This window comes from Acinetobacter sp. A47, from assembly GCF_000805455.1.
GTDB lineage: Bacteria > Pseudomonadota > Gammaproteobacteria > Pseudomonadales > Moraxellaceae > Acinetobacter.
Window position 1 is genome coordinate 115343 of the sequence record NZ_JSUS01000032.1, and the last position, 230686, is coordinate 346028.

At 42.8% G+C, this 230686-nt stretch carries 220 protein-coding genes and 8 pseudogenes (2 of these 228 cut by a window edge); 146 read left to right on the forward strand and 82 right to left on the reverse strand.

Annotated elements, in window-relative coordinates:
- The 6 genes from OC23_RS07070 to OC23_RS07095 all read right to left on the reverse strand — a co-directional run.
- Window positions 1-1004, reverse strand: the 5' portion of a protein-coding gene (locus tag OC23_RS07070; protein ID WP_038343821.1) for a hypothetical protein. The gene continues 58 nt to the left of window position 1, outside the view; only the first 1004 of its 1062 coding nucleotides appear in the window; the start codon lies at window positions 1002-1004; its stop codon lies beyond the left edge, outside the window.
- Window positions 1005-1165: 161 nt separating this feature from the next.
- Window positions 1166-2236, reverse strand: a complete 1071-nt coding sequence (locus tag OC23_RS07075; RefSeq protein ID WP_038343822.1) for a DUF2157 domain-containing protein — start codon at window positions 2234-2236, stop codon at window positions 1166-1168.
- 95 nt (window positions 2237-2331) lie between these two features.
- Window positions 2332-2961 (reverse strand): alpha/beta hydrolase, encoded by a 630-nt coding sequence (locus OC23_RS07080; RefSeq protein WP_038343824.1) that lies wholly within the window; start codon window positions 2959-2961, stop codon window positions 2332-2334.
- 230 nt (window positions 2962-3191) lie between these two features.
- A complete protein-coding gene (locus OC23_RS07085; protein ID WP_038343826.1) occupies window positions 3192-4769 on the reverse strand; it encodes an aldehyde dehydrogenase (NADP(+)) in 1578 nt (525 codons plus the stop codon).
- A gap of 16 nt (window positions 4770-4785) precedes the next feature.
- Window positions 4786-6573: an IlvD/Edd family dehydratase gene (locus tag OC23_RS07090; protein WP_038343827.1), complete on the reverse strand. Its 1788-nt coding sequence runs from the start codon at window positions 6571-6573 to the stop codon at window positions 4786-4788.
- Window positions 6574-6661: 88 nt separating this feature from the next.
- Window positions 6662-7837 carry a fumarylacetoacetate hydrolase family protein gene (locus tag OC23_RS07095; RefSeq protein ID WP_038343828.1) on the reverse strand — a complete coding sequence of 392 codons (1176 nt, stop codon included), beginning with the start codon at window positions 7835-7837 and terminating at the stop codon, window positions 6662-6664.
- 112 nt (window positions 7838-7949) lie between these two features.
- Between OC23_RS07095 and OC23_RS07100 the strand changes: the two genes are divergently transcribed.
- The 8 genes and pseudogenes from OC23_RS07100 (at window position 7950) to OC23_RS07130 (ending at window position 14981) form a co-directional block, all read left to right on the forward strand.
- Window positions 7950-8885, forward strand: a complete 936-nt coding sequence (locus OC23_RS07100) for a LysR family transcriptional regulator (RefSeq protein ID WP_038343829.1) — start codon at window positions 7950-7952, stop codon at window positions 8883-8885.
- Between the two features lie 209 nt (window positions 8886-9094).
- Window positions 9095-10066 (forward strand): D-erythronate dehydrogenase, encoded by a 972-nt coding sequence (gene denD / locus OC23_RS07105; RefSeq protein ID WP_038343830.1) that lies wholly within the window; start codon window positions 9095-9097, stop codon window positions 10064-10066.
- A 33-nt stretch (window positions 10067-10099) separates the two neighbouring features.
- On the forward strand, window positions 10100-11476 hold the full coding sequence (locus OC23_RS07110) for an MFS transporter (protein ID WP_038343831.1): 1377 nt from the start codon (window positions 10100-10102) through the stop codon (window positions 11474-11476).
- Window positions 11476-12348, forward strand: coding sequence for an NAD(P)-dependent oxidoreductase (locus tag OC23_RS07115; protein WP_038343832.1), 873 nt, complete (start codon window positions 11476-11478; stop codon window positions 12346-12348). The genes OC23_RS07110 and OC23_RS07115 overlap by 1 nt, the downstream gene beginning before the upstream one ends.
- Before the next feature lie 229 nt (window positions 12349-12577).
- Entirely contained in the window at window positions 12578-13360 is a 783-nt protein-coding gene (gene yaaA, locus OC23_RS07120) for a peroxide stress protein YaaA (protein WP_038343833.1), read from the forward strand.
- Window positions 13361-13381: 21 nt separating this feature from the next.
- Window positions 13382-13645, forward strand: a pseudogene (locus tag OC23_RS18735) (hypothetical protein).
- Window positions 13646-13654: 9 nt separating this feature from the next.
- On the forward strand, window positions 13655-14281 hold the full coding sequence (locus tag OC23_RS07125) for a metal-dependent hydrolase (protein WP_038343835.1): 627 nt from the start codon (window positions 13655-13657) through the stop codon (window positions 14279-14281).
- A 7-nt stretch (window positions 14282-14288) separates the two neighbouring features.
- Window positions 14289-14981: a hypothetical protein gene (locus OC23_RS07130; RefSeq protein ID WP_038343837.1), complete on the forward strand. Its 693-nt coding sequence runs from the start codon at window positions 14289-14291 to the stop codon at window positions 14979-14981.
- 63 nt (window positions 14982-15044) lie between these two features.
- Here the strand turns inward: OC23_RS07130 and OC23_RS07135 are convergent, their stop codons facing one another.
- The 5 genes from OC23_RS07135 to OC23_RS07155 all read right to left on the reverse strand — a co-directional run bounded on the left by OC23_RS07135 (window position 15045) and on the right by OC23_RS07155 (window position 17774).
- Window positions 15045-15830, reverse strand: coding sequence for a thiazole synthase (locus tag OC23_RS07135; protein WP_038343839.1), 786 nt, complete (start codon window positions 15828-15830; stop codon window positions 15045-15047).
- Between the two features lie 23 nt (window positions 15831-15853).
- Window positions 15854-16051 carry a sulfur carrier protein ThiS gene (gene thiS / locus OC23_RS07140; RefSeq protein WP_004639327.1) on the reverse strand — a complete coding sequence of 66 codons (198 nt, stop codon included), beginning with the start codon at window positions 16049-16051 and terminating at the stop codon, window positions 15854-15856.
- Window positions 16052-16060: 9 nt separating this feature from the next.
- Complete coding sequence (locus OC23_RS07145; protein ID WP_038343840.1) at window positions 16061-16426, reverse strand: DUF423 domain-containing protein; 366 nt, start codon at window positions 16424-16426, stop codon at window positions 16061-16063.
- 107 nt (window positions 16427-16533) lie between these two features.
- Entirely contained in the window at window positions 16534-17403 is an 870-nt protein-coding gene (gene rpoH / locus OC23_RS07150) for an RNA polymerase sigma factor RpoH (protein WP_038343841.1), read from the reverse strand.
- A 131-nt stretch (window positions 17404-17534) separates the two neighbouring features.
- Window positions 17535-17774 carry a sulfurtransferase TusA family protein gene (locus tag OC23_RS07155; RefSeq protein ID WP_038344386.1) on the reverse strand — a complete coding sequence of 80 codons (240 nt, stop codon included), beginning with the start codon at window positions 17772-17774 and terminating at the stop codon, window positions 17535-17537.
- 357 nt (window positions 17775-18131) lie between these two features.
- Between OC23_RS07155 and OC23_RS07160 the strand changes: the two genes are divergently transcribed.
- From OC23_RS07160 to fba, 3 genes are all read left to right on the forward strand, one after another.
- A complete protein-coding gene (locus OC23_RS07160; protein ID WP_004911569.1) occupies window positions 18132-18344 on the forward strand; it encodes a cold-shock protein in 213 nt (70 codons plus the stop codon).
- A gap of 101 nt (window positions 18345-18445) precedes the next feature.
- Entirely contained in the window at window positions 18446-19597 is a 1152-nt protein-coding gene (gene rhlB / locus OC23_RS07165) for an ATP-dependent RNA helicase RhlB (protein WP_038343844.1), read from the forward strand.
- Between the two features lie 209 nt (window positions 19598-19806).
- Window positions 19807-20844 (forward strand): class II fructose-bisphosphate aldolase, encoded by a 1038-nt coding sequence (fba, locus tag OC23_RS07170; protein WP_038343846.1) that lies wholly within the window; start codon window positions 19807-19809, stop codon window positions 20842-20844.
- A 110-nt stretch (window positions 20845-20954) separates the two neighbouring features.
- Here fba and OC23_RS07175 read toward each other — a convergent pair whose 3' ends face one another.
- Together OC23_RS07175 and OC23_RS07180 are read right to left on the reverse strand one after the other, a co-directional pair.
- Window positions 20955-22271, reverse strand: a complete 1317-nt coding sequence (locus OC23_RS07175; protein ID WP_038343847.1) for a peptidylprolyl isomerase — start codon at window positions 22269-22271, stop codon at window positions 20955-20957.
- Window positions 22271-24742: an LPS-assembly protein LptD gene (locus tag OC23_RS07180; protein ID WP_038343849.1), complete on the reverse strand. Its 2472-nt coding sequence runs from the start codon at window positions 24740-24742 to the stop codon at window positions 22271-22273. The genes OC23_RS07175 and OC23_RS07180 overlap by 1 nt, the downstream gene beginning before the upstream one ends.
- 118 nt (window positions 24743-24860) lie before the next feature.
- Between OC23_RS07180 and OC23_RS07185 the strand changes: the two genes are divergently transcribed.
- From OC23_RS07185 to OC23_RS07325, 29 genes are all read left to right on the forward strand, one after another.
- A complete protein-coding gene (locus OC23_RS07185; protein WP_038343850.1) occupies window positions 24861-25874 on the forward strand; it encodes an aminoglycoside phosphotransferase family protein in 1014 nt (337 codons plus the stop codon).
- The gene (gene murU, locus OC23_RS07190) at window positions 25874-26563 is read left to right on the forward strand and encodes an N-acetylmuramate alpha-1-phosphate uridylyltransferase MurU (RefSeq protein ID WP_038343851.1); all 690 of its coding nucleotides are present in this window, start codon (window positions 25874-25876) and stop codon (window positions 26561-26563) included. Before OC23_RS07185 ends, murU begins: the two co-directional genes overlap by 1 nt.
- A 141-nt stretch (window positions 26564-26704) precedes the next feature.
- The gene (gene rsmG, locus OC23_RS07195) at window positions 26705-27340 is read left to right on the forward strand and encodes a 16S rRNA (guanine(527)-N(7))-methyltransferase RsmG (RefSeq protein ID WP_038343853.1); all 636 of its coding nucleotides are present in this window, start codon (window positions 26705-26707) and stop codon (window positions 27338-27340) included.
- A gap of 17 nt (window positions 27341-27357) precedes the next feature.
- Window positions 27358-28140: a ParA family protein gene (locus OC23_RS07200; protein WP_038343854.1), complete on the forward strand. Its 783-nt coding sequence runs from the start codon at window positions 27358-27360 to the stop codon at window positions 28138-28140.
- On the forward strand, window positions 28137-29024 hold the full coding sequence (locus OC23_RS07205) for a ParB/RepB/Spo0J family partition protein (RefSeq protein WP_038343855.1): 888 nt from the start codon (window positions 28137-28139) through the stop codon (window positions 29022-29024). The genes OC23_RS07200 and OC23_RS07205 overlap by 4 nt, the downstream gene beginning before the upstream one ends.
- A 47-nt stretch (window positions 29025-29071) precedes the next feature.
- Window positions 29072-29701 carry a MotA/TolQ/ExbB proton channel family protein gene (locus OC23_RS07210; protein WP_038343856.1) on the forward strand — a complete coding sequence of 210 codons (630 nt, stop codon included), beginning with the start codon at window positions 29072-29074 and terminating at the stop codon, window positions 29699-29701.
- 14 nt (window positions 29702-29715) lie between these two features.
- Window positions 29716-30144 (forward strand): ExbD/TolR family protein, encoded by a 429-nt coding sequence (locus tag OC23_RS07215; RefSeq protein ID WP_038343857.1) that lies wholly within the window; start codon window positions 29716-29718, stop codon window positions 30142-30144.
- A complete protein-coding gene (gene msbA / locus OC23_RS07220; RefSeq protein WP_038343858.1) occupies window positions 30141-31868 on the forward strand; it encodes a lipid A export permease/ATP-binding protein MsbA in 1728 nt (575 codons plus the stop codon). The genes OC23_RS07215 and msbA overlap by 4 nt, the downstream gene beginning before the upstream one ends.
- Window positions 31869-31870: 2 nt before the next feature.
- Window positions 31871-32878: a tetraacyldisaccharide 4'-kinase gene (gene lpxK, locus OC23_RS07225; RefSeq protein WP_038343860.1), complete on the forward strand. Its 1008-nt coding sequence runs from the start codon at window positions 31871-31873 to the stop codon at window positions 32876-32878.
- Between the two features lie 9 nt (window positions 32879-32887).
- Window positions 32888-33649 (forward strand): 3-deoxy-manno-octulosonate cytidylyltransferase, encoded by a 762-nt coding sequence (gene kdsB / locus OC23_RS07230; RefSeq protein WP_038343861.1) that lies wholly within the window; start codon window positions 32888-32890, stop codon window positions 33647-33649.
- A gap of 1 nt (window position 33650) precedes the next feature.
- Window positions 33651-34637, forward strand: a complete 987-nt coding sequence (locus OC23_RS07235; RefSeq protein WP_413772400.1) for a DNA polymerase III subunit delta' — start codon at window positions 33651-33653, stop codon at window positions 34635-34637.
- A 182-nt stretch (window positions 34638-34819) separates the two neighbouring features.
- The gene (locus tag OC23_RS07240; RefSeq protein ID WP_038343863.1) at window positions 34820-35125 is read left to right on the forward strand and encodes a hypothetical protein; all 306 of its coding nucleotides are present in this window, start codon (window positions 34820-34822) and stop codon (window positions 35123-35125) included.
- A gap of 168 nt (window positions 35126-35293) precedes the next feature.
- Window positions 35294-35803 (forward strand): lipoprotein, encoded by a 510-nt coding sequence (locus OC23_RS07245; RefSeq protein ID WP_038343864.1) that lies wholly within the window; start codon window positions 35294-35296, stop codon window positions 35801-35803.
- 498 nt (window positions 35804-36301) lie between these two features.
- On the forward strand, window positions 36302-36646 hold the full coding sequence (locus OC23_RS07250; protein WP_038343865.1) for a PilZ domain-containing protein: 345 nt from the start codon (window positions 36302-36304) through the stop codon (window positions 36644-36646).
- A gap of 24 nt (window positions 36647-36670) precedes the next feature.
- On the forward strand, window positions 36671-37444 hold the full coding sequence (locus tag OC23_RS07255) for a TatD family hydrolase (RefSeq protein WP_038343866.1): 774 nt from the start codon (window positions 36671-36673) through the stop codon (window positions 37442-37444).
- 39 nt (window positions 37445-37483) lie between these two features.
- Entirely contained in the window at window positions 37484-38092 is a 609-nt protein-coding gene (locus OC23_RS07260) for a TetR/AcrR family transcriptional regulator (protein WP_038343867.1), read from the forward strand.
- 11 nt (window positions 38093-38103) lie between these two features.
- Entirely contained in the window at window positions 38104-38652 is a 549-nt protein-coding gene (locus OC23_RS07265) for a prepilin-type N-terminal cleavage/methylation domain-containing protein (RefSeq protein ID WP_038343868.1), read from the forward strand.
- A gap of 277 nt (window positions 38653-38929) precedes the next feature.
- Entirely contained in the window at window positions 38930-39355 is a 426-nt protein-coding gene (gspI, locus tag OC23_RS19420; protein ID WP_264673649.1) for a type II secretion system minor pseudopilin GspI, read from the forward strand.
- On the forward strand, window positions 39355-39969 hold the full coding sequence (gene gspJ, locus OC23_RS07275; RefSeq protein WP_038343871.1) for a type II secretion system minor pseudopilin GspJ: 615 nt from the start codon (window positions 39355-39357) through the stop codon (window positions 39967-39969). The genes gspI and gspJ overlap by 1 nt, the downstream gene beginning before the upstream one ends.
- 7 nt (window positions 39970-39976) lie before the next feature.
- Entirely contained in the window at window positions 39977-40936 is a 960-nt protein-coding gene (gene gspK / locus OC23_RS07280; RefSeq protein ID WP_038344388.1) for a type II secretion system minor pseudopilin GspK, read from the forward strand.
- A 107-nt stretch (window positions 40937-41043) separates the two neighbouring features.
- Window positions 41044-41640: a 6-pyruvoyl trahydropterin synthase family protein gene (locus OC23_RS07285; RefSeq protein ID WP_038343872.1), complete on the forward strand. Its 597-nt coding sequence runs from the start codon at window positions 41044-41046 to the stop codon at window positions 41638-41640.
- A 45-nt stretch (window positions 41641-41685) separates the two neighbouring features.
- The gene (gene ung, locus OC23_RS07290) at window positions 41686-42399 is read left to right on the forward strand and encodes a uracil-DNA glycosylase (RefSeq protein WP_038343873.1); all 714 of its coding nucleotides are present in this window, start codon (window positions 41686-41688) and stop codon (window positions 42397-42399) included.
- Window positions 42396-43520, forward strand: a complete 1125-nt coding sequence (locus OC23_RS07295; protein WP_171194771.1) for an enoyl-CoA hydratase/isomerase family protein — start codon at window positions 42396-42398, stop codon at window positions 43518-43520. The genes ung and OC23_RS07295 overlap by 4 nt, the downstream gene beginning before the upstream one ends.
- 6 nt (window positions 43521-43526) lie before the next feature.
- Window positions 43527-44036, forward strand: coding sequence for a tRNA adenosine(34) deaminase TadA (gene tadA, locus OC23_RS07300; RefSeq protein ID WP_038343876.1), 510 nt, complete (start codon window positions 43527-43529; stop codon window positions 44034-44036).
- 67 nt (window positions 44037-44103) lie between these two features.
- Entirely contained in the window at window positions 44104-44544 is a 441-nt protein-coding gene (locus OC23_RS07305; protein ID WP_038343878.1) for an SRPBCC family protein, read from the forward strand.
- 9 nt (window positions 44545-44553) lie between these two features.
- A complete protein-coding gene (cmk, locus tag OC23_RS07310) occupies window positions 44554-45234 on the forward strand; it encodes a (d)CMP kinase (RefSeq protein WP_038343880.1) in 681 nt (226 codons plus the stop codon).
- Between the two features lie 115 nt (window positions 45235-45349).
- Window positions 45350-47032, forward strand: coding sequence for a 30S ribosomal protein S1 (gene rpsA, locus OC23_RS07315; RefSeq protein ID WP_004639293.1), 1683 nt, complete (start codon window positions 45350-45352; stop codon window positions 47030-47032).
- 156 nt (window positions 47033-47188) lie between these two features.
- Complete coding sequence (locus tag OC23_RS07320; protein ID WP_038343881.1) at window positions 47189-47491, forward strand: integration host factor subunit beta; 303 nt, start codon at window positions 47189-47191, stop codon at window positions 47489-47491.
- A 14-nt stretch (window positions 47492-47505) separates the two neighbouring features.
- Complete coding sequence (locus OC23_RS07325; RefSeq protein WP_038343882.1) at window positions 47506-47871, forward strand: lipopolysaccharide assembly protein LapA domain-containing protein; 366 nt, start codon at window positions 47506-47508, stop codon at window positions 47869-47871.
- 85 nt (window positions 47872-47956) lie between these two features.
- On the opposite strand, the gene OC23_RS07330 is transcribed toward OC23_RS07325, so the two are convergent.
- Both OC23_RS07330 and OC23_RS07335 read right to left on the reverse strand, forming a co-directional pair.
- A complete protein-coding gene (locus OC23_RS07330; protein ID WP_038343884.1) occupies window positions 47957-48283 on the reverse strand; it encodes an AzlD domain-containing protein in 327 nt (108 codons plus the stop codon).
- A complete protein-coding gene (locus OC23_RS07335) occupies window positions 48280-48936 on the reverse strand; it encodes an AzlC family ABC transporter permease (RefSeq protein ID WP_038343886.1) in 657 nt (218 codons plus the stop codon). Before OC23_RS07335 ends, OC23_RS07330 begins: the two co-directional genes overlap by 4 nt.
- Before the next feature lie 89 nt (window positions 48937-49025).
- Between OC23_RS07335 and OC23_RS07340 the strand changes: the two genes are divergently transcribed.
- The gene (locus OC23_RS07340) at window positions 49026-49574 is read left to right on the forward strand and encodes a helix-turn-helix domain-containing protein (protein ID WP_038343887.1); all 549 of its coding nucleotides are present in this window, start codon (window positions 49026-49028) and stop codon (window positions 49572-49574) included.
- Between the two features lie 116 nt (window positions 49575-49690).
- Window positions 49691-50371, forward strand: a complete 681-nt coding sequence (gene pyrF, locus OC23_RS07345; protein ID WP_038343888.1) for an orotidine-5'-phosphate decarboxylase — start codon at window positions 49691-49693, stop codon at window positions 50369-50371.
- 12 nt (window positions 50372-50383) lie between these two features.
- Here pyrF and OC23_RS07350 read toward each other — a convergent pair whose 3' ends face one another.
- On the reverse strand, window positions 50384-51301 hold the full coding sequence (locus tag OC23_RS07350; RefSeq protein ID WP_038343889.1) for a lysine exporter LysO family protein: 918 nt from the start codon (window positions 51299-51301) through the stop codon (window positions 50384-50386).
- Window positions 51302-51538: 237 nt separating this feature from the next.
- Between OC23_RS07350 and OC23_RS07355 the strand changes: the two genes are divergently transcribed.
- Window positions 51539-52114: a TetR/AcrR family transcriptional regulator gene (locus OC23_RS07355; protein WP_038343891.1), complete on the forward strand. Its 576-nt coding sequence runs from the start codon at window positions 51539-51541 to the stop codon at window positions 52112-52114.
- A 23-nt stretch (window positions 52115-52137) separates the two neighbouring features.
- On the opposite strand, the gene OC23_RS07360 is transcribed toward OC23_RS07355, so the two are convergent.
- Together OC23_RS07360 and OC23_RS07365 are read right to left on the reverse strand one after the other, a co-directional pair.
- Complete coding sequence (locus tag OC23_RS07360) at window positions 52138-53364, reverse strand: multidrug effflux MFS transporter (RefSeq protein ID WP_038343892.1); 1227 nt, start codon at window positions 53362-53364, stop codon at window positions 52138-52140.
- Window positions 53365-53596: 232 nt separating this feature from the next.
- Window positions 53597-55111, reverse strand: a complete 1515-nt coding sequence (locus OC23_RS07365; protein ID WP_038343893.1) for a flavin-containing monooxygenase — start codon at window positions 55109-55111, stop codon at window positions 53597-53599.
- 155 nt (window positions 55112-55266) lie between these two features.
- On the opposite strand from OC23_RS07365, the gene OC23_RS07370 reads away from it, so the two are divergent.
- The 5 genes from OC23_RS07370 to OC23_RS07390 all read left to right on the forward strand — a co-directional run bounded on the left by OC23_RS07370 (window position 55267) and on the right by OC23_RS07390 (window position 61554).
- Window positions 55267-56286, forward strand: a complete 1020-nt coding sequence (locus OC23_RS07370; RefSeq protein ID WP_038343894.1) for an AraC family transcriptional regulator — start codon at window positions 55267-55269, stop codon at window positions 56284-56286.
- A 118-nt stretch (window positions 56287-56404) separates the two neighbouring features.
- Window positions 56405-57550: a cell division protein ZapE gene (gene zapE, locus OC23_RS07375; protein WP_038343896.1), complete on the forward strand. Its 1146-nt coding sequence runs from the start codon at window positions 56405-56407 to the stop codon at window positions 57548-57550.
- Window positions 57551-57842: 292 nt separating this feature from the next.
- Complete coding sequence (locus tag OC23_RS07380; protein ID WP_038343898.1) at window positions 57843-60005, forward strand: malate synthase G; 2163 nt, start codon at window positions 57843-57845, stop codon at window positions 60003-60005.
- A 181-nt stretch (window positions 60006-60186) separates the two neighbouring features.
- Window positions 60187-60807, forward strand: coding sequence for a 2OG-Fe(II) oxygenase (locus tag OC23_RS07385; protein WP_038343899.1), 621 nt, complete (start codon window positions 60187-60189; stop codon window positions 60805-60807).
- Between the two features lie 81 nt (window positions 60808-60888).
- A complete protein-coding gene (locus OC23_RS07390; protein WP_038343901.1) occupies window positions 60889-61554 on the forward strand; it encodes an SOS response-associated peptidase in 666 nt (221 codons plus the stop codon).
- Window positions 61555-61604: 50 nt separating this feature from the next.
- Here OC23_RS07390 and OC23_RS07395 read toward each other — a convergent pair whose 3' ends face one another.
- Both OC23_RS07395 and OC23_RS07400 read right to left on the reverse strand, forming a co-directional pair.
- Window positions 61605-62069, reverse strand: coding sequence for a MarR family winged helix-turn-helix transcriptional regulator (locus tag OC23_RS07395; RefSeq protein WP_038343904.1), 465 nt, complete (start codon window positions 62067-62069; stop codon window positions 61605-61607).
- 629 nt (window positions 62070-62698) lie between these two features.
- Window positions 62699-63556, reverse strand: coding sequence for an alpha/beta fold hydrolase (locus OC23_RS07400; protein ID WP_038343905.1), 858 nt, complete (start codon window positions 63554-63556; stop codon window positions 62699-62701).
- A 139-nt stretch (window positions 63557-63695) separates the two neighbouring features.
- On the opposite strand from OC23_RS07400, the gene OC23_RS07405 reads away from it, so the two are divergent.
- Complete coding sequence (locus tag OC23_RS07405; RefSeq protein ID WP_038343906.1) at window positions 63696-64151, forward strand: hypothetical protein; 456 nt, start codon at window positions 63696-63698, stop codon at window positions 64149-64151.
- Between the two features lie 12 nt (window positions 64152-64163).
- On the opposite strand, the gene OC23_RS07410 is transcribed toward OC23_RS07405, so the two are convergent.
- Both OC23_RS07410 and brnQ read right to left on the reverse strand, forming a co-directional pair.
- The gene (locus OC23_RS07410) at window positions 64164-64424 is read right to left on the reverse strand and encodes a hypothetical protein (protein WP_038343907.1); all 261 of its coding nucleotides are present in this window, start codon (window positions 64422-64424) and stop codon (window positions 64164-64166) included.
- A 424-nt stretch (window positions 64425-64848) separates the two neighbouring features.
- Complete coding sequence (gene brnQ, locus OC23_RS07415) at window positions 64849-66150, reverse strand: branched-chain amino acid transport system II carrier protein (protein WP_038343909.1); 1302 nt, start codon at window positions 66148-66150, stop codon at window positions 64849-64851.
- 357 nt (window positions 66151-66507) lie between these two features.
- Here brnQ and map point away from each other — a divergent pair, with 357 nt between their 5' ends.
- On the forward strand, window positions 66508-67302 hold the full coding sequence (gene map / locus OC23_RS07420) for a type I methionyl aminopeptidase (protein WP_038343910.1): 795 nt from the start codon (window positions 66508-66510) through the stop codon (window positions 67300-67302).
- Between the two features lie 32 nt (window positions 67303-67334).
- On the opposite strand, the gene OC23_RS07425 is transcribed toward map, so the two are convergent.
- Both OC23_RS07425 and OC23_RS07430 read right to left on the reverse strand, forming a co-directional pair.
- Complete coding sequence (locus OC23_RS07425) at window positions 67335-68255, reverse strand: LysR family transcriptional regulator (protein ID WP_038343911.1); 921 nt, start codon at window positions 68253-68255, stop codon at window positions 67335-67337.
- A gap of 51 nt (window positions 68256-68306) precedes the next feature.
- Complete coding sequence (locus tag OC23_RS07430; RefSeq protein WP_038343912.1) at window positions 68307-68738, reverse strand: HD domain-containing protein; 432 nt, start codon at window positions 68736-68738, stop codon at window positions 68307-68309.
- Between the two features lie 92 nt (window positions 68739-68830).
- Between OC23_RS07430 and OC23_RS07435 the strand changes: the two genes are divergently transcribed.
- A complete protein-coding gene (locus tag OC23_RS07435) occupies window positions 68831-69154 on the forward strand; it encodes a hypothetical protein (RefSeq protein WP_038343915.1) in 324 nt (107 codons plus the stop codon).
- Between the two features lie 52 nt (window positions 69155-69206).
- Here the strand turns inward: OC23_RS07435 and grxD are convergent, their stop codons facing one another.
- Window positions 69207-69548, reverse strand: a complete 342-nt coding sequence (grxD, locus tag OC23_RS07440; protein WP_004639270.1) for a Grx4 family monothiol glutaredoxin — start codon at window positions 69546-69548, stop codon at window positions 69207-69209.
- A 165-nt stretch (window positions 69549-69713) separates the two neighbouring features.
- On the opposite strand from grxD, the gene OC23_RS07445 reads away from it, so the two are divergent.
- Window positions 69714-70928 (forward strand): aspartate aminotransferase family protein, encoded by a 1215-nt coding sequence (locus tag OC23_RS07445; protein ID WP_038343918.1) that lies wholly within the window; start codon window positions 69714-69716, stop codon window positions 70926-70928.
- Window positions 70929-70986: 58 nt separating this feature from the next.
- On the opposite strand, the gene OC23_RS07450 is transcribed toward OC23_RS07445, so the two are convergent.
- The 3 genes from OC23_RS07450 to OC23_RS07460 all read right to left on the reverse strand — a co-directional run bounded on the left by OC23_RS07450 (window position 70987) and on the right by OC23_RS07460 (window position 72572).
- Window positions 70987-71418: a CBS domain-containing protein gene (locus OC23_RS07450; RefSeq protein WP_038343920.1), complete on the reverse strand. Its 432-nt coding sequence runs from the start codon at window positions 71416-71418 to the stop codon at window positions 70987-70989.
- A 138-nt stretch (window positions 71419-71556) separates the two neighbouring features.
- The gene (locus OC23_RS07455) at window positions 71557-71934 is read right to left on the reverse strand and encodes a DUF2750 domain-containing protein (RefSeq protein WP_038343922.1); all 378 of its coding nucleotides are present in this window, start codon (window positions 71932-71934) and stop codon (window positions 71557-71559) included.
- 404 nt (window positions 71935-72338) lie between these two features.
- Window positions 72339-72572 carry a hypothetical protein gene (locus OC23_RS07460; RefSeq protein WP_038343924.1) on the reverse strand — a complete coding sequence of 78 codons (234 nt, stop codon included), beginning with the start codon at window positions 72570-72572 and terminating at the stop codon, window positions 72339-72341.
- A 226-nt stretch (window positions 72573-72798) separates the two neighbouring features.
- On the opposite strand from OC23_RS07460, the gene OC23_RS07465 reads away from it, so the two are divergent.
- The 5 genes from OC23_RS07465 (at window position 72799) to OC23_RS07485 (ending at window position 76473) form a co-directional block, all read left to right on the forward strand.
- Window positions 72799-73158 carry a hypothetical protein gene (locus OC23_RS07465; protein ID WP_038343925.1) on the forward strand — a complete coding sequence of 120 codons (360 nt, stop codon included), beginning with the start codon at window positions 72799-72801 and terminating at the stop codon, window positions 73156-73158.
- A gap of 113 nt (window positions 73159-73271) precedes the next feature.
- Window positions 73272-73601: a hypothetical protein gene (locus OC23_RS07470; protein ID WP_038343926.1), complete on the forward strand. Its 330-nt coding sequence runs from the start codon at window positions 73272-73274 to the stop codon at window positions 73599-73601.
- Between the two features lie 117 nt (window positions 73602-73718).
- Window positions 73719-74834: a signal recognition particle-docking protein FtsY gene (ftsY, locus tag OC23_RS07475; protein WP_038343928.1), complete on the forward strand. Its 1116-nt coding sequence runs from the start codon at window positions 73719-73721 to the stop codon at window positions 74832-74834.
- Between the two features lie 96 nt (window positions 74835-74930).
- The gene (locus OC23_RS07480; RefSeq protein WP_038343929.1) at window positions 74931-75758 is read left to right on the forward strand and encodes a tetratricopeptide repeat protein; all 828 of its coding nucleotides are present in this window, start codon (window positions 74931-74933) and stop codon (window positions 75756-75758) included.
- Between the two features lie 118 nt (window positions 75759-75876).
- On the forward strand, window positions 75877-76473 hold the full coding sequence (locus OC23_RS07485) for a nitroreductase family protein (RefSeq protein ID WP_038343931.1): 597 nt from the start codon (window positions 75877-75879) through the stop codon (window positions 76471-76473).
- A 133-nt stretch (window positions 76474-76606) separates the two neighbouring features.
- On the opposite strand, the gene OC23_RS07490 is transcribed toward OC23_RS07485, so the two are convergent.
- The gene (locus tag OC23_RS07490) at window positions 76607-77095 is read right to left on the reverse strand and encodes a pyridoxamine 5'-phosphate oxidase family protein (protein WP_038343933.1); all 489 of its coding nucleotides are present in this window, start codon (window positions 77093-77095) and stop codon (window positions 76607-76609) included.
- A gap of 484 nt (window positions 77096-77579) precedes the next feature.
- On the opposite strand from OC23_RS07490, the gene OC23_RS07495 reads away from it, so the two are divergent.
- Window positions 77580-78266 (forward strand): DUF2057 family protein, encoded by a 687-nt coding sequence (locus OC23_RS07495; RefSeq protein WP_038343934.1) that lies wholly within the window; start codon window positions 77580-77582, stop codon window positions 78264-78266.
- Window positions 78267-78348: 82 nt separating this feature from the next.
- Here the strand turns inward: OC23_RS07495 and OC23_RS07500 are convergent, their stop codons facing one another.
- The 11 genes from OC23_RS07500 to OC23_RS07550 all read right to left on the reverse strand — a co-directional run bounded on the left by OC23_RS07500 (window position 78349) and on the right by OC23_RS07550 (window position 86613).
- Window positions 78349-80007 (reverse strand): PepSY-associated TM helix domain-containing protein, encoded by a 1659-nt coding sequence (locus OC23_RS07500; RefSeq protein WP_038343935.1) that lies wholly within the window; start codon window positions 80005-80007, stop codon window positions 78349-78351.
- A 2-nt stretch (window positions 80008-80009) separates the two neighbouring features.
- On the reverse strand, window positions 80010-80297 hold the full coding sequence (locus OC23_RS07505) for a hypothetical protein (protein ID WP_038343937.1): 288 nt from the start codon (window positions 80295-80297) through the stop codon (window positions 80010-80012).
- Complete coding sequence (locus tag OC23_RS07510) at window positions 80294-80557, reverse strand: hypothetical protein (protein ID WP_038343938.1); 264 nt, start codon at window positions 80555-80557, stop codon at window positions 80294-80296. The genes OC23_RS07505 and OC23_RS07510 overlap by 4 nt, the downstream gene beginning before the upstream one ends.
- Before the next feature lie 203 nt (window positions 80558-80760).
- Complete coding sequence (locus tag OC23_RS07515) at window positions 80761-81057, reverse strand: cyd operon YbgE family protein (RefSeq protein WP_038343940.1); 297 nt, start codon at window positions 81055-81057, stop codon at window positions 80761-80763.
- Window positions 81058-81061: 4 nt separating this feature from the next.
- The gene (gene cydX / locus OC23_RS18745; protein ID WP_000270276.1) at window positions 81062-81163 is read right to left on the reverse strand and encodes a cytochrome bd-I oxidase subunit CydX; all 102 of its coding nucleotides are present in this window, start codon (window positions 81161-81163) and stop codon (window positions 81062-81064) included.
- 14 nt (window positions 81164-81177) lie between these two features.
- Complete coding sequence (cydB, locus tag OC23_RS07525) at window positions 81178-82323, reverse strand: cytochrome d ubiquinol oxidase subunit II (protein ID WP_038343942.1); 1146 nt, start codon at window positions 82321-82323, stop codon at window positions 81178-81180.
- Entirely contained in the window at window positions 82320-83897 is a 1578-nt protein-coding gene (locus OC23_RS07530; protein ID WP_038343945.1) for a cytochrome ubiquinol oxidase subunit I, read from the reverse strand. Before OC23_RS07530 ends, cydB begins: the two co-directional genes overlap by 4 nt.
- Window positions 83897-84088: a cytochrome oxidase putative small subunit CydP gene (gene cydP, locus OC23_RS07535; RefSeq protein ID WP_038343947.1), complete on the reverse strand. Its 192-nt coding sequence runs from the start codon at window positions 84086-84088 to the stop codon at window positions 83897-83899. Before cydP ends, OC23_RS07530 begins: the two co-directional genes overlap by 1 nt.
- Before the next feature lie 555 nt (window positions 84089-84643).
- Window positions 84644-85255 carry an OB-fold-containig protein gene (locus tag OC23_RS07540; protein ID WP_161792274.1) on the reverse strand — a complete coding sequence of 204 codons (612 nt, stop codon included), beginning with the start codon at window positions 85253-85255 and terminating at the stop codon, window positions 84644-84646.
- Between the two features lie 22 nt (window positions 85256-85277).
- On the reverse strand, window positions 85278-85583 hold the full coding sequence (locus OC23_RS07545; RefSeq protein WP_104021878.1) for a Rieske (2Fe-2S) protein: 306 nt from the start codon (window positions 85581-85583) through the stop codon (window positions 85278-85280).
- Between the two features lie 16 nt (window positions 85584-85599).
- Window positions 85600-86613 carry an adenosine kinase gene (locus OC23_RS07550; protein WP_038344389.1) on the reverse strand — a complete coding sequence of 338 codons (1014 nt, stop codon included), beginning with the start codon at window positions 86611-86613 and terminating at the stop codon, window positions 85600-85602.
- A gap of 352 nt (window positions 86614-86965) precedes the next feature.
- On the opposite strand from OC23_RS07550, the gene OC23_RS07555 reads away from it, so the two are divergent.
- The 3 genes from OC23_RS07555 to OC23_RS07565 are packed head-to-tail and all read left to right on the forward strand — an operon-like array spanning window position 86966 to window position 91619.
- Complete coding sequence (locus OC23_RS07555) at window positions 86966-89905, forward strand: insulinase family protein (protein ID WP_038343951.1); 2940 nt, start codon at window positions 86966-86968, stop codon at window positions 89903-89905.
- Between the two features lie 19 nt (window positions 89906-89924).
- Entirely contained in the window at window positions 89925-91091 is a 1167-nt protein-coding gene (locus OC23_RS07560; RefSeq protein ID WP_038343952.1) for a phospholipase A, read from the forward strand.
- Window positions 91092-91619, forward strand: a complete 528-nt coding sequence (locus OC23_RS07565) for a cysteine peptidase family C39 domain-containing protein (protein ID WP_038343954.1) — start codon at window positions 91092-91094, stop codon at window positions 91617-91619.
- Here OC23_RS07565 and OC23_RS07570 read toward each other — a convergent pair.
- The 3 genes from OC23_RS07570 to ilvA form a co-directional block, all read right to left on the reverse strand.
- Window positions 91607-92944 (reverse strand): TrkH family potassium uptake protein, encoded by a 1338-nt coding sequence (locus OC23_RS07570; RefSeq protein ID WP_038343957.1) that lies wholly within the window; start codon window positions 92942-92944, stop codon window positions 91607-91609. The genes OC23_RS07565 and OC23_RS07570 overlap by 13 nt on opposite strands.
- Before the next feature lies 1 nt (window position 92945).
- On the reverse strand, window positions 92946-93596 hold the full coding sequence (locus OC23_RS07575; RefSeq protein ID WP_038343959.1) for a potassium channel family protein: 651 nt from the start codon (window positions 93594-93596) through the stop codon (window positions 92946-92948).
- A 391-nt stretch (window positions 93597-93987) separates the two neighbouring features.
- Complete coding sequence (gene ilvA, locus OC23_RS07580; protein ID WP_171194763.1) at window positions 93988-95532, reverse strand: threonine ammonia-lyase, biosynthetic; 1545 nt, start codon at window positions 95530-95532, stop codon at window positions 93988-93990.
- A gap of 98 nt (window positions 95533-95630) precedes the next feature.
- On the opposite strand from ilvA, the gene rpiA reads away from it, so the two are divergent.
- The gene (gene rpiA / locus OC23_RS07585) at window positions 95631-96302 is read left to right on the forward strand and encodes a ribose-5-phosphate isomerase RpiA (protein ID WP_038343961.1); all 672 of its coding nucleotides are present in this window, start codon (window positions 95631-95633) and stop codon (window positions 96300-96302) included.
- Window positions 96302-96997, forward strand: a complete 696-nt coding sequence (locus tag OC23_RS07590; RefSeq protein ID WP_038343962.1) for a SprT family zinc-dependent metalloprotease — start codon at window positions 96302-96304, stop codon at window positions 96995-96997. Before rpiA ends, OC23_RS07590 begins: the two co-directional genes overlap by 1 nt.
- Here the strand turns inward: OC23_RS07590 and OC23_RS07595 are convergent.
- The 3 genes from OC23_RS07595 to OC23_RS07605 all read right to left on the reverse strand — a co-directional run bounded on the left by OC23_RS07595 (window position 96994) and on the right by OC23_RS07605 (window position 100867).
- Window positions 96994-97605 carry a CDP-alcohol phosphatidyltransferase family protein gene (locus tag OC23_RS07595; RefSeq protein ID WP_038343963.1) on the reverse strand — a complete coding sequence of 204 codons (612 nt, stop codon included), beginning with the start codon at window positions 97603-97605 and terminating at the stop codon, window positions 96994-96996. The two genes, OC23_RS07590 and OC23_RS07595, sit on opposite strands and share 4 nt — an antisense overlap.
- Window positions 97606-97726: 121 nt before the next feature.
- Window positions 97727-99208: an alkaline phosphatase gene (gene phoA, locus OC23_RS07600; RefSeq protein ID WP_038343964.1), complete on the reverse strand. Its 1482-nt coding sequence runs from the start codon at window positions 99206-99208 to the stop codon at window positions 97727-97729.
- A gap of 144 nt (window positions 99209-99352) precedes the next feature.
- Window positions 99353-100867, reverse strand: a complete 1515-nt coding sequence (locus OC23_RS07605; RefSeq protein WP_038343965.1) for a hypothetical protein — start codon at window positions 100865-100867, stop codon at window positions 99353-99355.
- Between the two features lie 292 nt (window positions 100868-101159).
- Here OC23_RS07605 and argC point away from each other — a divergent pair, with 292 nt between their 5' ends.
- From argC to OC23_RS07630, 5 genes are all read left to right on the forward strand, one after another.
- The gene (gene argC / locus OC23_RS07610) at window positions 101160-102209 is read left to right on the forward strand and encodes an N-acetyl-gamma-glutamyl-phosphate reductase (RefSeq protein ID WP_038343966.1); all 1050 of its coding nucleotides are present in this window, start codon (window positions 101160-101162) and stop codon (window positions 102207-102209) included.
- A gap of 81 nt (window positions 102210-102290) precedes the next feature.
- A complete protein-coding gene (locus OC23_RS07615) occupies window positions 102291-103040 on the forward strand; it encodes a DUF6776 family protein (RefSeq protein WP_038343967.1) in 750 nt (249 codons plus the stop codon).
- Window positions 103041-103062: 22 nt separating this feature from the next.
- Window positions 103063-103476 carry an ATP-dependent Clp protease adapter ClpS gene (gene clpS, locus OC23_RS07620; RefSeq protein ID WP_161792265.1) on the forward strand — a complete coding sequence of 138 codons (414 nt, stop codon included), beginning with the start codon at window positions 103063-103065 and terminating at the stop codon, window positions 103474-103476.
- A gap of 789 nt (window positions 103477-104265) precedes the next feature.
- A complete protein-coding gene (gene clpA, locus OC23_RS07625; RefSeq protein WP_038343969.1) occupies window positions 104266-106551 on the forward strand; it encodes an ATP-dependent Clp protease ATP-binding subunit ClpA in 2286 nt (761 codons plus the stop codon).
- Window positions 106551-106913, forward strand: coding sequence for a YnfA family protein (locus OC23_RS07630; protein ID WP_038343971.1), 363 nt, complete (start codon window positions 106551-106553; stop codon window positions 106911-106913). Before clpA ends, OC23_RS07630 begins: the two co-directional genes overlap by 1 nt.
- A 52-nt stretch (window positions 106914-106965) precedes the next feature.
- Here OC23_RS07630 and OC23_RS07635 read toward each other — a convergent pair whose 3' ends face one another.
- Entirely contained in the window at window positions 106966-108537 is a 1572-nt protein-coding gene (locus tag OC23_RS07635) for an ATP-binding cassette domain-containing protein (RefSeq protein WP_038343972.1), read from the reverse strand.
- A gap of 617 nt (window positions 108538-109154) precedes the next feature.
- On the opposite strand from OC23_RS07635, the gene OC23_RS07640 reads away from it, so the two are divergent.
- On the forward strand, window positions 109155-110198 hold the full coding sequence (locus tag OC23_RS07640) for a 3-deoxy-7-phosphoheptulonate synthase (RefSeq protein ID WP_038343973.1): 1044 nt from the start codon (window positions 109155-109157) through the stop codon (window positions 110196-110198).
- A 45-nt stretch (window positions 110199-110243) separates the two neighbouring features.
- Here OC23_RS07640 and OC23_RS07645 read toward each other — a convergent pair whose 3' ends face one another.
- Together OC23_RS07645 and OC23_RS07650 are read right to left on the reverse strand one after the other, a co-directional pair.
- Window positions 110244-111164: an alpha/beta fold hydrolase gene (locus tag OC23_RS07645; RefSeq protein WP_038343974.1), complete on the reverse strand. Its 921-nt coding sequence runs from the start codon at window positions 111162-111164 to the stop codon at window positions 110244-110246.
- Window positions 111165-111178: 14 nt separating this feature from the next.
- On the reverse strand, window positions 111179-111724 hold the full coding sequence (locus tag OC23_RS07650; protein WP_038343976.1) for a PadR family transcriptional regulator: 546 nt from the start codon (window positions 111722-111724) through the stop codon (window positions 111179-111181).
- A gap of 124 nt (window positions 111725-111848) precedes the next feature.
- On the opposite strand from OC23_RS07650, the gene OC23_RS07655 reads away from it, so the two are divergent.
- The 4 genes from OC23_RS07655 to OC23_RS07670 all read left to right on the forward strand — a co-directional run bounded on the left by OC23_RS07655 (window position 111849) and on the right by OC23_RS07670 (window position 116225).
- Window positions 111849-113873 (forward strand): NADPH-dependent 2,4-dienoyl-CoA reductase, encoded by a 2025-nt coding sequence (locus tag OC23_RS07655; RefSeq protein ID WP_038343977.1) that lies wholly within the window; start codon window positions 111849-111851, stop codon window positions 113871-113873.
- An 84-nt stretch (window positions 113874-113957) separates the two neighbouring features.
- Window positions 113958-114374 carry a nuclear transport factor 2 family protein gene (locus tag OC23_RS07660; protein WP_038343978.1) on the forward strand — a complete coding sequence of 139 codons (417 nt, stop codon included), beginning with the start codon at window positions 113958-113960 and terminating at the stop codon, window positions 114372-114374.
- Window positions 114375-114404: 30 nt separating this feature from the next.
- Entirely contained in the window at window positions 114405-115124 is a 720-nt protein-coding gene (locus OC23_RS07665) for an SGNH/GDSL hydrolase family protein (protein ID WP_038343979.1), read from the forward strand.
- 15 nt (window positions 115125-115139) lie between these two features.
- Window positions 115140-116225: a YheT family hydrolase gene (locus OC23_RS07670; protein WP_038343980.1), complete on the forward strand. Its 1086-nt coding sequence runs from the start codon at window positions 115140-115142 to the stop codon at window positions 116223-116225.
- Between the two features lie 67 nt (window positions 116226-116292).
- Here the strand turns inward: OC23_RS07670 and OC23_RS07675 are convergent, their stop codons facing one another.
- Window positions 116293-116820: an internalin gene (locus OC23_RS07675; RefSeq protein WP_038343981.1), complete on the reverse strand. Its 528-nt coding sequence runs from the start codon at window positions 116818-116820 to the stop codon at window positions 116293-116295.
- Between the two features lie 370 nt (window positions 116821-117190).
- Between OC23_RS07675 and OC23_RS07680 the strand changes: the two genes are divergently transcribed.
- The 19 genes and pseudogenes from OC23_RS07680 (at window position 117191) to OC23_RS07770 (ending at window position 132198) form a co-directional block, all read left to right on the forward strand.
- Window positions 117191-118822, forward strand: a complete 1632-nt coding sequence (locus tag OC23_RS07680) for a CTP synthase (protein ID WP_038343982.1) — start codon at window positions 117191-117193, stop codon at window positions 118820-118822.
- Between the two features lie 34 nt (window positions 118823-118856).
- Window positions 118857-119714, forward strand: coding sequence for a 3-deoxy-8-phosphooctulonate synthase (gene kdsA, locus OC23_RS07685; protein ID WP_038343983.1), 858 nt, complete (start codon window positions 118857-118859; stop codon window positions 119712-119714).
- Between the two features lie 45 nt (window positions 119715-119759).
- A complete protein-coding gene (gene eno, locus OC23_RS07690; RefSeq protein ID WP_038343984.1) occupies window positions 119760-121049 on the forward strand; it encodes a phosphopyruvate hydratase in 1290 nt (429 codons plus the stop codon).
- A 125-nt stretch (window positions 121050-121174) separates the two neighbouring features.
- Window positions 121175-121546: a cell division protein FtsB gene (gene ftsB, locus OC23_RS07695; RefSeq protein WP_038343985.1), complete on the forward strand. Its 372-nt coding sequence runs from the start codon at window positions 121175-121177 to the stop codon at window positions 121544-121546.
- Window positions 121530-122231, forward strand: a complete 702-nt coding sequence (ispD, locus tag OC23_RS07700; RefSeq protein ID WP_038343986.1) for a 2-C-methyl-D-erythritol 4-phosphate cytidylyltransferase — start codon at window positions 121530-121532, stop codon at window positions 122229-122231. The genes ftsB and ispD overlap by 17 nt, the downstream gene beginning before the upstream one ends.
- Window positions 122232-122391: 160 nt before the next feature.
- Complete coding sequence (locus OC23_RS07705) at window positions 122392-122868, forward strand: DUF6438 domain-containing protein (protein WP_038343987.1); 477 nt, start codon at window positions 122392-122394, stop codon at window positions 122866-122868.
- A 136-nt stretch (window positions 122869-123004) separates the two neighbouring features.
- Window positions 123005-123421: a YeeE/YedE family protein gene (locus OC23_RS07710; protein ID WP_038343988.1), complete on the forward strand. Its 417-nt coding sequence runs from the start codon at window positions 123005-123007 to the stop codon at window positions 123419-123421.
- On the forward strand, window positions 123421-123831 hold the full coding sequence (locus tag OC23_RS07715; protein WP_038343989.1) for a YeeE/YedE family protein: 411 nt from the start codon (window positions 123421-123423) through the stop codon (window positions 123829-123831). Before OC23_RS07710 ends, OC23_RS07715 begins: the two co-directional genes overlap by 1 nt.
- 11 nt (window positions 123832-123842) lie before the next feature.
- Entirely contained in the window at window positions 123843-124715 is an 873-nt protein-coding gene (locus OC23_RS07720) for an MBL fold metallo-hydrolase (RefSeq protein ID WP_038343990.1), read from the forward strand.
- 171 nt (window positions 124716-124886) lie between these two features.
- Entirely contained in the window at window positions 124887-125585 is a 699-nt protein-coding gene (locus OC23_RS07725; protein WP_038343991.1) for a histidine phosphatase family protein, read from the forward strand.
- A 178-nt stretch (window positions 125586-125763) separates the two neighbouring features.
- Window positions 125764-126862 (forward strand): annotated as a pseudogene (locus tag OC23_RS07730) (LLM class flavin-dependent oxidoreductase).
- A 159-nt stretch (window positions 126863-127021) separates the two neighbouring features.
- Window positions 127022-127282, forward strand: a complete 261-nt coding sequence (locus OC23_RS07735; RefSeq protein WP_038343992.1) for a hypothetical protein — start codon at window positions 127022-127024, stop codon at window positions 127280-127282.
- Between the two features lie 342 nt (window positions 127283-127624).
- Window positions 127625-128086 carry a hypothetical protein gene (locus tag OC23_RS07740; protein WP_038343993.1) on the forward strand — a complete coding sequence of 154 codons (462 nt, stop codon included), beginning with the start codon at window positions 127625-127627 and terminating at the stop codon, window positions 128084-128086.
- 339 nt (window positions 128087-128425) lie between these two features.
- Window positions 128426-128785, forward strand: a complete 360-nt coding sequence (locus OC23_RS07745; RefSeq protein WP_152607810.1) for a lysozyme inhibitor LprI family protein — start codon at window positions 128426-128428, stop codon at window positions 128783-128785.
- 344 nt (window positions 128786-129129) lie between these two features.
- A complete protein-coding gene (locus OC23_RS07750) occupies window positions 129130-129450 on the forward strand; it encodes an ArsR/SmtB family transcription factor (RefSeq protein ID WP_038343996.1) in 321 nt (106 codons plus the stop codon).
- A 5-nt stretch (window positions 129451-129455) separates the two neighbouring features.
- Window positions 129456-129929, forward strand: a complete 474-nt coding sequence (locus OC23_RS07755) for an arsenate reductase ArsC (RefSeq protein WP_038343997.1) — start codon at window positions 129456-129458, stop codon at window positions 129927-129929.
- A gap of 7 nt (window positions 129930-129936) precedes the next feature.
- The gene (gene arsB / locus OC23_RS07760; RefSeq protein WP_038343998.1) at window positions 129937-130968 is read left to right on the forward strand and encodes an ACR3 family arsenite efflux transporter; all 1032 of its coding nucleotides are present in this window, start codon (window positions 129937-129939) and stop codon (window positions 130966-130968) included.
- Window positions 130969-131439: 471 nt separating this feature from the next.
- On the forward strand, window positions 131440-131892 hold the full coding sequence (locus OC23_RS07765; RefSeq protein WP_038344390.1) for an META domain-containing protein: 453 nt from the start codon (window positions 131440-131442) through the stop codon (window positions 131890-131892).
- An 87-nt stretch (window positions 131893-131979) separates the two neighbouring features.
- Complete coding sequence (locus OC23_RS07770; RefSeq protein WP_038343999.1) at window positions 131980-132198, forward strand: hypothetical protein; 219 nt, start codon at window positions 131980-131982, stop codon at window positions 132196-132198.
- A 136-nt stretch (window positions 132199-132334) separates the two neighbouring features.
- Here the strand turns inward: OC23_RS07770 and OC23_RS07775 are convergent, their stop codons facing one another.
- Window positions 132335-132793, reverse strand: a complete 459-nt coding sequence (locus OC23_RS07775; protein WP_038344000.1) for a DMT family transporter — start codon at window positions 132791-132793, stop codon at window positions 132335-132337.
- 9 nt (window positions 132794-132802) lie between these two features.
- The gene (locus OC23_RS07780) at window positions 132803-133237 is read right to left on the reverse strand and encodes a DMT family transporter (RefSeq protein WP_038344001.1); all 435 of its coding nucleotides are present in this window, start codon (window positions 133235-133237) and stop codon (window positions 132803-132805) included.
- Window positions 133238-133335: 98 nt separating this feature from the next.
- Here OC23_RS07780 and OC23_RS07785 point away from each other — a divergent pair, with 98 nt between their 5' ends.
- Window positions 133336-134268: a LysR family transcriptional regulator gene (locus OC23_RS07785; protein ID WP_038344002.1), complete on the forward strand. Its 933-nt coding sequence runs from the start codon at window positions 133336-133338 to the stop codon at window positions 134266-134268.
- A 31-nt stretch (window positions 134269-134299) separates the two neighbouring features.
- Here OC23_RS07785 and OC23_RS07790 read toward each other — a convergent pair whose 3' ends face one another.
- Complete coding sequence (locus OC23_RS07790) at window positions 134300-135478, reverse strand: S8 family peptidase (protein ID WP_038344003.1); 1179 nt, start codon at window positions 135476-135478, stop codon at window positions 134300-134302.
- 602 nt (window positions 135479-136080) lie between these two features.
- On the opposite strand from OC23_RS07790, the gene OC23_RS07795 reads away from it, so the two are divergent.
- Both OC23_RS07795 and OC23_RS07800 read left to right on the forward strand, forming a co-directional pair.
- Window positions 136081-136527: a hypothetical protein gene (locus tag OC23_RS07795; RefSeq protein ID WP_038344004.1), complete on the forward strand. Its 447-nt coding sequence runs from the start codon at window positions 136081-136083 to the stop codon at window positions 136525-136527.
- Between the two features lie 296 nt (window positions 136528-136823).
- The gene (locus OC23_RS07800; RefSeq protein WP_152607811.1) at window positions 136824-137084 is read left to right on the forward strand and encodes a hypothetical protein; all 261 of its coding nucleotides are present in this window, start codon (window positions 136824-136826) and stop codon (window positions 137082-137084) included.
- A gap of 329 nt (window positions 137085-137413) precedes the next feature.
- On the opposite strand, the gene OC23_RS19280 is transcribed toward OC23_RS07800, so the two are convergent.
- From OC23_RS19280 to OC23_RS07805, 3 genes are all read right to left on the reverse strand, one after another.
- Window positions 137414-137632 carry a hypothetical protein gene (locus tag OC23_RS19280; RefSeq protein WP_152607812.1) on the reverse strand — a complete coding sequence of 73 codons (219 nt, stop codon included), beginning with the start codon at window positions 137630-137632 and terminating at the stop codon, window positions 137414-137416.
- Window positions 137633-137973: 341 nt separating this feature from the next.
- On the reverse strand, window positions 137974-138225 hold the full coding sequence (locus OC23_RS18755) for a PAAR domain-containing protein (RefSeq protein ID WP_081407306.1): 252 nt from the start codon (window positions 138223-138225) through the stop codon (window positions 137974-137976).
- 258 nt (window positions 138226-138483) lie between these two features.
- Entirely contained in the window at window positions 138484-140082 is a 1599-nt protein-coding gene (locus OC23_RS07805) for a GMC family oxidoreductase (RefSeq protein WP_038344006.1), read from the reverse strand.
- A gap of 454 nt (window positions 140083-140536) precedes the next feature.
- On the opposite strand from OC23_RS07805, the gene OC23_RS19150 reads away from it, so the two are divergent.
- Window positions 140537-140692: a hypothetical protein gene (locus OC23_RS19150; protein WP_161792266.1), complete on the forward strand. Its 156-nt coding sequence runs from the start codon at window positions 140537-140539 to the stop codon at window positions 140690-140692.
- Window positions 140693-141476: 784 nt separating this feature from the next.
- Window positions 141477-141716, forward strand: coding sequence for a hypothetical protein (locus OC23_RS19025; RefSeq protein ID WP_152607813.1), 240 nt, complete (start codon window positions 141477-141479; stop codon window positions 141714-141716).
- A gap of 436 nt (window positions 141717-142152) precedes the next feature.
- Here the strand turns inward: OC23_RS19025 and OC23_RS19425 are convergent, their stop codons facing one another.
- Complete coding sequence (locus tag OC23_RS19425; RefSeq protein WP_227505544.1) at window positions 142153-142383, reverse strand: phage integrase Arm DNA-binding domain-containing protein; 231 nt, start codon at window positions 142381-142383, stop codon at window positions 142153-142155.
- A 24-nt stretch (window positions 142384-142407) separates the two neighbouring features.
- On the opposite strand from OC23_RS19425, the pseudogene OC23_RS19285 reads away from it, so the two are divergent.
- The 4 genes and pseudogenes from OC23_RS19285 to OC23_RS07820 all read left to right on the forward strand — a co-directional run bounded on the left by OC23_RS19285 (window position 142408) and on the right by OC23_RS07820 (window position 145008).
- Window positions 142408-142781: pseudogene (locus OC23_RS19285) on the forward strand (DUF559 domain-containing protein).
- A 140-nt stretch (window positions 142782-142921) separates the two neighbouring features.
- A pseudogene (locus OC23_RS18765) lies at window positions 142922-143092 on the forward strand (glycoside hydrolase family protein); the annotation flags it as partial.
- Window positions 143093-143642: 550 nt separating this feature from the next.
- A complete protein-coding gene (locus OC23_RS07815) occupies window positions 143643-144236 on the forward strand; it encodes a DUF4142 domain-containing protein (RefSeq protein ID WP_038344007.1) in 594 nt (197 codons plus the stop codon).
- A gap of 145 nt (window positions 144237-144381) precedes the next feature.
- Entirely contained in the window at window positions 144382-145008 is a 627-nt protein-coding gene (locus OC23_RS07820) for a glycine zipper (protein WP_038344008.1), read from the forward strand.
- A 77-nt stretch (window positions 145009-145085) separates the two neighbouring features.
- On the opposite strand, the pseudogene OC23_RS19430 reads toward OC23_RS07820, so the two are convergent.
- A pseudogene (locus OC23_RS19430) lies at window positions 145086-145163 on the reverse strand (SOS response-associated peptidase); the annotation flags it as partial.
- 30 nt (window positions 145164-145193) lie between these two features.
- Window positions 145194-145442 carry a CPCC family cysteine-rich protein gene (locus OC23_RS07825; protein ID WP_038344009.1) on the reverse strand — a complete coding sequence of 83 codons (249 nt, stop codon included), beginning with the start codon at window positions 145440-145442 and terminating at the stop codon, window positions 145194-145196.
- Window positions 145443-145551: 109 nt separating this feature from the next.
- Between OC23_RS07825 and OC23_RS19435 the strand changes: the two are divergent.
- Window positions 145552-145924, forward strand: a pseudogene (locus OC23_RS19435) (lysozyme); the annotation flags it as partial.
- A 215-nt stretch (window positions 145925-146139) separates the two neighbouring features.
- Here the strand turns inward: OC23_RS19435 and OC23_RS19155 are convergent.
- On the reverse strand, window positions 146140-146295 hold the full coding sequence (locus OC23_RS19155) for a hypothetical protein (RefSeq protein WP_161792267.1): 156 nt from the start codon (window positions 146293-146295) through the stop codon (window positions 146140-146142).
- Window positions 146296-146757: 462 nt separating this feature from the next.
- On the opposite strand from OC23_RS19155, the gene OC23_RS07835 reads away from it, so the two are divergent.
- From OC23_RS07835 to OC23_RS07850, 4 genes are all read left to right on the forward strand, one after another.
- On the forward strand, window positions 146758-147843 hold the full coding sequence (locus OC23_RS07835) for an LLM class flavin-dependent oxidoreductase (RefSeq protein WP_038344010.1): 1086 nt from the start codon (window positions 146758-146760) through the stop codon (window positions 147841-147843).
- A gap of 969 nt (window positions 147844-148812) precedes the next feature.
- The gene (locus OC23_RS07840) at window positions 148813-149856 is read left to right on the forward strand and encodes an NAD-dependent epimerase/dehydratase family protein (protein ID WP_038344391.1); all 1044 of its coding nucleotides are present in this window, start codon (window positions 148813-148815) and stop codon (window positions 149854-149856) included.
- Window positions 149857-150003: 147 nt separating this feature from the next.
- The gene (locus tag OC23_RS07845; RefSeq protein WP_161792268.1) at window positions 150004-150990 is read left to right on the forward strand and encodes an acyltransferase family protein; all 987 of its coding nucleotides are present in this window, start codon (window positions 150004-150006) and stop codon (window positions 150988-150990) included.
- Between the two features lie 350 nt (window positions 150991-151340).
- The gene (locus OC23_RS07850) at window positions 151341-151943 is read left to right on the forward strand and encodes a uracil-DNA glycosylase family protein (protein WP_038344012.1); all 603 of its coding nucleotides are present in this window, start codon (window positions 151341-151343) and stop codon (window positions 151941-151943) included.
- 136 nt (window positions 151944-152079) lie between these two features.
- Here OC23_RS07850 and OC23_RS07855 read toward each other — a convergent pair whose 3' ends face one another.
- Window positions 152080-153636, reverse strand: coding sequence for a phospholipase D family protein (locus OC23_RS07855; RefSeq protein ID WP_081407308.1), 1557 nt, complete (start codon window positions 153634-153636; stop codon window positions 152080-152082).
- 129 nt (window positions 153637-153765) lie between these two features.
- Here OC23_RS07855 and OC23_RS07860 point away from each other — a divergent pair, with 129 nt between their 5' ends.
- From OC23_RS07860 to OC23_RS07925, 14 genes are all read left to right on the forward strand, one after another.
- Window positions 153766-154875 (forward strand): S-(hydroxymethyl)glutathione dehydrogenase/class III alcohol dehydrogenase, encoded by a 1110-nt coding sequence (locus tag OC23_RS07860; protein ID WP_038344014.1) that lies wholly within the window; start codon window positions 153766-153768, stop codon window positions 154873-154875.
- Between the two features lie 329 nt (window positions 154876-155204).
- On the forward strand, window positions 155205-157043 hold the full coding sequence (atzF, locus tag OC23_RS07865; RefSeq protein WP_038344015.1) for an allophanate hydrolase: 1839 nt from the start codon (window positions 155205-155207) through the stop codon (window positions 157041-157043).
- An 18-nt stretch (window positions 157044-157061) separates the two neighbouring features.
- Window positions 157062-160667, forward strand: a complete 3606-nt coding sequence (gene uca / locus OC23_RS07870; RefSeq protein WP_038344016.1) for an urea carboxylase — start codon at window positions 157062-157064, stop codon at window positions 160665-160667.
- Between the two features lie 6 nt (window positions 160668-160673).
- Complete coding sequence (locus OC23_RS07875) at window positions 160674-161366, forward strand: GntR family transcriptional regulator (protein ID WP_038344017.1); 693 nt, start codon at window positions 160674-160676, stop codon at window positions 161364-161366.
- Window positions 161367-161491: 125 nt separating this feature from the next.
- On the forward strand, window positions 161492-162370 hold the full coding sequence (locus OC23_RS07880) for an AraC family transcriptional regulator (protein ID WP_038344018.1): 879 nt from the start codon (window positions 161492-161494) through the stop codon (window positions 162368-162370).
- A gap of 4 nt (window positions 162371-162374) precedes the next feature.
- Window positions 162375-163379 carry an NAD(P)H-quinone oxidoreductase gene (locus tag OC23_RS07885; RefSeq protein WP_038344020.1) on the forward strand — a complete coding sequence of 335 codons (1005 nt, stop codon included), beginning with the start codon at window positions 162375-162377 and terminating at the stop codon, window positions 163377-163379.
- 108 nt (window positions 163380-163487) lie between these two features.
- On the forward strand, window positions 163488-164363 hold the full coding sequence (gene hchA, locus OC23_RS07890; protein ID WP_038344022.1) for a glyoxalase III HchA: 876 nt from the start codon (window positions 163488-163490) through the stop codon (window positions 164361-164363).
- A 152-nt stretch (window positions 164364-164515) separates the two neighbouring features.
- Window positions 164516-165514 carry a 2-dehydropantoate 2-reductase gene (locus tag OC23_RS07895; RefSeq protein ID WP_038344023.1) on the forward strand — a complete coding sequence of 333 codons (999 nt, stop codon included), beginning with the start codon at window positions 164516-164518 and terminating at the stop codon, window positions 165512-165514.
- 772 nt (window positions 165515-166286) lie between these two features.
- Window positions 166287-167348, forward strand: coding sequence for an HlyD family secretion protein (locus OC23_RS07900; RefSeq protein WP_038344024.1), 1062 nt, complete (start codon window positions 166287-166289; stop codon window positions 167346-167348).
- Window positions 167349-167372: 24 nt separating this feature from the next.
- On the forward strand, window positions 167373-168920 hold the full coding sequence (locus OC23_RS07905; RefSeq protein ID WP_038344025.1) for a DHA2 family efflux MFS transporter permease subunit: 1548 nt from the start codon (window positions 167373-167375) through the stop codon (window positions 168918-168920).
- A 159-nt stretch (window positions 168921-169079) separates the two neighbouring features.
- Window positions 169080-169898, forward strand: coding sequence for a hypothetical protein (locus OC23_RS07910; protein WP_038344026.1), 819 nt, complete (start codon window positions 169080-169082; stop codon window positions 169896-169898).
- Complete coding sequence (locus tag OC23_RS07915; RefSeq protein ID WP_038344027.1) at window positions 169895-171481, forward strand: GH3 auxin-responsive promoter family protein; 1587 nt, start codon at window positions 169895-169897, stop codon at window positions 171479-171481. Before OC23_RS07910 ends, OC23_RS07915 begins: the two co-directional genes overlap by 4 nt.
- Window positions 171478-172794: a TolC family protein gene (locus OC23_RS07920; protein ID WP_038344028.1), complete on the forward strand. Its 1317-nt coding sequence runs from the start codon at window positions 171478-171480 to the stop codon at window positions 172792-172794. The genes OC23_RS07915 and OC23_RS07920 overlap by 4 nt, the downstream gene beginning before the upstream one ends.
- 11 nt (window positions 172795-172805) lie before the next feature.
- A complete protein-coding gene (locus tag OC23_RS07925) occupies window positions 172806-173969 on the forward strand; it encodes a hypothetical protein (protein ID WP_038344029.1) in 1164 nt (387 codons plus the stop codon).
- 61 nt (window positions 173970-174030) lie between these two features.
- Here OC23_RS07925 and OC23_RS07930 read toward each other — a convergent pair whose 3' ends face one another.
- Both OC23_RS07930 and OC23_RS07935 read right to left on the reverse strand, forming a co-directional pair.
- Window positions 174031-174501 (reverse strand): SRPBCC family protein, encoded by a 471-nt coding sequence (locus tag OC23_RS07930; protein ID WP_038344030.1) that lies wholly within the window; start codon window positions 174499-174501, stop codon window positions 174031-174033.
- Entirely contained in the window at window positions 174479-174838 is a 360-nt protein-coding gene (locus OC23_RS07935) for an ArsR/SmtB family transcription factor (protein ID WP_038344031.1), read from the reverse strand. The genes OC23_RS07930 and OC23_RS07935 overlap by 23 nt, the downstream gene beginning before the upstream one ends.
- A gap of 346 nt (window positions 174839-175184) precedes the next feature.
- Between OC23_RS07935 and OC23_RS07940 the strand changes: the two genes are divergently transcribed.
- Both OC23_RS07940 and OC23_RS07945 read left to right on the forward strand, forming a co-directional pair.
- Complete coding sequence (locus OC23_RS07940; protein WP_038344032.1) at window positions 175185-177389, forward strand: OsmC domain/YcaO domain-containing protein; 2205 nt, start codon at window positions 175185-175187, stop codon at window positions 177387-177389.
- Window positions 177390-177550: 161 nt separating this feature from the next.
- The gene (locus OC23_RS07945) at window positions 177551-177739 is read left to right on the forward strand and encodes a heavy-metal-associated domain-containing protein (protein ID WP_038344033.1); all 189 of its coding nucleotides are present in this window, start codon (window positions 177551-177553) and stop codon (window positions 177737-177739) included.
- Between the two features lie 101 nt (window positions 177740-177840).
- Here the strand turns inward: OC23_RS07945 and cueR are convergent, their stop codons facing one another.
- On the reverse strand, window positions 177841-178299 hold the full coding sequence (gene cueR / locus OC23_RS07950) for a Cu(I)-responsive transcriptional regulator (RefSeq protein WP_038344034.1): 459 nt from the start codon (window positions 178297-178299) through the stop codon (window positions 177841-177843).
- A gap of 12 nt (window positions 178300-178311) precedes the next feature.
- Window positions 178312-180792 (reverse strand): heavy metal translocating P-type ATPase, encoded by a 2481-nt coding sequence (locus tag OC23_RS07955; protein WP_038344035.1) that lies wholly within the window; start codon window positions 180790-180792, stop codon window positions 178312-178314.
- A gap of 392 nt (window positions 180793-181184) precedes the next feature.
- On the opposite strand from OC23_RS07955, the gene OC23_RS07960 reads away from it, so the two are divergent.
- A complete protein-coding gene (locus OC23_RS07960; protein WP_038344036.1) occupies window positions 181185-182216 on the forward strand; it encodes a M20/M25/M40 family metallo-hydrolase in 1032 nt (343 codons plus the stop codon).
- A gap of 197 nt (window positions 182217-182413) precedes the next feature.
- Window positions 182414-182625: pseudogene (locus OC23_RS19440) on the forward strand (hypothetical protein); the annotation flags it as partial.
- A gap of 47 nt (window positions 182626-182672) precedes the next feature.
- Here OC23_RS19440 and OC23_RS07970 read toward each other — a convergent pair.
- From OC23_RS07970 to OC23_RS07990, 5 genes are all read right to left on the reverse strand, one after another.
- A complete protein-coding gene (locus OC23_RS07970) occupies window positions 182673-182972 on the reverse strand; it encodes a DUF3817 domain-containing protein (RefSeq protein ID WP_038344038.1) in 300 nt (99 codons plus the stop codon).
- Between the two features lie 424 nt (window positions 182973-183396).
- Window positions 183397-184383: an NAD(P)H-quinone oxidoreductase gene (locus OC23_RS07975; RefSeq protein WP_038344039.1), complete on the reverse strand. Its 987-nt coding sequence runs from the start codon at window positions 184381-184383 to the stop codon at window positions 183397-183399.
- A 90-nt stretch (window positions 184384-184473) separates the two neighbouring features.
- Window positions 184474-185919, reverse strand: coding sequence for a coniferyl aldehyde dehydrogenase (locus tag OC23_RS07980; protein WP_038344040.1), 1446 nt, complete (start codon window positions 185917-185919; stop codon window positions 184474-184476).
- Window positions 185920-185977: 58 nt separating this feature from the next.
- Entirely contained in the window at window positions 185978-187222 is a 1245-nt protein-coding gene (locus OC23_RS07985; protein ID WP_038344041.1) for a saccharopine dehydrogenase family protein, read from the reverse strand.
- A gap of 33 nt (window positions 187223-187255) precedes the next feature.
- Complete coding sequence (locus OC23_RS07990; RefSeq protein WP_038344042.1) at window positions 187256-188152, reverse strand: acetoacetate decarboxylase family protein; 897 nt, start codon at window positions 188150-188152, stop codon at window positions 187256-187258.
- Window positions 188153-188577: 425 nt separating this feature from the next.
- Here OC23_RS07990 and OC23_RS07995 point away from each other — a divergent pair, with 425 nt between their 5' ends.
- From OC23_RS07995 to OC23_RS08005, 3 genes and pseudogenes are all read left to right on the forward strand, one after another.
- On the forward strand, window positions 188578-189408 hold the full coding sequence (locus OC23_RS07995; protein ID WP_038344044.1) for an alpha/beta fold hydrolase: 831 nt from the start codon (window positions 188578-188580) through the stop codon (window positions 189406-189408).
- Between the two features lie 195 nt (window positions 189409-189603).
- Window positions 189604-190842 (forward strand): NADH:flavin oxidoreductase/NADH oxidase family protein, encoded by a 1239-nt coding sequence (locus tag OC23_RS08000; protein WP_038344046.1) that lies wholly within the window; start codon window positions 189604-189606, stop codon window positions 190840-190842.
- A 14-nt stretch (window positions 190843-190856) separates the two neighbouring features.
- Window positions 190857-191921, forward strand: a pseudogene (locus OC23_RS08005) (saccharopine dehydrogenase family protein); the annotation flags it as partial.
- A gap of 291 nt (window positions 191922-192212) precedes the next feature.
- Here the strand turns inward: OC23_RS08005 and OC23_RS08010 are convergent.
- From OC23_RS08010 to OC23_RS08020, 3 genes are all read right to left on the reverse strand, one after another.
- On the reverse strand, window positions 192213-193253 hold the full coding sequence (locus OC23_RS08010) for an acetoacetate decarboxylase family protein (RefSeq protein WP_038344393.1): 1041 nt from the start codon (window positions 193251-193253) through the stop codon (window positions 192213-192215).
- Between the two features lie 202 nt (window positions 193254-193455).
- A complete protein-coding gene (locus tag OC23_RS08015) occupies window positions 193456-194259 on the reverse strand; it encodes a type 1 glutamine amidotransferase domain-containing protein (protein WP_038344394.1) in 804 nt (267 codons plus the stop codon).
- 137 nt (window positions 194260-194396) lie between these two features.
- Window positions 194397-194810: a MerR family transcriptional regulator gene (locus tag OC23_RS08020; protein ID WP_038344048.1), complete on the reverse strand. Its 414-nt coding sequence runs from the start codon at window positions 194808-194810 to the stop codon at window positions 194397-194399.
- A gap of 91 nt (window positions 194811-194901) precedes the next feature.
- On the opposite strand from OC23_RS08020, the gene OC23_RS08025 reads away from it, so the two are divergent.
- The 4 genes from OC23_RS08025 to OC23_RS08040 all read left to right on the forward strand — a co-directional run bounded on the left by OC23_RS08025 (window position 194902) and on the right by OC23_RS08040 (window position 200429).
- Complete coding sequence (locus OC23_RS08025; protein ID WP_038344050.1) at window positions 194902-195594, forward strand: type 1 glutamine amidotransferase domain-containing protein; 693 nt, start codon at window positions 194902-194904, stop codon at window positions 195592-195594.
- 139 nt (window positions 195595-195733) lie between these two features.
- Complete coding sequence (locus OC23_RS08030) at window positions 195734-198139, forward strand: TonB-dependent hemoglobin/transferrin/lactoferrin family receptor (protein ID WP_038344051.1); 2406 nt, start codon at window positions 195734-195736, stop codon at window positions 198137-198139.
- Between the two features lie 289 nt (window positions 198140-198428).
- Window positions 198429-199685 carry a 3-(3-hydroxy-phenyl)propionate transporter MhpT gene (gene mhpT / locus OC23_RS08035; protein WP_038344052.1) on the forward strand — a complete coding sequence of 419 codons (1257 nt, stop codon included), beginning with the start codon at window positions 198429-198431 and terminating at the stop codon, window positions 199683-199685.
- Between the two features lie 69 nt (window positions 199686-199754).
- Window positions 199755-200429 carry a YjjG family noncanonical pyrimidine nucleotidase gene (locus OC23_RS08040; protein ID WP_038344054.1) on the forward strand — a complete coding sequence of 225 codons (675 nt, stop codon included), beginning with the start codon at window positions 199755-199757 and terminating at the stop codon, window positions 200427-200429.
- 30 nt (window positions 200430-200459) lie between these two features.
- On the opposite strand, the gene OC23_RS08045 is transcribed toward OC23_RS08040, so the two are convergent.
- Window positions 200460-201029, reverse strand: a complete 570-nt coding sequence (locus OC23_RS08045) for a helix-turn-helix domain-containing protein (protein WP_038344055.1) — start codon at window positions 201027-201029, stop codon at window positions 200460-200462.
- A 92-nt stretch (window positions 201030-201121) separates the two neighbouring features.
- Here OC23_RS08045 and OC23_RS08050 point away from each other — a divergent pair, with 92 nt between their 5' ends.
- Both OC23_RS08050 and OC23_RS08055 read left to right on the forward strand, forming a co-directional pair.
- A complete protein-coding gene (locus OC23_RS08050) occupies window positions 201122-202297 on the forward strand; it encodes a benzoate/H(+) symporter BenE family transporter (protein WP_038344056.1) in 1176 nt (391 codons plus the stop codon).
- Between the two features lie 384 nt (window positions 202298-202681).
- The gene (locus OC23_RS08055; RefSeq protein ID WP_038344395.1) at window positions 202682-203614 is read left to right on the forward strand and encodes a lysophospholipid acyltransferase family protein; all 933 of its coding nucleotides are present in this window, start codon (window positions 202682-202684) and stop codon (window positions 203612-203614) included.
- An 84-nt stretch (window positions 203615-203698) separates the two neighbouring features.
- On the opposite strand, the gene OC23_RS08060 is transcribed toward OC23_RS08055, so the two are convergent.
- Window positions 203699-203932 (reverse strand): DUF2171 domain-containing protein, encoded by a 234-nt coding sequence (locus OC23_RS08060; protein ID WP_038344057.1) that lies wholly within the window; start codon window positions 203930-203932, stop codon window positions 203699-203701.
- A gap of 263 nt (window positions 203933-204195) precedes the next feature.
- On the opposite strand from OC23_RS08060, the gene OC23_RS08065 reads away from it, so the two are divergent.
- From OC23_RS08065 to OC23_RS08085, 5 genes are all read left to right on the forward strand, one after another.
- Window positions 204196-205209, forward strand: a complete 1014-nt coding sequence (locus OC23_RS08065) for an acyl-CoA dehydrogenase (RefSeq protein ID WP_038344059.1) — start codon at window positions 204196-204198, stop codon at window positions 205207-205209.
- Window positions 205197-205973 (forward strand): PIG-L deacetylase family protein, encoded by a 777-nt coding sequence (locus OC23_RS08070; protein ID WP_038344061.1) that lies wholly within the window; start codon window positions 205197-205199, stop codon window positions 205971-205973. Before OC23_RS08065 ends, OC23_RS08070 begins: the two co-directional genes overlap by 13 nt.
- Entirely contained in the window at window positions 205966-206565 is a 600-nt protein-coding gene (locus OC23_RS08075; protein WP_038344063.1) for a class I SAM-dependent methyltransferase, read from the forward strand. Before OC23_RS08070 ends, OC23_RS08075 begins: the two co-directional genes overlap by 8 nt.
- A complete protein-coding gene (locus OC23_RS08080; RefSeq protein WP_038344065.1) occupies window positions 206562-207206 on the forward strand; it encodes a glycosyltransferase in 645 nt (214 codons plus the stop codon). Before OC23_RS08075 ends, OC23_RS08080 begins: the two co-directional genes overlap by 4 nt.
- 141 nt (window positions 207207-207347) lie before the next feature.
- Entirely contained in the window at window positions 207348-207818 is a 471-nt protein-coding gene (locus tag OC23_RS08085) for a BLUF domain-containing protein (protein ID WP_038344067.1), read from the forward strand.
- Here the strand turns inward: OC23_RS08085 and OC23_RS08090 are convergent.
- Complete coding sequence (locus OC23_RS08090) at window positions 207805-208143, reverse strand: hypothetical protein (protein ID WP_038344068.1); 339 nt, start codon at window positions 208141-208143, stop codon at window positions 207805-207807. The two genes, OC23_RS08085 and OC23_RS08090, sit on opposite strands and share 14 nt — an antisense overlap.
- Before the next feature lie 547 nt (window positions 208144-208690).
- Entirely contained in the window at window positions 208691-209326 is a 636-nt protein-coding gene (locus tag OC23_RS08095; RefSeq protein ID WP_038344070.1) for an SOS response-associated peptidase, read from the reverse strand.
- 505 nt (window positions 209327-209831) lie between these two features.
- Here OC23_RS08095 and gltS point away from each other — a divergent pair.
- From gltS to yddG, 4 genes are all read left to right on the forward strand, one after another.
- Window positions 209832-211052, forward strand: coding sequence for a sodium/glutamate symporter (gene gltS, locus OC23_RS08100; protein ID WP_038344072.1), 1221 nt, complete (start codon window positions 209832-209834; stop codon window positions 211050-211052).
- Window positions 211053-211277: 225 nt separating this feature from the next.
- Window positions 211278-212441, forward strand: a complete 1164-nt coding sequence (locus OC23_RS08105) for a zinc-dependent alcohol dehydrogenase (RefSeq protein ID WP_038344073.1) — start codon at window positions 211278-211280, stop codon at window positions 212439-212441.
- A gap of 161 nt (window positions 212442-212602) precedes the next feature.
- Window positions 212603-213403 (forward strand): SDR family NAD(P)-dependent oxidoreductase, encoded by an 801-nt coding sequence (locus OC23_RS08110; RefSeq protein ID WP_038344074.1) that lies wholly within the window; start codon window positions 212603-212605, stop codon window positions 213401-213403.
- A gap of 359 nt (window positions 213404-213762) precedes the next feature.
- Complete coding sequence (yddG, locus tag OC23_RS08115; protein ID WP_171194774.1) at window positions 213763-214644, forward strand: aromatic amino acid DMT transporter YddG; 882 nt, start codon at window positions 213763-213765, stop codon at window positions 214642-214644.
- Window positions 214645-214755: 111 nt separating this feature from the next.
- Here the strand turns inward: yddG and dsdA are convergent, their stop codons facing one another.
- Entirely contained in the window at window positions 214756-216081 is a 1326-nt protein-coding gene (gene dsdA, locus OC23_RS08120; protein WP_038344075.1) for a D-serine ammonia-lyase, read from the reverse strand.
- 197 nt (window positions 216082-216278) lie between these two features.
- Between dsdA and OC23_RS08125 the strand changes: the two genes are divergently transcribed.
- Window positions 216279-217004: a 4'-phosphopantetheinyl transferase family protein gene (locus OC23_RS08125; RefSeq protein WP_038344076.1), complete on the forward strand. Its 726-nt coding sequence runs from the start codon at window positions 216279-216281 to the stop codon at window positions 217002-217004.
- A 57-nt stretch (window positions 217005-217061) separates the two neighbouring features.
- Here OC23_RS08125 and entS read toward each other — a convergent pair whose 3' ends face one another.
- From entS to fes, 4 genes are read right to left on the reverse strand one after another with little or no spacing between them, the layout of a single operon-like run.
- On the reverse strand, window positions 217062-218312 hold the full coding sequence (entS, locus tag OC23_RS08130) for an enterobactin transporter EntS (protein ID WP_038344077.1): 1251 nt from the start codon (window positions 218310-218312) through the stop codon (window positions 217062-217064).
- Window positions 218302-225465 (reverse strand): non-ribosomal peptide synthetase, encoded by a 7164-nt coding sequence (locus OC23_RS08135; RefSeq protein WP_038344078.1) that lies wholly within the window; start codon window positions 225463-225465, stop codon window positions 218302-218304. Before OC23_RS08135 ends, entS begins: the two co-directional genes overlap by 11 nt.
- A gap of 13 nt (window positions 225466-225478) precedes the next feature.
- Entirely contained in the window at window positions 225479-225694 is a 216-nt protein-coding gene (locus OC23_RS08140) for an MbtH family protein (protein ID WP_038344079.1), read from the reverse strand.
- Between the two features lie 32 nt (window positions 225695-225726).
- Entirely contained in the window at window positions 225727-226920 is a 1194-nt protein-coding gene (gene fes / locus OC23_RS08145; RefSeq protein WP_038344080.1) for an enterochelin esterase, read from the reverse strand.
- A 271-nt stretch (window positions 226921-227191) separates the two neighbouring features.
- Here fes and OC23_RS08150 point away from each other — a divergent pair, with 271 nt between their 5' ends.
- From OC23_RS08150 to OC23_RS08160, 3 genes are all read left to right on the forward strand, one after another.
- Window positions 227192-227962 (forward strand): SDR family oxidoreductase, encoded by a 771-nt coding sequence (locus OC23_RS08150; protein WP_038344081.1) that lies wholly within the window; start codon window positions 227192-227194, stop codon window positions 227960-227962.
- Between the two features lie 61 nt (window positions 227963-228023).
- Window positions 228024-229256, forward strand: a complete 1233-nt coding sequence (locus OC23_RS08155) for an isochorismate synthase MenF (RefSeq protein ID WP_038344082.1) — start codon at window positions 228024-228026, stop codon at window positions 229254-229256.
- A 1-nt stretch (window position 229257) separates the two neighbouring features.
- On the forward strand, window positions 229258-230686 hold the 5' portion of the coding sequence (locus tag OC23_RS08160) for a (2,3-dihydroxybenzoyl)adenylate synthase (RefSeq protein ID WP_038344083.1). The gene runs 221 nt beyond the window's last position; 1429 of the gene's 1650 nt are visible here — the first part of the coding sequence; the start codon lies at window positions 229258-229260; its stop codon lies beyond the right edge, outside the window.

Here is a 230686-nt window from a genome sequence, read left to right on the forward strand (position 1 = left end):
ATATTTTCAGAGGAAATTGGGAATTTCTTGTGATTAAATTCTAGGTAAGTTTCTGTACCTACTTTAGAAATAATTTTTCCTTCGCCTGCAAGGCATTTATCATTTATGGGAGTTGTATTAATTTTATAAGCCTTGAAAATGTCGCAGCCCTCCTTTGTTAGCACTATACTACTTACTTCAAAGTTACCTATTTTATATACTTCTAAAGCTTTTTTGAAAATAATATCTAGCTTCTGAAAACTAATCAAAGTATAAAGTAATACGATAGCACCAAATAGCATGGATAAGAGAAGTCTTTTAAATGGATCTTTTTTATTTGAGATGGTAATATTTATAATGTTAGTCAATAATAAAAGTAGAATGAGAAGAATAAATATTATAACTCCTACCACAGTATTGGAATCTTTACTTTGAGAGCCTGTCAGAAGAAGGAAGTAAATAGGGAAAATTATACAAAATGAAGAGGTTATGTTGGCAGCTGTCCATTGAGTTAAAATAAGAAAGCTATTTGCTTTTATATCTTCTCTTTTTATGGTTTTATTTAAAAAATATAACATTAATAAATATATTGAAAAAGGAATTATTAAGTAGAATAAACTGAATTTATCTTTATAAATTATATTTGTGATAGAAACTATTGATAAAATAATTGGAACTCCAAATAACAGTGTGATTTTTTTTAGACTAATATCTTCTTTGTCTTCTTTGTCTTCTTTGTCTTCTTTGTCTTCTTTTAAAAATTTTAATGTATTCTTATTATTCATGAATATTTCATACCATGTTAAAGATGGAAGAATGTTCATAAATGTTAGAATTATAATAGTGGAAATACTAAATAAAGTAACCGTGATAAATACACTGAAAGTAGATTGTAGGTCAAATTTTGGTAAAAATTCAATTCTCGTAAAGAAGAATATAAGAATAATAAAGCCAAAAGATAAAGTGAAAATCCACAATGTTTTAAATGGATCTTTAAAAAAGAACTCATTTAATTTTGTATTCATGTTATGTCTCATTAAACGAAAATTAAATATTCTAGTAGAAGTTAAATTTAATAAAAGAGGTTTTTACTGCTTCACGCCAGCAACGTAACACCACCAATGACAGCGACCGGGTCAAAAAGTATTTGGCCCGGTTTTGTTTGAGTTGGGGCGATTTTCAATAATTATTCAACTGGATGGTCTTTCTTGATTCTGGATTGGCTGGCTAGAAACTCCAAGTTCCAGAGTTTTTCAGCATGACGGCCAATCCACCAGAAAGATGCAGCGAGCAAGATAAAGAAAATGGCTTTGTGCATGCCATTCCAGAAAAACTCAAAGTACTTGGTGTAGAGGTTAATAAATAGGAAAGTGATCCCAAAACCGCGTGAGGTGGCATCATCATGTTTTAAACCATAAACAATCGCGATGATGGCAATAAAGCCAAATAGCACTCCCCAATGCAACAGCTCATATTGTTTAACGCTATACCAGCTATCCAAGTCACCATAATTGCCAAAGATCGAGAGAATCCATAAGGCAATAAACAAATAAAGCAGTCCCATGACATAAGTTGGATGGGCGAAGTCTCTAAAATATGCATAGCGTTTAAACAGCAGGCTTAAGCCAATCAAGGCACCGCCAAAAAAGACAAAGCGTAACGGGAAGTTCATACCGAGGTAATAGGCACCCCAACCTGACATATAGCCAGTTTCTGTCCCAAACCATGAGCCGAGTGCAAGCAGCGAGAACACCCAGATCAGTTTTGAGGGGAACCAGAACGCAAGTGCTGCATAAATAAGAGTGGAGAGCAGAAATAACAAAGAAAAATGACCACTGCCTGTATCAATTGCTTGTCCGAAATAGGCGACGGAGGCTGCGGTAGACAGCACGCCTGCGAAAATAATCGCTTCATTGCTAAATTGATGCTGGGGTTTGGTTCTACGTCGACGATAGGCAAAGCCATAAAAGCCGGCCGCCACCACAGCAAAAATCAGACATGGGATAATCTTGGAATCGATAAAGATTTTTTCAATTAGCGCCATCAAGAACTGATCGGCAGTCATTGCAGCGATGGCAATCACGGCACAAATCATTGCAATCCAGAATGAGTATTTTGCCATTCGTTCCCAGTCAAACGGACGAATCGAAAAACTCTGCTTTAACTTGTTGGCCTCATCGGGGGTAATCGTGCCTTGTTGTTGCCATTGTTCAATGGTTTGCTTTAAAAAAAGCCCCTGTTTTTTATTGAATTTCATTATTAAAGAACCCCCAAATGTCTGCACATCTCTACTGATATAACAGACATTGGAGTCAACAGGCGTATATTTTTCTTAGTAATTTGTTGTTAAGTCTACAGTTTTAAAAAGCGGGTAATAACCTGACGCAATTGTTTTAGATACCCGGTAAAGAAATGATTGGCGCCCGGCAAGATCGTAATCGGATGCTTTTGTGGTTTTGCCCACGCAATCATATCTGAAAGCAGGGTAATATCATCTTGCTCGCCATGAACAAACAGGATATCGCCATCAATTGCTGGAGTCTTGTAATGACGTAAATCGACGACCGAACCTGTAGGCAAGCCGCACAGTACCAGTTGCTTCGGACGTAATTCTTCGCTGAGTCGGGCCTGGCATTTTGCCAGTACATGCGAACCAAAGCTGAAACCACCTGCATAGAAGGTTAACCCGGCATGTTTTGCACGTGCATATTCAATTACAGCCATAATGTCATCTGTTTCGCCGTGTCCCTGATCATGGGTGCCTTCACTGCCAGCCAGACCTCGGAAGCTCGGGCGATACACGACACAGCCCATTTCATTAAAAATCTGAGCCAGCAGTACAGGGACTTTATGATTTGGTGTTCCACCTTGCAAGGGATGTGGATGGCAGACCACAGCAAAACCTGTGACTTCACCTTGAGGTTGATCGACAAACATTTCAATTTGACCAACAGGACCCTGGATGAATAATTGCTCAGACATAAGATACGCAATAGATAATGGAAGAATCCACTATTTTACCGATAATGAAGAATGAAAGCATCGTGTTTATCCGAACTTCAGACACAAATTGGATATTTATTCTGATCAGATCTGGATGCCATACAATAGATGCCGTTACTCATATAATGAAAATGATGTAGAGTAGTTTGATCGCTGAAATCAAACTTCCCGATTCTGACGTTGCTTATGATGATTATATTTACAATGCTCTAGATTTTTCCCCGGGTCATCTCACCATTCACCAGTCTTAAAATCTGTAAAGGATTACTGTCTTTTAATGCTTCCGGTAATAAGCTTTGCGGATAGTTCTGGTAACACACTGGACGTAAGTAACGGTCAATGGCCAAGCTTCCAACTGAAGTACCTCGTGCATCTGAAGTGGCTGGGTATGGCCCGCCGTGTACCATCGCATCACATACTTCAACACCTGTTGGGTAGCCATTTATGAGTAATCGACCGGCCTTTTCCTCTAGCACGGGTACTACATCTGCAAACTCGGATAAATCTGCTTCATCGGCAATTAAAGTCGTAGTCAGTTGTCCATTCATGCTTTGTAGCGCCTGAATAAGTTGGGCTTTATCTTCAACTTCAATAATGACGGTGGTTGGCCCAAAGATTTCTTCTTGTAAAAGCTGGTCACCTGCCAGCAATAATTTAACATCAGCTTTAAACAGTTGCGGCTGAGCCTGATTGCCTTGTTGAGTTTGACCTGCCAAGTGTTCAATGCCTTGATGCTGGGTTAAGTGCTCAAGACCAGCGGTATAACTTTTTAGGGTGCCAGCATTCAGCATAGTCTGTGCAGGCTTAGCCCCCATAATTTCAGTCAGATTGCTAATGAGCTGACTAAATTCAGCTGATTTGATACCTAAAATTAAACCCGGATTGGTACAGAACTGACCACAGCCCAAAACCACTGAATCAGCCAAGTCCTGTGCAATTTTTTCACCACGGTTTTTTAAGGCTTCAGGCAACATCAACATCGGGTTAATACTGCTCATCTCAGCAAATACTGGAATCGGTTGTGGACGGGCTGCCGCCATATCACATAAGGCTCGTCCACCACGCAATGAACCAGTAAAACCCACAGCCTGAATGAAAGGATGCTTCACTAAAGGCTCGCCCACGCCATTACCATAGATCATGTTAAATACACCTTTAGGCATATTTGATTTTTCTACGGCACGCTCAATTGCCTGAGCTACAAAATCTGCTGTCGCCATATGCCCGCTATGGGCTTTCACCACTACAGAGCAACCTGCTGCCAGTGCCGAAGCTGTGTCACCACCCGCAGTTGAAAAGGCGAGTGGAAAGTTACTTGCCCCAAAGACTGCCACAGGGCCAACGCCGATTTTAATCTGACGCAGGTCTGGGCGAGGTAAAGGCTGGCGCTCAGGTAAAGCAGTATCAATACGGGCACCTAAAAAGTCACCACGGCGCAATACTTTAGCAAACAAACGCATTTGTCCACTGGTACGAGCACGTTCACCTTGTAAGCGTGCAAGTGGCAAAGCGGTTTCCTGTGAGATAATCTCAAGAAAATCTGTACCCAAAGCATCGAGTTCATCAGCAATATTTTCTAAAAAAACGGCACGCTGTTCAGGAGATGTATGGCGGTAAGTCTTAAAGGCCTGACTGGCTGCCTCACAGGCCTGATTGATCTCTTGCTCGGTTGCATGGTGAAACTCATAAGGCAAAGTTTCGCCAGTGGTCGCATGAATGCTCTTTAATAAGGTTGTACCTTGGGCGCTGCGTGAACCGCCAATAAAGTTGTGTCCGATAATGGTCATAACAAATATCCTGAAATTAATGAGAGTGTCTTGGAAGGTTGTCTTGGTTTACGACTCGCATATATAAAGTTGCGGGTTCCAAACAACCACCAGTCGATAATTGACCTACCATGTTGCGATACATTTCTTGCCAAGGTGTTTGAGATGGAGATACCGTCGGTTTCCATTCACGGCGGCGTTGTTCTAACTCTTCGTCAGAAATGAGCACATTGACAGAACGTTGATTTAAATCAATACGTAAACGGTCATTGGTTTTAAGTAAGGCTATTCCGCCGCCTACCGCCGCTTCGGGTGACATATTGAGAATAGACGGGCTGGCAGAAGTTCCGCTTTGGCGACCATCTCCTAAGCAAGGCAGTGAATCAATCCCTTTTTTAATCAATTTCGCTGGAGGAGCCATATTGACGACTTCAGCACTACCCGGATAACCCACCGTACCTGCGCCACGAATAACCAAAATACAATGTTCATCAATATTTAAGGCAGGGTCATTGATACGTGCATGATAGTCTTCGGGGCCTTCAAAAACGATTGCGCGTGCTTCGAAGCTATTTTCATTGTTTGGATCTGATAAATAGGTTTTTTTAAATGCTTCGCCCACGACAGACATTTTCATAATGGCGCTGTCAAAGAAGTTGCCACTGAGCACAATGAAACCGGCACCGTGTTTAAGAGGTTGTTCATAAGGGAAAATGACATCTGCATTTGAGGTTTTTGCATTTTTGGCAATTTCCCCAATGGTTTTACCACTAACCGATGCACAATCTTCGTGTAATACACCAGCTTTTTGTAATTCGTGTAAAACGGCAGGAACACCACCCGCACGGTGGAAACCTTCACCCAGATATTTACCCGCCGGCATACAGTTCACAATCAGCGGAATGTTTTCTCCCACACGTTGCCAGTCTTCTAAACTCAGCTCAATCCCCATATGACGGGCAATTGCAATGAGGTGAGGAGGACAGTTACTCGATGCACCTAAAGCTGAAGCTACTGCAATTGCATTTTCAAAAGATTGTCTGGTCATAATTTTAGAAGGGCGTAAATCTTCTAAAACCATTTCACATATTCTTTTGCCGGTCATATAGGCCATTTGCCCACGTTCGCGATACGGTGCCGGAATACTGGCACATGTTGGTAAAGACATACCCAACGCTTCTGCCAAAGCATTCATGGAAAGTGCAGTGCCCATGGTGTTGCAATGCCCGACCGAAGGTGAAGCAGAAGTGGTCATTTCCATAAAACCTTCATAGTCAATTTCACCAGTGGCAAGTAAGTTTCTTGCATGCCAAAGCACAGTGCCGGAACCAATTAACTCACCTTTAAAATGACCATCTAGCATTGGCCCACCAGACAACACAATTGCCGGTATATCTGTTGTGGCTGCTGCCATTAAACAGGCAGGGGTAGTTTTGTCACAGCCAGTGGTCAGTACCACTCCATCAAGCGGATACCCATGCAAGATTTCAACCAAACCTAAATAGGCCAGATTACGATCCAGTGCAGCAGTTGGACGACGGGTTTGTTCTGCAATCGGGTGGACGGGGAATTCCATCGGAATACCGCCTGCGTCCCGAATTCCTGCTTTAACGCGTTCAGCAAGTTCTTTATGGTGACGGTTACATGGGGTCAGATCACTACCGGTTTGTGCAATTCCAATAATCGGGCGACCTGACTGTAATTCGGTGCGGGTCAGACCATAATTCATGTAGCGCTCGACATATAAAGCGGTCATGTCGGCATGTTCAGGATCATCAAACCATTCTTGGCTACGTAAAAAAATCCGTTTATTTTGATCATTCATATTTGATCCTTTCCCTTATATTTTTTGAAATCTTGTTGCTTCATGAGAGATGAGCTTTTCCATTCAACTGAATGATAATACGTGAAAATTAGAGTAATTCACGTTGCTTTAAATTACACATCAAAGCATGTATGCCAAAATTCCAAGGCATTGCTTTGTCACTGGTCATGACCGTGTTATATAAAGTGCCAAGCTTTGGGGAATAAATACGGACAACATCTCCGACTTTATGGGTAAAGCCAGCCCCAGCCTGTTCTCGGTCTTGTGTGGGAGCAAATAAAGTACCCAGGAACAAAACAAAACCGTCTGGATATTGATGGTTTTCGTTGAGGGTTTGCTGGATTAAATCTTCAGGATCTCGGCTAATTTGCGACATTGAACTCACCCCATTTAACACAAAGTTATCGGTGCCTTGAATTTGCAGCTCAACATCGCAAGCACGAATATCATTTAATGTAAAAGTATGGTCAAAAAGACGAATAAACGGGCCAATGGCACAAGATGCGTTGTTATCTTTCGCTTTGCTCAACAGCAGGGCGCTACGACCTTCAAAGTCCCGTAAATTCACATCGTTACCTAAAGTCGCACCTAAAATCTTACCTTGGCTATTGGCAACTAATACGACTTCCGGTTCTGGGTTATTCCACTCAGACTTTGGATGAATACCAATATTTTGTCCCGTACCTACGGCTGCTAGCACAGGGGCTTTGGTAAAAATCTCGGCGTCTGTACCAATACCGACCTCAAGATATTGAGACCACATTTTTTGTTCAATTAAATATTCTTTGAGTTGTAGTGCCTTTTCAGAACCGGGTTCGATTGTTTTTAAATTATCACCGATTACGCCTTGTACAACTTCACGAATCGATTGAGCTTTTTGGGCATCTCCACCGGCTTGTTCTTCAATCACACGTTCTAGCATGCTGGCGGCAAAGGTGACACCAGCTGCTTTGATCACCTGTAAATCAATGGGAGCCAAAAAATAGGCCTTGTTTGTATCTGGCTCGTTGACAGTATTGGCAAATAGTTCATCAATTGAGCCGATCAGTCTTCCCTCAATTTCTGATAGGGCTTGAAAAGGATCTGAACTCTCCAGTAACGCAGAAACCGTGTTGAATTTATGTGAAATATCAAAAACCTGATGGCCTCTTAAAACAATGGGTGAAGGTCCCGAAATCTGTCCCGGAACCCATGCACGGCCAATGAGACATCCCTGAGTTGCATCTTCTGGTAATGAGTTTTGGGAATTTAAGATCAGATTCATTTAAAGCTTCCTTCTTTTATTTGAAATCATGATATGTTTCTAATTTAATAAACTCCAATCGTAATAATTTAATTATTGATAACTACTAGTTATCGGAAAAGGATTTAAAAAAATGGCAGATTTAACTTATACAAGCTTAAATAATTGGCTCAAATTCAAGCATTTGGTGTTATTAGAGACGTTAGCTCGAACCAATAACATGCATGTCGCTGCCGAGCAAATGAATTTAAGTCAGCCAGCAGTGAGTAAAATGCTAAAGGAAATCGAGGAGTTACTTGGCTTTCAGGTCTTTGAGCGGTTGCCACGCAATATGCCTGTAACGACTTTGGGACAACATGTCATCCGTTATGCGCAACGTGTTTTGAATGATGCTAAACATTTTGTTGAAGATATTGAAATTTTGCGTTTAGGCGGGCATGGGTTCTTAAAAGTGGGCGGGATATTTGCTGCGACGGCTGTCGTCATTCCTCATTCAATTATTGAAATTAAGCAAAGATGGCCCTTATTGTCGATTGATGTTGTGGAGCAGACCAGTGATCATTTAATGGAAATGTTAAGTGAGCATACTTTAGATCTGGCCGTTGGGCGTTTTACCGATATTGCGCAAAGCCAGTTCTTTGATTTTCAGCCTCTAGGTCCAGAACCTTTTTGTATCGTGGTAAATAAACACCATCCATGTGCCGGGAAAAAATTTTGTACTCTGGCTGAGCTATTAAACTGGCCCTGGTTGCTTTATCCCAAAGGCACCCCGATCCGGGAGCGTATGGAAAGTGCATTTGCCCGTGCACAAGTCAAAATACCTTTAAATACAGTAAACACCATGTCGATGCAGACCTTTTTACAGATTTTAAAAGGTGCACCAATGGTGGGGATGTTACCTGAAGCGATGGTAATGGATCAGGTGAAAGAGGGACATTTGAAAATTTTAGAAACAGACCTGATTCTGGATGCTCAGGACTATGGGGTGCTGACACGCAAGAATGAGCAGGTATCGGATATGGCAGCGGCATTTATTGAAATATTATTGAAAAATGCAAGAGCCCGATAGGAAATATTCCTCAAGAGCTGGATGACATGATGCTTTCGGAAAACAAGAAAATACATTGACTTGCGTCATTCTGTGAACTTGTTACTGATATTAAAAAGTTATCGATATTTAGAAATTATTCATTGGAAATTATTGAAAGGACTCCTTATCGTTTTATTCATGATGATTAAAAATTTTTTAAGTGAATAAAAACAGGAAAGGATCCCGATATGAATGTGCTCATCACTGGTGGAACAGGTTTTATTGGAAAACAGATTGCCAAAGAAATTTTTAAAACAGGAGAGTTGAGTTTAGATGATAAGCAGCCTGAGCCTATCACTAAGATTATTTTGTTCGATGCATTTGCTGGTGATGATTTACCGCAAGACCCAAGAATTGAAGTGGTAATTGGTGATATTACTGACAAGGCGACTGTAGCCAAAATTACAGAAAAGATAGATATTGTCTGGCACTTAGCCGCCGTGGTGAGTTCGGCAGCAGAGGCCGATTTTGATTTGGGAATGGATGTAAACCTTTATGGTCTTTTAAATTTATTAGAAGAATTAAGAAAAAAACAAACCGTGCCTCGTGTCATTTTTGCCAGTGGCTGCGCCGTATTTGGAGGACAATTACCGGAAGTTGTGACGGATGATACTGTGGTTACGCCAAAATCGTCTTATGGCATGCAAAAAGCCGTAGGAGAATTACTTGTTTCGGATTATTCACGTAAAGGCTTTATTGATGGCCGTATTTTAAGACTACCAACGATTGTAATCCGTCCGGGTAAGCCCAATAAAGCCGCATCTACATTTTTTAGTTCGATCATCCGCGAGCCGTTAAAAGGTGAAACGGCTGTCTGTCCGGTACCGCCAGATACTCCTGTTTTTATTACTTCACCGCGACGCTGCGTTGAGTCAATGATCAAGGCCGCGACCATTTCTTCAAATGCACTTCAGGATAAGCGGATTATTCCTCTACCAGGATTGACCGTCACGGTTAAACACATGCTTGAGGCGCTTGAAAATGTTGCAGGCAAACAGGCAACTGATTTAGTGCAATGGCAAGAAGATAAAACGATTCAAAGAATTGTTCAAAGCTGGCCAGTTCAAGTGAAAGCCGAATATGCCGAATCTTTAGGCTTTCAGGCTGATGAGAGTTTTGAAAGCATCATTCAGGCACACATAGAAGACACACAAAATTAATGGCAGTGATCGCCAGTTGATGTGAGAATTATTATGGAAGATATCAAGAAGATAACTGCTCTTGAAGAGCAGACGATTAAGCGCGTTTCAAACCGGATTATCCCGTTTCTGATTATTTTATTCATTATTGCCTTTTTAGATAGAACCAATATCGGTTTTGCTGCATTACACATGAATGATGCGATAGGAATTACACAGACTGTTTTTGGATTTGGAGCCGGTGTTTTTTTTCTAGGTTATTTCATGGCCGAGGTGCCGAGTAATATCCTGCTGCATCGGTTTGGAGCCCGAATCTGGATTGCCCGTATCATGATTACGTGGGGCATCATTGCTGCGCTTATGGGGTTTATCCATAATGGTACCCAATTTATTATTTTACGATTTTTGTTGGGAATTGCAGAAGCAGGTTTTTTCCCCGGAGTGATCTTTTACTTAACTTTATGGTTTCCTGCAAAATATCGTGCCCGTGTTTTCGCGACCTTCTATTTAGGATTACCCATTGCGCAAATCATTGGAGCACCAATTTCGGTCGGTCTTATGCAATGGGGCAATACTATTGGCTATGAAGGCTGGCGTTTGATGTATGTTTTAGAAGGGATTCCTTCCGTAATTTTAGGTTTAATCTGCCTAAAATATTTAACCAATCGTCCAGAAGAAGCGCATTGGCTAACGGCTGGGCAGCGTCAATGGCTGATCAATACGTTAGAGCGTGAAGAAAAAGACAAAGAACAATCTGCCGATGCTGCTTTAACAAAAGGTACTCTGATTAAACAGGTGTTTAAAAATCCTTTAGTGTGGATTATGGCAATTGTCTATTTTGGAATTACGTCTGGTTCAAATGCGATGTTCTTCTTCTTACCAAGTGTTTTAGAGTCATTCCGTAACACCTTTGGTATGCAAATTAGCTTGATTCAAAATGGCTTACTCACCGCTATTCCATATGCATTTGCGGCGGTTGGTATGGTTTTATGGAGCCGCCGTTCTGACCGTAAACAAGAGCGTTATAAACACGGTGCTTGTGCTGCACTTATGGCGGCGTTAGCCATTGCGGTTGCACTGCTTGTAAATCAACCGTGGGCAATTATTGTGGGCTTTATCCTTCTCGCAATTGGTGTATTTAGCGCGATTAACATTTTCTGGACTATTCCTGGGCAAACTTTAACAGGGGTGGGAGCCGCAGCCGGTATTGGCTTGATTAACTCGGTCGGTAATTTAAGCGGTTTTACCGGTCCGTATTTAACTGGCTATTTATATACAACTACCGGAACCTATACGGTAGCGTTCCTTGCCATTGCCGGGTTTATCGCCATGGGAGGCCTGGGATTGCTTTTCCTGGCAAAGTTAAAGTCAGATAGCCTAAAAGTAGAACAACAGCGACTTAAAGTGCGAACTGCTACGGAGATGAAATAATGGCCCGGATTGGTTTTGTTGGAACTGGCATTATGGGAATGCCAATGGCTATGAATTTATTAAAAGCTGGCCATCAAGTTAAGGTCTGGAACAGGACTTTATCTAAAGTAGAGGGTTTAAAGCAGGCTGGTGCGCATGTTTGTAGTGAACTTGAACAAGTCGGAAAAGATATAGAGTTTCTGATTTGTATGCTCAGTGATGGAAAAACCTGTGATGAAATCCTGTTTAAGCAACATGGTGCAATCTCGCAGTTAAAACCGGGATGTACTGTCATTGTGATGAGCTCAATACCGGTTGAAGTTGCAAAAATACAAAGTGAAAAGTGTCAAGAAAGAGGCTTCAGATATTTGGATGCACCTGTTTCCGGGGGAGAGAAAGGTGCTCAAAATGCGAGTCTTGCTATTATGGTAGGTGGCGATACTGAAACTTTTGTTCAGGCTGAACATATTCTATCTGCCATAGGTAGACCGGTTCTGATCGGAGAGGCCGGATGTGGAATGCTGGCAAAATTGGTCAATCAAATGATAGTTGCCTCCACTATTGCAACCATAAGTGAGGGCTTATTGCTTGCTAGCAAAGCAGGAGCAGACCCGGTAAAACTCAAACAGGCATTAACAGGCGGTTTTGCAGATTCTCCGATTTTGCAGCAGCATGGCGAGCGTATGTTAACTCGGAATTTTACCCCGGGAGGGACTGCACATAACCAGCATAAAGATATTGATACCGCTGTTCGCTATGCCAAATCACTTGCATTAAACTTACCTGTTGCCGAGCAGGTTTGTCTTTTATTTAAAAACATGATTGCTGCAGGAGACAGTGAACTTGATCATTCTGGTCTAATTCGTGAACTGGAAAGGATCAACGATCTATAAATAATGCAGACAAATTGGCGTATTGGATAACCGTATAGACAATAATATGAATCAATACGCCAATTTAAGCTCTAAGCTTCTAGATGAATAATTGCTCAGACATAAGATACGCAATGGATAATGGAAGAATCCACTATTTTACCGATCATGAAAAATGAAAACACGAATTGGCATTAAAAATTATCAACTGTTATAGTTTCACCAAGTTAAATTTATTTTTTGATTGAATATGCTTGCTTTAATTTCTCCAGCGAAAACACTTGATTACACAACGGCTTTACCTACAGATGCACATACTCAGCCACGTTTATTAGAACAATCCCAACAGTTGATTGAGGTATGTCGCAAGCTTTCTGCGAGTGAAATCGCATCGTTAATGACCGTGAGCGAGAAAATCGCCAACTTGAATGTAGAACGTTTCCGCGACTGGAATGCAGATTTTGATTTTTCCAATGCACGTCAAGCCTTGTTTGCATTTAAAGGTGATGTATATACCGGTTTAGATGCTTATCACTTAAACGATCAGGATATTGATTTTGCTCAACAACATCTGCGTATGTTGTCTGGTCTTTATGGATTATTGCGTCCATTGGATTTGATGATGCCGTACCGTTTGGAAATGGGAACTAAACTAAAAAATAGCCGTGGTCATAATCTATATGAATTTTGGGGCAATATTATCACCGATCAAATTAACCGGGATTTAGCTGAAATTGACGCGAAAGTATTGGTCAATCTGGCTTCAGACGAATATTATAAATCTGTAAATGAAAAGAAAATTCAGGCAGAAATCATCAAGCCTGTATTCTTGGATCAGAAAAATGGTAAATATAAAGTCATTAGTTTCTATGCGAAAAAAGCGCGTGGTCTGATGGCAAGATACTTGATTGAAAATAAATTAAGCCAAGTAGAACAATTAAAAGCATTTGATAGTGAAGGTTATTACTTTGATGCTGAAAGTTCATCAGATAAAGAACTGGTCTTTAAACGAGATGAACAGCACGCAGCGTAAGTTTGCCTTGGGCAGGGTGGGATGTTAACCAAACAACATTTATTAAAACATGCAATATCGTCTGATCAGGTCTGTATCAAAGGGCAATTGACCGAACCTCGGAGTTATGGGGTGTATGCATTGCCTTTAGATACGGATGGTACTTGAAGATTCAGGTTTGGCAATCATCCTGTCCGTCAACAGGAACTGAAACATGAGTTTGGTTCCTGTACCTTGTATCAGCTCTTTCTGGATCGTAAAGATGCGGAATGTCTGGCAAAGTGGCTCAATAAAGAAATCCGGTGAAGATGAGCAATGCAGCAGTATTTAACGCGACTAGAAAAATTATGGTGTGAACTGCATCAGCACTATCATTTTTCTGAACCGCAGAAAATCTTTAACAAGTTGATTGCTGCCTATAGTGAAAAGCAGCGGGCTTATCATACGCTTCAGCACGTGTATGAATGTCTGGTTTTACTTGATTCGATCCGATCTGATTTAAAAGATGCCTATGCGGTTGAGTTAGCAATGTGGTTTCATGATGTGGTTTATGATCCGCAAGCAAAAGACAATGAGCTTAAAAGTGCTGAATTATTTGAGTTGTCTCTGGCTCAGGACTTACCCTTAGAAGTGGTTGAAAAGATCAAGCGCTGGATTATTGCGACGCAAAAGCATAAAGCAACTGATGAGCCGGATTTGCAGTTTTTACTGGATATCGATTTGGCGATTCTAGCGGCTTCACCAGCGCGTTTTGCGGAATATGAACAGCAGATTCAACAAGAATATGCTTGGGTAGATCCAGATGTTTATGCGATTAAGAGAAAAGAAATTCTCGCGCATTTTTATCAGACAGAATCACTGTATCAAACCGAATATTTTCAACAGAATTTTGAGCAATGCGCCAAAAGCAATTTAAAGCGAATACTAGATATTAAGCATTGAGTGAATCATGGACCAGCTAATTCAAACATTGAAAGAGCTAGCGAAACAGCATCCGTTAGAAAAATATTTTATATGGGAATTGCCAGAAAGTAATCCATTACCAATCCCTGTGCATCTTGCCTCCATATTTGAGCAAAATATTTATTTAAAACATAATTTCAATTCTTTATTGAATTCAGATGATTTAGCTGGTCGGTACTGGTTGATTCAAGAGTGGGGCGGTATTCGCTCTTTTAAGCAAAATCCTAAAAATGACCTGTTATTGCTTAAATTTGAAAGTGAGCTTACAAAAGGTAGCTTAACAAGAGCTACTTTTTCAGTGATTTCTTCTTTATCGAAAGTCGCATCATTTATGGATCATCAGGCTTATGCTGTTTATGATTCCAGAGTCATTTATTCTTTAAACTGGTTGTTATTTAAATATTCAACATTAAAGGAATTTTATCCTCAGCCGATCGGAAGGAATGCTGATATAACTCAATATGAACTTAATACGATTTTTAATCTGTTTGATGGTCCTGTGAACTATAAAAATCATCGCATTGCTTATCATGATTATTGCCAGTTAATGAAAAAATTATCGATGGAAGTGTATGCCAAGAGTGAGCCGTATTGGGCTGAAATGCTGTTGTTTATACTTGCACCAAAATATATTGTGAATGATATAAAAAGTTCATTACAGATAGCATTAAAATACTAGAAAGAAATGAGTGTGTTGCAGATTAAAAAAGGGAGCTTGTAGCTCCCTTTTATCTTTCTTTTCTTACTTAAAGAAATAGCCCGTTTCAGGCGAGCTGGCATTGGCCATACGCTTACGCGGCATACGACCCGCTAAAAACGCTTCACGACCTGCTTCAACGGCTTTTTTCATGGCAGAAGCCATCAAAATTGGATTTTGAGCCGCAGCAATCGCCGTGTTCATCAGTACGCCGTCACAGCCGAGTTCCATTGCAATCGCAGCATCACTGGCAGTACCCACACCAGCATCCACCAGCACAGGAACTTTAGCGTTTTCTTTGATGATGGAAATGGTATGTGGATTCAAAATACCAAGGCCAGAACCAATCAAACTGCCCAAAGGCATGATTGCAACACAACCCATACTTTCAAGTTCTTGCGCAACAATCGGGTCATCCGAGGTATAGACCATGATTTCAAAACCATCATCAATCAAGGTTTGCGCAGCTTTAAGCGTTGCAGTTACATTCGGGTACAAGGTTTTTTCATCACCGAGTACTTCCAGCTTTACCAGATTGTGACCATCAAGCAGCTCGCGAGCCAACATACAGGTACGAACTGCACTATCTGCATCAAAGCAACCTGCCGTATTTGGTAGAATGGTGTATTTCTCTGGAGGAATCACTGAAAGCAGATTTGGTTGATCGGCATGTTGGCCGATATTTACACGACGAATCGCAACAGTAACAATCTCGGCACCACTTGCTTGAATGGCTAAATCGGTTTCATTTAAATCTTTGTATTTACCTGTCCCGACCAGAAGGCGCGACTGAAAAGTACGGGAACCGATAATTAAAGGGGAATCTTGCATGGGCTTACTCCATTTTTAGCCAATTAGCCGCCACCAACAGCTTGAATAATTTCAATACGATCTTCAGGAGCAATTAAGGTCTGCTCAAGTCTGCTTTTCGGAATAATCTGTTGGTTCTTCTCCACAGCAAAGCGTTTGCCTTCAAGCGCCAGACTTTGAATCAATTGCTGCAGATTTTCACAAGACGTGTCTGTTGACTCGCCGTTTAGATAGATATGCATGATAAATCCTTATTTCGCATGCTTGATTGCCTGCCATGCAAGCCATAGCCAGCCAGCAATCATGAACGCACCACCAATCGGGGTGATTGCACCTAAAATTCTAGGTAGACCAAGCGCCATAATATACAACGAAGCACAGAAAAAGATGATGCCGGTTTGAATCAGGATAAAAGGAATTTTTATAGGAAAGGTCGGTGTGGTTTTATGCAGTACAGCTAAAACCAATAACCCGATTGCATGATAGAAAAAATACTGGGTTGCGGTGCCCCACCAGGCCAGTTGCTCAGGCGTTGCAAAAGATTTGAGTCCATGGGCACCAAAGGCACCTAACATGACGGCAAGCGCAAGATTAAGCGCCGAGATTGCTATCCACATAATGACAATGGAACTAAAAATTTGATAAACAAAGTTAACATATTCGAGGGCTTAAACAAAGCCAGATAAAACAAAAGGGCATGAAAGCCCTTGTGTTTGGTGTGATTTTAACTCGCAGACATGGCGGTCTTGATCTTTTCCATTGCATTTTTTTCAAGCTGGCGAATACGTTCAGCAGAAACGTTATATTCGGCTGCTAACTCATGCAAGGTAGATTTGTCATCATCTAACCAGCGACGTTGCAGAATATTACGTGAACGGTCATCGAGCTGATCCATTGCCTCATGTAAGGCAGAGGTGCTTTGTTCTTCGTAATCTTCTTCTTCAATCAAACGGGCAGGATCGTAACGGTTATCTTCCAGATAAAGTGCTGGTGCAGTATGGGGAGTATCGTCATCGTCGTCACCTTGTGCTTCGAAGGCAGCATCATAGGCAGTGAGACGACCTTCCATTTCCAGTACTTGCTCTGGTGTTACATTCAGGTCATTGGCAATAGATTGTGCTTCTTCCAGCGTCAAACGTTTGCTAGATTTTTTAAGACTGCGTAAATTGAAGAATAATTTACGTTGTGCCTTGGTGGTCGCAATTTTGACAATCCGCCAGTTACGAATCACATATTCATGAATTTCAGCTTTAATCCAGTGCACGGCAAAGGAAACCAGGCGAACCCCCATATTCGGATCGAAGCGTTTAACCGCTTTCATCAACCCCAGGTTGCCTTCCTGAATCAGGTCGCCTTGTGGCAACCCATAGCCGGCATAGCTACGTGCAATATGTACGACAAAGCGTAAATGCGACATGACCAATAGTTTGGCCGCATCAAGATCTTGATCATAATAATAACGCTCAGCAAGTTCTTTTTCCTGCTCGGCCGTTAAAATTGGAATTTGATTGACAGTACTGATATATGCACCAAGGTTTACACCTGGCGCAGACAATGACAGGGGCATCAATTGATTGCTGCTGTCAGTAGTCATGGAGTCTCCTTATAGGATGGTATTTGAGTCAACAATTTCATCTTAATGCGAATGTTCTTCATCACTAAGGAAATTTGAGTATAGAAATGTAAAGTAAACTATTTTATCTTTACCAAGAGTTTAGCAAAGAATTACATAGATTCAATTAAATAGTGAAATTCATGCTCTGAAATTTTTTGTGGCTGGCATTGAAGTTGCTGGATTTGGCAATATCGTGTTACATCAATTTCACTGTGCGGGTCTGATGATTTCAGTAAATACTGTTTTGAACCTGAGTTTTTTTTCAGGGCTCGTTTCAGCATCAGCAAGGGCATCGGACAGGGCTGACCTAATGCATCAATGATCTCAGGGGGATTCACTTTATCTGTCATATTCATCTAAATCACATCATTCAGAATTATCTTAACAAATTTTTGCGTAATTTTTATGATAAAAATTTCATTAAAAAAACAGCTAAATTATTGAAAAAAACAGATAGAACAGATGGAAATAACTAAAAATAATCCTATTAATTGTCATAAACCCGTGATAAGCTCGATGCGTTTTAGGAAGAGTTTAATACAATATTAATGTAATAAACCCTATAACAAATGGATGTAACCGGAAATTGTTGATAGTTTTACAGAATGATTACAAGCTTTAAAATTATAAAAAATTTTAAAACCTTGTTGGCTCTGCTGTTTGCAACACCGGAAGGTCCTTATCTTTCAAAATCTGAGGATTGACTTATGACAGCTCGTGAACAAGGCGTAGTAAAGTGGTTTAACGACACTAAAGGCTTTGGTTTTATTCAACGTAATGGTGGTGATGACGTATTTGTTCATTTCCGCGCTATTGTTGGTGAAGGCCACCGTTCTTTACGTGACGGCCAACGTGTAGAATTCAGTGTCGTTCAAGGACAAAAAGGTTTCCAGGCTGAAAACGTTCAGCCTTTAGACTAATTTGTTGCCTTAACGCAATATAGAAACGCTCCAATGTAATTTGGGGCGTTTTTGTTTATAATAACCACTTTCCTTTGGTCATTGATGGTTCGAGAGCATATATGACGTCCGGTTTTGAAACCTTAAATTTACATCCGCAGTTGAAGAAAGCGATTGATGCTTTGGGTTTTACAAAAATGACCCCGATTCAGCAAAAGGTTTTAAAATATACATTGGCAGGGCATGATGCCATTGGTCGAGCACAAACAGGTACCGGTAAGACCGCTGCCTTTCTGATTAGCGTGATCAATGATCTACTCAATAATCCGATTCAAGAGCAGCGTTTCCGTGGTGAGCCACGTGCATTGATACTTGCGCCGACACGTGAGCTGGCGTTACAGATCGAAAGCGATGCGCAGGCATTAACCAAATTTTCAAATCTGCATCTTGTCACTTTATTGGGTGGGGTTGATTTTGAAAAGCAAAAGAAGATGCTGGATCGCAATTTTGTCGATATTATTGTGGCAACACCAGGCCGTTTGATTGATTTTGTCGAGCAAAAAGAAGTCTGGTTAGACCGGATTGAATTTCTGGTGATCGATGAAGCTGACCGTTTGCTGGATATGGGCTTTATTCCTTCGGTAAAACGTATTGTTCGTTATTCTCCGTTTAAGGAGCAACGTCAGACCTTAATGTTCTCTGCAACATTCAGCTATGATGTCCTTAACCTTGCACGTCAATGGTTATTTGAGCCTGTTACGGTTGAGATCGAACCGGAACAAAAAACCAATAATGATGTCGAGCAGCGGGTCTATGTCGTTGCCAAACAGGATAAATACAAGTTATTGCAAGAGATCTTGCGTGAAGAGCCGATCGATAAGGTGATGATCTTTGCCAATCGTCGGGATCAGGTGCGTCGCTTATATGATCACTTAAAACGTGATGGGTATAAGGTAGGTATGTTATCGGGTGAAATTGCGCAGGATAAGCGTCTGAAAATGCTTGAGCAGTTCAAGCAGGGCAAACATAATATTATGATTGCCACGGATGTGGCGGGGCGCGGGATCCATGTTGATGGTGTCTCTCATGTAATCAACTTTACCTTGCCTGAACAGTCTGATGATTATGTACACCGTATTGGTCGTACTGGCCGTGCCGGTGCGCAGGGGGTAAGTATTAGCTTCCTGTCGGAAGATGATGCTTTTTATTTACCTGAAATTGAAAAAGCGATCGGTAAAAAATTACCGCTCACACGCCTTGAGGGTTATTGCTAAGTTTTATGCTGGGTTTTAACTGATAGTGTGAAGGGGTTCTCCTTTAAAAAAAGCCAAATCTTCCGATGATTTGGCTTTTTTGTTTATTTGCTAAGATTTGCTACGCAAATTACACAAAAGATTAAAGATTTTTTTAGAATTCCGGTGATTAGTTGCTGAATTGAAATAAATCAACATGTAGAATATGGCGCATTACCTGGGAGGATATTATGGCTCTAATCTCAATGCGCCAGCTCTTGGATCACGCTGCAGAATATAACTACGGCGTACCAGCGTTTAACGTAAACAACTTAGAACAAATGCGTGCAATCATGCTCGCTGCGGATGCAACAAATTCACCTGTAATCGTGCAAGCTTCTGCTGGTGCGCGTAAATATGCAGGTGCACCTTTCTTACGTCATCTTATTTTAGCTGCGATTGAAGAGTGGCCACATATTCCAGTGGTTATGCACCAAGATCATGGTACTAGTCCGGATGTTTGCCAACGCTCTATCCAGTTGGGCTTTAGCTCGGTGATGATGGATGGTTCATTGGGTGCAGATGGCAAAACACCAACAACTTATGATTATAACGTTGATGTTACTCGTCGCGTAGTAGCGATGGCGCATGCTTGCGGCGTTTCAGTTGAAGGTGAGATCGGTTGCCTGGGTAGCCTTGAAACCGGTATGGCTGGTGAAGAAGACGGTGTCGGCGCTGAAGGCGTACTTGATCATTCTCAACTGTTAACTTCTGTTGAAGAAGCAACTCAATTTGTTGCAGATACCAATGTCGATGCTCTGGCAATTGCTGTGGGTACTTCGCATGGCGCATACAAGTTTACCCGTCCACCAACAGGCGATATCCTGGCGATTGACCGCATCAAGGAAATCCATGCAGCTTTACCAAATACGCATCTTGTAATGCATGGCTCAAGCTCTGTACCACAAGAATGGTTGGCTGTGATTAACCAGTATGGCGGTGACATTAAAGAAACCTATGGTGTGCCTGTAGATCAACTGGTTGAAGCAATCAAGCATGGTGTGCGTAAAATTAATATTGATACCGACTTACGTTTGGCTTCAACAGGTGCAATGCGTCGTATGATGGCTGAAAAACCAAGTGAATTTGACCCACGTAAATTCTTTGGTGAAACGATTGAAGCAATGAAAGAAATCTGTGTTGCGCGTTACGAAGCATTTGGTACCGCAGGCCATGCAGACAAGATTCGTCCAATTTCTTTAGAGAAAATGGTAGATCGTTATAAGTAATCCACTTGTAATGATAAAAAAATAGCGGCAATTGCCGCTATTTTTTATTCTACCGCGTTGGTGGAATAAAAAATGCCAGTATATAACTGGCATTTTGATTGAAGCCTAACTTATTTCTTTTGCTGGGCCTTCGAATCCAGGTTGGCATCTTTGATTTCAACATAGGCGTTGGCACGAAGCTCACGCATCCAGCTGTCTACTTCTGTATCAAACTGACGTTCGCCCAAAATTTGACGTGCCATACGTTCCTGAACTTCTTTGGTCATATCTTGCTGACGTGTATCGGTTACTTGCAGGATATGCCAGCCAAACTGACTCTGGAACGGTTTGCTAATTTGGCCGACTGGTGTTTCTTTCATTACTTTTTCAAATTCAGGCACCATGACACCCGGGCTAACCCAGCCTAGGCTACCGCCATCACGGGCAGATCCCGTATCATTTGAATAAGTGGCCGCCAAAGTAGCAAAATCATCTCCCGCTTTAGCACGATTGTAAAGGCTATCAATCATTTGCTTGGCACGATCCAGACTCACAACTTCAGAGGGTTGAATCAGGATATGTCGGGTCAGATACTGTGGAACCAGTGCCTTTTGATCATTTTGCTTGCGTTCAAGCAGTTTTAATACATGTATGCCATCGCGAACACTAATGAGTTCTGTCGTCTGGCCGACCTGTAAAGGGGTAATGCGTGCTGCAAGTTCGGTTGGGATTTCAGACAGTGAACGGAAGCCCATATCCAGTCCATCTACCTTTACAGCACTATTTGAAAACTTGGTGCTAATGGCTTTCGGGTCATCACTAGTCGAAAGTGATTGTTTAACCTGCTGGGCAACTTTTTGTACGTCGCTGGTGTTGTCGCCAGAAATACGCATATGAATGACATGAACTTGTGTGCCGAGAGCGGCTTGTCCTTCTGGAGACTTCAGGAAATTTTCAACATCATGGTCACTGATTTTAATCCGTGACATCACTTGTTGTTGACGTAAGCGGCCAATCGCCAGGTCTTCTGCAACACGGTTACGCAGGTTTTCATAAGTGCCGGGTGCAATTGCATCTAGCTTTTGTTGAAATGCTTCCAGTGAGTTGGCGCCGGATTGATTGGCAACCTTTAGTACAGCAGCATTTAAGGTTTTTTCATCGGCTTTAATGCCATAACGCTTCACTTGTTCAAGCTGGGCCTGACGCACAATCAGCTGGTCTAGCACCTGCATCTGTAAATACTGTTGAGGTGGAACAGGTTTGTTTTGCGCTTTTAACTGATGTTCTGTTTCAGCAATCCCTTGTTCTAAATCACTTTTAAGAATGACACTATTATCCACAATTGCTACAACCTCATCCGTAGGTTGGGCAAAGCTTTGCATTGATGAAGAAATTAGGGCAGCGAGAACAGTGGCTCTAAAGATATGTTGAAAAGGTTTTATCTTCATTAACGTTGTGTCCAAGATTGATTAATTTTGTTGAAACCCAAAACTCTGCTTTCAAGAAGGGAAGCAAGCTTGTTGTTTAAAGCACCAAGACCTTTGAGCGTAAACTCAGCCATGACTGCATTCTTTTTACGGGCATCTGGTGTGTTTGGATCATCCAGATCGTTGTAGTAAGAACGGCCATATACTGATACAGCCCAACAACAAGATTCATAGTTCACGCCAAGTAAATATTCACGCATGACCTTGTTGTCGATGTCATATTGAGCATGCCCCATAATACGCCAATTGTCTTTTACAGGTTGTATAAAGGATGCAACAACTTGGTCATAAGCGTTTTGACGGTCAGGAATATCTTTACGGTAAAAATAGCCTAAGTTGTAAAGATTGCCCTTGTCACCTGTGTAATAAGCCTGAAAATCCCGCTGGGCATTATCCCCATTCGACATCCAGGCTGCATTAGAGCTAATGGTAAAGTTCTGATTTAGCTGGCTAGATAAACTAACAATCGGACCTGTACGGTTTTGGGTATCAAATTCGTCTGGCTTTTCATTCAGGCTGACACGGCGATCACTAAAATAATAGCTTTGACCGACACTGGCTTTAATGCGTTCCAGACCTTCCGAATCTAAAAGGCTATAGGTTACGCCAAGAGACAGGAAATTGTTGTCATCTAAGCGGTCATGACCATAGAAACGGTAGGGGTTAAACAGCTGATCATAATTGATTGACGCAGAAGTCGAATCAAAGTTTGGGTGATCATCCTGTTTTTTATAAGGAGAATAAGCATAGAAAGCACGAGGTGAGATGCTTTGCAGATATTTGCCATCTTTTTCAAAGGTCAGTCCAGTGGCAAGTGTGAACTGAGGTACCACTACAGATTTTTCCAGATCATCAGAGGCAGAGAGTCCACGACCTTCTTTTGAATCCTGATCGAAGAATGTGTTAATACTACGGACAGAGACTTCCGGAACTACATAGAACCATGATGGCGTCAGATAGTTGTATCGGACTGCAAACTGGTTGTAGATACGGGTACCACTTGACTCTAGTGCAGAACCATCTTTAATGGATTTTTTAAAATAAGCCGTATCATTGTTAAATTCGTATTGCAGGCCTTGTGGATCGCCAGTGACATAATTTAATAAAAATTGTGGCAGTCGAGCATATGGCTTGTCTGCATCGTCAAGACTTTTATCCAGTGTCTGGAAGTCTTCGACTTTTAACTGGGCTTTAAGGCCGGGAATACCATTGGCATAGTTAAGTTCCCAGGCACGACGTAAATTTAGATCGGTTCTGGTGTTGGGATTGTGGTTAAAATCTGAAAAATAATCTTTGTCAGATGCGTAATTATATTCCAGATTGGTTGACCATTGATTATTGATCTTCCAGTTATGAATAAAGTGCAGGTCATCACGAGTTTCATTGTCGTATTGATTATCCTGAGCGATATAACCACCCCAAATACGGCCAGAACCGAAGTTCTCCGTCATATAGCGGAAATCGGCATCAAGCTTGGGACCACGTTTACTCATATAGCTTGGCGTAAGCGTAAGATCGTAATTTGGTGCAAGGTTAAGATAGATTGGAGCCGCGAGCTGGGCACCACCATCATTACTATAACCAAAGTTCGGACTCAATAAACCGGTTGTACGACGGTCATCAATCGGAAAGTTAAAATACGGAACCGCAAGGACGGGTACATCTTTTACATAAAGTTTGGTGTTACGTGTTACGCCACGACCGGTATCCTGATTTAACTCAATCTGTTTTGCCTGGATTTTCCATGCCGGTTTCTGTTCTGGCGGGCAGGCTGTATAACTGGCATCTTTCAAGATGACCAGGTTTTGATCGGCACGTTGAATCTGGCTGGCATGGCCATGCGCATGCTGTTGTTCGGAAATGTAAAAACTATTGTTTAAATCGCCGGTTTGGGTTTTTAAATTATAGTCAATCGCATCACTTTGTGTGAGCAGCCCTGACTGGGCAAGCTGTACCCGACCTTTGGCGTTGGCATGGGTCTGGGTCGAGTCAATGGTGACCTGATCTGCACGGATGGTACGACCTTCCTGATCGATAACCACATTGCCCTGTAATACTGAATCGCCAGCAGGATTGTAATGTCCATAGTCCGCAGTAATCACGGAAGTGGTCGTACTTGCATCGCCAGCTTTGGTTTCAGGGTTAATCGGAGTGACCCAGGTCCCTTGGCAAAAAGAAGAGCTTAAATAACGATTATCACGTAATTGTGCTTCTGGTGCAGACTTGTCTACATAATATTGCTGGAAAAAGCTTTCCCCAGGATAACTTTCTTGGTCTTGCTGTCCCTGATTTCGAATGGCAGCCTTAAGCTGTTTATTGTCAAGCGTAGAGACAGCATCAGCTGGTGCCGCGAAACCGGATTGAATCGAGCCGCCACACAAGAGTGTCAAAATAGCTGTTGCTAAAGGATTAAATTTAAACTGATGTTTCATTGTCTCATTAACCAGTACGCTAATTCACAATTAATTATTGTCGCATCATAGAGAAAAAGTTGATAAGTGGCTACACTTAAGCTTTCAAAATCTCAGCTAGTTTTAGATTTTATTGCAAATGAATACACAACGTGAACAATTGATACAAACTTGGCTTCAAGCCACTCTCCAATCTGATCAATTCGAGATCAACTTTTTAGCAGGAGATGCGAGCTTCCGGCGTTATGCGCGAATCAAGTTACAAAACAAAACATATATGCTCATGGATGCGCCCCCTGAAAAAGAAGATTGTGCGCCATTTGTCCTTATTGACGAGTTTTTTGATCGCCACGGCGTACGGGTTCCCCATATCGTGGCAAAAGATCTGACTTTGGGGTTATTGTTGCTGGAAGATTTTGGGGATGTGGTGCTGTCTACATTGCTGAATGATGAAACAGTCGATCAATACTATGCACAAAGTTTTAAACAGCTGATTGAACTTCAACAGATTCAGGGACAGGATCATTTGCCTGAATATTCCTATGAAAAGCTCATGTCTGAAATGCGCCTGCTGACCGAGTGGATGCTACCTTCACTGCAAATTCAGCCGACAGAACAGCAACTGGAAACCATTGAGCAGGCATTTGACTTTCTTGCTGTTGAAGCCACTCAACAACCCCAGGTGATTGTACACCGTGACTTCCATAGCCGGAATCTGATGAAAATCGGGGATGAACCAGAGTTAGGGGTAATCGATTTTCAGGATGCCGTCATCGGTGCGGATACCTACGATCTGATCTCGATTACCCGTGATGCCTATGTGCAGTGGAATGCTGAACGTGTGTATCAGTGGTTTGAAGTGTTCTATAACTTATTACCGGCTTCTGCAAAGCAAAACCGTAGCTTTGAGCAATTCAAGCGTGATGCCGATCTGATGGCCATTCAGCGCCATATCAAGATTTTAGGCATTTTTGTCCGTCTGTTTGAGCGTGATGGAAAATCTGGCTATTTGAAAGATCTGCCTCGGGTCATGTGGTACTTGCTTGAAGAAAGCCAAGGTTATGAAGAGCTGAATGATTTTATGCAGTTCATGCGTGATGTGGTCATGCCTAAGTTTGTTGCCAAATACGGCGATTACGAGGTGGCAGCATAATGAAAGCGATGATTCTTGCTGCAGGGCTGGGAAACCGCATGCGCCCCCTGACTTTGCATACGCCAAAGCCGTTGCTTGAGGTGGGCGGAAAGCCCCTGATTGTCTGGCATATTGAAAAGTTGCAAAAAATAGGGGTCACTGAAATCGTGATCAATACTGCATGGCTAGGCGATAAACTGGTTGCGGCCTTGGGAGATGGTTCCCGGTTGGGTGTGAAGATCTTGTGGTCACACGAAGGTGAGGGTCTGGAAACAGCAGGCGGCATTATAAATGCCTTGCCGCTACTGGGTGCGGAGCCTTTCATTCTGGTTAATGGTGATGTTTGGACAACGATGGACTTTGCCTCGCTGCTCGATGTTCAGCTGGAAGATAAGCTGGCACATCTGGTCTTGGTCGAAAACCCGCCTCAACATGTGAAAGGAGACTTCATCCTGGTAAATGATTTGGCTTATACTTTCGAGCAGGGGCAATCAGGTGAAGCTTTAACTTATAGCGGTATTGCGGTTTTAGCGCCACATATGTTCGCTGGGCTAGAACATGGCAAGCGACCTTTGGCACCGTTATTAAAGCAGGCCATGCAACAGCAACAGGTTTCAGCAGAAAAGATGCAGGCGGTCTGGGTTGATGTCGGAACCCCGGAGCGTTTGGAACAGCTTGATCTGCAAATCAGGCAGGGTGCATTTGCTTAAGAAAACACAAAAAACTTAATGGATTGTGCAGTTTATCATGCTTGTAAATGTTTAACTGCATAATCGTTCAACAAGTCCTACTGTGCCTTGTATCAGAAATCGGTATACTGCACAGCAAATTTATCGAGATGTTGCACTGTTATGCATCCTTTTTTTCAAGAATTAAAGCAAGGTAGTCAAGCGCTGGGTCTTAACCTGAGTGAGGACGCCCTAACACTCTTATTGAAATATCAAGATGCTCTGGTGCTGTGGAACAAGGCATATAACTTAACGGCGATTCGTGATCCCAAAGAAATGCTGGTTAAACATTTACTGGATAGCTTAAGTATCTTGAATGATTTGCCAGAAGGCCGTTTACTGGATGTGGGGACTGGCGGCGGAATGCCAGGCATGATCATTGCATTGTGTCAGCCGGAGCGTTCTTGTGTACTGCTGGACTCAAATGGAAAGAAGATCCGCTTCCTGAAGCAGTTTATTGCTGATTTGAAACTGAAAAATGTAATTGCAGTTCAGACACGTGTTGAAAATGAAGAGAGTATTGATGAGCTTGGTCATTTCGATGTCATTACAAGCCGGGCATTTGCCTCTTTGACGGACTTCGTGGATGCAGCTCAACCATATATGCATGAGCAAAGTATTATTGCTGCGATGAAAGGTCTGGTTCCAGAAGATGAAATCGAGCAGATGAAAGATGAGTATTCATGCCAGATCATTGAGCTTCGTGTTCCGAGACTGGATGAACAGCGTCATTTGCTTTTACTTCAACGTATTCAATAAAAATATTAAGGGTAGTCATGGCTCAAATTATTGCGATTGCAAACCAAAAAGGTGGTGTAGGGAAAACCACGACAGCAGTCAATCTTGCTGCTTCTTTGGCGATCTTGAAAAAACGTGTCTTGCTGGTAGATATGGACTCACAAGGCAATGCCACCATGGGGTCTGGTATTCAGAAAAATGATTTGCTGTACTCGGTCACCGATGTCTTGCTGGGGGAAGTCCCGATTGAGACAGCGATTCAAAAGGCGGAAGTCGGTTATAAGGTTTTAGGTGCGAACCGTGAACTTGCCGGGGTAGAGCTTGCCATTGCAGAACAGGAAGGACGTGAGTTCATTCTGAAAAATGCCTTGCAAGAGGTCGATGCTGCTTTTGATTATATTATTGTAGACTGTGCGCCCAGCTTAAGTCTCATTACTGTCAATGCACTGGCTGCCGTAAACGGCGTGATCATTCCAATGCAATGTGAATATTATGCACTGGAAGGTCTGGCCGATCTAACGCAGACAATTGACCGTATCCAGAAAGCCCTGAACCCAGGCCTGGAAATTATCGGGGTGTTGCGGACCATGTATGATGCGCGTAATGCATTGACACGTGATGTATCTGCAGAGCTGGAACAATATTTTGGCAAAAAACTCTATGAGACGGTGATTCCCCGAAATGTGCGTCTGGCAGAAGCGCCTGCGCATGGTTTACCGGTGATCTATTTTGAAAAAAGTTCTAAAGGTGCAGTTTCATATCTGAATCTGGCTGCAGAGTTGTTGAAGAAAAGTAAAGTGAAAAAAGGAAGTGCTGTATGAGCATCAAAAAACGCGGATTGGCTAAAGGTCGTGGTTTAGATGCGCTATTAGGTTCAATTCAGAAAGAAAAATTGCAACTGGAAGCACAGGCCCTGGATCATGGTCAACTCAAGCAGATTGATGTCAATTTGTTGAAGCGTGGCGAGTATCAGCCGCGTCGTTTTATTCAGGAACAGGATTTACAAGAGCTTGCAGCATCGATTGAAAAACATGGTGTCATGCAACCGATTGTAATTCGTCCTGTAGATGACGAGCAGCATCCATACGAAATTATTGCCGGTGAACGTCGTTGGCGTGCAGCACGTCTGGCAGGCTTGACCGAGGTTCCTGCAATTGTACGTGACCTGAATGATCAGGTAGCGATTGCCTTGGCCCTGATTGAAAATATTCAGCGTCAGGACCTGAACCCGATTGATCAGGCCATGGCTTTACAGCGTTTTCATGATGAGTTTGGCCTAAGCCATCAGGAAATTGCCGATACAGTAGGCAAGGCCCGCACGACAGTAAGTAATTTGCTGCGTCTTCTGAGCCTGGCCGAACCGATCAAGGAATTGATGCAGCAGGGTCAGATTGATATGGGGCATGCACGTGCCATTCTGGCTTTGAAAAGCAAAGATCAGATTTCTGTCGCTAAAATCGTGATTGAAAAAGGATTATCAGTACGTCAAACTGAGCAGTTAGTACGTGAGTGGAGTGAACCAAAACCTGAGAAGGAAAAGGCACAGATTTCTCCTGACATCGAACAGTTGACTCAAAGACTTTCCGAACGTTTTGGTGCAAATGTGAAAATAGACCATAACCAGAAAGGAAAGGGGAAAATGGTTATTCATTACCACTCATTGGATGAGCTGGATGGTATCCTCAATATTTGTTTACCTAACTAATATTTAGGATGCGTCCTTTTATATTTTAAATATTATTGGGGAATAATATGTGGGAACTTGTGAAAGCAGGTGGCTGGTTAATGCTGCCTCTTATTCTGTCATCAATTTTAACGGTTGCGATTACGATAGAACGATATATCCGTTTAAAGCGATCACAAGTTTTACCTCAGGCTTTACGGGTCAGTGCTACTGATGCAGACACCGTGATTGCACAGCTCGCGCAAGAAGAGACAGCTAACAGTCCATTGGGCCGGATTCTAAAAGCAGGTTATGATCATCAGCATCAGGGTGAGCAGTTTGCCCGTGCACAAATGGAAGCAACGGCGTCGCAAGAAATCAGCGCCCTAGAGCAAAATATAAACTTTCTTGGTACATTGAGTGCCATAGCGCCTTTATTGGGACTGCTTGGTACGGTGCTGGGGATTATTGAGTCATTTCTGGTGATTGATGTCGGTTCTGCCGGGAATGCCAGCATGATGATGCCCGGAATTTCAAAAGCTTTGATCACAACTGCAGTCGGCATGCTAATCGCAATTCCTGCAATGGTTGCTTACCGTTATTTTCAGCGGGTCGTGCATGAATATGTAGCAGAACTAGAGCAGCAATCAACCTTGTTTCATGCTGCGCTTTTTTATAAAAAAGCAGCTTCTTTACAAGAACACCGTCGTGCAAGCTAAGCCGGGGTGGCATTATGAAGTTCAAGCGCTCTCAAGTTGAAGATATTCATATTAACTTAACACCCATGATTGACTGTCTGTTATTCATCCTGGTGTTTCTCTTGTTATCTACGACATTTAGCCAGCAAAGCCGTATCAATCTGACCTTGCCAGATGCGCAGGGAGTTCCACCTAAACAGTTCGATCATAAAATTGAAATCATGGTAGACTCCACAGGGCATTATTCTGTCAATGGTCAGGCATTATCAAGCAAACAGATTGCCGATTTAAGTACTGCCATCAAGCAGGTTGCACAAGACCGTCGTGACCTGATGTTTATCATTGCAGCAGATGCAAAGGCATCGCATCAGGATGTCATTCGCGTCATGGATGTGGCAGGCCAGCTTGGTTTTGTGAATGTCAACATCAGCACTAAAGTTCCAACTAGAGGTTTTACTGAGTGAGTCAAGATTTTAAGGTTTATTTACGCCTTTTAGCCTATCTAAAATCTTATTGGGGCGTAGCCTTATTGGTATTGGTCGGTTTTGGGATCAACGCTGCCACAGAGGTATCTGTTGCCAAATTGCTTAAGTTTATTATTGATGCAATTCAACATGGTAGCCGAACCAATCTGGACTGGTTCCCGGCCCTGATTGTGTTATTGATGTTCTTCCGTGGTGTTGGCCTGTTCCTTGGCGGATACTTTACCGCTGTGATTTCAAGACGGTTGGTGTTTAGTATCCGTCAGGAAGTCTATGCCAAACTGCTTCGTCTTCCGGCTCAATACTATCTTGATAATACTTCGGGACATATTAGTGCCAAGCTGATGTATAACGTACAGCAATTAACAGCGGCATCTTCTGATTCTTTACAGACTTTGGTAAAGGATGGATTAATTGTCATTGGATTGCTCAGTTATCTGTTCTATACCAACTGGCGTTTAACCATCTGTATCATTGTCTTTATGCCTGTGATCGGGATTCTGGTTCGTGTTGCTGCCAAGCGCATGCGTAAGCTATCCATTCAGGTACAAAATACCATGGGCGATGTAAACCATGTTGTACAAGAAACCATTAATGGTAACTCGGTCGTTAAAAGCTTTACTGGCGAGGCCTTCGAGCAGCAACGTTTTTATAAGTCTTCTGAAGAAAACTTGCGTCGTGGCTTGAAAATGGTCGTGGTTCAGAATATTAATAGCCCGATTGTGCAATTAATTCTATCTTGTGCAATGGCAGTTATTCTCTGGTTAGCTTTACGACCACAGGTGTTTGGCGACACATCGGCTGGTGAATTCGTCTCTTATATTACGGCTGCAGGTTTGATATCCAAGCCTGTTAAAAACCTGACCGACATTAATGAAAAGTTACAACGTGGTTTGGCAGCAGCCCATTCAGTATTTGAATTGCTCGACCTTCCTGAAGAAGTGAACCAGGGGCAGCTTAAGCCGACCTTGCAGGGCAATATCCGTTTTGATCGAGCCAATTTGCAATATGCAGATGGAACCCATGCCATTACAGATTTTTCTCTAGATATTCAAGCCGGTCAAACCGTTGCACTGGTAGGCCGTTCGGGTGCTGGTAAAACCTCTTTGGTCAATATGCTACCGCGTTTTCAAGAACTCAGTAGTGGCCAGATTTATTTTGATGACATTGCAATTCAGGACATTGAGCTTTTATGTTTGCGTTCACAGATCTCGATGGTGAACCAGCAGGTAGTGTTATTCAACCGTTCAGTGCGTGACAATATTGCTTATGGTCAATTACAAGATGCAAGTGATGAGCAGGTAATTGCGGCAGCCAAGGCGGCTTATGCCCATGATTTTATCATGAATTTGCCACAAGGTTATGACACCATTCTTGGTGCACAAGGCTTAAACCTTTCAGGTGGGCAACGTCAACGTCTTGCGATTGCCCGTGCGATTCTGAAAGACTCGCCAATCCTGATTCTGGATGAGGCCACCAGTGCGCTGGATAATGAGTCAGAATACTTCATTCAACAAGCTTTTGATGAAGCAATGCAAGGCCGTACGACTATCGTGATTGCACACCGTTTATCGACAGTTGAAAATGCCGACCTGATTGTGGTGATGGATAAAGGACAGATTATTGAGCAGGGTACACATGCGGAGCTGTTAGCCAAGCAGGGTATGTATTATCAATTGCATCAGCGTAATTTTGAGGAACACTAATTATGTCAATGGCGCAACGGATTCAGGATGCTTGGAATGAACAAGCTTCATGGCTGGTGGTGTTGCGTCCCTTGTCATGGCTGTACCGGCTGGGGTTTTGTACCAATCAGGCGCTTTATAAAAGTGGCATCAAGAAGGTATATCAGGCTCCGGTTCCTGTCATGGTGATTGGAAATATCACGGTGGGAGGTAGTGGCAAGACCCCTTTGCTGATTCAGCTGGTCAAATATTTGCAGCAGCAAGGTGTCCGGGTTGGTGTGATTAGCCGTGGTTATGGCGCTCAGGGACCATTTCCGCTTCTGGTTCAGCAAGGTATTGATCCGGGTATTGCTGGTGATGAGCCCTGTCTGATTGTGCAGTCGACCCAAGTGCCTATGGCTGTAGGCCCCAATCGTCAAGCTGCGATTGAGCTGTTACTGGAAAAAGAGTCACTCGACCTGATCATTAGTGATGACGGCCTGCAACACTGGGCTTTGGCACGTGACATCGAATGGATTGTACTGGATCGGAATCGTGGTTTAGGCAATGAAAAACTATTGCCGGAAGGTTATTTAAGAGAACCAAAGTCACGTCTAAACGGTAGTACTGTCATTGAGCATACCAAAGTAGCCGAATCGGAACGCAATATGCATTTGGAGGTGGGGCAGCCTTATCTGCTGAATAATGATACAGATAAGCTGTGGTTTGAGCCAGGTCAGTACTTTAATGCGGTGGTCGGGATCGGTTTTCCGCAACGTTTCTACCAGACTCTGAACAAGCTGAAAGTAAATCGCTATCAGGCACATGAATTTCCCGATCATCATGATTATGAAATCAGTGACCTAAGTTTCGATAATTCAGATGCAATCATTACAACTGAAAAAGATGCGGTAAAATTTAAGGCATTATTAAAGCAACATCCTGAGTTTAATATCCCGATCTGGGTAGTACCGGTTGAAGCGGTTTTATCTCCTGATTGTTATGTACTGTTACGCCAGCAGTTACAGCAGGTTGGAATTCAATTTTCTTAGAGAACTATCATGAAGCACATCGTTATTCCTGCTCGCTTTTCGAGCTCTCGGTTACCGGGAAAACCCTTACTTCTTATTCATGGTCGTCCGATGATCTTGCGGGTGGTAGATCAGGCAAAAAAAGTGTCCGGTTTTGATGATCTGTGTGTCGCAACAGATGATCCGCGTATTGCAGAGATCTGCCGTGCAGAAGGTGTCGATGTAGTGTTAACTGATCCTGAGCATCCATCAGGTACAGACCGCTTAAGTGAGGTTGCCCGTATTAAAGGCTGGGCAGCGGACGATATTATTGTCAATGTACAAGGGGATGAACCTTTATTGCCCGCTCAACTGGTTCAGCAAGTGACCCAGCTTTTGGTTGATCATCCGCAATGCTCCATGTCGACATTATGTGAACCGATTCATCAAATGGAAGAGTTCCAGCGTGACAGCATTGTAAAAGTGGTTATGAATAAGCGTAATGAAGCACTTTATTTCAGTCGTGCAACGATTCCGTATGATCGTGATGGTGCCAAGCAGGTGGAGCAGAAGCTTCATCAGCAGGCGTTCCGGCATTTGGGGCTATATGCCTATCGTGTGGCGTTGTTGCAAGAGTATGTGACCTGGGAGCAAGGACAGCTGGAAAAGCTGGAAAGTCTTGAACAGTTGCGTGTACTGGAAAATGGCCATCGTATTGCCATAGATGTGGCAGAAGCGAACTTGCCTCCTGGTGTCGATACGCAAGCTGATCTGGATCGCCTGAATGCCATGCCTGTGAGTGCATTCGAATAAGATGATGGTCGAGATACAAGCAACAACACTCTATCCCTGGCATGCCCAGACCTGGGAGCTGCTCAGCACACGGTTTCCGGATATCGGACATGGCTTACTGTTTTATGGCAAAAAAGGGTGTGCCAAGAAAGCATTTGCTGAACGTTTTGTCGCCTGGGTCTTGTGCTTGAACAAGCAGGCCCAAGGTGCTTGTGGTGAATGCAGCAGTTGTCAGTGGCTTAAATCGGATACACATCCGAATTATGTACACATCACTACAGACGAAGAAAATAAAAAGCAAAATGCAAAAATCAGGATTGAAAAAATACGTGACCTGCTTCCTTTTGTGCAGCAAACCGGAGAAGGATGGCGGGTTGTTGTCATTGAACCGGCGGAAGCATTAAACACAGCTTCGGCAAATGCATTGCTGAAAACTCTGGAAGAACCCGGTGAACGTGTGGTCCTGATTTTACTGGCAGATCATTATTTGAAGTTGCCGGCCACCATTCGTAGTCGTTTACAGCACTTTGCTCTGGACCGTTTACATCCTGAGGATGCACAGGCCTTTGTAAAACAGCAAATTCCGGAAATTTCATCGACACAGGTTTCTTTGCTGCTAAATCTGGCAAATGATATGCCCTTGACTGCAGTGGAAATTGAAAGAAGTGAATGGCTGCAGAAGCGCGCTGTTTTTCTGTCTGACTGGTTAAAGCTGGTTGTAGAAAAGAACATGCCGCTAAATTATGCCAATAAATGGGCTAAAGAGCTGAGTTCTTCAGAATTTATAACCATGTTTGAATATCTTCTTGGTGACCTGGTCAGCCTGAAGTTAAACCAGTCGCTGCGTAACACGGACCTAGATTTTAGTCCGCTTGCGGAGTGTTATAGTCTGGAAAGCCTGTTTGCGATTTATTCTGATTTACAGCAAAAAAAACGAATGCTCGAGCAAAATGTTCAGACTCAGCTGGCTATGGATGAGCTCTTTATTCAGCTCATGAATGTATCTTGAGATATCCCTGACCAAATAAATGTTTCAGCAAGAGAATGCCTGAATTATATGGCATTCTCTTATTTTGTTTTTTTTATGTAAAAATTGTAATTAAAGTGTACCAAGCTCTTTAAACCTTGATTAAAAAAGAATATAAAATGTGAATAACTTCACAATAATATTAAAAAACAAGGAATATAGAGATGAAAATAAAATCGATCATGATTCTGTTGGCACTTTTAACTTTGCCTGGCATTACCTTCGCTGAACCGAAGTTCGTGTCAAATATTAATGGGTCATCTTTTGTGATTAATGCTTCCAATGCAGGTTCTCAAGCCTACGAATGTGTATATAGCTATTCTTTCAACCATGTGAGAGGATCAGGAGCCAATCAGTTTAGTGGCACACTTTATATTGAAGCCGGGGCAAGTAATATTTCAGTGATTCGCAGAAACACAGATCAAGTCATTAGCAAGCTGGATTTTGATTACAAATGTACTGAAAAGTAAACTCATTCATCATCGTGAAAGTTAAAACCGCCCATCAGGGCGGTTTTTTTTATGGAATAGCATGTCGCAGTTTAGGGGATATTTTAAATGTGAAAAATTCACATTTTGAGTTGATTGTGCTATTTTTTAGCCGTATGCAGTGACATACGTACTTTAGGAATGATGGATATGCAAATAAAAACATTTTGTGTGGGTATGAGTTTGATATGGTTAAGCGGCTGTCAGGCTTTGGATAGCGCGATGTCAACAACGGACGGGATCTTGAATAAAACTGGGGATATATTAAGTGGAGACTTTCGCGGTTTAGGGCCTGCCAAGAAGGCGACCTTGTCTGAAATATGGAGAGACTGGCAACAAAATGAAATTACAGCAAAACGTAAGTGGGATACACAACGTCTGGAAGTACCCGGAATTATTACCCGGATCACCAAAACGGGAGAGGTGATATCCCAAAATCAGATTGCGATTATTTTTAAGGACCCTACCAATTCTAGCTGTAAGGGCCAAGCATTAACACGTGATGAATTAAAAGTGAATATGGATAAGATCAGTCACTTAAAAGTAGGAGATCGTGTTACGGTGACAGGGGTATTGGGAACGACCGAATCGAAATGGTCAGCGCAAAATGAGTGCTGGTTTTCATTTGACAAGGCGGAAATTATAAAAATAGCGAAATAAGTTGTGGTATGAACATGGCAGGGCTTGCTTGCCATGTCTATAAAAATGAAATTCAGGTATTTAAAGTTAATAGTATAGAACTGTTCCTATAAGCATCATCAGCCCATATTTTATCCAGCCTTAAAAGTTGTCTGTAGTGTTGTTGCACTGGCTGATCTAACCCTGTGGGATCTCTTCAACCTGAACGGACTGATCTTTTTATTGCCTAAAGCCGTGATACTGGTCTTTTGCATTGTCATCTTTTGTAAAACAATGATATATATCATTCCAGACAAGAAAGTCATACAACTGCTTTTGAGTACTTGCCTAACCTCACTTATCTCGACATGATTTGTTGTTTACTGGATTGTTTTCTATAATTCAGACAAAAGATGGATGTTATTAAAAAATAGTGATGCGTATACAACCGCTCAGCACCGGCTGTGGCCAGGAGTTACGGGGAAAGCGAAACTAGATGGTTTATATTTTAAAGATTGAGCGTTCAACAGGGGAAAAACGATGCAACCACAAATGATGGGTGGAATTATACAGGTTAATATTCCGGACAAAGCGACTTTACAGGCAAGTTATATGCCTTTTGTACAGGGCGGCGGTTTATTTGTACCGACCAAACAGGCCGTAAAAATGGGACAAGAAGTTTTTGTACTGGCCACCTTGCCCGAACAGTCCCAGAAAATTCCATTAACCGGAAAAGTGATCTGGATTTCACACAAACAGACACATTTTAAGCCACAAGGGTTTGCAATCCAGCTCGCGGGTGAAAAAGGCGTGTATTATAAAAACGAAGCTGAAAAATTGCTGGCTGGTTCTAAAGGTCTGGACCGGCCAAGCTATACCATGTAGTTATGACGTAAATAGGAAAGAAGAGTGTTTGTTGATACGCATTGCCATTTAACCATGTTAGATCTGACGCCTTATCAGGGAGATCTGGATCAGGCACTTGAGCAAGCACGGCTTGCCGGTGTCTCAAAATTCATGGGGATTTCGGTTGATCTTGAAGATCACGTAAAACTGGCTGAAATTGCCTCCCGACATCAGGATGTTGGCTATTCTGTTGGGGTTCATCCCTGTGAAGATGAGCAGGTGATGGCGCGTGCAACAACAGAATATCTTGTCCGTCTTGCCCGGTCAGAAAAAGTCTGGGCACTGGGTGAGACAGGGCTGGATTATTATCACAGTACAGATTTTGTTGCAGAACAGAAGCGTTGTTTTGCCCGGCACATTGAAGCATCTAAAATCGTGAAAAAACCTGTGGTAGTACATACGCGCGCAGCCAAGCATGATACGGTAGATATTATCCGTGCAGAGCAGTCGACACATGGCATTTTGCATTGCTTTACCGAAGACTGGGAAACGGCAAAAGCAGTCCTGGATTGTGGGTATTACATTTCCTTTTCTGGGATCGTCTCTTTTAAAAATGCACAGGACTTGCGCGATGTAGCCAAACAAGTTCCGCTGGACCGGCTTCTTATTGAAACGGATAGTCCTTATCTGGCTCCTGTCCCGTATCGGGGTAAAAGCAATGAACCGAAATATGTTCCTTTTGTAGCAAAAGCACTGAGTGATGTATATGATAAATCGGTTGAAGAGATTGGCATGATTACAACGCAAAATTTTGAAAATCTCTTAAATTTGAAATAAACGGTTTGTGGTATTAGGAAAGAGAGTTATTACGTGAAAATGGATCGTCAAGCTCAGTTCAGGGCACGAGAAGTATTAATTTTTCAGATCGCGGAGCAACTCCTACTCGAAAATGGCGAAGCTGGCATGACCCTCGATGCTCTGGCTGCCGAGCTGGATCTCGCCAAAGGGACTTTATATAAGCATTTTCAAAGCAAAGATGAGCTGTATATGCTGCTGATTATCCGTAATGAGCGCATGTTGCTTGAAATGATTCAGGATACCGAAAAAACATTTCCGGAACATCTGGCTTTCTTTATGTTGCATCATTTACATCATCCTGAACGCACAGCGCTGTTTCACCAGATTGAAGAGCGTCTTTCGACTACGGGACAGGGTATTCAGTTATTGTTCAGTGAGCTGTACAAGGTGCGCAGGCAACGTCTGCGTATCATTATCCGGATGACTGAAAGTTATTTGCTGGATATTAACAGTACGATGACCACGCGTGACTATCTGGCTTCAATCTGGTCATTGACTTATGGTGCAGCAGTTATCTTGAACTCAAGTTTTTATCAACGTTATCTGGGGTCCAGAGATACCTTGCGGGTGGCTTATATCGAGCAGGCCTTGGCCTTACCCAAATTGCTTGAACCCACTGTTGCTTAGTTGAAATATTAATGAGATCGCCCAAGTATTCGCAAAAAGCCTTTACCTTGATCGAGGTCATGGTGGTGATTGTTATTATGGCGGTTATGGCATCTCTTGTGGTCTTGAATATTGGTGGTGTCGACCAGCGGCGAGCCATGCAAGCCCGAGAGATGTTTATTCTCGATCTGAAAAAAATTAATAAAGAAGCGACAGACCAGGCTAAGGTTTTTGCCTTGAATACCCAGAACGCAACCGATATCGCGCCTTTTAGTTATAACCTGTATGAATATCATGATCAGAGTCTTGAGCTGATACAGCAGGCAGACCGGACTTGGCAACCATATAAGGAATTTAAGACCCGCCAGTTGCCAAAGAATGTGTCTTTCAGTATTCAAAGTCTGGATACCACAAGCTATGGCAAAGCTAAAAATGAAGACCTGCTTGGCGGCAAGGCACCACAACTTATCTGGTTTGGGAATGGTGAAGCAAAACCGGTTCGCATCCAGTTTTATTATGAGCAGCAGCCGATCGGGCATGAGTTAGAGCTAGATCACTTGGGTAAGGTCAATGAAAATTAATGCTTTAACAGGTCTTACAGAAAATGCCTGTTGTCTTGTGAAAGAACAAAAGACTCGCATCTCAAGCACAGCTTCTTATCTTTCAACAGAACAGAAATCTCATACCTCAAGCATAGCTTTCGGTCTTGCAGCAGGGCCGAGCGTTGCTCGATTTAATCGTGCCCACATCGAGCATAGCTCTCCGTCTTGCGCTCGTGTGAAACGTTGTTTCATTCATCCTGTAACTCGAAGCCCAGGTTCTCATCTTTTAACAGAACAGAAATCTCACACCTCAAGCATAGCTTTCGGTCTTGCAGCAGGGCCGAGCGTTGCTCGGCAGAGACCTGCTTCAGGATTTACCTTGCTGGAGGTAATGGCGGCACTGGCGATCTTTGCGGTTGCAGCAATTGCGTTAACCAAAGTGGCCATGCAATATACACAATCGACCTCAAATGCCATTTTAAGAACCAAGGCTCAATTTGTGGCAATGAATGAAGTGGCCATGATGGAAATAAATCAGGAATGGCTCGATGGCACACAATCCAAACAGGTGACTTCACAGGGAGAAACATGGCAAATAGATAAAAAAGCACAATCGACAATCAGTCCTAAAATACAACGTATCGAATTACAGGTCAGTCTATTCAATAAAGAGCAAGCTAAGGTAGAGGCGGGCGTTACTCAACTTGTATTTTTCAACTATCCTGCCAAAGCCAGAACATAATGAAATATAGACGCGCATTTACTTTAGTCGAGCTGCTGGTTGCCATTGCCATTTTTGCGGTACTTTCCATGCTCGGCTGGAAGGTTTTTGATCATTTATTAAAAGTAAAAGATCGAAATGCGCAACATGAAGAGCATTTATTTGCCTTGCAGGATGCTTATCAGCAGGTGCTTCGTGACAGTTTGCAGATTATTCCGCTTACTGCCAATGATGGGCGACAGTTGCAGGCTGCCATGGTATTGAATGACCGGGGACTGACGTTCAGCAAGGCAGGTGTCTCAGACCCTTTAAAACAGGGATTATCACCGTATGAGCGTATTGAATATCGCTATGATGCTGTGCAAAAGAAAGTTTACCGCCTGAAGTATTCAAATTTAAATATTCCCAATCGTGTACAGCCCGTTTCAAGCACTTTGCTGGAAAATGTCGACCAGTTTAAGGTGATGGTCATGAACCCGCAAGAACTGAGCCAATGGCCTGAAAATAGTGATCCGGGTAATATTGCTGAACTGAAAAAATTACCGCTTGGGATAAAAATACAATTGACGGTTGCCGGTACGGACTATGAGTGGATTTATAGTTTGCTAAACAATAAACCGGATGCAGGCAGTTAGTCATAACATGAAAAGACATTCATCACAGCAAGGTATTGCGCTTTTAACTATTCTGGTTATGGTGGCACTGGCCACGGTTCTGGCGGCAACGATTGCCAAGCGGCAAACCAATACAACCGAGAATACAGGCTATTTGATGCGTCAGAACCAGTCTTTGCTGTATGCAAAAAGTGCAGAAGCATTTTTCTCCGAGTTACTGATTCAGGATAGTGAAAGTGCCAATAACATTGATCACTTGCAGGAAAACTGGGCCAAACCGATGCCTGCATTTCCTGTAGAAGATGGATATGTTTCTGGGCGCCTGCTTGATGAGTCCGGAAAGTTTAATCTGAACAATCTGGTCAAACCGGATGGAACTCAGGTTGATGAGTCTGCGCGACGCTGGTTTGAAAAACTGTTGCAGCGTGTAGGTTTACCGGCAGAGCTGAGCCAGGCGGTGATTGACTGGCAAGATGTTGATGATGAAACGACAGGCGCAATGGGAGCTGAAAGTAATTATTATCAAGGGCTGGATCCTGCATATCTCACACCAAATACCAAATTTCATAGTGTAGAGGAGTTGAAGCTGGTAAGAGGTTTTGAGGGTAAAAATTATGATTTGATCAGACCTTATGTTACAGCCTTGCCAGAGCAGACCAAGATCAATATCAATACTGCGCCTGCTTTGCTTCTGGCGAGTATTGATCCAAAACTTGATGTCAAGGCAGTAGAGCAGGAACTAAAAAAGAAACAGGTCAACCTGAGCTATTTCAATAATGCTGAAGAACTGTGGCAGTTAAATGCATTTTCGGGAATTGATGGTCAGAACAAAACAGATGCTGCCGCTTTAGTCGATGTTAGATCGAACTATTTTACAGCCCAGATTGAAGTCGGATTAAGCGAACGGAAACGCCAGTTTGTTTCTTCTTTCGTACGTAAGGATAAACAGGTTACTGTTTATTCAAGAAGTCTTGCTTCATTCCAGTAAGTTTTAAAATTGGTTTCTTAAATGGTGACAAGGTTTAAAATCAATCCCAATGCAGGTTTTTTTGCTTTATAATAAAATCCGTTTGCAGATAAAGATTAGCTTGGTGCATGTTAATTCGTAAATTGTTTAAGTTTGAAAATGCTCATATTGTACGTAACTGTACATCGGACCGTTGTAAGCGTTCGATTCATGGGCATAGTTATAAAGTTGAATTATTATTAAAAGCGTCAAAGCTTGATCATGGACAAATGGTCTATGATTTCGGGTTATTAAAAGGTGTCATCAAGGAGCTGTATGACAGCTTCGATCATGCCATCTGTTTCTGGCAAAAAGATGATCCTGCCTATATTGATGCATGTAAAACATTTAGTGCACGCTGGATTTCATTACCGGTTTCGCCATCGGCAGAGCAGTTTTCGCGTCTCTTTTTTTACCTTGCCCAGCAAGTATTGAACTCAACCGTGACTCAAAACGGCGAAGGTGATGTTGAGGTTTATTCTGTTATCGTTCATGAAACAGATACCGGCTATGCGCAAAGTTTTCAGGAAGATATTGAAAATGAGCAAATGGGCAGGTTAAGTCTGGAAGATATTGTCTTTTCAGAACAGGTACAGGCGGAGTGGAGTGATGCCCAAATGTATGAAAATTTGAAAAAGGGCGTGAAATTCCAGAATCCTAATGTAGAATTACAAGTCAATATTTAAGTGCTTTTTCACTTAAATCAAGTGAATCTATTTCAAGGAATGTTGATGCAATTTACTGAACAGCAGCAGGACAAACTTAATAAAGTTCAGTTGGATGAATCTTGGAAAGTCTCATTATCAGAGTTTCTTCTAAGTCCTAAAATGGATAATTTACGCGAGTTTTTACAACAAGAAAAGCTTGCAGAAAAAACAATCTATCCACCGAGCAAGCAGATTTTCAATGCTTTGAATACCACGCCATTAAATGCTGTTAAGGTGGTGATTCTGGGGCAAGATCCTTATCATGGCCCTAATCAGGCGAATGGTCTGAGTTTTTCTGTACAAAGAGGGGTTGCATTACCTCCGTCTTTGCGTAATATTTTTCACGAATTACATACTGATCTGGGTGTGCCGGTTTCTCGTCATGGTGACTTGAGCAAATGGGCAGCGCAAGGTGTATTGTTGCTTAACAGTGTACTGACGGTGGCGGCAGGACAGCCGACTTCACATCAAAAACAGGGATGGGAAGAGTTTACCGATGCAGTGATAGATGTATTGAATGAGCAGCGTGAACATATCGTGTTCATTTTATGGGGGGCTTATGCACAACGTAAAGGACAGCGTATCGATCGTCATAAGCATCTTGTACTCAGTGCAGCTCATCCTTCACCGCTGGCTGCAAACCGGGGTGGTTTCTTTGGCTGTAAAGTATTTTCTAAAACCAATCAATATTTGAAACAACATGGCATTGAGCCTATAGACTGGCAATTGGACGCATAATGACTTCTCCCGATTTAAATAGCTATCATCCTGATTTAGTTATTGAGCACGCAAAAAATGGCTGGCGAATTATTCGCCTTAACCGCCCAAAATCATTACATGCTTTAGATGAGCCGATCGTAAGTGCTTTACTCAAGGTTTTTGAGCATTTTCATGAAGATGAAAGTGTAAAGGCAATCTGGTTTGATTCAACGACACCTAAAGCATTCTGTGCCGGTGGAGATGTCCGTAAATTACGCCAACTGGTTATTAATAAAGAAGTCGACGCCGCAAATTTATTCTTCCAGCAAGAATACGCACTTGATCTGCTTTTACATAATTATGCCAAGCCGATTGTTGTTTGGGGTGAAGGTTATGTGATGGGCGGTGGACTTGGTCTGTTCATGGCAGCGCCATTCCGTTTGGTAACACCGTATTCACGTCTGGCAATGCCTGAAATCAATATCGGTTTATATCCGGATGTTGGTGCAAGCCGTTTCTTGGCTGACCGTGGGCAGATTGGTCTGTTTACAGGATTAACCGGTTCAATCATGACAGCAGCGGGCGCATTCAGTGTCGGCTGGGCGACGCATATTTGTGAAGCACAACGTGATAATGTTCTGCAAAAGGTTTTAAATGTCGACTGGAGCCATTACCCGGCGGGTGCATTCCGTGCCATTGACGACACCTTAAACAGTTTACATCGTCCGGTTGCTGCTGGTCCGTTGCAAAACTCGATTGATGTCATCCATAGCGTATGTCGTGGTCAAAGTTTCGAATATGATTATCAATCGATCATCGGGTTAAGCGATGCAAGTAGTGACTGGTTACGTCAAGCCAGTGAAAACCTGCAAAAAGGTTCACCAAGCACAGCTGCGATTACCTGGCTATTATGGCAATGGGGTAAACAGGGTCATGCCTGGGATGAGGTATTTGCCTTGGAAGCACAAATCTCTGAATGGAAAATCGGACATCCTGACTTTGTAGAAGGTGTGCGTGCCCGTCTGGTCGATAAAGATTTATCTCCAGAATGGAAGGCAACCGAGCAGTTAACCCTCAAAGGCATTCTGGGTGACTGTGCACCTGTCACGACGATTGAAAGCTGGAATGCGTTGTTGAAGCACTATGGCGTGATTGCTTAAGCAGTTATGACGGGCACAAATCATAATGATGAATACTGGATGCAGCTTGCCTATGAGCAGGCTGCATTAGCAGCTTCGCAGGGTGAAATTCCTGTAGGGGCTGTTCTGGTGAGTGAAAATCAGGTTATTGGTGCAGGCTATAATGCACCGATCAAACTTTCAGACCCTACTGCACATGCAGAAATACAGGCCTTACGTGAGGCTTGTCAGGCACTGAATAACTATCGGTTACCTGACGATACAACACTGTATGTCACGCTTGAACCGTGCACAATGTGCGTGGGAGCTTTAGTGCATGCACGGGTAAAGCGGGTCGTTTTTGCGACAACCGAGCCCAAAGCAGGGTCTCTGGTCAGTGCTCGTCAACTGCTGGAAAGTGGTTATTACAATCATAAATTTGTTTTTGAGCAAGGATGTCTGCAAGCGCAATGTTCTATGCAGCTGAGTGATTTTTTCAAACAAAGAAGAAATGAAAAGAAGAAAATCCGTTCGTCAAAAACGTCCCTAAATGATTAAAAATGTCTCATGAGTTGTGGCACACTAAGCCTCCAATGTGTTTGGGTAAAAATCAAAAGGCAAAGTTATGCGTAATGCAATCACGATAAAAAAAGAATTCAATGCACCAATCTCTGAAGTATTTGACCTGTTGTCAAAACATGCGACTTATAACAAGGCATTTGCGCCGTTACAGGTGGTACGTGTAAAAGATTCGGCAGATCCACAACGTCCAGATGGCATCGGGTCAGTGCGCCGTATGGGCTTTGGGCCGATCAAGCCGCTTCAGGAAGAAATTACCTTGCTGGAAGAAAACAAGCGGATTGAATACAAGCTGATCAATAACCCGTTGGTAAAGCATCATTTGGGACAAATTGATTTTAAAGAGATCACACCTTTTGTGACTTTGGTCACTTATAAGATTGAATTTACGGCAAAAGCTCCTTTTGTAAGTAAATTAATCCTTGCACAACTCAAAGCAGCGATTACACTAGGTTTTTCAAAACTAGCCAAATCAGTTGCTTCATAAGAGATGGGAATGACAGTTCATATAATTACGATTGATGGTCCAAGTGGTTCAGGTAAAGGAACATTGGCAGCAAAAATTGCCGCACATTATGGTTTTAATTTATTAGATTCCGGTGCGTTATATCGTTTACTTGGACTGTCCCTGTTTCAACGCGGATTGCTGGATCAGCTGGAGAGCCAGCTAGAACAGTGTGTCGACTGTGCGGTACATCTGGACATCGAGTTTAAATCGACAGAAACAACGACGCAGGTTTTTCTTGAAGGTGTGGATGTAACAAGCACCATCCGTACCGAACAGGTGGGTGAATATGCGTCTAAAGTTGCCACTGTACCGGCATTGAGAAAAGCGTTGTTTGAGCGCCAGCGTGCATTTATACAGGCACCGGGTCTGGTTGCCGATGGGCGTGATATGGCGACATCGATTTTTCCTGAAGCCCAGGCCAAGATTTATTTGACCGCATCAGCAGAGTCCCGTGCAGAGCGCCGTGTAAAACAGTTGCAGGGCATGGGGCTAGATGCTAAAATAAGCGACATTTTATCTAACATACAGGCTAGAGATAAAAGAGACATGGAGCGGGCGGTTGCGCCACTCAAGCCGGCTGATGATGCGTATATCATTGATAGTTCTACAATAGGTATCAATGACGTATTTCAGTTAATGGTCGATTACATCGATAGCCGTATTGCATAGATACCCAATTAACTTTTCAGTTGAAGCATTGCTTGATCAGATTTTTTGGACAATGTAACAACTTAACTAAACCGGCCTTGTCTGATCCAAGACCGCTGACTTTATCAGGTATATCATGACCGAATCTTTTGCAGCCCTCTTTGAAGAAAGTGAATTAAACCTCAACGTTGAAAAGGGTGCAGTCATCCAAGGTACTGTTGTTAGTATCGATTCTGACTGGGTTACTGTTGACACTGGCCTTAAATCTGAAGGCGTTGTTGACCGTGCTGAATTTTTAAATGAACAACGTGAACTTGAAGTTCAAGTTGGCGATACTGTTGACGTAGTTGTTGAAGCGCTTGACAACGGTATGGGTCAAACCGTTTTATCACGTGAAAAAGCGAAACGTGCTGAAACCTGGACTAAACTTGAGAAAATCTTTGAAGACGGCGAAATCGTTACTGGTGTTATCTCTGGTAAGGTTAAAGGCGGTTTCACTGTTGACATCGGTCCTGTACGTGCATTCTTACCGGGTTCTTTAGTTGACACTCGTCCTATCCGTGACACAACTCACCTTGAAGGTAAAGAGTTAGAGTTCAAAGTAATCAAACTTGATGCTAAACGTAACAACGTTGTTGTATCTCGTCGTGCAGTTATGGAAGCTGAATCTTCAGCTGACCGTGAAGCATTACTTGCTCAACTTGAAGAAGGTCAAACAGTTACAGGTACGATCAAGAACCTTACTGATTACGGCGCGTTCGTTGATCTTGGTGGTATTGACGGTCTTCTACATATCACAGATATGGCTTGGAAGCGTATCAAACATCCTTCAGAAGTTGTTGAAGTTGGTCAGGAAGTTACAGTTAAAGTACTTAAGTTTGACCGCGAGCGTAACCGCGTATCTTTAGGCCTTAAGCAATTAGGCGAAGATCCATGGTTAGCGATCATGAGCCGTTACCCTAAAGGTTCTATCGTTAAAGCACGTGTAACTAACTTAACTGACTACGGTTGCTTCGCTGAAATCGCTGAAGGCGTTGAAGGCTTAGTACACGTTTCAGAAATGGACCACACGAACAAAAACATCCACCCATCTAAAGTTGTTCAGATTGGTGACGAAGTTGATGTTATGGTTCTTGAAGTTGACGAAGAACGTCGTCGTATTTCATTGGGTATCAAACAAACTCGTGCTAACCCATGGGAAGAGTTTGCTAAAGCACATGAAAAAGGCGAAAAAGTTTCTGGTACAATCAAGTCAATCACTGACTTCGGTATCTTCATCGGCTTAAACGGTGGTATCGACGGTTTAGTTCACTTGTCTGACATTTCTTGGAACGAACAAGGCGAAGAAGCGATTCGTCGTTACAAGAAAGGCGATACAGTTGAAGCAGTTATCTTGTCTGTAGACGCTGAAGGTAACCGTATCAGCCTTGGTATCAAACAGTTAAACAGCGATCCATTCAATGACTTCTTGGCTGCGAATGAGCGTGGTGCTTTGGTTAAAGGTACTGTAACTGCTGTTGATGCTAAAGGTGCTACAGTTAAATTGGCTGATGACATCGAAGCTACGCTTAAAGCTTCTGAAATCAACCGTGACCGCGTTGAAGATGCAACTAAATTCTTAGAAGTTGGTCAAGAAGTTGAAGCGAAGATCATCAACGTTGATCGCAAATCTCGCTCTATCAACTTGTCTATCAAAGCGAAAGACGAAGCTGAAGAGAAAGAAGCTGTGAACAATGCTCGCCAAGCTGCTGCAACTCAAGCTGCAGAAAGCAATGGTCCTAAGACTATTGGTGACTTAATTAAAGCTCAAATGAAGTAATTTGTTAAAAAGTACGTTTCTTGTAACAGAGACGTACTTTTTTATACAAAAATACTGTAAACGGTAGCGTAGTAAACATGTACTGCGCTACCGTTTTGTATTTAAACAGGTTATTATTAAAAACATTGGAAGTAGCGATAATTAAAGAGGTCATCAATGACTACTGAAGCACTTAATAAATCTGATTTAATTGAACGGATTGCGCTTAAAAACCCACACTTGGCTGAACCTTTAGTTGAAGATGCAGTTAAGATTATGATCGACCAAATGATTGAAGCACTTTCTGGCGGAGATCGTATTGAAATTCGTGGTTTTGGTAGTTTTGCCTTGCATCATCGTGAGCCGCGTTTAGGCCGTAACCCTAAAACAGGTAAGTCAGTTGATGTAGCAGCAAAAGCGGTTCCACATTTTAAACCTGGTAAGGCACTTCGTGATGCAGTAAACGAATCTGCTGAATAAGTATTGAGGTCTTTATGCGTTATGTTTTAATTGCATTACTCGTTGCCATTTTTGGTTATTCACTTGCTTTGGTGCTTCAAAACCCGGCTGAGCTACAGGTAGACTTATTATTTACTCAAGTTCCAGCAATGCGTTTGGGGTTATTACTTTTATTGACATTGGTTTTGGGTGTTGTTGTTGGTTTACTTCTTGGCGTACAGGTTTTCCGCGTTTTTCAGACCAGCTGGGAAATCAAGAGATTACGCAAGGATATTGACCATCTTCGTAAAGAGCAAATTCAGATTGCACAGCAAGCTGCCGCAGAAGCTGCTGCAAATGTAAGACATGAAAAAACGGTTCTGGATATCAATCCGGAAAGCCAAACCCGTACACCGTTGTAATTTTTATACCTTAGCCTTATAAAATCTTGTTGATTGTATAAGGCATTTAAAAGCTCTTTACTGGATTAAAGAGCTTTTTTTGTATCTATGACAAGCCAAAATACCTTAATAGGGCGGTAATGCCCAACGCAACCAGAATAACAACAATCAGTGAATACTTTTTCCATGCAAAAATGACTGCGACAGAGACGCCAATAATTTTACTGATGCCACTAAAATGGGTTTCGGTAAATAAGGTATTTAATACTGCCAGTGTAAACAGCAGTACACAGGCAGAGTCAGCCAGTAGCTGCTTATGATGTTCCTTAAATTCCATTCGGTTTGCCAGATAAAAGCCTGAATAACGAATCAGGTATGTGCCTAGAGCCAGTATGACAATACCGGCGAATATATAGCTTTCAGTGTATTTCATTTGATTTTTCTTCCTGTCAGCAGGCCGAGCATCGAGACTAAAACTGGTAAGCCTGCTGGAAGTAAGGGAATGGATGCTAAAGAAAGAGTAGTACCTAAAAATACCCGGTTTCTTGTGGTTTTGTTCTTGAGCATTGGCAGGATCAAGGCAAAAAGAATAGCCGGGAATGCTGCGTCAATGCCAAATACATCAATATCTGGAATATTTTTGCTGAGCAGATAACCTGTGCACACACCGACAGGCCAAAGTATGCTGATACCTAAGCCGCATAGCCAATAGGCCCGTTTTTTTAAATGGGGGTCCTGTTGACTGAGGCCAAACATCACACTTTCATCATTCATGATATGGCAGGCAATAAAGTGATAGATATTCTTTTCAATGAAAGTCGCGACCGATAAGCCAAAAGGTAAATGCCGCAAATTGATGAGTATACCTGTCAATGCCGCAAACACCGGATTGCTGCCGGTTGCGATCATGCCAATAAAGGTAAATTCGGCTGCGCCTGCCAATACGGTTAAGGAAAGCAGTAAAGGAATCCAGATGGGGAGTTCAAAACTGGCTGCTACCGAACCAAGAGAAATTCCGACAATGCCTGTTGCTACCGAGATGAGAATAATGGCTTTGATTAAGTTATACCGTTCTTGATCTTGCATCTTTATTTTCTATATCAAACGACCGTACGATATAATAGATTAATTTTATACCGTTCGTCAAAACGAACATTCGTTTTTTATGGTGATTTATGGCGTTGCCAATTGAAATAGTTGCAAAGGGTTTGCAAAGAGAGAGACAAAAAGCCGGGCTATCATTGGCGGAGGTTGCGCGTCGCGCAGGTATTGCCAAGTCAACTTTATCTCAACTGGAGGCTGCACAGGGCAATCCTAGCCTGGAGACCCTATGGGCCTTATGTGTGGCGCTGGATATTCCATTTGCAAAGTTAATGGAAAGTCATATTGCACAGACCCAAGTCATTCGTTTTGGTGAAGGGCCATCCGTTTCATCTGAAATTGCCCATTATCAGGCCATTCTGCTGGCCAATTGCCCAACGGGTGCAAGACGCGATGTCTATATACTCAGTACACAGCCGGGAGAACCCCGCTGTAGCCAGCCGCATCCCTTGGGTAGCATTGAACATATTATTATTATGCAAGGTAAAGCCAGAGTCGGACTCAGTTCTGAGCCAATAGTATTAAATGCCGGTGACTACATTTGTTATCCTGCCGATCAGCCGCATATTTTTGAAGCTTTGGAAGCAGACACCAGAGCCATTTTGATCTCTGAACAAAGGTAATGTGTATTTGCGCATTCTCCAAAAAAAGCTTTTTTGCATTATGCATACATTCTTGCTTTGTTGATTGTGTGAATCACTTTATAATTAACTGATTTTTATGTGATGGAACTAGATTTGTGAGTATTATTGTTGCCCTAGACGCAAAAAGCCAATATGACGCCTTAACAATTGTTGATCAGCTTGATCCGTCACTTTGTCGTGTGAAGGTTGGCAAAGAGCTTTTTACTCATGAAGGCCCATCAGTGGTCAAGAATTTACAAGATAAAGGCTTTGAGGTTTTTCTTGATTTAAAATTCCATGATATTCCTAATACCACAGCTCAGGCGGTATGTGCTGCTGCTGATCTGGGAGTATGGATGGTAAATGTGCATGCATCTGGCGGCCGCAAGATGATGGAAACTTGCGTTGAACGACTAAAGGCGGGTAACTACCAGACTCAATTGATCGCAGTAACGGTGTTGACCTCAATGGGGCGTGAAGACTTGCGCGATATCGGCCTGGATATCGAGCCTGTCGAACAGGTGAAGCGTCTGGCTAAACTTACTCAGGAAAGTGGACTCGATGGTGTAGTCTGCTCTGCACAAGAAGCCAAGATTCTTCGTGAAATGCTAGGACAGGAATTTGCACTGGTCACGCCGGGTATTCGTCCTGAAGGTTCAAATGCAGATGACCAGAAACGTATCGTTACCCCGAAACAGGCGATGCTTGATGGTTCAACGCATTTGGTCATTGGCCGCCCAATCACCAAAGCAGAGAATCCGACCGAGATGTTGAAATCAATCTTGTCGTCAATTTGATGCAGTCGCAGTCTAAAACTTCATATTAAGAAATAAGCTGATCAAGAGTGGTGCGAGAAGTGAAAGGATCAAGCCACTCATCATGGCATGTGGGACATAATGTGTGCCACATGACTGTTTCACCATGGCAAGGGTAACGTCCATAGAGGTAGCACCGGCACTGGAAATCGCCGAGCGTGGAAAGCGCCAACCTAGACAATACATCAATAAAATTGCAAAAATTTCCCTAAATAAATCGGTTAACAGGGCAATACCCCCCAGTTTGGCTGAATGTAATTCGGTAAATAAAATCCCAGACATCGAGTACCAGCCATAGCCTTGCGCCAAAGCCATCACTTCATTCAGGCTGTATTGATTCGATAAAATAAGATAGTTGATAATTGCTGCAAGACACGAACCTACAAATGCAGCGACCGGGACTAATAAAATTTTCCAGCTTAACCAGCTACGGTCAAATTGAGTGAAGGCCAGTTCTACCCCAATCAGGAAAATAAAGATCAGTAACAGATACCAGCTATTAAACACGATATGCAGGTTTAAGCTTTGAATGAGTATGCCCAAGCCAATGCCGACTGCCAAGGCCAGAAAGGCTTTGCCAATATTTTTCAGTGCATTGAGAAAAAGATGCAATGAAATTTTCCCTTGCACACTTTGTCGATCAATCAGCTTATAAGTCATTAAACAAATGAAAAAAGAGCCAATCGAAGTGGTCAAGGCAATGAGTATGGCGGGTGGCAAGATTGCTGCTGGATTTTGAATATGGTTGAGTGCCTGTGTGAGTTCAAATGCAACACTGACCAGCAAAATATAAGAAAAATAAGGAAGAATTCTAAATACAAATTTCTTTAAAGCTGGAGATAAGTGCGGGGCTAAAAAATAGCCTAAGCTAATACAGATAAAAATCTGGAAAATGAGAACAAAAGAAGTCATACAATCAAAGCGTTTAAAGTGCTGATTTATTATGCAGGGAAATCTTGTATCTGGATAGATTTATATATCGTTTGATAAATAAAATAATGCGATTATTCATTTAAAAATAAGAAATTACTTAAAAACAATCTTGGTACACCCGCTATAAGTTAAGGCATCTATATATTTGTCCTAATCTGTATATGAATGTGTGCTGAAGTGAAATATACTTTTATAGATAATAGAGGTAAGTAATTTGTGACAGCAGCCAAGATTCAGAAATATGCGTTAGAGCGTTTTGCAAAACAGGGCTTTGCAGCCACATCACTGAATGAAATTGCAACCGATGTCGGCATCAAAAAACCTTCAATTTATGCACATTTTAAGAATAAGGATGAGCTTTATCTTAGCCTGATTCCGATCATGATTGACGAGGAATTAGGCTATGCCAAAACGGTCTTGCAAGGCGGACAACAGTTACGGCAGCAATTAAGTGACTACCTTGTCAGCATTGAACAGCGCTTTAATAATTCTTATGCAGTTCAGTTCTGGATGAATGCCTTGATTAGTCCGCCGGTACATTTATATGATCAGGTGATTGAACCGATGCATGTTTTTATGGCCGAACTGGAGCAGTTATTTACTCAGGTGATCCGGGATTCCGGCATAAACCCAACTCCACATACGCTGGAGCCACAGATATTTGCACGTGTATGCATGAGTTTTGTAGATGCGCTGCAAAGCGAGTTGATCTATGGTGGTAAAGAAAAGTTTCGACTACGTCTGGATGCCATCTTACAGGCATTGGATGTACTCATCAGCACCACGGGTTAAATGGCATTGATGAGTATCAATGCTTAGTTCGCTTTAGAGATTGAAAGCTTGCTATTTTGAGTAGAGGCAGCATAAACAGATAAGCCGAGTGCAATACCTCCACAAATAAATAAACTGGCAGGCAGCAAGCTGATGTTGACTTGTATGAAGCTAACGATAAAGCCAATCAGTGAAGCAAAGGCATATTGTAGCAAGCCCATCAATGATGAGGCTGCACCAGTCAGATGCTGCGGGCTTTGTTGCATGGTTAATGCGGTGACATTTCCAAAGATAAATCCGGTTGACCAGATGCTGAGTCCTAAAAGCAAGATGTATTGCCATAGGCTTAATGTGTAAAAAGATACACTCCATAGCAAAATAAAGCTGGCTCCGGTAAAAATGCTCATGCCAATGAGGAGCAAGCGTTGCGCCGACCAGTGTTTTAGTAGCAGGATTGAAACTTGACCAAGTATAATCAGGCCAACCGCATTGGCTGCAAATAAACCACTAAACGTTTCATTATGAAGTTGATAATGCTGGATAAAAATAAAAGGTGACTGGCTTAGGTAAACAAAAAAAGCACCTAGAATAAAACCGGCGGCAAGGGTATAAGCCATAAAGCACTTATTCAAGCTCAGTGTCTGATAGCTGGTTCTGATTGTGTTGAGCTGGAGCGGTTGACGATATTCAGGCTTTAAGGTTTCTGGTAGCGCATGGTTGCCCCAGAGCCATAAAATGATACCTAATGCCGCCAGTATATAGAAAATAAGTGTCCATGAACCGAAGCGAAGAATGAAACTGCCAAATAATGGCGCAATGATGGGAACAATCATCATCACTTGCATCAGGATTGAAAAGTTTTTGGCACTGCTTTGGGCATCACATATATCTGAAATAATCGCTCGGGGTACAACCAGCCCTGCTGATGCTCCTATGGCTTGTAACAATCGGGCAGCCAGTAGCCATTCAATGGACGGGGCAATTGCGGCCAGTAATGAACCTGCAATAAAGATTGCAATACCGATCAGCAAAGGCTTACGTCGACCAAAACGGTCGAGTAAAGGGCCATAAATACCTTGTCCGACTGCAAGGCCGATCAGAAATACCGAAAGGGTTAACTGGATATGTCCAGGCGTGGTAGAAAAGCTTTCAGCAAGTAAGGGAAATGCCGGTAAATAAATATCGATTGCCACTGCATCCAGTGCGGTAAACAGGGAGAGCAGCAGTAGTAAAGACCAGCTGATCTGGTTGATGGGAGGCGCTGTTTTCATATTTTTAAAAACTCTTGCAAGAGAAAATGTAAACTATAAAAAGCGACCTAACGGTCGGTAGGTTGAATGCTAACATGAATTTTGTTTTTTACTTATTATAAATTCTGGTTTGAAAATCGGTGTTAAACAGGAAAGAGAAGTACGTGACGTTTATATGGGGATAAGACAGTCAGGGCTTTAGACATGAAAACGCCCCGGAGAGAATCAAGGGCGTTGGAGTCGCTTTGATGACTTATGCGGCGTTGGTCTGCGCCGTGGTTGAGGTCGAGATAAAGTTGTAATCTGCTACGTTGACCTTGCGCGTTTCTAGCCAGTATTTCCAGGTATAAGTTGGCCATAGCGAGAAGTTTTTGCCGTCAGCTGCCTGATACCAGCTACTACAGCCACCTGCTTGCCAGACTGTACCTTTTAATTGCTCCTGTACCCGTTCATTGAACTGATCTTGAACCTCATGCTTGATTTCCACCGCTTGAGTCTTGGTTTTGTCTACGGTCTGGATCAGTTGCAGAATATAATTGACCTGTGATTCAATCATGAAAATCACAGAGTTATGGCCTAAAATCGTATTTGGCCCAAGTAGCTGGAACAAATTCGGGAAGTTTTTGGTGCTAATGCCATAATAACTTTCAGCCCCATCTTTCCAAGCCTGTTTCAGTTCAATGCCATTACGGCCAATGCAGTTAAAATGCTTTAGGTAGATACGTGGATCGGTAATAAAACCGGTACCATAGATCAGGCAGTCAATTTGACGCTCCTTACCATCTTTGGTGATGATGCCATTGGCAGTAATTTCCTGAATGCCTTCTGTCACCAGCTCCACATTGTCCCGGTTAAAGGTTGGGAAATACTTGTTTGAAATCAGGATACGTTTGCATCCCATAACAAAATCTGGCGTCAGTTTTTTGGCCAGTTCTTTATCTTTGACCTGATAACGGATAAAGGCTTCAGCCAGTTTTTGGCCATATTTCATGATCTGAGGTTGTACGATCGGTACGACACGTGATTCATTGGTCCAGTACAGGCGGGTACGGTGAATCTGGCGGTAAAGGTTGGATGCTTTAAACAGCGTCTTGCTCAGTGCTGAATATTTTCGTTCATCGCGTGGAATTACCCAGGCTGCGGTACGTTGTAAGACATAAAGCTGTTTGACTTGAGGAGCAATTTCAGGAATGTATTGAATGGCACTGCCTCCTGTACCAATGGATGCAACCGACTTTCCTGTCAAGTCATAGTCATGATCCCATTGTGAAGAATGAAAGACTTTGCCTTTAAAGTTTTCAATTCCTTTTAGATGGGGAATTTGCGGTACATGCAATGGGCCGGAAGCAAAAATCACAAATTGCGCTTCAAGGGCAGGTTGATCTTTAAATTCAAGAGACCAGATATTACGGTTTTCATCAAATTCGGCTTTGGTTACTTCATGGTTGAATCTGCAATAATCTTTTAATTGATATTGTGCTGTGATGTCCTGAATATAAGAGAAAATCTCATCTGCTTCAGCGTAGCGTTTTGACCAGTCGGTTTTAGGGGCAAATGAGAGAGAATACATATGTGATTGCACATCACATGCTGCACCCGGATATTGGTTTTCACGCCAGGTGCCTCCAACATCATTGGTTTTTTCTAAAATTACAAAATCATCGATGTGGCTTTGTAACAAGCGAATAGCCATTGCTAAACCACCAAAACCTGCACCAATAATGGCAACTTTTGTTTTTTGAATTGCATTTTTGGTTATATCACGCATAGCTTATATCCTGCACTTTTAAATTTTATGCAAGTTTAACGCTTTTATCGCGATTAAACATGATTGTATCGACGTAAAACTTGATCACTTCGGCAATTCATTTGCTCTGGCTTTTATAGTAAAACGTTAAAGTTTCGAGAACTGTACTGGGAATTATGAAGAGATCTATCCTCGGATTGATGTATTTGATTCAAGGCATGCGACATGTCGGCATTGATGTGGATGCGCGTTTGGCAAATATGGGCATACAAGCCGATGCTTTGGATCCTGCTTCTATTATTCCAGATGAAATCGAATGGGATATCCTGCAGCATATCAGTCAGGACATTTCACCTGAGCAAGGGCTATATATCGGACAGCATTATGCGCTTGCCGGTTATGGGCCTTTCCTGATGTTATTGGTGACCAGTGAAACTATTCATAAAGCATTGTTAAATGGAGTGAAATTCCAGCAATTAACGCATTTGTTTGGCACTTTGCACCTCAATATCGAACAAGACCGGATTTATTTACATTATCAGCCTGTTGATCTGAATACCGCATTGGGGCAACTGCGGGCGCAGTGCGAGATTTCCGGTACTTATAAGTTTTTACAAGACATTTTCATGATGATGGGACTGGATGTTCCAGATATACATATTGAACTTCCATTTAGCTGTCCCGAAGATCTGGTCTTGCTTGCCGCTTATCAGGATTATTATGGGCAAGATGTCAGATTCGGATGCAGGGAAGCTGCTTTTATATTGGAAAATAGCCAGATACTTAATACCAAAATCCCGTCTGCCGATGTGCTGACCTATCGAATTTATGAAGAAAAATGCCTACAGGATCTGAAGCATCTGAAAAAGAGCGCCGGCCTTAAACTGACAGTGGTGGAATATGTCCAGGACTATCTGGAAATGCAAAATGGCATCATCCCGAGCATGGCTGAAACAGCCTGCGCCTTGCACATTCCCGAGCGTACCTTAAGGCACCAATTGCAGCAAATGCAGACCAGCTATAAAGAAATTCGCGAAAAGCTGATTAAGCAAAAGGCGCTCAAGTTCATCGAAAACAGTTCATATTCGATTGAACAGGTGGCAGAAATGTTAGGTTATTCTGAGCCTGCAGCATTCAATCATGCGTTTAAAAGATGGTTTGGATTGAGTCCAAGACAATATTACCGCAATCATTAAATGATTAAAAATGGTACATTATGATGTTTAAACTCTATGATAATTAAGCCTAAAATCTAATGTCATTGAACGGAATGTTCGATATAATTTTCACCAATTAAAATTGCAATAACACCTTATGTCAAATTCTAAACCAGACTCACATAGCACTGCATTTATTCCAACATCACCTGCTGAGCGTTATGCGCAAGCACTTGAGTCAGGACAATTCATGCCAGATGAAGCACAAGCTCAGGCTGTGCGAGAGTTAGACCGAGTATGGAAAGAGTTACTCACCCGCTATAAGGCTTCAAAGAAAGCGTTTCGACGTTTTCGTCGCCAGACCTATCCGAAAGGGGTTTATATGTGGGGTGGTGTAGGCCGTGGCAAAACCTGGTTGATGGATCAGTTCTATGAATCTGTTCCATTCCGCCGTAAAACACGCATGCATTTCCATCATTTTATGCAACATGTTCATAAAGAATTGAACAAGCTTTCTGGTCAACGGAACCCTCTGGATTTGGTTGCAGATCAGATTTATAAAGATGCTGTTGTAATTTGTTTTGACGAATTTTTCGTATCGAACGTTACAGACGCGATGATTCTGAGTGATTTGTTCCAGAAGCTGTTTGAACGTGGCATTACACTGGTCGCAACTTCCAATATTGCACCAGATGGGCTATACAAGAACGGCATTCACCGTGACCGGTTCTTGCCAACGATCGAGTTGGTGAAAAAGAACTGTATTGTCCTGAATGTAGACGCTGGTGTGGACTACCGTTTACGGGTATTAAAGCAGGCACAACTGTTCAAATATCCATTGTCAGATGATGCACAGGCCTGGTTAGCAGGGCGTTTTAAGGCATTGACCCAGACACAGGCACAATCTGATGCGCCAATCATGATTAATAATCGAGTCGTCGAGACCCTGGGGCATACCGAAGATGTGTTGTGGTGCGAATTTTCAGAATTGTGTTTTAAACCGCGCAGTCCTGCTGACTTTATTGAAATTGCCAACATTTACAATACCGTGTTGGTGAGTAACGTTCCGCATTTGACCGATTTCCTGTCTGAAGGGACACGCCGTTTCATTTATCTGGTCGATGAATTTTACGATCGCGGGGTAAAACTGATTCTTACCTCTGAAGATTCCATCATTGATCTGTATGAAGGTGAAAAACTGGCATTTGAAATTGAACGGACGCGTTCACGTTTACTGGAAATGCAATCGGATGATTATCTGCATTCGGAACACCGGCAGATTCAGGTCGCCCAGACTTCATAAATAAAAAAAAAAGCATTCTTCGGAATGCTTTTTTTATGGCCATGTACAGATAAGGCTTTATTCCTGGTTGAATTTTGTTATAACTAGATGAGTTTGAAAAGGGAGTAAGTTGCCTGACTAAACAGCAAAGCAGTCACATTTGATATTTTGATGAATATAAATATTCTGATTTGTCAATACATCTAATGGGGAAAATGCTTACTATTTAGGAATGTGATATTACTATTCAGGCTAGTATAAATCAGTATACTAGAATTCTTGTTATAAAAAGTTAGCACCATCAGGAAAGACAATGACTGTACGTATTCAAAAAGGCAAGCTAGCGATTGCTAAAGAACTTTATGATTTTATCGAAAATGAAGCTTTACCAGGGACTGGTTTAGAGAGTGAAACTTACTGGAAAAACTTCGAGCAAGTCGTTGTCGACCTTAGCCCAAAGAACAAGGCATTATTGGCTAAGCGTGATGATCTTCAGGCGAAGATTGATGAATGGCACCGTAATAATAAATTTGAACTCAATGCTTACAAGGCATTTTTAACCGAAATTGGTTACCTGGTACCAGAAGTGGCAGACTTCAAGGTAACCACTGAAAATGTTGATGAAGAAATTGCGTTACTTGCAGGCCCACAGTTGGTTGTACCTGTGCGTAATGCACGTTACAGCCTGAATGCGGCCAATGCACGTTGGGGTTCTCTCTATGATGCACTGTATGGCACAGATGTGATTTCTGAAGAAGGCGGTGCAGAGAAAGGCAAGGGTTATAACCCGGTACGTGGTGACAAGGTCATTGCATTTGCGAAGGATTTCTTGAATCAGACTTTCCCATTGGCACAAGGTTCACATGCTGATGCCACCAAATATGCCGTTGTCAACAATGCCTTGGCAGTGACATTGAAAGATGGTTCTACTACCACATTGGCTCATCCATCTCAATTTGTGGGTTTTAACGGTGATGCAGCAGCACCTGCAGAAATTGTTTTATTAAACAATGGTCTGCATGTCATTATCGAGATTGATGCAAATAGTCCGGTGGGCAAAACCGATGCAGCAGGCGTGAAAGACTTAACACTTGAAGCGGCTGTAACCACGATCCAGGATCTGGAAGATTCGGTTGCTGCTGTTGATGCAGAAGAGAAAGTTGAAGGCTACCGTAACTGGTTAGGCCTGATGAAAGGTGATCTGCAAGAGTCAATCGAGAAAAATGGTAAAACCATTACCCGTACATTGAATAAAGACCGTACCGTACAGAACCTGATTGGTGGCACTACAACCTTACATGGCCGTTCATTAATGTTGCTTCGTAATGTTGGGCATTTAATGACTAACCCTGCAATCCTTGTAGATGGCGAAGAAGTGTTTGAAGGCATCATGGACGCATTAATCACACCATTGCTTTCGATTGCAGATATCCGTGGCCAAAACGAGAATAAAAACTCTCGTAAAGGTTCAATGTATATCGTTAAGCCAAAAATGCATGGCCCGGAAGAAGTTGCCTTTGCAGTAGAGTTGTTTGAGCGTGCTGAACAGGCCATTGGCTTGCCAGCAAAAACACTCAAAATCGGGATTATGGATGAAGAACGCCGTACTTCAGTCAACCTGAAGAACTGTATTGCTGCTGCAAAAGACCGTACCATCTTTATCAACACCGGCTTCATGGACCGTACTGGTGATGAAATCCATACATCTATGGAAGCAGGGCCTGTTGTTCGTAAAGAAGCAGTTAAGACACAAAAGTGGATTGCTGCTTATGAAAACCGTAACGTTGCCATTGGCTTGGCATGTGGCTTACAGGGCAAAGCGCAAATTGGTAAGGGCATGTGGCCAAAACCGGACAGCATGAAAGATATGTTGGCGACCAAGACTGCACATCCAAATGCAGGTGCATCTTGCGCGTGGGTTCCATCTCCAACAGGTGCCGTACTTCATGCCTTGCATTACCATCAGATCAATGTAAAAGCACGTCAGGATGAATTGGCTGCTGAAAACATGTTGTCACTGGATGACTTGTTAACACCGCCTTTTGCAGCCGAAACCAACTGGACTGCGGAAGAGTTAAACAATGAACTTGAAAATAACTGCCAAGGTATCTTGGGTTATGTGGTTCGCTGGGTAGATTTAGGTGTGGGCTGTTCTAAAGTGCCAGACATCAATAACGTAGGCTTGATGGAAGACCGTGCGACATTACGTATTTCATCGCAACACGTTGCAAACTGGTTACGTCATGGCATCGTAACCCGTGAACAGGTTGAAGAAGTGCTTAAGCGTATGGCGGTGATTGTAGATCAGCAAAATGCCAATGATCCACTGTATACACCAATGGCACCTAACTTTGACGGAATTGCATTCCAGGCCGCTTCTGACCTGATCTTCAAAGGTGCCGAGCAGCCATCTGGTTATACAGAGCCATTACTACATGCTGCTCGCTTAAAATTAAAAGGTTATACAGGTGATTAATTTCATCTGAATAAAGAAGCCTCTTCGGAGGCTTTTTTTATAGCTGCGATTCAGAAAAACGAGGTATCTGCTTGCTTTGTTTGGGTGAGGATCAAATATTGTTAAAAACAGGATTAAACAGATTAGCACTGAAATATTTGTTATAATTAGCGTAGTTTGATCATTTAGCCGAATCATAACGATGTCACAAATTTTAAAATTAGATGCTTTAAAACAGGCGCAAGTCTCTACCACGCCATATCCTTACTTTGTTGTAGAAAACGCCATTGTAGACAATGAAGTGAATGCTGTTATTCAGGATTTTCCAAAGATCGAACAGGGGGGAAGCTATAACATTGAAGATGTCGAGATTAAACCTAATTTTGATCGTTTCCTGAAATCGCTGGATACCAAAGAGTTTCGTCAGATCCTGACCGAGAAATTTGATGTCGATGTGATGGAACATCCAATGATGATCACCTTGCGTGGGTATTCACGTCAAAAAGATGGCCGGATTCATTCTGACTCAAAAACCAAATTGCTCACCATCCTGATTTATCTCAATGAATCGTGGGATGCACCGACAGGCCGTCTACGCATCTTGAATGATGAAAAAAACATGGATGATTATGCTGCAGAAATTAATGCAGGTCCGGGTACCTTGGTCGCATTTAAGGTTACTGATAATGGCTGGCATGGTTATGTACCTTATGAAGGACAACGCCAGTCAATCCAGATCAACTTTTTGACCAGTGATAAGGCCAATGCCAAGCACCGCTTTATTCATGGCCTAAGTGCAAAAATGAAGAAGTTATTCGGATAGGTTTTTCTGAAACCAAAGAGGAGGTATATATGCCTCCTTTTTTAAGCTTTAAATTTTGAAAAATAGACCCATATAACTTCTATGTGTGCGAATTTTAAACCGTTAACGCTTGAGCAAATCAAGCAGCTGGGCTTGCCTTCGATTCCATTTGAATATGTGGAAGAGGTTTATCCGGGCTATAAAACACCTTTACTGTTTAAATCGGAAAAGGGTTTCGAGTGGCGTGAGGTATTATTTGGTCTGGTACCGAAATGGTCAGAAGACATTCATATTTCCAAGCATACCTATAATGCCCGGCATGAAACCCTTTTTCAAAAGCCGAGTTTTCTGGAGGCTGCATCCAGATGCAAGTTCGGGGTGATTCCGGTTACCGAGTTTTATGAAAGCAAGTATATTGATAATAAGCCACAGCGTTGGGCCGTGCGGCGTAAAGACGGTAAAGCCTTTTTTATTGCTGCCCTATATGAGATCCGCAAGCTAAATGATCAGGTGATCCGTTCGGCCACCATGCTCACCATGAATGCCATAGATCATCCGATGATGAAAGATTTTCATGAGCCGGGTGATGTCAAACGTTCGGTTGTGGTCATTCCTCATGAACATCTGGATCAGTGGTTAAGCCTGAAACAGCCTCATTTGCTATATGAGTTTATGCAAGGTTTTCCAGTGGAAGAGTTTGAGTGTTTGCATGTGCCAAAAGCCAAGAAAGAAAAAGTCACACCTCAACTGAACATGTTTGATTTTTAGGCATGCACAAAAAAGGCTTCATTATAGAAGCCTTTTTGATTTGCTCGGGTTTAACGCGCAAGGTTTTTAAACATGTGGCGAAGGATTTCCATTGTTTTTTCAATTTGTAATGGGGTTAGGCCGTCAAAGGACTGTTCCAGGATGACTGCAGTCAGATCGTTGATTTTTGAAATCATTTCCTGTCCTTTTTCAGTCAAGTGAACGCGAGTAATACGTCCATCTTCCTTACATGAGTAAGTATCGATATAGCCTTCATCTTTTAGTCGATAAACGATCTTGGTGGTAGTCGACATTTTTGAGATCACCATATCAGAAAGTTCTGATACGCTGGCATGAGGCTTGACGTGCAATGCGATCAAAATACGACGGCGTGAATTGTCCAGGCCATACTTTTTAAGCACATTATCGATGTTTTGGACATACTGAGCATTTACTTGAGAAATCCAGTAAAAAGGGAAGTCTTCTAGGTTAAATGAATCGGCTGTAGGTAAAAAACGCGCATATTTTTTTGGCATTACTTATTTCCTATGCTTGCACAAGGAGCTAATCCTGTTTAGCTCTTAGATTCCATGAAATATCTACAATTTACCTGTTAAGAAAATCCCTTTCCTGATTTTTTTAACATTCCATTTCTAATATCTGTGTCCAAAGATAATATTTGAATTATCTTTATTCTGAATAGGGAAGTCACCATAAAATTCACATAAATCAGCTATTAAAGGTGAACTATCCCGTCGTCCAACTTAGATCAGGGCGCAGGAGCTACACGGCTCTGTTCTGCTCTAGAATAACCATATTGTAGAAAAAAAATACGAATTTTGTCGTGACATTTTTATAAAATTTTCTGTCTAAAATGTCATAAATATACGAAATCAATATATTTATAAAGTAAATAAAGCTTAAATAAATAGCGAATACATGCGTTTGTTTTGATCAGCTGGTTAAAATATCGTATCTGGATTTTTTATAAAAAGATTGAATAAATACATTCTTTGTCACACTTTTCTTTTAAATTTAATCGAAACCGGAGCAGCCAGCAAAGTAAATGGCAGGAAGGGCTGAACATTGCCATAAAAAAGCACCTAAACAGGATTACAGTTTTAGGTGCCAAAACTAAAAGATGTAGCATATATCTTTAATCGGTTTAAATGCGTAGCTCTTTTTCAAATAGTGGCCAGATTTTCTGATGTGATTTTTTAAACATCAGCATATGACCGATCTGTTTATAGCCTAGCTGTTGAGGGTTTAATTCAATGAGCCGGGTATCTGCATTAGGATATAAGCGGAGGAGGTCTTTGACATTTGTATAGGTCGCAATTTCATCATCAGTCGCCCAGAATGAGGTAATTGGGCATTGAATCTGTTGGTGATAATCTACAAAAATACTTTTACCAATCGCATTCATCACATAACCCGGTTTACTGCAGAACTCGGCCCACTGTTTGGCCACCTTTTTAGGCAGGTTTTCTCCCATACCGATAAACTCGGTTGCACCATAGCCTTTAATAAAGCTTGAAAGTGGAAAAATAACATTGAACATAACCGGGGCCAGAAATCTAGTTTTACCTTTAAGCCCTTTAACATGTCCGGTTGAACCTGCAATGGTCAATGCCTTGGCCACCTTGTGATAATTTGATGCAATACCAAGAAGCTGGCCTCCGGCACTATGCCCGATGATGATGACTTTTTGTGACCGGGTTCGGCTTAGCAAGGCTTCTATGGCTGCTGGAATATCATATATTCCCCAATCATTAATGCTGGCATTTGAATGCTTCAGTTTGCCATGAAGAGATTCGCCAATACCCCGAAAATCAAAAACAAGGACCTGATAACCTTGCTGGTTGAGCCACTCGGCAAATGCATGATAAAAGTTCTTGGTGATTCCTGTCGCCGGGCAGATCAAAACAGGATAAGGTTTATCCGGATTTTGTGATGGATAGAACCGGGCCGCAAGCTGATAGCCGTCCTTGCAGCTGATCCAGAAAGATTCGACGCTATTCATGGAGGTGGGTACTCATCTGTATTTTATATAGATACTTTATATAAGTTCTAAAAAGAAACCTGATTAAAAAATGACTCAAAAGTCAAACTTTATGGTATATAAAAGGGCAAAAGAAAGTGCTAGAAAAGCAGGAAAAAACATGTATGTTTTAAATATGGCGACTCAATATGCCATTGTATTTAGTGGGTTATTTCTCTGGGTAGGGATGCTGACCGGTGTCTGGAAATACTATCAAATCAGACGGTCAGAGCTGGCTAGAGCGCATTATTATGTGGATATTGCTCATCGCAGCAGTCTGCTTTATGCATCAGCAAGTTTGATTCTGGCAGTATTAAGTCATTTTACTGTCTTATCGGATGCGGTTGTCTTGTTTTGCGTTGTTGCCAACTTATTCTTTTTTGCGATGTCGATTCTGATTTATATCTTGCATGGTTTTTTGAAAGATACGACCAACCAGTTCAAGCAACCGCATAAAGTGGGACGATTAAATTTACCAGCATGGTGCATGACGTTGATGATGTTAAGTTTAATTATTGTCGAGTTAGGCGCCACAACAGTTTTATTATTAGGGACGATGGCTTATTTTTTTAATTAAAAAAATGGATGATTAATCATCCATTCTTCCTAAAGAATTTTTTTGGCGTGCTACGCTTAACTGTCGAAACTTTCGATCAATGATGGCCCACATACAAAAGGCAACAGAGACAATCAATGCATATGCAAAATATTCGGGTTTTAAATTCCCTTTAATAGTGCCTTGGAACAACAGTGTGACCATAAGGGCAAGTGTGGTGGTTGCATATACTACTGTATCATTTGCCTTCAGAGCGTTAATGAAGACTTGCTTGTTGAAATGTATTGATAACATCTCCATCCCTCCTTGTTGTGACACAAAACCTTGTGTTTTTGTCTGAATTGTTTTTTAAGTTGTACTGCTATTTTCTGAGCATTTCAATAGCAAAAGAGGGTATTTTGAAAATAAATTTTTGAATGTATTGATTTATATAACTTTAAAGTATTTTTTATATTGATTTATAGTATTTTTTAGTTAAATGTTGCCCGGTATTTTTACGTTTTGAAATATTTAAATGTTATCTATAAAGCAGCTTATAACACTATTTAGTGCAATATCCGGTATCACGGAATGAGTATAAGTCAGATTATTCCACATTGTTATAGCCAGTAAAAAAGAAAGATTTGTCGTAAACAAAAAATGAACGTTGGATAAAAGAACATTTTTTGTATAGCTAAAACAATGTTTGGGTAAAACATTATCTTAACGACAAATCATTTTACTTTTTCTGAGCCCGTGCTCGATCAATCACGATTGCAATCACCAAAACAGCCAATGATGGAAGTAGCCATGCAAGATTCTGTTCATTTAAAGGTAAATGCTGGATAAATGCTGGAAGTTGAGCTGTAAATCCGGCAGCTTTAATTGCTTCAACGACGCCGAAAAGAAAAGCAACAGCGGTTACTGATCCAACCACAAGAGATGGATTATTCCAGCGCTTCCAGAAAAAGCTAAGCATGATTACGACAATGGCTGGCGGATAAATTGCACTAAGTACCGGTACCGAGAAGGCGATCAGCTTGGTTAGGCCCAGATTGGAAATCAAGAGTGAAAAGCCGGTCAGAATGAAAACCAGCAATTTATAAGATAAACCGGTTAATTCATTGAAATACTCGGCACAGGCACAGGTCAGACCAATGGCTGTAACCATACAGGCAAGGAAAATCAGGCAGGTCAGGAAGTATGAACCATAATCACCAAAAGCATGTTGAACGTAGGCATGCAAAATGATGGCACCGTTGTCGGCATTTGCTGCGACTTCATGGCTACCTAGGCCAAGCTTAAACAGGCTGATATAGACCAAGGTGAGGCCTACGCCGGCGATTAAACTGGCAATAATGGCATATTTGGTAATCAGCTTGGTATCGGTAACACCACGTGATTGGATAGCCTGAATGATGACAATCCCAAATACCAATGCACCCAAGGTGTCCATGGTAAGGTAACCGCTGACAAAACCTTCAGATACAGGACTGCTCACATAATTGTTAACCGCTGGTGAAATCAGGCCGGTCGGGATGGCAAATGCGGCAATACCTAAAATTGCGAGTGCAATAATTTTCAAAGGTGCGAGTACATGGCCGACAGTATCGAGCAGTTTATTCGGATATAACGAAACCGCAGTTACGAAGGCAAAATAAACAATACTGTAGAGAAAGAGACTGCTATCTGAGGTACCAAAATAAGGAGCAAAGCCAATTTCATAAGAAACGGTTGCTGTCCGCGGTGTTGCAAATAGTGGCCCTACAGTCAAGTAGCAGGCAATGGTGAGCAGTAAGCTAAAAAAACGGCCGAGTGGAGAACTGATGATTTCGATCGAACCCTTCATGCGAGATAGGGCCATGATCGTAATCACAGGTAAACCAACTGCTGTAATCAAGAAACCGAAAGCAGCAAGCCAGACATGTTCACCAGCCTGCTGAGCAACGATTGGAGGAAAGATAATATTGCCGGCGCCAATAAATAACGCAAAGGTCATAAAACCTAAAGCAATGATATCTCCTGTACGAAGTTGATTCATAAAAAGGGAGGCATAAAATAAAAGTGCAAATTTTAGAATAAAAAAGCGTTCTTTTGAAACTAATTTATGTGAAAACTGTCTGTTTTTTGGCTAAAAAGAAATTATTAAAATCATATAATTAGCTTTGGTAAAGCTAATACATTGAAAAGGTTTTCAAAACTTGGAAATTAAAAGTAATCATGCTTTTTTCCTATAAGCCTCATCGAAATTAAATGTAAAATAAAACACCACTTTTAGTCTTAAAAAGATTGAAGAATTGCAGACAAGGGCGTACAACTAAAGGCATCCCTTTATGCAGCCTTAACTTCTTTGCTTGCATGTGAACTTAATCTGATAGATGAATAAGGAAAATCTCGAATGAGAGCTTCTACTGTGACCATTAAAACCGAACAGGATCTTGAGAAATTAAGAATCTCAGGTCGTTTGGCGGCACAAGTGTTGGAAATGATTGGTGCTTATATCAAGCCCGGTGTTTCTACCGAATATTTAGATGATATCTGCAATGATTATATCGTGAATACCTTGCAGGTGATTCCGGCCAATGTTGGCTATCACGGTTTTACCAAAACGACATGTATTTCTGTCAATGAAGAAGTGTGTCATGCAATACCTTCTGCGAAAAAGATTTTACAGGAAGGTGATATCCTGAATATCGACGTTGCCGTGATTAAAGACGGTTATTTCGGTGATACCAGCCGCATGTATTTTGTTGGTGAGCCCAGCCCTGAAGCCAAGAAACTGGTCGAAACGACCTATGCAGCCATGCTGGCAGGTATCCATACCGTAAAACCGGGCGCAACTTTGGGGGATATTGGTCATGCGATCCAGACAGTCGCCCAAAATGCAGGCTATAGCATTGTCCGTGAATATTGCGGACATGGGATTGGGCGTATCTATCATGAGCAGCCAAATGTCTTGCACTATGGCCAAAAAGGTCAGGGCATGGTTTTGAAGAAAGGCATGGTCTTCACCATCGAGCCGATGGTCAATGCTGGCAAGCCACATGTAAAAGAGCTAAATGATGGCTGGACAGTAGTGACCAAGGACAAATCACTTTCAGCGCAATGGGAACACATGGTTGCCGTGACAGATGATGGTTTTGAATTACTTACGCCGTGGCCAAATGGTACGGGACATTATCCGGCGGTTTAAAATTTGTTCCAGATGATTAAAAGGCTCGGTTGTTAATCGGGCCTTTTTTTGGTCGGGCATAAAGTCAGCTGTTCAACCAGATAATCAATAAAGACACGTACAGCAGGCAACAGCCCTCTACGTGATGGATAGACGGCATGGAATATGCCATGAGGTGCTGCCCATTCTGGTAAAACAGTGACCAGCTTTCCTGATTTTACAAAGCTTTGAGCGATGCTGTCTGGCAATAAGGCGATTCCGCAGTTTTGCGTGGCCAACTCTGCCAGCATTAAAAGATTTGATCCCATAACCACAGGATTGACTTTAATCTTTTTCTGCTGCTGATCGGGGCCGGTTAACAAAAATTGCTGGTCGAGATGATCTTCTGCCATGCTGATAATACGATGATCGGTCAATTGCTCGGGTGTGGTCAGATGACCAAATTCATTTAAATAAGCCTGACTTGCAAATAGACGTTGTTCTGTCGCCTCAAACTGTCGTAGTACCAGGTTTGGATCATCATCCAGTTTTGAGCGTACCCGCAAGGCCAGGTCTATACCTTCATTAATCACATCTACACGGCGATTGCTGACCAGCATCTGGACACGTACTTCAGGATATTTTTTTAAAAAAGCCGGCAGGATTTTTGCCATCTGGTTTTGGGCAATATCGACAGGTACGCTGACCTTAATGACACCACGCGGCTGGCTGCTGAGATGATTTACGACATCATGCGCTGCTTGTGCTGCATTCATCATGACTTGAGCATGACGGTATACATCCATACCAATATCGGTCACCGCAAAATGACGTGAACTACGCTGGATGAGACGAACACCAAGCTGTTCTTCAAGATTATATACCCGACGGCTTAATTTTGATTTAGGAATATCTGTTGCACGTTCGGCTGCACTGAATCCGCCATGTTCAACAACAAGCGCAAAGCAATAAAAATCATCTAAATCCGTTAGCATTACGCTATAAACTCCCGCTTATTGTGTTCAGGTTAATTGCTATCAAGGTAATTATTCAACATTTTTAGCGAATAAGATATCCCGAACCTGTTGATATTCTTGCAAGCGCTCAAAATCTTTTGCAGTTGGAGACTCAATCCGCGACAGGTCCATGTTGTCAGCCAGATTGGCCAGTTTAACGACACGAGCAATCGGATTGAGTACGGTGCTCTGGGCGGCCTGCACGCGACTTGCTCCTTTTTGTTTGGTAAGTGCCACAATTGCTTTAACGATATCTGGCTGAAAATCTGCTGCATAGAGTTCATCAATTGTCGTTGCAGTATCTTCAAGAATGTCGTGTAAAACCGCCACAATTTTGTGATCGCTCTCCTGAACCTGAAGCATGATCCTTAACAGGTGCAGAATATAAGGGATATTGGCTTTATCAACCTGACCTGTATGCCGTTCTGCTGCAAGGGCAATCGCCTGTTCAAGTGTGGCCATGTTTTACAAACCCCCTCCATTTACCAGTACAGAAGATAGATTCGGGCTACATATTCTTTTAAACTGGTTCAAATTTTTGATGCGTTGTGATTATGTCCTATCAACTTGTTAATATTGCCGATGCCACCCAGAATATCACCTGTCCATATTGCCAGCATGCAGCTTTAGACTGGCAACAGGAACAGTATATTCAACCTTGTGAGCATACTTTGTTCATGGCAATGGATTTGGGTTTTGAATTTATTGCAGACCGTTTTGAAGAGGTTTTGCCACAGTCTGTTGATGAAATTCATGAAGACCCGAATATGAATATTTTTTCAACGATTAGTCAGGCTAACTATCCTGAGATGCAGATTTTTAAAGCCGATTTAGGGGTGGAAGGCATGTTCCGCTACGTTGGTTTTAGTCAGGTCTAGAAACTCTTCCAATAAAAAAGCCAATCATAGGATTGGCTTTTCGCTTCACAGCTTATGCTTCTGGAGCTGGGCTGTACTGTTCAACCAATGGCTTTAATTCACCATTCTGGAACATTTCAAGCATAATATCGCTACCGCCAATTAACTCGCCGTTGATCCATAACTGTGGGAAAGTAGGCCAGTTTGCAATTTGAGGTAAAGTTGCACGAATATCTTGATTTTCCAGAATATTTACATAGGCAAATGGACGACCAATTTGGCTAAGTGCTTCTACTGCACGTGCAGAGAAACCGCATTGCGGAAATTGTGGAGTGCCTTTCATGTAAAGTAAAACAGGGTGTTTCGCAATTTGATCACGAATTAACGCTACTGTATCACGCGCTTGTTCCGTCATAGATAGATCCTCAACTAATCTTTCTGCATTATATACCTAAAAAAAAGCTTGGCGGGGATTCCAAAAGATTTTTTCTTATATAAATGTGACTTTACGCTTTCAATCTAGGCAAGTTTTTGCTTATATAACTTTTTTCACCACAACTACTGATAGATTGAGTTTGTTATGACTAATATCACTCTTGCTCCTGTGCAACCTGATCAACCTACCCACCTTATGGCTACCTATGGTCGCCAGGCGATCAGCTTTGTACGAGGGCGAGGGGCGCATTTATATACCGCAGATGGAACCGAGTATTTAGATGCATTAACCGGTATTGCAGTGTGCGGACTTGGGCATGCACATCCTGCCATTGCAGAAGCCATTGCCGAACAGGCAGCAACTTTAGTCCATACCAGTAATTTATTTGAAATACCTTGGCAAACGGCAGCTGCGCAAAAACTGGCTGCAGTATCTGGCATGGAAGAAATTTTCTTCTCTAACAGCGGTGCCGAATCAAATGAAGGTGCAATCAAGATCGCCCGTAAGTTTGGGGCGCAGCAAGGTATTGCTCATCCCAAAATTTTAGTGGCCGAACAATCTTTTCATGGCCGTACTTTGGCAACCTTGTCAGCAACAGGCAACAAGAAGGTGCAGGAAGGTTTTGCGCCCTTGGTCGACGGTTTTGTGCGTGTACCTTTTGGAGATGTAGAAGCTATTCAAGAGGCTGCAATTCATCATCCTGATATCGTTGCAATTCTGATTGAGCCTATTCAGGGGGAAGGCGGGGTAAATACTGCACCTCAGGGTTTTAGTTATCTGGAAGAGGTACGTGCGTTATGTAATCAACATAACTGGCTCATGATGCTGGATGAAATCCAGACCGGAAATGGCCGTACCGGTAAATATTTTGCCTATCAGCATACCAGTATTATTCCTGATGTCATGACGACAGCAAAAGGTCTGGGTAATGGTTTTCCGGTTGGTGCCGTGATGACACAAGGCAAAGCTGTAGGCCTGCTCGGCGCTGGCAGTCATGGTTCAACCTATGGGGGCACCGTCCTTGGATCACGTGTGGTATGCACTGTTATTGATACCATGGAAAAAGAAAATGCAGTGGCAAATGCGGCAACGGTCGGGGCTTATATTGTCGAGCAGTTAAGAGCGCAACTGGCAGGGCACAATGTGCAGGTGCGTGGTTTTGGCATGATGATCGGTATTCAATTACCTAAGGATTGTGCTGAACTGGTTGCTATTGCCCGTGATCAATATAAGTTGATTATTAACGTGACTGCGGGTTCTGTGGTGCGTTTGCTGCCACCTTTGAATATGTCGCAGGCACAAGCAGATGAGTTATTACAGCGACTGGTTCCGGCAATTGAAAACTTTTTAAAAGCCTGATCTTCAGACAAGCAACAAAAAAGGGCAATGTATTTGCCCTTTTTTATTTTGGCTCAAATTAGCCAGAGATGTATTGTTGCAGCTGTTCAATCAGGATACGTTGATCATCCATGGCTGCTTTAACCAGATCGCCAATCGAAATAAAGCCAACCAGTTTGTCTTGCTCAAGGACGGGTAAGTGACGTAAATGCCGATCTGTCATCAGCTGTAAGCATTCTTCAACAGTATGGTTCAGACTGACAGAGATCACCTTTGAAGTCATGATATCTGCAACAGGTGTATTGTTTGAAGAGCGTTCCATCAAGGCAATTTTACGTGTGTAGTCACGTTCAGAGAAAATACCAACCACTTTCTCGTCTTCGGCCACCACCAGTGCACCGACACCTTTATCTGCCATGATCTTAATTGCTTCAAGTACAGTCGCATTTGGTGAAATTGTAAAAATTGATTGTACTGCTTTATTCTTGATGACTTGAGCAACGATTGTCATTATTGATCCACCTGTGTTGTATTGTCATTTTCATTTAACTTAACGGTATTTTTTTTAATTGCAAAGCGCTAATTTCATTCCGGTGAGTACTTTTATGCATAAATGCTCAAAAAGCCATCACCGGAATTGTAGGGTTTTTTAAGCAGGAACCGCCATGTGATGTGACCTAAAAAAGAAATGCTGCATTTGCTGGGTTGAAAGTTTGAATTTACGATGTGATGAATTAAACAACGCCGGCTCAACCTGTAAGCGTGTCAAGGTTGGGAGCAGTGATTCGTGGAAGTCTTTAGGTGTGATTTTCCGTGGAGTGTAGTGTTTCCAGTTGGCTTTGGCATAACGGTGAGCTTGCACGCCATTGAGCCAGAACGGGAAAACATGGCCATCCTGATCTGATTTGATGGCCCAGCCCTGATGGTATAAGCCCCAGAGTACACCACAATACATCATTGTTTTCAGAATTGAAATTTTGATCATCAACTCTTTTGAGACAGGCTGGAAATGGTTAAAGCGATACATGTTATTGAACTAATATTCTTAAACTTATGCTTTATTATAAGAAATCCAGATGTCGTTTATGTTTAACAATTGACTAAAATCGTAAGCAAATATTGTAGCCTTTTAAAAAAGTAGATTGCCCGGTAAAAAGCTTCCCCAAGGCGGGGCAGGGTTTTCTAAAGCATGCTTCTCACCTATAGATAATTTGGTATGACTTGAGCCAGACAAAGCGTTTGAAGCTTTGGCGCAGCGCAAGAATGGAATAGGAATACGTGAGATCTATTGTTTATAACAGGTATTAAAAAACGCCACCTGAGCCAGACAAAGCGTTTGAAGCTTTGGCGCAGCGCAAGAATGGAATAGGAATACGTGAGATCTATTGGTTTATAGCAGGTATTAAAAAACGCCACCTAAGTGACGTTTCTTCATGCTTGTAATGTTGCCATCTTCTGCCAGTACTGGGCTTTCAAGGAATCACGTTCAACCCGGAAGCCTTGATAATACAGTTCTGCTAAAAATAATGCCGCTTTACCATGTCCTGCTTTTGCAACTTCTTCCAGCTCTTTTACTGCATCCTGGAAGTTCTTTTGCGATTGAATGGTATTCACCGCATTTGCATATACATGCTCGAGATCATGCTGTGTAAAATGTTGAATCATATAATAACTCCTTATTTTAATTATGATTACCGCAAATTCTATCCAAAGTTACACTACTTTGAATTTAAGCTACTTTAACTTAGAATTGTTAAAGTAATATGACAAATTGATGGAATTGTCAAATATATTCGGTATCTTTGCGTAAATAAATTCTTACACGATTAAACATTTACCACAAATAATTTTAAGTAGAATCAAAGTGAGAATAAGAGAAAAGGAGAATAACATGTCAAATGTCATTGATGGTGTGAATGTTGATGTTCCTCCATTAGAGAGCCAGATCATAGCATTAGCCCATCACCACCGTAAATTGCTTGACGAGGCCATATTTCATCAGGAAATTCATCTTGGTGATTATTGTCTGGCCCAGCGTAAGCGTGTCTATGATTTTGCCCGTCATTTAAGCCCTGAACAAAAAGACCGTTTTTATAAAATTTATGATGGTGAACTGAGAAATATTGCCGATGATGATGACTTGCATCCTGCTGATGCAGAAAGTGGGGTCGGGATGTTTGCAATTTTCATTGTCCTGGTCATGATTGCATTTATTCTTTATTTCGCCTTTGTCCGTTCACTGGTTAGTTAAACCTTGATAAAGCGGTTTTAACGTTCAATAAGTTGTGGAATTGTGACTTATTGAACGTTGGACTTGTCCTAATTGAATCAGAGACATACACTACCTCTAATTCGAGGTAGGTTATGTTTTCTATACTTTCTAAACATAAAGTAATGCAATCCAGATTGGGATTAAAACTTGATCAATTTTATAATATATTGGTCGCTCTTATTATTTTGTCTATTTTTATACTTGCGTATAACGCCTTACAGCGTCCCATTAATTTAGTAGAATATCAACATGTGACCCAGTTGGCTCATCAGGCGAGTCATCCCAGAACCCAGCATATGGCTAAAGAAGTGCTTGAACACCGACCAATTCGGCGTACAGATTATTTAAAACTCTTAAATGCCTATCAATTTGAATTGAACCGGATTAAACAGTATCCGGCGATGGCAAAAGAAGATGAGTGAGTTTTAAGCGTCTTATTTTCATTATAAATGAATGAATTGCCTCACTGGGGAAAACCCGTTTAATTTATGCTAGACTGGCTGAATTTTTAAAAGCTGCTTTACTTTCAAGGAATCGACATGCAACAGCAATCGAATATGCAAAATAAATTCTTGATAAATGCGGACATCGGTGATGATGATGTCACATTACCAAGTCTGCCTGCTGTCGATGTTCCCATTATAGAGCCGGCAGCGCCAAAGGCTGTTGAAACTCCGGCGGCTGCTACGGTAGCACCTGCTGCTACTGCAAATGAAGAAGAAAGCAAATCGACCGGTTTCTTTAGCCGTATGAAAGATGGCTTGACCAAAACCCGCCGTAGTTTTACTGATGGTATGGTCAACATTTTGATCGGCGGCAAAGAAATTGATGATGAGTTGCTTGAAGAGGTTGAAGAGCAGCTTCTGGTGGCAGATATTGGTGTAGATGCGACCAAAACCATTATTGCCAATTTGACCGAACGTACGGCGCGTGGTGACCTGATCTACTCACATGCCTTGTATAAGGCATTACAGGAAGAACTGGTGGCCTTACTTGCCCCACGTGTTAAACCCCTGCATATTGATCCAAATAAATCGCCGTATGTGATCTTGATGGTGGGTGTAAATGGTGTCGGCAAGACCACCACCATTGGTAAATTGGCCAAGCGTTTGCAAGGTGAAGGCAAGAAAGTGATGCTGGCTGCCGGTGATACCTTCCGTGCAGCAGCGACCGAGCAACTGCAAATCTGGGGAGAGCGAAATGATATTCCTGTCGTGGCTCAGGGACATGGTGCTGACAGTGCTTCGGTGATCTTCGATGCATTTGAAAGTGCACGTGCCAGAGGGATTGATGTACTGATTGCAGACACAGCCGGACGTTTGCAAAACAAAGCCAACCTGATGGAAGAGCTGAAAAAAGTAAAACGTGTCATGCAGAAGATTGATGCCACTGCACCTCATGAGATCATGCTGATTGTTGATGCGGGTACAGGGCAAAATGCCATTAATCAGGTTCAACTGTTCGATGAAGCCGTGGGGTTAACCGGTATTACCATTACCAAACTGGATGGCACTGCAAAAGGTGGTGTACTGTTTAACATTGCAAGCCGTACCCATGTACCGATCCGTTATATTGGTGTTGGTGAAAAGATTGATGATTTACGTCCTTTCTCGGCTAAATCGTTTGTTGCTGCATTGTTTGAAACTGAAAAATAGTTCAATGAAAAGTTGTTATAAAAGCCGATTCGTCGGCTTTTATTTTGTGTAGAAAAAGACATTTTTAAAAATAATTCTTCTAAAAAAGGTATTTGCGTGAAAATATTATTAAAACCTGTCGTTTTTATCCTCCTAACAGCCAGTTTGGGTATCACCCCGGTCTTTGCGGTTACTGATACTGCCGTGATAAAGGCGCTTACAGAAGATGCTGAACAGGGCGATGTTGAAGCACAATATAATTTAGGTGCGATGTATGCAGTCGGTGACGGGATTGAACAAGATGATGCAAAGGCCGTTGTCTGGTTTCAGAAAGCTGCAGATCAGGGAGATGCCTCTGCCCAATATAATCTGGGTATTATGTATGATCATGGACGAGGTGTTGAAAAGGATGACCGACAGGCCGCAAAGTGGTATCGCAAAGCAGCTGAACAAGGTGTTGCTTATGCGCAATATAATCTGGCCAATATGTATGCAAATGGGCGTGGCGTTATACAAGATGATGTAAAAGCTGTGGAGTGGTATCAGAAGGCTGCCGATAAAGGAGAGGTCAAAGCCCAGAATAATTTGGCCTGGATGTATGAAAATGGCAAAGGTGTTGCACAGGATTATCAAAAAGCTTTCAGTTTATATGCGCTTGCAGCAAATGAGGGAAATAGCAATGCCCAATACAATCTGGGTGTAATGTATGAAAATGGGCGCGGCATTGAAAAGAATAAAAACAAGGCGCATGAGTGGTATTTTAAGGCCGCAGAACAAGGTGATCAGGATGCCCGTTATCATTTAACCCTTGCTTATGCTGTTGGAGAGTTAAACAGGGCAGAGCGTAAAAAATACAAGAATATTTCTACAGATTGGGAGCTTCAAACCATTGAAGTAGAGGCAAGCGCGTCAGAGCAGGCAGAAGCGGAACAACATGTCGATTAAGATTGTTTCAAAAAAAGAACGATCTGTCATATTTTTTAGTCTATTCCCAAAAAATACATCGTTATACACTACATTCAATCCAAGATAACGCCTCCGGGCACAAGGTAGGAATAACAAAATGAGCAACTTCTTAAATAGTATTAAATCACGCCGTACAATTTATGCGATTGGGAAAAACCTGTCAGTAGATCAGGCAACAATCGAAGAAACGATCCGTGAAGCTGTAAAACAAAGCCCTTCATCATTCAATTCACAAACTTCGCGTGTTGTGACTCTGTATGGTGAGTCGCATACAAAATTCTGGGAAATTGTACGTGAAACTTTACGTAAAATGGTTCCAGCAGAAGCTTTTGCAAATACAAGCGCAAAAATTGATAGCTTTGTTGCAGGTTTTGGTACCGCACTATTCTATGAAGATCAAGATGTTGTAAAAGGTTTACAAGAACAGTTTGCTTTATATGCAGACAATTTCCCGATCTGGTCTGAACATTCAAGTGCGATTGCCCAGTTTGCAACCTGGACGGCTTTATCTGAAATTGGTGTTGGTGCTTCCTTACAACATTACAACCCGATTGTTGATGCAGAAGTGGCAGAAACCTTTGATATTCCGGCAAACTGGAAATTACGTGCCCAGCTTGTATTTGGCTCGATTGAAGCTGCGGCTGGCGAAAAAACGTATATGGATGATGCAGCACGTTTTAAAACTTTTAACTAAGCTTAAGACGGCACTCAAAAAGAGCACATTATGTGCTCTTTTTATTTCTTCAGGGTTCACCAATATTTCTTATCTAAAATATTTGGCACATGTCTTCCAAGGCGAACCTGTGCGCGCCTTGGAATGATTGAAACTAGAGGGAAATATTTTTTGTAGTGCCGAGTTCTTCGGTTTCACCTGTAACAGAGGCCTTGGCCAGTTTAAAAAGAGTGGCTATCTTACCTGAACCTTTCCAGTATTGTGCGCCGTTACATATCACACGGATAAGCTGAATATCTGGATCAGTCTTGCCATGCTCAAAGAATGCTTCATAAGCAGGTGACCATATTTCATCAAGGATAGCAGGGTCTACAACACATTCTGCCACGCCGTTAATAGAAACATAGTCATTATTTGAGATGTTGCTATAACCTAAATTAACCTGATTATGTAAAGCAAGGCTTTTTACCAGCTCAGAACTTTTAGAGCCTAAAAACCATAAAACGCCGTTAAAATCAGAATCTTGCGTGGTCATCGGCGCAGAATGTAAATGACCTTTTTCAGAAATAAAAGTGATCATGGCAAATTTTATGCCTTTAAGTAGCTGATTTAATTCTTGATATTCACTATTCAGGTTATTCATGTTGAAGGTCTCCTACAGTTTGATTTATCACTATCCATGAAAAGCAAAAGCAGCAAAGTTTCGTTTTGTGCACAATTTGTTTTATCTGTCTAGAATTAATACATTCATGTTATTAAATATTAAAAAATATTTAATTAAATAATTTCAATTGTTTATCGGTATGTGGTTTGCTGGAATGAGAGCTGGGAATGTATTAAGCACCATTTGTCGCCCAAGATGGGAATTGTAAATATTTTGAAAATTTTTTAGATAAAAGGCACTATTATTAATTTTTAACGAGTATTTATTGTGGTCTTAATACTTTTAAAGCGCGCTCTTTGAAAATGTTAAGGTAAGTCTTTTTTCTTTTATTGTTTTTTGCTGTATATATCTAAAAAAAGCTAAATTGTTGCAATAGACAGTTTTAATTTTTGTCATAAAATCGTCATAATCGCATTGCATAGTGCATACGGTTTCATAAATTGTTTATAACGAGAAGAGTCTAATGTCTTTAAGAGTTGGTGTTGCTGCGTTCGGGTTATTATTAAGTAGTTCAGTTTTTTCAGCAGTCACTATCACTGCACCTGAAGAAATCGTGATTCTTGCTGTAAATGGTCAAGAAGTAAATAACGGATTAATTCCTTCCAAGAAAAACACTTATCAGGTTGATCCTGGTAATTTGACGGTCAATGTACGTTATCGTGAATATTTTGAGCATCTGAATGGTGAACATGACATCGTCAAATCCGGTGTTGTTACTATTCAGGCACCAAATCTGCAAGACAATCAGTCTTATAGCCTTGGTTTGATCAATGCACCTAAAGATTTTGATGCTGCGAAAAAATATGCAGATCAGCCTACAGTTGCGTTATATGACCAAAATAAGAAACTTGTGGTGCAACAGACTGGCGCGAATAATGAAGCTCAACCCTGGTTTTCTGGCAATAATTTTTTAAGCCGGACTCTGGATTTAACCCAAAAGAATAAAAACAATGCTGCTAATCAACCTGCACCGGTCTATGCCGGAACAGCGGCACAAGCTGTTGTTGCAACAGCGCCTGTTGCCGTAACAGCATCAGCACCAGTCGGTGCGGTTAAAACCACAGATCAGCAACTGGCAGAATTATGGCAAAAAGCTTCTAAAGCTGAACGTCAGAAGTTTATGGCCTGGTTAGCAGGTCAAACCAACTAAATCTTGTCTTGATCAAAAGCCGATATCAATATCGGCTTTTTTTATATTCATACAGTATTCAGTGGCTATCCCGCTTTGATAATTAGGCCTGATGTTCGGACAATATTGAGCATTTTTGTTGCTGTGTCGACCAGAGTGATCCCGCCGGGGCAGTTTGTGCCCGGTCTTTGGCTTGCTGGTAGAAGCGTAGAAAAACAAAAGCAAAGCTTAGGGCCGTGATATCGATCCAGATCAAATTTCCTGTGGAATACCAGAGACCCGGGACTGGTAGCAGATAAGCGATCAGGGAGGTGACCGGAATCATGCATAAAAGCAGGGTAATCGCTAACAAAAGTTGAGGTAAAGCTCTGGCAGCACCCACGATAAAACTATATAAAATACTGGCAATAAATCCAATATAGTAGCTATACATCAATACATGGTTATGACTTTGTAATTGCAATGGTATGACATAAGCCCAGCGTCCAGCCAGCATGCTTGCTATGATGGCCAATATACAGCCCAGACAAGCGCCAATGGTCAGGTGAGCGATAAACAGTACGTCTTTACGTTGTTGTGGGGCTGGCGAGTGAGGATTTTTCTGTTTACGTAAACGGGTTTCAATCCACAGGATATTTCCTGAATAGAATAGATAAGCGCCCCCAAGACCAAAAAGCAGATAAATCCAGCGAACAGGTTCTCCACCATAATTGCCAAAATGCAAGGCGAACATGGCACGTATGATTGTTGCAGCCGTGCTTTCTTCGGTTGAAAGTGTCTTGGTAGAATATGGTGGGTCTTGATAAGGATTGAAGTTCATATAGTCAAAGGTATCACCTCGTAACATGCGATCCGGATGGTAGAGTGCAACAAAGGCTGATGCCTGTTCAGGGTGCTCCAGTTGACTAAAACGGATACTGTCAATGCGATATTCTGGTGCTACTGCCTGAATGTTTTTAAAGATTTTTTCTACATCGAGTGCTGGTGCAGGGTCAATTATTTTTACAGCAGGCGGTCGTTCAAATAGCGGCTTGTCTTTTGATACAAGTTGGCTGAGTACACCATAGAAAATATCATGAAAGGCAAAAACAACGACTGTAACACTGATAATGATATGAAAGGGCAAGCTGCTAATGCCAATCACATTATGGGTATCAAGCCAGAAACGTTTTTTGTTCTTGCCTTTACGGATGGCAAAATAATCTTTGATCAGGGTGGGAAGCAAGACAATCAGGCCGGACATAATTGCAAGAAAATATAAAACGGCAACTGCCCCCATAACCATGACACCAGCAGTATGGTGACCCATCATGCCTGGAATACCTGCCGTTTCATGAAGTTGTTCAATCAGCCAGCCGAGCCTGGATACATTTTCCTGGATGGCAATTAACTGGCCGTTATGATCCAGTGTCGCCATCATGCCTGACTGGGCAATATCAATACCGTGATGATCTTCTGCTACGTCATGCGCTGCCTCCCACTGCATAGGGGCATTATGTCCTTCCGGTGAGCTGAAATTGAGTGTAAATGCTTTTTTGGTATCGGGATATTGTGCCTGGGCTTGTTGTACCAGCCGGTTATATTGTTGCGGCTGGATCGCTGCCAATTTTTGTTGAGGTGGAGCTGCCCATTGGCTAAGCTGATGTTGAAACATGGTGAGACCACCAGCAAAAAAGCAGATAAACAAGAGGATACCTGCGCTTATACCTACCCAGGTATGGAGATTTTTAGCTGTTTTAATGATATCTGCACGAACTTTCATTTTTAATCTCTCAACCAGAATAACAGGGCATAAGCAAGCACATTTGCAATGCTGAAAATCACCACACTTTGCCAACCTTTCGGAATGAAATAGGCGATAAAGAAAGCAGATAACCAGAACCACGGGATCGACCACATCCCCAATTGGGGAGCGATCGAAGCATCTGTTTGGGAAGTATGAAGTAATACAATCATTGCGCCCATTGCCATTGCAAAGCTCATACCCAGAAATGCACCGGCAAAAGTTTTTGTCCACCAATCCGGTTGTAGTTTTTGTTTTAGTATCTTCATTTTAGGTTTGACCTTTTCATCAGCATAAGCAGGGGTACAAAAGACCAGACCAGTATTGCGATTGCAAGCCAGATCAGGATAGCTACAAGTAACGGAAGTGCATAAACCAGCAGGCTTAAACCGCACAGTAAACCCATGATGCCTGCATAATAAAAAAACTGTCCCAGTGAGGTTTGCAAGGAAATCTGGTTGGGATGGCTAAGATAAATACTCATGCATGAGAGGACGGAAACAATAATTCCAAATAGTTTTAAAGTCATTTATATATCCATGTGTAAATCTTAATGATAATTATTATTATTTAAATTTGGGTGAAATTAAAGCCTAGTGTTATAAACTTCATGAAATTTCAAAAATAAAGCAGATCGTGATAGGTGGTGGTCATGCAACGGATTAAAGCCGTCATTAAAAAAAGGTGATCTGATCAGATCACCTTTTTAAGTATTAGGGTTGTGAAAATGACTTATTGACCTAACCAGATAAAGTAGCCTAGAAGCATCAAAGGCCAGGCGATCAGTGGGCTAAACAGCCATTTCCATAACCAGAATCTGGGTATAAATCCGACTCCGTATATGAAGCCTCCGGAAATCCCGATCATGACCAGCATCAGCAGACTATGATTGTAATGTCCGTTTGCATCCAGCATTAGTGAAGGATGTACCAGTAAAATAGCAGCAAGGGGCAATGCCAACATAAACGAAATGGTCATTGCAAGTACTTGAGCCTTACGATTCTTCGGTGTTGTCATTGCTTCAGCCATTTTGTTATTCCTCATCTAAATTTTGATGGTGCTCGATATATAGTGCACTGAGTACACCTGCAAAACATGCCATCAAAATGCCTAGAATCCATGCAAAATACCACATGTCACATCTCCTGATTAATACAAACTATGTGAATTTTCTTCAATGTGCTTGTTGGTGATGACACCCCACATTTTGTAATACGACCAAGAGGTGTAGATCAAAATGATAGGAACGAAGATACATGCTGCAACTGTCATTACTCCCAGGGTTTTATGGCTGGAAACAGCGTCCCACATGGTCAGGCTTGATACTGGATCAATGCTTGAGGGTAGCAAGAACGGGAACAATGCAAAACCGGCAGTCAAGATTGCACCGACAATCATTAAGCTGGTACCTGCAAAACTTGCAGCTGCCTTTTGTTTGGCGGCACTGACAATTACCAGTAAGGCACCAAGAATTGCAACGACAGGTGCAGCCATGGTAACCGGATAGGTGGCATAGTTGTTTAACCAGCCATGATTGGCATTGGTCACGACCTCTTTTGCAAGCGGGTTCAATGTAGCATTGGTATCTACAGCGGCAGCATAACTATATCCGGAAATATTCCCGAACCATAACCACGCACCTGCAGCCAAGAAGCATACAAGGAATACGATTGCCATGATCTGTGTTGCCTTGGCAGAGCGGTTATGCAAATTGCCATCGGTACGTAACATCAGCCAGGCACCTCCGTGGGCAGCTAACATGGACAAGCTGACAATACCGCAGATCAGTGCAAATGGATTAAGCAGTGCAAAGAAGCTGCCGGTATATTGTGAACGTAAGGTTTCATCCAGACTAAAAGGGACGCCAAGGAACAAGTTGCCGAATGCCACGCCAAATACCAGTGCCGGAACAGCACCGCCGATACATAAGCCCCAGTCCCATGAATTACGCCATTGGGTGTTTTCTAATTTGGAACGATAGTCAAAGCCGACGGGACGCAGGAACAAGGCGAACAGAACCAGCAGCAAGGCCCAGTACATGCCTGAGAAGGCAACGGCATAGACCATTGGCCAGGCTGCAAACAAGGCGCCACCAGCGGTAATGAACCAGACCTGGTTACCATCCCAGTGCGGAGCAATGGTATTGATGGCAGCACGGCGTTCAGAATCGGTTTTACCTACAAATGGCATAATTGCCATTGAGCCCATATCAAAACCATCGGTGAGGGCAAAGCCGATCAGTAAAACACCGACCAGGACCCACCAGATTATTTTCAGCAGTTCATATTCGATCATGACTGAGCCTCCCCGGCTTTTGCTTCAAGTTTTTCGAAGTGATATTTACCGGTATGCAAAGAACTTGGACCTAAACGGGCAAACTTGATCATCAAGTACATTTCAATAATCAGCAGTACGGTATAGAACGCTGCAAGTGCAATAATCGAACCCCATACATCGCCTGTACTGATGCTTGATGCAGACAGGTGTGTTGGCAGGATTTCACCAATTGACCACGGTTGACGGCCGCCTTCAGCAACATACCAGCCTGTTTGTGCTGCAATCCATGGGAGTGGGAGAGCAAACAACGCAAATTTGAGTAACCACGGCTTATCTTCGGCATTACGTTTTGCCACTGACCAGGTTGCAAGAAGGAACAGTAATAGCATCAGGAAGCCGGCAGCTACCATGGCACGGAATGAGAAGAACAGGGCTGCGACATTTGGAATGGTGTCTTTGGTCGCGGCTTGGATATGTTCTTCAGTTGCATCAACTACATTTGGAGAATATTTTTTCAATAACAGACCATAACCCAAGTCTTTCTGATTTTTCTCAAATGAAGCCAATAAGTCTGGAGAACGGTCACCCGCACGGAGTTTTTCAAGTTCGCTATAAGCCACCATACCATTACGGATACGTAGTTCATGCTGTTTCATCAGGTCACGCAGACCAGTGACTTCCTTGTCGGTAGAGCGAGTGGCAATAATGCCCATCACATAAGGAATCTTGATCGCATAATCGGTACGCATTTCCTGCTGGTTTGGGAGACCAAATAAGGTAAATGCAGCAGGTGCAGGTTCGGTATGCCATTCTGCTTCAATTGCGGCAAGTTTGGTTTTTTGAACATCACCGAGTTCATAACCAGACTCGTCACCCAGTAAAATCACAGATAACGTTGATGCCAAACCGAAGATTGCAGCGATGGCGAATGAGCGACGTGCAAACGGTAAGTCACGTTTTTTCAACAGGTAATAGCTGGAAATGGCAAGAACAAAGATGGCTCCAGTGACATAGCCGGCAGAGACGGTGTGTACAAACTTGACCTGAGCTACCGGGTTAAAAATCAGTGCACCAAAGTCAACCAGTTCCATTCGCATGGTTTCGTAGTTAAATGCAGCCCCGACCGGGTTTTGCATCCAGCCATTGGCAATCAGAATCCATAAGGCTGACATATTCGAGCCAATCGCTACCAGCCAGGTTACCCCCAAATGCTGAACTTTGGATAGCCGGTCCCAGCCAAAGAAGAATAGACCGATAAAAGTAGATTCCAGGAAGAAAGCCATCAAACCTTCAATTGCCAGCGGAGCACCAAAGATGTCACCTACGTAATGGGAGTAATAGGCCCAGTTGGTTCCAAACTGGAACTCCATGGTTAAACCTGTGGTTACACCTAAGGCAAAGTTAATCCCGAAGAGTTTTCCCCAAAATTTGGTCATGTCCTTATAGATTTCCTTACCGGAAATCACATACGTGGTTTCCATGATGGCAAGAATAAAAGCCAGACCTAGAGTGAGGGGGACGAAAAGAAAGTGATACATTGCGGTCATTGCAAATTGGAACCGCGAAAGATCGACCACGCTTTCAGAAATCATCAACGTGTCTCCTGAGTTTTAGACATGTCACCAGCAATGCGCTCGGCAACTTCATTGTTAAAATCTTTGGGAATCGTTGGCGCATCAAACCAGATGTGTTTAATCACCATGAGAAGTGCAACTTTAATAATAAGAATAATCGTGATTTCTCGGATGAGCCGCCGATTTGGATCGTGAGAACTTGTGTTCATAGAACTTAGCCTCATACACATTTTTTAAAGATGTAAAACATTATTAAATAAAAACCATTAAAAATAAACCTTTAGGGTTTTTAAAATAATTAATAATAAATAATGTTTTAAAAACAATATCTTATTTTTATTTTGTGAAAATTTTAAAAATAATTTTTTAATCCTACTAAAATAATATGATTTTATTTTAAAACCTGATTAAAACAGTTGTATATATAATTTAAAATCTGATTAAAAAGCTTGGTTTTAAAATAATTTAAATAAAAGTTAAACCCACTAAAATAGTATGAATATAAAATCTATAATATATACAGTGGCTTATCATTTTGGTTACATATTTAAAATATTTTTACAATGTAACATCTGCAAAACCTAGTGTATAGGTAGAGTTTATTTGAAAAAATGTGATCAACTTCACTTTTATGTTTTTTAGAATTTCTAGATCACGAATGAATTAAAAAAGAAAGGTATAAATTTAAACTTTTTATTGTGTACTTTTGTAACATTGTGTTTGGTTTGAGCTTAAAGATCGGGTTAACCGTAATTTCAAGACTTTTAGTCGGGGGTAAACAGGTTGTTTGAAAGGGAAATCTTTTTTGCAAGATAGTGTGAATTTGATTTCTGGCTAATCAGTAACACTTGTGACTGCAACTCGAGTTCGCCATACTCGGGTTCAACCTGCACATAATACAGCTGCCCAAATTCATCCCGGACCCGTGCCTGTGCCGAGAAACCGGGACGGGCATTGCCTGTGGAGATTGTCGCCAGACGGCCCACCAGATTGGTATGGGTATGTGTTACTTTGGGTTTAATCACCTGATCCAGACAGTGGATCATAAAGACCGTAAAGAAGATATCGATGATCAGGGCTGGGACAAACAGATAATAAGGTGAAATAAAGTAGTGTTGCAGGGCAAAGAAGGACAGTTCCAGAAAGTAGCCTGCAAAACTAAAGTTAATAAGCAAGAAAACAAAAATCAGGTATTTGGAAAATTTTACATCAAGCAAAGGTGAGTTCAGTAACCATTCTGGTGCCAGTTTCTTGACCAGCTGGCTTGGACGCAAACCAATAAAAATACCAATGGTTTCTGCAATGCTGAGTACAATTAAAGCCACTACGCTCATATGAAATGGCATAAGGTAATAATTCAGGAAAAACTCGGTCATTGCAGAATTCATGATTTAAGCATCAATCTATATAGATACCGCCATCGGAATGGACTTCCAGATTGACTTTCTCAAGAAATTCACCCAGACATGGCCCGGAAATACATTCGCCAGTTTCAACGGAAAATAGCGCGCCATGGGTAGAGCATTGGATGTACTCACGGTCCTGATCGAGAAACTGGTTTTCCAAAAACTCGAGCTCTGTTTGCAAATGCGGGCAAACATTCTGGTAGGCATAAAAGCTGCCATCTTTTTGTGTAATAAAGATGGTTGTCCCTTTCATCGTGTCATAGGCACGAGACTCACGTTCAGGGACTTCTTCAGTCATGCAAATCTTTTCCATGTTAAGCACATTCCTGTTGAGCTTTTTTAAATTGTTGCAAAAGCTCTGCATAATTTTCCACGCTTAAACGCGGGCCAAATTGTGCAACAACTTCGCTAGAGATTAAAATAGCAAGTTGAGCTGCTGCTTCCAAGCTTAAACCTGCATTAATTGCATATAAAAATGCACCAGCAAATGCATCACCAGCACCATTGGTATCTACCGCTTCAACTGCACGTCCATTGACATGGAACTGATGAGCTGCATCTACAATGACTGCGCCTTTGGCGCCCTGGGTAATCACAATGTGCTGGTTTTTTAATTTCAGCATTTCAATGGCTGCATCAAGATTGTCTGTATTGGTGAACATCAGGGCTTCCTGTTCGTTACAGAACAGCAAGTCGACACCATTATCAAGAAGTTCTTCCAGACCTTGACGTGCATATTGCACCATTGCCGGGTCAGACAAGGAAAGTGCGACTTTAACACCATGTGCTTTAGCCAGCTCACGTGCCTGTTTAACTGCGACACGGGCAGTATCGCTTGTTGACAAATAACCTTCAATATATAGCCATTTCGCTGTCTTTAACGGCTCGAAGTCGATCTGCTCGGCAGTCAGTTCTGCCGTGATACCGAGATACGTTTGCATGGTACGTTCAGAGTCCGGACTAATCAGAACCATACAGGTGCCTGTTACGCCTTCACTGATTGACCGGGTCGCCGTGTTGATACCAGCTTCATTTAAGCCAGATAGGTAGATGGAGCCCAGATCGTCATTTCCTACACGGCAACCATAAAATGCACTGCCACCCAATGCGCTAAATGCAACGCTGGTATTCGCTGCTGAACCGCCACTGGCTTGACCTTTATAGCTTTGGGTGGCCTGTAGTTTTTGGTATAAGCTTGCCTGTGTCTCGCCGTCTGCCAACTGCATGGTTCCTTTTTGCAAAGCTTGTTCTATTAAAAACTCATTAGAAACTTTAAATTCCTGGTCAATGAGTGCATTACCAATTGCAAAAAGATCAACAGTTGCCATGTTTGTCATCACAGTAAAAATCAAAAAGCAAAGTTTACACCAATGCTCAGGATTACAATAGTTTGTTGAAAGAAATTCATTTTATTTATTTTAAAAACCAGAGTTATACAGCAACTGGAGAGTACTACCTGAATGCGAGAGAAATTACAGACTCTGCCCGAAATGATTATGGCTTGTTGCTGTAAAGCAGGTTCATTGTCATTTATGGAAAAATTTTTAAACGACTGTACCAAGTCTGGCCGCTGCATTTTTCTACAAAAATTGAGTAATTTGCATGGATATCGATACGTATTCTTCGGTAGACTCTCTATAATCAATCGTAATGATTTAATAGAGATAAACTGGAGATCACATGACTGTAGATGTTACTGAAAGCATTACTCAAACTATTCATCCCGCGTTTCAGCTAGTACGTCAACACCATGTAGAAGCACTCGATATTCAAGTTTCAGAATATAAGCATAAAGTGACAGGTGCAGTTCACTATCATCTGGCGACCAATCATGATGAAAATGTTTTTCTGGTGGCATTTAGAACCCAGCCAATGGATTCAAAAGGAACGGCACATATTCTGGAACATACCGCCTTGTGCGGTTCTGAGAAATTTCCGGTACGGGACCCGTTTTTCCTGATGATCCGTCGTTCACTGAATACTTTCATGAATGCTTTTACCGCAGCTGACTGGACTGCCTATCCATTTGCGACCCAAAACAAAAAAGATTTTCAGAACTTGTTGTCGGTATATCTGGACGCCGCTTTTGCAGCGAATCTCAATCCTTTAGATTTTGCTCAGGAAGGGATTCGTATTGAGCTGGAAAATGATCAGGCTGTTTATAAAGGTGTGGTTTTCAATGAAATGAAAGGTGCGATGAGCTCGCCAACAGATCAGCTTTATCATCAGCTGGCGCATCATTTATTCCCTGAAACAACCTATCACTATAACTCTGGCGGTGACCCAAAAGACATTCCAGATTTAAGCTATGAGCAACTGGTCGATTTCTATAAAACCCATTATCACCCAAGTAATGCGGTGTTTATGACCTTTGGTAACCAAAGTGCCTATGACCTGCAAGAACAGTTTGAGACGCTGGCATTACACAAGTTTTCTCAAGGCACCACTTTATACTCAAAACCTGAGAAACGCCTGACAGCTCCGGTTGAGGTGACTGAGAGCTATGCGGTTGATAGTGAAGACCTTAAAGACAAAACCTATCATGTCATGTCATGGCTATTACCAGAAACCAGCGATATTAAATTACGTCTGGGCATGCGTCTGGTGGAAGGAATCTTGCTGGAAAACTCGGCTTCACCATTGCGTCATTATCTGGAAACCTGTGGCTATGCGCAATCAACAGGCCCATTAATGGGAGTGGATGACAGCAACTTCGAGATGACGTTCTACTGTGGCGTGCAAGGCTCTAATGCAGAACATGCAGAAAGCTTTAAAACAGGGGTGTTGAACATCCTCAAAGACGTTGCGTCCAAGCCGGTTGATCGTGAGTTGGTTGACGCAATTCTTCATCAGATCGAGCTTCATCAGCGTGAAATTAATGGCGATGGCACACCGTATGGCCTGAGCCTGATTTTAAATGGCCTGAGTAGTGCAATTCATCATAACGATCCTGTGCATGTCTGGGATGTCGATTCGGCAATTGAACAGGTCAAGGATGAACTCAAAGACCCGATGTGGTTATCTGGTCTGATCCAGACCTATTTGCTGGACAATCCGCATCGTGTACAGATGACTTTAGTGCCTGATGCAACCAAATCGGCTAAAGAGCAACAGGCCGAACAGGCACGTCTGGCCGAGATTACTGCCAGTTTAACCGAAGCACAAAAAGTCGAGATTCAGGAAAAAACGGCCGCCTTGAAGCAGCGTCAGGATACCCCGGATAATCTTGAGTTATTGCCAAAAGTCGGACTGGAAGATATACCTGCCGAGTTACAGATCGTTCAGGGCCAGCTGCGTGAAATTATCTGTAATGGTCTGGATACGCCGTTAAACCTGTATCATGCGGGAACCAACGGGATTTACTACCAGCAAGTATTGATTCAGATTCCTGATGAAATCGTGCAGTCACCTTATTTTAATCTGCTTTCAATCCTGATGGGTGAAGTCGGTGCCGGTGAATATGACTATCTTGAATTCCAGCAAATCCAGACAGCAGTCAGTGGCGGGCTGGGAATGGGAGCGTCTTTGCGTAGCAAGGTCGATGACAAAGACCGGATCAGTGCATGGCTGACGTTAACCACCAAGTCACTGACTCAAAAGCTGGATGCAATCCAGTTGCTAAAACTTGCTTTTGAGCAGCTGCGTTTCGATGAGAAAGATCGCATTATTGAATTACTGCAACAACGTAAAACCCGCTGGCAGTCACGTTTGTCCGGTTCTGGTCATAGCTATGCGATGCAGGCTGCCTCTCGCCAAATGAGTGCCCTTGCACGCCGTGATTATCACAATACAGGCTTGGGTGCATTAAACTGGCTCAGCGATCTGGTTGCCAAAATTGATCAGGATGATACTGCTTATCAGGCATTGATCACTGAATTACAGGCGATTCACCGCAAGTTGCTACAAGCGCCTAAACAATTCTTGCTGGTATGTGAAGAACATCAGTCTGACCGTCTGATTGAAGAAATCCAGCAGGTCTGGGACAAGCTAGCGGTAGATCAGACACCTGTTCAGTTAACCCGGGTTGAACAGGTCAATACGTCAGATGATGAAGCCTGGTTGATTCAGGCCAATGTACAATTCTGTGCGTCTGCTTATCAGGCTGTGGATGTGGCACATCCAGATGCAGCACCTCTGATGGTCTTGGCCGCCTATTTGCGCAATGGTTTCCTGCATAGTGCCATTCGCGAAAAAGGTGGTGCGTATGGCGGGGGCGCAAGCTATGATGGTAATGCATGTTCGTTCCGTTTCTATAGCTATCGTGATCCGCGTCTGGCAGAAACCTTCAATGATTTTGAGGCGAGTGTGCAATGGTTATTACATACCGAGCAGCAGCCTCATCAGCTTGAAGAAGCCATTCTTGGCCTGGTGGCAAGTATGGACAAACCGGGCTCACCGGCTGGCGAAGCAATTACAGCCTGTTATGCATTGCTGCATGCACGTACACCAAAATTCCGTAAGGTTTTACGTGAACGTCTGTTAAACGTGAAGCTGGACGATTTACAACGGGTTGCCAAACAGTATTTACTGGCCCAAAAGCCGGTAAAAGCAGTGGTAGCACCATTTGCAAAACGTGAAGAATTGCAGAAACTTGGATTCAGCATCAAGCAGGTTAATTAAAAGAACAATGGAGTATTCTATGGCGTTCAAATCTTTTGAACGTAGTTATCTGGAGCTGAGTATCTTGTCGATACTCGGTTTCACTACGTCGTTGGCACATGCACAAGTGACCGCCCCGGCTAGCCCGGCCACCGTAGATGCATGTGTGGCTCTGGCCTCAAATGCAGAACGTCTGGCTTGCTACGATAGTCTGTTTAATAAGGCAACGACGGTAATGCCGTCACCAGTACAGGCACCTGAACCGGCAATGGCTGCGGCTGCACCGCTACGATCCAATGCGGAAAAACCTCAACCGGAATCGTTAAAAGAAAAAGTGGTTCAAAAGGTGAGTGATCTGCATCTTCTAGGGGCTGCACCAAAATTTGACCCGAATGTCTCTTTGCTTGATCGCCGCTGGGAATTATCGGAAGATAGCAAGTTAGGGGTGTGGAATATCCGTGCCTACCAACCTGTGTATTTACTGCCAGTCTTCTGGACCAGTGATAAAAACGAGTTTCCGAGTAGCCCGAATCCTGAAAATACAGTGAAAGAAAAGCAGGACCTGACTTCAAGTGAAGCCAAATTCCAGATTTCTTTCAAGACCAAGGCTTGGGAAAACATTTTTGGCAATAACGGAGACCTGTGGTTAGGCTATACCCAGTCTTCACGCTGGCAGGTGTATAACTCGGCCGAGTCACGACCTTTCCGTGAAACCAACTATGAGCCTGAGGCAAGCCTCATGTTCAGGACCAATTATGAAATTCTGGGTTTGAACGCCCGTTTGCTCGGGGTAACGCTCAATCATCAGTCCAATGGACGTTCTGACCCGTTATCACGTAGCTGGAACCGTGTAATTTTTAATTTGGGGTTTGAAAAAGATAACTTCGCATTAATGCTTCGTCCATGGTACCGGGTAGAGGAAGATGCCAAAGATGACAATAACCCGGATATTAAGGATTATGTCGGCCGTGGTGATTTAACTGCATTTTACCGCAAGGGTGATAATGACTTTTCACTCATGCTGCGTCATTCATTAAAAGGTGGCGACCGTTCACATGGTGCAGTACAGTTTGACTGGGCATTCCCGATCACAGGCAAGTTACGTGGTCATTTGCAACTATTTGATGGCTATGGTGAAAGCCTGATTGATTATAATCATCGTGCGACCTATGCAGGTTTGGGCGTCTCATTGATGAACTGGTATTAAATGAGTTTGCATATTCCAGAACCATTATTGCAGCTTGAAGCCAATTGTGGCGTGTTTGCGCTGTGGCTGATCTTGAAGCAATATCAGACCCACATTGATATTGCTGACCTGATCCGGTTATGCCGTCATGATCGCAACGAAGGAACTTTTACCATTGCGCTGGCTGTCGCAATGAAAAAACTGGGTTATGAGGTCTCGTTCCATACCGCACCTGATCCGGATATGGATTACAAGGAAAAGCACATTTTTCTGGAGGCTGAACGTCTCCAGCTTCCTGTTCTGGCTGCTTTAACTTATGCCGAGATACAACAGGCTTTTGAGAGCGGCAAATTTGTGATCGTGTTTTATGACACTTTGCAAGGTATGGGAAACCAATCCCTGATCTATTCAATTGATGATCAGGAGATTAGTTTCTGTGATCATTTTGAGGTTATGCCGAAAGCCGTATTCGAGCGACAGCGTCAGGCAGATGGTATCTGCCAGCAAGTGATTGTGATTGATCAGCCAGCGCAGACTTATCCAATCTGAATATTGGCATTAGCATGTTTGAGGCGGCTCTTTTTCGGGGTCGCAATCAGGTAGGCAAGGGTTAACGGTCCGAGCCGGCCAGTAAACATCAACACACTCAGGACAAACAAACTGCCGTCATGCAATTGTCCGGTTGCGCCACGTGAGAGGCCAACCGTACAGGCGGCAGACACCACCTCAAACATTAAGTCCATCACATCAAGTTTGGGTTCCAGCAGTAAAATAATAAAGCAGCCTACAAACACCAGCATACCGGTAATTGCGGTGACAGCCAGAGCCTTATAGGTGGTTTCTGCAGAAACAGAATGGTTAAAGATCCGGATTTCTTCATTACGCCGTAAAAAAGAGAGTACACAGAGCAGCAGGATCACAAAGGTACCAACCTTAATGCCGCCTGCGGTACTGAGTGAACCACCGCCGATAAACATCAATAACATGGTCAGTAATGCTGTGCTATGTTCCATTGCCCCTGTATTGATGGTGTTAAAGCCGGAAGAACGCGGAACGGTGGCTTGAAACCATGCATTCATGGCTTGTTCGCCCAGACTCATTGAACCCAGGGTTAAGGGGTTGTTCGATTCCAGCAGCCAGATCAGTACAAATGCAACCAGATTTAAGATGGCAATTGTACTCAGGATCAGTTTGCTGTTGGGTGTCAGTTTGCTCCAGCGTTTATTCTGTTTAACATCGATCAGAACCAGAAACCCGATTCCACCTAAGGTATAGAGCAGGCTAATGGTTAAGCAGATCAGATAATGTCCCTGAAAATTGATCAGGCTGTTGTCGAATAATGAAAATCCGGCATTGTTAAAGGCCGAGATACTGTAGAAGATCGCGTAGTAAAGCCCCCGGGCAAATCCATAAATTGGTGCAAATGAAGTGGTTAAGATCACAACACCAATCAGTTCAAAGAACAGGGTGTAGAGCACTACACCTTTTGCCACAAAGGTCACTTTAGACAGGCTGGTTTGACCGAGGCTATCTTGTGCCATCATTTGCTGTTTAAGACCTAACTTGGGTGCCAGGCTTAACGCTGCCAGTATGGCAAAGGTCATAAAACCCAGACCACCGGACTGGATCAATAACAGGATAATAAACTGCCCAAAATGATTGAATGACTCATTTAGATTGACTACGGACAAGCCGGTAATGGTTACCGCTGATGTTGCGGTAAATAAGGCATCCATCCAGCTCAAGTTGCCTTTATTGGCAATCGGGAGTTTGAGTAATAATGTGCCAATGGCAATAAAACTTAAAAAACCGATTGCCAGTAAAGATGGCGGACTCAGGTTAAAAATTTTCTGGGAGTTTATTTTTAAAGCCATATTATGCAAAACATCCTGAAAGTTTTCTGAGGTGGCCAAGCGAACCTTCCAGAATCAGCACATCATCTGTTTGCAAGGTAAAATGACTATCCGTTTCATAGAAAATCTGTTGCTGGCGTTTTAGCAATAACAGCTTGATATTGGGTTCCTGCTTTAAAATCCCGGACAGATTGACATTGTTCAGCTTTTCATTGACTGGAACCTTGACGATGTAATGATCATCATCCAGCGACATATAGCGGCTTACCATTGGGTAGTTTAGTGCCTGTGCAACACGCACACCCATGTCTTCTTCAGGGTGAATAATCTTGCTGACATTTAAATGGGAAAGGATGGTGTGATGTGCCTTGGTTTTGGCCTTGACCAGAATTTTTTCGACACCTAGATTTTTCAGGTTGAGTACACACAGGATGCTGGCTTCAATATCTTCCCCGATTGCCACGACCACAGCATCGCAATTTTGTATATTCAGTTCTTCCAGCACATGTTCATCTGTTGCGTCGGCAATAACAGCATGTGTAATGCGATCAGCCAGATTTTCTACATTGCGTTTAATGGTATCAATTCCGATGACATCATGATTGAGTTTGGTCAGCTCTAGCGCAACAGTTGCCCCGAAACTACCTAAACCAATGACTGCAAACTGTGCCATAACTGTCCTTAACTAAATGATAAAAATGTCTTTTTATGCATTTTAAGATGGAATAATTTTTCTGTTTGTAATGATTTTGTGTTGTCGCTTCTAAAAGTAACTGCCGGGACTGATAAAAATCAAGACACCATAGTTTGCTTTAAATGTTTCTTAAACCTTTTGAAAAATAATTATCCTGGTCGGATTTTGCCAGGTTCTGCTTCAATTTAAGGATGAGCTTTCAACTAGACGGGCTTTTGTGGTGACACTTGCCGGAACAACCTTTAGTACACTGATCAGAGTTTCCTGAGACACGTGTTGAATAAATCGCAGAAATGAATTTATTGTACATGGTTGTTTGTACAGGTTGCCCTCACAGTGGAGGGAAACCTGAAAAGAGAGGGTGAACAGCTTATTTTAAAAAGCGCTTATAACCAATATTGTTGCTGATTTCAGCATATGGATAAGTAATCTGCTCTAATGTTTCAATCAGACCATCCGGGTTCTGTTTGGCATCCGTGGCTTCCAGTCCGACCAGTACACGGCCTTCTGCTGCACCGTGGTTACGGTAATGGAACAGGGTAATGTTATGGGTTGGGCCTAGGCGCTCAAGGAAGGTCAGTAGAGCACCAGGGCGTTCTGGAAACTCAACCCGGAACAGACGCTCATTTTCAATATTGGCATGACCGCCAATCAGATAACGGATATGCAGTTTTGCAACTTCATCATCAGACAGATCATCGACTTCATATTGCTGTTTCAACATATTATGAATTTCATGGCGTTCAGTTTCGCCACCTTTGAGGCTAATGCCGACAAAGACCTGAGCCAGATTGCTTGAGCTGGCACGATAGTTAAATTCAGTAATATTACGGCCTTGAAGTGCCCGGCAGAAATTGAGAAACGCACCTTTTTGTTCTGGAATGGTCACGGCATAAATGGCTTCACGGCGTTCACCCAGCTCGGTACGTTCAGCAATATAGCGTAAACGGTCAAAGTTCATGTTGGCGCCACATACAATCGAGACCATGTTTTTACCGGTCAGATGATGGGTTGCAACATATTTCTTGATTCCGGCCAGAGCCATGGCACCTGATGGCTCAACAATGCTGCGGTTTTCATCAAAGGTGTCTTTAATTGCAGCGCAGATTTCATCGGTATTTACCGTAACAATATCAGGGTCTACAATCGGGCCCGAGTTATCTGATTTGCGTAAACGGATAATATCAAAAGGTAACTCGCCAATCTGAGCAACCGCTGTACCATCGGCAAAGAGGCCGACATGTGGTAATACAACACGTTCATTGCTCTCAAGTGCTGCTTTTAGACAGGCAGATTCTTCATATTCAACCCCAATGACCTTGACGTGTGGTGCCACTTCACCCAGATAGGCGGCCACACCGGCAATCAGCCCGCCGCCGCCAACTGCGACAAATACATATTCTACATCGCGCCATTGGCGTAATAATTCGTTGGCAATGGTCCCTTGACCAGCAATAACCAGTTCATCGTCATAAGGTGGAATAAAGACCAGACCCTCGGTTTCCGCACGTTGTTTGGCGTATTTATTGGCAACGTCAAAGCTGTCACCATGCAAAACGACCTGACCACCCAAGCTTTTAACCGCCTGTACCTTGATATCCGGTGTCGTGCTTGGCATGACAATAATGGCCGGGATGCCTAATTTTTTTCCAGACAGGGCAACCCCTTGCGCATGGTTGCCTGCTGATGCACAGATGACCCCACGGTCAAGCTGGTCTTTAGGTAGCTGGCTAATGCGGTTATAGGCACCGCGGAGCTTGAAAGAGAAGACCGGTTGCAAGTCTTCACGCTTAAATCGAATGTTATTATTAATTTTTTGACTAATTCGTGGAGCTGCTTCAAGCGGTGTTTCAATTGCAACATCATAAACCGTTGCCTGTAAAATTTGTCGTACCACACGAGACAGCATGTTCATCTTCCCTATAACAGTTTAAAATAGACGATCATTGTAGCAAACCCCTGTGCATTTGCGCTGTTTTCTTGCAGCAAATGTCAAAATAGTTGAGTGAAGTCATGAGTCTATATGCAACCCAAGATGAAAAAAAACAAGCTGCGGCAAAAGCAGCTTTGAAACATTTGCCTAAAGGCGGCATTTTGGGCGTAGGAACAGGAAGTACCGTTAATTTCTTGATTGATTTATTGCCTGAATTGCAATTAGAAGCTGCCGTTGCCAGTTCCAATGCAACCGCTGAACGCTTGCAGAAGCTTGGTATTGAAGTGGTCGATATGAACTCGGTGGGCGGTCTGGATGCCTACGTAGATGGTGCAGATGAAATTGACCGTCACATGCATATGATCAAAGGTGGTGGTGCTGCATTAACCCGTGAAAAAATTGTCGCATCGATTGCAAAGAAATTTGTATGTATTGTTGACGATTCAAAATGGGTCGATCAGTTAGGCCGTGATTTTCCGTTGCCTGTTGAAGTGATTCCAATGGCACGTTCTGCTGTAGCACGTAAAATCGTGGCTTTAGGCGGTGATCCGGTTTACCGTGAAGGTGTGGTGACAGATAATGGAAACGTAATTCTGGATGTATTTAACTTAAACATTCTTAATGCAATCGAACTGGAAAAAACCATTAACGATATTCCGGGTGTGGTGACGAACGGTATCTTTGCACTCAATGCTGCCAGTATTGCGATTGTTGCAACCAATAATGGGATCGAAGAGCGTACTGCACAATAATGCAGGCCGTTTCTTTAGAAACCTTATTACCCCGCATTAAAGTGGTTCGGCATGCAAGGGCAAGAAATTTGCGCTTGCGTGTCGAGCCGGCAGGTATTCGCCTGACTGTTCCGTTATTTTGTAGCAAAAAGCAGATTCAGCAATTCTTGCAGCAGTCTGAGCAATGGTTGCTTGAAACATGGAATAGGCAACAGCAACAGTTTAGCCAGTCTGCAAGTTTCCCTGAGCAGCTCGTACTATTTTTTCATTCTCAACCCTTTCAAATCATACGACAGCAACAGCGTTATATTTTTCGGTTTGATTGGCAACAACAGATGATCCTGATACGCGATAGTGAGCCGGAAAAAGCATTGCAGGCAGCCGTCATGGCCTATGCCAAGCAGTTTTTACCAGATTATCTGGATCAGGTGAGTCAGGAAACAGGACTTCCTTATCAATCCTGTAGCATCAGAAATCCGAAAACCCGTTGGGGGAGTTGTAGTTCCAAGCATGACATTATGCTCAGTGCTGCATTGGTGCTCATGCCTGAACATAATGTCCGGGCGGTATGCGTGCACGAATTGGCGCATACCAGACATTTTGATCATAGTGCAGCATTCTGGAATGAAGTGGCCAAACACGATCCTGATTATCAGGTGCATCGTCAGCAACTGAAGCAAATTCAATTACCTGCCTGGTATTACAAGAAGAGCTAACCATTAAAAAAGCGGTTATGCCGAACCTTTAGTCCTTTGCGGATTCGTAAGGCCTGTTTAAGGCTTGGTACATCATTCTGCCAGTGCCTGAGTACAAGGATAATGGCTATGATTTCTGCACGCGTTATCATACCCAGCCAGAAAACAATCCAGAACAGGACGTGAGATTGTCCTGTTAAAGTAATTTGTACCAGCAGTGCAAACAAGAATAAAGTCCAGATTTTTGCGCCCAGACTATGGGTGGCAACTTCTTTGCGAAATTTAATGAAACTGACCACATAAATCGCAATTTCAGATGCAATCACCACAAGGATGGGGAGGAGATGCTGCTGAAAGAAAACTGGCTGTTGCAAGTAAATTGAAACAATGGCGCAAATAAAAAAAAGCTGATCAATATTTGAATCGAGACGCCGTAACCGTTCATTGGAAACCCCGAGCCGTCTGGCAAGCATGCCATCAAAGATATCAGTCAGCAGGCCAAGGGTGAGAAAAATAACGGTATAGATCGGATAAAATTCAGGTTGAAATAAAGTCACTGCGACGATGAGAAAACCGAGTATGGCTCTGGAATAAACCAGCAAGGTCGGAATCTGATATTTTAAAGACATGAATAAAGTGAAATAGCATTATTATTTTGAGTATAGCATCTGGATAAATGAAAGAATTTTAACATGATCGCTTTCATGTAAATGACAGCAGCCTTCAACGACTGCTGTCCTTAAAACTATTTTATTTAATACCTAAAGCATCTTTCATGATGAAGAATAAATCAGTCTGGTCAAGCAGCCCGGAAACATTGGCAGCACGCGGGCCGTATGCTGCTGTACGAACCTGTGCACCTGTATGATGCTGACTCTGGCCAGCAGGGGCAGTACCATAATTGATTGCCATAGTGACACCATCTTTGGTTTTAAGGGCTGCTGTCTGACCCGGGCTATCACCCTTGACAGGAATAATCTGGCTGGTATGAGCATGATCACCAGTGACGATAATCAGCGTATCACCTTGTTCTTTGGCAAATTTTAATGCGACCTGAATGGCCTCATCGAGTTGTACGGTTTCACCAATCTGCCCACATGGGTCAGCAGCATGATTTTTCTTGTCAATTGAGCCACTTTCCACCTGTAAAAAGAAGCCTTTGGCATTTGGTTTTAGTAATTCAATTGCTTTTTCTGTCATTTGTGCCAGACGTGGTGTCGATGCATTAAATTCAGGGTTGTCCCGGCAGCTTTCTGCTTCTTTTTTATGCCCGTTGAGCTGTGTGGCTGGCCCACTCCAGATGACAGGAAGGTTGCCCTCTGCAAACAAGCCAAGCAAAGGCTGGTTCTGGTCAGCGCGATCAACAGCTTTTAGAGCATTGAGATCTTCAACAATACGGTAGTTTTCTGACTTTGCTCGTTCAAGCAATGTCTTGCCCTGATAAGGGCCGGCTTTTATGGTTTGATAGAAGGTCTTTTTGCCGCCCCCGAGGGTAACGTCAGCACGTGTTGTTAATAGCTGTTCAGTAATTGAACCTAAGCCACCATTTTCCAGTGCGCTTTCCGGACACTGGGTAGTGGTTTCATTCGGGCCATAACATTTACGGGTACTGATATGAGCGACCTGCGCTGCAGGAGTGGCGTCTTGCAGCTCGGTTGTGGTGACATTTCCTGTTGCAAAACCTGCTTTCTTGGCAAGCTCGAGAAGTGTTGCATGATGCTTCTGATAAATATCTAATCCCAAGGCATTATTATAGGTTTTAATGCCTGAAGACCATGCCGTGGCTGAAGCTGCCGAATCTGTGACATAGTCAATTCCACCATTTTTATCCAGTGCATAAGTTGTATAGCTACCAGTAAAAGGGAGGACATCCAGACCTTTAAAGTATCCGGCAGCGCCTTCTGCATAATTACGGGCAGCCGTGATCTCCGAATCACTGGTACCATCCCCGATAAACAGAATAATATTTTTTACGTTCTTATCATTCAAAGAATCTTTCAGGGCCTGTGTACGTTCTTGCTTTAATCGTGTTGCACCACCGAACTCACGAATGTCACCTTTAGCTCCGGGTTCCAGTAACCCGCCGGGTTGTGGATTTGGTGAGGTTACCGGAGGGGTTGTTGTAGGTGGTTGCGGTTTTGGTTGTACAGATGTGCCTGAACTGTCATTGTCGTTTCCACAGGCAGCAAGCAAAGAAATGAGAGCCGGTAAAAGTAATGGTTTGAGTTTCATATAATTTCAACCAGAATATTAGTTGAAATTGATAGTAATTACCAAATGTGAAGCTTTGGTTAAAATGCTGTTCTGATTTTCTTTATTTTATTCTGGTAAGGCATTGAAACCTGAATTTCAATGCCGGAATACATGATAAGGGGTTCAGAAATTACATTGTAATTGTGTGCTTTGCAGTTGATCTGGAGCCTTACGATGGTCAAGGCCGGCACTGGCGCTGATGACCTGATTGGCCTTAATCCTGATCTGGATAAAATGATACTGGAGAGTAGGATTGGTGGGTTGTGATGAGCTGCTATTTAACAGGTATTCGTGTGTTGCCTGATCTAGTTGCAATAAATTATCGGTACTGTCTGCATCAAGCGTTGAACGATAACTTTGTGAACCTTTGATCAGTTCCAGCACGCCATTGGCCCGGATATTGAGCTGACAATCATTACTGTCCTGATAATGGCCCACCAGATAGTCGATTGACGGCAAATTAACATTGACCAGATTAATGCCGGTGATACCTTGTTTGCATGGATAAGCTGAGCCGTTGCAGGTTGCTGCTGTATCTACAAAGCCTACTGCACGACGGTAATCTCCTGCACCGGAAACACGGAAAGAATCATTCGACTCAACCGTCGGATCAAAGGCATAGATTTTTTGTTGTAATAAGGCATAGCCTTGCGGGTTGATGGAATCCTGCTGATAGGTTTTGGCCAGCTGCAAAGTTGCTGCTTTTAGGGAGGTGCCATATTGGTCACGAATGGTTTTCTGATTTGCCGCTATTTTTAAAAGGGTATTTTGAGCGGGATCGACATTTTCAGGAGCCGGAGGAATAAGCGCCTCAAGAGCAGTCTGGTCTCCACGTATTTTTTTTGCATCCAGTTGTCCGTCCCTTAAATCAACGGCCAGATTTTGTGTAAATCTGGCAAATGTATCCAGAGGAAAGCTGGTGGCCCATTGCTGGATATAACCAAAGCTGAAAAAAGCACTGGTATAAAGTACTGGCTGAGTGGCAATATTCTGAGCCGTGAAACTGCTTAATGTGTAAGCCGGACTAAGGTTGGGTAAATCAATACGATTAAAAGCGCTTAATAAGGCTGTGTTTATATCATTGCTGGCCAGTTTCAGGTGTAAGCTGCTAATCCCGGTTGGGTCAACCTTGGTATCGCTTGGAAGATAGCCGGAGCGAACCAGTGCTCTTTGATACACTGCTTCAGACTGGGGATTGATAAAGGCAGTCTTGGTGCTATTGGAGTTCAGGTCAATTTCGACTAGCGCATTTAACGTTGTTGCTATGTTTTCGTATTGGCCAGTCAAGGGATTATAAATGAGCGCATTGGGCTGGGTTGATAATTCAACACGATAGATACGGTTCTGGATGTTCGGTGGCAGGGTCAGCTGAAGATTTGTTGTGGTATTGGCTGCCTGCTCTAATACCAAACTGTTGTCGGTGTTGTCATAGATCTTGATAATGATATTGCGCATCTCGGCCGGAACTTTGACATGCAGGCTGCGTGGAGCTGGTGTTGGAGTCGTCGGTTCTTCAGTCGGGGTACGTGCTTCGCTTTCCCCACTGCCACAGCCGACCAGGGTCGCACTCATCAGCAGGGTACCCAGACCCAGGCAAACATAATGATTTAATCTTTGTTTTTGTTTCAAAGAAGGCATTCCAGCTCTCCAAAATTTTGCATCCATGAAATTTATTATTACCGCAATATTTTTTTATTCTATGCGAATATTGAGTGGAAACAATAGTGTTTATTGACCAATGGTGAAATCATTTTTGCAACAGCAAACCGGAGCGGCTCGCAAGGTGCAGACTGCCACAAAATATGGCCAGATGAACCGGATACCACCTCTACAACGCCTGCTTTTTCTTTAAAGTGAGTGACTTGAAGATTGTGTAAAGATGGGCAAACTGCCATACTAGCGGCCTAAATGAAAGCGAGAGGTGTCACACGTGATTTCTGTTGGTATTGTTGGTGGAACTGGATACACAGGGGTTGAACTATTACGTCTGTTGCTGAGACATTCAAAAGTTCAGGTTCGTATTCTCACGTCTCGTACAGAAGCAGGAAAGCGTGTTGCCGATATGTTCCCGAGTTTACGTGGACATACTACACTCGAGTTTTCAGATCTTGATTTAGACCAGCTTAAACAATGTGATGTGGTGTTTTTCGCAACTCCGCATGGCGTTGCCATGCAGCATGCAGAAGTTTTGACTGCAGCTGGCACAAAGGTGATCGATCTGGCTGCTGACTTTCGTTTACAGAATTTGCAGCAATTTGAAAAATGGTATGGCATGCAACATAGCTGTCCTGCGATTTTAAAAGAAGCTGTCTATGGCTTAACAGAGCTAAATCGTGAAAAAATCAAACAGGCCAAAGTGATCGGTAACCCGGGCTGTTATCCAACCACGGTACAGCTTGGTCTGGCACCATTGTTAAAAGCCAGTTCACCACTGATTAACCCGCACAGCATTATCATTGATGCCAAGTCCGGCGTATCAGGAGCAGGCCGTAAAGCAAGTCTGGGGATGATTTATAGTGAGAATGCCGATAACTTCAAGGCCTATGGTGTAGCAGGTCATCGTCATCATCCGGAAATTGTAGAAGCCCTTGAAAATATTTCTGGGCAGAAAGGCCAGTTTGACCAACTGATTTTTGTGCCTCATCTTGTACCGATGATTCGTGGTATGTTGAGCACTATCTATGTAGATTTAAATGAGCAAGGCCAGCAAGCTGACGTGCAGGCATTATATGAAGAATTCTATAAAAATGAACGATTTGTAGATGTGATGCCTGCCAATAGCTCACCAGAAACACGCAGCGTACGTGGTGCGAATGAACTGAGAATTGCACTTTACCGTCCACAGCCGAACAAGCTGGTTATATTGGTCGCACAAGATAATCTGGTGAAAGGCGCAGCAGGTCAGGCCATTCAAAACATGAATCTCATGTTCGGCTTCGATGAGGCTGCTGGCTTGGAAGGTATTGGTTTATTACCATAAAAAACGCTTTTTTACTTCACACACATTTAAATTTCGATTTTAATGTGTGCTTTGATGCAAATCATAACGATAGAGATGATGATGGAAAACGTTGAACCGACTACTTCACCAGACAGTTCCGTTGAAAAAAATAAGTTTTTAAAAACGAATTTACCTTTAATTGTTGGTGCTACTGTTCTGATCGGTAGTAGTTTTATGCTTGGTTATACGGTCGGACACCGCCAGGGCTTGACAGTCGTGGGTTACGATGCGGATGCTGAACAACTGGTCGATGTTGTCCAGAAACAGAAAACTGCGCTGGACGCCGTCAGCAAGAGTCTGAATGCGGCCGTTCAGGAACGTGATATGGCTGTGGGCAATGCCGATGACTTGTACAAATCTGTTAATCAGGCCAATGCCGACAAGGCACAGTTTGAAGGGATGAATGCGATTTATCGTGAAATCTTGAGACAACGTGGCGGGGTCAGTTTAACAATTCAGAACATGGCAATTAAGACCTTGCCTGAAAATGCATATGAATATCAGATTGATCTTGTTCAGGTCAGTCCAAACAAGCGTCGTGCTTCAGGTACAGTCGAATTACGTTTAATCAAGGATAGCGAGATTCTTGTTGTACCGCTGGAAGACAAGAACTTCAGTTTTGAAGATTTTGAACGTTTAACTGGTCGCTGGACCATGCCAAAAGGCTTTACGCCTCAGTTTATTGAAGTGCGTTTGACCGGGTCAGGTACACCTGTGATTAAACGTTTTAGCTGGCAACGTGGCAAGCCGGTCGATGTAAGTTCTGCCTTTGTGTCAGAAATTCCTCAAGCTGAAGCGAATGCTCAATAATTTTTTAGATTAAGAACCGGATATGCGAAGATACAAGCGTCAAATGAATTTAAGTGAAGTGAAAAATTCTTTTCATCAATCAGGGTATGTCGATTGGCACTTAAATCCACGTTTAAGTGATTCGCAAGAAGATCATGAGGGTGAAGTGGTTGTACAGACAGCCCCACCTGAATTAAAGCGTCCGCCTTTATATGCGGTGGTTTTAATGAATGATGATTACACACCAATGGACTTTGTGATTGAAGTCTTGCAAAGTTATTTTGGTATGGATTTTGATCAGGCAAGTCAGGTAATGCTCACAGTTCATTACGAAGGTAAGGGAACCGCGGGCATTTATCCTCGGGATATTGCTGAAACCAAGGCCAATCAGGTCAATAACTATGCCCGTTCGCAAGGTCATCCGTTGTTGTGCCAGATTGAACCTGAGCAGCGTTAAGAAAAGCGAAGCTTTTTAGCTGCGCAAGACCTTGCGCCATGTATGGCTCATATGCTGTGAGTGCAGATGTTAAGAAAAGCGAAGCTTTTTAGCTGCGCAAGACGAGCAACTATGTTGCGAGTACAGGCGTTAAGAAAAAGTAACGCTTTGTTCCGAGCGCAAGACCTTGCGCCATGTATGGCTCATATGCTGTGAGTGCAGACGTTAACAAAAGCAACGCCTTGCAGAATATATTGCTCATGCACAACATCTTGCACCATATATGGCCTCATCTGCGATGTTTGGAATGACCAGACATCCCTCGTGTGCTGGCAAAATTGTTAAAAAGTGCAGGGCTTTTGGCGCATCGGGTAATGGCTAAAAAAAGTTGATATCTGTTTTGAAAGTTATTTATATTTCTCAAAGCTTAGTGTTTTCACTTGTTGGCTGTTATTGGATACCGAAAAAATGAAAGAGATTTGTTTAATGAGTATAAAGAATATTTAATATCTGAAATTTTTCTTTGATTATTGAATTTTGTTATTTATTAAACGAACCTCTTTATTTTGATTAATATTTACTCAATCAGGTGGTTTTTAATCACTTTGTAATTGGATTTTTACAACAATACTTTGTTTTGAAACTTGACCAATATACTCAACTAATGCTAACAGTAGAATATGAAGCAAAGAGGCTTGTAGACGTATATTCAATCACGATTACAGAAGCTCGGCGGATCAAGTTAATAATTTGCTTTTTCATTAAAAGATTGCTCTTTTTTTGATAGAGCCCAAGATATAAGGGGGTTACATGCTCAGTCGTCAATTAGAAGTATCGTTACGTTTGGCTGTTAGCATGGCTCGTCAAAAGAGACATGAGTTTCTGACAGTTGAACATTTGTTGCTTGCCTTACTTGATAATGATTCTGCCGTAAATGCATTAAAAGCATGCGGTGCCGATATCGTTACCTTGCGTAAAGAACTAGAGGAATATGTAGAGCAGCATACCCCGAAACTTGGTGATAATAGTGAACAGGCTCCTCATCCGACGGAGAGTTTTGACCGGATCTTGCAACGTGCCATTTTCCATGTGCAGTCGAGCGGTGGTGACCGTACTGTAGAGGGAGCAGATGTTCTGGTTGCCATGTACTCTGAGCGCGATTCCTTCGCCGTATATTTGCTAAAACGTCATCAAATTAACCGTTTGACCCTGACTCAATACTTATCTCATGGTACACGTAAAGATGAGATTCAGGTTGAGGAAGAGGTCGAAGATATTGAAGGTGAAAACGCCGCTTCTGCCAATGCGGGTCCATTGGAACAATATACACTTAACCTCAATGTGGAAGCACAAAAGGGTAAAACCGATCCTTTGATCGGACGTGAAAAAGAAATTGAGCGTGCAGCGCAAATCTTGTGCCGTCGCCGTAAAAATAATCCTCTTTTAGTCGGTGATCCTGGTGTAGGTAAAACCTCGATTGCTGAAGGACTGGCTTGGCTTATTGTAAATGGCAAGGCGCCAAAACCGCTGGCAAATGCCGAAGTCTATAGTCTGGATATTGGTGCACTGGTTGCAGGTACCAAGTATCGCGGTGATTTTGAAAAGCGTTTAAAACAGTTGTTAAATGCCTTGAAAAAGAATCCGAATGCGATCTTGTTCATTGATGAAATTCATATGATCATTGGCGCGGGCTCAAGCATGGGCAGTACCATGGATGCATCGAATTTAATCAAACCTGCATTGGCAAATGGTACCTTGCGCTGTATCGGTTCGACAACATTTCAAGAATACCGTCAAGTTTTTGAAAAAGATCATGCCTTGTCCCGTCGTTTCCAGAAAATTGATGTCAATGAACCAAGCATTAATGAAACGATAGAAATTTTACGTGGCTTGAAAAACAAGTTTGAAGATTTCCATCATGTGGAGTATGACGATAAAGCTTTAGTTGCTGCTGTGGAGTTGTCAGCTAAATTTATCAATGACCGTTTCTTGCCAGACAAGGCGATTGACGTAATTGATGAAGCAGGCGCACAACGCCGTTTGAAAGCTGAAGTCGAGGGAAGCACGATTTCGGTTGAAAATATTGAAGATATCGTATCGAAAATTGCGCGTATTCCACCGAAAACGGTCTCTAAAGATGATAAGTCTGTACTTGAAAATCTTGAACGTGATCTTAAACGTGTGGTGTTTGGACAGGATGAAGCGATTACCGCGCTTGCCTCTGCAATCAAGTTGTCGCGTGCGGGCTTAAAAGCACCGGATAAACCTGTAGGTAGTTTTGTTTTTGCTGGTCCTACCGGTGTTGGTAAAACCGAGGTCACAAAACAGCTTGCAAAACTGCTGGGTGTAGAGCTGGTGCGTTTCGATATGTCCGAGTACATGGAGCGTCATGCGGTTTCCCGCCTGATCGGAGCACCTCCGGGTTATGTGGGCTATGATCAGGGTGGTTTGCTCACTGATGCAATCCATAAAAATCCACATTGCGTACTGTTACTCGATGAGATTGAAAAGGCACATCCGGATGTATTTAACCTGTTATTGCAAGTTATGGATCATGGAGCCTTGACCGATAACAATGGCCGTAAGTCTGATTTCAGAAATGTAATTATTGTGCTGACGACGAATGTTGGAGCTGAAAGTATTGTTCGTGCAAGTATTGGCTTTACCGAGCAAGACCATAGTGCCGACAATCAGGATGCAATGAAACGCGCATTCTCGCCAGAGTTCCGTAACCGTCTAGATGGTGTGATTCAATTCAAGGCACTTCCAACTACCATTATCGATTCGGTGGTAGATAAATTCTTAACCGAGCTGCAAGCACAGCTTGATGAAAAGCAGGTTGTTCTTGAAGTAGATCAAAGTGCCCGTGACTGGTTATCAGCGAATGGTTATGACCGTCTCATGGGTGCGCGCCCAATGCAACGTCTGATACAGGAACATCTGAAAAAGCCGCTTGCCGAAATGATCCTGTTTGGTGAGCTCGCCGAACATGGTGGTAACGTTGCAGTTTCTGTAAAAACAGAAAATGGTGAGGAAGTCGGTTTAAAACTGGAAGTCTTTGAAGATCATATTAACCCGAGTGCTGAACCTGCTTAATGTTTGAAGTTTCTTATTCAATAACCCAAGTACTTAAAGTATTTGGGTTATTTTTCGTTACTGCAATTGCTGAAATTCTAGGTTGTTATTTTCCTTATCTGATTTTGAATCAGGGGAAATCACATTGGTTGTGGGTACCTGCAGCGTTAAGCCTTGCTGTGTTTGTCTGGTTGCTGACCTTGCATCCGGCGGCTTCGGGCCGTATCTATGCGGCTTACGGGGGAGTCTACATTTTTACAGCCTTGATGTGGTTACGCTATGTTGATCAGGTGATGCTGACACGTTGGGATATTTTAGGTGGAGTCGTGGTTCTTTGTGGAGCCTGTCTGATTATTTTACAGCCACAAGGCCTGGTGCGTTAAATAGCTCTCAGCATGGTGTGTATTCACCATGCTGATTTCAATCTCATAAAAATCAGCTTAGTAAATAGCTATCGTTGATTCCACATTCCTTAACAAAAGTTTCATCATGTGACACCAGTATTACTGCACCATTAAAAGAACGTATGGCGTGTGCAAGTAGCTCACGAGATTCAATATCCAGATGATTCTCTGGTTCATCCAGAAGTAACAAATCAACTGCCTGCTGTTTCAAGGCTAGCAATGCCACTTTTAAACGTTCTCCACCGCTCAATTTTATTAAGGGGCTCAGTGCCTTATCTCTACGGATCTGTAGACTACCTAATAGGGTACGGGCCTGTTGCTCGGTCAGATTTGAATCTATACCACATAAATATTCAACGGCAGACAGATTTTGGTTGAATAATGCAAGATTCTGGTCCAGATAAACAGTACCTGCTTTGCAATATATTTTGCCTGCAAACGCAGGAATTAAGCCTTGAATGGTTTTGAGTAAAGTGGATTTACCCGTACCATTTTCGCCACATAAATGCAATTTTTCGTCAGCCATTAACACCAGATTAATAGGCTTTGTCTTTGCGTAAGCCAGCTGCAATTGCTGGCAACGTAAGATTTCACCTGATTTACCCGTGGCTTGAGTAAACTCAAAAGACTGGGATTTAAGGTGTTCCAGTTGCGTTTGTTTTTGCTGCAGCTCATCTTTAGCATCTGCAAGCTGTTTGCTCTGTTGCTTGCGCAGGTGTGAAAGCGATTGCTCAGATTGTTCTTTCTTGGCATCTAATAGGATAGGAGCTTGAGAACCTGAAGCTTTTAACTTTTCACCTGTTTTTTTACGCTTTTGCGCTTTCATCTGGCTGTGATGTTGTTGCTCTTTAAGCTGTTTTAACTCGCGCTTTTCGTGTTGTACTGCATGTGATAATGCCTCGACATGTAACTGATGTTGCTGCTGATAGAGTGCATAATTGCCACCGTAATAGTCCAAGCCTAATTGGCTTAATGCAAAAATGCCATCTACATGAGACAGCAGTTGCCGGTCATGGCTAATGATTAAACCACCTGCCGGATGTTGGGCCATTTGCTCGATTAACCATTGTCGACCTTGAGCGTCCAGATGGTTGCTCGGTTCATCCAGTAACAGATAATGATCTTTGAGTAGAAACAAACGACAAAGTGCAAGTTTGGTTTTTTGACCTTCACTCAAATGTTGCGTCGGTGTCTCAAGTTCGGTGGGCAGTCCTGCACTTGCTAAAAGCTGTTGCCACTCGGTGGGTAAGTGCCAGAGCAGTTCAACCCGGTCATAGTCTGTAAAAGAAGCTGTACCTTGCCAGATTTTCTGAAAACAGACATAGATATCTTCAATATCGAGGGCTTGTGCGATAGTCTTTGCCTGTATTCGCTCCAGCTGGGCAAGATATTGATGAGGACATTGCCAGTTAATTTGACCTGAATAAGCAAGTTCAGTTGATTGTCCCTGAAGTAGGCACATCAAGAGTGATTTACCTTGACCATTACGACCGATTAACCCGCAAAAATGATGCAGGGGTAATTGGAACGAGAGCTGGTCAAAAATTTTATGTTGAGCAAATTCAAGTGATAAGTTTGAAATAATACATGCCTGTTGGGTCATAACAAACCTCATAAACAGGATATGCAAAATAGAGAAATATGAATGATTTTAGAATAGAAATTGCTAAATGACAGATAAGTCTATTTTGCACATCAAAAGAAAAATGGATTTTGATGATGAAAATAGGACTTACTTCATTGGCGTGTTCTCAGGTTGGCTTATTTTTAGACTATTGTATGAACAATACTGCTCAAGGTCAAATTTTAGAATTTGAAGCCTAAGATTAAAAAAACATAAAAAACGCTTGTCAAATGCTGAAATAGTGCGTAATTTAATACTTAGACACAGTTTTTTAGATATTTGAAATAACCATGTTAAAGCATACTGTAAACACAAACGCATACTTTTATTTTTGGCAATATTAATCGTTGCCTGATGCGTTTCGGGCAGCAAAAAGGGTTGCCCAACCAGTTAATACCTGATCGGCAACACCGATCAGGTTTTTTTATGCTTTAACAAATACAAACTTTAGGAGAAATCACATGTATACATTTAACTATTCATATTTTAGCAAGATTACCTGGTTTTACTTTGCAAAAAAATCAACATCGCTTAGATCACACTTGCTCAAATAAATGAAAAGGACTGCGATGAAGACCAGTCCAAAGGAATTGAAAATGAATGCTTTAAATACTGCTTTGACACAAACACATACGCACATAAAAGAATCAATGCTTAGCTTGCCAACACAACTCAAAGCGCAGTATCCCTTGTCTGCCAATTTAGCGCAGCAGATTTCAAGACATCGTCAAACCATTCAAAATATTTTATCAGGTCAGGATCACCGTCTAATGGTGATTACAGGTCCATGTTCCATTCATGACCCTATTGCTGTACTCGAATATGCTGATCGTCTACAACAACTCCAAGAACAAGTGAAAGATCAGATTTTTCTTGTCATGCGTGCATATATTGAAAAACCACGAACCACAGTGGGCTGGAAAGGTTTTTTATATGATCCGAATCTAGATGGATCATCAGATTTACAACTGGGGCTGGAAAAGTCTCGTGCTTTGTATTTGCAACTGATTGAAAAAGGCTTGCCGATTGCCAGTGAAATTTTAAGCCCTATGGCAACGGGCTATTTTGATGACCTGCTCGCCTGGGGCGCGATTGGCGCACGGACCAGTGAATCGCAAATTCACCGTGAAATTGCCAGTCATATGCCATACAGTATTGGCTTCAAAAATGGAACCGATGGCTCAATTCAGATCGCGTTAGATGCTATTCAGTCTGCAATGAGCGGACATCAATTCCTTGGGATGACCCAGCAAGGTTTGCCTGCAATTTTACATAGTAGTGGCAATCCCTTGCCACACCTGATTTTACGTGGCTCAAATCAGGGGTCCAATTATGATCTGGCTTCGATTCAGGCCATGCATTTCAAACATAAGCAGTTGCCTGCATTGGTGATTGATTGTAGTCATGGCAATAGTGCAAAAGATCCATTAAAACAGCCACAAGTTTTGCAGCAAATTATTGCAGAGCGCGCTGAATCGAAAGTCCGTGGTGTCATGCTTGAGAGTCATCTGGTCGATGGTAACCAAAAAATTTCTTGTGATATGACGTATGGCCAGTCGGTTACAGATGGTTGCCTGGGTTGGGATAAGACCGCACAGGTTTTATTGGATGTTGCAGAACAGATGCGTCATACCAGCTAAGTGAAAAAAGCCAGTCTTGAGACTGGCTTTTTAATGCAGGTCGGGTTAAGCCGCCTGGATGGTCTGAGCTGCCAGAAATTGGCCGATTTCTTGGCTGAATTTTCTTGGTTCGGTAATCAGCGGGGTGTGTCCGGAATGTTCAAAATATACGGTTTTTGCATTAGTTAAGCTGTTTGCAATCAGGGTTTGTCCTGTTTCCGGATAAAGGGTAGATTCACGGCCAATAAAGAAGGTGGTAGGACAATTTAGCTGGCGAAGTGCCTCACGGTAATCTTCATCATGGTTGAGATAGTTTTCTACGTACCAAAGCAAATAGTCCAGCCGTTGAATCGGTAGTAAATATTTTTGTAAAAATGGCCGGTTTAAAGCGAGCCTGAAAATCTTGGGACTATAGCTATTGCTGCCTTGCAGTTCAATAAATGCTCCCCATAAGCTGACTAGCCTGTAGCGGACATCACCGGGTAGGTCTTCTAGTTTCTGCGCATGTTTATATTCAAGTAACAGGGTTTGAATATCGAGCAGAAGCCTTTTGAATTGCGTGTGTTTTTGACCGAACAAGCCATATTGCCATGAATCATCGACAGAAATCTTCGGGGTTTGATCAATATGCAGGTAAGCTTTCAGTTTATCGCCCAGATGTCCATGCTTCATACCATGCATGGCGATTGTAGCGCCCATGGAGTAACCCATCAGGATAAATTGATCAAGTTTTAACTGCTTGATCAGAGTGTTTACATCATTCCAGTGACTGGAAATTGCATCCTGATCTGGAATAGCACAATGTTTTGAACCCCCAAAGCCACGCCAGTCAGGAATAATAAATTCATATTGTTTGCGGTTGGCAAATAAAAATGGAAGCCATTGCCAGCTTTGCATACCCAGTCCGGACAGGACAAGTACCGGTTCTCCTTCACCAACACGTCTTACAAATAGTTTTTCCTGATCAGACATGGTATAAAACGGCATTTTTATGCTCCAGTTTATGGGGTTTCCTCAAATGTTTTGAGTTGGGGAATCATCTGTTCCAGCCATTTTATCCATTCACTTTCCGTAATGATACCAAGTTCAAGAATCATTTTATGGATGAACAGTACACGGCTGGTCGGTTTGCTATCTTTAAAATCTTTAGCATGAATTGCTTGATACAGGCTTAATTTTTCCTTATGGATGGATAAGTGACGTTCCAGTTCCGGCAAAATGGTATTGCCGCCAAGTTGGGCTTCGGCTCTTAACCTGACCATCAGGTCATCCCGTAATTGTGCCGGTTCACTTTGCTGCTCGATCCACGCGGCCAGCTCTATTCTTCCAAGCTGTTCGACCTGGTAGGTTTTTTTGCGGCTATTTGCCGCTTGCTCTTCTAATGTCGAAATCCATCCTTTTTTCAGCATTCCATTGAGTTCACGGTAGATTTGCTGATGTGTCGCATTCCAGAAGAAGCCCATTGAGCGGTCAAAGCGACGAGCCAGTTCGAAACCGGTGCTGGGTTTCTCTAATAAGCTGGTCAGTAAAACATGGGCGAGTGACATGACATTCCATAATAAAAAATGACTCATCAGAATTATGCAATATGTTGCATAAAAATCAAATCTTGTTTATAACTTTATGCAACAAGTTGCATTAGCGAGCAGCGTGCGAGCCAAAGGAGAAAATATGTCAGCTTATCCACATTTATTAAAGCCCCTTGATCTGGGTTTTACCACTTTAAAAAACCGTGTGCTTATGGGGTCTATGCATGTTGGACTGGAAGAAGCACCACAAGGTTATGAGCGTATGGCTGCATTCTATGCAGAGCGCGCTAAAGGGGATGTGGGCTTAATCGTTACAGGGGGAATTTCTCCGAATGATGCTGGCCTGACTTTTGCTCACGCTTCTAAACTGGATAGTATTGCTGAAGCAGAAAAACATAAGGTGATTACCCAGGCTGTACATGAGGCTGGTGGTAAGATTGCAATGCAGATCCTACATACTGGCCGCTATTCTTATCAGGCAGATATTGTCGCGCCTTCTGCAATTCAGGCACCTATTAACCCGATCAAGCCAAAAGCCCTGACTTCTGCCGAAGTACAGCAAACGATTGATGACTTTGCCAACTGCGCCAAGCTGGCACAATATGCGGGTTATGACGGTGTTGAAATCATGGGATCAGAAGGTTACCTGATCAATGAGTTTATTGCTGCACGTACCAATCATCGTGATGATGAATGGGGCGGAAGTTATGAAAACCGTATCCGTTTTCCAGTTGAAATTGTAAAGCGGACCCGTGCGTTGGTCGGTGAGAACTTCATCATTATTTATCGCTTGTCGATGCTGGATCTGGTTGAAGGGGGATCAACGCTGGAAGAGGTGATCCACCTTGCCAAACAAATTGAAAAGGCGGGTGCAACCATTATCAATACCGGTATTGGCTGGCATGAAGCACGTATTCCGACCATTGCGACCAAAGTACCTCGCGCTGCATTTACATGGGTGACTGAGAAGTTAAAAGGCGAGGTGGCAATTCCTTTAATTACCTCAAACCGTATTAATACACCAGAAATGGCGGAGTATGTTCTTGCTTCAGGGCATGCGGACATGGTGTCGATGGCTCGTCCTATGCTGGCTGATCCTGAGTTTGTATTAAAAGCCAGCCAGGGCCGTAGTGATGAGATCAATACCTGTATTGGTTGTAATCAGGCATGTCTAGATCATATTTTCTCAATGAAAATTGCCACCTGTCTGGTCAATCCGCGTGCTTGCTACGAAACTGAACTGATTTTCAAGGAAACCCATACTGTTAAAACCATTGCCGTGATTGGTGCAGGGCCTGCAGGGCTCAGCTTTGCGGTTTATGCAGCCAGTCGTGGACATAAAATCAGGGTATTTGATGCCAGTAACCAGATTGGTGGCCAATTCAATATTGCCAAAACCATTCCCGGTAAGGAAGAGTTTTACGAAACCTTGCGCTATTTCAAACGTCAGATTGAATTACAGCCAAATATTGAATTAGTGCTGAATCATACGGCGACTTATGAAGAGCTGAGTCAGGCCAATTATGATGAAATTGTGATTGCAACAGGTGTAACACCACGTCAATTGCAATTTGAAGGCATTGATCATCCAAAAGTACTCAGTTATATCCAGGTGCTGAAAGAACGTATGCCTGTGGGTAAGCGTGTGGCCATTATCGGAGCTGGTGGTATTGGTTTTGATACAGCCGAGTATTTAACGCACGAAGGTGAAAGCGGCAGCCTGAATCCTCAAAAATTCTACGCCGAATGGGGAATTGATACCGCATATGAGCATGTAGGTGGATTAAAACCGGCCGAGCTGGAAAAGTCAGAACGCGAAATTTATTTATTACAACGCAAGACTGCCGCAGTTGGTGCCGGTCTGGGTAAAACCACGGGCTGGATTCATCGTACCGGTTTAAAGCATCGCGATGTGAAAATGATTGCTGGAGCAAGTTACGATAAAGTTGATGATCAGGGCCTGCACATAACAGTCGATGGACAAAGCCGTGTACTTGAGGTTGATAACGTGGTGATTTGTGCCGGACAGGAATCTTATACTGCCATGTATGACCAGCTCAAAGCCGAGGGTAAAAATGTTCATCTGATTGGTGGTGCCAAAGAAGCCGGTGAGCTGGATGCTAAACGGGCAATACGTCAGGGTGCTGAATTGGCAGCTGTTTTATAAACTTGAGACGGGCATTTTCTTCGCTGGGAAAATGCCCGTTAACTTTTAATGAATAGAACGGAAATTGATTTAAGGAAAATAACAATGACCATTGAAACAACAAAACAGGCTTTAGCAAGCTGGCATCAGATGATCAAGACAAATGATTTATCCAATCTCAACGACTTGCTTGCAGATGATGTCGTGTTCCGTTCTCCGGTTGCTTATAAACCTTATCAGGGAAAGCATGTGGTCTTTTTTATTTTGACCAATGTGATTCAGGTATTTGAGAACTTCACTTATCACCGGGAATTTTATACTGAAGATGGTGAGAATGTAGTGCTGGAATTTAGTGCCAATGTCAGCGGGAAGTCATTAAAAGGGATTGATATGATTCGTTTTAATGATCAGGGCCAGATTACGGATTTTGAAGTCATGATTCGGCCAATGAGTGGTTTGGCTGCGTTAGCTGAAAAAATGGGAGCCAGATTTGCTCAATACCAACCAGATGAGCCGTTATAAAATAGCCTAAGTAATATTCAGAGATTTAAAATGTGGTTAAAGCTTTCAACTCTTGCATTATTGCCTGTATTGTTCATACAAGGCAGGAAGGTACGCCAGCATACACCACACCTGCCAGAAGCCAGTGGAGAGCGTGAAGGAACAGTTGGCCAAGGACCGCCGCTTTCCATACTGATTTTAGGTGATTCGGCTGCCGCCGGTGTGGGGGTAAGCACCCAGCAAGAAGCTCTATCGGGTGCCATTATTTCGAAATTGCAAAATCAATATCGTTTGCACTGGAAGTTGCAAGCCAAAACGGGGGATACAACCCGGCAAGTTTACCAAACGGTACAACAGTTAGATCAACAATGCTATGATGTTATCGTCACCTCGATCGGTGTTAATGATGTGACAAAACTGACTTCAGCAAAGTCCTGGCTAAAACAGCAAAAACAACTTATTACCTATATAAAAGAAAAGTTTCAACCCAAGTTGATCATTGTATCTGGTGTACCGCCAATGCAGCATTTTCCGGCTTTACCTCATCCTATGGCCTGGCTATTTGGACGGTATGCAGAACAGATGAATCGGGCATTGCAACACTGGCTGGTTTCTCAAGCGGATACCCGGTTTATTCAATATGATCTTGAAAAATTTCAGGTAATGAATCTGCCTATGGCCAGTGACGGTTTTCATCCTGGTAAAGAGATTTACGCGATCTGGGGGCAGCAGGTTGCAACATTGGTACGACAGACATTTACTCATCATTAGAGGCGGTTAGTGGATATGGGTATATCGGCTTTAGACAAAATTAAAGTGTTAGGTGCAGAACTATTTGATGCGGTTGTGGGTGCGGAACAACCGAAAATGTATTATGACCCGAAAGGGACAATCAAAGATGTTTTGGAGAAACTGCCACAATTGAAGCAGAAGTATCGACCTACGCCATGGTTGAGCAATACCCATATCCACCTTTTATATTTTGACATCATCCGTAAGAAAACAGTCAAACTTGAATATGATCGTATCGAACAGTTACGCATGCAGGATGGAGGTGTAACCGCAATTGCATGGTATGGATATGATTTGCCACCGGAAACGCCAACCGTGGTAATTATGCATACCATTACAGGCACACCTGAAAGCATGTGTGAGCTGGTTAAAGACCTGCATGAGTATACGGGCTGGAGAATTGCACTGTGCCTGCGCCGTGGACATGCCGGTTTACCGATGCCTGTACCCCGCATTTCTCTGTTTGGCTCAACCAGTGATTTGAAAGAGCAACTGCAACACATTCAGACCCTGTTTCCACAGTCAGATTTATATGCAGTCGGTTCTTCAGCCGGTACTGGCTTGTTAGTCCGTTATCTGGGAGAACAGGGGGCCGATACACCATTTAAGGCTGCGTTTGCCATGTGTCCAGGCTATAACACCGAGATCGGCTTTAAAAACGTGCATCCTTTTTATAGCAAAATGATGACTAGGAAGCTGTTTAAGTATTTTATTTATCCTTACCAGAGCACATGGAACCAGATTGCTTCGGTAGAAAAAGTACTCACGGCCACCAGTCTGGAAGAGTTTGAGAAAGAATATTTTGAGATGGCCGGGTTTCAGGATTACCAGAGCTACTGTCAGGCTATAAATCCCATCTATGTGTTTGAAAATGTCAAGATTCCATTAATGATTCTAAATGCCGAAGATGATCCGGTATGCTCGATCAAGAATCTGGAGCCGTATAAAGAGGCTATTCAGCGCATGGAAAATATAGCGGTAGTTACAACGAAGAAGGGGAGTCATTGCGGTTTTTACGAAAGCCTGAGTGTGAAATCCTGGGCTTCACGCTTAATGGCAGATTTTTTTAAGAATTATTAAAGGAAAAAATAAAAAAGCCATGAATCTTAAGATGTGATTCATGGCTTTTGTTCGCTGACAATTAAAATTAGTTGTTCAGCGCAGGAGTCGCGGCTGCAATTGCTGCGGCAACAGCATCATCTTCACTTTGTGCCGGTGTAGATGATTTTGGTGCTTTTGCAGTTTGTTCTGCTTTAGGCTGCTCTGTCTTGGCCGGTTTTGCTTCTGCTTTTGGTTGCTCGACTTTCACAGGTTTTGGCTCAGCCTTAGGTTGTTCTGTCTTGGCTGGTTTGGGTTGCTCGGTACGTGGAGTCTCGCTAGTAGTAGCCGGTGTTTCTTTCTGAACCGGACGGGTTTCACGACGAATTTCTGTTGTGGTATTTGCAGTTTCTTCTCGTGTCGTTTCAACAGCAGGGGCTGGAGCTTCCTGTTTGTCTACACTTTCCAAAGACTCAAACTCCTGAATTTTTTCAGGTTCAGGCTGTGGTTGAGGCTGAGCTTCGGTTGTCGTCTGTTCTGGCTGCTCTTCGTTTTTAGGTTCTTCTTTTTTCACACAAGCAGTTAATAGGAGACCAGTCGCCAATGCTGCACAAATTAAAAGTTTTTTATTTGCCATTGCTAAAACAACATATTAAATAAGGACAGCACGAATTATAACAGTAAAAGTATGTGAAGAAATCCCTATGCTTTGTAGAGTTTGTTTATATTTTATAAAAGCTTGCCAGCCGTTATTGACAGAATGAGCGGTTTACTGAGCCCAAAAAAGGAATTTTCAGGTGAGCAGATGACAAGTAAAACGGTTTAAATGCAATTTAAGTATAAAAAACAATCAAAATCCGTAAATTTTTATCGAAAATGCTGATAGAATAACCAGTTGTTTATAGTTCTTTGAATTGATGCGGTTTGACTTTGCTTTATAGGGGCAGAGTACAGTAAAATTGCCCAACATTGTAGGCCGATTTCGGCTCGATTGTACGAGAAACTCAATGACCCATTTTATTTTTGTCACTGGTGGTGTGGTTTCATCACTAGGTAAAGGTATTTCTGCTGCTTCTGTTGCTGCACTTTTGGAAGCTCGTGGCTTAAAAGTCACTATGGTAAAAATGGATCCATACATTAACGTCGATCCAGGCACCATGAGCCCATTTCAGCATGGTGAAGTTTTCGTCACAGAGGATGGTGCTGAAACTGACTTAGATTTGGGATATTACGAACGTTTCTTACGTCGTGCGAAAATGACCAAACTGAATAACTTCACCAGTGGTCGTGTTTATCAGGACGTTTTAAATAAAGAGCGTCGTGGTGACTATCTGGGGGGAACGGTTCAGGTTATTCCACATATTACAGATAACATTAAGGAACGCGTACTTCGCGCAGGTGAAGGTTACGACGTTGCGATTGTTGAGATTGGCGGGACTGTCGGTGATATCGAATCACTTCCATTCATGGAATCAGTGCGTCAGCTTATGGTCGAGTTGGGCCATAAACGTACCATGCTCATGCATTTAACCTTACTGCCATACATCAAGTCAGCAGCTGAGCTTAAAACCAAGCCAACCCAGCATTCTGTAAAAGAACTTCTTTCCATTGGTATTCAGCCAGATATCCTGATCTGCCGTACTGAATATGATGTTGATGTCGATACCAAACGCAAGATTGCATTGTTTACAAATGTGGAAGCACGTGCGGTTGTTGTATGTAAAGATGCAAAAACCATTTACCAGATTCCACGTACTTTCTACGAACAAAACGTTGATGACCTGATCTGTGAACGTTTTGGTTTCAATGATCTTCCTGAAGCAAACCTTGAAGACTGGGATAATGTTGTTGAAGCATTACTTAACCCGGAATACACGGTTCGTGTTGCGATGGTAGGTAAATACGTAGAACTGCCGGATGCTTACAAGTCTGTCAATGAAGCACTTTTACATGCGGGCATTCAGAACCGTGTCAAAGTTCAGATTGACTATGTCAATGCTGAAGAGCTTGAACAGCAAGACATTAACGTTTTAAGTACGGCTGATGCGATCTTGGTACCGGGCGGTTTTGGTGAGCGCGGTACAGAAGGTAAAATGAAGGCAATCCAGTATGCCCGTGAAAACAATATTCCTTTCTTGGGAATCTGTTTAGGCATGCAATTGGCTGTGATTGAATATGCCCGTAATGTTGCCGGTATGCCAGAAGCAAGCTCAACAGAGTTCAACCGTTCTACCAAATATCCACTCATTGGTCTGATCACTGAATGGCTGGATGAGCGTGGCGAATTACAGCAACGCAGCCTGGAATCTGATCTGGGTGGTACGATGCGTTTAGGCGCACAGAAATCTGAACTGGTTGAAGGCACCAAGACCCGTGAAGTGTATGGTAAAGCTGAAATTACCGAACGTCACCGCCATCGTTATGAAATGAATAACCGTTTCATCGAGGCGATTGAACAGGCGGGTATGAAGATTTCTGGTTACTCTTCAGCACAACATTTGGTTGAAACGGTAGAAATTCCTGAACATTCTTGGTTTATTGCTGTACAATTCCACCCGGAATTTACAAGTTCACCACGTGATGGACATCCATTATTTGCTAGTTTTATTGAGGCTGCTAAAAAACAGCACCAAAAGTAAGTAATGTAAGTTTAAATAAACTGGGAAAGTTTAAATGTCACAATTAAAACCACAAGAAGTTGTACGTTTAGGCGATATACAAATGGCAAATCATTTGCCATTTGTATTATTTGGCGGAATGAACGTACTTGAGTCAAAAGATTTAGCATTTGAAATTGCTGAAACGTATGTTGATATTTGCAAACGCTTAGACATTCCTTACGTATTCAAGGCAAGTTTTGATAAGGCAAATCGTTCAAGCCTGAATTCATTCCGTGGCCCTGGCCTGGAAAAGGGAATTGAATGGTTGGCTGATATTAAAAAGCATTTTAATGTGCCGATCATCACGGATGTCCACGAGCCTTATCAGGCAGCGCCTGTTGCCGAAGTCGCAGACATTATCCAGCTTCCTGCCTTTTTAAGTCGTCAGACTGATCTTGTTGAAGCAATGGCAAAAACCCAAGCCATTATCAATATCAAAAAAGCCCAATTCCTGGCACCCCATGAAATGCGTCATATCTTGCATAAATGTCTGGAAGCCGGAAATGACAAGCTTATTCTTTGTGAACGTGGTTCAGCATTTGGCTATAACAATCTGATTGTCGATATGCTTGGCTTTGATACCATGAAAGACATGAATGTACCTGTATTTTTTGATGTAACTCATGCATTGCAAACGCCGGGTGGCCGTGCAGATTCTGCGGGTGGCCGTCGTGCCCAGATTACGACTCTGGCCCGTTCAGGCATGGCAACAGGGTTAGCAGGTTTATTTCTTGAAGCGCATCCTGAGCCGGAAATTGCAAAATGTGATGGCCCATGTGCATTGCGTTTATCTCAGCTTGAGCCATTCTTGGCGCAATTGAAAGAGTTGGATACTTTAGTTAAAGGATTCAAAAAGTTAGACACCCACTGATGCAATAAACTGCATCTTGTTATTCATTCAACAGAGGAATTGTTCATGAGCCAAATCGTTGACATCCGTGCACGCGAAATTTTGGACTCTCGTGGTAACCCAACCATCGAAGCAGACGTAATTTTAGAATCTGGGGTTGTTGGTCGTGCATGTGCACCATCTGGTGCTTCAACTGGTTCTCGTGAAGCTTTAGAACTTCGTGACGGTGATAAATCACGTTACTTGGGTAAAGGCGTTCGTACAGCAGTTAATAACGTAAATACCTTAATTCGTGATGCTTTGTTGGGTAAATCTGTTTTTGAGCAAAAAGACATTGATAATACAATGATCGCGCTTGATGGCACTGAAAACAAAGAGAAATTAGGTGCGAATGCAACCTTGGCCGTGTCATTGGCTGCTGCGCGTGCTGCTGCTGAAGAAAAGAAACTTCCTCTTTTCCAGTACATCGCAGATCTTCGTGGTCAAACTATCCTGACTATGCCTGTGCCGATGATGAACATTTTGAACGGTGGCGAGCATGCAGACAATACTGTTGATATTCAAGAGTTTATGATTGAACCAGTTGGTTTTACTTCATTTGCTGAAGCATTACGTGCGGGCGCTGAAGTATTCCATTCTTTAAAATCGGTTTTAAAGAAACAGGGTTTGAATACTGCGGTGGGTGATGAAGGTGGTTTTGCACCAAACTTGCGTTCTAATGAAGAAGCAATTCAGGTGATTTTGCAAGCAATTGAGTTGACTGGTTATAAAGCCGGTTCGGACATGATGCTTGCACTGGATTGTGCATCTTCAGAATTCTATAAAAACGGTCAATACGTTCTAGAAGGCGAAGGTAACCGCGCATTTACAAGCCATCAGTTTGCTGACTATCTTGCTGGTCTGGTTAACCAATACCCGATCATTTCGATTGAAGATGGTCTGGATGAGTCTGACTGGGAAGGCTGGAGCTATCTGACCTCAATCCTTGGTGATAAAATCCAGTTGGTTGGCGACGATTTATTCGTAACCAATCCTAAGATTTTACAACGTGGTATTGATGAGAAAGTCGGTAACTCGATTTTGATCAAATACAACCAGATCGGTACATTAACTGAAACTTTAGATGCAATTTACCTTGCAAAAGCAAATGGTTATAGCACTGTAATTTCACATCGTTCTGGTGAAACAGAAGACTCAACCATTGCTGACCTGGCTGTTGGTACGGCTGCAGGCCAGATCAAGACCGGTTCTCTTTGCCGTTCTGACCGTGTAGCGAAATATAACCAGTTACTTCGTATTGAAGAATTAACGAAAGCAGCTTACCGCGGTAAGGCTGAGTTCAAAGGTCTAAAATAAGGTCGAATTATTTATGTTGAAAAGTTCTGGTCATCTTTCTTTACAAAAGAGAGAAACTCTGCAAATTCATAATCCTATAGAATTCGCAGATGATCTTCCTTTTAAAAGGATGTAGGGGCTTTTTCATGTTAGAGATGTTTCGGTCGACCTCGAGTAAATTGATTCTGTTGCTTGTTGTCGTTTTGGTTGCAAGCTTACAGTATCAATTCTGGCTTGGTGAGGGAGGATATTTCCCTCATCAGGCTTTGACCCAGCAAATTGCTCAGCAAGCTGAAATCAATACGGAACTTAAAGAGCGGAACCGTATTCTGGCAGCTGAGGTTTTTGATTTAAAAAATGGCAGCGAAGCAATTGAAGAGCATGCCCGTTTAGACTTGGGTCTGATTAAACCAAATGAAACCTTTGTACAAATGAGTACGATCAGTACGCACTATAAACCGATTTATATCGATCCAAACGCAAAAGAAGATACTGCGACCAATGAAAACCCAGACTAAGCTGTGGGCGGTTGTACCAGCAGCAGGTTCGGGCAGTCGTTTTTCCAAAACCGAATTAAAACAATATCAGTATATTCAAAAACATACGGTTCTTGAGCATACCGTTAATCGTCTTAATACCCTTGATCTGGCAGGTTGTGTACTGGCTATTGGCCAGCAAGATAATTTTGCCCAGACCCTTCCATTTCAACATAAAGATAGATTGCATTTTTGTACAGGTGGAGCTGAACGGGTGCACTCTGTTTTGAATGCTTTAGCCTACTTAACTGAAATTGCAGATGAAAATGATTGGGTTCTGGTGCATGATGCTGCACGTCCATGTGTCACACAGGCGTGTTTGCAACTTCTTGTAAACACGGCAGAGCAGAGTAGCCAAAGTACGATTTTAGCGATTCCGGTACGTGACACCCTGAAAAAAGTTGAATCACAGCATCAGATCGGAGCAACGGTAAGCCGTGAAATGTTATGGCAAGCCCAGACTCCGCAAATGGCGAGGCTGGGTGTGCTAAAAAATGCCATTGAAAAGGCTTTGGCCAATCAGGTTGTGATCACAGATGAGGCGAGTGCTCTGGAGTATGCAAATATACCGGTACGCGTTGTTCAAGGGCGATCTGATAATATTAAAATTACTTACGCTGATGATCTTGAGCTGGCCCGTTTAATCCTTCAATCACAACAAGTCTGATAATTTTAAGATCTTCTGGTTATTTAGATTATTTTTTGGCTCATTAAAAAATAGCCTAAGTAGATTTAAGTGAAATTTACTGTTTTTTTACATTATCACAAATGACAAAAAACTGACGTTTTGTTAAATTTAAACAACAGACTTAACAATGGATCAATAAATGAAAAAATTATTACTTGCGGGCCTTTTTACTTTTTCTTTAGTGGGCTGCGCAACAACTCCTCAACAGCCACAAACGCTTGCACAGGAAACCATTCGTTACTCAACCAGTCCTTGCTTTGGGGCGTGTCCAATTTATTCTGTGGAAATTACACCAGAAGGTGCGGTTCATTTTGATGGCAAACAATATACCAAAGTGACCGGTACTCAGGATTTAAAAGTTGATCCTTCTGTTTATAAAAAACTTCAGCAAGAGTTACAAACATATCGCCCGGCAACAGGTGCAAATGTTAAAACCACTGGCTGTGATGAAACTGCGACAGATCAGCAAAACGCATATTTTGCCTGGAAACAGGAAGATGGTACTGTTACCAAACTGAGCCATTATACAGGCTGTATCTCACCAGCCAATGCAGAGCTGAATAAAGTGATTGAGAAGTTACCAAAGTTAATTGGTATTGAAGACTTAATCCGTTAATCCGGATTTAGCACAAATCTGAAAGGCTTAATGACCCTCATAGGGAATTAAGCCTTTTTTATTGTGGGCATTTTAGTTGAACTATTTATAAAATAATATATTATAAAAATATATATTGAATTAAAGGTGAGCGTCTATGATGGGTACTGTTTTGGCTCTAGCTGGAGGAATCCTTATTGGTATGGCTGCCGTCGGGTATTTATATGTAAACGGACGTATCGCAGGAGTGAGTGGCCTAATCGCACAATTATTACAACCAAAAACCTTTCTGGGCAGCTCTGCGCTATGGTTCTTACTGGGCCTGATGATTACACCTGTCATTTATCAATATTTTATAAAGCCCGAGATAGTGCTGAATACTTCACCAGTCGGCTTAATTGTGGCCGGTTTACTGGTCGGGTTTGGGACGAGACTTGGTTCAGGCTGTACCAGCGGACACGGAATTTGTGGTATTAGCCGTTTATCGTTACGTTCTATGCTTGCCACAATGATATTTATTGGTGCCGGCATGATAACAGTGTATGTGGTTCGCCATATTTTGGGAGTAGCATAATGAAAAAGTTAGCTGCTTTTATCTTTGGTAGCCTGTTTGCGTTAGGGTTACTGGTTTCGGGCATGTCGAATCCTGAAAAAGTATTAGGATTTCTAGATATAACAGGTGACTGGGATAGTAGCTTAATATTTGTCATGGTCGGGGCGATAGCTATTGCTTTTATCCCATTCCAAAAGGCAATTCGCGTTCCTAAAACAGTACTGGGTGAAAACATTAAACTGCCTGATAACCGAAAAATCGATAGAAAATTGATTTTGGGTGCATTGTTGTTTGGAACAGGCTGGGGGATGGCTGGTATTTGCCCGGCGCCAGCCATAACGCTTATTGGCCTGGGTTATTCACAAATCTGGTATTTTGTTATTGCCATGTTAATCGGTATGTTGATTCATCGTCTATGGGCTAAATCGTGAGGAGACCCATCATGCCAAATCCACAAGTCAAAGCATTTTTCGATGAAAATAGCAATACTTTCAGTTATGTGGTGAGCGACCCTGAAACCCGTTGCTGTGCAATTATTGATAGTGTACTGGATTATGATGCAGCTTCTGCAACCTGTTCTACAAGCCATGCTGATGAGATCATTGCCTATATACAGAGTAATGTCTTAAAAGTAGAGTGGATTCTGGAAACTCATGTGCATGCCGATCATTTAACAGCTTCACAGTATTTAAAGTCAAAGCTTGGCGGAAAGGTCGCCATGAGCCAGAACATCGCTGTGGTACAGGAAACCTTTAGTGCAATTTATCATCTTGATATTAAATATTTTAATTCCCGGTTAATTTTTGACTATCTATTTAAGGATAATGAGTATTTCAAAATAGGAAACCTGGATGCTTATAATATTCCAACGCCTGGACATACACCTGCCTGTCTAAGCTATGTGGTGGGGGATGCTGTTTTTGTTGGAGATACCTTATTTATGCCGGACTATGGTACGGCCCGTTGTGATTTCCCTAAGGGGAGTGCAGAACTGCTATTTGACTCCATACAAAGACTCTATCAATTACCAGAACAGACCCGGGTTTTTCTCTGTCACGATTATAAACCTGAAGGTCGGGATCACTATGTCTGTGAGACCAGTATCAAAGCGCAAAAACAGGCCAACATTCACTTAAATGCGGCAACAAAAAAACAGGATTTTGTGCGTATGCGTCAGGCACGTGATGCAAATTTATCTATGCCAAAATTAATATTACCTGCAATTCAGATCAATATGGACGCAGGACGTTTTCCGGAACCCGAATCTAATGGTATTCGCTATTTAAAACTTCCCTTGAATTACTTTAAATCCTGATTTTCTTAAATCCTATTGATATGAGCTTGAAGGTATAAAAATAGCCTAAGTAAATATGAAGTTTAAAAGCAAACACACACATACCAATACCCTCAATAAATTCTTTCTTTCATCAATCAGTTAGGTTAAGAGAGCTGATTTTTTTTAACTTGGCTTAATCAGGATATAGAAATGACCACCATTTATTTAGTCAGACATGGTCAAGCTTCATTTGGTCAAATGAATTATGACGAGCTATCGGCACTTGGAGTAACACAAGCGAAAATTCTGGGGCAACATTTCAAGCATATTTTTACTAAACAACCCTATATCGTCTCCGGAAGCATGAAGCGACATCAACAGACCACCCAGATTTCTTTGAAGGAATGTTTTCCTGAGGCAAGTTATAGAACAGATGAATTATGGAACGAGTTTAATCATCAACAGGTCTTTTCACTGTATGAACCCCGGTTTGCTCAGCCGGAGCTATTAAAGCAGGATATTTTTAAAGAGACTGATCCGCGAACATATCTCGCCCAAGTATTTGATAAAGCAATTATACGATGGGCAGATGAAACATTTCATCATGAGTATGATGAATCCTGGCCGATGTTTAAAACCAGAGTAGAAAAGGCACTACAAAGTTTATGCAAGGAACTTGCTGATCAGCGACCTGAAGAAGCCGTAGTATTTACTTCTGGCGGGGTTATTTCGGTAATTCTTGGCAAATTGCTTGAACTTAATGTACAGCGTACTTTCGCGTTAAGCTGGTCGATTGCCAATACCAGCATCACTTCCCTGAAACTAACCAATGGTGAAATTCAATTAATGAGTATGAATGAACACCAGTTTATCAAAGCCAGCAATCCTGAATTATTAACCTGGTTCTAAATAAAGTGGGTTACGGCGTTTATGCTTGATTGGAAGCATTAGCGATTGCACTTCTCTAGAAGAGTAAAATGAATATATTGAAATATTCGCTATTCTTTAAAATCATAATTTTTACTTGAACATATATTTGTCTTAGCTCAATAAACAGTTTTCATTCTGATATTAAAAGGAAAAATGCATGCAACAACATAATTTTAACTTAACCGATCATTTTAAGCTCGGTATTTTTGCTTCAAACTGTTCTGGTGGGCTGACTGCTTCTACGCTAGAAGATGGCTGGGAGGCCAGTTGGTCAGAAAATCTGGAATTAGCACAAATGGCAGATGATGCCGGCATTGATTTTCTTTTGTCTGCTGCACGTTTTATTGGTCATGGAGGGGAAAAAGACTTTCATGGAACGGTACTGGAAACGGTAACCTGGACATCGGCATTATTGGCTAAAACCAGAAAAATTCATGTTTTTGCCACTATTCATAGTGCTTTAAACCATCCGGTAGTTGTTGCCAAGCAGATTGCGACAATGGCCCAGATAGGAGGCAATCGGGTAGGGCTCAACATTGTGGCGGGCTGGAATAAACCAGAATACGATGCGATGGGAATACAGCTGCCAGATGATCATGAAACAAGATATGAATATGCCCATGAATGGTATGGACTCATTAAAAAAATATGGCAAAGCTCAGAACCATTCGACTGGGAAGGTAAATTTTTTCAAACCCAGGGTACTTATGGTAAGCCGACTTTAATACCAGCCCCTCCCATCTTGAATGCTGCAGGTTCTAAAGAAGGACGTGAATTTGCGATCCGGAATTCAGACTTTTTATTCACGCCTGCATCTGATCTTGAACGCTCGGTGACAGAAATTGAAACGCTGAAAAAAAGAGGCAGAAAAGTTGAATAAAATTATAAAAGTTTTGACTTTTTCACATGTGATTTGTCGGCCAACTGAAGAGGAAGCCCAAGCGGAATGGGATCGGCAATTGAATAACGCTGATCACGGCGCAGTACAACATCTCATAGATACCTTATTTTCTTTTTGCAAGTCTTTTCCACCTGATTTATTTGAAGGATTACGCCAACGCATTGTAGTGGGTCATGGAGGATTTCCATTGGTCGGCACGCCAGAACAGGTTGCCGAAGGGTTAATCCGGTTAAAGCAGACAGGATTTTCAGGTAGTACTTTATCATTCCTTAACTATACCAAGGAGTTTCCTTATTTCAGGGATCATGTTATGCCAATCTTGCGGGAAAAAGGATTGCTACAATCATCTTCCTGAATTTGATATAACACGGATGTACTGAACTCACACAGTACATCTCACAACCAGTTATAGCAGCAATCATTGCTAAAAAATAATCAATCGATCTGTTTTTCATCAAATTCTTAAACTTTTTATGGTATAAAAATAGCTCAACATTAAACTTGAGAATAACAAATGTCTGAACAAAAATATCATTGGTATTTAATTGGTTATACCTTTAATGAAGCAAGTAATAATGGAAATACAAGAAGCTTTACGATCCAACTGCCATTAGAGACTTTCTTGCCTCCGGTTTCAAAATCCAAACTGAATGAGCTGAACGCTATTGGTGCTGAATGGATTAAACAAAATGATCCTTCTACACAACCTGCAAATCTGTTTGCTACATCAATTTGTTACTTGGGTGAGATGTCTCAAGCTGAATTTAACGCTTAATCTTGTCAGTTCCAGATTTTATAAACAATAAGTAAATCGATGCTATTTTTCACGATCTGGCATCGATTTATTATTGAGCACATTACAAAACTACGGCCTTTCCTGCAAAAGCGCCTTTAAACTTTTCTCCATCTGTCTTGTCTTAAACCTTTATATGAATGAGATAATTTCTGAAAAATGCAGAGAGCTTAGGGTTCATTTACCGCCCTGACCCTGAATATCTCAGTTATGAGTTACTCCTAAAATTATAAGTTTTTGTTTTATAAACTAAATTTGATAAAATCACGTGAAAATTCTATAATATACACTTGTCTTTATTTGTTATATGTTTGGGTGGATTGGGTGAAAAAATTATTAATTCTTCTTATGGGTATGGTCAGTGTCAGCTCGATATATAGTGCTGATAATTTTTTAGATAAAAAACAATCAATCTTGATTTTGGAAAATGCAGCCCCTTCATATACAGATGAAAATAGTGTTCACGTAGATTTTTTTGAATCATGGAAACAACAAGAGCAAGACCGGATAAATCAGGACAGGCAGGATTTAGAAAGCTGGCATGAAATCCAGTCACAGACTTCAAATATGAGTCCTCATGATAGAGCTCAATATTATCTGGAACATCGGCATTTTGATGCTTTAAATGCACATGGCTATGAACAGCAGATTAATTCTTTGCAAAAGGCCCGAAACCGGGGCGTGATTTCTGATCGTGATTACCAGCAAAAGATTGTAAAACAGCAACCTATGCCTATGCAGCATCGAAGCAGCCAGCTGAAATTGTCAATTCCAATCGGAGACTGAGGGATCATTTGACAGAGCTCATCTACGCGATGAGCTTTTTTTATGAAAGAAATACAGGCAAATGATCCTTTAAACAAGGATCAGATCTAAAACTTGACTTAAATAACAAAAATGAAGTTTTAAAGACCAATCAGTTTTGCAAAGCATCAACAGGGGATTTCGATAAGATGGGGGATGGCAAGTAAGCGCAACCAGAATGACTATCGACTAAACATTTAGAGGATATAGACAAGCTTTTTGGTGAAATTTCATGTATATTTTTACATATAATTATCCATAAAATTGTAAACTATGTTATAAATTAACAATATAAATTTACTTTAATGATGAAATTTTGTGTTGAATAAGTTCGTTATTGTTTTATCCTTTTTCGCAGCATCTTTTACCCATGCTTCTTGTGCTGAAAAAGTCGGATTATCAGACTTTTTATTGATTCAATGTTATAAAGAGGAAAATAAACCCTTGGAGTCTAAGCTGATGAGGACTTATCAACGGTTATTGGCCCAATCTGTTAAAGAAGAAAGAAATAGCCTTCTTATCTCGCAGCGTTTGTGGGGAGAATATAAATCGATAGACTGTAAAAGTATTACAGATCCGGCAAATTGTGAATCAACCAAAGAGTTACTCCAGATCAAATGTATCAATGAAAAATTAAAGGCACGTGAGTTAGAGTTAAAAAGTAGATTGATAAAGCGCTGAACTATGTCGTTTATTTACTGGAATAGGGGAAATACATCGGTTTTGTGGCAATCATGAAACTTCAAAGATTGCCATTAATGGTATCAAGCAATTAGCTGTAGCAGTATTTATGATCATGGTTTGCCAAATTTTCCGACCAGGACTCTTATAGAACCAGACAGCTTCTGGCGGTTAGCTACCTGACACCATAACAAAACACTTCAAGACTCCGGGCAAACGGACTTGCTGCCCAGCGCAATCATTTCTCTATTATTGACATCAGATTTGAATTTGAACATTCATAGGTCTTGTTTGTATATGTGGATATGCGTATATTTATATAAAATGTTTATCGAGCCTAAAACATGCACCAGACTGATTTTTTCAAATGTCTTTCCGATCAAACCCGTTTGGATATTTTGAGATTGGTTATTGCTAAAGACAGGGTGTGTGTCTGTGAGCTGACCGAACAACTTGGACTGAGCCAACCAAAAATTTCCCGACATTTGGCCCTATTGAGGCATCTTTCCATTGTACTGGATGAAAGAAAAGGTCAATGGGTCTATTACAGCTTAAATCCCGATTTGCCTGAATGGGCGAAAGCTGTTTTAAGCATTATTACGAACGAGAGTGAAGACACGGACCATAAAACCGGTCATTCCTCAATTTCGATACAGTGTGAGTAAGCACCATGAAATTCTTGTTTCTATGTACCGGTAACAGTTGCAGAAGTATTCTTTCAGAAGTGTTATTTAATCGGCGTGCTCCTGAAGGCTGGAAGGCCTATAGTGCCGGGAGCAGACCTACTGGAAAAGTCCATCCGCTAACGCTTGAAACTCTGGAAAATATTGGGTTATCTACGCAAGGGCTATGGAGTAAAACGATTGAAGATTGTGAGCAATATCAGCCTGATGTGGTGATCACAGTTTGTGATGCAGCAGCTCAGGAAACTTGTCCACTGTATTTGGGTACGGCGATTAAAGCACATTGGGGCCTGGCTGATCCTTCGCACCTGGTATTGCCAAAAGTTGAGAAATTACATGCTTTTCAGGTTACGGTAGAACATATCAATCGTCGTTTAGATGCTTTATTTGCGCTGGATACGGTAAATATGACACGTTCTGAACTGATTGCAGCAATTGCCCAGATCTCGGTTATTGAATGACAACCTCATGACTCAACAACGACTATCATTTTTAGACCGTAATCTCACGTTATGGATTTTTATGGCCATGGCATTGGGGATTGCGATCGGTGTATTCTTTCCCCAAGCCTCTGTTGCCTTAGACAAAATGAGTGTGGATTTGGTCAATATTCCTATTGCGATCGGCCTGATTTTAATGATGTACCCACCTCTGGCCAAAGTAGACTACACCGCTTTACCACAGGTGTTTAAAGACAAACGCACCCTGACTTTATCTTTGGTCCAGAACTGGCTTGTGGCTCCTATACTCATGTTTGTACTTGCCATTATATTTTTGCATGATTATCCAGAATATATGACAGGTTTAATCCTGATTGGACTGGCTCGCTGTATTGCCATGGTACTGGTCTGGAATGGATTGGCCGGTGGTGATAACCAATATGTTGCAGCATTGGTTGCATTCAATAGTATTTTCCAGATCTTATTTTTTAGTAGCTATGCCTGGTTATTTCTCACTTTCCTGCCTCCTTATTTTGGTATTGCAGGACAAGTGATCCATGTTGATTTCTGGACAATTACTCATGCAATATCCGTGTATTTGGGCATTCCATTTTTCCTTGGCTTTATTACGCGATTCACTCTAGTGAAAGCTAAAGGTCTGGAATGGTATCAAAATGTCTTCTTACCTAAGATCAGTCCACTGAGTTTGTTGGCTTTATTGTTCACGATTGTGGCGATGTTTAGCCTAAAAGGTAACGATGTGGTGAGCTTACCGATGGATGTCTTGCGTATCGCCATTCCATTGACGATTTACTTTATCGTGATGTTCTTCATTAGCTTCTTTATGAGCAAATGGATGGGGAATGGCTATGCTAAAACAACCGCAATTTCGTTTACTGCGGCAGGAAATAACTTTGAGCTGGCACTAGCGGTAGCCATTACAACCTTTGGTTTAGCTTCACCAGTCGCATTTACCACAGTAATCGGGCCATTGGTGGAAGTGCCTGTACTAATTGCCTTGGTGAGTGTGTCTTTGTGGCTGAGAAAAAAGTATTTTTAGATTAGTATTTAGACAAAAGAGCTGTATACATTTTTCCAGCTCCTCTTTTATTTTGTCATTATTTATCTATTAAATTTTTAGCCAGTGGTGTTTTAGCATATTTTAAAACAGGCCTTAGTCGTTGAGATCGAATCAATACCTATTAAACACAGATCATGATGAGACCCATATCGCCAGATGATCTATATTGCTATGGAAAAAGAGGAAGGGTTGCTCAACTTTGATGTTGCCTACGATCTATTTATCCAAACTTTATAAAGCTCGTTATGTATTAAATATGAAAAAAATATTGAAGATATACATAAAAAAACAAAGTGCAGGTAAGCATAATTTTGTTTAAGTATTTGTATTATATGCTGTTTACAATATAAAACATTAGATAAACCTAAAACCTAAACGTTTTTCTTTGATCTTTTTTTTATGAATCCTTTAAGCTTGCGCCCCTCCTGAATTTCTCCAGTTTTTAATTGTATGAAAATTAAATATTTAGCGCTTGCATTACTGCCATTATCTTTGCTGGCTTGCAGTAAGGCTCAAAACGGCTTTGATGATGCAATTGTGCAGATACATGAGATCGATCAAGAAAATTTAATAGGGTATAACTGGACTTATCAGGGTTCAAACGCGTCTCAACCGTTAGTGGTAACATTTGGTGATGACAAAGCGTTTTCTATTGAAACTGGTTGTAATAACCATGGTGGTACCTGGGATATTGAAGAGCATAAGATTTTAACTTCTGAACTCGTTGCAACTATGCTGTCATGTCCTGAGGATTTAATGGCACAAGAATATTTAGCAAATGACATTTTTAGTGAGAAAAAACTGCCCTTTGAAATTCATATTGAAAACCATAAAGCACATTTAACGATTACAGATAGCAAAGGGCAAAAACGTGTTTTTTTAGGTAATAAAGAGACAAGTTGATCCGTGTTCTATAAATTTGTGAGAAAAACTTATGGCAAAGACAGCTTTTTCACTTTTTAGTAAATTAATCAGGTATATAGGTAAATAATGTTTATAGATTTAAAAAATGGTACATGTATTAATCGTGATCAGGTGTTAGGAGTTTCCACAGCAAAAGATGGAGCTGAATACTTGGTTACCGTTATACTTAAATCTGCAAATATCCTTGATGAAACAGATAAGCCGTTAGTTTATATAAGTTTTAACAATGCAGATAAGGTAAATGCATATTTAGAAAAGTATTTCGATATGGAGCCAGTTTTTTAATCATCTAAAGATACAGCTTCTCAATGCCAATTTTTAGGGTTGGCATTTTATTGTGTCGTTTAATAGAAAATAATCTATATAGGGGAAGGGCAACCGGCCATCAAAATCAAATCCGATAGCCCGGGCTTTAATATTTTTATACTTGCACTTCTTTTATTTTGTTACTTGAATAGATCAAATATAAAGCAAGACCTAAAAACATAAGTGCACCTAATCTATAGGTAGAAAAAGGGAGCACGGCATTCCCCAGCCAGCCAAAGTGATCAATCAGCATACTCATTAAAAGCTGCCCAAAAATCACAGCAATGGTGGCTAAGGCTGTTCCAATTCTTTGTATCGCCAAGACCATAATTATAATGTAGGGCACTCCACACATCGCACCTAACAACTGCCATTTGGGCACATCTAGCAAGGTGACAGCTTGTCTGGGTTCAAAATAAAAAATCAGCAATGCGGTGATCAAGGCCCCGACAGAAAAAGTTAAAAAGGCGCTCCGAAATACCCCAACCTTGCTACCTAGTTGCCCATTGATTGCAGCCTGGACACTAAGCAGTGCACCACCCACTATGGTTAATAAAATCATCAAAATAGTCATATTAAGCTCCTAAGCCTTAGCAACCAGTGAAAGGGCCATCACAATTGAAATCAATGCATAAAGACGTCTACGATCAACTTTTCTTTGCGGGCTACCTAGCAAGCCATAATGATCAATGATCAGACTTTTAAAGACCTGACCAGCCAAGATGCCAATCATGGTCATGGCAACACCAATCATGGGTGCGGTAGTAGTAAGAATGATGACGTAGATAGGACCAATTACACCGCCCAGCAATTGCCAGGATGGGAGAGTGAAAAATGAAGTGCTGTTGCGCGGGCTAAAAAATAACATTAATAAAAACGTGAGTGCCGCTCCTACGGCAAAGATACTCAAAGTGGCCCATAGAGTGCCAACCTCTGTACCGAGGGGGCCTAATAATCCAGCTTCTACAGATAAGCCCATTCCACCCAGGATTGCTAAGAATAATAAGAAAATTTGCATTTAAATTGCCTCAAGTGGTCGAGGCGATGAATATTAGAATGGTTAATTGAATAGAAAAATAGCATAATTCATGAATCACTATTGCAGAAATTGCACAAATGAATCTTGCAAATTCAATTGATATCCGAACCCTGCGCTTTTTTATAAGTGTTTATAATGCCCAAAACTTTTCTGTTGTTGCACGAAAAGAAGATGTGTCTGCTTCAATGATTTCCCGGACAATCCAGCAACTTGAAGATGCGCTGGGTCAGCAACTTTTTTATCGTAATACAAGGGCTATCACGCCAACAGAATCGGGCAAATTATTTTTTGAATATGCTAAAAAAATCACAGAGCAGTTTGATGAGGCTCAAAAAGCATTACATGATAGAACCATTGAGCCCTCTGGCCTGATAAGAATTAATGCGCCTGTTTTTTTCGGGCAAAGACATATTGCGCCGTGGCTGCCTGAACTATCAGAACGTTATCCGCGTTTATTGATTGAGTTGGTACAGACTGACGAATTTATAGATCCATTTCGGGAAAGTACGGATCTCATTTTCCGCATAGGGACACTGACAGACTCTTCATTTCATGCACGAATTTTTGCAACACAAAAATATCATTTGGCTGCCTCTGCCCAATATATTGCCAGATATGGAACTATAGAGAACCCTGCACAAATCAATCAGCATAAATGTCTGGTATATAATGGCTTTGAAGGACCCAATCGATGGCTATTCAAAATGGGTGATAATGAATGGATACACTACCCGGTTATACCAGCCCTGAGTTCAAATAATGCCGAAAGTTTAATGACCGCAGCGCTTGGTGGTATGGGGATGGTTTTATTTCCTGATTGGCTTATTGGAGAGGCTTTAAAGAAAGGAGAGCTTATTCAGCTTTTACCTCAGTACGAGGTATCAATTAAGCCACACACCCAGCATATAGCAGCTATTTATCCAAATGTGAGACATCCGCCGCTGAATATACGAGTAATAATTGACTATTTTTCAGAGGTCTATGGTTCGCCACCTTATTGGCAAAAATAAGGTGGCCTTTGTATTAACGGGCTAAAATCATTTAGGGCGATTTATATAATAATCGGTTTGGGCTACCAGAAGGATTTTTTACCATATTACTACTCGCCTGATTGATCAGAGTTGTAGAAACGGTTTCAGGTGCGGCTGTCGGTGTGCTTTGTAACATTTCTGCAACAACGCCCGCAACATGAGGCGTTGCCATAGAGGTTCCATTTAACACTTTTGTCGCCGTATTTCCTCCTATCCAGGAAGAGTTAATCTGGCTGCCCGGTGCAAAAATGTCAACACAGCTTCCATAATTGGAATAACTCGCCCGAGTATCAGTCGCATCTGTCGCGGCCACAGTAACAGCTTTACTGACTCTGGCCGGTGAAGAGCTACATGCATCTGTATTAGAGTTTCCTGCGGCTACCACCATGACATAACCATTGTTAAATAAATTTTCAACCGCCGAATCTAAAGAAGCATTTGCCGAACCGCCTAAGGACATATTAACAACGGCAGGTTTTTTTCCGTTTTTCAGTATCCAGTCTAATCCTGCAATCACATTACTTGATGCGCCCGATCCGTCACATCCAAAAATCCGGACCGGAACCAGATTTACATTTTTAGCAACTCCATAGGTGCTACCACCTACAGTACCAGCCACATGGGTGCCATGCCCATTACAATCATTGGTGCCTTTTCCATCAGAGATTGCGGTATAACCAGCCAGAACCCGTCCAGTAAATTGTTGATGGGTAGATAGAATGCCGGTATCAACAATATAGGCGGTAACCCCGGAACCTGTTTGCGTATAAGAATAAGAAGAGTTTAAAGGTAGGGATTTTTGATCAATACGATCCAATCCCCAATCAGGATTACTTTGTGTAGTCGCATCAATTTTCATAATTGTATCGTTTTCTACAGAAAGTACTTTGGGATTTTTCTTCATTGCTTCAATAAAAGCCGAACCTGCTGCCTCAGGTAAATAGACTGCAAAGCCCTGAAATACGTTATTGTAGGAGTGGAGAACCTTCCCACCATGTTGCTTAACAATGTTTTGAGCAAAATCGGCAGGGGCACCTGCATCTTTATTCAGAATAACAATATATTGGTTTTTAATGACTCCTTCAGATTGAGAGGCATTTTGTGGCAGGTTAGAGGTCATTGGCGCTGCATAAATACATTGAGCAGCAAAGACCGCTAGCGAAACAACGGGAAGTCTAGAAAAACGCATTAAAAATCTCCATATATTTTTTACTTAAGATGTCATTGTTATGATGTGTACTGTCTTTATATGTTAGGTTTTAAAAGAGTCAGCATGAAATGTTTCCAGACCGATCTCTCTGATTAAAACGGAATCATATTTCCATAAAACACTTCTATGTACAAGATCATTCTCGTTTTTAAACAAAAGTGTGACATGGTTCTAAAAAATACAAGTTGTTGTATTACATCAACAATTCTGGTTCTCTAATGACCATATCGGAAAAACCAGTTGATGATCAAGAAGTAGATGCTTTTTAGAATAGGCAAGGTACGCTGCTGAAGTAGGTACTGATTAATTTTTAAAAATTAACAAGACATACACGCATGGCCAAGAGCCACTATGGCTGCTGATTGGTATGTATAGCATGAAATAAGTTTTTAAATCCTATGCAGGACAAATATCATTTTTACGATTTACATTAAGTGATCGAGACATAAGAAGATCACGGAACTGAAGGCTTATTAAGAGTTCAACTTTTTGTTTGAATAGTGGCCTATAAATAATAGTTAATTTTATTTGTACCCCTTATAGTCCATATAATTTGAAAAACTTTTAAGTACTGAATATTTATGATAACAACTGCAAGGCCTAATCATACTTCTTCATTTGGAGGAAGTAGTGATGAACGTAATCCCAAAGAAAAATTTATAGACTACTGTGAATATAAGTATTTTCTGGTTGATAGGAAAAAGTGGGGAGCTTGGGGCTCCAGAGAGTTTACTCAAGCAGAGTTAGTAGAAAAGCAAAGATGTGAAGAGGCAATGCATAAGAAGCCATTTACAACGGAATATTACTTTTTCATCTGTCTGTTCATTATTCCTCTTTTATTTTTTTCTTTTTGTTGTATGAAAGGCTATCTGTTCATAAAGAAAGCCGATCGGGAACCCGGTGAAAAAGTTGATATGAATTTAGAAATGTCTGTTATTTGCCTGTTTTCATTTGTTTTAACAGCTTTAGTATGGATGGTCTTGTATTGTATGTATTTTGCATATCTTTACCATAAGTATCAGTATTGATCAGAGATTTTTTGCCAATAAGCTCACTTTGAAAATTAGTCGAATGTCTTTGGGTACATATCGTTCTACTGACATTTTATTGATAGCTTTTTCAGTATTTTGATGTGTGAAAAATTTGTTTCAGATTTTAATGAAACCAATACCTTAAAATTATCTTAAAAGATAATCAAAGTTACGGAAAGGCTCATAGATTGTTGAATATTCATCACAAATGTTAAATTTTTTGGAAGAAACAAGAGCGATATATTATAAAAACATAATTTTTAAAGCTTGATAAAAAATTGGAGAAATTTGTGGTGAATCACTTTAATGCAGAACGGGCCCGAGCAAATTTAAAGCAGGAAAAAAGAATTCATCAAAATATTTATGAAGATATTCTTAGACAGGTTGAATCGAGTTCAAAAAAAGGGATTAATCCGGTTTACTTGAATTACTTAAAGGGAAATATTATGCCAGAGCACTTAGATGATATAATTGTTAAACTTCACAAATTAGGTTTTGAAGTAGATATTTGTGAATCTTCATCTATAAGTTTCTCTGTAAAAGTTAGTTTTTAAGCAGCGATATTTTAAAAAGCCGCCAAAAGGCGGTTTTTGATGGCTGAGCTATATAAAAACTTCAAATAATTTGAGCTATAACAGGTAATATGGCTCTAGAATCAAACTTAGCGAAAGTCCAGGAAATCCGCAGCTAGGTATATGAAAATATAGAGCTCATTTTATAACTTCTTTGCCACCATTCATTAGCTTTCTAGGCACAGAGCCACGCCATGTTTATACTTTTTTCAGAATGTCAGGCACATACAATTAATAATAATTCTGATAGGAATAAGAGTAAAAACCCTCTAAGGAGGGCCTTTACGAGCGGCTATGCTGAGGTTTATATATTAGGAATTAAGGTTTTTAGGCAATCCTCTACAGCTAAAAGCACAGCCATTATTAATAAACGAGTAGGAGTTATTATTTTCAACAAGACGTGGCGGGTGATTTGGTTTGGCTTTTTTTGAATTTGTTAAATTAAACTCGCTTTTTGGTGCAAAATCAGCTGCCATAGCACCAGTAGAAACTGCTAATAGAGTTGCAACCGTTAAAAGTACTTTTTTCATGAGTAAACCCTCAAATTAATTGGTTTTAAAGTCGTCATTTTATGATTAGTAGAATAATGGGATTCATTCTTAATCACGTAAATAATAATTAATTGAATAGAATGTTTACATTGTAATTTATAGATGTTCTTTTATATGTTTTATGTATACAGAATTGTCTGTATATAAAGAAATCCTTATTTTTATAAAAAAAAAGACCACTCGAACAGTGGTCCTCACAATAACGTGAAAAAGTGATTAATGGGGTTCAAATTAATCACGTGTTGAATGATGGATAATATAGACAATTTACATTGTTATTTTTTCGTTCTTTTAATTACATTACATGTTTCACTTTACAGTTAAGCTTCTTCTGTTTGTAATAACTTACAACCGCATGAGAGTGAATCACCGACGCGCGCAATAGGACTGCCGCCAATATGATAGGTTGGGTCGCCAGTAGAAATAGATGCTATTGTATTATGAAGGGGGCATGTTGCTTCGTCCCCAATGCAAGCGATAGGTTTTCCATTGATTAAAAAGTTTCTATTACCTGTGATGACTTTTCCGCCACCTGTTGTAGGACAACCTACAACAATATAGTGCTCTGGCATAATGAATTACTATGGTATGAGATTCGCGCGGCATATTATCAAAGAAATACAGACATATCTGTATATTAACCATAAAGTCTATATTATGATTATCTCGGTGCAGCAGACCAGTTCTTCCTATGGTGGAATAGAAGCGGGGGTGGGAAATCAGAGATTTTGTTCGACGTCGTGCAGCTAAATATAAGCTGTTCTTATAAAAAATAATTTATAACGACAAGCGCTCGGTCATCTGATTCATCCTAAGCGCCTGTATAAGACTTAACTTTGCTGTATTAAAAGTTCGACTGCTTTTTCTGCAACAGCAATTGTTGGTGCATTCGTATTTCCACTTGGTACAGATGGGAATATTGAGCAATCAATTACACGAAGATTTTTAATTCCATGGACTTGTAGATTTAAATCTACTACAGAGTCTTTAGGAGTATTACCCATTCTACAGGTACCAACGGGATGATAAGTTGTTTTGCAAGTTCCCCTTACGAATTCTTCAATCGACTTAATATCATTGCGATCCGCTGTTGGAGAAAAAATCTGGTCAACATAATGAGCTAAACTAGGCATCCTCATCAAATCAATACCAAACTGTGTTGCACGTATCAAACCTTGTACATCATAGTCATCATCAAGCAAATTACCATTAACTTTAACGATGTCTTCAGGGTTTTTACTTTTAAGTAATACGGTACCACGTGAACGCGGCCTTAGATGACAGTTTTTAAACGTAATGCCATGGGTCTTGTTTTTAGTTAAATTACTTGGATCATTCCATGTATCTAGACCTGGTAAAAAATGGACCTGGACATCAGGACGACCTTCGTTATTAGTATCAAAAAAAGCTCCAGCTTCTAAAATATTAGATGAAATAAGTCCAGTTCTATTTAGCATCCACTTAATACCATTTTTAATTTTTTTAATCCCGATATCTTGACCATAAATCGAGACTGGCTCTTTAATGCTTGCATTTATAGAGACGTGCATGTGGTCGTGATAGTTTTTACCAACTGGTAGGTCTTTAACTGGAGCTACGCCTACATTCTGTAAATGCGCACTTGGGCCTATCCCTGAAAGCATAAGAATTTTTGGAGAACCTAAAGAACCGGCACTTACCACCACACTTTTGGTTGCAGTAAAGATTTCCTCCTTACCATTAATAATACACATAACTCCAGTAGCTTTATCATTTTCAATGATTACTTTTGCTACTGTTGCATTTAGCTTTAAAGTTAAATTCTTATTATCTCTCACACGCTGCAAATACGTTTTTGAAGTACTTGCACGCTCACCATTATGAGTTGTTGTTTGAAAAAAACCGACCCCTTGTTGTGATTTTCCATTAAAGTCATTAAGATAGTTTAAACCAAATTCTTGACCTGCTTTGATAAAAGCACGACTTAACGGGTGCCTGAAATGGTTGTCACTTACATATAGAGGTCCTTCTGTACCATGATATTTACCTGATAGTGTCTCATTATTTTCTGCCCTTTTAAAATAAGGTAACAGTGATTCAAAATCCCAACCTTTACAATTATATTTTTTAAACCATTCATCATAATCTTCACTATGGCCTCTTAAATAGATCATGCCATTTACTGAACTGCTTCCACCCAAGACTTTACCTTGAGCGCAGGACATACGGCGATTTTTAGTTTTAGCATCAGGCTCAGTAGTATATTCCCAAGTCATTTTTGTAATGATTTCCTGAACGCCAGCAGGCATTTTTATTAAAATACTATCATCATTTCCTCCTGCCTCTAGTAATAGCACACGACCTTTTCTATTTTCTAAAAGTCGAGAAGTTACTACACAACCAGCGGAACCTGCACCACAAACAATATAATCAAACGAATTATTAGTCATACTTTTTCGACTTCATCTTAGGGGAGGAGGAATATATTGCATCTTTAATTAGAAATCAAAAAATATTATATTGATCTTTATTTTTATTACTAAATGCGAGCTGTACTTAAAAAATAATATCACTGCTTCATTGATCTGTTTTTTCATCTTTAAGGTAAGATTTTCATTCAATATTTCTCGGTCAGATCAGCAAACTCAAATCTCAGCCCAATAAAAGTTATTATTAAAATAAAGCCAAAGCAAAGCTTCCAGTTTAAAAAGAATATGGATTTAAATTTTTAGATGACAGAATTTGCATTCTATTTAGGTATTTTTGTATATAAAAAATAACAAAAGTTTATACTTCTATAACATTGTAAAGAATAATAAGGCAATATTCTAACTAACGTGACTTGTTAGATTCACAAATAATTAATCTTAACATATACTTATATTAAATTGGTGAGACAAACATATGAAGAAGTTTTTATTAACTTTAGCTACTTTGACAAGCATTTCGACTGGAACTATGGCCGCTGATTATAAATTACAGCATAATTATGATAATTCAGCTGAGCCGGTAAAATGTGTTCCAACTCCTACAAGAGTTTGTATTCCAGCTTTACCTTAAAATATAAACATTAATTCTAATAAACAAAATGCCAATTTTTAGAGATTGGCATTTTTTACGTTAAATCAAAAAATAGAGTTTATTATTCCCTATTTTCAAAGCCCTTCTTTTCCTTAAATGCTATGATAGCCTTAGTTGTTCCATTAGCATACATATTAATGTCAAGTGAGCCTGTGTGTAAAAGCCTTCTAATTACCACTTTATCATTTTGATGAGTTCAGTTAGTTCCAATCCTAAATTTCTGTTAAATTGTTTTTAGGTCTTCGGAGTTTCATCATTCTTTAAAGGTTCATTTGCACCGCCATTTCAATCACACTCTTCTGTGGGTATAGAATATTTTCATTAATCATGCTTTGGTTAAGCACTTTTATTATAGCTTAACCAATCGCCTTTATTTTTTCGCTAGTAATATCACCATTTGTATTGATGCTAAGTGGCAAAGTGTTTAAAAATATTCTTAATAATTGGTAACTGTTAAATTATCAATAGATTGCAAATCATTTTAAATTCAAAATTTTTTGTCAGAAGCTTTCTTAATTTTTATAAAATTTTCTTTTGACTGTAAAGTTTTGTTTTTTATATAGACATTAAATCTAGCTTTAAATAAATGATATTTAATTTGATTTTATATAAAGCCAATCATATACATACAGTTCTGTATATAAATTAATAGGGAAAAGAAACATACGAAAAATATTGTAATTTTCACGCATTTTATAGTGTGTATTTAGCGAACTAATTCGCTAATTTGAAAATAAACCAAACAATTTATAAAGGCTTTTATATGAAAAAGTTTATAGTTACACTTACAGCATTATGTGCAATTTCTACAGGTTCAATTGCTGCAGAAACTTCATCATCAATTAAATCTGTATCTGAAGTTTCTAAGGTTACAACTCAGGTTTTTGTACCGAAAGCCTCATCTACAACTCAGGTTTTTGTACCGAAAGCTTCATCTACAACTGGAGTACAAGAATGTACTATGTGGCCTCAAAACCCATGGGATGTTCGTTGTCCTTGGTGATTTAAATTAATATTCAAGTAATTTGTATAGTTTTAATTACAGCCTAATTAAAAACTATAAAAGTGGCTACTGATGTGGCCATTTTTTTATTTTATGAATTAAGAATTACTGTAAATCCTAACACGCAACTTCAATATTACAATCATATAAAATAGGGTTAACAACTTCTAATTCAGTGACAAGACAAGGATAGGGGCATCGTAGCTAAGATAAAGATCTGCTTTGTATTTAAAATTGGCTCAAATAAGCTGTGTACAGCCTTTCTATTAGATGGTGTTAATTCATCTAACTGATCATTGACCATTTTCAAAGTAATGGATTCTAAAGACTGATTTCCCCAGATTTTGTATAACCTGTTCAAGTGGAGCTGATATGACTTTTTACTGTTATCTGCCAGTGGCCGACCGTCTTTACGTCTTTTCTCATCAAGATACTGCTAGCAAAACGCTTTGAAGGAAATAGTTTTGCCAGTGACATTAGATACAAGATCTACTTGCTGGATCAGGAGTGAGTTAAGTTTACGCGCTGCCCGTATTGCTGCAGTTTTATCGCGTCCCATCGAATGAAACTTACCAGTAACAGGATGGCGATATCTCCATGAATCGCCATTATCCCGATAAAGATTAGCAGGTAAGTCCTTATTACCTGTATTGCGTGAACGAGACATGTTTAAACTTGCAGCACCTTAAGCATTACCGAATATCGATCACTGATCAAGCCCAAAGCAAACAGGAAGGTCAAACCTGGAGCTGCACCTAAGAGGCAAGAACCAAGCGAAGGAGAATTAATCCTAATGCGAGATTTAAGAGCCTTAGGCATTGGCTTTGAACAGGAATACAAATTTCACCCAACACGCAGATGGCGGGCAGATTTTCTGATCAGCCATACCAAGATCCTGATCGAGGTCGAAGGGGGATTTGGTCACAGGACCGCCGCCATACCCGAGGAACCAGTTACATCGGTGTCATGGAAAAATACAACGTAGCAGCAATTTTAGGATTTCAGGTTTTACGGTTTAGCACACAACAAGTGAAATCCGGTTTAGCAGTACAACAGATAGAGTAATTGGTAAGAGGTACAAAATGACATTGCGGATTGAAAAGATGCAGATCATGCAGGCAGTTGATTGGTCACGATTCGATTTAGAAGGCTGATTATACCAGTTCGGTGCCTGGCTCTATAGTCATACTGGTCCATGTGGCCAGAGCATTGGTGAGAAAGCCTTTAAGGATTCTATTTTATTGAAAAAACTAAACAAAAGTGATTATCTCGGCGCTGCCGATCAGTTTCCATGCTGGAATAAGGGCGGTGGGGAGGTAATGACAGGCCTTGTGCGACGTAGAAAAGCAGAACGAGCATTCTTTTTAAAGAATTAAATTATATGTACCAACGATCGAAACTAGTATCCGTCATCACATTGCTGTGCCTTCTATTTTGGATGTATAGCTCATTCGATATCTACAAAAGTGAATGTCACTGTCTGGGTGCAGTGTGTGAATTAAAGTCTTTATGAGCATATTTTTTATACAAACACTAATATATTGAATTGGTTTGAATTTTATTTAGACATGCTTAATTTAAGCTTTAGTATCTATAAGTAAATATAACGAACTTTATTGTTAATTTCGTAAAAATAAAAAATAAAAATTGTTTTTAAGTTTATGTTTTTTAAAATTATATATATTTTAGATTTACATTAATAATATTGGATACAGATGTAGGATTCTTTATTGAATTTATATCATCTACTTTAAATGAGCTATTAACCCTTTACGAAGAATATTCAACGAGTGGTATAAGTATGGCTGTTTAAAATTATGAACAAATGCCCCCAATCTTGAATTTACAAGTAGGGATATAGAATGGAAATATGAAAAAGCTTCCCATAAGTGGAAATTCTCATGAATTAGGTTAAAGGAGATTGGTATGAAAGCTATTTTAACGAAGAAAATTATTAGCTGTATCGCAATTAGTGGTGTTTTAAGTTTTAGTGCATTTGAGAGTATGGCAGCGAATCAAAAAACTATAAATGATGAAAAAAATCACTCTAAAATTTTAAATGAAGACCATGAAAATTTGACTGATAGTCAAATTTTTAAGATATTAAGTACAGCTAATAATGGTGAAATTAAGCAGGCGAAAACCGCATTGCCAAAGCTAAAAATAGATGAAAGTAAGAAATATGCTGAAATGATGATTAATGAACATTCAGCCAATGAAAAAAATGCACAAGCGTTGGCAAGTCGTTTAAAGTTGAGTTCACAAGCCAGTCATCTTAGTAAATCATTGCAAAATGATAGTGATAAAATTGTTAGTAAGCTTAATCAAACAACATCAGATACTGATAAAAATTATATGATGAGTCAAGTTGAAGGTCACCGTAAAGTTTTGACGTTAATTGATAAGCAGTTAATACCAAACACGAAAAGTTTTGAATTAAAAAATATGCTTGTACAAACACGTGAGGCCGTTGCGAAACACCTAAAAGCGGCTGAAGATACATTTAAAAAGATGAAATAATATGCAACCTTAATAGGGACGGTTATGAAACATATCTAACTTAAAGGTGAATTACACTAATAATCGTCAAGTATATTTCAAAAGTTCTTTTAATATTCTAGCTCTTTTGAAAGACACTAGATTTTAAAATATAGGGAGTAAGAAAATGGTAAATACAAAACAATCAAATTTAGATAGTAATCATACGACTCAAAAAGAGCCATCTTCTAATAGTAATGTATCAAATAGCAAACCATTACAAGACATTTCATCCACAATTGATAATGCTCGTCCAGATTTAAACTCTCCACCGACTAATAACAATCATGTCCCCGATATGAATGAAGGGGGAGAGAATTTGGTTGCTACAGGTGCAGGAACCTTGGGAGGAGCGGCGGTAGGTGCTGCATTTGGGGTTGTTGGTGGCCCTCCAGGTGCTGTTGTTGGGGGGATTATTGGTGGTGTGGTAGGGGCAATAGCAGGTAATGACATTGCCCAAACAGATAATAAAAAAGATGATAGTGATTACTGGCAAGATGATAATTATTGGCGAGAAAACTATAAAAAAATGCCATATTATACTGAAAGCAAGAATCTAGAATATGATCGTGATTATCGTGCGGCTTATCGATTAGGTTATGAAAATCGCCTGCATAATAATGCAGAAATTAATTTTTCCGAGGTTGAATCTACATTGAAAACTAAATGGGAGCAAGTTAAAGGCAGTTCACGTTTACAGTGGGAGGAAGCCAAATTTGCTGTAAAAGATGGATGGGAGAAAATTACTCCTTAAGTCAATTAATACTTAGAAAGTCTCCTCTATGGGGAGACTTTGTGATGATATACTTTTAAGCTAATTTTAAAGATCGGTTTATAGTCGAAAGTTGGCTCAATTAGATTTAGTAACTGTACTCGACTTCGAGCTATTGGTGCGTGGTTTGCGCACATTACAATCTCCATTTTTATAAATGACACACTCTAATCCTTTGGTATCTCCTCGTCCCTCGGCTTTCGCACATCCTTAACAAATCGTTCCTCCATGGCTCCATACTTTTTAAAGTTTTCACGGGCTTGGTTTAGTGATGGTACATTTGCATAGCCAGCGGCATCATGATCTTCTGCTTGTACAGGATCATCTTCCCAGAAGCATACAGGGCAAATGTCATAGTAGCCGTTAGATGGTTCATCTCTGGTTAAGTAGCCACAGCATAAACACGGGTAGAGCATTTTATTTCTCCAATTTTTTCAGTGACCACACTCACGTTTATTTGAAAATACTCTAAGAGGAACTGTTTTTAAGATCAATATTCATATAATCAATTTTAAAGTCTCTCTGAATATAGGTATCAATTTGATTACCAGTTTTGAAGACTTAAAGTTATCCGCGTACCTTTGCCCGGCAAACGTTTGGACGATTGGTTTTGGTACCACTGTTTATACGACCGGTAACCGGGTTAAACAAAGGGATAAATGTACTGAAGCTCAGGCCAAAGCGTACTTTGCGCATGTTTTAAAACGATTCGAGCGAGCAGTTAATGGATCCTGTGGCTGTACCGCTTACACAAAATCAATTCGATGCGCTAGTGAGCCTGATATACAACATTGGTGAAGGAAATTTTGCATCCTCAACACTTCTGAAAATGCTTAATGCCGGAAATTACCGGGGAGCCGCAGATCAGTTTCTTGTATGGGATAAGTCAAAGGGATAAGTTTTAAATGGACTCGTTCGTAGACGTAAAACGGAGCGAGAATTATTTTTAAAATAATTATTTTATCAATGTCATGCGCCGGGCTTATAACCGGATGTACAGCGCATACGATACATAACGATATTCATGTTGGAATATGTGTAAAAATACTTTAGTTCTTAATATAAAAAATGACCACCAGCGGGTGGTCATTTGCATTCAATTATCGGCAGGGATTATTTACATTTAGTAACTGGAATGCAATGTTTTGGAATTGTTCCAGCAACATCTGTATCCGCATCGTATTGAGAGCTCACAGCATTTGTTGTAGATGCTATGGCACCAGTAGAAACCGCAAGTAAAGTTGCAACAGTTAAAATAACTTTTTTCATGAGTAAACCCTTAAATTAATTGATTTTAAAGTCGTAATTATATGATTAGCTGAATAATGGGATTCATTCTTAATCATGTGAATAATAATTTAATTAAAGACTATGTTTACATTGTAATTTTTAAATATACTTTTATGTACTTTATGTATACAGAATGGTTTGTATATTTTTGTGCTTATTTTATATAAAAAAAGACCACACGAGCAGCGGTCCTCAAAATAATATGAAAAAGTGATTAACTGGGTTTAAATTAATCACGTGTTGAATGATGAATAATATAGACAATTTACATTGTTATTTTTTTGTGTGAATTTTTCGTGTTGGAATAGAATGTAGAGTTAATATAAATTTAAACTAAACAGGGCTTTATTTTAATTTCATTAAGATCATATCTAAAATGCTTAAATTTGAGCGATCTCAAATAAAAAAGTTCTTGTTAGATATAATAGAAGAGTACATGTAATGAATAATTTAAATGAGAATACGCACTTTATACTGGGTATTTTTGCTTCCAACTGCTCAGGAGGAATGTCTCCTTCCAAATTAGAAGATAGTTGGAAGGGAACTTGGCAGGAGAATCTTGAGTTGGTTCAAATGGCCGAGCAAGCCGGAATTGATTTTATGCTGTCAGTGGCCCGATTTATTGGCTTTGGTGGGGAAAGGGACTTTCAAGGTTCAGTATTGGAACCTATTGCCTGGACTGCGGCTTTACTCGCAAGAACGGAAAGAATAAAAATTTTTACGACTTTACACACTGCAAAGAATAATCCGATTATTGCAGCCAAACAGCTTGCGACAATGATTCAAATTGGCGGGGATAGAGTGGGATTAAACATTGTTGCTGGCTGCAATAAACCAGAATATGAAGCTGTGGGGCTCACATATCCTCATGAACATAATACTAGATATAAATATGCCCAGGAATGGTGTGATTTGCTCAAAAAGACATGGACAAATCCTGAACCGTTTGATTGGAATGGTATTTATTTTAAGGCTAAAGGGATATATTCCAAACCTCACTTGACTAAATTACCCCCTTTATTTAATGCAGGCACTTCTAGAGAGGGACGTGAATTTGCAATTAAGAATTCTGATTACTTATTCACTGCTGTAGCAACTAAGCTTGATAGTTCGAGAGCTGAAATTGAACAGCTTAAAGATGAAGGTAGAAAGTTTAACAAAAACGTTAGAGTGCTTACATACGTGCATATTATCTGCAGACCTACAGAAGAGGAGGCAATGGCTGAATGGGAGCGCCAATTAGCGAATGCTGATAAGGAAGCCGTGAATCAGCTCATGAATACTATTTTCCCATTTGCGAAATCTATGGATCAGCAAGCGCTGCAAGATTTCCGAACACGTGTTGCAATGGCTTTTGGGGGATTTCCTTTGGTAGGAACACCAGAGCAAGTAGCTGATGGATTAAAGACCTTACATGACATAGGGTTTTCAGGAGGTGCTTTGACTTTTCTTGATTATAAAAAAGAGTTCGCTTACTTTGGAGATAATGTTTTACCTTTATTGCGTGAAAGAGACGTTATTAAATAAATTAAGTATGGAAGAGATCGCCAGTGGCAGACACAAGGCAAAGTTAAATATGATGAAAAATATATTGGGAAAGTAATACAGCATCACTGCAGGCGCTCAGTAATTTCATTAATTTTCAACATCTGTATTCTTGTTCTGATATATGAATGTAGGCGCATACGATCAACAATAATATTCAGGTGGGAATATGTGTGAATGCATTTTAATTTTTTTAAGATCTAAGCTAAAAAATATGACCACAATAGTGGTCATATTTTTTAAAAATCTCTTAAAAAGAAATTAACGGTGACACGAAAAAGGATGTCGTACGCATTTTTCAGAAATATATGCAGTTTCTGCAGCAACAGCACCAGTAGAAACCGCTAGTAGAGTTGCAACCGTTAAAAGTACTTTTTTCATGAGTAAACCCTCAAATTAATTGATTTTAAAGTCGTGATTATATGATTAGCAGAATAATGGGATTTATTCTTAATCACGTGAATAATAATTAGTTGAATAGAATATTTACACTGTATTTTTTGGTTAAACTTTTATTTAATTTATGTATACAGAGAGGTTTGTATATTTTTATGATCAATATAGGACGGCTGTTCTATTAATTAAAAAAAGACCGCCGGGGGAGGCAGTCTTCACTTAAAATATCTTTAAATTTCAACTGAAACATATAAATACTTAAGAAATGTTAAAAAAAATACACCAATATGTATACAGACATGTATGTATACATAAATTTATTGAATTGAAACGTAAAACAAACAGTGTAAATATTATGCATTTTATAGTTTGTTTCTAGATTTAATTTACTTTTTAATGGGTTGGCACAGGTTTTTTATTATGACTGGTTAGAATAAAAGAGTTTTACAAGCATTTATTTAAAATAATTGAGTTGATTTGTAGGAAATAGAAGATTGCTAAAATGGATTCGTCCATTTTAGGTTTAACTATATTTAAATAATGGTAAATAAATATATGAAAGTGTTGATAACTGGAAGCAGCGGTAACTTAGGAACGGCTTTAGCTATTGTTTGTAAAAATAAAGGTTTTAAGGTAGTAGGAGTTGATAAAAGAGCTTCTAACGAAACCACTCATGTTGGTGAAATTAATGACGAAGCCTTTATCAACAATTGCATGAAAGGTGTAGATATAGTTTTTCATACAGCTGGCTTACATAAACCACATGTCGCCACACACTCTATTCAGGATTTTATTGAAACTAATATTTGGGGAACATGTGTTTTACTAGAAAGTGCTAAAAATAATAATGTTAAATCATTTATATTTTCTAGTACTACCAGTGTCTATGGAAGTGTTTTATCACCGGATCAAAATTTGCCATCAATCTGGATAGAAGAATCTACTAAAATTGAGAGCAAAAATATTTATGGCTTAACAAAACTCAGTGCCGAAGAGCTATGCAGACTATATTCTCTGGACAAGAAAATGAAGTGTATAGTCTTGAGAAATTCTAGATTTTTCTATGAAGATGATGATAGTAAATTTGTTAGAGATAACTATGATCAAGATAATGTTAAAGTAAATGAATTACTCTACCGGAGAGTAGATATAGAGGATGCTGTTCAGGCACATTTAAATGCTGCTTTTGAATATAAAGGCGATGAATATTTTGATAAATTTATTATTAGTAGTACAACACCATTTCAGCGAGATGATTGTAAAATTTTAAATTTAAACCCTAAAAGCGTTATGATGAGGTTGCATCCTAATTACTTAAAAATATATAAAAAAAAGGGATGGAAATTATTTCCAAGATTTGACAGGGTTTATGATAATGCAAGAGCTAGAAAATATCTAAACTGGGAACCTAAGTACACATTCGCATATGCACTTGAATGTCTGGAAAATGGGAAGCCTTTTAAAAGCGCTCTAGCTGAAAGAGTGGGGTGGATTCAATATCATGAAAACACTTTTTCTGATATGCCATATCCTGTATATGAAGATAATATAATTTCATATGCCAGCAGTATACATAAATATGAGACTAGCCCTATGTAAAAATTATATCAATGGTCACTTTTGTGACCATTTCCTTTAAATTTAAATAATATGTAAAAAGTATTTTTTTAACCTCCAAAATAAATACTTCTTGTTTTAAATTAATGTTTAATCTTATCGATTTTACATTCTACTGTGAGTTTAATTGTGTCAACTAGAATACATTGGATAGATAATTTAAGAGGTTTTTTTATTGTATTGTTGGTTATATTTCATTGGTTTTATTTCACTCCTATAAATATTAATGAATATACATATAACCTACTTTCTGATTTTATTAGGTTTTTTGATCCTTATAGAATGGAGGTGCTATTTTTTATATCAGGACTAATTGTCTATAAGGGCGTTAAAAAACCTTTTGATGTTTATATTTCTGGAAAAATAAAATTTATAATTTATCCTTTTTTTATTTGGAGTCTAATTTACTATTTTGTTAATTTTCTTGCCCTAGATAAAAAAGAATTATCGGAGTGGGCACTGGATATGCTTTTTGGTCAAATTGGTGTAACTTGGTTTCTATACGCTCTTTTTATTTTTTTCTTAATTATTAGAGCTGTTAGAAAAATTAATTCTTTCTTTGTTTTATTCATTTCCATTACATTATGTATAATATTTAAATGCATTGATTTACCTAAGTTTATGGATGTTGGCTTTGTAAGTTTTGCAGATTTCTTTTATTATTTCACCTTCTTTTATCTGGCTGATCAACTAAGCTTGTATGGTATTAATATTTCTGAAAAATCAAAGAAAAAAGGTTTTTTTATTTTGTCAATAATTTGCCTTTTAATTGTATCTTTTTTTAATTTTTATTTAAATCTTTATAAAACAAATCCTGCTTATTTGCCATTTGTCTTATTCTCTATTCCGTTGTTTGTCTTAATTTTTTCTTGTTTCTTGAATAAAAAGGATAGCTTTTTGAACCATTTTGGCGTTAATTCTATGGTTTATTATTTATCTCACTTAGCTTTTCTACTTTTGTCTTTAAAGTTTATTAAAATGAATAATCAATCAATTCTTTTTCCAATAACAATGTTATTTATCTCTTTTTTAGGTCCATATATTTTAATAAAACTGAAAGAAAAGATAAATTTTATTAATATCTTATTTGAACCACCAATTATAAAAGGTAAATGATAATCCGCATGAGCCCTCTAAGGAGGGCTTTTACAATTATGGTCAAACGTCTTGTAGCTGCAGTAACCACTGTTGCCATGAACATGAATAAGTACTGCTGAATGCGAACCGCACTTAAAAAATCTTTCATCACCGCTTTCTTGATTCATTTTTTTCATCTTTAGAATAAGATTTTCACCTATTCTTTTACTGTCAGATCGGCTAACTCAAATCTCAGCCCAATAAAAGATATTGTGAAAATTTTGTGAAGGTGAAATTTTCACCAACAAAAGAACCGAGCAAAAAACTGGAAAATTCTATAAAATAGTCAGCATTATTCACTTTGATTTAAAATCTGGCATCTGATATAAATGACTGATATAGAAATAGAAACTCATCCACTTCAACCATTTTTACCTTCCAATGCCAAGCTTTTAATGCTGGGCAGTTTTCCGCCGCCACAAAGCCGCTGGAAGATGAATTTTTACTATCCTAACTATCAAAACGATATGTGGCGTATCTTTGGTCTGATTTTTTTCCAAGATAAAAATCATTTTTTAGACTTGCCGAATAAAAATTTTAAAGAACAACAGATTCGTGACTTTTTAACCCATATCGGTGTAGGAATATTTGATACGGCATACCAGATTAAACGCTTACAAGGGAATGCATCGGATAAATTTTTAGAAATTGTCACGCCGACAGATTTATCAAAGCTACTCGAACAAATTCCCATGTGTCATACCATCATGACCACAGGTGATAAGGCCACCGATACGCTGATGCAGCATTTTCCTGATCAGCCTGTCAAACCCATGATTGGTCAATCTGTACAGGTAAAACATCTGGACCGGGAACTGAATTTGTATCGTCTGCCTTCCTCATCGCGTGCCTATCCTTTAGCACTGGAAAAGAAAGCAGAAGTATACCAACAATTTTTTGAGAAAATTGGCTTGTTATCGCCCTCATCGTGAATCTGTAAATTCCTTATAATATAGTAATTTCAAGCTATGAAGCATAAAAACCTGTTCAACTGTACCAGCTTGTTAAAATTTATCTTGCAATCGCAAGGCTGGATTTAACTACAGTAACCTTATTTAAGACTGATAATTACATCATCCATTCCACCGGAAAATAAGCAACCAGGTGCATGGTAAACCGCTGGAATCGGGTGCTTTCAGGATCATGGTGATGCTGAATCACTTCGCCACCTTCCTTATGTTCATACCAGACAATATTGCCGTTTTTATCCAGTTTAAGCTGATAAGCCACTTGTAATAAATGCTGGTCTAGCATCGCGGTGATCTGGTCTTGTAAATGGTCAGATTCAACCACCAAACCAACTTCAGTATTTAAACGGGCAGAACGCGGATCAAAGTTAAATGATCCGATAAACACCTTTCCATCCACATCAAAAAACTTGGCATGCAAACTTGAACGGTTTTTACCTTTGACCGGAATTACACTGCCCGTAGCAATTTCATACCAGGTTCGTTTTTTACGTTCAATGTTTGGCTTAAACTCATACAACTGCACACCGTTTTGTAAGAGGGGCTTACGATACTGGCTATAAAAAGAGTGAACCACAGCCACATCATTGGCCACCAGACTATTGGTTAGTACCCGCACCTTGATACCATTTTGGGACAGTTGATTCAGATAAGCTGTGCCACGCGCAGTCGGTACAAAATAGGCCGAGACCAGTTCCATATGCTGCTCAGGTTTACCCATAATTTTAAGGACCTGCGAGTACAGTAACTGTGGTTCTTTTGCCTGTCCGCGTGCCTTATCGGGATGATCAGCCACAAAATGTGCTTTAGCCCACTGGATTGGATAGTTCTGTAGACGTAGCTTTAAGTAATCCTGTGCTGCTTCAAGTTTATCTTCGGTTGGTGTATTGACCTGATCCAGCTTGTTAAAAACGTGTCTCAGGTTCTCGAGCTGCTGAACCGTTGCATGACCCAACAACTGTTCAGTAGAGTAGCTTAGCGGATGATTCCAGAACTCATCAAAAACATCTTCGGCCCGTTCTACCGCCTTGCCATAGAATAAAATGTCCATGTCACTAAACTGGAATTGTTCACCGGCATCAAAATACTCACTGCTGATATTGCGCCCACCGGTGACGGCGATTGAATGATCTGCAAGTGTAAGCTTGTTATGCATGCGATGGTTAATCTGTTTTAACCGGAACAGATAGTCAAGAAAGCGGAGATGCCTGAATTTATAAGGATTGAAAATCCGGATTTCAAAATTTGGATGCTGGGCCAGGGCTTTTAAGGTCTTGTCCAGTTTTATGCCATTCTGGTCATCAATCAATAGACGGACTTTAACGCCGCGATCTGCTGCATTCAGCAGCTCGTGCAACATCATGTTGCCTATGGCATCGTCATTCCAGATATAATATTGTAAATCAAGCTGATGTTTGGCATTTCTGATCAAGTGAATGCGCGAGGCAATACTTAAAAATGCATCATCCAAAGCCAAAAAAGCGGTTAAACCGTTTTCAATATTTAGATCGGCCTGTGGGTCATTCATCCACTTTGTTTTAGTAGTTTGCAAGGAATTACTCCGATCATGATTTTCATTGGGTGGTAAAGCACAGCCACCAATCCCCAATACGATAACAAGTGTCACCCGTTTAAAGTGATATAAATTCTTTATCATTTTTATCGTGAAATGTTGTCTACTTATGTAAAGATAGCATCACATCTACTTGAAGATGCTGAATATCAGCATAAAATCAGTTAACTGTTACAAACATAAAACATTACATCGACTAGAAAGGATGAAGGTATGAAATCTCGCGCAGCCGTTGCTTTTGCCGCTGGTGAACCATTACAAATCGTAGAGCTTGATGTTGAGCCGCCAAGAGCCGGAGAGGTTCTCATCAAGATTACCCATACGGGAGTGTGCCATACCGATGCCTTTACTTTATCCGGTGATGATCCTGAAGGGGTATTTCCGGCGGTTTTAGGCCATGAAGGTGCAGGGGTTGTGGTTCAGGTCGGTGAAGGGGTGACCAGCGTTGCCGTTGGCGATCATGTCATTCCGCTTTATACGGCTGAGTGCAAGGAATGCCTGTTCTGTAAATCCGGAAAGACCAACTTATGTGTGGCTGTACGCGCCACCCAAGGAAAAGGTGTGATGCCAGATGGTACAACCCGTTTCTCTTATAATGGTCAGCCCATTTATCACTATATGGGTTGCTCGACCTTTAGTGAATATACGGTGGTAGCCGAAGTGTCTCTGGCAAAAATTAATCCGCAAGCCAATCATGAACAGGTCTGTTTGCTGGGGTGTGGTGTCACCACGGGTATTGGTGCAGTCCACAACACGGCCAAAGTACAGGAAGGCGATAGCGTCGCCGTGTTTGGTTTAGGGGGAATTGGGCTGGCAGTAGTACAGGGCGCACGTCAGGCCAAAGCCGGGCGTATTATTGTGGTGGATACCAACCCGGACAAATTTGAATTGGCAAAACAGTTCGGTGCAACTGATTTCCTTAACCCAAAAGATTATGAGCAACCGATTCAGCAAGTGATTGTGGAAATGACCGGTTGGGGAGTTGATCATTCCTTTGAATGTATTGGCAATACCAATGTGATGCGTTCTGCACTGGAGTGCGCTCATCGTGGCTGGGGACAGTCTGTGATTATTGGCGTGGCCGGTGCAGGGCAGGAAATCTCAACGCGACCATTCCAGCTGGTCACAGGCCGTAAATGGATGGGAACGGCTTTTGGCGGAGTAAAAGGGCGTAGCCAATTACCTAAAATGGTTGAAGATGCAATGAAAGGTGAGATTGAGTTGGCACCATTTGTAACGCATACCATGCCACTTGAAAATATTAATGATGCCTTTGATTTAATGCATGAAGGTAAATCGATCCGTACCGTGATTCATTTCTAGAACCTCAAATGATGCAATTTGATGATGTGTCATGCATCATCAAATTTTTTTATAAAACCATGAAGAATAAACAATAATTTTTATCCATAAGCACTATACAAAAGAAGTGCGCCAAATCTGTTCCAGTTTTTAGCTGATTTTGACTGAATGTGCTGAGTTATAGCGCATTTGCCTGAGTATCTGATTTTTTTAAGATACATTTTCTTGATATAAATCTCTTATTTTTCATCCAAAATCAATCAAGCTATTGATTTATAAAATTAAAATAATTTTGGCACAGTTTCTGCATTTATCAATTCAAACTTGTATACAAGATGGGATTCATAAAAATGCATCAACTAGAAACTTTGGGCTGGACTATTTCTGAATGGCAAGCCGCATATCTTAAAAAAGAAATTCAGCTGGATATTTTAAAAGAACTGGTAAGCGCAATTGACCCTGATGATGTTGCCTGGATTTCTGTTGCTAGCCCAGAAGTACTGGAACAACAAATCCGGTCGTTACAGCAACGGACTCAGGATGCGGACAATCTACATAAACAATTCCCCCTATATGGTGTGCCATTTGCTGTTAAAGACAATATTGATGTTGCAGGCTTTGTTACGACCGCTGCCTGTAAGGCGCTCAATACGGTTGCGACGCAAGATGCCGAAAGCGTTCGTTTACTCAAGCAAGCCGGTGCAATCGTGATTGGCAAGACCAACCTGGACCAGTTTGCCACAGGTCTGGTTGGCACACGCTCACCCTTTGGCGCCGTACCCAACACCTTCAAACCAGAGTATGTGTGTGGCGGTTCAAGTTCCGGTTCGGCCAGTGTGGTGGCAAGAGGTTGGGTGCCATTTTCACTGGGCACCGATACCGCTGGTTCAGGACGTGTGCCAGCTGCCTTTAATAACATTGTCGGTTTAAAGCCAACCAAAGGCCGTTTTTCCAATCGAGGCCTGTTACCTGCGGTTAAAAGCATTGACTGTATTTCTATTTTTGCATTGACGGTTACAGATGCTGAACGGGTAGCCGATCAACTAGAAGCCTATGATGCATTGGATAGCTATTCACGTCCGCATCCAAAAAATGTCCCTGCACGTTTCTCCAGTAAACTGAAATTTGCCATTCCAGCTCATTTGAATTTTTATGGTGATGTACAGTCAGAAAACGCCTTCCACAAAACCCTGCAATTACTGGAAAGTTTAAATGCAGAAATCACCCCGATTGATTTTTCTGCTTTTGAGCAACTGGCAGCCCAACTTTATCAAGGCCCCTGGGTTGCGGAGCGCACGGCGGCTGTTGCTGATCTGCTGAAAAACAATGCCGTAGATATTGATCCGACGGTTTTAGAAATCATTCAACAAGGTGAAAAATATACTGCGGTGGATGCCTACAATGCTGAATATTTAAAGCAGGACTTAAGCCGAAAAATACAAACCAAGCTGGCTGATTTTGATGCCTTGATCGTACCAACTGCACCGACGATTTATCGCATTGAACAAATGCAACAGCACCCGATTGAATATAACGCGCATTTCGGGACTTATACCAATTTCACCAACCTTGCCGATTTAAGTGCCTTGGCATTACCGGCAGGCTTTAGAGCAGACAACTTACCCTTTGGTATTACCTTGATTGCACCTGCCTGGCATGACGCAGCGCTAGTGCATTTCGGCAAAGCCTGGCAGAACTATCTGGCACTGAAACTCGGTGCTTTAGATAAGCCTTTGTCTGCAAATACAGCAACTTTACTGTCTCCTCATCATATTCGGGTAGCGGTTGTCGGGGCGCATCTAACCGGCATGCCACTCAATTTCCAGCTCACCACACGTGATGCGGTTCATGTCGAAACCACCAAAACTTCTCAGAATTATGCACTGTATGCCTTGAATGGCACCGTTCCCCCCAAACCGGGATTAGCTCGCCAGCAAGATGGGCAAAGCATCATTGTCGAGCTTTGGGATATACCTGCAGTACGCTTCGGTGAGTTTGTGGCAGAAATTCCAACGCCATTGGGCATGGGCAATGTCGAACTGGAAGATGGCCGTTGGGTGAAAGGCTTTATTTGTGAACCCTATGGCTTAGGCGATGCCGAGAATATCAGCCATTTTGGCGGCTGGAGAGCCTATATCCAGCATCGGAACAGTCAAGCAGATCAGCAACTCGCCCATACAGCCATTTAATTTTTAGGGGAAATCATCATGTTTAAAACCGTACTGATTGCGAACCGTGGTGAAATTGCTGTCCGGGCAATTCGCACCCTGAAAAAACTTGGTATGACCAGTGTCGCAGTTTATTCAGACAGCGACCGTTATGCACAACATGTAGAGGATGCCGACATAGCCATTGCTTTAAATGGTTTAAAGCCTGCCGATACTTATTTAAGTATCGAAAAATTGATTCAAGCGGCTCAACAAACCGGGGCAGAAGCGATTTTTCCGGGTTATGGTTTTTTGTCCGAAAGTGCCGAGTTTGCGCGTGCATGTGAACAAAACAACATTGCCTTTATGGGCCCAACCGCAGAACAGATTCTGGAGTTTGGCCTAAAACATCGCGCACGTGAACTGGCTGCAGCGGCAAATGTTCCAATGACACCGGGCACAGGACTGCTTGATAGCCTGGAAGAAGCATTGTCTGCAGCAGATCGTATCGGCTATCCCATCATGCTTAAAAGCACTGCAGGTGGTGGCGGGATTGGCCTGACCCGTTGTGACTCCCCGCAAGCATTAACTGAAGCCTATGAAAGCGTAAAACGTCTGGGTGAGCAGTTTTTTAAAGATGCTGGTGTGTTTATTGAATGCTTTATTGATCAGGCACGTCATGTCGAAGTACAGATTTTTGGCGATGGTCAGGGGCAGGTGGTGGCCTTTGGTGAGCGTGATTGTTCATTGCAACGCCGTAACCAGAAAGTCATTGAAGAAACTCCGGCGGCTAATTTACCTGAAGCAACGCGTAAAAGATTACATCAGGCTGCGATTGAGCTGGGACGTTCTGTCAATTACCGCAGTGCAGGAACGGTTGAGTTTATATACGATGCCAAGCGGGATGAATTTTATTTCCTTGAAGTAAATACCCGTTTACAGGTCGAGCATCCGGTAACGGAAATGGTGACAGGTCTCGACCTGATCGAGTGTATGCTCAAAGTCGCAGCAGGTGATGCGTTGGATTGGGACTATCTCCGCAATATCCAGCCACAAGGTGCTGCGATTGAAGTTCGGATCTATGCCGAAGATCCTGTTAAAAATTTCCAGCCAAGCCCGGGTGTGCTCACCGAAGTGTCATTTCCAGACGGTATCCGTGTCGATACCTGGGTCAAGACAGGGACTGAAATTTCGCAGTATTTCGATCCAATGATTGCCAAAATTATTGTGCATGCTGAAGACCGTGCTGCTGCAATCGAAAAATTAAAAACAGTTCTGGCTGAAACCCGTTTAAATGGCATCAGCACCAATCTGGATTATGCCCGTGCCATTATCTCTGACCAACGTTTTGAATCCATGCAAATCTGGACCCGCATGCTGGATGATTTTGATTATTCACCCAAAGTTATTGAAGTGGTACAAGCGGGTACATTGAGCTCAATTCAAGACTATCCGGGACGTACAGGCTATTGGGATATCGGCGTGCCGCCATCTGGCCCTATGGATGATTATGCCTTCCGGCTTGCCAACCGTATTGTGGGTAATGATGCCAAAGCAGCGGGGTTTGAGTTTACTCTGGTGGGGCCAAGCTTAAAGTTCCATGCCGATACCATCATTGCACTCACAGGGGCAAACTGTACGGCTGTGCTGGATGATCAACAGATTGAATTCTGGCAACCGATTAAGGTCAAAGCAGGCCAGACTTTAAAAATAGGACAGGTGGCATCGGGTTGCCGTACCTACATGGCGGTACGTAATGGGCTGGATGTCCCCCTATATTTGGGCAGCCGTTCCACCTTTGCCTTGGGCAATTTTGGTGGTCATGCCGGACGCACTTTACGGGTGGGTGACATGATCAAAATGGTTGATGCAGAACTGGCCAGTGCTGAATTGCCGCTTGCGACTGATGAAGCTCAAGCCTTATCCAAGAATCTCATTCCTGAATATGGTAATGAATGGGAAATTGCAGTGCTGTATGGGCCACACGGCGCGCCTGATTTCTTTAAACCTGAATACATCGCAGAGTTTTTTGCCTCTGAATGGACGGTTCACTTTAACTCGAACCGTTTAGGCGTCAGACTTTCAGGGCCGACACCAAGCTGGGCCAGAGAGAATGGCGGTGAAGCAGGCCTACATCCGTCCAACGTACATGATTGTGAATATGCAATTGGTGCCATTAACTTTACTGGCGATTTCCCTGTGATTTTGGCAAAAGATGGCCCAAGTTTGGGCGGCTTCGTGTGTCCGGTGACCATTGCCAAAGCGGAACTGTGGAAAGTGGGCCAACTCAAAGCCGATGATAAAATCCGTTTTTATCCGATTACAGTCGAGCAGGCCAACGAGCTAGAACGTCAGCAAATTGACAATATCCAGAACTTTGCCAAAGCGGCCAAGGCTATTGAGACGATTGATCCGGTTGAAGACGTCATTACGACGATTCTGGCTCAACGTGAAGCCACCGGTTTAACGCCAAAAGCCGTGTATCGCCAAGCAGGAGATAGCTATATCTTGCTCGAATATGGCGAAAATGTTTTGGATTTGGCGTTACGTTTACGTGTGCACCAGTTGATTCAAATGATTCGCAATGCCAATCTGGCAGGTGTTCTGGAACTGTCACCCGGTGTACGTTCACTACAGATCAAATACGATGGTCTGGTGATTGCTCAAGCTGAGCTGATTCAACAATTGCTTAAACTTGAAGAACAAATGGGGGATTTAAGCCAACTGAAAATCCCGTCGCGTATTGTGCATTTACCAATGGCATTTGAAGATAGTACCACATTAGGTGCAGTGGAACGCTATCAGGAAAGTGTCTGTGCCAAAGCGCCGTGGTTGCCCAATAATGTGGATTTTATCCAGCGTATTAACGGACTGGCACATCGTGATGAAGTAAAAAATATTGTTTTTGATGCCCATTATTTAGTATTAGGCTTAGGCGATGTTTACCTGACAGCACCTTGTGCGGTACCGATTGACCCACGTCACCGTTTACTCAGCTCCAAGTACAACCCTGCACGAACCTTTACCGCAGAAGGCACGGTCGGTATTGGTGGCATGTACATGTGTATTTATGGCATGGACTCACCAGGGGGTTATCAGTTAATTGGGCGGACGCTGCCGATCTGGAACAAGTTTAAAAAGAACAAGCAATTTGGTGATAAACAATGGTTCTTGCAATTCTTTGACCAGATTAAATATTTCCCTGTCACTGAAGCTGAACTCAATCAATGGCGTGCAGATTTTGAAAATGGCCGAGCCCAGATCCGGATTGAGGAAACCGAGTTTGACTATGCCAAATATGTACAGTTCTTGCAGGATGAAGCGGAAAGTATCGCCGCGTTTAAAGAAAAACAGCAACAGGCCTTTAGCACTGAAGTGAGCCGCTGGAAAGAAGAGTTTGCTGGACAACCTGAACAGCAGGTAGAACAAGCCTGTCAGGCCGACTACAGCCATCTTTCTGCTTTAAATGCCTCGATGACTGGCAATATCTGGAAAATTTTTGTTGAACATGGGCAAGAGATTAAAAAAGGAGAAACTGTTGCGATTATTGAAGCCATGAAAATGGAGCTGCCGGTTTATGCTGAGGAAGATGGCATCGTCAAAGCCATTATTTGCAGGGCCGGACAAACCGTACACAGTGGTGAGCCATTAGTATATATGGAATAGGGTTGAATGAAACAAACCAAAATAACAACAAAAAGCTCAGACAGTCTGTCTGAGCTGGTTTACCAGCGCATCAAGAATGATATCTTTGATTTCAGGTTGATGCCCGGTGAACGCTTCACCGAGTCCGAAGTTGCCAAAGCCTATGAGGTCAGTCGTACCCCCATCCGGCATGCCTTGTATCGCCTGCAACAAGAGGGCTATGTCGATGTGAGCTTTCGGAGCGGTTGGCAGATTCGGCCGCTCAATTTTCGTTATTATGAAGAACTGTATGATGTGCGGATTGTTTTGGAAAAGGATTCGATCCGCAAACTCTGTCAGATGGATCACCATCATTCAGTTGAGTTATCGGTATTAAAAGCACTGTGGTTGATACAACCTTCTGAGTATTTAAAAGATATTAAACAGCTTTCTCAACAAGATGAGGATTTTCATTGTGCTTTGGTCCGTGCCTCGGGCAATAATGAAATGGCAAGGATTCATCGTGATTTGAGTGAACGGATCCGGATTATCCGCCGTCTGGATTTTTCCAAAGATTACCGGGTTGAAGCGACTTATCAGGAACATCAAAAAATCTTGGGTTTTATCTTTGAGAGACAAACCGAGCAGGCGATCAAGGCAATTGAAGCACATATCAGGCAAAGCCGTGATGAAGTAAAAAAGATTACCTTGCAGATGCTCGACTCAAGTCAGTTTTATTAGCCTTCCAACCCACTCCCCAGCCTGATAAAACTCTTTATTGCATGCCTAATTCTGCATAAAACTAACAGCTTTTATCTATTTGCTATTTAATAATAAAAATCACATTTCCAATCATCAGATGATACATGATGAATGACCAAAACCTGATCAACTTATTTTTAAAACTGGTACAAAAAGAGGGCTTTTTTGCCACAGCCATGGATGGCATCGTACTGATGCGTGTTGACCACAATACACCACCCATTGCGGTATTGCAGGAACCAACACTGGTTTTTGTATTGCAAGGCCAAAAGCGCGGTTATATCGGCACAGAAACCTATGCTTTTCAGCAAGGTGAATGCCTGATTGTCTCGGTGTCAATGCCTTTTGACTGTGACACCATCGCCAGCCCGGAAATGCCAATGATTGCAATCAGCATGAAACTGGAAGCAGATAAGGTCAATGAATTGCTGGCAAAAACCTATTTTGAAAATTACCGGTTCAAGCCACTGACCACAGGTATGAGCGTGATCCAATATGATCAAAATATTGCTGCTGTGCTCAAGCGTTTATTAGAAACATTGACCTCGGAACAGGATGTACTGGTTTTAGGCGAACAGATTAAACGTGAATTGCTTTACCGGGTAATACAGCATGCCGGGGCAGATGCCTTAAAAGGCTTGGTGGCACAAGGCAATCTCAGACCGATTTATAAAATCTGTGAATATATCCAGCATCATTTCACCGAAAAGCTCACTGTCGAAATGCTGGCAGAACATGCCAATATGAGTAGCTCTGCATTTCATAAAGCCTTTAAGCAGGTGACCCAGCATTCGCCGTTGCAATATTTAAAAGTCGTCCGGTTGCATAAGGCAAAACAATTGTTGCAAAACGCAGACCAAAGTGTGGCGCAGGCAGCTTATGCTGTTGGATATCAGAGCTCTTCTCAATTTAGCCGCGAATTTAAAAAGCAGTTTGGCTTTCCACCGAAACATGCAGAAATCAATACTGAAACGGAGTCATGATCAGATGAATCAGAATAGCGTAGCACAAATGAAATATATCGAAATTACCCAAGCTGGCGGTCCTGAAGTATTACAGCTTGTTCAGGGTGCACGACCAGAAATTGCAGCCAGTGAAATCCTGATTGAAGTCTACGCAGCCGGCATTAACCGACCGGATATTTTACAGCGTCAAGGACTATACCCGATGCCAAAAGGCGTCACGCCTATTCCCGGGCTGGAAGTGGCCGGTGTTGTGGCGCAGGTGGGGGCTGAAGTAACACATTTTAAAGTGGGTGATAAAGTCTGTGCACTCACCAACGGCGGTGGCTACGCTGAATATTGTGCCGTACCGGCGAATCAAGCCTTGAAGATTCCAGAAAATCTGAGTTTTGTTGAGGCCGCGGCGATTCCTGAAACTTATTTCACCGTGTGGGCGAACCTGTTCCAGATTGGTCAATTAAAAAAAGGAGAAACCGTGCTGATTCATGGTGGCGCCAGCGGTATTGGTTCTACGGCAATCAGCCTGTGTCATGCCATGGGTATTAAAAACTTCTCTACCGTTGGAAGTGATGAAAAGGCTGAAAAATTAGCTTCTGTGTCACAGGTCATCAACTACAAAACCCAGGATTTTGAAAAAGAAGTTCTGGCGCAGACAGATGGACAGGGCGTCGATGTGATTCTGGATATTATCGGTGCAGCTTACTTTAATCAAAACCTGAGATTGTTAAAGCGTGATGGCCGGCTGGTGATTATTGGCTTTATGGGCGGGCGTAAAGTTGATGGCTTTGATATACAGGAATTAATGCTCAAACGTGCAGTGGTCACTGGCTCAACCATGCGTGCCAGAACCAATGAAGAAAAGGCCAAGATCACCCAGGAGCTTGAACAGTTTGTCTGGCCTTTGATTGAAGCAGGTCAATGCAAGCCAATCATCTATAAAACCTTTGCTTTTGAGGATGTCGCACAGGCGCACCAATGTCTGGAAAGCAGTCAGCATACTGGCAAGGTGGTACTCGAAGTCAAGTCATAATTTGCCTGATTATGTTCATTCCATGCCTGTTCGTACTCAGTCCTTGAGTATGGCAGGCGGCTCACGCAATATGCTTATAAATAAAACGATGCAATGAGGAAACCTGAAATGACAACAAATACTGATGACCGTCAACCAACACCAGACACCGCAGAAGACAATGCTTTTTTCCCGTCGCCGTATTCATTGAGCCAATATACCTCGGCCAAGACGGACTATGATGGTACCACCTACCCACAGCCGTACCAAGGTAATAAAAAGATTTTAATGATCGCAACAGACGAACGTTATATCTTGATGCAAAACGAAAAATTCTTTTCTACCGGCAACCATCCTGTAGAAATGTTGCTACCTATGTTCCATCTGGATAATGCCGGTTTTGCCTTTGATGTGGCAACACTGTCAGGCAATCCGGCCAAACTGGAAATGTGGGCGATGCCACGTGAAGAACCAGTTGTTTTAGAGACTTACAAGAAATATGAAAAACAGCTCAAGGCCCCGCTAAAACTCGCCGATGTACTCGAGCAAGCCTTAAGTACCGACTCACCTTATGCGGGCATCTTTATACCGGGTGGACATGGCGTACTGGCGAAGATTCCACACAGTACCGAAGTCAAACAGCTCTTAAAGTGGGCGCTTGCCAACGATAAATATGTGATTACCTTGTGTCATGGACCAGCAGCATTACTGGCCGCAGCGGTTGATGAAAATCCGCAAGACTATATTTTCAAAGACTATCAGCTGTGTGTTTTCCCGGATGCATTAGATAAAGGCGCAAATATTGACATCGGTTATATGCCAGGGCAACTGCCGTGGCTGGTCGGTGAAAATCTGCAAAAGCTTGGTGTTAAAATCCTGAATACAGGAATTACCGGTCAGGTGCATCAAGACCGGAAACTATTAACAGGTGATAGTCCACTGGCTTCCAATAATCTGGGTAAATTGGCAGCAACAACTTTACTGGCCGATCCAGAGTTACGTTAATTGCTTGAGATCAAAAAGAAAGCCTGACATCTACTGTCGGGCTTTTTTTATTTAAACCTACCTAGAGGTCTCAATTGTCAACTCAATGACAATTTTCATCACTGCTTCAGGTTAAAGTCACTCACAAGGATGTGAACTGAACAGGATATTCAATGAAAATATGTATTTATGGTGCTGGAAATATTGGTTGTTATCTGGGAGGCAGACTGGCAGCCGCAGGTTGCAAGATCGAGTTTATTGTACGTCCCTATATTCGTCAGCAGTTACAACAATACGGTCTGACCATTTCGGATTATTTGGGGGTTCAACATACGATTGCGGCAAACCAGCTGCAATTGAGCGATGATCCACAAGTTGCAGCACAAGCAGATCTTGTTTTTGTCTGTGTCAAGTCGGCCGCCACAGCGCAGGTTGCCCATGAGTTAAATACTGTTTTAACAAACAAGACCTTGATTATCAGTTTTCAAAACGGTTTGGCAAATACGGAGATTTTAAAACAACTTTTGCCAGATCAAACCGTGCTGGCGGGCATGGTACCTTTTAATGTCGCGGCTTTGGGTAATGGCGTATTTCATCAAGGTACAGCAGGGGCTTTATATATCCAGCAGCACATGTCAATGCATCAATTGATAAACGCATTTAAAACTGCCGGACTGGAACTCAAACCGTCATCTGATATGCAGGCAATACAATGGGCCAAGTTAATTCTTAATCTGAATAATTCAGTGAATGCCTTGTCACAACGCCCTTTAAAGCACCAGCTCTCGATCCGTGAATATCGTCAATGTCTGGCAATGGCACAAATGGAGGCTCTCAAACTGCTTAAAATTGCAGGAATTAAGCCCGCACAACTGACGGCCTTGCCAGCACAGATGCTTCCAGCGGTATTAAGATTGCCAGATTTCATTTTTAATCGGGTCAGCAAGAACATGTTAACCATTGATCCATTGGCACGTTCTTCTATGGCAGATGATCTTATCGCAGGGCGAAGTACTGAAATTGACTGGATCAATGGTGAGGTCGTGCGTTTAGCACAACAACTCAATCTGGAAGCGCCAGTCAATACCAAACTGGTTCAACTGGTCAAACAGGCAGAAAACTCCCCCAGGGCATGGTCAGCACAAGCGCTTAAACAGGCATTGCAAATATAAAGTAAAGCAGGCACTAAAAACAGCGCTCTGGCTATATGATGGGCTTGTACCCGTAAGCAGTTTAGAAGAGTCCAACAGTATTTTATGAAGATATTATTAAAAAAATTTATATATTGAGGTCTACAAGAAAATATTGATATTTTTGGCAGAAAATCATCATAATTTGAACCATATCTCAAAAGTATATAGTTCAAATAACAATTCACTATGCCTGCTTTAATTATTCTAATTATTTATATATTTTAAATGATTTATTTAAGTTTATATTATAAATTCATCATCTAAACCTGAATTTGATTTATCCTTCTTTTTAAAAATCAATATAAAATGATTTAATCTATTTTTTACATTTCTATAACGTTATATCACTTCTGTTATCGAAAGCTATTGATGCCTATAAAACAACCAAACAAAATGGCCTAAGAAGTTAAAGTGTGAAATTTCTGGTAAAAAAATTAAAAATAATATATATAGGTTTAACAATATTATAGATAACTTTTTAAGAATAGGCGAAGCTTGATAAATGAGGCCAGGTCCAAAATTACATAATTTTTAAATATAGTTTTTATAATATCCTGTCTACTGACAGAAATAGAAAGAAAAGCTGTCTAAAAAGTCAATGTTATTTATTTGGCTTAAGAATGATAATTTGCCCCAATTTTTACCCCGTAACGTTTTATTGAATAAAAAATAGATGAAAAGTTACGTAAAAAGTCTCCATTGACGTATTGGAGAAATAAGAAATTGAATATTACAAATAATTGGAATGAATATGGATAACGTAGCTCAGCTAGAAACTGATACTAATTTCCAAAGTCGAAAAAAAGTAACATGGGCTGTTTTTAGTGTACTGTTATTATTTTTAATCACTGGCATCATATATTATTTCTTTGTATATCGTTATTATCAGTCTACCGATAATGCTTATGTTCAGGCTGATGTAACCTGGGTTATGCCCAAAATCGCAGGTGAAGTGGTTGAACTGGCAATCCGGGATAACCAGTGGGTCAAAAAAGGGGATCCTCTGGCTATACTGGACCATCGTGACTATCAGGCACGCTATGAGCAGGCACGTTCTGTGGTTACCTTAAAACAGGCCGCTCTTGCAGTACAGCAACAAAATGAGAAGTCAGCCAAGTCGTCTATCAGTGAAGCAAACAGTGGTGTTATTGCAGCACAGGCTGACCTGTCACGCTTGAAAAAAGACTTTGAGCGCTATCAGGACCTGTTAAAAGATGGTGTGATTACCCGCCAGAACTTTGAAACTGTCCAGTCCCAGTATCTGACTGCCCAGGCACAATTGAGCAAGGCGCAAGCTGCCGTAAATGCAGCTGAAGCCCAGTTAGGCAGCTTACAGGCAAGTAGAGCCCAGATTCTGGCAGATATTCAAAATGCCAATGCCAGTCTGGATCTCTACCAGATCGATCTGGCCTCGTCCAGGGTACTTAGCCCGGTAACGGGAAAGGTCGGCAGCCTGGCAATCCAGCAGGGCTCACGGGTCTCTCCGCAAACGCGCCTGATGGCCATTATTCCTGAAAACAGCTTATATGTGCAGGCAAACTTTAAAGAAACCCAGATCGAAAAAATGCATATTGGCCAGCAGGTCAAGCTAAAGGTTGATGCTTATCCAAGCCTGACCTATACCGGCAAGATTGAAAGCTTTTCTCCGGCATCCGGTGCAACGTTTTCCTTGATGCCGCCAGATAATGCCACAGGCAATTTTAACAAGGTTGTACAACGTATTCCTGTACGGATTGCCCTGGATTCAAGTCCGCATATTGAGCTGATAAAACCTGGAATGTCGGTCAGTGCAACGGTTGACCTGAGAACCTGATCATAAAATTTTAGGTACTACATGATGAATCAGCCTGTCGCAAGTGAGTGGAAATTCCCCAGAAAAACCGCCTGGGTCATTTTCGCTGCCATGATCTTTGGCAATTTTATGGCCATTCTTGATATCCAGATCGTTGCCAGTTCTTTAAATGAAGTCCAGGCTGGCATGAGCGCCAGCCGCTATGAAGTGACCTGGGTTCAAACGGTCTATTTGATTGCCGAGATTATTGCGATTCCGATGTCGAGTATTGTCTCGCGCGTGCTTTCCACACGGGTGTATTACACCATGTGTGCCGTGGGTTTTACCCTGAGTTCCTTGCTGTGTGCACTGGCGTGGAATCTGGAAAGCTTGCTGGTTTTTCGTGGTATTCAGGGTTTTATGGGCGGTGGCATGATCCCGACCTCGATGACTGCACTCTATCTGCTTTTTCCGGAAGCAAAACGTTCATTGCCCCTAGTAACTTTCGGAATGGTCAGTACTTTAGGTCCTGCAATTGGCCCCACGATTGGAGGCTGGCTCACCAATAATTTTTCATGGCACTGGATGTTCCTGATCAATATCATTCCGGGAATTATGATTGCCACAGTGATTTACTCAGGCCCCAATATTGACCGAGCCAATTATTCACTGATCAAGAGCATGGACTGGCTCAGCCTGATTGGCATGGCCATGTTTCTGGGCGGGCTGGAATATTTCCTTGACGAAGGCGCCCGGCATGACTGGCTTGCAGACTCAGGCGTTCGCATTGCATTTATGATCTGCCTGATCGGGGGCATGATTTTCTTCTCCAGAAGCTTTACCCAGCCGAAGCCTTTACTGGATTTAAGCGTATTCAAGAACAAGAACTTTACTCTCAGCGCGATTACAACTTTTGTCATCGGCATGGCTTTGTATGGTCTGGGCTATATGATTCCGGTTTTTCTGGGGCAGGTGCGGGAAATGAACAGTAGCCAGATTGGTCATGTCATGATGGTGACGGGCGTGGTGATGTTCTGTTTTGCCCCGTTGCTTGCCTGGCTGATTCCCAACTTTGATACCCGGAAAACGGTATTTGCCGGAATGATACTGGCCGGATTCGGGGTATGGTTGAATTCACATCTTAGCATTCACAGTGATTATGACTTTATGTTCTGGCCACAGATCTATCGGGGTATTGGCCTGATGATCTGCCTGATTGTGGTGTCGCATCTGGCCATGAGTACCTTGCCACTGAGTAAAGTTGCCGATGCCAGCGGTATTTATAACCTGATGCGTAACATTGGCGGGGCCGTTGGACTGGCCCTGATTAATTCATCCCTGGACTGGCTGACCGCCTTGCATGTGACCCAGATCAATCAATACATGACGCCACAAAACTGGCTTTTTGTCGAAAGGCTCGATCAGCTTACCGCACAATATCAGGAGGTCGGTACAGATGCCCGGCAGATCGCGCTGAGTGTAATTTACCGCGATATCCATTATCAGGCGCTCACATCTAGTTTTAATGATTTATTACGCATGCTCGCAATCATTATGTTTGTGACCGCATTTTTAACCATCTTTATGGACCGGGGGAAGAAAATGGATATGTAGCGATTTCAATCATAGAGGGTGATCGGCAAACAATGACAAAACAACAGGGCTTAATAACAACATAACCCTTGATAAGAAAACAACTTTTATAAGCGTTTTTTGATATCTCTTTTATGAGGTAGGGGAACTCGCGTAGCCAGATTTAGAGGTAAAAGTATTATGATTCAGACAACATATAAACTGATTTCAAAATTAAACCAGAAAGAAACCACCTATGGCCAATATTTTGAAAAAGAGCAAATTGATCTTGACCGATTAAAAGTAATGTATTCGATCTATGAGCAATATTATGAAAATACCAGATTTTCTATTTTTCTAGAGGATTTTAAAAAGAAAAGTGGCGCTATCCTGATTTTTAATAGCCAGACCGATGAAATTGTGGGTTTTTCTACTGTTGTTGTACAGCATTTCTATTTAAATGGTAAGGACTATACCGTTTTATTTAGTGGCGATACCGTCATTTTGAGAGAATTCTGGGGAACCCGTACACTTCAAAGCACCATGCTCAAGTTAATGATCAAGCTCAGAATTAGATATCCATTTAATGAATTGTACTGGTTATTAATTTCTAAAGGTTATAAGACCTATTTATTACTTGCCAATAATTATTATGTGTATTATCCGAATATCAAGGATGAAAATCAGCACCTGTCCTCGGTGATTGAACACTACTGCGAAAATTTCTTTGGCGAATATTACGATAAAGAAGCCGGCTTATTGAATTTTGGCGATGATTATCAACCGTTAAAAGGGGATATCGCGCCGATTACGGCTGAAATGCGGGAAAAGAATCCGAATATCCATTTCTTTGAGCAAAAGAACCCAACCTGGACGGTTGGCACTGAACTGCCTTGTATTGGACGTCTGGGCTGGAAAGATATTGCCCGTTTCCCAATCAAGTTGATGAGGAAACCGGTAAGCAAAGGCAAGTGTGAGGCCTTTTTAAGCTCAAAAGGTCGCAGGGAGGCTATTCAATGAAACCGAAAGAATGGCTGACCACAGCTTCGCACCTGATTTTAAAGCAATGGTGTAATACCTCTGACCGGAGTTTTAAAAAGGGCTTTGGTGCTCTAGAGGCGACCCAGCGCCAAATTTTACATTCAATTTTACAAAGCGCTCATTTAGCCCGGGATCAGGGCGTCACCAGTTATGAGCAATTTGCCAGCACATTTCCAGCAAGTCGCTATAGTGACTGGCGTGAACAGATCCAGCAGTATCGTGAACAAAAGCTCGCGCTTTCCAGCAGCAAGCTGGTCCGTTTCCAGCCAACCAGTGGTTCAAGCGAACAGATCAAGTTTATTCCGTATACCAAGCTGTTTCTGGATGAGCTTGATCATGCCATTGCGCCGTGGATGGCCAGCATGTACCGCAAATGTCCACAACTTGGTTCGGGAACACATTACTGGTCGGTTTCATGGTTACCTGAAAGCCAGCGAGAAGTGTTAAAAGACAAGAACCTGAATGATGACAGCGCCTTGCTGGGAGTGGGTAAGCGGATTTTATCCAAGTTTACCCAGGCCGTTCCCAGCAATGTTGCGTTTGCAGCCAATGCTGATGATGCGTTATTTGCAACGGTTTGCTATCTCGTTGCCAACCGTCATCTGGCGATGATCTCGGTCTGGAGCCCGACCTTTGCATTGCAGTTGCTTGAACGGCTGGAATCGCTACAACAGGAAGTGATTGAAGTACTGGAAAGTGGCTTATGGGGGGCACGCCAGCATTCCCTGAAAGAGGTCACAGCCCCTTATAGCCCGGAAAGTGCACAGGCCCTGATCAACAGCTCGAATGGCGAACAGATTGATTTTAAGCAGCTTTGGCCAAGATTAAGTCTGGTTTCGAGCTGGGATACCGCCGGCTCCAGCGCTTGGGCAGAAAAACTAAAACAGAGATTGCCCGGCGTACAGTTTGAGGGGAAAGGATTATGGGCGACCGAAGGTGTGGTGACCATTCCTTATAATGATCAATATCCGCTTGCCTATCAGAGTCATTTTTATGAATTTGAATATCTGGAAGGCGAAAAACAGGGCCAGATCATTCCGTCATGGCAACTGAAGCTCGGTGATGTGGTAAGCCCGATTTTGACTTCAGGTAACGGCTTACTACGTTATTGTCTGGATGATTGCCTGCATGTCACTGGCTTCCTCGAACAAATTCCATGTTTTGAATTTCAGGGACGCCGCTTCGGGGTCGATCTGGTGGGAGAGAAACTTGCGCCTGAAACAGCCCGGCAATTGCTGACACAGCTCAATGATACCCAGTCCAAGGCGATTTCCCTGCTCGCTGTTGATACCGAACAGCAGGTCAAACCATTTTATTGTGTCCTGTTTGAAGGTGAGATCCACCACAGTATCAACGATGAGTATATCGACCGTCTTTTACGGCAAAACTTCCATTATGAGCTTGCCCGTAATCTGGGACAGCTGGATCGTCCACAAATCCGGCAGGCCAGTAATGGATGGAATGCCTATAAAAAACTGGTGATGTTGGATGGCATCATTGAAGGCAATATCAAGCCTGAACCGTTAAAGAAAATTACCCTGAATAGTCTGGAACAACTATGAAGAAGGGGAACAGACTATTCAACACGGGAGTTTTGCCTTTCCGGTCTGTCCTGTTGGGGGCATTACTGATTTCAAATGCCCTGCATGCCATGACGCTGGATGAGGCACTGTCTGCAAGTTTAAGACATGAAAGTCAGCTACAGGTTAGCCGTCTTAGTGTTAACCAATCCACAGCAATGCTGGAACAGGCCAGACAGCGTGATGGATTAAAGCTTAATCTGGTCGGGCAACTTGATTATGAGCGGGTGGAAACACCAGCTCAGGTCATGTTCCCGACAGAGGGCAATCGTAAGGGACGCAGCCTGCAATTGCAGCTGGATTATCCGGTATATACCGCCGGACGGCATCGTCTGGGGATCGAGGTTGCCAAAAACCAGTTATCTGCCCAGGCACAGGGACTGTCTGACCAGCGATCGGAAACGATCCTGAACACAGTCATGGTCTATACCGATGTCTTGAAGAAAAAAGCGATTCTGGAATTACGCAAAAAAACCATGTCCAATCTGCAACGTTCTCTTTATGAATCGCAACGGCGTTTTGATGTCGGCATGATTACCCGTGCCGATCTGGCCCAGGTTCTGGCGCAGGTGGCTCAGGGACAAGCCGATATTACCCAGGCACAATCCAATCTCACGGTAAGTGAAGCGCAGTTTTATCAAATTACCGGCCTCAGCGCAGAGAATCTGGTTGCCATCAAACAGTTGCCCGCAATTCCTGCCAGTGTCGATGAAATTTTGGCAAGGACGCACAATCATCCTGCACTGATACGGGCAAAATATGAGAAACAGGCTGCTGAAAAGCAATATGCCTTAACCAGACGTGAACTCTGGCCAACCGTACTGCTGACCAGCCGTGCCGGCAAGCAGCATGAAGCCAGCTATATAGGCTCTGAAAGTAATAACTACATGGTTGGCGTGCAATTAAATGTGCCACTTTATGATGATGGCTTGAATCGGGCCAATATCAGAAAGGCACAGGCTGATGTCGATCTGGCCAACCAGAAGATCAGGGCACTTGAGCTAGATTTGAAGCAGCGCGCTCAAACCAGTTACGCACAACTGCAAAGCATCAGGCAAAACAAAGATGCCTTGCAAAATGCCATCGATGCAGCATCAATTGCCTTTATTTACACCAGAAAAGAGTTTGATTTAGGGACAAAAACCACATTTGACCTACTAAATACAGAACAAAAATTACTGGACGTCCAGACCCAGAAAACCGTCAATGAACAGGATGAGGTTGTTTTTGTCTATCAACTCCTGGACCAGATGGGACAATTGAACCAGCTGGTTTTACCCCAGACTACAGAATAAGTGAACCATAAATGCAGACACATTCTTCATCCATAGAAAACACCCTGATTACACGAGAAGCGACATTGGCAGATGATCAGGCATTAAGGCAGTTGATTGCCGTGCCGATGACCACCAAGGGGGTGCAGATCAGTTTTCAGCGAGAACCGAGCTATTTCAAGGCATCGGATATCCTGTACCGTCACAAGCTTCATGTGGTGATTGAAGATACGGAAAACCAGAAAAACGTAGCCTGCTATAGCAATGGTTACCGGCCTTGCCATGTTAACCGGAAAGTACAGAACCTCAGATATGCCAGTGACTTACGTGTAGATCATCAGTATCGTGGTAAATCGCTGGTCAGGATGCTGGGGCAGCATGTGAAAAACAGCATGCATGCGCCGGATTTTAGCCAGATGATTATATTTGATGATAATCATGCTGCGCGTGCTGCCATACAAACGGGTAAATCAGGCATGCCTGACTATTATGATGAAGGACTGATTGAAACCCTGACGCTGACACATCTTGGCAACAACCGGAAAATCAAGGCCTTTATAGAGCATACAGCCCACAAAGCAACCAGCATTAACGGGATAAAATCTTGTGTGGCAGGTCCTGAACATCTGGCCGCAATGAATGCGTTTATTGCCGAAATGTCACAGCATTATAATTTTATTCCGGCCTATGATTTTGAAGAGCTGCATCAGGGACATCACTATTTTTCAGGGCTTCAGCTGTCCGATTTTCGCCTCTATTTTGAACATGACCAACTGGTCGGCATGTATGGTTTATGGAACCAGCATGGTATTAAGCAGACCAAAATCCTGCATTACAGCCCGGCCATTGCGGTATTCCGCCCTCTATATAATCTTCTGACCGGTATTACCAAAAGCATGCCATTGCCTAAAACCGGTCAGTCGCTGAAATACCATGTCCTGCACAGCTTGCTGTGCCATCCTGATAATTTGGCCTTACATCATCAAATGCTGGAAGATGCCTATAAACAGTCAAAACAGCAGGGAGTAGGTGTGGTGAGTTTTACACTTTCACATAAAGATCCACGTTACCAGCTTAACCGCTTTTATACCGGGGAGCGGTTAACCGGTATGCATGGTTTTATTAGTTTTCAGGGCGATCCACGCCCCAATTTTGACAACAGTCTAATTCCGTATCTGGAAGTTGGACGAATCTGACTGTAATGCCCAAAATTCCTCAAGCGTTTCAGGCATTGAGGAATATTCGGGCTAGATAAGGCTAGGCTTTGAGGGCTTTGGCATACTCAACCAGTTGATCGATTACGGTTCCCCAACCTTCAAAAAAGCCCATGTTTTCATGTTGCTGACGGGCTTCAGCAGAACGGTGTCTGGCAATTGCAGTATATCTGGTGGCGCCATTGCCTACATCTTCAAGCAACAGAATCGCAGTCATAAACGGATGTTCTGCCGGTTTCCAGTCTTCTGTATAGGTATCGGTAAAGACCAGTTTTTCACCGTCAATCACTTCAAGATAGACGCCTTCATTCTTGATTTCGTTGCCGTCTACATCAAAAACTGTATTGAATTTTCCGCCAACTCTTAAATCGATTTCACAGGCTTTGACAGAGTGTGGACGGGGAATAAAAAAGTGCCGAACATGCTCGGGGGTAGTCCAGCATTCCCAGACCAGTTCACGCGGAACCTCAATCACTCTTTCCAGTTTTAAATCAGTCTTCGGGTCCAGTTTCATTTTGTCTTTTCCTTTTTAATTCGAGTGCATAACGATCAAACTGATTAAGTCTTTGTTGCCAGATCATCCGTTGCTCACTTAACCAGTCTTGCATAGGTGTGAAAGCATCGGGAGCTAGCGCACAAGTTCTGATTCGTCCATTTTTTTCAGAATAAATCAGCCCGGCATCTTCTAACCTGTTTAAATGCTTGAGAAAAGATGGCAGAGCCATATCGTGCTGTTCAGCCAGTTCGGTAATGGTAGCTGGCCCAAAAGACAGCCGCGTTAAGATGTCTCTACGCGTCGGATCACTGAGTGCACTGAACAACACATCGAGTCTAGAATCATACTTAGCCATAAAGCTAAGTATTGTATATTTATTGACCCGATGTCAATAGTGCTTAGAACACGGGTTAAGGTGAATAGCCCGATTGTAGCGATGGACAAGTAACACCCGAAAGGCGATCAGCCCCTCGATATTTCTAATTGTTCATAAAAAGGCTAGAAAAACAGACAAAAGTTATCAATTACACAAAATGCTTCTATAATAGCGCCCATTATTACTAAGGTCAGTGTGTAGATAAAGTGACAAGATGACCTTAGCCACAGTTTTTCTAAGTCTATTGCTTATCTACGATTCGGCTTATAAATCCATATTTTCAATCTTATGTGCTTGCAACACATAAGAATATTTAGGTGCTCGCATGGAAATCAAGGTTAATTATCTCGACAATCTTCGACAAGAAGCGAAGTTTGATGATTTTACGGTAATCGCCGATCAGCCAATCCGCTATAAAGGTGATGGCTCAGCACCAGGCCCATTTGACTATTTCCTCGCTTCATCTGCATTGTGTGCTGCCTATTTCGTGAAGGTATATTGTGCTGCACGCAACATTCCAACAGACAACATCCGTTTATCACAAAACAATATTGTTGATCCGGAAAACCGCTATAAACAGATTTTTAAGATTCAGGTCGAATTACCTGCCGATATTTCGGAAAAAGACCGTCAGGGAATCTTGCGTTCCATTGACCGCTGTACAGTCAAGAAAGTGATCCAGACCGGCCCGGAGTTTGTGATCGAAGAAGTAGAAAGCATTGATGCGGATGCACAAGCATTGCTGATGCCAAGCCTGACATCGGAAAACAATACCTATATTCTGGGCAAAGACCTGCCACTCGAACAGACCATTGCCAATATGTCCGAAATTCTGGCCGGCTTAGGCATGAAGATCGAAATCGCATCGTGGCGCAATATTGTACCGAATGTCTGGTCATTACATATCCGTGATGCACAATCGCCGATGTGTTTTACCAACGGCAAAGGCTCAACCAAAGAAAGTGCTTTGGCATCGGCTCTGGGGGAGTTTATCGAGCGTTTAAATTGCAACTTCTTCTATAACGACCAGTTCTGGGGCGAAGAAATTGCCAATGCCGAATTTGTACATTATCCAGATGAGAAATGGTTTAAACCGGGCCCAAATGGCGAGTTGCCAGCAGAAATTCTGGATGAATACTGCCTTGAAATTTACAACCCGGATGATGAGTTACTTGGTACACGCCTGTACGATACCAACTCAGGAAATACCGAACGCGGGATTTGTTCACTGCCATTTGTTCGGCAGTCAGACAATGAAGTGGTGTATTTCCCTTCAAACCTGATCGAGAACCTATACCTCAGTAATGGTATGAGTGCAGGCAATACCCTGGCAGAAGCACAGGTGCAATGCCTGTCTGAAATTTTTGAACGTGCGGTCAAGCGTGAAATCTTGGAAGGCGAGATTGTATTACCTGATGTACCACAAGAGGTGTTGGCAAAATATCCAGGTATTGTGGCAGGTATCCAGGGCTTGGAAGAACAAGGTTTCCCTGTACTGGTGAAGGATGCCTCATTAGGCGGTCAATTCCCGGTAATGTGCGTGACTTTAATGAACCCGCGTACAGGTGGTGTATTTGCCTCATTTGGTGCACATCCAAGCTTTGAAGTGGCATTAGAGCGTAGTTTGACCGAGTTACTGCAAGGCCGTAGTTTTGAAGGGTTAAACGATCTGCCACAGCCGACATTCCAGAGCAATGCAGTCACTGAACCCAACAACTTCGTTGAGCATTTTATTGACTCAAGTGGTCTGGTTTCTTGGCGTTTCTTTAGTGCCAAATCGGATTACGATTTTGTTGAGTGGGACTTCACCAATGATGGTAACAACTCGAATGCTGAAGAAGCAGCGGAACTGTTTGGCATCCTTGAAGAAATGGGCAAAGAGGTCTACATGGCCGTGTATGAGCATTTAGGTGCAACCGCATGTCGTATCTTGGTACCTGATTATTCTGAGATTTATCTGGTTGAAGACCTAATCTGGGACAACACCAATAAAGCCTTACTGTTCCGTGAAGATATCCTGAACCTGCACCGGCTGGATGAAGCACAGCTTGAAGCTCTGGTTGAACGTTTAGAAGAATGTGAACTGGATGATTACACCGAAATCACTACCCTGATCGGAATCGAGTTTGATGACAATACCGTATGGGGACAATTAACCATTCTGGAACTCAAACTCCTGATTTATCTTGCATTGCAACAGTTTGAGGAAGCGAAGGAACTGGTTGAGACCTTCTTGCAATACAATACCAATACTGTAGAACGCGGGTTGTTCTATCAATGCATGAATGTGGTGTTAGAAGTTTTACTAGATGATGAAATGGAACTGGAAGATTACGACACCAATTTCCGCCGTATGTTTGGCAATGAACGTATGGATGCCGTGGTTGGTTCTGTGGAAGGTACGGTTCGCTTCTATGGCTTGACACCAACCAGCATGAAACTGGAAGGGCTTGATCGTCATTTACGTCTCATCGACAGTTATAAAAAATTGCATAAAGCACGGGCAAAAGCAGTCGGCTTAAATGTCTAAAAGATATTCATTATCGTTAAAGGTGCATGGCAATCATGCACCTTTTTTATGACTGGAATGCTAAATAAAATTGTAATTTAAATGGAAATACACTTGACCTTACCATTATGGGAAGCTTTATAGTGTGTTTATCTCGTTAAATCACTGAATGGAGTTTTATGATGGAATTTCATGTTGAAAATATGACGTGTGGTGGTTGTGCGCGTGGTGTAACCCGTGCCATTCAGGCGGTAGATGCCAATGCAAAAGTCATTACAGATCCACCAAATCGCAGTGTAAAGGTTGAAACTACAGCCTCGCAGCAACAAGTGGCTGAGGCTTTGTCTGAAGCAGGTTTTCCGCCACGTTAATTCTGTGGTTGAATCAAAAGCGGCTATAACAGCCGCTTTTTTGTGTGGTAAAAAATACCCTAAAAATAAAAGGCAATCATTAGATTGCCTTTTATTGTGTTTTACTTGCGCCCAGTGAGTGGCGTAAGTGAGAGCAAATCATTATGATGATGAATGTCTTTGGTTTCATGACTTGGCTCTTTTAAGCCTTCCAGAATCGGACAGTCAGGGCGATTGTCACCCGCACAGCAATCGACCAGATTTTGCAGGGTTTGTGCCATTTGCTGCAAGTCGTGGATACGTTCTTGCAACTTTTGGATATGTGCCTGAGCCAGCTGTTTTACATCGGCACTCTGCCGGTTACGATTATTCCATAAATCCAGCAGATCACTGATTTCTGCCACAGAAAATCCCAGTTCACGGCTACGTTTAATAAATTTCAGACGTTCGATATCATTGTCCGAATAGGAACGATAACCGGCATCGCTGCGTCCTGCAGCCGGAATCAAACCAATTTGCTCATAATAACGAATCATCTTGGCTGTCACACCTGAAGCCTGAGACACTTTACCAATATTCATGAGATGCTCCATTTACTGTGAGGCAGAAGGTGGCTGGAAACGGCGCAAGCGTAATGCATTGCCCAGTACAAACACACTGGAGAGTGCCATTGCACCTGCGGCAAAGACCGGAGACATCAAGATGCCATAGGCAGGATAGAGTACGCCGGCGGCCACAGGTATGAGCAGGGTGTTATATGCAAAAGCCCAGAACAGGTTTTGATGAATATTACCAATCGTGGCTTTGGACAAGGCAATTGCATTGGCCACACCTTGCAGGTTGCCGGACATCAGCACCACATCTGCAGACTCGATCGCCACATCGGTACCTGTACCAATTGCCAGACCGACATCTGCCTGCGCCAGTGCTGGTGCATCGTTAATGCCATCTCCGACAAAGGCGACATGACCATATTTTGCTTTTAACCCTTGCACTGCCTGAACCTTACCTTCAGGCAGTACTTCGGCAATGACCTCATCAATCCCGAGCTGTCTGGCAATGGCATGTGCAGTGCGGGCATTGTCACCGGTAATCATCGCCACTTTCAAACCCAGTTGATGTAAGGCCTGAATAGCAGCAGGTGTCGAGCCTTTAACTGGATCGGCCACTGCAATAATCCCGGCCAGATGACCATCAATGGCGACATACAGTGGAGTTTTGCCTTCATCGCCTAAGCGTTGGGCTGTCTGGCTAAAAGGTGCAATATCAATACCGATCTGGGCCATATAGCGATCTGCACCAATATTCAGGTCGTGACCGTTACAGCGGGCCTTGACTCCCATACCGGTGACTGAGGCAAAATCTTCCACAGACGCCAGCACAAGCTGTTTTTGTTGTGCAGCATCAACAATGGCTTTGGCAACCGGATGTTCAGAACGGGATTCAACAGCAGCGACCAGACTTAATACCTCATTTTCCTGAAAAGACGAGGTCACTTCAAAATCGGTCAGTACCGGATGACCTTCGGTTAGAGTACCGGTTTTATCGACGGCGACCACTTGAGCATCTTTGAGTAACTGGAGTGCTTCACCTTTGCGGAACAGGATACCCAGTTCTGCACCACGTCCGGTTCCGACCATGATCGAGGTGGGTGTGGCCAGTCCCATGGCACAAGGACAGGCAATAATCAGTACAGCAACGGCATTGACCAGTGCAAAGGTCAAGGCAGGTGAGGGCCCGACAATCAGCCATACAAGGAAAGTCAGCAGGGCAGCCAGCATGACAGCCGGTACAAACCATAAGGTGACCTTATCGACCACCGCCTGAATCGGCATTTTAGAACCTTGTGCCTGTTCGACCAGCCGGATAATCTGCGCCAGCATGGTGTCGCCACCGACAGCGATGGCTTTAAAACTTAAAGTACCGTTCTGGTTAATGGTTCCACCCACCACTTGGCTACCAATATTTTTTTCTACCGGAATGGGCTCACCGGTAATCATCGATTCATCGACAAAGCTTTGACCGTCAATCACTTCACCATCGACAGGAATTCGTTCACCCGGTTTCACGATCACCAGATCACCTGTCACGACTTGCTCGATTGGAATATCAATGACCTGATGATTGCGAGAAACATGGGCAACTTTTGCCTGCAAACCCACTAAACGCTGAATCGCTTCCGAAGTCCGTCCTTTGGCTTTCGCTTCAAGAAAACGTCCAAGCAGGATTAAAGCGACAATCACGGCAGCGGCTTCGTAATAGACATTGACCGTACCGGTAGGTAACAAGCCTGGCATAAAAGTCGCCACCACAGAAAACAGGTACGCTGCAAAAGTCCCGACTGCTACCAAGGAGTTCATATCCGGTGCTAAACGCCATAAAGCGGGCAGGCCTTTACTATAAAAACGCCGTCCCGGGATAATCAGCACCAGCGTGGTGAGAATAAATTGCAGATACCAGCTATTTTGCATGCCGATGGTCTGGGCAACCAGTTGGTGGACACCGGGAATCAGGTGTGAACCCATTTCCAGAATAAACACAGGCAATGCCAGAACCGTAGCAAGGATCAGGTCACGTTTGAGCTCTGTTCTTTCCTGATCTTTTTTCTCAAGCTGTTCGCTCTGGTCGGGAATCGAGGCCTGAACTTCAGCCGCATCATAACCCGCTTTGTCAATTGCTGCGATCAGGCTCTCGACACTAGCTGTACCCTTTATGGTTGCACGCTCTGTAGCAAGATTGACATTGGCTGTTTGTACCCCCGGTACTGCATTTAAGGCTTTCTCCACCCGACTGACGCAGGAAGCGCAGGTCATGCCTTCAATCGACAGTTCGACTGTATTTGCCGGGACGTCATAACCGGTTTGTTCAATTGTCTGTATTAACAACTGACGATCAACCGGCTTTGCCAGCGTAATGTCTGCACGTTCTGTTGCTAAATTTACCGCAACAGCAGCTACGCCATCTACTTTTTTAAGCGCTGCTTCCACACGACCAACGCAACTGGCACAGGTCATGCCTTCAACTTGTAGTGAAACTTTTATATTTTTAATGCCTGTATTGGTTTGAGTTTCCATAAGAAAAGACCTATAGAGATAATCTGCTTGCTTGCAGCATAGACCTTAACATTATGGGAAGGTCAAGTAGATTTATCAACTTTCATGGTTTTATTCTGGCATCAACAAAAACTGCCGATACAGGCAAATTTAACGCGATGAGACAAATTTAGTTGTAGGCCTCAAGGCAAGTAAGGTTACCAAAGGCGCTGTCTATCAAGCCTGACCAGATCAAAACATGACAAGGCCCAATTATTTGAGTAGGGGCTTTGCAATGGTCAGTAAGCCTACGGACTGGCTTATGATCAATAACATTTATTTGGGCCCAATTTTCACGATACAAATTGAAATGGCATGTCGGTATCGGTACACCTAGTATATAAACTGCTATAAAAAGTGGTTTAAATTGATCTATGTTTTCTAAAAAAATTTTAGGTGCTTGTGTATTAAGTGCCATGTTTGTAATCAGCGGTTGTCATAAAAACGAACAAAACTCCCGGCAAAAAGTCGAAGATACAGCTCAACTCGACCTGAAACTTGATACCGACAACATGATGACGCATTTACGTGCTTTCGAAGAAATTGCCCAGCGTCATGGCGGCAATCGTGCCGTTGGTACACAAGGCGGTACAGCAAGTGCAGACTATATTTCAAATCTGGCCAAGCAAGCAGGCTATCATGTTGAGCTTCAATCATTTGAAAATCGTGAGAAAACCAGAGGCCAAAACCTGATTGTGGAAATTCCGGGTGATTCAAAAGACAATGTGATCATCCTTGGCGCGCATTATGATTCTGTCAAAATGGGGCCGGGCATTAATGATAATGCTTCCGGGGTGGCATTATTACTTGAGTTGATGAACCAGCTATCTAGTCAAAAAATAAAATTTAAGCCGACTATTTATCTGGTCTTCTGGGATTCGGAAGAGATTGGGATCGCCGGGTCGCAAGATTACGTCAGCAAACTGACAGCGGAACAATTAAAATCGGTCAAGGCGTATATCAATCTCGATATGGTAGGCACCAAAAATCCGGAAATCATGATTGCAGATGGTGACAAGTCATCTTTGGATGAAATGGTGCAGATGCTCAAAGAACAGGGCATGCCGGAGCAAGATTATAAACCGCTGATTGATGGTTTACGCAATATCCCGGGCCATGCTGGCGATCTGGCTTTGGAAAATACCCTGAAAGAATTCTTTAAGGCGAAAAACATCAAGATTAAAGAAGATGTGACCACACTGACAGCCAGCGATACGGCACCATTTTTAGGGAAAGTACCTGTCACCTCCCTGATTCTGTTCAATGAACAGATGAAAGGCGATGAGCTTGAGTTTGCACCGTGCTATCACAAGGCATGCGATACCATTGAACAGGTTGATCCAAAATCAATGCAACTGGCAGGTGATGCTGTTATCCATTTACTCCATACACTTACCCAATCATAAGATGCGCTTGAGTGCTCGTCCTCTATCAAGACATCAGGATAGAGGATGAGCCCCTTATTGCAGTTACAGCAAACGATTCATTTCAGGCTTTTCTTAATCAAAGCACTTCGTCGCTTAGACCCATTATTTTACAAATCACTGGAAAATTTTCGTTTTATCCAGTCATCCAGACTGCAATAACAGCCGCCAAGCACTATCACTGGCCAGTTAAAGATGCTCGGGTGTTCATGCGACGAAAAGTTATTGAACTCAACTCAAGTGAAATTTGTGAAAAGCTGGAACTGACCGTGACTCACTTTAATGTACTGATATGATGTACCGGAGCTGGACGCGCTTACGTAAATGTCTGGAAAATAAAAAGCTTTCAGGCATGTCGATCAAAAAGAGCCTTGACCTTATAAACTTATAGAATAAAAAAGGAAATCATTCGATTTCCTTTTGATCATTTGGCATGGCTTAAAGTGTGGCTTGACGCTGTGCGATGTATTTTTCGTTAAAAAATCCGCCAAAAGGAATAAAGGCCAGAATCAATAACCTGAATAACTCCAGGCCAGACCAGAGCGACACTGTACGCAACAGATTCCAGAGATAGAATAAAAATGCCAGCCCATGAATTGGTCCCATAATTTTGGTCGCAACTGGTAAGTCAAATGCGTACTTTAAGGGGATTGCAACAACGAATAGCAATAACAAAGTGACTGCTTCAAGCACAGAGGCAAAGCGCATTTGCTGTAGTTTTTTGGCCATTAAGCTCATTGAACTGCTCCGGGGAGATAAGAAAAACTATAAAAATGACCAAAGCATAGCATTTTTAAAGCTTGTGTAAGCGGCTTATATGTAATGATTCCGGTTACGTCTTGAAGTGCCGATACAGAGTCCTGCCAGGCGGTGTAGTGTTACCTATTGCTAAAAGCCATTGAAGGGGCAGATTGCCTGCCGCTGGCCTTGTGACCCTGTCAGCTGCAAGACATATTTTTTTACTCCCCAGGTCAGATCGTTTACGACAGAAAGTAAAATCATGGTGGCAAATCTAAAATGCAGGCAGGAATTAAATGCTGTCAAGGCCTGCTATCTTGCATAACCATAACAGATGGCAAGCGAACGTTTTAAGGTAGCTATATCTGACTTAAAAAAAGAGTTAAAAGCCTGAACTTTTAACTCTTTTAGAGTGCAGTAAATTTTATTTTTTAACAATTAATGCCAGTTTGCCGACATGTTCACCCTTGGTCAGAAACTCGTGTGCCTGCCGTGCCTGCTCCAGATCAAAAGTCTTATAAAGTAACGGTTTAAGCTGTCCTTTAGAAATCAATGGCCAGACTTTTTCTTGCAATGCAGACATTACCGCCGCTTTGGCTTCAGGGGACTGGGAACGTAACGTTGCACCGGTATGGGTAAGGCGTTTTGCCAGCATTGGAAAAATATTGACGTTTTGTGCAAGACCTTTCAGCACGCCGATTTGTAAAATGGTGCCATTCATTGCAGCCACTTCATAATTTCGCTGGATATAATCACCTGCGATAATATCCAGAACAAAATCGACACCTTTACCATCGGTATGCTTTTTAACTTCTTCAACAAAATCCTGTTCATTATAGTTAATTGCAACATCGGCCCCAATGCCCAGACTTGCTTTTTGCTGTGTGGCACTCGATACCGTCGTAAAGATTTTGGTTGCCCCAAAAGCCCGGGTTAGCATGGTTGCGGTGGTACCAATGCCGGATGTACCGCCATGAATCAAAATCGAGCTATTCGGGCGGAATTTGGCATGCTGGAATAAATGTGACCAAACCGTCATAAAGGTTTCTAGCAAAATACTGCCTTCAACCAGCGTCAGACCTTCCGGAATAAAAAGTACATTGTCCTGATGAGCAACGACATATTCGGCATAGCCACCCCCCTGGATCAGCGCACACACCTCATCACCGGCCTTAAACCGGGTAACCGATTTACCCACTTGCTTTACAATGCCTGAAACTTCCAGCCCCGGAATATCGGTCACTCCCGGTGGTGGGGCATATAGACCCTGACGTTGCATGACATCCGGACCATTAATGCCGGCTGCAACCACTTCAATCAATATGCCGTCATCAGTCATTTCCGGCATCGGTCTTTCACTGACCGTAATAACTTCAGGACCACCAGCACCGTTAAAAGTAATACATTTCATGAGTTTTTCCTATTTGATATATTATAGCTTCGTGGGGAGGGGCAGCATTGATCATAAGTAAAATGGCTGCTCCCTCAAGTTAAATGTGGCTTAAAGACCAGACTTTTGCTTACCCAGTGTTATCGCAAGTGCCAACGCCATAAGCTTGCCAAATGGAGCATGGAGCAGGCTTGGAAAATTCCAGCGTCCCTGATCAAAAATGCCTTTGGCATGGCTCATGGAACGGAAACCTTCAATACCATGGTAAGCCCCCATGCCACTTGGGCCGATGCCACCAAATGGCAAGTCATCTTGTGCTACATGGATCAGGGTATTGTTAATACCGACATTGCCGGATGTGGTACGTCGTAGCAGTTTTTTGCAATCGGCATCTTTTTCACCAAAATAATATAAGGCAAGCGGACGATCGCGGCCGTTGATATACTCAATCACCTCATCAATCTGGCGATAGGTACGTACAGGCAAAATTGGGCCAAAGATTTCTTCTTGCATAATGGCATGATCATCCTGTGCCCCAACCACCAATGTAGGTGCCAAGGTACGGAGCCGATCGCGGGCAGACTCGGGTTTTACCCCCATCTCGAGTACACGGGCGCCATGCTGACGTGCTTCATCAAGTAATGCCTCTAAACGGCTATAGTGGCGTTCACTGACAATAGAGCTGTAATCATCGCAAGCAGGCCCGTCCGGATAGAAACGGGTGACTGTTGCATTAAATTGCTGAATAAAGGTTTCCAGATCATCTTCATGCACCAGTGCATAATCAGGAGCTACACAGGTTTGTCCGCTATTGGAAAGTTTTCCATACACAATACTGGATATGGTGCGCTGATTGACATGTCCACGCGCGACGATCACCGGACTTTTTCCGCCCAGTTCCAGCGTAAGCGGTACAAGATTGTCACTGGCCGCTTTCATGACTTTGCGGCCAACAGGTGTACTTCCGGTAAATAGCAAATGATCAAAAGGCAGGGCACTGAAAGCAGCTCCCACTTCCGGACCACCAAGAATTACCGCAACCTCATCTACTGGAAATGTCGCTGCCAGCATACGATGCATGACATCACTGGTACGCGGGGTCAGCTCTGAAGGTTTGAGCATCGCCCGGTTTCCTGCCGCCAATGCAGTTGCCAGCGGAATCAGGGTCAGGGAAACAGGGTAGTTCCAGGGAGACATGATCCCGATAATACCTTTAGGCTGATATTCCACATAAGCCCTGGCTGTACGATAAATCAAGCTTACATGACGGCGTTCTGCTTTCATGAACCGGCGTAAGTGACTGGATAAATAATCAATCGACTGTACGATGCCGACCAACTCCATGAGATCTGTTTCATGCGCAGAACGATGACCAAAATCTTCACTCACTGCACTTTGTAACTCGCTACGATACGCAAGCACGGCAGCGCGTAATTTTGCCAGACTGGCCTTACGTTGTGCCCGGCTTGGCGGTTCAGTGGCTAAAAAAGCTTTACGCTGCTGCATCAATATTTCAGAGGCATGTTTCACATTGCTGATATCGTTAAAAGTATTCATGTTAAACCTCATGGATTTAGACAGTTAAACTGCCAACATGTGGAGATCGACGACAGGATCAGAGCTGCTGGAACTCAATACCTGCATGATCCGACAGGCGCTGGATAAACCGGTCATCAAACATGGTGGCAGGTGTCCAGAAGCCACCGGCACGACCGGTTTGTCCTTCCTGTTTACGATGGTCAAGCGCAAGGCTTAAGGCGGCCTGTCCTAACATTTTCCCGGTAGAGCCATAACCCGGATCCCGGTCACCAGTCACTTTAATCCTGAGCAGCTGGCCAGCCTCTGTTTTACCGACAAAACGTAAATCGAAACGGCCCGCAAGCTGCTGTTCCGGTGTCGGACCTTCGCCAGGTTTTGGCAACATATAGCGCTCCATGAGCTGGCTCACCGGTTTATTCACCGCAGCGAGCATAAATGCCGCCAAACCCGAAACAATACCAAGGGCCTTTAAACGTCCTTTGAGTCCCTGACCTGTCAACATGGCTTCGTTATAACTAAAATTACTGCCATAGGCATTGCCGGACAGGGCATTAGAGCGGTGCACCACACGCTCGTTTACCGCAGCCATGACAAAAGGGGCAATCCATGCATTAAAATCCGGATCAAATTTTGCGGTCTTGATATATACCTGCCGCTGGGTATTGCCATGATCTTCCGGACAGAGTACATAAGGATTGAGCAGGTCTTTGCGTAATGCCGGATCGGCAGCAGCCTCCTGAATCACATTGATCAGGCTTGCAACGGTTCCACCCGATGCTCCGCCTTTTAAGGTCTTGACCCGCATGCTGACCCGGGTTGCAGGCTGGCCAAACTGTTGTTGTGCCTGCTGCTGTAAATAATAAACGCCCATATCGGAAGGAACTGAATCAAAGCCACAGCAATGCACAATGCGCGCACCGGAGTGTTGTGCTTGAGATTCATATTTCCTGATCATTTTTTTGATCCACTGGGTTTCACCGGTCAGGTCACAATAGTCTGTACCATTGGCAACACAGGCCTGAATCAGGGGTTCACCATATAAGGCATAAGGGCCGACTGTTGATACCACTACACGGGTCTGTGCACACAAGGCATTCAGCTCATCCTGATTGCCCGCATCGGCAATCAGGATCGGTAAAGACTCTCCTGAGCTGCCAAGCGTATCTTTGAGCTGCTGAAGTTTTTGTTGCGAACGACCCGCAATTGCCCAGCGCAGCTGCTCATGCCGGGTCGCAAAATATTCAGCCAGATATTTGGTGAGAATTTGCCCAACAAAACTGGTAGCACCGAATACCACAAGATCATAGTCAGTTTGAAGCATTGTTATTTTCCCTGTTTGTTCAGTCTCTTTTCATTAAAGGGGTTGTGGCAAGTTCAAGACAACCTGTGCATCTTCCACCACATCCAGACGAAGGATTCTGGATGCTCCTAGCTCGTCGAGCAACTGGCTTAACGGTCCGCCATGACGTACCAGTTTGACCTGCCGCGGTAGCAGTTTCTGTGTAAAAGAAAGTGGATTGGATTGCACATGAGTCTGGTGCCACTTGCCATCAACCTGATGCAGCATGGTGGCTTGAGACATTCTGGATTCGGATTTCACCTGTTTTAAAGGAGGTGTCACCGTACTCAGACTTAAATCAGGCTTACCTGTTGTATCTGTCAGGCTTGCATTAACTTGCTTGGCATTGATCTCGACATGAATTTCGGTCAGCCATTTTGGTAGTTGATAGCCATATACACCACGAACCCGTGCAATCTCGGTGTCAACAGGCAAGGCCAGCACATGCGCATAAAAATGACGCTGCCGGATTGAATTTGCCAGCTCAAGGGCATGTGGGCCATGGGCACCCGGTTTACGGACAACGATTGCAACCGATACTTCGTTATAAGGATCATTATCGCAAACGGAATAGTGGAAAAAGGTGAGTGCAACCAGCCCGTACCCCGGTAAGGCATGTAATGGTTCTAAAGGCGCAGGCAGCTTTTTCTTGAGTAATTTCAGCGGTGCGAGCATCAGGACTTGCACGTTGCTGCTACGATAGTAAAAATTCGGTGCCCAGACCGGGCCAACTCTTGATTCAACCCGTTTTTTCGGTATTTTTCTAAAAAAGTCGATATTACCGGCAGCAGGGTCCTGAGCGACTTCATCCAGATCAGGGTTCATTCTAAAACGGTCATAATAGCCGCCCTTGGGAACACTGACTTTTTGTTGTCCAAATTCAACTTCAGTAAACTGTTTATTGCTCTTCATATCCGTTAACCTTGAATTGATCAAATCTCTCAATACCCCATCATCAACAGGGACATTGCTCGTCTTTGAGATCACTATAAGATTAAAGTTGACTTTAAAGTCAAGTGTTAAAATTACAGTTTTGAAATGCAAACGGCAGATTGGTTGCAAGTCTGTAAACAATATCAAAGCTTCAACAGACCCTATTTTAAATAAGACCTTGCTTTTCAATTGATAACTAAAATTCTGGCGGGCAAAACATAGATCATAAAATTACATTTTTATTATCAGAATGGGACTAAACCCATTGACCTTAAAGCTAACTTTAACCTTATTATAAAAGCACTATCTCTAACGGTAGTCTGCAAAATATTGTGATTCTAATGAAACTGATTAAAACATAGATCATGACTCGACAGTGTAAATCTTACACAGGAGAAACAAAGATGGCATACGTTACAACCCAAGATGGTGTAGAAATTTTTTATAAGGACTGGGGCCCAAGAGATGCGCAAGTGCTCTTTTTCCACCACGGCTGGCCACTCAGTTCAGACGACTGGGATGCCCAGTTACTCTTCTTTTTAAATGAAGGTTTCCGTGTTGTTGCGCATGATCGCCGTGGGCATGGCCGTTCCAGCCAGGTCTGGGATGGACATGATATGGATCATTATGCTGATGATGTGGCTGCAGTTGTACAGCATCTTGGCATCAAGAAAGCCATACATATTGGACACTCGACAGGAGGCGGTGAGGTGGCGCATTACATCGCGCGTCATGGTGAAGAAAATGTAGCAAAAGCAGTACTGGTCAGTGCTGTGCCGCCGATTATGGTAAAAACACCGGACAATCCGGACGGTCTACCGAAAGAAGTATTTGATGACTTACAAAACCAGTTATTCAAGAACCGTTCACAATTTTATTATGACTTGCCAGCAGGGCCTTTTTACGGCTTTAACCGTCCCGATGCAAAACCTTCAGAAGCCGTAATCTGGAACTGGTGGCGTCAGGGCATGATGGGCGGTGCCAAAGCCCATTATGACGGAATTGTGGCTTTTTCCCAGACAGATTTTACTGAAGACCTGAAAAAGATTTCGGTTCCGGTGCTGGTCATGCATGGTGACGATGACCAGGTTGTTCCTTATGAAAACTCAGGCGTACGTTCTGCCAAACTGGTGCAAAATGGCACCCTGAAAACCTATAAAGGTTTTTCACACGGGATGCTAACGGTAAATGCCGATATAATTAATCCAGACCTGCTGGCATTTATTCGTGCATAGCCGGTTTTATACCGTAAAAATGAAAATAGAGGCTTAGGCCTCTATTTTTTTATTTAAAAACCAGACGCGTTATAACGACTTAATTTACTGAATACAAAGTACTTATTAAAAATCTTTTAATTTCTTCAAGAAACCCATTGACATTAAAGTTAACTTAAACCTTAAAGTAAAACCATACTGCAAGAGGTAACAAGAATGAAAGTATTTGAAAAACTGGTTTTCCCGAATGGTTCCATGGTCCCAAACCGTATTGCCAAAGCTGCTATGGAAGAAAATATGGCAGACTTAAACCAGGCACCTTCCGAAGAGTTGATGCGTTTGTATCAGGCATGGGCAGACGGTGGCGCCGGCCTGATTATTACAGGTAATGTCATGGTTGACTGCCGGGCCATGACAGGCCCGGGTGGTGTGGTACTGGAAGATGAATCACATCTGGACATTTTTAAGCGCTGGGCTCAAATCGGGCGTTCTAAAGGTGCTCAAGTCTGGCTGCAAATCAACCATCCAGGGCGACAAATGCAAGCCAATCTGGGACAGCAAACCTGGGCGCCTTCAGCAGTGGCACTGGATCTGGGCAAAATGTCAGATCGCTTCAATCCACCGGTTGAAATGACTCAGGACATGATTCAGGAAGTTATCCAGCGTTTTGCCAATACAGCACGTCTGGGCGAAAAAGCTGGTTTTACCGGAGTTGAAATCCATGCTGCTCATGGTTATTTACTGAGCCAGTTTCTTTCACCCCTTAGCAATAAACGTCAGGACCAATGGGGTGGAAGCCTTGAAAATCGCGCACGTATCCTGATCGAGATTGTCAAAGCGGTACGTGCTGTGGTTTCAGACAACTTTACCGTTGCCGTGAAACTCAACTCGGCAGATTTCCAGCGCGGTGGCTTTAGTGCAGAAGATGCACAACAGGTGGTGCAGATGCTAAATACACTCCCCGTTGATCTGGTCGAACTGTCGGGGGGTAGCTATGAGGCACCTGCAATGCAAGGGCAGGCACGTGATGGCCGTACTTTAGCTCGTGAGGCTTATTTTCTTGAATTCGCTCAGGAAATCCGTAAGGTCGCCAAAATGCCGGTGATGGTAACCGGCGGAATCCGCCGTAAACAGGTCGCCGAGCAGGTGATTGAAAGTGGTGTAGATATGGTTGGGATTGCCACGGCTCTGGCCATAGAACCCAATCTACCTAACCAGTGGAAACAGGGCAAGAATACAGCGCCAGCATTAAAACCGATCCACTGGAAAAACAAAACACTGGCTTCTCTGGCCAATATGGCAACGGTCAAGTTCCAGTTACGTAAACTGAGCCTTGGGAAAACGCCGAATCCGCAGGTTTCTCCGCTTTGGGCCTTGATTTTGCAACAGTCCGCTATGGCGCGCCGTACCCGTCAATATAAAAAACGGATGCGCCAATATTCAGTCGCATCTTAACCCGGGGGCATATCATGACACAGATCGACAACTCACAATGGATGATTTATGGTGCAAATGGTTACACGGGCGAGTTAATCGCCCGTGAAGCTGTACGTCTTGGTCTAAAGCCGGTACTGGCTGGCAGAAACAGGGCCAAGGTTCAGGCTTTGGCAAAAGAGCTAGGACTGGAATTCCGGGCATTTGGACTGGACGATCCGGCTCGGGCAAGTCAGGAATTACAAGGTTTTCGGGTACTCATGCATTGTGCCGGGCCATTTTCGTCCACATCCGAGCCGATGATGCAAGCCTGTTTAAACGCTGGTACGCATTATCTGGATATTACAGGAGAGATCGCCGTATTTGAGCTGGCGCAGTCGCTCGATCGTCAGGCTCAGGCGGCCAATATTGTCATCTGTCCAGGGGTTGGTTTTGATGTGATTCCAACAGATTGCGTGGCAGCAACCTTAAAACAGCAGTTGCCTGATGCAACGCATCTGGCATTGGGTTTTGACTCAAAGTCAGGGTTTTCTCCGGGTACAGCAAAAACCAGCACCGAAGGCATGGCAGAAGGTGGCAAGATCCGTAAACATGGCAAGATCACGTCAGTCCCTTTAGCGCATCATGTACGCAAGATCGATTTTGGTGATGGTGAAAAAAGTGCCATGAGCATTCCTTGGGGCGATGTTGCAACCGCATTTTATACAACCGGCATTCCCAATATCGAAGTCTTTGTTCCGGCTCCAGCCAAAATGATTTGCGGAGCCAGATTGTTAAACTTTATTCGCCCTTTATTAAGGCTGGAATGGGTACAGAATCTGGTAAAAGCCCGTATAGACAAAGCCGTGGTTGGCCCGGATGAAACAACACGTGCCAGCTTGCCGACTTATGTGTGGGGCGAAGCCAGCAATGCCCAAGGCGAAACCCGGACTGTCCGTATACAAACCGATAATACCTATAGCCTAACCATTAGCGGGTCATTGATTGTCATACAGTATTTATTGCAACACCCGGTATCAGGCGGAGCCTATACCCCAGCAAAACTGATGGGTGCAGATCTGGTCACTCGAATTCCCGGTTCAGGCCCGTTCCTGATTTCATGGCCGATTCATCCAGCCCCGATCTCAAGCAACAGTGACCGCGTCAAACCGGTCACTGTTTTTATCTGCACATCCGTATCAGTTTTTCTATTATACCTTAGCTATGACAAGCATCTGTACCTAAAAACCTCAAATACGGATCAATATAGCCTGATCGCGTTTAGATAAGAGTTTATCTGTCATTCTTACACCTCCCTCACAGCGATGTGCCCTGACATCATCTTGTACGCTTAAATATAAAAATGCCCCCTGTTTTGCATCTGAAAGCAGGGGGCACTAATGTATTTACAATTATTTTTTATTGCTGCTGTTGCGATCCAGTGCAGGATAAGGAACCGGCATATTTAAGGCTAACTGGGCGTCTTTTACCACATCCAGACGTAAAATCCTGGCAGCTCCCAGATCATCCAGTAACTGACTGATCGGCCCGCCATGACGTACCAGTTGCACATGTTTAGGGAATAACTTCTGGCCAAAGGCCAGGGTATTGGATTCGACCGAAGTACTGTGCCATTTGCCATCAACCAGCTGATACATGGTTTTGGTTTCAATACGAGATTGAGGTTTTACCGTTTTAATTTTTGGTAAAGGCGCGGTCAGGCTCAGATCAGGTTGACCATCGGTATTTAAAATCTGTGCCTGCAGGTTTTGACGATTGATGTTTAGGTCAATCGGCGTTAACCATTTTGGCAGTTGATAACCATAGACACCACGAACACGCGCAATTTCAGTATCAACAGGCAAGGCCAGCACATGACCGTAGTATTTATGCTGGCGCATCGAGCTGAATAACTCAGTACTATTGAAATGATGGGCACCCGGCTGACGAACCACGATGGCAACAGAAGCTTCATCATATGGATCGACATCACCGACCTTATAAGAAAAGATGGTAACGGAAACCAGACCGTAACCTGGCAAAGGTTGCAGCGGTTGAAGCGGAGCAGGTAGACGGGCTTTCAGCTTATCGACCGGAGCCAGCATTAACAGCTGTACATTACTGGTACGATAATAAAAATTTGGCGACCAGACTTTGCCTACCCGTGTATCGACCAGCTTTTTAGGGATATGCCGAAAATAATCAATGTTTCCAGCGGCAGGGTCTTTGGCAACCTCATCCAGATCAGGGTTCATACGAAAGCGGTCATAATAGCCACCTTTGGGAACATTGACTTTATAAGGGCCAAATTCGACTACAGTTGTTTGAGCTGTATCTGGCCCAGCCAGTGGCGTACTCTGTGTATTGGGTTCAGTTGCATAAGTGGCTGTACTTAATAATAAGCCTGCAGAGATGGCTGAAAGTGACTGACTCAAATGGCGACGACTCAACATCATGATCTTTTTCCTGTTAACTCAACTGTTCAAATGCTAAGATTAAAGTTAGCTTTAAGGTCAAGTGTTTTTTGAATGGTATAAATCATTATCTGCACAGGAAAAACAGATCATCAGCAAGAGCATGTACTTCGGCAAGCGATGAGGGTAGAGGGCAGGATTAAAAAAGCCAGATACGGGTATCTGGCTTAAAGTCGATGACTTAATTCAGGCTTTTTAAACGCTTCACTACAGCTTCAGCAATCTCTTTACTGGACTGCGGGTTTTGTCCGGTAATCATACGGTCATCCACAATGACATAGGAGGTGAAGGGCAGCCATGCACGTTTATACTTGGCTCCCCGTTGTAACAGATGATCCTGTAAGGAAAATGGCACCTGAGACTTGATACCGGAAAGCGTTTCCTCGATATTGGCAAATCCGGTTACGGTTCGGCCTGCAATCAAGGCTTGACCAGTGCTATCCTGTAATGGCAATAACCCACCCACACCATGACAAACAGCAGATACCACACCACCTTGCTGGTAAATCTGCTCACTGATCTTTTTCAGACCTTCATTTTTTGGAAAATCCCACATGGTACCGTGGCCACCTGTATAATAAATGGCCAGGTAACGTGACGCATCAACGGCATCCGGTGCCAGTGTCGTCTTTAAACGTTGCATGAACTGAGGATCGGCCAAATGCGCTTTGGCAGATTTATCCAGATAAATGGGCTTCAAGCTACGCTCATCCAGTGGAACCGGGCCACCTTGCGGACTGACAAAATCCATATCATAGCCAGCAGCCTGTGCGATGTCATAAAAATGGGTGAGCTCGGTCAACCATAATCCGGTGTGATCTGTACGGGTCGGATAAGCAGAATGGTTGGTCATCACCACCAGAATTTTGCCTAATGACCGCATCTGTTCCTTTTGCACCGGCTCAGCAGCCCAGGCCGTACCTATAGAAAAGACCAGCATCGACATGCCGATCAACCACATTTTGAGATTCCAACGTTGCAACATGACAGGTTCCTTATCAATCACCTGTCAACTATCCTATGCTTGAAGCAAACTTGAAGGTCAAGCACTTTTCTCGGCAGTTGATGAATGGAAACGGTCAGGCTATTTGAAAAATGCCAAATATGCCAAAGTGGGGATGATCAGGCCTTGTCACTGCTATAGTACAGGTTCAGTAAACGTTGGGCATTTTCTTCGCAGGTAATTTCATCTGGTTTGTTGTTAATCGCGGTAATCATCATACGTAAATTTTGCTTGCTGACAGCCAGTTTCTGTTCAAGGTCTTCAATGTCCTTGATTTTACTTTCTAGCAGCCCAATCAGGATATCGTGATCCCATGACGTGACATTGGAGGGTAAGAAAGCCTTGATTTCTGTCAGAGAAAAACCCACCTGCTGCGCTTGCTGGATCAGGAATAACTGTTTGAGGTCATTTTCACTATATTCGCGATAACCATTCGATTTGCGTTTTGCTTTCGGTAACAGCTTGATCTGCTCATAGTAACGAATAGTAGGCGTACTTAAGCCGCTTTGTTTCGATAACTCACTGATATTCATTTTACCGATTTCCTCTTGACATTAAAGCTAACTTTAGACTTATAGTAAGTCAAAAGCAAGACTAAAAATAACTTAGAAGCCGAGGTGAACAATGTCAAAACGTATCCTGCATGTAGTGACCAATGTTGCTCAATATGAAAAAGTTGACCGTCCTACCGGTTTATGGCTGGGGGAGTTGACCCATGCCTACGATGAATTTGAAAAACATGATTATATTCAGGATATTGTGAGCCCTTTGGGCGGTCATTCCCCAATTGAACCCAAATCTCTTGAGCGTTTCGTTGCCGATGCTTCCGTGTTGAGGCGCAACCATGACCCTGCTTTCATGCAATTACTGGAAACCACCAAAAAACCTGCCGAAATCAGCTGGCAAGATTACGATGCGATTTATTACACGGGTGGGCACGGCGTGATGTGGGATTTTTTAGACAATCCGGAACTGCAACAGATCACCAGAAATATTTATGAAAATGGAGGCATTGTTGCCAGTGTCTGCCATGGTTATTGTGGCTTACTCAATCTTCAGCTTGCAAATGGACAATACCTGATTGCAGGTAAAAAACTGACAGGCTTTGCCTGGTGTGAAGAAGTCTTGGCAGGAGTCGCCAGGAAAGTTCCCTATAATGCCGAGCAACTGGCAAAAGCACGTGGGGCGCTCTATGAAAAGAAACTGATTCCGTTTATGCCGAATGTAGTGCGCGATGGTAACCTGATTACAGGGCAGAACCCGTTTTCAGCACGTGTAACCGCCTTGGCGATCATCGAAGCTTTAGAAAAACCGTAAACAATTTGAATCTCAAGGCATAAAACAAGGTCATGCTAAAAATTAAATCCCTGATTGATGGAAAAATAACACGATCCGGTTTACAAAATTACAAATGTAAATAATAATTATTATCAATTAAGTTGATTTTTGAATTTTTATGACTTACTCCCATAACTCAGCCAAGTCTTCTCAAGCAGGGCTTGGCGAGTCTTGTCCTGACCAGTCATGCCGTCAGGGCACCGGATTTAAACCCTTGATGCTGGCGACTGCGATTGCCTTGTCCATGAATCTAATGACCGGGCACAGCTTTGCAGCGCAACCGTTAACAGATGCCGAAACCACCGCCGCATTTCATAAATCGCAGCAGAACTCATCCCAGAACAATGCGCAAAACCAGATTTATCAAATGACGCCAATTGTGGTACAGGCTGAAAAAGATGACATTATTCCTTTTGGCCAGAGCGTGTTAAACCAGAAAGCAATTGACCGGTATCAGGCCAACAATGTTGCACAATTACTGGATCACATGCCCGGTGTTGGTTCGGCCGGATCGCCAAGGCCCGGTGGACAGACCATTAATATTCTGGGAATGGGAGGCGTTGAAGATGTTCCCATTACCCTGGATGATTCGGTCAAAAGTTTTGATAAATACCGTCAAGGCTCGGTTTTTATCGAACCTGAAATCTTAAAGAAAATTACGGTCGATAAGGGCCCGCACAATGTTGAGGTGGGCAATGGCGGTTTTGGCGGTAAAGTCACGCTAGAAACCAAGGATGCGACAGATCTTCTTGAAGCAGGTCAAAAGGTCGGGGCATTGTTAAAATACTCGCGTTTTTCCAATAATCAGCAAAATACCTATACAGGTGCTGTTTATGGCCAAAGTGAAAATGCGCTGCTCGACGGGATGTTTTATTATACCAATCGCGATAGTGGCGACGTAAAACGTCCTGATGGCTCCAGGTTTTTATATTCAGCCCAGCAACAGGATACGTATCTGGCCAAACTGAATATTCATCCGGCAGAAAGCCAGAAAATCACCCTCAATGCCATGCAAAGCGGCCATGATGGCTGGGAACCGTTTGCGGCCATGCGTGATCAGGATGCTGTCCCCACTGAAGCTGACATTAAAAAATATGGCTATGAAGGGGCATGGAAACGCCGGCTGGTTTATCGTGACCAGAAAGACCAGAGCTACTCAGCTGCTTATGAGCTTAACCCTGAATCGAATCCGTATATCAACCTGAAAGCCATTGCGTCTTATTCCAAAACAGAACAGCATGACAAGCGTTTACCCAGCGTAACCGCTTCTGCCTCCACACTTGGAAATGAAAGTTGGGTCACGTATACCAACACGGCCTTCAAGCTCAGCAATATCAGTGACATTGAGACCGGATATGGAACACATAAACTCAAACTAGGCGCACAATACCAAAAGATGCAGCAAAATTCGTTGCTCTACGACAAAACCAATTCGAAAAAGCCAGATTATAATTTTGGATATTATGAACCCAATTACATGCCAGCGGGCCATCAGCAAATGCTCAGTGCATTTATTGAAGACCAATATCAGCTGAATGATGTCACCATTACACCATCGTTACGCTATGATCACATTACCAACACCGGAAAACCGAACCGCGCACCACGTTATAATGACCCCGGTGCAGGGCATGATTATTCGAGCAAGACCTACACCGGCTGGTCACCGCGACTGGCTCTGGCCTGGAAACAGGCAGATTATCTGACCTGGTTTGCCAATATCAGTAAAACCTGGCGTGCACCACGGATAGATGAACAGTACTATGTCCAATCTGCCATGACCTCGGTTCCCGCGACCAGCCGTTATTTATTGCCTGAAAAAATGCTGGCACTACGTTTAGGCAATGAAATGAATTTTGATGATCTGTTTGCAGACGACGACCATTTACAAGTCCGCCTGACCTATTACCGTAATCGTGGTGGAGATGAAATTTTCCGTAACCGCTCAACCTTCTGTAAGGCACAGGCTGAGAATAACGCCAAGGGCGGGAATGGCAGTATCAAGGATTGTAATGGAAAATATCATCACGGCTTTTACCGCAATGTCACAGATTATACGATCAAGGCTTATGAGGCCGAACTGTTCTATAACCAGCCAATGTGGTTTACCGGCCTGACCTATTCCTACATTCGCGGACAACGGGATAACTCACCGGTAAATCCATGGTTCGACCAGAAGACCTGGATGACGGATATCCCGCCGAAAAAGGCAACAGCAACACTAGGGGTGAACGTACCGGAACACCACCTGACCATGGGGTGGCGAGGCATTTTTGTGGCGGCACAAGACCGGAGCCTTTCAGACAACGATAAATCAATTGCAGCTTCTTCCTTTTCACTTCCTAAAACCAAAGGCTATTCGTTGCATGGGGTATATGCAGACTGGCAACCCGTTGGTGAAAAAGGCCCTAGATTAAACCTGTCGATTGATAACTTATTCAACCGCGATTACAAAATGTATCTGGGCGAATATATGACCGGTACCGGCCGCGATTATAAATTAAGTATTTCCCAGAGATTCTAATTCCATCAGCCTAAGCAGACCGGTCTTTTTCAGTCCAGCATTCATGTTTAAAAGTGCAAGCTGGGCTGAAAAAATTTGCATCTGCTGCAAAAATAATTTTAAATTTTGCTTCTTCGATTTATTTCAGCCCGTTTTTAATACTTGACTAGATTACTTAATTCATAACTTTTTTATATATTGCGTAACTTTCCCCGCGCTGTTAATCTTTTTTGCCCTTCCTGCAAAAGCACTCGGCCCAGGATTACATACACAACAATATACAAAATAAATAATTCCAAGGAATATACCCATGTTGAAAGAACCCCATCTGGAATCGCACGCCTCAAAACCTGAAGTCGTGATGACATTATTGCTCTGCTTTGTGTTTGCCATTATTGAAGGCTTTGACTTGCAGTCGATGGGCGTTGCCGCTCCACGTATGAAAGCTGAAATGTTGCTAACCAGCACTGAAATGGGATGGGTATTTAGTGCGGCAGTTCTGGGGACTTTACCCGGCGCCCTGATTGCCGGCAGGATCGCTGACGCAATTGGCCGCAAGGTCGTATTTATCAGCTGTATCCTCATGTTTGGCCTGATGTCATTATTAACACCCTTTGCCCATGAGCTGAACACCTTGCTGTTGCTCAGATTCCTGACCGGTCTGGGGATGGGGGGTGCATTACCGATTGTCATCACCATGGTGTCCGAGGCAGTAAGCGAAAAATATAAAGCCACGGCTGTAAGTGCCATGTATTGCGGCATGCCGATTGGCGGTGTGCTGACCTCCGTAGTGGCTTTATCTCTCAATGCCGATCATGAATGGCGGCATATCTTTTATTTCGGTGGCATTGCACCTTTGCTGCTTGTCCCTGTTCTGATGAAGTTTTTGCCCGAATCCAAAGCCTATCTCAATAAAACAGCAGCAGATCGGACAAGCAGGCCAAATCTGGCTAATGTTTTATTTGCAAAGCCACGCCTCCTGATTACGAGCAGCTTATGGTTAAGTTTCTTTGGAACGCTTCTGGTACTAGCCTTGTTCCAGAACTGGTTGCCGTCGCTGATTGCAGGGTTGGGCTTAAATAAAGAACAGGCCAGTTATATCCAGATTGGTTTTAACCTGGGCGGTTCTATTGGTATCCTGATTCTGGGCTGGATGCTGGACCGGTTAAATAAAGTTATGATCGTTGCCGGGGTGTATAGCGGTATCCTGATTTCACTGATTGGCCTGGCATATTCAGATAGTGCCTTTACCTTTACGCTATTTGCAAGCAGTTGCGGTATGTTCGTGATTGGCTGCCAGTCTATTTTATACACGCTGGCAGCAAAATATTACCCGACACACATGCGGGGAACCGGTGTAGGGGCCGCCGTCGCTGTAGGCAGGATCGGTGCCTTCTCTGGCCCCTTGATTGCAGGCTATCTATTGGGAACCGGACAAAGCGAAATCGTGGTCATTGCTTCAAGTATCCCGATGATTTTATTGGCAGCTATCGCGGCACTGCTGTTATTAAGACAACCGGCATCTGTTGTCCAGCAGCACGACACCCCCAAGATGATTGTCCCTTAACTGCATTGTCATTTGACTGGACGGTATCATAAAATGCCCCAGATTTAGGATGAACTTGCGGAAAGATGGATGTTTAAGGCGATTTTCTTTGATATTGATGATACCTTGCTGAATTTTAGTGTGGCGAATCGCTCTGCCTTTGTAAAATCATTCGGGGCATTTGATTTACAGCATGATGATTTGACCTATTCGACTTATAAACAGATTAACCATCAGTTATGGGAAAAACAGAAAGCAGGGCAGATTACGGTACAAGATGTAATTAACAGCCGCTTTAAAGAACTGTTTTTGGCATTAAAAATTGAAATCGACCATGATCATTTCCGTGATACCTTTCAGGGCAATCTGGCCAGAGAGCATACGCTCGAAGACGGCGCTGCAGAAGCAATTGAATATTTGAGTCAAAAATATAAGCTTTTTGCAGCCTCAAACAGCATTTTGCATCAGCAAAAAAAACGGCTACAGCTGGCAGGTCTGTTACCACATTTTACCGATCTCTATGTTTCTGATGAGGTGGGCTATGAAAAACCGGATCAGCGCTTTTTTCAGACCTGTTTAGCCAGAAGCAATATTGCCAAAGAAGATATACTGTTCATTGGTGACAGTCTGGAAGCAGACATCAAGGGGGCTGCTGCCTGCCAAATCCCGACCTGCTGGTATAATCCCAAACAACTTGAAAATAAACACAAACTCGATATTACCTATACCATCCAGCACCTTTCAGACCTTGCCAAGATCCTTTAAGGCCCAAGTAACGCGTTTGCCGGTAGAGATTTAAACGCCCGGATGAGGATAATGGATCAGGTTGTGCATGATCACACTGTGCTCACCGCTATTGGCATAGATATGTGGAATATCGGCCTGAAAACGGATTGATTCACCGGCATGAACTGTATGCTGTATTTCTTCAAGCTGTAACTGCAGTACACCGGCAAGCACAATGATATGTTCAATCACGCCTGCTTCATGCGGGCTAGATTCACTTCTGGCACCGGGCAATAACTCGATTTTCAGGACATCCATGCGTAACTCCTGATCAAAAGGAATAAGAGGGCTGACGCGCATGCCGGACTGCTGCTGTTCAAACACGGCCAGATCACTGAAATGATGGATTTCAGGTTGAGCAACAGACCTTCCACCTTCAAGAAAAGTTGAAAATGCAATATTAAACCCCGTAGCAATTTTCCAGAGTGTCGCAACGGTCGGGCTCGATTTACCCAGCTCGATTTGCCCAAGCATGGCTTTACTCACACCGGTTAATTCGGCAGTCTGGCTCAGGCTTAACCCCCGCTCAGTTCTCAGTTTTTTTAAGGCCTCGGCCACATTTGGTGGAATATCTTGCATAAACAGCGATCTTCTTGCTTAAAAATGATTGTCCGTTATAACAGACGATGATATTTTAGTCGCAATACCATCATCTTCAGTAAAGTACTTCTATGCGTAACTTAGCATTTTTCAGGTCCTCCTCACCAGCCATGATCATGACAGGTCTGGTGGCAGTACTGGTGGGTTATGCCAGTTCTCTAGCCATCATTTTGCAGGCACTGGACAGGGCCGGACTAGATGCTTCACAAACCGGAAGCTGGCTGATGATGCTCGGTATCGGGATGGGAATCACCAGTATTGGTCTTTCTCTTTATTATCGCACACCAATCCTGACCGCCTGGTCGACTCCCGGGATTGCCTTGCTCGCCACCAGCCTGAGCGGGGTAAGTATTCATGAAGTGGTCGGCGTATTTATCTTTGCTTCAGGGCTGATGTTCTTATGTGGTGTGACCGGTATTTTTGCCAGACTCATGAACTACATTCCGCGCTCGATTGCTTCTGCCATGCTGGCCGGCATTCTGTTACGTTTCGGTTTAAGTACCTTTGAGGCACTCCAGATCAATTTCACACTATGCATTGCCATGCTGGCGGCATTTGTCCTCGCCCGGCGCTGGTTTCCACTTTATGCCATTATTGTGACACTGGTTACCGGCATAGCAGTTGCAGCAGTTAGCGGTGACCTGCATTTCACCCAGACCAGTCATCTATTTAGCTTGCCTACCTTTATACAACCACATTTCACCATGACCACACTGATCGGTGTCGGTATTCCATTTTTTATTGTTTCACTGGCTTCGCAAAATGCTCCCGGTATCGCGATCTTGCAGGCCCGTGGCTACGCACCCAAAACTTCGGTCTTGCTGGTCTGTACCTCATTAACTGCCATGATTCTGGCACCTTGGGGTGGTTTTAGCATTTGTATTGCTGCCATTACTGCAGCGCTTTGCATGGCACCCGATGTTCATCCTGATCCGGCAAAACGTTATATTGCATCAACTTGGGCTGGTATTTTTTACTTGATTGCCGGGCTTTTTGGCGGTGCCATTTTTATATTGTTCAATGGCTTACCAACCGTCTTAATTCATATTCTGGCTGGACTGGCCTTGTTAACAACCTTAATGAACAGCCTGCATCAATCGCTGGCAGATGAACAGGGCCGCGATGCTGCCATCATCTGTTTTTTGCTTACAGCCTCAGGCATTACCTTATTAGGCATTGGTTCAGCCTTCTGGGGTCTGGTTGGCGGGATTGCTGCGCATCAGATTCTGGTGAAACGAAAGGGCTAACTGTTCAGTTACATTTGGCCAAAACTTCTACCAAAGACGATCATTGACCTAAAATGTTCGTCTTTTTTAATCCCTATAGGATGCTGGATAACCATTTATTTTATATATGCTACGTTTTTAATCACAACAAACAGGCCTTTGAAGGCCAAAATGAGTCATAGGATTGAATATATATTTAAAACAAGGGATTTATCACATAAATTAAATATTATGTATAACTGGTCATTAAATTAAATTTAAAAGTTATTATTCAGCGAGTTAAGATTATTTATAGTGAATACTCCTGAATTAAAACCCATGATTTGTAGTACTTGTAAGTACAGGGCAACATAAAATATTTATATATGCTAGGCTGTGTAGTTTTTCTTAAGAAACATGGTCAAAATGGATTTAAAACGTAAGTATGAAACAGGTAAGTTTTATTGGTCATTTTTATTGCCCAGATATTGGGCGATATGGATAGCGCTGACTATTTTAATGTTATTTGCAATTTTACCGTGGTTTATTCAATGGAGGCTGGCTGATATCCTCGCGACGATCGCCTGGAAAGTGTTAAAATCCAGAAGAAAAACTACCTTAAGAAATTTTGAACTCTGCTTTCCAGATAAAAATGAACAGCAGCGAGAAGCAGAGGCAAAGCAGGTCTTTTTCAATATGATGGTGGGCCTGTTTGAAGCGCTGAATGCCTGGTATAGGCCCAAATGGTATCAACGCCGTATTCATATTCATGGTTTAGAACATATTTTACAGTCCCGTGATACAGGTATTCTTTTGTTAGGAACCCATACCACCTTACTGGATGCTGGTGGATATGTCAGTAGCTGCTTTTTCGATCTCGATGTCGTTTACCGTCCGCAAAATAATCCTTTACTGGATATGTTAATCAGCCGTTCCCGGGCAAGCATTTATAAACATCAGATTTCAAAAAACGACATGAAAAGTTTAATCGGCCATCTCAGGCAAGGACGTGCAATCTGGTATAGTCCCGATCAGGACTTTGGCTTAAAACAGGGAGTTATGGCTCCATTTTTTAATATTCAGGCAGCAACCTTAACCGCCCACCGACGTCTGATGAATATTTCCAGAGTGCCTGCAATCCCTTTGTTTTTCTATCGCACCGGCGATATCCGTAACCCTCAATACCATATCTTGCTAGAGCCGCCACTGGACAACTTTCCAAGCCGGGATGAGGTGGCTGATGCAACCCGGGTCAACCTGATCATTGAAAATCAGATTAGCAGGTATCCGACCCAATATATGTGGTTCCATCGCAGGTTCAAGACCAGGGCTCAAGGGGAAGTTGCGCTGTATTCGTAAGGTTTCCCGATAGTGCAATAATCTCAAGTAGGTAGCAAATGACCGCCATTAAAGGCGGTCATTTCTGGATAGATCAGGCTTGCTCTAGATGGCTTGCCATTGCTGTTTTACTTCTTCAGCATTTTTAATCAGTACCACCTTGTCATCTTTGACTTCGCCTATCCATGCTGTCGGGATCAGATGATGCTGGTCATTTTCATCACGGGTCAGTTTTAACTGGCTATCACCCTCGAGATGATCCACTGTTCCGATCTTGGTGCCACAAGAGGCAATTACATCAGCATGTTTTTTAATATCCTGAATATTTAAAGTAGTCATTTTCAAACCTCTTCTATAAAAGTGATAAAACCGTAGCCCTTAAGCTACTTGATATTTTGTAGAAATGGTCAGGTTTTAAATATTCCTTACAGGATGATTTTGTAGTTTCACTTAAAGCCTATATTTAAATGACAATGAAACAAAATGAAATAACTAGATGGCTTCCCGTTTAAATAGTTATCTTTTTATTACAATTTAATGCTTTAACTAAACAAATTTTTTGCATTATTTTTTAAATAAATTGATTTGAATTCATATTTAGAATGAACAGTAAAATATCTATAAAAAACTCAACTTTTGACCTTTTAAATAACTTCGAAAACAAGTCAGCCGAAGAAAAAGCCCGGCATCGCCCGCTTGTGCTGAAACAGTTGGTTCATGCCATAGGCCGGCTCCCAGAACCGGCTTCGGGTCAGACTTATCAGCGCTGGCAGGTCTTTGCCCGTATTGCAGGGGCTGATTTAAGTCTGGCCAAGCTGTTTGAGTCACATTGTGATGCCTTAAGTATTTTGCATGAACTGGGTTATACCACTCTAAACGATAATCAGATCTGGGCCGTCTGGGCTGCAGAGGGTGGGCCAGCACCATTACAGATAGAAAACAATCGCTGCTACGGCATTAAACCGTGGTGTTCAGGAGCTGAATTTATCCAAAAGGCCTTAGTCAGTTTTAAAGATAAACAAGGACAGGCTCAACTCTGTATGGTTGATTTAAACCAACCCTCCATTACGATTGATCTGGAACAATGGCAAGCTGCCGGCATGCAAGGGACACGAACGGCCAGGGTAACTTTTGAAGATACTGCCATCGAGCTGATAGGTGAGCGGAATGCCTATCTGGCCCGGCCGGGATTCTGGCACGGCGCTGCAGGTGTAGCGGCTTGCTGGTATGGTGCAGCAGTGCGTTTAATGGAAGAGCTGCAACACAGCTGTCTTGTCGCTCCAAATTCATTTAAGAAAATGTATCTAGGTGAACTGGCACGCCAGCTTGCGGTGACCAGAGAATACTTCCAATACACGGCAAGGCGTATCGATGCTCAACCCGAACTCAGCCATGAACGGGAAATACGAATATTACGTGCACAGACAGAGCAATGCTGTCTGGCCGTTATGGAAGGTGTCGGAAAAGCACTGGGGGCACGGCCATTTTGTGAACAGGCAACCTTTGCCCAGTTAATGGCAGATTTGCCGGTATTTATCCGGCAAAGCCATGCGGCATTTGATGATGAACAAATTGCTGAACAATGTTTACAGGAGCAAGTAGCATGGGTACTCTAAAGCATCCCTTGGTCGAAGACCGGATCATTGAAGGAACCGGGACGTCCAGAACACAATGGCTCTGTGCATTTGAACAAAAGCCTCTGCCGGCTCTCGACCTTGAACAATTCCGTTCCAGAAGGGTGGTGGTTATAGCGCCACATCCTGATGATGAAATACTGGGGTGTGGCGGCCTGCTGCAACAGTTAAGTACTTTGAATTGTGAACTGGTGATTGTTGCTGTTAGCAATGGTACGCAAAGCCATCCAGAGTCACGCAAATACAGCCCGGAACAGTTAGATCAGATACGACCACAGGAAAGTGTGGCTGCTCTGCATTGTCTGGGGCTTTTTGAACATACCCGGCGTATTGCCCTGAATTTAACTGATGGACAAATCCATCTTCATAGTGAACAGCTCTGGCAAGCCCTGAATGAACATGTTGTAACGGGCGATATCCTGATCTGTAGCTATGCAAAAGATGGTCATCCAGACCATGAAGCTGTAGGAAAAACGGTACAGGCCTTTGCTACACAACATGATCTGACCTGCTGGCATGTAATGATCTGGGCATGGCATTGGGCCAAGCCTGATGATCCACGTATCCCGTGGCAAAAAGCTCAATCTTACCGTTTAACACCATCACAATTAACCAAAAAACGTCAGGCCATTATGCAATTTAAAAGCCAGATAGAGGCGGATGACACTACAGGCAAGGCTGCTGTTTTATCTCCAGCCATCATCGACCGTTTGTTGATGCCATGGGAAGTGTATCTTTATGAATAATGCCGGCCAATATTTTGAAGCTTTATATCACCACAATAATGACCCTTGGGGCTATGACCAGCATTGGTATGAAGCCCGTAAAAGGCAGATTTGTCTGGCTGTGCTGACCCAGCAACATTATCCCAAAGTGCTGGAAATAGGTTGTTCCAATGGCCATCTAAGTGCTTGCCTGGCAAAAATTTCCGGAGAGCTGCTCTGTGTCGATGTTTCTGCACACGCCGTACACTGGGCTTCACAGCGTTTGAAGGACCTGACGCATGTCATCGTTGAACAGCACCAGATCCCCGAATATTTTCCTGAACAGAAATTTGACCTGATTGTCATCAGTGAAGTGGCCTATTACCTCTCATTGAATGAGCTACAATCGCTGATACAGCAGCTCAAAGTCAGCTTGACACCACAAGGTGAAATTCTCTGTTGTCACTGGCGCCATGATATTCAGGATTTTGAACTGAATGCGGCTTTGGTACATCAGCATTTAAAGCAGTCTTTATCTTTGTCTCATTATTTAAGCCTGAATGATCCGGACTTTATCATTGATCTCTGGACAGTAAATCCTTGCTCTCTGGCCAAACAGCAGGGGTTAATATGAAAATAGGCATTGTGATTCCAGCACATAATGAAGAACAGTTCTTAGCGGCCTGTTTGCAATCAATTCGGCAGGCAGTTCAGTATATTGATGATGATCAGGTCGACATTGTCGTGGTTTTAGACAGTTGTACCGATCAGTCCCGTTCAATTGTACAGGCATATCAGGTCAACTGGATCGAATGCAATTATGCCTGTGTCGGCAAGGCAAGAGATCTGGGAATCCGGCATCTGATTCAGCAGGGAGCACGCTGGATTGCCTGTACCGACGCCGATACCATTGTTGAGCCGGACTGGTTACTGCGCCAGATGCAACACCAGCCCACAGATGCAATCTGTGGAATCGTGATGCTGGATGATCTGAGCCAGTTACCTCCGGAAAAACAGCAAAAATATCTGGCACATTATCAGGATAGTATGGATCATCAGCATATCCATGGCGCCAACTTAAGTTTTAGTGCCGATGCTTATCTTCAGGCAGGCGGTTTTGAACCGGTTAGCTGCCATGAGGATGTCTCCCTGATAAAAAAATTTATTACGCAATGCTGCAAAATTACCTGGAGCAATCTGGTTCGGGTGACCACCAGCAGCCGACTGAATGGCCGTGCACCGCAAGGTTTATCGGACTTCTTGAAACAGCTCTAAACAGGATTTGGCAGGAAAAGTGCAAAAGACCATAAAAATTGACCGAAAAATAAAAAATTAAAGTTTTCTCTATTCTGTAAATATATGATAGTTTTAAAAAATTATCTTTGATAATAACTTTCATTATTTGCGGAAATCTTTATGAATATACGACTGTGTTATGCCAGCAACCGCAATGAAAATCGCGATGATTTGCTGCAAGATTTACGCGACATCCTCACCGAAGCCCGTGACTTCAATACCCGGCATTGTATCTATGGCGTGCTGTATTACGCCGATAATGCATTTTTTCAGTGTCTGGAAGGCGAACAGCATATTGTTGAGCATCTATTTGAAAAAATAAAGACAGATGCCCGGCACCTTGATGTGAAGCATTTCAGTACACATTACATTGAGGACTATACCTTTAAGCGCTGGTCAATGAAATATGTACAGCGGAATACCAATATTGAGTCATTCTTTTTGTCTCTGGGCGAAGCTCACTTTAACCCGCTTTGTCTGGATGAACCCCGTCTGAAAGCTTTTTTGGAAGCGCTTTTACTTGCAGAACAGAGCACACTTCCGCTTGCCAGAAAAGTTGGTATGGTAAATCGTGGTGTTAATCCGTTCTAAGCTGTTTGGTCCCGGGTTTGAGATTGACACTTTTAAGTCTGGGCCATACTTTAGTCATTAACAGATACACAGAAACGGAGGTAATAAACATCAGGATTACTTCCAGACTCTGGCTAATAATCAGCATGGCACAATAAAAAAAGCTAAACAGCGCAAGGCATAGTTCAGTCCCCTTGAAGTACCATGTAATAAATAGCCCAAACAAGGTTGAAGAGAGTAACAGGTTGACTGTTTCATTAAAGCCCAGATAATTAAAAAATATAATCAACAGGCACAAAACTAAAATCGATAGTAAAAAGACAAAGATATTTTTTGCAATAAACATATTCTATTTCCTATCCTGAAGTTAATTTAAAAATCTTTCCTCTGTAAAATACAGAGGAAAGAGGGTACATATTGATAAGTTATTTGAGATTCTTTTCCATTATTCAGAATGGTTATATTAATAAAGAAGCCTTTTTTATTTTACGGGATCTCTTCATTAATATTCAGCTTTCTATTGAATAGTAAAGAGCGCTTATATGTACCGAAGCAATTATTAAAAAAATCAAACAGTTGAAGAATAGGTTTTTGGCTTACACGTTTGTAAGAGATTGCCTACAAACGTGTGTTTTTTAACCAAAAGTTACAATTCAGAATAAAAATAATTTATTAAAAAACAGCACATTAAACAATTAAGACAAATATTGTTAATTTACATTCTTAACAAAACGCAACATGCGATTTAGCCAAATAAAAAAATAATCATGAGACACATTTAAATAAAGCAGCAGTGATGATTATCTCGAATTGCGATGCATTTTTAGTGTTTGAATCTGATACAAAGAAAAAATGGCAAAAGCATCAGTTTTTTCCAAGAGGCATTCATAGATTCAGGGAAAGAAATGATCGTTTTTAGATTTTGGTGCGGCAGTAAATTCATCTGGCGAAAATTCAAGGATGAGTTCGGTTGCCTGGCTATGGTCTGCATTCAACCAGTCCAGACGATGACCTTCAGAAATGATCACAACCGATCTTTTTTCATGTTCAGGCGCATGAAACTGATTCATCAACGGATGGGTATCGGCATTGATGGTAAGCATGCTCATGGAAAGAATTTCTTGCCCATCCATACTTGCATATTCATAAATTGCTGCAATGGTAAAAGGCTTTTTGTCCTGTCGATAGATGCCATACCAATGCGCTTGCCCATCAATATATTTAGGCTCAAAGATCACGTCGACCGGTATCAGGGCAAATTGGTTTTTGCTCCAGGCATGTTTAAAACTGTTTTTCTCCGCTACCGTTTCAGAGCGTGCATTATAGGTATGACGGGCGGCCTTCAGGTTATCTGTCCAGAAAGGAATGAGCCCAAAGCGGGCAGCACGCCATTCTATTTTTTGTTCTGGCGAGATCAGGATTGGACTTATATCGCCAGGATAAAGCTCTGCCTTATACTCAAATGTCGGCTCGAACAAATCCAGTAAATGAGCCCGGCCAGCATGGATCGGTTGATAATTTGCACACATACCTTCGCCTCAGGTTGATCAACAAACACGCTTTTAGTGTTGATCAAAGTCACGTTCGTTATGACAGCGTTTTTGTATGTGGATTGCATCCATTGCAATTGAGCATGATATACAGTACGGATCATATTAGGCTACAAATACAAAAATAATTTAAAATTAGAGCATTAAGTGCTTAGAGGCTTTAGATTCTAAGCCCATCTCCCAATACCACCACGTTTTATCAATGATTGATGTTTCAGGATTGATCTTGGGCGCCCACCAAATAAATTGATGCTTGCAAAAGCACCGGCTTTAGCGCCAGATTATTTAAGATCCGATACATGATTGGAGGGGTGCAATATTAAATGATTGTATTGATACTGGTTTTTTAATTCTAAAATGCCAGACAATTACCAAGCGTAACAAACAAACCGGTTGAATTGTTTTACCATCGCGGGTTTTATCTTCAAAAGAAGGTCTCCTTTCATCAACGACATCCGTCAGCGTTTTTTTGATTTGGTAAACAATGAATTTTGATATCGACATTTTTGGTACGATTGTAGTTGCAGTCTTTGTACTTTTTATTGGTTATTTCCTGGTTAACAAGGTGAGCTTGTTAAAACGCTACAATATGCCTGAGCCGGTCATTGGCGGACTTGTAGCTGCGATTGTGACTTATTTTTTATTCACGAAATTCGATATTACCGTGAACTTCAATACAGATATCCAGCGCAGTTTTATGCTGGTGTTCTTTACTTCTGTAGGCTTGAGTGCCAGTCTGTCAAAGCTGAAAGAGGGAGGCAAGACCCTTGTTGTTTTCATGTTCTGTGTCGTTACCTTCGTGATATTACAAAATGCTCTGGGAATCAGCCTGGCAACAGCTTTAGGACTTGACCCACTGATTGGCCTGATCACAGGTTCGGTAACGCTGACCGGTGGTCACGGCACAGCAAGCGCCTGGGGGAGCATATTTGAAAATGAATACGGCATTCAGGGCGCTGTGGTATTAGGCATGGCCAGTGCCACTTTTGGTCTGGTTATTGGGGGCATGATGGGAGGGCCCGTTGCCAAGTTCCTGATTCGTCGTTATCAGCTGGCTGAAGAAATTGCCCCAACCCAGCAACGCACTGAAGCGCCACCTGCCAATGAAACGGCGCCATTTGAATATCCGGAAAAAACCCGCCTGATTACAGCGGACGATGCTGTAAAGACGCTGGGGATGTTTGCACTGTGTATTTTCTTTGCCAACTTCATGACTGACTTTGCCAAAGGACACTGGTTTGAACTGCCAACCTTTGTCTGGGCTTTGGGCTGCGGTGTGTTCTTACGTAACACGCTGGAATATGTTTTTAACATCAAGCTATTTGATCGTTGTATTGACGTATTTGGTAATGGTTCTTTAGCTTTATTCCTGTCAATGGCGCTCATGTCTTTACAGCTCTGGCAGCTTGCCGGTCTTGCTGGACCGTTACTGATCATTCTGATCGCGCAAACCCTGTTTCTGGCCCTCTACCTGTTTTTTGTTACCTTTAAAATTATGGGCAAAAACTACGATGCCGCAGTACTGTGTGCCGGGCAATGTGGGGTCAACCTTGGTGCAACTCCAACGGCGATTGCCAATATTCAGGCCGTCACCAATACCTATGGCCCTTCGCATAAAGCCTTCCTGATCATTCCGCTTACCGGGGCATTTTTTGTCGATATTATTAATGCTCTGGTAATCCAGACCATTATTAACTTCTTTTAAAATCCGTTCAAAATGCCAGTTTTATCAACTGGCATTTTTTATACAGGTTACTCCCTGAAATATTCAAACAACGCCCGATTTTCCCGATTTTTTTATAAATAGTTACACGGACGAAAACACCTTCTGCATCTTTACATGGCTTACGTGAGCGCTAACAAACATTGCACACCGTAAAGAAGCGTTGCCCATAATCAAAATGACATATTGACAATTAAAGGAATAAACATGCGTGCGCTTACTTATCACGGTGCTGAAGATGTTCGTGTCGAAACGGTAGCAGATCCTGTTATACAGGAGACAGATGATATTATTCTACGGGTGACGGCAACAGCCATTTGTGGTTCAGACCTGCATCTTTACCGGGGCAAAATTCCTCAGACCGAGCCGGGAGATATTTTCGGACATGAGTTTATGGGTATTGTTGAAGAGACAGGCCCGGCGGTTACCCAGGTTAAAAAGGGTGATCGGGTCATCGTTCCTTTTGTGATTGCATGCGGGCAATGTTTCTTTTGCCAGCTAAATCTGACCGCGGCCTGCGAAACTACCAATACCGGCCGGGGAGCGATTGTCAATAAAAAACAGATTCCTCCTGGCGCTGCACTCTTTGGATATAGTCATCTTTATGGTGGTATTCCGGGTGGACAGGCAGAATATGTACGTGTACCCAAGGCCAATAAAGGCCCCTTTAAAGTACCCGGTTCACTGTCCGATGAGAAAGTGCTTTTTCTTACCGATATTTTGCCAACAGCATGGCAGGCCGTTACCAATGCAAAAGTCAGTAAGGGTTCTACTCTGGCAATATATGGAGCAGGACCGGTGGGTTTGCTGAGCGCAGCGTGTGCCAAAATGCTGGGGGCAGAAAAAATCTTTATTGTTGACCATAATCAATACCGGCTGAAATATGCAGCAGAGGCCTATGGTGCCATTCCTGTCGATTTTGAAGCAGTCGATGCTGCTGAATATATCATCCAGAATACCGATCATCATCGTGGTGTCGACGCAGTCATTGATGCGATCGGGTTTGAAGCCAAGGGCAGTGTCATTGAAACACTACTGACCAACCTTAAACTGGAAGGCTCAAGCGGTGTGGCACTACGTCAATGTATTGCTGCGGTGCGCCGCGGTGGCATCGTCAGTGTTCCGGGGCTATATGCGGGCCCCATTCATGGCTTCCTGTTTGGAGATGCTTTTGATAAAGGCCTTAGCTTTAAAATGGGACAAACCCATGTACACCGGTTTTTGCCAGAATTGCTGGCACTGATTGAAGACGGGAAATTGGCTCCGGAGGCCATTATTACGCATCGGATGAAACTGGAAGATGCTGCCGAGGCTTACCGTATTTTCGATCGCAGGGAACAGGAATGCCGCAAAGTCATACTTAGCCCTTAAGTCTTCTGAAACAGGGAACCTCTCCAGTAGGTGAGAGGTTTTTTGATTCTCCGGGGCCAGATTGATCGTAAAATACACCATCAGGACAGATTGCATATAACTCAAAAAATGTACAATAAATAAATGATATATACACACTGATCGGGACAGGGGATTCTCCCATGTTAGTCAAAAATAAAAATGCTGTCATTTTTGGTGGAAGCGGTGCGGTTGGTCATGCGATTGCACACGCCCTGTCGCGGGAAGGTGCCAATGTATATCTCGGTGCACGGCACCCGCACAAACTGGATCAGGTCGCGGCTGAAATCTGCCCGGCAGAGGGGCAGCAGGTTAAAACCTTTCTTGTCGATGTGCTGGATGAGCAAGCAACAACTCTGGCCATGTCAGCAATGGCTGAACATCTGGCTAATATCGATATCGTTATCAATGCCACCAGCTTTATGCATAATCAGGGCAAGCAACTTTCACAACTCACCCTGCATGAATTTATGCAGGGCATTACACCTTTTCTGGCAGCCCAGTTTAATATTGCCAAAGCAGTTGCGCCCTATATGGGCATCCAGCATACCGGTGCCATGATCAGTATGGTTGCGCCCTCAGGCGCCATGGCAATCCCAGGTCATCTGGGCCATATTGCCGGATGTGCAGGTAGCGAAGCGTTTATCAAAGCGCTGGCGAGTGAACTGGGTCCAAGGAATATCCGGGTGCTGGGCATCCGTTCCCATGCCATTGCAGATGCGGTACAAGCCGGTTCTTATACCCGTGAGTTATTTAGCTTGAAAGCACAGGCCATGGGACTGACCCTGAACGAATGGCTCAATGGCGCCGCGCAAGGCACCATGTTAAAACAGTTGCCGACACTTGCCCAAATTGCTGAAATAGCAACATTCCTGAGCTCAGACCATGCCAATGCCATGACAGGAACCATTATCAATGTTACGGCAGGGGCTACAATCAGTTGATTCCGGCACGACCTTAGCCCAGTTCATCTTTGCACCGGCATCCAGCAAACCTGGTTCCTTGACTGGAAACTTTTCAGCTTTAGTTATTTTTTATATTCAAAATAACGGCTGATGTATAAAAACAAAAAGGTTCAGACCCGTCCGTTACACGCTGTGTGGTATCGATATTGAGCTTAATCCTGTAAAAAATGCAGCAGGCATGGTAAAAGGTAAAACCCGGCTGACCCGGAGTGCTCCAATGTGAACGGCCTCCTGACTGGCGGGCCTGTTTGAATGTGCAAGGATATGAAATAGCTGAATGAAGAATGCAGCGCTATTCTTCAATTAAGGCATCAACTGAAAAAGTAATGAAGATGATAATAAGCAAGAGCAAGGCCACCGGTATTGGTCTAATCGCGGTTCTGTTATGGAGCTCGATTGTAGGGCTGATTCGTAGTGTCAGTGAAAGTCTCGGCGCAACGGGCGGGGCTGCCATGATCTATAGCCTTGCGTCAGTATTCTTGTTTTTGAGTATTGGATTTCCCCGGCTGCGTGAGTTTCCACGCAACTACCTGATCTGGGGGAGCTTGCTGTTTGTTTCCTATGAACTTTGTCTTGCCTTGTCGATTGGCTATGCCCACACCGGTCAGCAGGCCATTGAAGTCGGCATGGTGAACTATCTATGGCCGGCACTGACCATGGTGTGCGCCATTCTGTTTAATCAGCAAAAATCCGGTTTACTGATTATTCCCGGTTTTATCCTTGCCCTGGCCGGCATTTGCTGGGTACTTGGGGGAGAGCAAGGCATTGATCTGGCCAGTATGGCCACCAATATACAGGATAATCCTTTAAGCTATGCGCTGGCCCTGACCGGTACGTTGATCTGGGCTGCCTATTGCACGGTAACGGCCAGAATAGCCAACGGCAAGAACGGGGTGACGCTATTTTTTATCCTGACTGCGACGGCCTTATGGGTCAAATATGTGCTTATGGGCGCCGACCCGATGCATTTTGATCTACATGCGCTGATTTACCTTGTACTTGCTGCCGCAGCAATGGGCTTTGGCTATGCCGCATGGAATGTCGGCATCCTGCATGGTCATGTCACCATACTGGCCGGCGCATCGTACTTTATTCCGGTATTATCAGCAGCACTTGCAGCCCTGGTTCTACAGACCTCTCTTGCAATTTCTTTCTGGCAAGGGGCCGCCATGGTCTGTATCGGTTCGGTGCTGTGCTGGATAGCAACACGCCAGCAATAAGCCGGGTTCATCTCAGACACCATGCAGCAAAACCGTCATAGCCATAAAACCACCGACCAGATGAAACAGTATCGTCGATGCGGTACGGTTTGACTGCACAAATCGGGGGGACTAGGCTTTTGCCAGATACTGCTGCATCTCTGCTGCCGGAACCATCCCGCCACCGGTTCCCCATACAATATGGTTGGCGTGCTGTAATTGCTGTGGCGTAAATTGATGTAGACCCTTATAGTCTGGATATTTACTGACCAAGACCGGCCCCAGCATCCCCGCAAGGGCAGAAGGCTCAAGTTTCAGGTGTTCAGTCTGGTTGAGCATGCCCAGCAAGCTATACATGGTCTGGTCATCCAGTGTATAAAAGCCATCCAGTAACCGCTGCATGGCACGGCCAACAAAACCCGAAGCACGACCGACTGCAAGGCCATCAGCCGCCGTAATATTGTCAATCCCGATATCCTGAACCGAAATTTCATCATGTAAACCGGTTGCAACCCCCAGTAACATACATGGGGAATGGGTCGGTTCGGCAAAAATACAATGCACATGATCCCCCAATGCCATTTTCAGGCCAAATGCCACTCCGCCGGGCCCGCCACCTACACCACAAGGCAAATAAACAAATAGGGGATGTTGCTGATCCACTTTTATCTGGTGCTGTTCTAACTGTTTCCTGAGACGTTCACCAGCTACGGCATAACCCAGAAACAGGGTTCTGGAGTTTTCATCGTCAATAAAAAAACAATTACATTTCTTTAATGCCGCTTTCCGGCCTTGCTGTACCGCAATGCCGTAGTCTTGCGCATATTCGATGACCGTTACACCATGCGCCCGTAATGTGTCTTTTTTCCATTGCCTTGCATCGGCCGACATGTGAACGGTCACATCAAAGCCGAGTTTTGCACTCATGATGCCAATAGAAAGCCCAAGATTACCTGTAGAACCGACAGCAATGCTGTATTGACTAAAAAACTGTCTAAATTCCGGACTATCCAGTTTGGTATAGTCATCATCGAGACTGAGCAGATTGGCCTGTAACGCCAGCTGTTCGGCGCGATAAAGCACTTCGTAAATGCCACCACGAGCCTTGATTGAGCCGGAAACAGGCAAATGGCTATCTTTTTTCAGCCATAATTTGCCGGCAATATTCTGGTTAAAATAGGCTTCAAGAGACTGCTGCATTGCAGGAATGGCAATCAGTTCCGATTCGATTATGCCATTGCTCGCAACTGTTTCCGGAAAGACAGCCATCAGATAAGGCGCAAAACGTTGTAACCGGTCACGCGCCTCATCAATATCGGCCTGCGTCAACCCGACATAGGGTAAACCCTGCTCGAGTGTTGTTAATGCCGGGTTAAACCAGATTGTCTCTTTCAGTTCAATCAGGTCTTTCACAACCGGAGAGTGCGCAACAAGGTCTTGAATCTGTTTCGAATCCATTCTGTTTCTCATAAAAATTTAAATGATGCGTGATAGCGTGTACAAAGAATAGTATTGGCGGATGCTTATCTGCGTCAAATCAGGTTTTCAGCTCGCAAAGTCATATTGATACGCGAAAACCATAAGAGCTTGAAACGAATGATAATCATTCTCCTGTTTATGTATAATAGGCGAGGTTAGAACCGACATAAAACCAGATGACCCATTTTTTAGACATTCCGCCTACACTCGCCTCGGCCTGTCTGGCTCATGCAACGGTCATGCCGTTCACTCCAGGCGCCCAATGCTATCGCGCTGATATCGCCACAATTACTCATATCCGGCAGGCCTATATACTTGGGCAGCCAGATTATCTGGCGCATGCCAGTGCAAAGCGCCTGAATGAGTTTTTTGCAGGACGTATCCTTGCACAGGGCATCATGCAACAGCATTTTGCTTGCCCAATCCATTTAACGTCGATGCAAAGCAAGCTTCCTCAATGGCCAAAGGGGCTGATCGGCAGTATTAGTCATTCAAATGAACAGGTGATTGTCGCAATTTCATCTCGGTCTGAATATTTAGGTATAGATATAGAACGTATTGTTGAGTCCCGTTTTGCAGAGGAAAGTGCAGCACTGATTTTGACGCCATCTGAACAAAGGTTATGGCAAGCCGAAATCTGGCAATATTTAAATTTCCGTGAATACCTGACCGTTATTTTTTCTTTAAAGGAGAGTCTCTACAAAGCCGTTTATCCGGTTGCCCGTAATTATATTGATTTTTTAGAAGCGACAATGGTTGAGATCAATATGCAGCATCAAAAAGCGGTTTTGAAGTTTGATCAAACGATCAGGCAACGTTATGGATTAAAACCTGAATATGCAGGGCATTGGCAATTTAATCATGACAATGTCATTACATTCATCACACAAAGCAATGAATAGTTTAGCTTGCCAGTACAGATAGACAGCAATTTTGCCATCTATCTGCATGAAAAAACTCTAACTTTGTTGTAGATCAGGGTCATTAAAACTTGCGTCCCTGATTTTTTCAGCACTCATCAAGAAGCCCAGCCCAAGTGCAAAGCTCAGGCCACTGAAGATAAAAATACTGCTTGAGATAGGCAAGAAGCGTGTCAGGGCACCCAGAATTGTGGTGGCAACCGAGTCGGAGGAAGCATCCTGAGCCAGCCAGATGGCATTGATCCGGCCTAAATATTCATCTGGTGTATGACCTTGTACAATACTGTATTGCAACAGGTTGGCGATGGCAGACAGATAACCGAACACGCTTAAGATCACCAACGTCAACAGTAGCCACGGCGATAGCCCAATCAGGAACATACAGGCAAAAACTGCAAGACTGGCGTAAATCATGACTGTACCCGGTCGGGTTAAACTGGCAGTCCAGCCACTCAGGAGCGCACCCAAGGTTGCGCCTAAGGGCACCGCAGAGTACATCAGCCCCAGTTCAAATGCACCTCCGGCAAACTGCTGATCAACGATCTGCGGGAAAAGGATACGGATGGCACTGGTGAAGCCTAGAATAGTACCAATCAGAATGGTGCTACCCACCACTTTATTCTGGAATACAAACTTAAAGCCCTGTAATAATTGCTGGAGCGGATGCTCATCTTCACTTTCAGTTTGAGGCTTTAACACAGGCAAGCCAAGCAAGAGCAAGACCGTAAACAAAGTTCCCGCTGTTGCAATCCAATAGGCCCAAGCCACACTGCTTGCAGCAATCAGCACTCCTCCAATGGCCGGCGAAATAACCGTGGCCAGACGTACCGCAACCATACTGATAGCACGTGCCTGTACAATATTTTCGCGACCGACAATGATGGGCATGATCGCCATCATTGCCGTGACACCCAGTGCACCGAAAAAGCCATCCCAGGCGCTTAAAAAATACAGGACATAAAGTGAAGGTGTATCGAGCATGGCATTTACCGCCAGGCCCATAAACCCTAGACCACAAACAAAACGGGCCAGTAAAATCAGCTTTTTGCGATCATAACGGTCTGACAGCACACCACCCAGCAGCAACCCGATAAACATGGCAATGCCTTCAAAGGCGGTAACAATGGCAACCTGAAACACATCCTGCGTCATTTGGTAGACTTGCTGGGGAATCGCAACAATCAGCATGCCAATGGTCAGTAGCGAGACCGTCCGGGCAATAAAGACATTGCGAAAATGCCTATTCATGTTAAGCAGACTAAAGTCAGTCAAGACGTTTTTAAGCTTCATGCGCTGCATCCTTTAATTGATAGACCTGGCTGAGATAGTCATTTAATAATGGTCCCAATGTGGTGAGCTGTTCAGGCGAGAGCAGGTTTTCATGGCTGGCTTTTGCTAACCGGATAATTTCCAGCTCATCCACAAACGGCTGCCAGTGTTGTTGTGGCCGGATATAGTCAGGCAGTGATTGCTCCGCCACAAAAACATGGATTTTGCCGGCATAAGCGGTAGTTTTATGCTGGCTCAACAGGCGCACGGCATCGCGGTAGTTTGCAAAAATATAGTCCTGCAAACTGTCTTTTTCTTCGTTGAGTACCTCATCGGCACCATCCAGTACCTGATTAAAGAACTGAACCTGTTCCTGTTCTGCTTCTTCGGTTACCGCGGCCGCATTTTGCATATCCCAGTCATGAATTTCCGCAGGATAGGTATCAAGCAAGCCGACAAAGGCAACCTCATGTCCCAGACGCTGCAAACGATCTGCCAGACCATAGGCGATGGTTCCGCCCAGCGAATAGCCCAGGAATGTAAAAGGGCCTTCCGGCTGTATGTTAAGCACCTGCTGTAATTGATGCTCAATCAGCTCATCCATATTCTGGCTATGAACCAGCGCGCCATTCGGACGCGGCGATTGCAAGCCGATCAGGCTGATATCGGGATGTAAATAACGGTTGAGCACGCTATATTGCCAAGCCAGACCAGAACCCGGATAAATACAGAAGACAGGTTTAGTTTTTGCCTCACGAATTATGAACGTGGTATCAAAACCAGCTTCATCTCTGGTCTGATCCATCAGCTGGTGTAATCGTACCTGCTCGGCCAGTTTCTCAATATTGGCGCCTGTCATGATCTGATTTACAGCCAGACTCCGGTCAAAGGTCTTTTTAATTTCAATTGCCAGTTTCATGGCAAGAATCGAATGTCCACCCAGCGCAAAAAAATCTTCCTCGACGTGAATGCGGCGCGTCAAGCCCAGAATATGCTGGAAAATCTGTTCCAGTTTTAGTTCGGTCTCACTGCAAGCAAGTCGCTGCTGTGCATTGCTGTCAATTTGTGGACGAGGCAATGCTTTACGGTCCAGTTTACCGTTATGGCTTAAAGGGAAACACTCAAGCGCAACGAAATGATCTGGAATCATATAAGCAGGCAAGTGTCTGACTAAACGCTTCTTCAAGCTGCCGGCATCAAAAGGTAGTGTGGTCTTGAGATAGGCCACCAGTTGCACATCGGCTGCATTGTGACCGCCCTGAACGGGCACAGGCTGAACAACGACTTCATCCACCTGACTGACCAGACGTAGTTGCTGCTCGATTTCACCCAGTTCAATCCGTTGTCCACGGATTTTGAGCTGGTCATCGGCACGCCCTATATACTGAATGCTGCCATCCTGATTGTAACGGGCAATATCCCCGGTACGATACATACGTTGCCCCAAGCTGAACGGATTTGCCACAAAACGGGTTGTGGTCAGGTCTGCGCGTTGCCAGTAGCCCATCGCCAGTTGCTCACCAGCCAGATACAGTTCGCCTTCAGCACCGACAGGTAAAGGACGTAAATACTGATCCAGAATATAAAGCTGGGTATTCCACACCGGATAGCCAATCGCAATGCTGTTTTCAGGCGCTAGCTGAACCTGTTTTGCTTCCATATAACTCACATCCACGGCAGCTTCGGTTGGGCCATACAGATTATGTAATTCAGCATTGAAATGTTGGTTAAAGGCCTGTGCCAGCGTCGTCGGCAGGGCTTCACCGCTACAGAACACGCGTTTTAATGGCAGCGCCGTGCGCTGTTGATCATTTAACAACGTGGTTGCAGCCTCATCAAATACCGTCAGCATGGAAGGTACAAAATGCAGGGTGGTGATGTTGTGCTGCCGGATCAGATCCAGCAGGGCCATCGGATCACGATGGGCATCTACTGGCGCCATTACCAGACGTGCACCGACCAGATAAGACCAGAAAAACTCCCATACAGAAACGTCAAAACTACATGGCGTTTTTTGCAGGATGCTGTCATTGCGATCTAATGGATACTGCTGTTGCATCCATAAAATACGATTGACGATGGCTTGATGCGACACCATCACGCCTTTGGGCTGACCGGTGGTGCCAGAAGTATAGATCATATACGCAGGGTGCTGCGGACTGACCAAAGTAATCTTATAATGGGTCAAGGCCGTATCGGTGACCTCAAACAAGCTTTCAAAATTCAACCTTGGCGTATCAATCCCGTTCAATAGATCTGTTGCAGTAATGGTCAGGCGTGGCTGGGCATCCTGCAACATATACGTGATACGGTCTGCCGGATGCTGGATATCAATTGGCAAGTAGGCTGCTCCTGCTTCAATGACAGCCAGTATTGCAATACTCAACCTGACCGAACGTGGCAAGGCGATCGCAACCAGATCACCTGCCTGTACACCAGACTGTTGTAACCGTTGCGCCAGTGTACAGACTTGCAGCCGGACTTGGGCAAAGCTTAACTGATGGGTCTCATCTACCAGTGCCGTGCTATCCAGATGGCGTAATGCCTGCGTACGCAATAATTGCTGTAATGTGGTCGGGGCAAGCGCATGTGTGGTTTGATTGAGCTGCTCAATCCATTGCTGTTCAACCGGCAACTGCAACGGGTAGTGCTGTAGTGCCATTTCAGGTTGTTGCAGGGCGGTGCGAATTAATTGTTCAATACGTTGCAGAAATCTGTCGGGCTGGGCGATGACACCACGTTGTTCCAGTAATAACTCAATTTCCTGATCAGGAATCACCAGCAAGGCCAGCGGATAGTGACTATAGCCACGGTTGGTCAGCTTTTCAATTTTGGCAGTCCCTAAGCGTTGCTGCTGATAGTGATGGTCCGGATAGTTCTCAACCACCAAAAGGCTGTCAAATAAACTGCCTTGACCCAACTGCTGCTGTATTTCATTGAGTCCCAAACCATCATGTTCCAGATGACGAATATGCAGTTGTTGCAGATCATGCAAATGCTGCCACACGTTCTGCTGCATCTGTAGCTGGACCCGCACAGGAATGGTGTTCAGGAATAGGCCAATTTGCTGCTCAATGCCGTTTACCGGTGCAGAACGTCCGGCAACAGGGGTACCAAACAGGATGTCTTCACGGTGGGCATGGCTTTGCAGGCACATTGCCCAGATCATTTGCATAAACACGTTTAAGGTAATGCCGGTTTGACGCAGTTTATGCTGAAGCGCTGCACTCAATTTGGCATCCAGGCGATGCCGGGTTTCCTGGACGGGCTGCTTTTTGGCATGTTCAAATAACACCATTGCCTGAACATCACCCAGATCCTGCTGCCAGACCTGTCTGGACTTACCATGATCTTGTTGTACCAGCTGCAAAATCACATCGGCATAAGTATGTCTGTTCACCGGCAGGCTTTGTTCTGGCTGTTGATAGGCCTGAATGAAATCCTGCATAAACAGTGGAGTAGACCAGCCATCTGTCAATAAATGATGCACCATCAAAATCAGTTCAGACTGTTGAGATGAGCTCTGGATCAGCACAGCACGAATCAGTCCATAGGGCTGCTGCAACTGCATCGGCTGCTTGAGCACATCGGCAACGCATTTTTCCAGTGCTTCCGGACTGCTGCTATAGACATCTACAGGCCAGATGCGGGCCGGATTAGGCGTATAAACAAAGATTGGCTCATTATGCAGGGTACTATCAAAACAACCCGCCAGTTGCGGATGTTTTCTCAATACACGGGTCAATGCCTGCTGTAACTGGACCAGATCAATTTCGCCAGAAAGACTCAGGCGGGTAAAGGCATTGTAGCCGGCCTGCTGCTGTTCGAGCTGTGCATGGAACAGCATGCCTTTATGGAGCGGCAATAACGGTAAAACAAAGGCATCTGCGCCATATTGCAACTGCACCTTGTCAATGACCGCATCAGCGAAAACCGACTGCATGGTGTAATCAATATCTTGTGGAGCAAGCACGTCCAGTTGAGTGGCCATTGCGGCAATGGTTTTGAGCTGGAATACATCACTTGGCTTTAAAGCATAGCCCTGCTGGCGCAACTGGGTACATAACATAATGGCAGAAATACTGTCGCCACCTGTCATGAAGAAATCGTCGTCAATGCCGATCTGCTCCAGCTTTAATACCGACGCTGCAATCTGGCACAGCAACTGCTGTGCTGGTGTCTGGGCTGCACGGCTTTGGGTGCGGATTTGCGGTCGTGGCAGCGCTTTTTTATCGACCTTGCCACTGACATTGCGCGGGAATTCCTGCATCACGGTCAGGGCTGAAGGTACCATATAATCGGGCAGGTTCTGGCGCAGCAAGGCAAGGTAGTGCTGACTGAGTTGCTCGCTTTTTGCTTCGTCCAGCTGGAGCTCTTTCACCACACAATAGCCCAAAAGACGATGACTGTTATTGATCGGTTCTGCAATCACCACCACACTTTCGATGTTGGGCAGCACGGACAGGGCATTTTCGACCTCACCAATTTCAACACGATAGCCACGAATCTTGATCTGGTCGTCACAGCGCCCCATAAACTCAAGCTTGCCCGCCATGTTCCAGCGTACCAGATCACCAGTCCGGTACATCCGCTGCCCGTGTTCAAATGGATTGGCAATAAAACGGGTTGAACTTAAATCAGCACGGCCCAGATAGCCATTGGCAATACCGAAACCCGAAATATATAACTCGCCAATCACGCCAATCGGACAACGTTGCAGGTTCCGGTCCAGTACATAGGCCTGAGTGTTGCCAATCGGGTTCGCAATTACAGGTCGCTCTGTCTGCTTTAACTCTGCACGGAAGGTATCTACAGTATATTCGGTTGGCCCATACAGGTTGTGTGCAAACAAATCCGGCTGTGCATTTAACTGTTGCCATAGGGCCAGTGGTGCAGCTTCACCTCCAATTAAAATCAGGCTTGGATGATGCTTGCCATCTTCAAACAGGCCATTGCTGATCATCTGGGCACAAAATGATGGTGGCAGGTCCAGTGTATCAATTTGACGGTGCTGGATTTCCTGTACCAGTCCATAGGCATCACGGCGCATATTTTCATCAAAAATATGCAGCTCTTGCCCCCAGAGGAGCCAGAATACCTGTAACCACGAAGAATCAAACGAGAACGAGTGGGTATGGGCGGCTCTGAGCGGCCGGTCAGGGAAACGCTGTTGTACCGCCTCCAGCACAGGAGAGTAAATGGTATGTTGATGAACCAGAATGAGGTTGAGCAAGGAACCGTGGGTATTCATTACCCCTTTAGGCCGTCCTGTACTGCCCGAAGTGAAGATGACATAGGCCACATCCTGAAAATCGAAGCGGCGCTGCGCTGCCGGAATATCTGCGGCATCCTGCGCGTGAATTTGTGCCCGAATAGCCTCATCATCCAGATGAATTTGTGGCAAAGCTGGTGGCAACTGTCTGGCGAGCGCCTGTGTGGTTAATACAAACAGGGGATTGGCATCCTCACACATCATTTGCATGCGCTCGACCGGATAGTCCAGATCCAGTGGCAAGAAACTTGCGCCCGAATTGAGTACCGACAGCATCATCACCACAGATTCTGCCGAACGCGGAATTGCACCTGCAATTACGCTATTTTTTCTGGCGCCTTGGGCCTGCAAGAAGCGGGTAAACTGGTTGATCTGTGCCTTTAATTCGGCAAAGGTCAGCTGGTACAACGATTCACGTTCACCGCTCAGGATCGCAATCCGCTCCGGATATATGCTGGCCTGTTCATAAAAAATATCCAGCACGTTGTTATAACGCTCTGGATGCGCGACCCGTGGCCCTGTGCCAGCCTGGGCAAGAACATGCTGTTCGGGTATGGTGGTGATGCCAAATGACGCACAGCTTTGCTCAGGTTGTGCCAGTCCCTGTTCCAGCAATAAAGTCAACCGCTGGCTATGCATGAACAGTTCATCCTGGGTGTAGCGGGCTGCATCTGCCCGTAGCTCAATAATCAGTTCCTGATTTTGCACGATAAATGAAAATTCAAAATCATCAATCGGCCCGGTAGAAATATGATGGGTCTTCACAGCCTGACCATCAATCACCAGATCCTGATCAAACGCTTTATAGTTCAGGATAGGACCATAAATACGTTCATGGGCATCAATCGAGTTTAGGTCACGCAAAATCTGCTCTGCATCATATTTTTGATGCGGGCGAATGTGTGCTAACTGCGCCTGAACATGCTGTGCCAGATCAATCCAGCTATGCTGCGGATTGACCGTGAACTTGACGGGCAACACATTGACCGTAGGTAACAGGGCGCGAATGGCCTTGGAACCCAGACGGCGCATGAAGGGAACCCCCATGACCAGCTCGGCCTTGTCGGTCATTTTATACAGATAATGTAAAGCCAGCGCCATCATCATGTCAGGCAAGGCCAGTTTGGCCGCCGCAGCCAGTGCCTGAATTTGTGCAAGGATTCCCGGTGAAAAGTGCAACTGGTGCTTGATAAAGCGGGCGGTGGTTTTTGCTGCCAGATGATGGGTACTCAAGGTGACAGGTGAAGCCAGGTCTTGGCAATAGGCTTTCCAGAACGCCTGATCCTGCTGGAACTGTGGACTGGCTTCATAGGCCTGTCTTTCTGCAATGACCTCTTTGACGCTAATGAAAGGTGAGGCCTTGAGCTGGTCATGTTGAAGCTGCTGGTAAAGCTCAACAATGCGCCGGGTCAGGTTAATAATACTAAAACCATCCAGCATGATGTGATGATAGCGTTGATACCAGTACACTTTATCGTGGCAGATAAACAGTACCTGACGATAAAGATGGCGCTCATTGTTTTTTAATGACTTGGCATATTGGCGATCGGTCGGCATCCAGTCCCACAAACGTTTTTGGGCCTGCTCAGGTGGAAGATGACAAAAATCAAATTCTTCAATCGGTATTTCAACCTGATCTTCAAGCTGTAAAAACGGCTGTGCAGGATTACAGGAATACTGCGCTGTGACCGTATCGGCTTCACGCAAGCCAAGCTGGATGGCCTGTTTGAAAGTTGCGATATCCAGCGTTTTAGGCAATTCCAGACAATGGGCAATGGTGTAGAGGTCTTCAATGGCACTTAAATGATCTGCAAGGAAAATTCCCTGTTGGGTGGACAGCAGGTTCAGGCGCACGGGTTGTGCCGGTTCCTGAATAAATTCATTTTGTAAGGCTTGGTTCATGCGGGTTACTCCATTAAGCCACTTGGAATGGATGAATTGATTTCCAGTGCTGCTCGACATAGCCAATACATTCAGCACGGGTGGCCGGCCCGAATTGCACCTCCCAGCCTGCGGGTAAGGCATGAAACTCAGGCCACAAGCTGTATTCACCTTTTATGTTTTTAAGTACAAAGAAGGACAGGTTTTCGTTATCAAATGGATTGATATAATTTTCTTGTAAAGTGCTCATCATGATTTTTCCTTTGAAGATTCAAGGTTTTTTTAAGAAATTAAGCTTTGCAGCGTGTTGACCAGATCATCTTTCCAGTTGACTGCGTCATGTCCACCTGCGAAGGTGTGAATTTGGGTAAAGGGGAATGAGCGGAACCTGGCGTAAAGCGATTGACTGTCTTCACGCATATCGGTTTCATAAGCACCAGTGCTTATAAAGATCCGGGTCGTATCGGGAACCGGTTGCAGATAGTGTTCAACCAGCTCTAAAAAGCGTTGTGACTGTCCTTTTAAAACCTCACTGTTTGCATAGTCAGACCACCAGTAAGAACCGGATTGCAAAATCAGGCCCCCAAATGCAGCGGGATAAAGCAAAAGGGTATGCAGGGCACATAAAGCACCCAGACTTTGGCCACCTAAAAAGACCGGGGCAGAGGTAGACAAAGAAAGGTTTTGCCGGATATACGGAATCAGCTCCTCAACAATGGCCTGTGAAAACAGGTCACGACAACCGTAGTCGAGACAACGCTGCTGACTGTCGATACTGTGCAGGAAGACATAATTTGCTGCCGGCATCTGCCCCTGATCGGTACGAGACCGGAGCTCTTGTAAAATCGGCAAATCCCGGCTCCAGACCTGTCCATCCAGCAAAATCACCAGTGGACTGTCTGCTGTCTGCGGCGCTGCCGCATAGAAGTCAACCGGATAGGTCATTGCCAGACGCTGGCTATGCCATTGCAGCGTCTGATATTGAGGGCGATCAGCGGCCGGCTGTGAAACCTGTGGCTGTCCCAGATGCAATTGATTGACCCAACGCGAAACTTGCGCAGGATAGGGCGGATAAGAATTGAACTGGTCTACTTGAGCATAATGCTGAAGCTGCCTGATCCACCATTGCCGGCGAAGTTGTGGTTCTGGCGTTTCAGGCACACGCTCAGGGGTCGTCACCAATACATAACTGCCTGACCAGTTGAGGGGCAGGCTTATTTCAAAAAAGCAAATATCTGTATGTTCAATCTGCTGGAATGCATTCCATTGCTGATAAATGGAAGCGCTCTGTGAATAGACATCAATATAGGTCGACTCAGTCTCTGACTGACGACGCCATAAAAACGTACAGTGCAACTGCTGCTGGTCTTCAATAACCAGAGGGGTACCGATGTGTTTTACTACATTCCACCAGATGTCAGAACCTATGTTTTTTTGTTGGAATATTGGATGAATTGGAAAGTCATTTGGCTTCATCTTAAGTCCATAAATCGACTAGAAAGCGGGCCAACAATAATAGAATGATTCTCATTTGTAAATGCAAATAATTATCATTATATTCAATAAAAAAACACCCTATTTTCTCTTCATGAGAAAAAACAACGATTTAGATTAAATAAGTGTTTTAAAAAACAGCACTTTTTTGCGATTTGATAAAAATTAGAAAAAACCAACCTTGATTGTAATGATAATTATTTGCAATTATGTTCGGCGATCAAAAAACTGGTCGCAAATTTGGAGTATTCATATGAGCTCTACCGTCATTGTAACGGGAGCAGCCAGAGGCATTGGCGCAGCGATTTCATCACAATTGTTGCAGCAAGGCTTTACCGTCATTGGCCTTGATCAGCAAGCACATCCCGAACACTGGGAAATTATCCAGAACCTGACAGCCGGACTTGCTTCCCGATGGAAAGGTATTCAGCTGGACATTACCAATGAAACCGAGACAAAAAAGGAAATTGAAGACATTCTGGCACAGTATGACGTTACCGGACTGGTCAATGCCGCAGGGCTTTTAATCATGACCCCATTGCTGGATGCAAAACATGAGGACTGGCAACGCACCCTGGCCGTAAACCTGCTGGCACCGATCGCCATCAGCCAGCAGGTGGCTCAATATTTATGTGCCAAAAAACGGGGAAGTATTGTCACGGTCAGTTCCAACAGTGCACGTATGCCACGTATGCAACTGGGGATGTACGCCACCAGTAAAGCCGCCTTAAGTCATTATTGCCGCAATCTGGCACTGGAAACGGCACAACATCATGTCCGCGTCAATATTGTATCACCCGGTTCAACCCTGACCCAGATGCAAAAACAGTTATGGACAACGGATCAGCCGCCTGAGGCTGTGCTGAAAGGTGATCTGTCCCAATACCGGACCGGGATTCCGCTTCAAAAGCTGGCCGAACCTGAAGATATCGCCAATATGGTTGTATTTCTACTTTCAGAGCAGGCTGCACAAATTACCATGCAGGAAATTGTCGTTGACGGCGGCGCCACGCTAGGCGTGTAAAAACATTCATTCTTAACACTTTAAAACTTAAAAATAAGATGTCGTAAAAGGAGTATAGTCCATGTCTATACAGCATCCCTATTTTACTCAAAAAGAAAACTATACCGAAAGCCGGGTGGCATTTGCCCATGAAGTCTTGCAATGTGATCACGAGGCGGGGTTCTACTTTACAACACCAGATTATGTCCTGAAAAGCCAGCATAAATTGCAGGATATCGAGGTTGCACCAGACAGCCATTTATCCGACTGGCTCAAACAGGCACGTACTCAGCTGAATCAGGCAATCCAACAAGGCCATCCGCAAGCCCGGATTCTTGGCGGTATTCCATTTTCCAACGCACAGGATGTGCATCTCATGCTTATGGATGAAGTAAAACGCTATCAAAAGCTACTTTACACCTCACAGCAGCCGGAAATAGCACACAGCCGTATAGAACAGGCCCGTTTTATTCCATCCGGTAAGCAATATCAGGCTCAGGTCGCTGCACTGGTGCAGAACATGCAGCACGGCGAACTAAATAAAGCCGTGCTGGCGCGAATACTGGAACTGCATCTGTCCGATGAAATTGATGTGTCCCGGTTATTTTATCATTTAAGCAAGGATAATCCGGAAGGTTATAACTATGCCGTAGCCCGCAACGCAGCACATGAAGGCTGGTTTGTAGGTGCAAGTCCGGAACTTCTGGTCGCCAAACAGGATACACGGGTCTGGAGCAAACCTGTTGCCGGCACCTTGGCACGCGATGCCGATCCAGTTCAGGACCAGCACAATGCCCGTCAATTACAGGCTTCGGCAAAAGATCAACACGAACATGCGGTCGTAATCGAGATGATCGCAGATCAATTGAGTCCTTTCTGCAAAAAACTACATATTCCAAAACAGCCGTCACTGATCAGAACCCGGCGCTTATGGCATCTGGCCACCCGGATTGAGGGTGAACTGAAAAACAAAGACATTCACGTTTTTGATCTGGTTGAAAAGCTGCATCCAACACCTGCAATCTGTGGCCAGCCTACAGCCATCGCAAAAGACCTGATTGAGCAACTGGAGCCTTTTAACCGGGAACTGTTTGCCGGAACCATGGGCTGGGCTGATGCACAAGGCAATGGCGAATGGTCGGTCACGGTTCGCTGTGCACGTATCCGGCATCATATCGCCCGCCTGTTTGCAGGTGCAGGCATTGTTGCTGCATCTGATCCGGGCGCCGAACATGCTGAGACCGCAGCAAAATTCAGAACCGTACTGGATGGTTTCGGGTTTTCTCCCGCACAGCTTACGGAGCAGGTAAAATAATATGCAAAATTATCTAGCAGGGGCAGTGGCATATCCGGAAGCATTTGCCAGACGCTACCGCGAAAAGGGCTACTGGATCGGACAGAACCTCAGTGATTTTTTACAGCAATCTGCACAACAGTTTCCTGAAAATATTGCCATCATTGATGCAGCGACAACACTCAATTACCAGCAATTTGACCGGCTTGTCAGTTACTGTGCCAGCCATCTGTACCGGCACGGCTTACGCGCAGGCGATAAAGCCGTGGTGCAAATGCCGAACAGTTACCCGTTCTATGTGGTGTTTTTTGCCCTGATCCGCCTCGGGGCATTGCCAATCATGTCCTTACCGGCACACCGGCATGCCGAGCTGAATAGCTTTTTCCAGCAAACTCAGGCATCTGCCTATTTCTGCGCCGATTTTGGCGCTCAAAAGTTTGACTATCGTGAACTGGCCCGTAAATGCCAGCAAGCCAATCCGTCCTTAAAGCATGTTTTTGTTTTAGGGAAGGCCGCCGGGTTTGCTGATCTTGCAGCACTCTTACACCAAACTGATCTTTTAGATCAGGCAGTACGTCCAAGCAGTGCAGAGCAAGTGGCCTTTTTGCAACTCTCCGGCGGCAGTACAGGGGTTCCGAAGCTGATTCCCCGCACGCATGACGACTACTTATATAGTGTGCGCGAAAGCGCCAGAATCTGCCGGCTTGAGCAAAGCTCACGTCTGTTAATGGTGTTACCCGCAGCGCATAACTTTTCCATGAGTTCGGCAGGTGCATTGGGTATCTTCCATGTCGGAGGCGCCGTGGTTCTCGGCAGTGACCCAAGCCCTGACACGGCTTTTGCCTTGATACGTCAGCACGGGGTAACCGATGCCTGTCTGGTTCCTGCACTGGTACGACCATGGATGGATAAAGCACAGAAAGATCAGGATGACATTCTGTCTACCTTACGCTGTTTACAGGTGGGTGGGGCGCGCTTACCCGATACGGTTGCCCGCAGGCTGATGGATGATTTTCAGGTGAAGCTACAACAGGTATTTGGCATGGCAGAAGGGCTGGTCAATTACACCCATCTGGATATGAGCGCCGAACAGATTATCCATACCCAAGGCTTAAAGATCTCAGCCGACGACGAAATTTTAGTGCTTGATGATCATGATCAACCTGTTGCAGCAGGCGAAATCGGGCATCTGCTCACACGTGGGCCTTATACCATCCGTGGTTACTATAATGCCCCGGAACATAATGCACGTTCGTTTACCCCAGACGGCTTCTACCGTACAGGTGATCTGGTACGTATTCGGGCCGATGGCTGTATTGTCGTGGAAGGCCGTTCCAAAGAGCAGATCAATCGTGGCGGTGAAAAAATTGCAACGGAAGAAGTCGAGCAGGCATTGCTGACCCATCCGCAAGTCCGTCTGGCCGCTTTGGTGGCCATGCCCGATGACATGC

Coding starts and splice junctions, on each gene's coding strand:
- OC23_RS07075 (WP_038343822.1), bottom strand. CDS start 2,236: ATGAAATTCAATAAAAAACAGGGGCTTTTTTTAAAGCAAACCATTGAA.
- OC23_RS07080 (WP_038343824.1), bottom strand. CDS start 2,961: ATGTCTGAGCAATTATTCATCCAGGGTCCTGTTGGTCAAATTGAAATG.
- OC23_RS07085 (WP_038343826.1), bottom strand. CDS start 4,769: ATGACCATTATCGGACACAACTTTATTGGCGGTTCACGCAGCGCCCAA.
- OC23_RS07090 (WP_038343827.1), bottom strand. CDS start 6,573: ATGAATGATCAAAATAAACGGATTTTTTTACGTAGCCAAGAATGGTTT.
- OC23_RS07095 (WP_038343828.1), bottom strand. CDS start 7,837: ATGAATCTGATCTTAAATTCCCAAAACTCATTACCAGAAGATGCAACT.
- OC23_RS07100 (WP_038343829.1), top strand. CDS start 7,950: ATGGCAGATTTAACTTATACAAGCTTAAATAATTGGCTCAAATTCAAG.
- denD (WP_038343830.1), top strand. CDS start 9,095: ATGAATGTGCTCATCACTGGTGGAACAGGTTTTATTGGAAAACAGATT.
- OC23_RS07110 (WP_038343831.1), top strand. CDS start 10,100: ATGGAAGATATCAAGAAGATAACTGCTCTTGAAGAGCAGACGATTAAG.
- OC23_RS07115 (WP_038343832.1), top strand. CDS start 11,476: ATGGCCCGGATTGGTTTTGTTGGAACTGGCATTATGGGAATGCCAATG.
- yaaA (WP_038343833.1), top strand. CDS start 12,578: ATGCTTGCTTTAATTTCTCCAGCGAAAACACTTGATTACACAACGGCT.
- OC23_RS07125 (WP_038343835.1), top strand. CDS start 13,655: ATGCAGCAGTATTTAACGCGACTAGAAAAATTATGGTGTGAACTGCAT.
- OC23_RS07130 (WP_038343837.1), top strand. CDS start 14,289: ATGGACCAGCTAATTCAAACATTGAAAGAGCTAGCGAAACAGCATCCG.
- OC23_RS07135 (WP_038343839.1), bottom strand. CDS start 15,830: ATGCAAGATTCCCCTTTAATTATCGGTTCCCGTACTTTTCAGTCGCGC.
- thiS (WP_004639327.1), bottom strand. CDS start 16,051: ATGCATATCTATCTAAACGGCGAGTCAACAGACACGTCTTGTGAAAAT.
- OC23_RS07145 (WP_038343840.1), bottom strand. CDS start 16,426: ATGTGGATAGCAATCTCGGCGCTTAATCTTGCGCTTGCCGTCATGTTA.
- rpoH (WP_038343841.1), bottom strand. CDS start 17,403: ATGACTACTGACAGCAGCAATCAATTGATGCCCCTGTCATTGTCTGCG.
- OC23_RS07155 (WP_038344386.1), bottom strand. CDS start 17,774: ATGACAGATAAAGTGAATCCCCCTGAGATCATTGATGCATTAGGTCAG.
- OC23_RS07160 (WP_004911569.1), top strand. CDS start 18,132: ATGACAGCTCGTGAACAAGGCGTAGTAAAGTGGTTTAACGACACTAAA.
- rhlB (WP_038343844.1), top strand. CDS start 18,446: ATGACGTCCGGTTTTGAAACCTTAAATTTACATCCGCAGTTGAAGAAA.
- fba (WP_038343846.1), top strand. CDS start 19,807: ATGGCTCTAATCTCAATGCGCCAGCTCTTGGATCACGCTGCAGAATAT.
- OC23_RS07175 (WP_038343847.1), bottom strand. CDS start 22,271: ATGAAGATAAAACCTTTTCAACATATCTTTAGAGCCACTGTTCTCGCT.
- OC23_RS07180 (WP_038343849.1), bottom strand. CDS start 24,742: ATGAAACATCAGTTTAAATTTAATCCTTTAGCAACAGCTATTTTGACA.
- OC23_RS07185 (WP_038343850.1), top strand. CDS start 24,861: ATGAATACACAACGTGAACAATTGATACAAACTTGGCTTCAAGCCACT.
- murU (WP_038343851.1), top strand. CDS start 25,874: ATGAAAGCGATGATTCTTGCTGCAGGGCTGGGAAACCGCATGCGCCCC.
- rsmG (WP_038343853.1), top strand. CDS start 26,705: ATGCATCCTTTTTTTCAAGAATTAAAGCAAGGTAGTCAAGCGCTGGGT.
- OC23_RS07200 (WP_038343854.1), top strand. CDS start 27,358: ATGGCTCAAATTATTGCGATTGCAAACCAAAAAGGTGGTGTAGGGAAA.
- OC23_RS07205 (WP_038343855.1), top strand. CDS start 28,137: ATGAGCATCAAAAAACGCGGATTGGCTAAAGGTCGTGGTTTAGATGCG.
- OC23_RS07210 (WP_038343856.1), top strand. CDS start 29,072: ATGTGGGAACTTGTGAAAGCAGGTGGCTGGTTAATGCTGCCTCTTATT.
- OC23_RS07215 (WP_038343857.1), top strand. CDS start 29,716: ATGAAGTTCAAGCGCTCTCAAGTTGAAGATATTCATATTAACTTAACA.
- lpxK (WP_038343860.1), top strand. CDS start 31,871: ATGTCAATGGCGCAACGGATTCAGGATGCTTGGAATGAACAAGCTTCA.
- kdsB (WP_038343861.1), top strand. CDS start 32,888: ATGAAGCACATCGTTATTCCTGCTCGCTTTTCGAGCTCTCGGTTACCG.
- OC23_RS07235 (WP_413772400.1), top strand. CDS start 33,651: ATGATGGTCGAGATACAAGCAACAACACTCTATCCCTGGCATGCCCAG.
- OC23_RS07240 (WP_038343863.1), top strand. CDS start 34,820: ATGAAAATAAAATCGATCATGATTCTGTTGGCACTTTTAACTTTGCCT.
- OC23_RS07245 (WP_038343864.1), top strand. CDS start 35,294: ATGCAAATAAAAACATTTTGTGTGGGTATGAGTTTGATATGGTTAAGC.
- OC23_RS07250 (WP_038343865.1), top strand. CDS start 36,302: ATGCAACCACAAATGATGGGTGGAATTATACAGGTTAATATTCCGGAC.
- OC23_RS07260 (WP_038343867.1), top strand. CDS start 37,484: ATGGATCGTCAAGCTCAGTTCAGGGCACGAGAAGTATTAATTTTTCAG.
- OC23_RS07265 (WP_038343868.1), top strand. CDS start 38,104: ATGAGATCGCCCAAGTATTCGCAAAAAGCCTTTACCTTGATCGAGGTC.
- gspJ (WP_038343871.1), top strand. CDS start 39,355: ATGAAATATAGACGCGCATTTACTTTAGTCGAGCTGCTGGTTGCCATT.
- gspK (WP_038344388.1), top strand. CDS start 39,977: ATGAAAAGACATTCATCACAGCAAGGTATTGCGCTTTTAACTATTCTG.
- OC23_RS07285 (WP_038343872.1), top strand. CDS start 41,044: ATGTTAATTCGTAAATTGTTTAAGTTTGAAAATGCTCATATTGTACGT.
- ung (WP_038343873.1), top strand. CDS start 41,686: ATGCAATTTACTGAACAGCAGCAGGACAAACTTAATAAAGTTCAGTTG.
- tadA (WP_038343876.1), top strand. CDS start 43,527: ATGACGGGCACAAATCATAATGATGAATACTGGATGCAGCTTGCCTAT.
- OC23_RS07305 (WP_038343878.1), top strand. CDS start 44,104: ATGCGTAATGCAATCACGATAAAAAAAGAATTCAATGCACCAATCTCT.
- cmk (WP_038343880.1), top strand. CDS start 44,554: ATGACAGTTCATATAATTACGATTGATGGTCCAAGTGGTTCAGGTAAA.
- rpsA (WP_004639293.1), top strand. CDS start 45,350: ATGACCGAATCTTTTGCAGCCCTCTTTGAAGAAAGTGAATTAAACCTC.
- OC23_RS07320 (WP_038343881.1), top strand. CDS start 47,189: ATGACTACTGAAGCACTTAATAAATCTGATTTAATTGAACGGATTGCG.
- OC23_RS07325 (WP_038343882.1), top strand. CDS start 47,506: ATGCGTTATGTTTTAATTGCATTACTCGTTGCCATTTTTGGTTATTCA.
- OC23_RS07330 (WP_038343884.1), bottom strand. CDS start 48,283: ATGAAATACACTGAAAGCTATATATTCGCCGGTATTGTCATACTGGCT.
- OC23_RS07335 (WP_038343886.1), bottom strand. CDS start 48,936: ATGCAAGATCAAGAACGGTATAACTTAATCAAAGCCATTATTCTCATC.
- OC23_RS07340 (WP_038343887.1), top strand. CDS start 49,026: ATGGCGTTGCCAATTGAAATAGTTGCAAAGGGTTTGCAAAGAGAGAGA.
- OC23_RS07350 (WP_038343889.1), bottom strand. CDS start 51,301: ATGACTTCTTTTGTTCTCATTTTCCAGATTTTTATCTGTATTAGCTTA.
- OC23_RS07360 (WP_038343892.1), bottom strand. CDS start 53,364: ATGAAAACAGCGCCTCCCATCAACCAGATCAGCTGGTCTTTACTACTG.
- OC23_RS07365 (WP_038343893.1), bottom strand. CDS start 55,111: ATGCGTGATATAACCAAAAATGCAATTCAAAAAACAAAAGTTGCCATT.
- OC23_RS07370 (WP_038343894.1), top strand. CDS start 55,267: ATGAAGAGATCTATCCTCGGATTGATGTATTTGATTCAAGGCATGCGA.
- zapE (WP_038343896.1), top strand. CDS start 56,405: ATGTCAAATTCTAAACCAGACTCACATAGCACTGCATTTATTCCAACA.
- OC23_RS07380 (WP_038343898.1), top strand. CDS start 57,843: ATGACTGTACGTATTCAAAAAGGCAAGCTAGCGATTGCTAAAGAACTT.
- OC23_RS07385 (WP_038343899.1), top strand. CDS start 60,187: ATGTCACAAATTTTAAAATTAGATGCTTTAAAACAGGCGCAAGTCTCT.
- OC23_RS07390 (WP_038343901.1), top strand. CDS start 60,889: ATGTGTGCGAATTTTAAACCGTTAACGCTTGAGCAAATCAAGCAGCTG.
- OC23_RS07395 (WP_038343904.1), bottom strand. CDS start 62,069: ATGCCAAAAAAATATGCGCGTTTTTTACCTACAGCCGATTCATTTAAC.
- OC23_RS07400 (WP_038343905.1), bottom strand. CDS start 63,556: ATGAATAGCGTCGAATCTTTCTGGATCAGCTGCAAGGACGGCTATCAG.
- OC23_RS07405 (WP_038343906.1), top strand. CDS start 63,696: ATGTATGTTTTAAATATGGCGACTCAATATGCCATTGTATTTAGTGGG.
- OC23_RS07410 (WP_038343907.1), bottom strand. CDS start 64,424: ATGTTATCAATACATTTCAACAAGCAAGTCTTCATTAACGCTCTGAAG.
- brnQ (WP_038343909.1), bottom strand. CDS start 66,150: ATGAATCAACTTCGTACAGGAGATATCATTGCTTTAGGTTTTATGACC.
- map (WP_038343910.1), top strand. CDS start 66,508: ATGAGAGCTTCTACTGTGACCATTAAAACCGAACAGGATCTTGAGAAA.
- OC23_RS07425 (WP_038343911.1), bottom strand. CDS start 68,255: ATGCTAACGGATTTAGATGATTTTTATTGCTTTGCGCTTGTTGTTGAA.
- OC23_RS07430 (WP_038343912.1), bottom strand. CDS start 68,738: ATGGCCACACTTGAACAGGCGATTGCCCTTGCAGCAGAACGGCATACA.
- OC23_RS07435 (WP_038343915.1), top strand. CDS start 68,831: ATGTCCTATCAACTTGTTAATATTGCCGATGCCACCCAGAATATCACC.
- grxD (WP_004639270.1), bottom strand. CDS start 69,548: ATGACGGAACAAGCGCGTGATACAGTAGCGTTAATTCGTGATCAAATT.
- OC23_RS07445 (WP_038343918.1), top strand. CDS start 69,714: ATGACTAATATCACTCTTGCTCCTGTGCAACCTGATCAACCTACCCAC.
- OC23_RS07450 (WP_038343920.1), bottom strand. CDS start 71,418: ATGACAATCGTTGCTCAAGTCATCAAGAATAAAGCAGTACAATCAATT.
- OC23_RS07455 (WP_038343922.1), bottom strand. CDS start 71,934: ATGTATCGCTTTAACCATTTCCAGCCTGTCTCAAAAGAGTTGATGATC.
- OC23_RS07460 (WP_038343924.1), bottom strand. CDS start 72,572: ATGATTCAACATTTTACACAGCATGATCTCGAGCATGTATATGCAAAT.
- OC23_RS07465 (WP_038343925.1), top strand. CDS start 72,799: ATGTCAAATGTCATTGATGGTGTGAATGTTGATGTTCCTCCATTAGAG.
- OC23_RS07470 (WP_038343926.1), top strand. CDS start 73,272: ATGTTTTCTATACTTTCTAAACATAAAGTAATGCAATCCAGATTGGGA.
- ftsY (WP_038343928.1), top strand. CDS start 73,719: ATGCAACAGCAATCGAATATGCAAAATAAATTCTTGATAAATGCGGAC.
- OC23_RS07485 (WP_038343931.1), top strand. CDS start 75,877: ATGAGCAACTTCTTAAATAGTATTAAATCACGCCGTACAATTTATGCG.
- OC23_RS07490 (WP_038343933.1), bottom strand. CDS start 77,095: ATGAATAACCTGAATAGTGAATATCAAGAATTAAATCAGCTACTTAAA.
- OC23_RS07495 (WP_038343934.1), top strand. CDS start 77,580: ATGTCTTTAAGAGTTGGTGTTGCTGCGTTCGGGTTATTATTAAGTAGT.
- OC23_RS07500 (WP_038343935.1), bottom strand. CDS start 80,007: ATGAAAGTTCGTGCAGATATCATTAAAACAGCTAAAAATCTCCATACC.
- OC23_RS07505 (WP_038343937.1), bottom strand. CDS start 80,297: ATGAAGATACTAAAACAAAAACTACAACCGGATTGGTGGACAAAAACT.
- OC23_RS07510 (WP_038343938.1), bottom strand. CDS start 80,557: ATGACTTTAAAACTATTTGGAATTATTGTTTCCGTCCTCTCATGCATG.
- OC23_RS07515 (WP_038343940.1), bottom strand. CDS start 81,057: ATGGCTGAAGCAATGACAACACCGAAGAATCGTAAGGCTCAAGTACTT.
- cydX (WP_000270276.1), bottom strand. CDS start 81,163: ATGTGGTATTTTGCATGGATTCTAGGCATTTTGATGGCATGTTTTGCA.
- cydB (WP_038343942.1), bottom strand. CDS start 82,323: ATGATCGAATATGAACTGCTGAAAATAATCTGGTGGGTCCTGGTCGGT.
- OC23_RS07530 (WP_038343945.1), bottom strand. CDS start 83,897: ATGATTTCTGAAAGCGTGGTCGATCTTTCGCGGTTCCAATTTGCAATG.
- cydP (WP_038343947.1), bottom strand. CDS start 84,088: ATGAACACAAGTTCTCACGATCCAAATCGGCGGCTCATCCGAGAAATC.
- OC23_RS07540 (WP_161792274.1), bottom strand. CDS start 85,255: ATGACCGAGTTTTTCCTGAATTATTACCTTATGCCATTTCATATGAGC.
- OC23_RS07545 (WP_104021878.1), bottom strand. CDS start 85,583: ATGACTGAAGAAGTCCCTGAACGTGAGTCTCGTGCCTATGACACGATG.
- OC23_RS07550 (WP_038344389.1), bottom strand. CDS start 86,613: ATGGCAACTGTTGATCTTTTTGCAATTGGTAATGCACTCATTGACCAG.
- OC23_RS07555 (WP_038343951.1), top strand. CDS start 86,966: ATGACTGTAGATGTTACTGAAAGCATTACTCAAACTATTCATCCCGCG.
- OC23_RS07560 (WP_038343952.1), top strand. CDS start 89,925: ATGGCGTTCAAATCTTTTGAACGTAGTTATCTGGAGCTGAGTATCTTG.
- OC23_RS07565 (WP_038343954.1), top strand. CDS start 91,092: ATGAGTTTGCATATTCCAGAACCATTATTGCAGCTTGAAGCCAATTGT.
- OC23_RS07570 (WP_038343957.1), bottom strand. CDS start 92,944: ATGGCTTTAAAAATAAACTCCCAGAAAATTTTTAACCTGAGTCCGCCA.
- OC23_RS07575 (WP_038343959.1), bottom strand. CDS start 93,596: ATGGCACAGTTTGCAGTCATTGGTTTAGGTAGTTTCGGGGCAACTGTT.
- ilvA (WP_171194763.1), bottom strand. CDS start 95,532: ATGAACATGCTGTCTCGTGTGGTACGACAAATTTTACAGGCAACGGTT.
- rpiA (WP_038343961.1), top strand. CDS start 95,631: ATGAGTCTATATGCAACCCAAGATGAAAAAAAACAAGCTGCGGCAAAA.
- OC23_RS07590 (WP_038343962.1), top strand. CDS start 96,302: ATGCAGGCCGTTTCTTTAGAAACCTTATTACCCCGCATTAAAGTGGTT.
- OC23_RS07595 (WP_038343963.1), bottom strand. CDS start 97,605: ATGTCTTTAAAATATCAGATTCCGACCTTGCTGGTTTATTCCAGAGCC.
- phoA (WP_038343964.1), bottom strand. CDS start 99,208: ATGAAACTCAAACCATTACTTTTACCGGCTCTCATTTCTTTGCTTGCT.
- OC23_RS07605 (WP_038343965.1), bottom strand. CDS start 100,867: ATGCCTTCTTTGAAACAAAAACAAAGATTAAATCATTATGTTTGCCTG.
- OC23_RS07615 (WP_038343967.1), top strand. CDS start 102,291: ATGGAAAACGTTGAACCGACTACTTCACCAGACAGTTCCGTTGAAAAA.
- clpS (WP_161792265.1), top strand. CDS start 103,063: ATGCGAAGATACAAGCGTCAAATGAATTTAAGTGAAGTGAAAAATTCT.
- clpA (WP_038343969.1), top strand. CDS start 104,266: ATGCTCAGTCGTCAATTAGAAGTATCGTTACGTTTGGCTGTTAGCATG.
- OC23_RS07630 (WP_038343971.1), top strand. CDS start 106,551: ATGTTTGAAGTTTCTTATTCAATAACCCAAGTACTTAAAGTATTTGGG.
- OC23_RS07635 (WP_038343972.1), bottom strand. CDS start 108,537: ATGACCCAACAGGCATGTATTATTTCAAACTTATCACTTGAATTTGCT.
- OC23_RS07640 (WP_038343973.1), top strand. CDS start 109,155: ATGAATGCTTTAAATACTGCTTTGACACAAACACATACGCACATAAAA.
- OC23_RS07645 (WP_038343974.1), bottom strand. CDS start 111,164: ATGCCGTTTTATACCATGTCTGATCAGGAAAAACTATTTGTAAGACGT.
- OC23_RS07650 (WP_038343976.1), bottom strand. CDS start 111,724: ATGTCACTCGCCCATGTTTTACTGACCAGCTTATTAGAGAAACCCAGC.
- OC23_RS07655 (WP_038343977.1), top strand. CDS start 111,849: ATGTCAGCTTATCCACATTTATTAAAGCCCCTTGATCTGGGTTTTACC.
- OC23_RS07660 (WP_038343978.1), top strand. CDS start 113,958: ATGACCATTGAAACAACAAAACAGGCTTTAGCAAGCTGGCATCAGATG.
- OC23_RS07665 (WP_038343979.1), top strand. CDS start 114,405: ATGTGGTTAAAGCTTTCAACTCTTGCATTATTGCCTGTATTGTTCATA.
- OC23_RS07670 (WP_038343980.1), top strand. CDS start 115,140: ATGGGTATATCGGCTTTAGACAAAATTAAAGTGTTAGGTGCAGAACTA.
- OC23_RS07675 (WP_038343981.1), bottom strand. CDS start 116,820: ATGGCAAATAAAAAACTTTTAATTTGTGCAGCATTGGCGACTGGTCTC.
- OC23_RS07680 (WP_038343982.1), top strand. CDS start 117,191: ATGACCCATTTTATTTTTGTCACTGGTGGTGTGGTTTCATCACTAGGT.
- kdsA (WP_038343983.1), top strand. CDS start 118,857: ATGTCACAATTAAAACCACAAGAAGTTGTACGTTTAGGCGATATACAA.
- eno (WP_038343984.1), top strand. CDS start 119,760: ATGAGCCAAATCGTTGACATCCGTGCACGCGAAATTTTGGACTCTCGT.
- ftsB (WP_038343985.1), top strand. CDS start 121,175: ATGTTAGAGATGTTTCGGTCGACCTCGAGTAAATTGATTCTGTTGCTT.
- ispD (WP_038343986.1), top strand. CDS start 121,530: ATGAAAACCCAGACTAAGCTGTGGGCGGTTGTACCAGCAGCAGGTTCG.
- OC23_RS07705 (WP_038343987.1), top strand. CDS start 122,392: ATGAAAAAATTATTACTTGCGGGCCTTTTTACTTTTTCTTTAGTGGGC.
- OC23_RS07710 (WP_038343988.1), top strand. CDS start 123,005: ATGATGGGTACTGTTTTGGCTCTAGCTGGAGGAATCCTTATTGGTATG.
- OC23_RS07715 (WP_038343989.1), top strand. CDS start 123,421: ATGAAAAAGTTAGCTGCTTTTATCTTTGGTAGCCTGTTTGCGTTAGGG.
- OC23_RS07720 (WP_038343990.1), top strand. CDS start 123,843: ATGCCAAATCCACAAGTCAAAGCATTTTTCGATGAAAATAGCAATACT.
- OC23_RS07725 (WP_038343991.1), top strand. CDS start 124,887: ATGACCACCATTTATTTAGTCAGACATGGTCAAGCTTCATTTGGTCAA.
- OC23_RS07735 (WP_038343992.1), top strand. CDS start 127,022: ATGTCTGAACAAAAATATCATTGGTATTTAATTGGTTATACCTTTAAT.
- OC23_RS07750 (WP_038343996.1), top strand. CDS start 129,130: ATGCACCAGACTGATTTTTTCAAATGTCTTTCCGATCAAACCCGTTTG.
- OC23_RS07755 (WP_038343997.1), top strand. CDS start 129,456: ATGAAATTCTTGTTTCTATGTACCGGTAACAGTTGCAGAAGTATTCTT.
- arsB (WP_038343998.1), top strand. CDS start 129,937: ATGACTCAACAACGACTATCATTTTTAGACCGTAATCTCACGTTATGG.
- OC23_RS07765 (WP_038344390.1), top strand. CDS start 131,440: ATGAAAATTAAATATTTAGCGCTTGCATTACTGCCATTATCTTTGCTG.
- OC23_RS07770 (WP_038343999.1), top strand. CDS start 131,980: ATGTTTATAGATTTAAAAAATGGTACATGTATTAATCGTGATCAGGTG.
- OC23_RS07775 (WP_038344000.1), bottom strand. CDS start 132,793: ATGACTATTTTGATGATTTTATTAACCATAGTGGGTGGTGCACTGCTT.
- OC23_RS07780 (WP_038344001.1), bottom strand. CDS start 133,237: ATGCAAATTTTCTTATTATTCTTAGCAATCCTGGGTGGAATGGGCTTA.
- OC23_RS07785 (WP_038344002.1), top strand. CDS start 133,336: ATGAATCTTGCAAATTCAATTGATATCCGAACCCTGCGCTTTTTTATA.
- OC23_RS07790 (WP_038344003.1), bottom strand. CDS start 135,478: ATGCGTTTTTCTAGACTTCCCGTTGTTTCGCTAGCGGTCTTTGCTGCT.
- OC23_RS07795 (WP_038344004.1), top strand. CDS start 136,081: ATGATAACAACTGCAAGGCCTAATCATACTTCTTCATTTGGAGGAAGT.
- OC23_RS19280 (WP_152607812.1), bottom strand. CDS start 137,632: ATGAAAAAAGTACTTTTAACGGTTGCAACTCTATTAGCAGTTTCTACT.
- OC23_RS18755 (WP_081407306.1), bottom strand. CDS start 138,225: ATGCCAGAGCACTATATTGTTGTAGGTTGTCCTACAACAGGTGGCGGA.
- OC23_RS07805 (WP_038344006.1), bottom strand. CDS start 140,082: ATGACTAATAATTCGTTTGATTATATTGTTTGTGGTGCAGGTTCCGCT.
- OC23_RS19150 (WP_161792266.1), top strand. CDS start 140,537: ATGAAGAAGTTTTTATTAACTTTAGCTACTTTGACAAGCATTTCGACT.
- OC23_RS19025 (WP_152607813.1), top strand. CDS start 141,477: ATGAAAAAGTTTATAGTTACACTTACAGCATTATGTGCAATTTCTACA.
- OC23_RS19425 (WP_227505544.1), bottom strand. CDS start 142,383: ATGTCTCGTTCACGCAATACAGGTAATAAGGACTTACCTGCTAATCTT.
- OC23_RS07815 (WP_038344007.1), top strand. CDS start 143,643: ATGAAAGCTATTTTAACGAAGAAAATTATTAGCTGTATCGCAATTAGT.
- OC23_RS07820 (WP_038344008.1), top strand. CDS start 144,382: ATGGTAAATACAAAACAATCAAATTTAGATAGTAATCATACGACTCAA.
- OC23_RS07825 (WP_038344009.1), bottom strand. CDS start 145,442: ATGCTCTACCCGTGTTTATGCTGTGGCTACTTAACCAGAGATGAACCA.
- OC23_RS19155 (WP_161792267.1), bottom strand. CDS start 146,295: ATGAAAAAAGTTATTTTAACTGTTGCAACTTTACTTGCGGTTTCTACT.
- OC23_RS07835 (WP_038344010.1), top strand. CDS start 146,758: ATGAATAATTTAAATGAGAATACGCACTTTATACTGGGTATTTTTGCT.
- OC23_RS07840 (WP_038344391.1), top strand. CDS start 148,813: ATGAAAGTGTTGATAACTGGAAGCAGCGGTAACTTAGGAACGGCTTTA.
- OC23_RS07850 (WP_038344012.1), top strand. CDS start 151,341: ATGACTGATATAGAAATAGAAACTCATCCACTTCAACCATTTTTACCT.
- OC23_RS07855 (WP_081407308.1), bottom strand. CDS start 153,636: ATGATAAAGAATTTATATCACTTTAAACGGGTGACACTTGTTATCGTA.
- OC23_RS07860 (WP_038344014.1), top strand. CDS start 153,766: ATGAAATCTCGCGCAGCCGTTGCTTTTGCCGCTGGTGAACCATTACAA.
- atzF (WP_038344015.1), top strand. CDS start 155,205: ATGCATCAACTAGAAACTTTGGGCTGGACTATTTCTGAATGGCAAGCC.
- uca (WP_038344016.1), top strand. CDS start 157,062: ATGTTTAAAACCGTACTGATTGCGAACCGTGGTGAAATTGCTGTCCGG.
- OC23_RS07875 (WP_038344017.1), top strand. CDS start 160,674: ATGAAACAAACCAAAATAACAACAAAAAGCTCAGACAGTCTGTCTGAG.
- OC23_RS07880 (WP_038344018.1), top strand. CDS start 161,492: ATGATGAATGACCAAAACCTGATCAACTTATTTTTAAAACTGGTACAA.
- OC23_RS07885 (WP_038344020.1), top strand. CDS start 162,375: ATGAATCAGAATAGCGTAGCACAAATGAAATATATCGAAATTACCCAA.
- hchA (WP_038344022.1), top strand. CDS start 163,488: ATGACAACAAATACTGATGACCGTCAACCAACACCAGACACCGCAGAA.
- OC23_RS07895 (WP_038344023.1), top strand. CDS start 164,516: ATGAAAATATGTATTTATGGTGCTGGAAATATTGGTTGTTATCTGGGA.
- OC23_RS07900 (WP_038344024.1), top strand. CDS start 166,287: ATGGATAACGTAGCTCAGCTAGAAACTGATACTAATTTCCAAAGTCGA.
- OC23_RS07905 (WP_038344025.1), top strand. CDS start 167,373: ATGAATCAGCCTGTCGCAAGTGAGTGGAAATTCCCCAGAAAAACCGCC.
- OC23_RS07910 (WP_038344026.1), top strand. CDS start 169,080: ATGATTCAGACAACATATAAACTGATTTCAAAATTAAACCAGAAAGAA.
- OC23_RS07915 (WP_038344027.1), top strand. CDS start 169,895: ATGAAACCGAAAGAATGGCTGACCACAGCTTCGCACCTGATTTTAAAG.
- OC23_RS07920 (WP_038344028.1), top strand. CDS start 171,478: ATGAAGAAGGGGAACAGACTATTCAACACGGGAGTTTTGCCTTTCCGG.
- OC23_RS07925 (WP_038344029.1), top strand. CDS start 172,806: ATGCAGACACATTCTTCATCCATAGAAAACACCCTGATTACACGAGAA.
- OC23_RS07930 (WP_038344030.1), bottom strand. CDS start 174,501: ATGAAACTGGACCCGAAGACTGATTTAAAACTGGAAAGAGTGATTGAG.
- OC23_RS07935 (WP_038344031.1), bottom strand. CDS start 174,838: ATGGCTAAGTATGATTCTAGACTCGATGTGTTGTTCAGTGCACTCAGT.
- OC23_RS07940 (WP_038344032.1), top strand. CDS start 175,185: ATGGAAATCAAGGTTAATTATCTCGACAATCTTCGACAAGAAGCGAAG.
- OC23_RS07945 (WP_038344033.1), top strand. CDS start 177,551: ATGGAATTTCATGTTGAAAATATGACGTGTGGTGGTTGTGCGCGTGGT.
- cueR (WP_038344034.1), bottom strand. CDS start 178,299: ATGAATATTGGTAAAGTGTCTCAGGCTTCAGGTGTGACAGCCAAGATG.
- OC23_RS07955 (WP_038344035.1), bottom strand. CDS start 180,792: ATGGAAACTCAAACCAATACAGGCATTAAAAATATAAAAGTTTCACTA.
- OC23_RS07960 (WP_038344036.1), top strand. CDS start 181,185: ATGTTTTCTAAAAAAATTTTAGGTGCTTGTGTATTAAGTGCCATGTTT.
- OC23_RS07970 (WP_038344038.1), bottom strand. CDS start 182,972: ATGAGCTTAATGGCCAAAAAACTACAGCAAATGCGCTTTGCCTCTGTG.
- OC23_RS07975 (WP_038344039.1), bottom strand. CDS start 184,383: ATGAAATGTATTACTTTTAACGGTGCTGGTGGTCCTGAAGTTATTACG.
- OC23_RS07980 (WP_038344040.1), bottom strand. CDS start 185,919: ATGAATACTTTTAACGATATCAGCAATGTGAAACATGCCTCTGAAATA.
- OC23_RS07985 (WP_038344041.1), bottom strand. CDS start 187,222: ATGCTTCAAACTGACTATGATCTTGTGGTATTCGGTGCTACCAGTTTT.
- OC23_RS07990 (WP_038344042.1), bottom strand. CDS start 188,152: ATGAAGAGCAATAAACAGTTTACTGAAGTTGAATTTGGACAACAAAAA.
- OC23_RS07995 (WP_038344044.1), top strand. CDS start 188,578: ATGGCATACGTTACAACCCAAGATGGTGTAGAAATTTTTTATAAGGAC.
- OC23_RS08000 (WP_038344046.1), top strand. CDS start 189,604: ATGAAAGTATTTGAAAAACTGGTTTTCCCGAATGGTTCCATGGTCCCA.
- OC23_RS08010 (WP_038344393.1), bottom strand. CDS start 193,253: ATGTTGAGTCGTCGCCATTTGAGTCAGTCACTTTCAGCCATCTCTGCA.
- OC23_RS08015 (WP_038344394.1), bottom strand. CDS start 194,259: ATGTTGCAACGTTGGAATCTCAAAATGTGGTTGATCGGCATGTCGATG.
- OC23_RS08020 (WP_038344048.1), bottom strand. CDS start 194,810: ATGAATATCAGTGAGTTATCGAAACAAAGCGGCTTAAGTACGCCTACT.
- OC23_RS08025 (WP_038344050.1), top strand. CDS start 194,902: ATGTCAAAACGTATCCTGCATGTAGTGACCAATGTTGCTCAATATGAA.
- OC23_RS08030 (WP_038344051.1), top strand. CDS start 195,734: ATGACTTACTCCCATAACTCAGCCAAGTCTTCTCAAGCAGGGCTTGGC.
- mhpT (WP_038344052.1), top strand. CDS start 198,429: ATGTTGAAAGAACCCCATCTGGAATCGCACGCCTCAAAACCTGAAGTC.
- OC23_RS08040 (WP_038344054.1), top strand. CDS start 199,755: ATGTTTAAGGCGATTTTCTTTGATATTGATGATACCTTGCTGAATTTT.
- OC23_RS08045 (WP_038344055.1), bottom strand. CDS start 201,029: ATGCAAGATATTCCACCAAATGTGGCCGAGGCCTTAAAAAAACTGAGA.
- OC23_RS08050 (WP_038344056.1), top strand. CDS start 201,122: ATGCGTAACTTAGCATTTTTCAGGTCCTCCTCACCAGCCATGATCATG.
- OC23_RS08055 (WP_038344395.1), top strand. CDS start 202,682: ATGGATTTAAAACGTAAGTATGAAACAGGTAAGTTTTATTGGTCATTT.
- OC23_RS08060 (WP_038344057.1), bottom strand. CDS start 203,932: ATGACTACTTTAAATATTCAGGATATTAAAAAACATGCTGATGTAATT.
- OC23_RS08065 (WP_038344059.1), top strand. CDS start 204,196: ATGAACAGTAAAATATCTATAAAAAACTCAACTTTTGACCTTTTAAAT.
- OC23_RS08070 (WP_038344061.1), top strand. CDS start 205,197: ATGGGTACTCTAAAGCATCCCTTGGTCGAAGACCGGATCATTGAAGGA.
- OC23_RS08075 (WP_038344063.1), top strand. CDS start 205,966: ATGAATAATGCCGGCCAATATTTTGAAGCTTTATATCACCACAATAAT.
- OC23_RS08080 (WP_038344065.1), top strand. CDS start 206,562: ATGAAAATAGGCATTGTGATTCCAGCACATAATGAAGAACAGTTCTTA.
- OC23_RS08085 (WP_038344067.1), top strand. CDS start 207,348: ATGAATATACGACTGTGTTATGCCAGCAACCGCAATGAAAATCGCGAT.
- OC23_RS08090 (WP_038344068.1), bottom strand. CDS start 208,143: ATGTTTATTGCAAAAAATATCTTTGTCTTTTTACTATCGATTTTAGTT.
- OC23_RS08095 (WP_038344070.1), bottom strand. CDS start 209,326: ATGTGTGCAAATTATCAACCGATCCATGCTGGCCGGGCTCATTTACTG.
- gltS (WP_038344072.1), top strand. CDS start 209,832: ATGAATTTTGATATCGACATTTTTGGTACGATTGTAGTTGCAGTCTTT.
- OC23_RS08105 (WP_038344073.1), top strand. CDS start 211,278: ATGCGTGCGCTTACTTATCACGGTGCTGAAGATGTTCGTGTCGAAACG.
- OC23_RS08110 (WP_038344074.1), top strand. CDS start 212,603: ATGTTAGTCAAAAATAAAAATGCTGTCATTTTTGGTGGAAGCGGTGCG.
- dsdA (WP_038344075.1), bottom strand. CDS start 216,081: ATGGATTCGAAACAGATTCAAGACCTTGTTGCGCACTCTCCGGTTGTG.
- OC23_RS08125 (WP_038344076.1), top strand. CDS start 216,279: ATGACCCATTTTTTAGACATTCCGCCTACACTCGCCTCGGCCTGTCTG.
- entS (WP_038344077.1), bottom strand. CDS start 218,312: ATGAAGCTTAAAAACGTCTTGACTGACTTTAGTCTGCTTAACATGAAT.
- OC23_RS08135 (WP_038344078.1), bottom strand. CDS start 225,465: ATGAACCAAGCCTTACAAAATGAATTTATTCAGGAACCGGCACAACCC.
- OC23_RS08140 (WP_038344079.1), bottom strand. CDS start 225,694: ATGAGCACTTTACAAGAAAATTATATCAATCCATTTGATAACGAAAAC.
- fes (WP_038344080.1), bottom strand. CDS start 226,920: ATGAAGCCAAATGACTTTCCAATTCATCCAATATTCCAACAAAAAAAC.
- OC23_RS08150 (WP_038344081.1), top strand. CDS start 227,192: ATGAGCTCTACCGTCATTGTAACGGGAGCAGCCAGAGGCATTGGCGCA.
- OC23_RS08155 (WP_038344082.1), top strand. CDS start 228,024: ATGTCTATACAGCATCCCTATTTTACTCAAAAAGAAAACTATACCGAA.